Here is a 226,390-nt window from a genome sequence, read left to right on the forward strand (position 1 = left end):
GTCTCCCCGCTCCAGCAGCGGCTGCTCGACCTGTGGCTCGGTGACCGCGACAACCTCTGCGTCGTCGGTGACGCCAGCCAGACGATCTACTCCTTCACCGGCGCCACCCCCGACCACCTGCTGAACTTCCGCACCCGGCACCCGGACGCCACGGTCGTCAAGCTGGTCCGCGACTACCGCTCCACCCCGCAGGTCGTCCACCTGGCGAACGGGCTGCTCGGCCAGGCACGGGGCCGGGCCGCCGAGCACCGCCTGGAGCTGATCTCCCAGCGCGACCCGGGCCCCGAGCCGGTCTACACGGAGTACGCCGACGAGCCCGCCGAGGCCGAGGGCACCGCCCGCCGCATCCGTGACCTCATCGCCGCCGGCGTCCCGGCCGGCGAGATCGCCGTCCTCTACCGGATCAACGCCCAGTCCGAGGTCTACGAGCAGGCCCTCGCCGACGCCGGCGTGCCCTACCAGCTCCGCGGGGCCGAGCGCTTCTTCGAGCGCCAGGAGGTACGGGAGGCGTGGGCGGCCCTGCGCGGCGCGGCCCGCTTCGGCGCCAACGACTCGCTGCTCGACGGCGCCGAGGACCTGCCCGCGCAGACCAGGGCGGTCCTGTCCGGACGCGGCTGGACCACCCAGCCGCCCGCCGGCTCCGGTGCCGTCCGCGACCGCTGGGAGTCCCTCGCCGCCCTCGTCCGGCTCGCCGAGGACTTCGCCCGCGTCAAGCCCGGAGCCACCCTCTCCGACCTGGTCGCCGAGCTCGACGAGCGGGCCGCCGCCCAGCACGCCCCGACCGTCCAGGGGGTCACCCTCGCCTCGCTGCACGCGGCCAAGGGCCTCGAATGGGACGCCGTCTTCCTCGTCGGCCTCACCGAGGGCATGATGCCGATCACCTACGCCAAGACCGACGAGCAGGTCGAGGAGGAGCGGCGCCTGCTGTACGTGGGGGTCACTCGGGCCCGGGTCCACCTCACGCTCTCCTGGGCGCTCTCCCGCTCCCCGGGAGGCCGACCGAACCGGCGCCCCAGCCGCTTCCTCAAGGGGCTGCGGCCCGGCTCCGGCTCCCTCGGCGCCATCGGCTCCGGCGGCGGTGCAGGCTCCGTCGAGCGGGGGAGCGGGCCGCGCCGGCGGGGGCCGCGCGGGCCCGTCCTGTGCCGGGTCTGCGGTGCGACTCTCACCGAGGCCGGCGCGATGAAGCTGATGCGCTGCGAGGACTGCCCCTCGGACATGGACGAGGGCCTGTACGAGCGGCTGCGGGACTGGCGGTCGGAACAGGCCAGGGAGCTCGGCCAGCCGGCGTATTGCGTGTTCACCGACAAGACGCTCATGGCGATCGCCGAACGCGTCCCCGCCACCGACGCGGAGCTGTCCTCGATCGCCGGCGTCGGCGCCCGCAAGCTCGACCGCTTCGGAGCCGAGGTCCTGGCCATCTGCGCAGGTGGGGAGGGTGGGGCGGGCGAGGACGAGGACTGAGGAAAACTCGTCGGAAAAATAGTTTGCGCCTGCCCCGTCAAGCCCCATAGGTTCTTAACCACGGAAACAGCGGCTTCTTCGAAGCCCTGTCTTCGTGCTGTACTTGTCCAAATAAGCATGAGGGTCCGGCTCGCACCCGAGCCCTCCGAGACGCCGAGAGGAGGCGAATCCAGTGATCAGCTACACCATCCAGACCAGCACCGTCAGCTTCGTCAGCACCGCCAAAATGACCGATCGCTCGGTCGTCTCCGCCTGCTCGCTCGGCCTCTCCGTCTCGCCGTTCATTGGCACCGGTCTGCCCGTCGCCGGCCTGCCCGTCACCGGTCTTTCCGGTCTCGGTGTGGCCGCCGTGGCTCCGCGCAATGAGCGACCGACCAAGGCACTGGAAGCAGGAGCGGCAGGCAAGGCCAAGGCCTATGGCTTCGCGGCGACCGGTGCCGGAACCCAGCAGCAGACGACGACGCACCACCACATGATGTGGGCCTTCCGTGGGCTCGAACCCTGGAGTGATCCAGTCTGATCCATGATCGGACCGGCGCCTTCAGGGCCGCGGAACCCCACCCGGGATCCGCGGCCCTTCTGTTTGTCCCCGAACGGGGACGACGGCGCGAAGGGGCCTCGGGAAAGACACCACCCGGTACCAGCCGAAACCCCGGCCAACAGGCCGGAACGACCAGACGAGGAAAGACCACCGTGCAACTCGAAGCGCACGCCCCGTCCGTACCGCATACCGACTCGATCCCCCTGCCCGGCCTCACGGAGGACCCCGCTTTGACCCCCCTCACCGCGCTCACCGCGCTCGACGACGCCATCGAGAACCTCGGCGTCCCCGTCCCCTGTCGCGCCTACGACCCCGAGGTCTTCTTCGCGGAGTCCCCGGCCGACGTCGAGTACGCGAAGTCCCTCTGCCGGACCTGCCCGCTCATGGCGGCCTGTCTGGCCGGTGCCAAGGAGCGCCGCGAGCCCTGGGGTGTCTGGGGTGGCGAGCTCTTCGTCCAGGGCGTGGTCGTCGCCCGCAAGCGGCCCCGTGGCCGCCCGCGCAAGAACCCGGTCGCGGCATGAGCGCCACCGGAACCATCGACCGCCCCCTCACGCACGATCCCCAGAAGCAGGCCCCGATGACCTCTTCCACCAGCGAGCCCGCCGGCTCCGCGACCCCAGTCTTCTCCCCCGCCGCCGCGCCCACCGCGCGACAGAACAGGACCCGTGAAATGCAACTCGCCCCAGAAGCCCTGGCCCGTGCCCATATGCACGAGCGACAGCGTGAGGCCGACGCGGAACGCCAGGCCGTGCGCCTGGTCGCCGCCCGGCGTATGCAGCGGCGCGCCGAGCGTGTCTCGCTGCGCGCCCGCCGCGCGCTCGCCATGGCCGTCATGAACTGACGCATCTCCGTGATGCCACCGCGGGGGCCGGTCCGAACGGACCGGCCCCCGCGGTGCGTTGTCCGCGCCGTGTTGTCCCCGCCGGGCTATCGTCACGAGGGTGAACGACGCCCGTACCCCCGAGGCACCCTTCGCCTGCGCGCGCTGCGGCAAGACCACCGAGACCCTTCCGCTGACCTGGACCTGCTCGGTGGAGAACGGCCGGCGGCAGTACTTCTGCGAGGACTGCGCCCGAGCCAACATCCGCTCCATCGAAGGCCGCCTCGACTCCTCCTGGTGGTGAGTCCCGCGCTCCCGAGCGGCTCGGCCCTGATCCGCCGGACACGCCCTACGCGGAGGCAGGGTCCTCGAAGCCCGGGAGCCATTCGGCGAGCTCGTCCCGGAGTCGTACCGTCGCGTTCAGCTGGCAGAGCACGCCGATGGTGCTCAGCGTCACCCGGTGTATCAGCAGGTACGAGGGTGGCAGGTTCAGCTGCTTGCCCAACTGGTGGGCGGGGGAGCGGGGATCGGCGATCCGGGCCGCCTGGGAGCGCATCCAGCCCCGGGTGAAGACGAAGGACTCCGCCTCGGCCGGCTCGATGATCGGCAGCAGATAGTCCAGGACCGCGTCCGGGTCGAGTGCGACGGACTCCCTGACGAAGCCCTCCGCGCACAGCAGCTCGTAGACCGTCTCGGCCTCGCCGGCGACGGTCATCCGCAGACAGGTGCCGATGGTCTCCGGCAGCCCGCCCGGCAGCCGGTCCACGGTGCCGAAGTCGAGGACGCCGAGTCGCCAGCCCTCCGGTCCCTCCTCCTCGCCCGAGCCCGGCAGCAGCCGGAAGTTCCCCGGGTGCGGGTCCGCGTGCAGCAGTCCCGTGCGCGCGGGGCCGGAGAAGAGGAAGCGGGCCAGCAACTGGCCTGCCCGGTCGCGCTGCTCCTGGGTGCCGTCCGCGATCACCTCCGCGAGCGGGATCCCGTCCATCCACTCGGTCACGAGGATCTGCTCCGACTGGTGCACCACCGCGGGCACCACCACGCCGGGATCGTCCGCGAACTCCTCCGCGTGGATCCGCTGGGCCTCCGCCTCCAGGGCGTAGTCCAGCTCCTCGGCGACCCGGTCCCGCATCTCTGCGATCAGCGGCTTGAGGTCCATGCCCGGGATGAGGGGACCGAGCAGCCGGGCGAAGCGGCTCAGCTGCGTCAGGTCCGACAGCAGTGCCTCCCCCGCGCCCGGGTACTGCACCTTCACCGCGACCTCGCGCCCGTCGTGCCAGACGGCCCGGTGCACCTGCCCGATCGAGGCCGCCGCCGCCGGCTTGTCCTCGAACTCCAGGAACAGTTCCCGCCACTCGGCGCCGAGCCGCTCCTCCAGGACCGCGTGCACCGCGCGCGTCGGCATCGGCGGGGCCGCGTCCTGAAGCTTCGTCAGCGCCGCCCGGTACGGCCCGGCGACCTCCTCGGGAAGGGCCGACTCGAAGACGGACAGCGCCTGTCCGAACTTCATGGCCCCGCCCTTGAGCTCGCCGAGCACCTTGAACAGCTGCTCGGCCGTGCGCTGCTGGAGCTCGTGGGCGACCAGCTCCGCCGATCTGCCGCCGATCCGCTTGCCCAGACCCCAGGTGGCCCGCCCCGCGAAGCCCAGTGGCAACGCGGCCAACTTGACGGTCCGGGTGACCGCCTTCCGGGGAAGATCAGACATACGCCCCTCCAAAACCCAGACTGCCGTGCCGCGCAGGACCGTTACCCCGCCATTGTGTCGTGTGCGTCCGCGGCCGCCGAGGCGCGCTCCCCTTCTCCTCCGCGCGCAGCCCCGCAGGGGCAGGCCGGGTGGGGTCTGAGCCGCTCCGCCCGCCACTCCAGGAGCGGCAGTGACGCCTCCCACCGGGTACCCGTGCTCGCCGGGAGGTCCCCGTCCAGGAAGGCCAGCGCGTGCGCGGCGGCGAGGCCGGCGACCGCCGTGGCGAGAGCGAGGTCGCAGGCGGGCAGCGGATGCGGGGCGCCGGAGCGCCACTGGGCGAGCAGCCGGGGCGTCACCGGGTCCCGGTCCGTCCGCTCCTCCTGGAGGCACCGCGCGCAGGCCGTGCCGCCGGGCAGCACGAGCGGCCCGACCGTTCCGGTCGCCTCCAGGACGCCCGCGTACAGGTGGGGGGTGCCGGTGGAGATCCACGGCTCGGCGGGGAGCGGATCGGGGACGTACGCGCCGAGACCGTCCCGTGGTGTCACCACGACGAGTGACAGCCCGGCCCCGCCGGCGGCTTCACCCGACCCGCTCCGGCCGCTCCCGCCGCTCCGGCCGAAGTCGCGGGTCCAGCGGCCCACCAGGCGCCGGGCAGCCGTCGCGCGGCGCTCGCCGACCGCCTCGGCCGGCAGGCCGCCCGGGGCCGTCTCCCAGGGTTCGACCCGGCCGGAGTCGAGGACCTCGACCGAGCCGACACCGGCCGCCGCGAGCAGGGCGGCCACCGTCGCGCCGACCCGCCCCGCGCCGCGGACCTGGACGCGCAGGGCACGCCGGGCCGAGAGCGTCCGGGCCGCGCGCTCCGGCTCGGGGTGGACCACGGAGAGGGAGGCCAGGTCCGCGCGGAGCGGATCGAGCGCCACGTCCACCGCTCCGGCGGCCGGACCCGCCTTCCCGGGCCGTCCGGTCGCCGCGTCCGTGAGGAGGCCGGCCGCCTCCAGCCGCCCCAGGAGCGCCTCCAGACGTCCGTCCGGGAGGCCGAGCGCCCGCGCCTCGGCCCGTAGCATCGCGGTCCCGCGGGTGCCGTCGAGCAGCCCGAGCACCGCCCCCGTCGCCTGGTCGACCGGGCCGAGCACCACCGCGTGCGCGGGGGCGACGCCGAACTGGACGCACCGCAGACTCCGCCACGCCCTGCGCAGCGCCGGTTTCACCATCGGATGCATTTCCCCGCCCCCGTCCGTCCTCACCCATGACCGCATTCATGATCGACAACGTCATTCCGTCGTCCCGGGACGAGAATGCCCAGCCGGCGCGATGCTCGCCGAAAGTTGTCCACAGGCCGGGGGATTAGTCATTCGAATAGTGCGCGGTGGGGTCGGATCGTTCCCGAAACCGCTCCGGAGGTGGGACTTCTCCAGCGGGCAGCGGGTAACGTCGGGGCCGTGCCCGCCGACCCACAGCGCAGCGTGACCAGCGAACCGCCCCACGGGGCGGGGACGAGTGCGGTCGAGGTCCGCAGAAGCGCCCGGCGGAGGAGAACCGTCTCCGCCTACCGCGAGGGCGACCGGACCATCGTGCTCATTCCGGCCCGCATGTCGGAGGCGGAGGAGCGCCGGTGGGTCGGCGTCATGCTCGACAAGCTCGCCGCCCAGGAGAGCCGCAGCGTCCTCGGCGACCGCGAGCTCACCGAGCGGGCGCTGCGCCTCTCGGAGCAGTACTTCGACGGCCGGGCCCGCCCCGGCTCCGTCCGCTGGGTGACCAACCAGAACACCCGCTGGGGCTCCTGCACCCCCTCCGAGGGCAGCATCCGCCTCTCCCACCGGCTCCAGGGCATGCCCGAGTACGTCGTCGACTACGTCCTCCTGCACGAGCTGGCCCACCTCCTCGTCCCCGGGCACGGCCCGCGGTTCTGGCGTCTCCTGGAGGCGTATCCCCGTACGGAGCGGGCGCGGGGGTACCTGGAGGGCGTGGTCGCCGCCGGGCGTCTGCCGCACCTCACGGACACCCGCGAGGAGTGACGGAGCCGCCTCGCGGCCTGCGCGTGTTTCCCGATTCGGTACCGAAAACGACCTGGCCTGTCTCAATGTCGTACGCAGCGGCTAGCCTGGCGCGAGCATTCGCCATTCGGGATGGGGGACGGTCGTTACGCATGGCCAGGGAATTCCAACGCGGCCACAAGGCCAAGATCAGTGATCTGACCGCGGGGACCGATCTGTACGTCGGTGTGCACATCGCGGCGCCCGGACTGACCTTCGACATCAGCTGCTTCGGGCTCGACGCGGACGAGCGGCTCTCGGACGACCGCTACTTCGTCTTCTTCAACCAGCCGAAGTCGCCCGAGGAGTCCATCCAGCTGCTCGGCGCGCAGTCCGGTGACACCGAGTCCTTCCGGGTCACGCTCGACCGCATCCCCGCGAACATCCACAAGCTGTCGTTCACCGCGACGATCGACGGCGCGGGCCAGATGTCCCAGGTCGGCCCCGGTCACCTGCGGATCGTGGCGGGCGGTGAGGAGGTCGCGCGCTACTCGTTCACGGGCGCCGAGTTCTCCACCGAGCGCGCGGTGATGCTCGGCGACTTCTACCTCAAGGACGTGTGGCGGTTCGCCGCCGTCGGCCAGGGCTTCGACGGAGGCCTGGAGGCGCTCCTGCGGAACTTCGGCGGCGAGGTCGCCGAGGAGGAGCCCGCCGCGCCGCAGCAGCAGGCCGCGGCCCCGGGCTTCGCTCCGCCGCCGCAGGCGACGGCGCCCCCGGCCTTCGGCGCGCCCGCCGGGCCGGCCCCGGCCCCCGCGCCCGCGTTCGGCGCGCCGCCGGCGCCCCAGGCGCCCGTCCCGCCCGCGCCGCCGGTGCACACCGCGCCCACGATGGTCGCGCCCATGGCTCCGGCCCCCGTGCCGCCGCCCGCGCCGGCCCCCGCCCCGTACGGGCAGCAGCCGCCGCAGCCCCAGTACGGGCAGGTGCCGGGACAGCCGTTGGGCCAGTACCCCGGGCAGGTCCCGGGCCAGGCCCCCGGCCCGTACCCCGGTCAGGCTCCCGGCCCGTACCCCGCTCAGGGCCAGCCGCCGCAGGCCCCGTACGGGCAGCCCGCGCCCGGTCCGTACGGGCAGCAGCCGGCGTACGGTCAGCAGCCCGGCGTCCCGCAGGGCGTGCCGGCGACCGGAGCGGGGCTCGCCGCCGCGCTCGCGCCGTACAAGGAGACCGCCACCGGCGCCCGCTGGACCCCGCAGAACCAGCAGCTCATGCGGGTCGACCTCGCCATGGGCGGCGTTCCCGTCCTCGCCCGCCAGGGCTCCATGGTCATGTACCAGGGCAAGGTCGACTTCTCCTACAAGGGAGCCGGATTCGCGGGCCGCATCGTCGGCAACGCCACCGGCCAGGAGATGCAGCTCATGCGCTGCACCGGCCGCGGCCAGGTCTTCCTCGCGGAGGAAGGCGCTCATCTCCACCCGATCGAGCTCCAGGGCGACGGCATCTGCGTCTCCGCCGAGAACGTCCTCGCGTTCGACGAGTCCCTGCAGTACGAGGTCCGCCGCATCGAGGGCCACGGCATCCCCGGCGGCGCCCTCTTCACCATGCAGTTCCAGGGCACCGGCACGGTCGTGGTCAAGACCCATGGCATCCCCGTCGTCCTGCCCGTCACGCCGACGACCTTCGCCGACTGCAACGCCGTCGTCGCCTGGTCGTCCGCGTCCCAGGTCGTCCTCTCCAGCCAGGTGCGGCTCCGCCGCAACGCCTACCCGGGCCACAGCGGAGAGACCGTGAACCTCCAGTTCCGGGGAGCCCCCGGCAACTTCATCGTCGTCCAGCCCTACGAGGTCTGAGGGAGCCCGTCATGAACCAGCAACTCGCGGGCTACGCCCCGACCCCCGTCGCGGCCCGGATGGAGAACCACGGCCGCACCATGCTCAAGGTCGCCATGGCATCCGGCCAGGACCTGTACGCCCGGACCGGCTCGATGGTCGCCTACGAGGGCTTCATCACCTACGAGCCCAACCCGCCCGCCGTCCGCCAGGTCGCCCAGCAGTGGGCCACCGGCGAGGGCGCGCCCCTCATGAAGTGCTCCGGCGACGGACTGCTCTACCTCGCCGACTACGGCGCCGACGTCGTCGTCATCAACCTCCAGAACGACTCGCTCTCGGTCAACGGCACCAATGTGCTCGCCTTCGACGCCCACCTCCAGTGGGGTGTCGAGCGGGTCAAGGGGCTCGCCAAGTTCGCCGGCCAGGGACTGTTCAACGTGGAGATCGCCGGCACCGGCTGGGTCGCGCTCACCTCGCGCGGCACGCCGATCGTCGTCGACTGCGGCCGCGGCGAGGACGAGACGTACGTCGACCCCGACGCGCTCGTCGCCTGGTCGCCCGCGCTGAAGGTCAAGGGCAAGCGCAGCTTCAAGGCGTCCTCCCTCCTCGGGCGGGGCAGCGGCGAGGCATACCAGATGGCCTTCTCGGGCCAGGGCATCGTCGTCGTACAGCCGAGCGAGGACAGCACCGACCGCCTGCGGATCCGGGGCTGAGGGGGAGCGAGAACACACCATGCAGAGCCCGCTTTTCAACCACGCCGAACAGCAGAGCCAGGAGCGGTACGTCATCCAGAACCCGCAGCTCCTGCGGGTCAGCCTCACCGGGCAGGACGACGTCCTCGCCCGCAAGGGCGCCATGGTCGCGTACCAGGGACTCGTCGACTTCGACGGCGAGTACAAGACCCCGACCCAGCGGCGGGCCCAGGCCCGCACCGGCGAGGGCCTCGACCTGATGCGCTGCTCCGGCCAGGGCACGGTCTACTTCGCCAACCTCGCCCAGCACGTCCACATCGTGGAGGTCGAGCAGGACGGCCTGACCGTCGACAGCGCCTACGTCCTGGCGCTCGACTCGACCCTCCACACCGAGGTCATCGCCGTCGACAGCCAGTACGGCATCTCCGGCTCCGGCAAGTACCAGCTCAACATCTCCGGCCGCGGCAAGGTCGCCCTGATGACCTCCGGGCAGCCGCTGATGATGCAGGTCACGGCCGAGAAGTACGTGAGCGTCGACGCGGACGCGATCGTCGCCTGGTCCACCGGGCTGCGCGTCCAGATGCAGGCGCAGACGACCAACTCCAGCGTCCGCCGCCGCCGTGGCGACACGGGCGAGGGCTGGGAGCTCAGCTTCCTCGGCCAGGGCTTCGCGCTCGTCCAGCCGAGCGAGGTCATGCCCCCGCAGAACGCCGCCATCGGACAGGGCATCGCCGCCCAGTTCGGCGCCGGCCAGCGCGGCTCCCACGCCCAGAACCAGAACAACGCCTGGAACTGAGCACCCACGGCTGAGGGGCGGTCTCCACCGGAGACCGCCCCTCAGCCATGCTCAGGCCAGCCGCGCCAGGGTGCCCTTCAGCAGCTCCACCACCGACGTGTCGGCGACCCCCGCCACCTCGTCGTACGCGAACCAGCGCAGGTCCAGCGACTCGTCACTGATCGCCTCCACCGCGTCCGCCGGGGCGAGCGCCGCGTACTGCACGTCCAGATGCCAGTGGCACGGCGCCGGGATCGGATGCCGGTCGAGCCGCACCGGGCCGCCCGGCAGCAGCGTCAGCCCCGCGATGCCGGACTCCTCCGTCCCCTCGCGCAGCGCCGCCGCCTCCAGAGTCGGATCCCCCGGATCGCAGTGGCCGCCCATCTGGAGCCACATGCCCAGCTTCTTGTGCAGGGTGAGCAGGACCCGGCCCCGTGCCGGGTCGATCACCAGCGCGCTGGACGTCAGATGCCCGGCCCCGCAGGGCTTGTACATGCCGTCCGGGTGCTCCGCGAGATGGTCCAGATAGACATCCCGCAGCTCCGGCTGGTCCTCGTACCCCTTCAGGACGAGGACCGCGTCGTCGTACAGGCTCACTTCTCGGCGTCCCCGTCCTCCGGCGTCTCACCCTTGGCGGCCTCGCCGAGCATCTTGTCGAGCTCGGAGAAGTCCAGGTGCTCGCGGTGCACGAAGCCGTCGGGGTCGTCCAGGTCGGTCGCCGTCGGCAGCATGTCCGGGTGCTCCCACAGCCCGTCCCGGCCGTCCACCCCGCGCGCGTCGGTGAGCGAGGCCCACAGCCGCGCCGCGTCCCGCAGCCGCCGCGGACGCAGCTCGAGACCGATCAGCGTCGCGAAGGTCTGCTCGGCGGGACCGCCCGAGGCCCGGCGCCGGCGCAGCGTCTCGCGCAGCGCGTCCGCCGAGCTCAGCCGGGACTTGGCGGCCTCGTGGACCACCGCGTCCACCCAGCCCTCCACGAGCGCGAGCGCCGTCTCCAGACGGGCCAGGGCCGCCTTCTGCTCCGGAGTGTCCTCCGGCTGGAACATGCCCTGCTGGAGCGCCTCCTGAAGCTGCTCCGGATGCGTCGGGTCGAGCTGCCCGACGGCCTCCTCCAGCTTCGAGGTGTCGACCTTGATCCCGCGCGCGTACCCCTCGACCGCGCCGAAAAGGTGCGCCCGCAGCCACGGCACGTGCGCGAAGAGACGCTGGTGCGCCGCCTCCCGCAGGGCCAGGTAGAGCCGCACCTCGTCCGAGGCCACGCCCAGGTCCTTGCCGAAGGCCTCGATGTTCAGCGGAAGGAGCGCGGCACGACCGGCCGGGCCCAGCGGCAGGCCGACGTCCGTCGAGCCGACGACCTCACCGGCCAGCGCGCCCACGGCCTGCCCGATCTGCTGGCCGAACATGGCGCCGCCCATGGAGCGCATCATGCCGATCAGCGGGCCGGCCATGGCCTGCATCTCCTCCGGCAGGACGTCGCCCATCGCCGAGCCGACCCGCTCGGCGACCGGGTCCACGAGCTGCTGCCACGCCGGCAGCGTCGCCTCGACCCACTCCGCACGGCTCCACGCGACGGCCGTGCCCGCACCGGAGGGCAGCGAGGTGACCTGGTCCAGCCACAGGTCGGCCAGGCGCAGGGCCTCCTCGACCGCGGACTTCTCGGCCGGGCCCACGCTCGCGTCCTTGGTGCCGTCGGCGGTGCCCTGGGCCACCACCTGGCGCGCGATCTGCTTGGCCATGTCCCAGTTCACGGGACCGCCCTCGTAGCTCAGCATCTGGCCGAGCTGCTGGAAGGCCGCGCCCAGATCGTTGGGGTTCAGGGAGCCGAACATCGCCGCGAACGGGTTGTCCGCGCCACCGGGACCGCCCATCCCGGGCAGCCCGCCGAAGCCGAACGGGTTCGCACCGAACGGGTTGCCACCGGACCCCTGGCCACCTCCGGCGGGGTCCTTCTTCTTGCCCTCGTCGCCGTTCTCCGGCTCCTCCGGCGGAAGGCCGAATCCGAATGGGGTGTCACTCACAGGTTTCCTCGGCTCGTAGGGCCGCCGGCCTCCTGCCGACGGCGACTGCCCGACCAGGGCCTGTCCAGACAGGCCCCGCACACCACCAGCGTAGGTGGTGCCCCGCCGATCGGGCCGGGCTCGCGGAGTCCGGCACGCACGGCTCGCGTGATCCGGCCCGATCGGCGCGGCGCCACCCGACATCCGGGCCGGAAATGGGCTCGGTGCTCCGCCGGGCCGTGCCCTGCGGCAGGATGGACGCCACCTGGTCCGTACGCGTCATGCGCGTCCGTACTGAAGACAACCGCTGGAGACGCCCGGTGAGTTCCCCAGATCCACAGGTTCGCGGAGCGCGAAACCACTCAACCCGGTCCGCCGTGCGCGGCCCCGTCGTCGCGGTCACCGGCGCCGCCTCCGGCGTCGGTGACCTGCTCACCAGGCGCCTCGCCGCCTCCGACGAGGTCAAGCGGGTCGTCGCCATCGACGAGCGCCGGGGCGAGGTCGCCGAGGCGCAGTGGCACATCCTCGACGTGCGCGATCCGGCCATCGCCGAGAAGCTGCGCGGCGCGGACGTCGTCGTGCACCTCGCCGTCGACCTCGACCTGGAGACCGACCCCGCCGCCCGGACGGCCTACAACGTGCGCGGCACGCAGACCGTGCTGACCGCCGCCGCCGCGGCCGGGGTCCACCGGGTGGTGCTCTGCACCTCCGCGATGGTCTACGGCGCCCTGCCCGACAACGACATCCCGCTCTCCGAGGACGCCGAGCTCAGGGCCACGGCCGAGGCCACCGGCGTCGGCGACATGCTGGAGATCGAGCGCCTCGGCCGCCGCGCCCCCCGCGCCCACCCCGGCCTCCACGTCACCGTCGTCCGCCCCGCCGTCCTCGTGGGCGGTACGGACACGGCGCTGACCCGCTACTTCGAGTCGCCCCGGCTGCTCGTCGTCGCCGGCTCCCGGCCCACCTGGCAGTTCTGTCACGTCGAGGACCTGGTGAGCGCCCTGGAGTACGCGGCCCTGGAGAAGGTCGACGGCGAGTTCGCGGTCGGCTGCGAGGGCTGGCTCGAACAGGAGGAGGTCGAGGAGCTCTCCGGGATCCGGCGGATGGAGCTGCCCTCCGCGGTCGCCCTGGGCACGGCGGCCCGCCTCCACCGGATCGGGCTCACCCCGTCCCCGGCGGGCGACCTCGCCTACACCATGCACCCCTGGGTGGTGAGCGTCGGACGGCTGCACGACGCCGGCTGGCGCCCGAAGTGGACGAACGAGGAGGTCCTCGCCGCGCTCCTGGAAGAGGTCGAGGGCCGCCACACGGTCGCCGGCCGCCGCCTGGGCCGCAAGGACGCGACGGCGGCCGGCGCGGCCGGCGCGACGGTGGCGCTGCTCGGCACGGCGGCGCTCGTACGGCAGATGCGGAAGCGGCGCGGCCTGTAGGAACCGCGGCTTGTAGGACCCTCCTACGGAGGGTCTCGTCCACAGGTCGAAAGCTCTCTTACCGGATGTCGGAGCCGTGCGGCACCATGGGCGCATGGCACACACGCACGACCACCCCGGCGAGCAGGCGGCCGCCGACCCGATCAAGCTCCTCGCGATCCGTGACACCCCGCTCTCGGTCGACGAGGTCTTCCGGGCCGTCGGAGACGACGCCTCCGGCGGCACCACCCTCTTCGTCGGCACCGTGCGCAACCACGACGGGGGCGCGGACGTCGACGCGCTGGGCTACTCCTGTCACCCGACCGCCGAGTCGGAGCTGCGCCGCGTCGCCGAGAAGGTCGTCGCGAACTACCCGGTCCGCGCCCTGGCCGCCGTCCACCGCGTGGGCGACCTGCGCGTGGGAGACCTCGCGGTCGTCGTCGCCGTCTCCTGCCCGCACCGGGGGGAGGCCTTCGAGGCCTGCCGGAAGCTCATCGACGACCTCAAGCACGAGGTCCCCATCTGGAAGCACCAGACCTTCTCGGACGGCACCGAGGAGTGGGTGGGCGCCTGCTGAACCTTCGCCCCTGGCGTCGGTCCCCCGTCGGAGGGGCTTGCTGAGGGTGGCAAGGCGGCGCGCCGACGGGGCGTAGCCGAACGCCCGATTTGCGTAACCGCCCCCCAAGCGCGAGCGTTGGTCTCACAGATGACACAGTCTGCTGATCAAGTCACTGGGGATGGGAGGTCGGAATGGCAGCGCTGGCCTGGTTGCTGATTCCGCTTTTCGCAGTCGTCGGCGCGGCGATATGGGGAAGCTGGGCTTCGAGGAACAAGACCACGGGTGACGTGGCCGAACTCGCCGGCTACGCACGCTTCCGGGACGCGATGGAGCGAGCCCACACCACCACCGCCGATTCCGCTCGTACGGAGCGCGAACCGGCCTCGACGGCCTCCGCCGTCACCACCTCGCCGTCCGGCTGACCCGGGCCGCCCCGTACGGACCGCCCCAGGGGTGCACCCACAGGCGGGTCCCGTACTGTCGTTCCATGCCACGCCGCACCGCGACGATGCTCGCCTCCACCCTGGTCCTGATCTGTCTGCTCATCGCGGGCGTTCTGATCCCGGTGCCGTACGCGGAGATGAGTCCGGGCCCCACGGTCAACACCCTCGGCGAGGCCAGGGGAGAACCGGTCCTGCACATCTCGGGACGCAAGAGCTACCCGACCGACGGCCACCTCAACATGACGACGGTCCGCGTCACCAGCGCGGACTACAAGATGAACGCCGTCGAGGCCGTCTACGGATGGCTGGCCCACGACAACGTGGTGGTGCCGCACGACACCCTCTACCCGGACGGGAAGACCGAGGAGGAGTCGAGCCAGGAGAACGCCGAGGAGTTCAGCCAGTCCCAGGAGAGCGCCAAGGTGGCGGCGCTCCGGGAGCTGGGCATCCCGGTGGTCGCCCGGGTCGTCGTCGCCACCGTCGTCAAGGACGCCCCCGCGGAGGGCAAACTGCACGCGGGGGACGTGATCAAGGCCGTCGACGGCGTGCCGGTCACGGCGCAGGGCGACGTCGCCAAGCAGGTGACGAAGCGGAAGCCCGGCCAGGACGTCGAGTTCACGATCGTCCCCGCCAAGGAGGCGGCCGCCGCCGAGAAGGCCCACAGGGAGCCCACCGTCACCCGCAAGGTGGTCATCACGACCACCACCTCCGAGGAGGGCGACCGGGCAGTCGTCGGCATCCAGGCCGGCACCGACCACGTCTTCCCGTTCACGATCGACATCAACCTGGCCGACGTCGGCGGCCCCAGCGCCGGCCTGATGTTCGCCCTCGGCATCGTCGACAAGCTCACCCCGGACAGCCTCACCGGCGGCCGCTTCATCGCCGGCACCGGCACCATCGACGACAAGGGCGAGGTCGGCCCGATCGGCGGCATCGAGATGAAGCTGGTCGGCGCGCGCAAGGCCGGCGCCGAGTACTTCCTCACCCCGGCGGACAACTGCGAGACGGCCGCCGCCGACACGCCCGCCGGGCTCACCCTGATCAGGGTGAACACCATCGACGACGCCACGAAGTCGCTGGAGAAGCTCCGCAAGGGCGACACGAAGTCGCTGCCGAGCTGCTCGAAGAGCTGAGTCCAGGAGTACGAGGAAGGGGCGCCCGGTCCGACCGGGCGCCCCTTCCTCGTACGGAACTCAGCTCTCGAAGGTCGCCGCCAGCGCCTCGGCCAGACCCGGCACCAGGTCCGGGCCGGTCAGCACCTCGGTGGCGGAGTCCTTCTCGCGCAGCCGGATCGCCGCCTCGCGGGTGCCGCTGCGCAGCACCGCCACGGTCATTCGGACCTCCTGGCGGTCCGGGTGCCCGGCGACCCACTTGGCGAGCTGCTTCTCGCTCAGGCCCTGCGGGACCTGCGCCTCGGCCGACGGGGGCAGCATCAGCCGCTCCACGGTCAGGGCGCAGCCGGCCACGGAGTCGGGCCAGGCGATCGTGCCGAGGAACTCGTCGAGGGCCTTGCCGCGCGGCAGCTTGTCCTGCTCGATGGGGGTGTAGGCGGTGGCGTCGTCGCCCAGGCCGAGCTGGGAGGCGAGCCTTGGTTCCTGGGCGCGCAGCCGTGCGGTGTCGACCAGGGCGAACAGTCGGGCGGGCTGGTCCCAGCCGAGGCCCGCGGTGTACTCGTCGATCTCGAGCACCGCGCGGGTGAGGGGGCTCGCGGCCATCGCCGGGCCGGAGGGGGAAAGGTTGGACATGACCAATATCCTGCCTCCTCTTCCCCTGAAGACGGGAACTAGGTAAAGCCTCAGTAAGTTGCACCAGTGGGCTCTACGATCGCGGGGCCTGCTTTCAGACGCATCAACATCGAGGGGCGCACGTTGGCTTTCCAGATGCCGGACCGCGGCCAAGGCCCGTCCGGGCCAAGGATGAGAGTCGGCCGGCCGTCCCGGCGGGCCCGCACCCTGCTCATGACACTCGGGGTGCTGGCCGTTCTGGCCATGGCGTTCGTGATGTTCGCCGGGTTCTGGACGGACTGGCTCTGGTACCGCTCGGTCGAGTACTCGTCCGTGTTCACCACCACCCTGTGGACGAAGATCGGTCTCTTCGCGGTCTTCGGCCTGCTGATGGGGCTCGCCGTCGGCTTCAACATCTGGCTGGCGTACCGGCTGCGGCCGCCGCTCAGCGCGATGTCGCTGGAGCAGCAGAGCCTCGACCGGTACCGGATGGGTCTGGCCCCGTTCAGGAAGTGGGTGCTGCTCGCGGTCACCACCCTGGTGGCCCTGATCGCCGGTGCCTCAGCGTCCGGCCAGTGGCGCACCTGGCTCATGTGGGTCAACGGGGTGAAGTTCGGCCAGAAGGACCCGCAGTTCGGGCTGGACGTGTCGTTCTACGCCTTCGACCTGCCGTGGTACCGCTTCCTCCTCGCCTTCGGCTTCGCCGCCGCCGTCCTGTCGCTGGTCGCCGCCGCCCTCACGCACTACCTGTACGGCGGGCTGCGGATCACCAGCCCGGGCGCGCGTGCCACCGCCGCGGCCACCGGACACCTCTCGGTGCTGCTCGGCCTCTTCGTCGCGCTCAAGGCGGTGGCGTACTGGCTCGACCGGTACGGCCTGGCGGTGAAGTCCAGCGACTTCAAGGCCACCGGCAACTGGACGGGCCTGCGGTACGTCGACGCCAACGCGTACCTGCCGGCGAAGACCATCCTGTTCTGCATCGCCGTCATCTGCGCGCTGCTGTTCTTCGCGACGCTCTGGCGCCGCACCTGGCAGCTGCCGGTGATCGGCTTCGGCCTGATGGTCCTCTCCGCGATCCTGATCGGCGGTCTGTACCCGGCCATCGTGCAGAAGTTCCAGGTCCAGCCGAACGAGCAGGCCAAGGAAGCGCCGTACATCCAGAAGAACATCGACGCGACCCGCAAGGCCTACGCGATCGACGGGACGAAGCCCGAGAACTACTCGGGCAAGTCGACGGTCAAGGCCAAGGACAAGCTGCGGACGGACGCCGACACGGCGGCCAGCTACCGCGTCCTCGACCCCAACATCGTCTCGCCGACGTTCCAGCAGCTGGAGCAGAAGCGGAAGTACTACCAGTTCCCCACGACCCTGGACGTGGACCGCTACGCCGGCAAGGACACCGTCGTCGGTCTGCGCGAGCTGAACATCCGGGGCATCCCGAAGCGGAACTGGATCAACGACCACTTCACCTACACCCACGGCTACGGCGCCATCCTGGCCTCGGGCACGCAGACGGACGCCAACGGCTCCCCGGTCTTCACCGAGTCCGGACTGCCGACGACCGGCTCGCTGAAGACGTACCAGCAGCGGATCTACTACGGCGAGAAGACCGACCAGTACTCGATCGTGGGCGGCCCGCAGAAGGAGCTGGACTACGAGGAGAACGGCGAGAAGACCACCAGCTACAAGGAGAAGAGCGGCGTCAGCCTCTCCAGCACCTTCAACCGCGCCGCGTACGCGGTGGCCTTCAGCGAGCCGCAGATCCTCTACTCCGGGGCCATCGGCGAGGGCTCGCGGGTCCTCTACAACCGCACCCCGAAGGAGCGCGTCGAGGCCGTCGCGCCGTGGCTGACCATCGACGGTGACGCCTACCCGGCGGTCGTCGACGGCCGGATCCAGTGGATCGTCGACGCCTACACGACGACCAACGGCTATCCGTACGCCTCGCGCACCACGCTCGGCGACACCACGGCCGACTCGCTGACCGTCGGCAACCAGCAGCGCACGGTCGTCGCCCAGCAGAACCAGGTCAACTACATCCGCAACTCGGTCAAGGCCACCGTCGACGCCTACGACGGCACGGTGAAGCTCTACGAGTGGGACACCCAGGACCCGGTCCTCAAGACCTGGATGAAGGCCTTCCCGGACACGGTCAAGCCGAAGTCCGAGATCAAGGGCGACCTGCTCGCGCACCTGCGCTACCCGCAGGACATGTTCAAGGTCCAGCGCGAGCTGCTGACCCGCTATCACGTCACCGACCCCGCGCAGTTCTACAGCGGCTCGGACGCCTGGCAGGTGCCGGACGACCCGACCAACAAGGACGGCAACGCGGTCCCGCCGTACTACCTGAGCATGAAGATGCCCGGGGACACGGCGCAGCGCTTCTCGCTGACGACGACGTTCACGCCGAACGGCCGGCCCAACCTGGGCGGCTTCATGGCGGTCGACGCCGACGCCACCAGCAAGGAGTACGGCCGGCTCAGACTGCTCCGGGTCACCTCCGACGTCCCCGGACCGGCCCAGGTGCAGAGCAAGCTCAACGGCCTGCCGTCCGTGGCCACCTTCGTCCGGGACATGAAGGGCGCCGACTCCGACATCCAGTACGGCAACCTGCTCACCGTCCCGCTCGACGGCGGATTCCTGTACGTGGAGCCGGTCTACGCCCAGGGGCGCAACGCGCTCTACCCGCTCCTGAAGAAGGTCGCGGTGTCGTACGTGGACGCGGACCAGCCGGACGGGGACACGACCAAGGACACCACGGTGTTCGAGGACACGCTCACCGGGGCGCTCAACGCCGTCTTCGGGGTGGAGGGCCCCACACCGCCGACGACCCCGCCGGGCACCACGCAGCCGCCCGGCACGAACCAGCCGCCGGTCACGAACGACGTCGCCCTGAAGCAGGCCATCGCCGACGCCCAGAAGGCGTACGACGCGGGCGAGGCCGCTCTGCAGAAGGGCGACTGGACCGCCTACGGCAAGGCCCAGGAGGACCTCCAGGAGGCGCTGCAGCGGGCCGCCGACGCGGGGGCGAAGCTCAAGACGCCCGGGTCAGGCGCCTGACCTGAGGTTTTCCGTCCCCGCGTCGTGATACTGTGGTTTCACCGACGCGGGGTGGAGCAGCTCGGTAGCTCGCTGGGCTCATAACCCAGAGGTCGCAGGTTCAAATCCTGTCCCCGCTACTCAGAGGACAAGGGCCCGGATCCATAAGGATCCGGGCCCTTGTCGTGTGTCGGCGTGCAGGGGGTACCGAAGAGCGGTAGGGAGGGGGCGAGTTGGCGTGAGTCGTGTTTGACTTGTCTCTCTGTGGGCATGTCGACAAAACGCTGAGTGACCTCACTGGCTGCGGTATACCAGGTGTGCTCGGGTTGCGGGTGGTGCGACGATGGTATTTATGGGGGACAGGGCAACTCTGTTGGAGACAGGGCGGTTTGTGCAGCGGCACGCCAGAAACGCCGCAGACGAGATCATCGAGGCAGCAGCAGGGGCCGTCGGTGCGGCCGTCGACACCACCGCCGAGACCGACGCCGAGAACGAGACCGAGACCGAGGCCCGCCACCGGCGGGCCGCCGAGCGCGGCGACCTCGCCTCGATGAGCGCGCTCGGCGCGATGCTGCTGCGCCGCGGCGACCTCGACGGCGCCGAGCCATACCTGCGCGGCGCCACCGCCGAGGGCGACCGTGCCGCCGCCAACAACCTGGGAGTCCTGCTCCACCAGCGCGGGTACGCCGACGAGGCGGCCGGCTGGTGGCGGGTCGCCGCCGTCGCCGGCTCCGCCCCCGCCGCCCACGCCCTCGGCCGCCACCACCGCGAGCGCGGCGACGAGCCGGCCGCCGAGTACTGGCTCCGCCAGGCCGCCGAGCAGGGCCACGCCCTCGGCGCGTACGCCCTCGCCGACCTCCTGGAGCACCGCAGCGACGTCGGCGCCGAGCGCTGGCTGCGGGCCGCCGCCGAACAGGGCCACCGCGAGGCCGCCTATCGCCTCGCCCTCGCCCTGGAGCGCCGCGCCACCGAGACCACCCGCGGGCCGCACGAGACCGGCACCCGGCTCCGCGTGCCGGGCACCGGGGCACTCGCACCCTCCGGCGCGGCCGTGCCCGCCACCGGAACCGCCCTGCCCGGGCAGCAGACCGGCGAGGGCGCGGGAGAGGCCGCGGAGGCCGAGCAGTGGTTCCGGCAGGCCGCCGCGCGCGGCCACCGGCGGGCCGCGCTCCACCTGGGCGCGATCCTGGAGCAGCGGGGCGAGCTCAAAGAGGCCGGCCGCTGGTACCTGAGCTCCGCCAAGGAGGGCGAGGCGAAGGCCGCCTGCGCACTCGGGTTCCTGCTCCGCGACGCGGGCGACGAGGAGAGCGCCGCCGTGTGGTGGCTGCGGGCCGCCCAGGACGGCGACGGCAACGCCGCCAACGCGCTGGGCGCCCTGCACGCCGCCCGGGGCGAGCAGCAGACCGCCGAGCGCTGGTACCGGGCCGCCATGGACGCCGGCGACGTGAACGGCGCCTACAACCTCGGGCTGCTCTGCGCCGCCCAGGACCGCATCCCGCAGGCGGAGCAGTGGTACCGGCGCGCCGCCTACGCGGGTCACCGCGAGGCCGCCAACGCGCTCGCCGTGCTGCTCCTCCAGGCCGGCGACGCCAACGGCGCCGAGCCCTGGTTCTCCAAGGCCGCCGAGGCGGGCAGCGTGGACGCCGCCTTCAACCTGGGCATCCTCCACGCCGGCCGGGGCGACGACCGGACAGCCCTGGTCTGGTACGAGCGGGCCGCGGCCGCCGGGCACACCGAGGCCGCCCTCCAGGTCGGCATCGCCGCCCTGAGGGACGGCGACGAGCAGACCGCCGAGCGGCATCTGCGGTGCGCGGCCGGCGGCGGCAGCGCCGAGGCCGCCTTCCGGCTCGCCTCGGTGCTCGACGCGCGCCGCCCCGAGCCCGGCCCCGCCGTGCTCGGCGCATCCCGCGAGGAGAAGTCCGAGTGCGAGGAGTGGTACGAGCGGGCCGCCCAGCAGGGCCACCGGCGCGCCCAGGTGCGGGTCGGGATGCTCGCCGCCGCCCGCGGCGACCTGGCCGAGGCCGACCGCTGGTACCGCGAGGCCGCCGAGGCGGGCAGCCGCAACGGCGCCTTCAACCTCGGGCTGCTCCTCGCCCGCGAGGGCAGCGAGCGGGAGGCCGCCCTCTGGTGGACCCGGGCCGCGAGGGCCGGCCACGGCCGCGCCGCGCTCCGGCTCGCGCTGCTCGCGGCGCGCCGGGGCGAACTCACCGAGGGGCGCCGCTGGTGCGCCCGCGCGGTGGAGCTGGGCCCGGCGGAGGTCGCCGAGCGGGCGGCCCGGCTGAGCGAGGCGCTGCACCAGGAGCTCACCGCCTAGTGCCAGGCGTTAACGGATTTGCGCTGGTGACGGGGGTCCCGTAGAGTCGTGTTTACCGACGCGGGGTGGAGCAGCTCGGTAGCTCGCTGGGCTCATAACCCAGAGGTCGCAGGTTCAAATCCTGTCCCCGCTACTCAGTAGCAAACGAAGGCCCGGATCCGATTCGCTCGGATCCGGGCCTTCGTCGTATGTGCGTCCGGGCGCACAAGAAAGCCCCCACCACGGTGGGGGCTTCTCGGTGTCGTGTCGTCAGGCCGTCGTCGCGCAGCTCGGGCAGAGGCCCCGGTAGGTGACCTCGACGTTCGAGATCGTGAAGCCGAAGCGCTCGGTGTCCGGGAGGTCCGCCAGCGGGTCACCGGCCGGGTGGACGTCGCGGATCGCGCCGCAGCGGCCGCACACCAGGTGCTGGTGGGGCCGGTGGGCGTTGGGGTCGTACCGCTTGGCGCGGCCGTCGGTCGCGACCTCGATGACCTCGCCGAGGGTGACCATCTCGCCGAGCGTGTTGTACACGGTCGCGCGTGAGATCTCGGGCAGTCGTGTCACGGCGCGGGCGTGGACCTCGTCGGCGGTGAGGTGTACATGGTCCCCGTCGAGGACCTCCGCGACGACACGCCGCTGCGCGGTCATGCGCCAGCCGCGGCCGCGCAGTCGTTCCAACAGGTCACTCATGAGGGCCAGCCTAACAGTCGGAGGAGCAGGACCCGAACCGGTGTGACTTTAGAACTTTCCTTGACTTGGACAGTGTCCATTATAGGATCGAGATCCGCATCGACCGAGGGCTCGTTCCGGTCTGCGAGCCGAGGGTCAGGGTGCGCAGCGACTTCCGCCCGGCGGACGGTGACTTCGGCAAGCGGCTGGAAGCCGCGGTCCAGGCCCTGCGCGGCTGGGGGCGCTTGCCGAAAGGAGGGAGCGGGCCGGATCTCCGTACGGAGTCCGGCCCGCTCTCGCGTCACCCCGCGACGCTGTGCACCGGGATCCAGCAGCGGATGATGTCGCGGACGGAGACCATGCCGACCGGTCCGTGGCCGTCGAGGACGACGAGGTGCCGGAAGCCGCCGCGCGTCATGGCCTCGGCCGCCTCCGCCAGGGTCCAGGTGGGGGCCGCGAAGACGACGTCCCTGGTGGTGTGGGCGTCCGCCGTCTCGTGGTCGGGATCCTGGTCCAGGGCGAGCGAGTTGAGTACGTCGCGCTCGGTGAGGATGCCGATTCCGCCGGCGTCGCCGTCGAGGACGATGCAGGCGCCCACACGGCGGGCGGACATCAGCCGGGCGGCCTGACGGAGAGTATGGGCCGGACCGATGGTGAGGACCACGGTGCTCATGGCGTCACGGACGAGCATGGGCGGAGCCACCTCCTTGGTGAATTCCTCCACGGGAAAGCCCGGCGCCGGAGCGGCGCCTGATGGGGCTTCACAAGTTCACAAGTGGGGGGAATCTCAGAGTGGCACCGGGGGCGTGAGTCGACAAGGGGGCGCGCGGCGGCTCCGGGAAGTGACGGGGGCGCTCAGCCCTGGTTCAGGTAGCTCAGCAGCTCGCCGTGGAGCAGCCCGTTCGACGCCGCCGCGTTCCCGCTGTGCGGGCCGTGCCGCCCGTCCAGGCCCGTGTACGTGCCACCGGCCTCCTGGACCACGATCGACACCGCGGCCATGTCCCACAACGACAGTTCCGGCTCCGCGCAGATGTCCACGGAACCCTCGGCGACCATCATGTACGGCCAGAAGTCGCCGTACGCACGGGTCCGCCAGCACGCGCGCGTGAGGTCGAGGAAGCCGTCGAGGCTGCCCCGCTCCTCCCAGCCGCTCAGCGAGGAGTACGCGAAGGAGGCGTCAGACAAGGACGCCACCTTCGAGACGCCCAGCCGGGTCGCCGAGGCCAGGCTGCGGCCCGTGTACGCGCCGAGCCCCTTCGCCGCCCACCAGCGCCGGCCGAGCGCCGGGGCGGACACCACGCCCACCACCGGCTGGAACCCGGTCTCCCCGGCCTCCATCAGCGCGATGAGGGTCGCCCAGACCGGCACCCCGCGCACGTAGTTCTTCGTGCCGTCGATGGGGTCGATCACCCAGCGCCGCGGGCCCGAGCCCTCCACGCCGTACTCCTCGCCGAGGATCGCGTCGCGCGGCCTGGCGCGCTGGAGCTGTCCGCGGATCAGCTCCTCCGCCGCCCTGTCGGCCTCGCTCACCGGAGTCATGTCCGGCTTCGTCTCGACCTTCAGGTCGAGCGCCTGGAATCGGTCCATCGTGGCCGCGTCGGCGGCATCCGCGAGGACGTGGGCGAGACGCAGATCATCGTGGTAATCGGCCATGGTCGGCACTCTATCCCCGAGCCCGAAGCGGGCGGAGAACCGTCCACCGCGGCCTTGACAGGGCGGGGGCGCCTGTCGACGCTGAGCGGAGAACCGGTCCCTCCCGGAGGTGAGGATGGCGAACGCCCGCGACGCCCTGCTCGACGCCGCGCTCGCCGCGCTCGCGCACCGCCCCTGGTCCGCCGTGCGGATGGCCGACCTCGCCGCCGCCGCCCGGGTCTCCCGGCAGACCCTGTACAACGAGTTCGGCTCCAAGGAGGGGCTGGCCCGCGCCCTCGTACGGAGCGAGGCCGACGCCTACCTCCAGGGCGTCCGGCACCTGCTCGCCGCCCCCGCCCCGCCGGAGCGCAACCTCCTCGCCCTCGCCGAGTGGATCGTCGCCCGCGCCGCCGTCCGCCCGCTGCTGCGGGCCCTGCTCACCGGCGCCTGGGACGAGCGGCTGCCCCGGCCCCGGCCGGCCCGGTCCGGCGCCCGGCCCGCCCCCGTCCCCGCCCAGCGGCGCGCCGACGCCGGACCGCCGGCGCCCGGCGAGCTGGTGGCGGAGACCGTGGCCTGCGCGGGGGAGCGGTGGGCGGCCGGCTGCGAACTCGTCGTACGGATCGCCCTCAGCCACGTCGTCGCACCGGCCCTGCCGGTGACCCCTCAGTGCGCCGAGCCGGAGAGCTGGAGTCCGATGACCCCCGCGATCACCAGGCTGATCGAGACGATCTTGAGCGTGGAGACCACGTCCCCGAGGAAGATCATCCCGTAGATCGCCGTCCCGGCCGCGCCGATCCCCGTCCACACCGCGTACGCCGGACCCACGTCGAGCTTCCGCAGCGCCAGGGTGAGGAGGCCGAAGCTGCCCAGCGCGAAGGACGCGAAGGCGACGGTGGGCCACAGGCGGGTGAAACCGTGCGAGAGCTTCAGGCAGACGGCGAAGCCCGTCTCCAGGATCCCCGCCATCACCACCAGCAGCCACGCCATCGTCAGTGCCCTCCCACGCCGTCGGTGACTGCTTCGTCCCACTTGGTGTGATTATGCACTTACCGGCAGCGAGCGGGCGTAAACGCCCATGGCTCAGTCGCCCTCGCGTCGCTCACGCGTCGCGAGCAGCCGCCGCAGCGAGTACAGCCGCGCCGGATCGGCGTGCCCCTCCGCCACGTACGCGTCGAGCCCGCAGTCGGGCTCGTCGTGGCTGCACGCGCGCGGGCAGTTCTCCGTACCCGCCACGAGCTCGGGGAAGGCGAGGATCACCCGGGACGGGTCGACGTGGTGCAGACCGAAGGAGCGCACGCCCGGGGTGTCGATCACCCAGCCGCCCTCCTTGTCGTTCAGCGGCAGCGCGAGCGCCGAGGTGGTGGTGTGCCGGCCGCGGCCCGTGACCGCGTTCACCACACCCGTGGTGCGCCGCCGCTCCGGCGGGACCAGGGCGTTCACCAGCGTCGTCTTGCCGACGCCGGAGTGGCCCACGAACGCCGTGGTGCGGCCCTTCAGGTGCTCGTGGACCCGCTCGGCGGCGACCCCGTCGACGAACTCGTCGCGGGTGGTCACCACATGGGGCACGCCCAGCGCGCCGTACATCTCCAGGAGCGCGTCCGGCGGGGCCAGGTCCGACTTGGTCAGGACGAGCAGCGGGGTCAGCCCGCCGTCGTACGCCGCCACCAGACAGCGGTCGATCAACCGGGGGCGCGGCTCCGGGTCGGCGAGCGCGGTGACGATCGCCAGCTGGTCGGCGTTGGCGACGACCACCCGCTCGTACGGGTCGTCGTCGTCGGCCGTGCGCCGGAGCACCGAGCTGCGCTCGCCGATCCGTACGATCCGGGCCAGCGTGTCCTTCTCGCCGGAGAGGTCGCCGACGATCGAGACCCGGTCGCCGACCACGGCGGCCTTGCGGCCCAGCTCGCGCGCCTTCATCGCCATGACGATCCGGTCGTCGACCAGGCAGGTCAGCCGGCCCCGGTCGACGGTGAGGACCATGCCCTCGACGGCGTCCTCGTGCTTCGGGCGGAGGGTGGTGCGGGGACGGGTGCCCTTGCGGTTGGGCCGCTGGCGGATGTCGTCCTCGTCGGTGTTCTTGCCGTAGCGCCGCATGGTTCAGACCCCGAGCATTTCGGTCCACATCGTCGGGAAGTCCGGCAAGGTCTTCGCCGTCGTCGCCACGTCCTCGATCTGCACGCCCGGGACGGCGAGGCCGATGATCGCGCCCGCCGTCGCCATGCGGTGGTCGTGGTACGTGTGGAAGACGCCGCCGTGCAGCGGGCGCGGGCGGATGTGGAGACCGTCCTCGGTCTCGGTCACGTCGCCGCCGAGCTCGTTGATCTCCTTGGTGAGCGCCGCGAGCCGGTCCGTCTCGTGCAGCCGCAGGTGGGCGACCCCGCGCAGGGTCGAGGGGGAGTCGGCGAGGGCGGCGACCGCCGCGATGCCGGGGGTCAGCTCGCCGACCTCGCCCAGGTCCACGTCGATGCCGTGGATCCGGCCCGTACCGGTGAAGGTCAGGCCCGCGTCGGTGAGCTCGCAGGAACCACCCATCTCGGTGAAGATCCGGCGCAGCTCGTCGCCCGGCTGGGTGGTCCGCTCCGGCCAGTCCGGGACCGTCACCCGGCCGCCGGTCACCAGGGCCGCCGCCAGGAACGGCTGCGCGTTCGACAGATCGGGCTCCACGACGAGGTCCCGGCCGCGCAGCGCGGAGGGCGTCACCCGCCACACGTCCGGAGCGCCGCCGTGCTCCGGCTCGTCGACCTGGGCACCGACCGCGCGCAGCATGTCGACCGTCATCCGGATGTGCGGCAGCGAGGGCAGCCGGCCGCCCACGTGCCGTACCTCGACGCCCTGGTTGAAGCGGGGCGCGGACAGCAGCAGGGCGCTGACGAACTGGGAGGACGAGGAGGCGTCGATCTCGACCGGGCCGCCGTCCAGACCGCCGCCGCCGTGCACCGTCATGGGCAGCGCGCCCCGGCCGTCGTCGTCGATCCGGGCGCCGAGCGCGCGCAGCGCGTCGATCACGCCGTGCAGCGGGCGCTCGTGGGAGCGGGGGTCGCCGTCGAAGCGGACCGGGCCGTCGGCGAGCGCCGCGACCGGGGGCAGGAAGCGCATGACCGTGCCGGCGTTGCCGACGTCGACGGTCGCGGGCCCGCGCAGCGGGGACGGGATGATCCGCCAGGCCTCGCCGGAGCCGTCGGGCCCGACCCCTTCCTCGATCCTCACCCCGAGGGTACGGAGCGCCTCGGCCATCAGGAGGGTGTCGCGGGAGCGCAGCGGACGGCGCAGCCAGCCGGGCTCGGAGGCGAGTGCGGCGAGCACCAGGGCGCGGTTGGTGACCGACTTCGAACCGGGCACGGTGACGGTCGCGTCGACGGCGCCGCGCGCGTACGGAGCGGGCCAGAGGTCGGTGGACGGGTCGGTGTGCGCGGAAGCTGCAGCGGTCATGGACTCACTGTACGGGGGAGTCAGTGGCCCAGGAGCCAGCGCCCGCCGCCGATCAGGGCGGAGATCGCGACCGTGTGGAAGAAGAACAGCCACACCCCCGCGGGCACATGGGTGAGCCGTGCCAGCTGGTCCGCGTCCGAGTCGGGGGCGCCGCCGCGGCGCCGTTTCGCCTGGAGCTCGAAGGCCGGCCGGACGCCGCCGAGGAGCAGGAACCAGACCGCCGCGTACGCGAAGGCCGACTGGACGTCGGGCCCGGTCAGCCAGGACACGAGGAGGAAGGCGGCGCCCGTCAGGACGACGGTGAGGATCCCGTACGCGTTGCGGACCGTCACCAGGAGCGCGAGCAGCAGCGCGGTGGCGATCCACAGCAGCAGGGTGACGTGGCCGGTGCCGAGCAGGGCGGCGCCGCCGAGCCCGAGCAGCGGGGCCGCCGGATAGCCGGCGGCGAGGGTGAGGACCACGCCGAGGCCGGTCGGGCGCCCCCGGGACACGGTCAGTCCGCTGGTGTCCGAGTGCAGTCGGATCCCCTCCAGGCGGCGCCCGGTGGCCAGGGCGAGGAGCCCGTGGCCGCCCTCGTGCGCGATGGTGATCGCGTTCCGGGCCAGGAGCCAGACGCGCCGGGGCGCGGTCACGGCGAGCGCGGCGGCGCCGGTGGCGATCACCAGCCACTCCGCCGGGGCGGGCTGCGGGCTCAGGAGGTCGATCGCGAGGTCCATCTTCCGGGCCGCTCCTCGGGAGGTCGGGGATCGTGGCAGTGTGGCACGTATGTGCGGACGGTATGCATCGAGTCGGCGGCCCGAGGACCTCGTCGGACTCTTCGGGGTGGAGAAGTGGGAGCCGGAGGAGACCCTGGCACCCGACTGGAACGTGGCCCCCACCAAAGAGGTCTGGGCCGTACTGGAGCGTCCTCTGAAAGACGCGGGATCACCGCGTCCGGTTCGCCAGCTCCGCGCGCTGAAATGGGGACTCGTCCCGTCCTGGGCGAAATCGCCGGAGGGTGCCGCCCGGATGATCAACGCGCGCGCGGAGACCGTGGACGAGAAGCCCTCCTTCAAACGCGCCTTCCAGTCCCGCCGGTGCATCCTGCCCGCCGACGGTTACTACGAGTGGGTGACCGGGGCCGCCGAGCGCGACCTGGAGGTCGAGGGCAGGAAGAAGCGGCCCCGGAAGCAGCCGTACTTCGTGACCCCCGCCGACGGCTCCGTCTTCGCGATGGCCGGGCTCTACGAGTTCTGGCGGGACCCCACCCTGCCCGCCGAGCACCCCTCCGCGTGGTGGGTGACCTGCTCGGTGGTCACCACCGAGGCCGAGACCGGACCGCTGGGCGTCGCCCCCGCCGAGGGCCCGCGCTCGCTCGCCGACATCCACCCCCGGATGCCGCTGATGCTGACGGAGGACCGCTGGGACGCCTGGCTCGACCCGGCGCGCACCGACCCCGGGGAACTGCGCGGACTCCTCGCCCCGCCGCCGGGCGGCCTGATGCGGGCCTACCCGGTCGCGACCGCCGTCAGCAACGTCCGCAACAACGGCCCCGAGCTCCTGGAGGAACTCGCGGGACCGGAAGTCGGCACGCTCTTCTGACCCCTGCGGCCGGGGGAACGGCAGGATGGGGACGTGACACAGTACGAGACCGTCTCCACCGACGCCGGCGAGGCACGCATCACCTGGTACGCGGGTGCGAAGCCGTGGGCCGTCCTCGCCCTCGGGCACGGCGCCGGCGGCGGCGTCGAGGCCCGCGACCTCCAGGCCCTCGCCGGGGCGCTGCCCGCCCACGGCGTGACCGTCGCCCTCGTCGAGCAGCCCTGGCGGGTCGCCGGCAAGAAGGTCGCGCCCGCCCCCAAGACCCTCGACACCGGCTGGCGCGGCCTCTGGCCCGCCCTCACGCAGCCCGGCCTCCCCGTGATCGCCGGCGGCCGCAGCGCCGGCGCCCGGGTCGCCTGCCGCACCGGACGGGAGCTGGGCGCGCGCGCCGTCCTCGCCCTGAGCTTCCCCCTCCACCCGCCGGGCAGGCCCGAGAAGAGCCGCGCGGACGAGCTCCTCTCCACCGGCCTGCCCACTCTCGTCGTCCAGGGCGGCAACGACCCCTTCGGGCGGCCCGTCGAGTACCCGGAAGGCCCGTACGCGCTCGTGGAGATCCCCTACGGCGACCACGGCTTCGCCCTCCCCAAGCGCGCGCCCCTCGGCCAGGACGAGGCCCTCGGCCTCCTGGTGGACGGGGTCGCCGAATGGATCTCCGCACTCCGCTGACGCCCGTCCGGCCCACCGGGAATGTGGAGCGGGGGGCCACGGTTGTGGAGAGCGTCGGTGTGAGAGCGAGAAGAGGGAGTCCGTCGCATGGGTTCGACCATCTGCCCGGAGCGTGCGCAGGCCGCTGACCTCGACTGGACAGTGCTGCCCGCGCCCAAGGGCGCCCCTATTCGGGCGGCGGGCGGAGCGGTTCCTCGTCTATCCTCCGAAACGAGCGGGTCCGCCCTCGGGCTCGCCGCCGCGCTGGAGGAGGTGGGTCCGGTCACTGGGACCGACACAGGGACCGACGACGGCCCCGAGGAGACGACCGAGGAGCGCAACGCGCGCTTCGAGCGGGACGCCCTCGGCTTCCTCGACCAGATGTACTCGGCCGCGCTGCGCATGACGCGCAACCCCGCGGACGCGGAGGACCTGGTGCAGGAGACCTACGCCAAGGCGTACGGATCCTTCCACCAGTTCCGTGAGGGCACGAACCTCAAGGCCTGGCTGTACCGCATCCTCACGAACACCTTCATCAACTCGTACCGCAAGAAGCAGCGCGAGCCCCAGCGCAGCGCCGCCGAGGAGATCGAGGACTGGCAGCTCGCCCGCGCCGAGTCGCACATGTCCACCGGTCTGCGCTCCGCCGAGTCGCAGGCGCTCGACCACCTCCCCGACTCCGACGTCAAGGAAGCGCTCCAGGCGATTCCCGAGGAGTTCCGCATCGCCGTCTATCTCGCCGATGTCGAGGGCTTTGCGTACAAGGAGATCGCGGACATCATGGGGACACCCATCGGAACGGTGATGTCCCGGCTGCACCGGGGCCGCCGCCAGCTTCGCGGCATGCTCGAGGACTACGCTCGCGACCGCGGGCTGGTACCCGCGGGCGCCGGAGAGTCGTCGAACGATCTGAAAGGCTCGGGCTCATGAGCTGCGGAGAGCCGCACGAGACGGACTGCTCAGAGGTCCTGGATCATCTCTACGAGTTCCTCGACCACGAGATGCCCGACAGCGACTGCACCAAGTTCGAGGTGCACTTCGAGGAGTGCTCCCCGTGCCTGGAGAAGTACGGCCTGGAGCAGGCGGTGAAGAAGCTCGTCAAGCGCTGCTGCGGCAGTGACGACGTCCCCACCGACCTGCGCGCCAAGGTCATGGGCCGGATCGACCTGATCCGCGCCGGGCACCAGGTGCCCGATCAGGACATCACGGTGAGCGGCCGGACGACACCCGCCCCCCAGGAGTAGCACCCTCCCCCTGCCGGGAGGGAACGGCCGCCGCGAGCTTCTCGCGGCGGCCTCGCGCATATATCAGCTTGTATCACCCGATGGTGCTAATCACTCGCACCCCGCCGTCCCCGGCCGCCCGACTCGCTAGCGTGACGGGGATGATGGGCGTGAAGGTCATTCCGCGAGCGGCCCGCGTGTACATCGGCTGCGCCCTGCTCGGCGCCGGGGCGTGCGCCCTGCCCGCGCTGCGGCCCGGCGCGCACGTCCCCTGGGGCACGGTCGCGCTCCTCACCACCCTGTACGCACTCTGCGAACTGCCCGCCGGCTACCGGCTCACCGGCCGCGCCCTCGGCGGCTCCACCCCCCTGGGCAGCGGCTCCTTCTTCCCCGTCCTGCTCACCTCCGCGCTGCTTCTGCCGCCCGCCGCCGCCGCGCTCACCGCCGTCCCCGGCAGCCTCCTCGCCCCCGTCGACGAGCCCCCCGCCGCACCCCGCCGCGCCTGGCGCGCCGCCGCCACCGCCCTCGCCGTGTGGGCCGCCGCCCTCACCGCCGGCGCCCTCGGCGGCCCCACCGCCCTCGGCCACGGCCCCGACGCCCCCGACCTGCCGTACGCGCTGCTGCCCGCCGGTGCCGCCGCCCTCGCCTTCTGCCTGGTCCTCACCGCCCTCGACGGCGGCATCCGGGCCACCGCCGGCGGACTGCCCCTACGCGCCGCCTGGCGCGGCCTCCTCGGCCGGGCCCTCGCCCCGCACACCGTCCACGGCCTCGCCGGACTGATGATGGCCGTCCTCTGGCGCAGCACGTACGGACCGGTCGCGGCGCTCTTCGTACTCCTCCCCATGTACATCTCCTGCTGGGTCTTCGCCCAGTACCACCGCGAGCGCGCCGCCCACCAGGCCACCATCCGCGCCCTCGTCCAGGCCGTCGACATCAAGGACCGGTACACCCGCGGCCACAGCGAACGCGTCGGCCACGCCTCCGTCCTGATCGCCCGTGAGCTCGGCATGGCCGAGGACCGCCTCGACGTCGTCCGCTTCGCCGGCATCCTGCACGACGTGGGCAAACTCGGCGTGCCCACCCGGGTGCTCCGCAAGGACGGGCCCCTCACCCCCGAGGAACGCCGCGTCATCGAACTGCACCCCGAGTACGGCCACGAGATGGTCCGCGGAATCGGCTTCCTCGGCGAGGCACGCGCCGCGATCCTCCACCACCACGAACGCATGGACGGCAGCGGCTACCCGTACGGACTCCACGGCGAGCAGATCCCCGAGTTCGCCCGGGTCGTGGCCGTCGCCGACGCCTTCGACGCCATGACCTCCACCCGCTGCTACAGCCGGGCCCGCCCGGTGCCCACCGCCCTCGCCGAACTGGAGCGCTGCGCCGGCACCCATTTCGACCCCCGCATGGTCACCGCCCTCGTCCAGGCCCTTGACCGGCACGGCTGGCAGCCCGCCGTCACCGCCGACGAGCCCGGCCCCCGGGAGCACGTCCCCGCGCCCCGCGAACCCCTGCCCGCCCAGCCCAGGGAACGCGCGTGAGGCCCGGCGCGCTCACCCTCGGAGCCGTGCACGGCGCCGCACTCCTCCTCGGCCTCGCCGGCTTCGGCGCCACCCTCTGGCACGGCGTCGACGAACCCGCCCACGCCCTCGCCTTCGGCACCCTCATCGCCCTCGGCGAACTCGCCCGCTGGGGCGCCGCACCCGGCACCGGCGCACCACCCGCGCGCGAAACACCACGGGGAAGCGAGCCCGCGCCGCTCGCCGCCGCGGGAGCCCTCGCGTACGCCCTGCTCGGCACCAGCGCCGGCACCGCCACCACCCACGGCGTCCTCCAGACCGTCGCCGTCGCCGTCGCCGCGGGCCTCGCCGGGATCGTCCCGCACATCGCCCGCGGCCGGGGCCCGGGCCGCGACCACCTCGCCCGCCGCGTCCTCACCGTCGGCTTCGCCGCGCTCTGCTTCCAGCCCCTCTACAACGCGGGCGTCGTCACCGCCCACCTCGGCCAGGGCCCCGCCTACGCCCTCTTCCTGGTCCTCCTGCTCGTCCTGACGGCCCTGTGCGACGCCGTCCTCGCCGCCCTCCTCCTCCGTGCCCGCACCGGATTCCCGTACGGCCCCCTCCTCCGCGACGAACTCCACGCCTTCCTCGGCATCGGCTCCGCCGTCTGCGCCACCGGCACCGTCATGGCGCTCGGCGTCGCCGCCGCCGGACTGTGGGCGCTGCCCGTGCTCGCCGTCCCGCTCCTCCTCACACAGGTCTCCTACCGGCGGTACGCGGCCGTACGGACCGTCAACCGGCAGACCATCGCCTCCCTCGCCCGCGCCACCGAGATCGCCGGCTGCACCCCGCCCGGCCACGCCCACCGGGTCGCCGCCCTCAGCACGGCCGTCGGGCGCGAGCTGGGCATGACCGGGGCCGAACTGACCGTCCTGGAGCACGCGGCGCTCATGCACGACATCGGACAGCTCTCCCTCGTCGACCCGGTCGCGGGCGGCGCCACCGCCCTCCTGCCCGCAGGGGAACAGCGCCGGATCGCCCTCCTGGGTGCCGAGGTCGTCCGCCGGACCGGCGTCCCCGAGGCCGTCGCCCTCGTCGTCGAGCGGCAGGCCGACCCGTACCGCGAGCAGCCGCTCCCCGCCCGGATCGTCCGGACCGTCAACGCCTACGACGACCTCACGGGCGCCGGGGCGGGCGGAGAGGCAGCTGAGGGGGCGGGCGAGGGGGCGGGCGCCGCCCTCGCCGCCCTGGAGCGACTCCGGCTCGGCACCGCCCGCGACCATCACCCGGATGTCGTCGAATGCCTGGCCAGGGTCCTGGCACGGGGCGGAGCAGCTGGGGTGACCTCCGCCCTCCCTGGGTAACCCATGGGTAATGAGCGCGCGTCCGACCGGGCATGGTTGGATGCGAACAAGAGGGTGAAGCGACCGGCAGGCGGGAATCGTGAAGATCTTCGGGAAGGTACGGCATCGGCCCTCCGCCTCGTGGCGGCAGGCCACCGACCGCGCGTTCACGCTGATCGGCGACGGCCGGTACGAGGACGCGGGGGCGCTCCTGACACGCGCGGCGGATCTGGAGCCCTGGCTCTCGGAGTCCTGGTTCAACCTGGCGCTGCTGCACAAGTTCCGGCACGACTGGGAGCAGGCGCGGGCCGCCGGGCTGCGCGCGGTCGCGCTGCTCGACAAGGAGACCGGCGCCCCCGACTGGTGGAACGTCGGCATCGCCGCCACCGCGCTCCAGGACTGGCCGCTGGCCCGCCGCGCCTGGCAGGCCTACGGCCTCAAGGTGCCCGGCGCCGCTGCAGGCACCGGCGAGCCCGCCGGCATGGAGCTGGGCAGCGCCGCGGTCCGGCTCTCGCCCGAGGGCGAGGCCGAGGTCGTCTGGGGCCGCCGGCTCGACCCGGCCCGGATAGAGGTCCTCTCCATCCCGCTGCCGTCCTCCGGGCGCCGCTGGGGCGAGGTCGTCCTCCACGACGGCGTGCCGAACGGAGAGCGGACCACCACCGCCGGCCCCTCCTACCCCGTCTTCGACGAGATCGAGCTGTGGGCGCCGTCGCCCGTCCCCACTTGGGTGGTCCTCCTGGAGGCCGCCACCGAGGCCGACCGGGACGCCCTGGAGCAGCTCGCCGCCGAGGCCGGCTTCGCCGCCGAGGACTGGTCGTCCTCCGTGCGGCTGCTCTGCCGCGCCTGCTCCGAGTCGACCATGCCGAGCGCCGAGGGCGAGGGCGAGCACTCCGACCCGCACGACCACAGCGAGCCGGGCCACCCCGGGCCGCTCGGCCACCGCTCGCAGGGCGAGCTGTGGGTCCCGGAGCGCGAGTGCGGCATCGCGGCCCCGGCGGGCCTGGTGCGCGGGCTCCTCGACGGCTGGGTGGCGGACAGCCCGGACAGCCGCGAGTGGCGCGATCTCGAAGAGGTCTGCTGAGCGTCGACTGTCGGGCCCGTAGGCTGTCCTTCGACGGAATTCGGGTTTTCAGGAAGGCGCGGCCGGACATGGCGCAGCAGGAGACGGACGAGCAGACGATCAACGACGGCTACGTCGTGGACACGGAGGACTGTGAGGCGCGGGAGCTCGCCCACCGCGAGCGCGGCACGGCCCGCCCCATCACGGTCGTCGGCAACCCCGTGCTCCACCGCGAGTGCAAGGACGTCACCGAGTTCGACGACGAGCTCGCGCGGCTGATCGACGACATGTTCGCCAGCCAGAAGGCGGCCGAGGGCGTGGGGCTCGCCGCGAACCAGATCGGCGTGGACCTCAAGGTCTTCGTCTACGACTGCATGGACGACGAGGGCGTCCGGCACGTCGGCGTCGTCTGCAACCCGGTCCTCCAGGACCTCCCGGCCGAGCTGCGCGTCCTGGACGAGTCCAACGAGGGCTGCCTGTCCGTCCCGACCGCCTACGCCGAGCTGGCCCGCCCCGACTACGCGGAGGTCCACGGCCAGGACGCCCAGGGCAACCCGATCAAGGTGCGCGGCACCGGCTACTTCGCCCGCTGCCTCCAGCACGAGACGGACCACCTGCACGGCTTCCTCTACATCGACAAGCTCTCGAAGCGCGACCGCAAGGACGCCCTGCGCCAGATGGCCGAGGGCACCCCGCGCTACGAGACGGTCCCGAACGACTGAGCGCCCACGAGGAAGGGCCCCGCACACACGTGTGCGGGGCCCTTCTCCGTACCGGCTAGAAGTCCTCGTCGAGGTCCACCGAGCCCTCGACCGCCACCTGGTACGCGGACGGGCGGCGCTCGAAGAAGTTGGTCAGTTCCTGGACGCCCTGGAGCTCCATGAAGGAGAAGGGGTTCTCCGAGCCGTACACCGGCGCGAAGCCGAGGCGCTGGAGGCGCTGGTCGGCGACGCACTGGAGGTACTCGCGCATCGACTCGGTGTTCATGCCGGGCAGGCCGTCGCCGCACAGGTCGCGGCCGAACTGCAGCTCCGCCTCGACGGCTTCCTTGAGCATGTCCGTGACCTGCTGCTGGAGCGCGTCGTCGAAGAGCTCGGGCTCCTCCTTGCGGATGGTGTCCACGACCTCGAAGGCGAAGTTCATGTGCATCGTCTCGTCACGGAACACCCAGTTGGTGCCGGTCGCCAGCCCGTGCAGCAGCCCGCGCGAGCGGAACCAGTAGACGTACGCGAAGGCGCCGTAGAAGAACAGGCCCTCGATGCACGCCGCGAAGCAGATCAGGTTCAGCAGGAAACGGCGGCGGTCGGCGGCCGTCTCCAGCTTCTCGATCTTCTCGACGGAGTCCATCCACTTGAAGCAGAACTGCGCCTTCTCGCGGATGGAGGGGATGTTCTCGACGGCGTCGAACGCGGCGGCGCGGTCGGCCGGGTCGGGCAGGTAGGTGTCGAGCAGCGTCAGATAGAACTGGACGTGGACCGCCTCCTCGAAGAGCTGACGGCTCAGGTACAGCCGTGCCTCCGGGGAGTTGATGTGCTTGTAGAGCGTCAGGACCAGGTTGTTCGCCACGATCGAGTCGCCCGTCGCGAAGAACGCGACAAGCCGGCCGATCATGTGCTGCTCACCGGGGGTGAGCTTGGCGAGGTCGGCGACGTCCGAGTGGAGGTCGACCTCCTCCACGGTCCAGGTGTTCTTGATGGCGTCCCGGTAGCGCTCGTAGAAGTCCGGGTAGCGCATGGGCCGGAGCGTGAGCTCGAAGCCCGGGTCCAGGAGGTTCTTCGTTTCGTTGGAGCTCATCACTGGCAGGCCTCGCAGGACTCGGGGTTCTCAAGGGAGCAGGCGATCGCGTCCGCGTCGGGGGCCGCCTGCTGGACGGGGATCGGGGTGGCGGCGGCGGTCGACGCCTGGGCGGCGCGGGCGATCCGGGTCGCCGGGCGGGAGCGCAGGTAGTACGTCGTCTTGAGGCCCTGCCTCCAGGCGTACGCGTACATCGACGACAGCTTGCCGATGGTCGGCGTCTCCATGAACAGGTTCAGGGACTGCGACTGGTCCAGGAACGGCGTCCGGGCGGCGGCCATGTCGATGAGGCCGCGCTGCGGGATCTCCCAGGCCGTGCGGTACAGCTCGCGCACCTCGGCCGGGACCCAGGTGAAGCCGGCCACCGAGCCGTTGGACTCGCGCAGCGCCTCGCGGGTCTGCGCGTCCCACACGCCGAGCTTCTTGAGCTCGTCGACGAGGTACGAGTTGACCTGGAGGAACTCGCCGGACAGCGTCTCGCGCTTGAACAGGTTGGAGACCTGCGGCTCGATGCACTCGTAGACGCCCGCGATCGAGGCGATCGTCGCCGTCGGGGCGATGGCGAGGAGGAGGCTGTTGCGCATGCCGGTGGACGCGATGCGCTCGCGCAGGGCCGCCCACCGCTCCGGCCAGTTGAGCTCGACGTCGTAGTGGTCGGGGTGCAGGACGCCCCGGGCGGTGCGGGTCTTGTCCCAGGCGGGGAGCGGGCCGTTGCGCTCGGCGAGCCCGGCGGAGGCCTCGTACGCGGCGAGCATGATCCGCTCCGCGATACGGGTGGACAGGGCGCGCGCCTCGGGGGAGTCGAACGGCAGCCGCAGCTTGAAGAAGACGTCCTGGAGGCCCATCGCGCCGAGGCCGACGGGGCGCCACTTGGCGTTGGAGCGGCCCGCCTGCTCGGTCGGGTAGAAGTTGATGTCGACGACCCGGTCGAGGAAGGTGACGGCCGTGCGGACGGTCTCGTCCAGGCGCTCCCAGTCGATGTCCGAACCGGTGACGAAAGCGCCGAGGTTGACGGAGCCGAGGTTGCAGACGGCCGTCTCGCCGTCGTTCGTGACCTCGATGATCTCGGTGCAGAGGTTCGAGGAGTGGACGACGGTGCCGGGCTCGGCGGTCTGGTTGGCCGTACGGTTCGAGGCGTCCTTGAAGGTCATCCAGCCGTTGCCGGTCTGGGCCAGGGTCCGCATCATCCGGCCGTACAGGTCGCGGGCCGGCATCGTCTTGCGGGCCAGGCCCGCCGCCTCGGCCTTGCGGTAGGCGGCGTCGAACTCCTCGCCGTACAGGTCGACGAGCTCGGGCACGTCCGCCGGGGAGAACAGCGACCATTCGGCGTCGGCGTTGACGCGGCGCATGAACTCGTCCGGGATCCAGTGCGCGAGGTTCAGGTTGTGCGTACGGCGCTGGTCCTCGCCCGTGTTGTCGCGGAGCTCCAGGAACTCCTCGATGTCGGCGTGCCAGGTCTCCAGGTAGACCGCGGCGGCGCCCTTGCGGCGGCCGCCCTGGTTCACGGCGGCGACGGAGGCGTCGAGGGTCTTCAGGAACGGCACGATGCCGTTGGAGTGGCCGTTGGTGCCGCGGATCAGCGAACCGCGGGCGCGGATGCGGGAGTAGGAGAGGCCGATGCCACCCGCGTGCTTCGAGAGGCGCGCGACCTGGTGGTAGCGGTCGTAGATGGAGTCCAGCTCGTCCTGGGGGGAGTCCAGGAGGTAGCAGGAGGACATCTGCGGGTGGCGGGTGCCGGAGTTGAAGAGCGTGGGGGAGGACGGCAGGTAGTCCAGGCGGCTCATCAGGCCGTACAGCGCGGCCACTTCGTCGAGGGCGCGGACCGAGTCGTCCTCGGCCAGGCCGCAGGCCACGCGCAGCATGAAGTGCTGCGGGGTCTCGATCACCTTGCGGGTGATCGGGTGGCGGAGCAGGTAGCGCGAGTAGAGGGTGCGCAGACCGAAGTAGCCGAAGCGGTCGTCGCCGGCCGGGTCGACGGTCGCGTCGAGGCGTGCCGCGTGCAGCGTGACGAACTCTGCGGTGCGGTCGGCGATGAGGCCCTCGCGGTGCCCGACGGCGACGGAGGCCGAGAAGGAGACGGCGCCCTGGCCGGCGGCCTCGTCGGCGATGGTGAGGGTGAGGAGCCGGGCGGCGAGCCGGGAGTACGCCGGGTCGTCGGCGATCAGGCCGGCGGCCGCCTCGGTGGCCAGCTCGCGCAGCTCCGCCTCGTCCGACAGGGCGCTGCGGCCGCGGAGCGCGGCGGCGGCGACCTTGCCGGGGTCGGTGTCCGGGAGGTCGGCGGTGAGATCGGTCAGGGTCCGCAGGAGTACGGTCCCGGGGCCGTCGGTCTCGATCGCTGCGGCCGGATCGGCGGGCGCGATGGTCACGTGGGGCTCTCCCTCGCTCGGCTCGGGGCCGCGGGCGGGAGGCGGGCAGGCGGGCACCCGTACGCGCGGGTGCGCCGCGTCCACCGGCCCACTCCGCGAGGCCCGGACGTCTGTGGCACCCGGAACGGACGGACCGGGCGCGCTGTCGGCAGGTCTTCGGACTCACCGCGTACGAAACCGCACGAAGCACACCGTTGCGGGACAGTTCCGGATTCGCGCCGGATTTCCCTGCGTCGACAGCGAGGACGAGCATACATGTGGGGGGCGCCGCTCGTGGCACCCCCCACATGTTGTGTCGGGTCGGGGGCTACAGCTCCAGGGCGTACGTCCGCAGCGCATGGCCCGGGACGGGCTCCCAGTCCCGCTCGGGGGTGCGGACGAAGCCGAGCCGCTCGTAGATCCGGTGCGCCGAGACCATCAGGCCGTCCGTGGAGAGGACCAGGCGCGCGCACCCGGGGAGGGCCGCCGCCCGGTCCACGCAGGCGCGTACGAGGGCTTCCCCGATGCCCCTGCCGCGGGCTTCCGGCGCGACCACGAGCATCCGGAACTCGGCCTCGCCCGGGACGGCGATGTCCGCCCAGGGGGTGCCGCCGTGGGCGAAGGTGACGCCGCCGGTGATGCCGCCCTCCGGGCCGACGGCGACGAGCACCTCGCTCTCGCGCGCCCGCCGGGCCGTGTCGCGGAGCACGTCCAGGTAGAAGTCGTCCTCGCCGTGCAGCAGCAGCCCGTCGTTCAGGTAGGTCAGCCCGGTGAGGTCACCGAATTCCTCGTACTCCTCGGGCCGTACCGCCCTGATCGTGAAGTCCATGGGAGGCAGTCTGCCTTCCCCGGGGGACGCGAAGGGGCCCGGGATCTCCTGGCGGAGGTCCCGGGCCCCGGTCGTGCGCGGTGCCGGATCAGTGCGTCGGGGTGCCGACCTCCGGGAGCTCGGTGCGGACTCCGGCGTCGCCCGCGTCCGCCGTGTAGTCCTCGGGGGAGGTCTCGTCGACGCCCTCGGGGGCGTTGACGGCCTTGAGGACGAAGGTCAGGACGACGGTGACGACGACGTTGAGCACGAAGGCGGTGAGGCCGATGTAGCCGATCTCGCCGATGCCGGGGATCTCGGCGGCCGAGCCGCCGAAGTGCTTCTGGGTGGGGCTGGCCACGCCGTAGGCGGCGGCCGTGCCGTAGACCATGCCGACGGCCCAGCCGGCGAGCAGCGCCCAGCGGTGGAACCAGCGGGTGAAGAGACCGCCGACCAGGGCCGGGAAGGTCTGCAGGATCCAGATGCCGCCGAGCAGCTGGAAGTTGATGGCGACCGTCTTGTCCATGGTGAGGACGAAGACGAGCGCGCCGACCTTCACGAGGAGGGAGACCAGCTTGGAGACCTTGGTCTCCTGGGCCGGGGTGGCGTCCTTCTTGATGAAGTCCTTGTAGATGTTGCGGGTGAAGAGGTTGGCCGCGGCGATCGACATGATCGCGGCCGGGACGAGCGCACCGATGCCGATCGCGGCGAACGCGACGCCCGCGAACCAGTCCGGGAACATGGTCTCGAAGAGCTGCGGGATGGCGAGCTGGCCGTTCTTGACGGTGATCCCGGCGGCGATCGCCATGAAGCCGAGCAGCGCGAGCAGGCCCAGCATCAGCGAGTACAGCGGCAGGATCGTGGTGTTGCGGCGGATGACCTCACGGCTCCGGGACGACAGGGTCGCCGTGATGGAGTGCGGGTACATGAAGAGCGCGAGCGCCGAGCCGAGGGCGAGCGTGGCGTACGTCCACTGGCCGGCCTCGCCGGGGACGAGCGCGCCGCGCGGCTTGCCGGTCGCCGGGTTGGTCTGCGCGTACGCCTCTCCGGCCTTGGCGAAGATCTCGTCGAAGCCGCCCAGCTTGATGGGGATGTAGATGATCGCCACCGCGATGACGATGTAGATCAGGGTGTCCTTGACGAAGGCGATGAGCGCGGGGGCGCGCAGGCCCGAGGAGTACGTGTACGCCGCGAGGACGCCGAAGGCGATGAGCAGCGGCAGGTCCTTGATGAACCAGTGGGTGTTCTCGCCGCCGCCGACGCCCATGACGTCCAGGACGGCCTGGATGCCGACGAGCTGGAGCGCGATGTACGGCATGGTGGCGAGGATGCCGGTGACTGCCACCGCGAGCGACAGGCTCTTGGAGCCGAACCGGCCGCGGACGAAGTCGGAGGTGGTGACGTATCCGTGCTTGTGCGAGACCGACCACAGGCGCGGCAGGAAGGTGAAGATCAGCGGGTAGACCAGGATCGTGTACGGGACGGCGAAGAAGCCAGCCGCGCCCGCCGCGTAGATGGCGGCGGGGACGGCGACGAAGGTGTACGCCGTGTAGAGGTCGCCGCCGAGCAGGAACCAGGTGACCCAGGTGCCGAACGAGCGGCCGCCGAGGCCCCATTCGTCGAGGCTGTGCTCGTTCTCGGCCTTGCGCCAGCGCGCGGCCAGGAAGCCCATGACCGTGACGGCCAGGAAGAAGAAGACGAAGACGCCGAGCGCCACGCCGTTCACGCCGGTCACGTCCTTCATCGCGCGTCACCTCCCTTGCGGGCACGCTGGTCCAGCTGCCACAGCTTGTACGCGGTCATGGTGAGCGCCGTGGAGATGACCACCCAGAGCATCTGGTACCAGTAGAAGAACGGGATGCCGGCGAAGAGCGGTTCGACCTTCGCGTACGAACTCACCCAGAGCATCGCCACGAACGGGGCGATGAGGCAGAGCGCGATCACCACCCTCGTGGGTGTGATGACCGGTTGTTTCCTTTGTGCCGCTTCTGACATGGCGAAACCGTCCCCTCGCTGATCACCTCGTAATGCCGAGGAAATCTAGGGGACGGTTTCGCGCTTAGGAACCCCTGTCCGTATAACGGATCAGTCGGTGGGGCGCTGGAGGCGGGCCACGAACTTGTAGCGGTCGCCGCGGTAGACGGACCGGACCCATTCGACGGGCTCGCCCTGGGCGTCCAGGGAGTGGCGGGAGAGCATCAGCATCGGCAGGCCGACGTCCGTGCCGAGCAGTCCGGCCTCGCGCGGGGTGGCGAGGGAGGTCTCGATGGTCTCCTCGGCCTCGGCGAGGTGCACGTCGTAGACCTCGGCGAGCGCGGTGTAGAGCGAGGTGTACTTCACGAGCGAGCGGCGCAGGGCCGGGAAGCGCTTGGCCGACAGGTGCGTGGTCTCGATGGCCATTGGCTCGCCGCTCGCGAGCCGCAGCCGCTCGATGCGGAGGACCCGCCCGCCGGCCGTGATGTCGAGCAGTCCCGCGAGGGTGTCGTCGGCCGTCACGTAGCCGATGTCGAGGAGCTGCGAGGTGGGCTCCAGGCCCTGGGCCCGCATGTCCTCGGTGTACGAGGTGAGTTGCAGGGCCTGGGAGACCTTGGGCTTGGCCACGAAGGTGCCCTTGCCCTGGATGCGCTCCAGGCGGCCCTCGACGACCAGCTCCTGGAGGGCCTGGCGCACGGTGGTGCGCGAGGTGTCGAACTCGGCGGCGAGCGTCCGCTCCGGCGGGACCGGGGTGCCGGGCGGCAGGGTCTCCGTCATGTCGAGCAGGTGCCGCTTCAGCCGGTAGTACTTGGGCACGCGCGCGGTGCGGGTCGGTGTCCCGCTCTCTGTCTCCGTACTGCCCGCGTCCGTGGCCATGGCCTGCCTTCCCGACTCCTGTGCTGCTGCCGTCACCGGCTCCTCCGTCTGTCGCGGCTCACATGGTGGCACGGACCGGTCACGGGTCGTCGCCCTCCCTCAGGTGTCGGTCCGATAACGGACGCGACTGCCCTTCTTATACACCCTTGACACCCCTAAAGGTCTAGGCCAAGCTCCCGGTACTGGTCTAAACCATTAAAGACCAGGTCCCAGCCCCACGAGCACTACCTGACGTATGTCTTCGCGCGGTGGGCAGGGGTTGCAGGCATCCCTGAGGAGGGTGGCGTGAAGCGCAAGCTCATCGCGGCGATCGGCGTCGCAGGCATGATGATCTCCATCGCTGCGTGTGGTTCGGACAGCGACAACGGCAAGTCCACGGCCGGCGGCGACAAGACCCTGACCGTATGGGTCATGGACGGTTCCGCGCCGGACGCCTGGATGGCCGAGGTGAACAAGGCCTTCGAGGCCAAGCACCCGGGCGTCAAGGTCAAGGTCGAGAAGCAGATCTGGAACGGCATCCAGGAGAAGGTCACCACCGCCCTCTCCGAGGACACCCCGCCGGACGTCCTGGAGCTCGGCAACACGCAGACCGCCGGTTACGCGGTCACCGGCGGCCTCGCCGACCTGTCCGGCGACAAGGCCAAGCTCGGCTACGACGCCTGGAACAAGGGCATGGTCGCCTCCAACGAACTGGACGGCAAGCTCTACTCCGCCCCGTGGTACGCCGCCAACCGCGTCGTCGTCTACGACAAGGCCGCCTTCAAGAAGGCCGGCGTCACCCCGCCGAAGACCCGCGCCGAGTGGATCGCGGGCCTCAAGAAGCTGAAGGCGTCCGACCCGAAGTCGCAGGCCATCTACCTGCCGGGTCAGTCCTGGTACGTCCTCGCCGGCCTCATCTGGGACGAGGGCAGCGACCTCGCGGTCAAGGACGGCGACAAGTGGAAGGGCAACCTGTCCTCCCCCGAGGCCGTCGCCGCCATGAACTTCTACAAGGAGCTGGCGTCCTACTCGACCGCTCCGAAGGACAAGGACGAGGCGACCCCGCAGCAGTCCACCGACATCGTCCCCAAGGGCGGCGTGTCGTCCTGGATCGGCCTCGGCTGGGAGGCCGGCGGCGCGATCGACGCCATGAAGAAGGCCGGCAAGACCGCCGACTTCGGCTACTTCCCGATCCCGGGCAAGACCGCCGACAAGCCGGGCTCCGTCTTCCTCGGCGGCTCGAACCTCGCCGTCGCGGAGCGCTCCCAGAACAAGGACCTCGCGAAGGAGTGGCTGGCCCTCGCCGCCGGCAAGGAGTTCATGACGAAGTACGCCGCCGCCACCGAGGGCGCGCTGCTTCCGAACACCGACTCCGCGCAGTTCAAGCCCGCCGCCGGCTCCTTCGCCGAGGCCATGGCCCTCTCCTCCGCCTCCGGCAAGGTCACCCCGGTCACCCCGGGCTGGGCGAACGTCGAGACCGCCCCGAACCCGATCAAGGACTACATGACCAAGGTCCTGAAGGGCGAGGACGCCAAGAAGGCCGGCGAGGCGGCCGACAAGGTCATCAACGAGCGCATCAACCAGCAGTAACCCGTAGCCCGGTGGTGCGGCCGGTCTCGCACCGGCCGCACCACCGGCGCGTCGCAGCGATGCAGTGATCAGCGGCCCGCTCCCCCGGGCCGTGCCCCGGTGGGCGCGGGAGCCCCAGAACCGCGAGGAATAAGACCATGACCGTGGACTCCCAGGGGACGGCGACCGCCGGTCCCCAGGACGCGCCCGGGAGGGCGGCAGGGAAGTCTCAGACTCCGCCCCCTTCTTCGGGCCCGAAGGAAGTCCTTCAGCCTCCACGCGGCAGACGCTCCCTGCCCAGCGGGGCACTGCCCTACCTGCTCGTCGCGCCCGCTCTGCTGTCCATGGCGGTGCTGCTGCTCTATCCGCTGATCCGCAATGTGATCCTCTCCTTCCAGCAGCTCAACCGGAAGGAGTTCATCACCCGCGAGACGGTCTGGACCGGCTTCGACAACTACACCGCGCTCCTCGGCGACCCGGACTTCTGGACCGTCGTCGTCCGCAGCGTCGTCTTCACGGCCGTCAACGTCGCCCTCATCATGGCGATCGGCACCGGAATCGGCCTCCTGCTCAACCGCCTCGGCAAGAAGATGCGCCTGGTCCTCTCGCTGGCCCTGATGTTCGCCTGGGCCATGCCGATCGTCGCCTCCGTCACCGTCTTCCGCTGGCTCTTCGACGAGCAGTTCGGCGTAGTGAACTGGCTGATGCGCACGCTGGGCTTCTCCGGCTACGACCAGCACAACTGGTTCGAGACCGGCTTCTCCACCCTCGTCATCGTCCTGATCCTGCTCGTCTGGGGCTCCGTCCCCTTCGTCGCCCTCAACATGTACGCCGGCCTGACCACCATCGGCTCGGAGCTGTACGAGGCCGCCAAGATGGACGGCGCGAGCGGCTGGCGGACCTTCTGGGCCGTGGTCTTCCCCAACCTGAAGTCCTTCTTCATGATCACCACGTTCCTGGAGATCATCTGGATCTTCAAGGCGTTCGCCCAGGTCTACGCCATGAACCTCGGTGGTCCCGACCGCGGTTCCGAGACCCTCCCGGTCTTCGCCTACATCGAGGGCGTCGGCCAGTTCCACTACGGTGTCGCCGCCGCCATCTCCATCCTCACGATCGTGATGCTCATCGCGGTCATGTCCTTCTACTTCCGCCTGATCCTGAAGCAGGAGGAGGAGCTGTGAGCGTCGCCGCCCCCCAGACCCCGCAGAAGCTGCGCACCCGGAAGCCGCTCACGGTGGGTGCGGTCGCCAAGAACCTCAGCGCCCTCGTCATCGCCGCCGTGTTCGTCTTCCCGGTCTACTGGATGTTCTCGTCCTCGCTGAAGCCGCAGCACGAGATCATGACCAAGGACCCGGTCTTCGTCTTCACCCCGACGTTCGAGAACTACACCACCGCGACCGGCGTCGACCTCTTCTGGACGTACGTCACCAACAGCCTCACGGTCACCGTCGGCGCCGTCCTGCTCGCCCTGCTCGTCGCCCTGGCCGCGAGCTTCGCGATCGCCCGCCTCAGGTTCAGGGGCCGCAAGGGCATCGTCCTCGTCGTGATGATGGCGCAGATGGCCCCCTGGGAGGTCATGGTCATCGCGATGTACATGATCTCGCGCGAGAACGACCTGCTGAACAGCATCCCGATGCTCACGCTCATCTACTTCGTGATGGTCCTCCCCTTCACGATCTGGACCCTGCGCGGCTTCATCGCCGCCGTCCCGGTCGAGCTGGAGGAGGCCGCGCAGATCGACGGCTGCACCCGGGGCCAGGCCTTCCGCAAGGTGATCTTCCCGCTGCTCGCCCCCGGCCTGATGTCGACCTCGCTCTTCGGCTTCATCACCGCCTGGAACGAGTTCGCCATGATCCTCATGCTGAACAAGGACAAGGAGTCGCAGACCCTGACGCTCTGGCTGACCCAGTTCCAGACCGCGTTCGGCAACGACTGGGGCGCCACCATGGCCGCCTCCACGCTCTTCGCCCTCCCCGTGCTCATCGTCTTCCTCTTCCTCCAGCGCAAGGCCGTCGGCGGCATGACCGCCGGCGCGGTGAAGGGATAACGGACCCCCATGACCACACTCGTACACGGCTCGGACACCCTGACCCGTGACGCGCTCACGGTCCTCCAGCCCGGCTTCGTCGGCACCACCGCCCCCGACTGGCTGCTCCGCCGCATCGGCGAGGGCCTGTCCTCGGTCGGCCTCTTCGGCCGGAACATCGTCAGCCCCGAGCAGCTCGCCGCGCTCACCGCGCGGCTGCGCGCCGAGCGGGACGACGTCCTCGTCGCCATCGACGAGGAGGGCGGCGACGTCACCCGCCTGGAGGTCAAGCACGGCTCCTCCTTCCCCGGCAATTACGCTCTCGGCAGCGTCGACGACGTCGAACTCACCCGGGCCGTCGCCCGCGAGCTCGGCCGCCGGCTCGTGGCGTGCGGCGTCGACCTCAACTGGGCGCCCTCGGCGGACGTCAACTCCAACGCGGAGAACCCCGTCATCGGCGTCCGCTCCTTCGGACCGGACCCGGACCTGGTCGCCCGGCACACCGTGGCGTACGTCGACGGTCTCCAGGGCGTCGGCGTCGCGGCCTGTACGAAGCACTTCCCCGGACACGGCGACACCAACGTGGATTCCCACGACGCGCTGCCCCGGATCGATGTGGACCTCGCCACACTGCACGCCCGTGAGCTGGTGCCTTTCCGCGCCGCCGTCGCCGCGGGTACCAAAGCGGTCATGAGCGCGCATATTCTGCTCTCCGCGCTCGACCCGCACCGCCCGGCCACCCTGAGCCCGCAGATCCTCACCGGACTGCTGCGCCAGGAACTGGGCTTCGAGGGGCTGATCGTCACCGACGGCATGGAGATGCGGGCCGTCGCGGCGACGTACGGCATCGAGCGCGGATCCGTCCTCGCCATCGCCGCGGGCGCCGACGCCATCTGCGTCGGCGGCGGGCTGTGCGACGAGGACACCGTGCTGCGGCTGCGGGACGCACTCGTCCACGCGGTACGGACCGGTGAACTGCCCGAGGAGCGGCTGGCCGACGCGGCGGCGCGCGTGCGCGCCCTGGCGTCCTGGACCCAGGCGCACCGGGCCAGGGGGGCTGGATCGGTGCCGGGCGCGGCAGTGCAGGAGGGGACCGCGCCCGGCGCCGACATCGGACTCGTGGCGGCCCGCCGGGCCCTCAAGGTGACCCGGGGGAAGCAGCCCCACACGCCGATGACCGACGCCCCCTACGTGGCCTCCTTCACCCCCGTCGCGAACTTCGCGGTCGGCGACGAGACGCCCTGGGGCATCGCGGCCGAGCTGGAGCGCCTGCTCCCCGGCACGGAGACCGGCTCGTACGACGAGCCGTCCGTGGACGCCGTCCTCGCCGCCGCGGGGGAGCGGCGGATCGTGGCGGTCGTACGGGACGCCCACCGGCACCCGTGGATGACCGAGGCACTGGACGGCCTCCTCGCGGCCCGCCCCGACACCGTCGTGGTCGAGATGGGCCTCGACCAGGCGGAGCCCCGCGGGGCCCTGCACATCGCCACGCACGGCGCGGCCCGGGTGTGCGGCCGCGCGGCCGCCGAGGCCGTCGTCGGGACCGGCGCCTGACGGGGCGTACGTACGAGAGGGGCCCGGCACCTGGACCAGGTGCCGGGCCCTCTCGTATCCGGCCCTAGGGCGCGTTTCGAAAGTCCCGTCTGCGCGGCGGCGCCTGGCACGCGCGCTCGCCGCGTTGTCGGGATCGCCCTCGTACGCCCAGTACGAGGGCGGCCCTCCGCCTTGCGATCGCACGCACCAGACACCGCCCCGCCCGCCCTCCGGGCGGACGACGCCACTTTCGAAACACGCCCTAGATGCCCTGCCAGGACGGCTTGTTCGCGAAGGTGTGGCGGAAGTAGTCCGCGAGCTTCAGCTTGGAGGCGGCCGCCTCGTCCACGACGATCGTGGCGTGCGGGTGCAGCTGGAGCGCGGAGGCCGGCACGAGCGCCGCCACCGGGCCCTCGACGGTCTGCGCCACGGCCTCGGCCTTGCCCTCGCCGGTGGCGAGCAGCACCAGGTGGCGGGCCTCCAGGATGGTGCCGATGCCCTGGGTGATGACGTGGTGCGGCACCTGCTCGATGTCGTCGTCGAAGAACCGGGCGTTGTCCACGCGGGTCTGCTCGGTGAGCGTCTTGATCCGGGTGCGGGAGGCGAGCGAGGAGCACGGCTCGTTGAAGCCGATGTGCCCGTCGGTGCCGATGCCGAGGATCTGCAGGTCCACACCGCCGGCCTCGGCCAGCGCCCTGTCGTAGGCCTCGCAGGCCGCGAGGACGTCCTCGGCGGAGCCGTCGGGGCCCATGAAGGCGTCGGGGGAGAGCCCGAGCGGCTCGACGACCTGGCGGAGCACGGTGGAGCGGTACGACTCCGGGTGGCCCGCGGGCAGGCCGACGTACTCGTCGAGCTGGGCGATCCGCGCCCGGGAGGCGTCCACGGCGCCGGCGGAGACCCGGGCGACCAGGGCGTCGTAGATCGGGATCGGGGTCGAGCCCGTGGCCACGCCGAGCAGCGCGTCGGGCTTGCGGCGCAGGAGGTCGGCGATGCCGTCCGCGATGAGCTCGCCGCCGGCCTTGGCGTCCTTGACGATGACAACTTCCACGCTGTGCCTGCCGATCTGGTGAGGGGCTGCTGAAAGGACGTGTGGTATAGACCAATCTAAGTCCAAATCTAGCAGAGGGGCGGCCTTCCCCTCATGCCGTTCCGCCCCGCGGACGGCACCGTTTCCATCGTCGGCCGCACCTGCCCCACCAGCCACTCGAACCCCGCCGGCCCCCTCGCGTCAGCCCGGTGAACCTCCCCCGTCAGCCCCGCGAACTTCCCGCCCCGCCCCCTCGCGTCAGGCCAGCGAGCCTCCCGTCGCGTCGATCCAGTCGCCCGTCACCCAGCGCGCGTCGTCGGAGGCCAGGAAGGCCACCACGTCCGCTATCTCCGGCGGCGTCCCGACCGCGCCGAGCGTCGCCATCGCCGCCGCTCCCGCCCAGGCCTCCTCGTTCCCCCGCAGCCATCCGGCGTTGATGTCCGTGTCCACGATCCCCGGCGCCACCGCGTTGACCGTGATCCCGCGCGGGCCCAGGACCTTCGACAGGTAGCGGGTGAAGACGTCGAGCGCGCCCTTCGACATCGCGTACGCGATCAGGTCCGGCATGGCCGCCGCCCGGCTCAGGCCCGTCGAGACGTTGATGATCCGGCCGCCGTCCCGCAGCCGCTCCGCCCCCAGCTGCGCCAGGAAGAAGGGGGCCTTCGTGTTGACCGCGAAGATCCGGTCGTACTCCTCGTCGTCGATCGTCGCGAACGGCTGCGACGCCCCTATCCCCGCGTTGTTCACGAGGATGTCCAGGCCGTCCGCCTGGGCGTCGAAGGCCCGCCAGAGCGCCGCCGCGTCCCCCGGCACCCCCAGCTCCTGGCCCAGGGCGAAGGCGGAGCCGCCGGCCGCCTCGATCGCGGCGACCGTGTCCTTCGCCGCCGCCTCGTTCGTCCCGTAGTGCACCCCGACCCGCGCGCCCTCGCGGCCGAGCCGCTCGGCGATCCCCCGCCCGATGCCCCGGCTGCCGCCTGTGACCAGTGCTGTCTTCCCGGTCAGCTTTCCGTCGAGCACGCCCATGGCGACGCCCCCCTCATTTCTGTAGTGGTCGTTACGTAAAGACCGTACCCCACGATCCGTAGCGAGCGCTATAGAATTCACTCCATGGTGACGAGACAGCGCGGCCGCCCCCGCTCCTTCGACCGGCTCACGGCCCTCGAGCAGGCGACGATGGCCTTCTGGGAGCACGGCTACGAGACGACCTCCGTCGCCGACCTCACCCGCGCCATGGGCATCAGCGCGCCCAGCCTGTACGCGGCCTTCGGCGACAAGAAGACGCTGTTCGAAGAGGTCGTCGAGGCGTACGCGCACAGTTACGGGGCCTACGGCAGCCGCGCCTTCGCCGAGGAGCCGACCGCCCGCGCCGCCCTGGGGCGCATGCTGCGCGAGGCCGCCGTGCTCTTCACGGAGCCCGGTCATCCGCACGGCTGCCTGATGATCTCCGCCGCCGTGAACTGTTCGACCCCGGAGGTCGAGGAGACCCTGCGGGACCGGCGGAACGGCAATCTGACCGAGTTCGAGAACCGCATCCGCCAGGACGTGGAGGCGGGCGAGCTCCCGCCGGACACCGACCCGCACGCACTGGCCCGGCTGGCCGGCGCCGTCCTCCAGGGCATGTCCCTGCAGGCCCGCGACGGGGCGACGGCGGAGGAGCTGACGGCGGTGGCGGAAGCGGCGATGCGGGCCTGGCCGGCCTGAGGGGCGCGCGGCCCGGGTGGACAGACCCGCGGGGGAAGCCCGGGACCGAAAGCCCCGGAAACACCCGCGGGCTACGGCGCCCGGCGGGACCCTCAGCCCGCCCGGCACCGCAGCCCGGAGTCGCCCGGCCGGGGGTGTGCGGTCCCTCGGCCGTGTGGGAGGTCTCGGCGCAGTCAGGGCAGAGAGCGCCGGGTACCTCGTTCCACCCTCCTGTGCGGGGAGGATGGAGGCTCTGTTGCGTTCATTGTGGACTAGACCATTCTTGTCTGTCCATCCACACGAACGCGGTCCTTCCGGGGCCATCCTCCAACACGGAGCCCCGGAGATCCAGGTTCCCCACCCCTGTAATTCCGCGGGTACGCTCGCACCGTGCCCTCCATGAACGACCTCGTCCGCCAGCACACCGCCCTGAGCGACTCCGACCTCGAGTGGCTCCATCTGCTGGTGTCGGAGTGGCAGCTGCTCTCCGACCTCTCCTTCGCCGACCTCGTGCTCTGGGTCCCGACCCTCGACGGCACGCGGTACGTCTCCGTCGCCCAGATGCGGCCCAACACCGGCCCCACCTCCTACCAGGACGACATGGTCGGCCACCTGGTCCCGCGCGGCCGCCGCCCGCTGCTCGACGCCGCCCTCGACGAGGGCCGGATCGTCCGCGAGGGCGACCCGGAGTGGCGCGAGGAGGTCCCGGTGCGCGTCGAGTCCATCCCCGTGCGCCGCGAGGGCCGGGTCCTCGGCGTCATCGCCCGCAACACCAACCTGCTGACCGTCCGCACCCCCTCCCGCCTGGAACTCACCTACCTCCAGTCGGCCTCCGACCTCGCCCAGATGATCGCCGCCGGAACGTTCCCCTTCCCCGGCGAGCAGGTCGACATGGACTCCTCGCCGCGCGCCGGCGACGGACTCGTCCGCCTCGACGCCGAGGGCGTCGTCCAGTACGCCTCGCCCAACGCCCTCTCCGCGTACCACCGGCTCGGCCTCGCCGCCGACCTGGTCGGCCAGGACCTCGGCCAGATCACCGCCGAACTCGCCCCCTCCCGGGGCCCCGTGGACGAGGCCCTGGTCAAGGTGGCCTCCGGCTACGCGCCGCGCGAGTTCGAGGTCGAGGGCAACGGCGGGGTGATCCAGCTCCGGGCGATCCCGCTCAAGCCGAAGGGCACCCGCATCGGTTCGCTCGTCCTGCTCCGGGACGTCACCGAATTGCGCCGCCGCGAGCGGGAGTTGATCACCAAGGACGCCACCATCCGGGAGATCCACCACCGGGTGAAGAACAACCTCCAGACGGTGGCCGCCCTGCTCCGCCTCCAGGCCCGCCGGATGGACTCCGAAGGCGGCCGCGAGGCCCTCAACGAGGCCGTGCGGCGCGTCGGTTCCATCGCCATCGTCCACGAGACGCTGTCCCAGAACCTGGACGAGCGGGTGGAGTTCGACGAGATCGCCGACCGGGTCATCGCCATGGTCGCCGAGATCTCCCCCGGCAAGGTGACCTGCCGGCGCAACGGCCGCTTCGGCATCCTCGACGCCGAGGTCGCCACACCGCTCTCCATGGTCCTCACCGAGGTCCTGCAGAACGCGCTGGAACACGCCTTCACACAGGGGGAGCAGGGCACGGTCGAGGTCAGCGCCCTCCGCGGCGAGACCCGGACGGACGCCCGCCTCCTGATCACGGTCCAGGACGACGGCCGCGGCCTGCCCGAGGGTTTCGACCCGCAGCGGGCCGGCAACCTCGGCCTGCAGATCGTACGGACCCTGGTGGAAGGCGAGTTGGGCGGCACCTTCGACATGCTGCCGGGCGCCGGGCGCGGCACGAAGGTGGTCCTCGACATCCCCGTACAGCCGCAGAAGTGACGGGCTGAGGCGGCACAGCAGCGAGCCCCGGACCGAAGGGAATCGGTCCGGGGCTCGAATGCTGTGGGTTACTGCTGCGCGCTGCGGCTCGGGGGCGGTGATTGCGTACGCTGTGTACGCGCCGCGTGCCTCAGGCTGTGCAGGTGGCTCAGGCGCTGGCGTTACGCGCCCGGTTGCGAGCGGCACGGCGCTTCATCGCGCGGCGCTCGTCCTCGCTGAGGCCACCCCAGACGCCGGAGTCCTGGCCGGACTCGAGCGCCCACTGCAGGCACTGCTCCATGACGGGGCAGCGGCGGCAGACGGCCTTGGCTTCCTCGATCTGCAGCAGCGCAGGACCGGTGTTGCCGATGGGGAAGAACAGCTCGGGGTCTTCCTCACGACAAACGGCGTTGTGACGCCAGTCCATGGCTGCTACCTCTCTCAGTGTTTCGTGCGAGTTGCTTGTGAATGTGAACGCTTTCACGAATCCCCCCGCAAGGGAAGGGCCGACTGCCAGGTGAACTGGTGTGGTCCTTGTGCTGAGGAGGGGTTCTGGCTCTCAGTGGAGGCCGGTGTTGCGGGCCGTCCCGATCGCCAAGAAGAGACTCCCAAACCCCAGCAACGGATACAACCCCTTCCGGAAAGTTTTTTTTGATTCCTCGGTGTCGGCTAGGTCACAGCCGTACTTCTAAGGGGTGGATGCGCGTCTAAACGTTCGAGTGAAAGGACTTTGGGCCCTTCCACTCACACAATCACACGCAGTGCACGGCGAACGCCTGTGAACGTCACGCTGGTACGCAGTCCGAGGTGGTCTCCGTCCATCTGCAGAGGGAGGGGAACCTTCGAATGCAAGGTGAAGTCGGTCAGGTCGTGCAGAGACACGGCATGCTTGCCGCGCGGACCCCGCTCCGGGGTCGAGGTGAGCAGCTGGGTGGCGTAACGGGCCACCGCCGGAGTGGAGAGCCGGCGCAGCCCGAGCACGTCGAGCGCGGTCTCGAAGGACGCCTCCGGGGACGCGTACACCGGGCGATTGCCCAGGTAGGTCCAGGGGGAGGTGTTGCAGATTATGGAGAGGACGAGGTCCTCGACCGGCTCCGCGCCGGGCCGCTCCAGGGTGATCGTCCCGTGCCGGCGGTTCGGCTCCTCCAGGAACTGGCGCACCACCTGGCGCAGATAGAGGGCGTGCGTCGATCTCTTTCCGCGCTCCCGCTGCTGTTCGACCCTGCCGATGACGCTCGCGTCGAAACCGAGCCCGGCGCAGAAGGTGAACCAGCGTTCGGGAACCGACTCGTCGTCCGTCCCGGGCGTCCCGGACGCGAGCCCGAGGCTCACTGTCCGTGTCCGCCGCTCACGCAACGCGTCGAGCAGGGCGCCGGTCGCCTCCACGGCGTCGTTCGGCAGTCCGAGGGCGCGGGCGAAGACGTTGGTCGAGCCACCGGGCACGACCGCGAGGCCCGGCAGCCGGTCCGTGTCGGGCCCGTCGTGCAGCAGTCCGTTGACGACCTCGTTCACCGTGCCGTCCCCGCCAAGGGCGACCACCAGGTCGATGTTCCCGGCGTCGGCGGCCCGTCGTCCCAGGTCGCGGGCGTGACCGCGGTACTCGGTGGTGACCGCCTCCAGCTTCATCTCGCTGGCCAGCGCGTGGAGGAGCACGTCACGGGTGCGGGCACTGGTGGTGGTGGCTGCCGGGTTGACCACGAGAAGTGCGCGCATGAGCGCCAGCGTACCTACCCGGTGGTACCGGGCCCAGCCCAGGCCTGCCCGATACCGGGCCCGCCCGCCCCGGTACGACCCGGTTACCCTGCCCCTATGAGCGGTGCGGAACAGACGAGTACGGAACACGGCGGCGACACGGACCAGGGGTCCCGGCCCACGCGGCTCGCCGCGGCGGCGGCCGTCACCGGCGTCGAGGCCCTCGGCCTCGTCGCCGGCGGCGTGTACATGGTGGTGAACGCCCTGACCGGCACGGTCGGCGACCTCACCGGCGCCGTCACGGGCGCGGTGACGCTCGTCGCCCTCGGACTGATCCCGCTCGCGGCCGCCCGCGGTCTGTGGCTGCGCCGCTCCTGGAGCCGGGGCCCGGCCGTCATCACCCAGATCCTGGCCCTGCCCGTCGCCTGGCAGATGCTCCAGGCGGACAGCGCGATCATCCCGGCCGGCATCGTCCTGGCCGCCCTCGCCGTGACCGGGCTCGTCCTCCTCGTGAACCCGGCCACGACCGAGGCGCTCGGCATCCGGCGCCCCGGCCGGGAGGCCTGACGAAAACTACTCCTCCACCAGAAGCTTCTCCCGAAGCGACGCCAGGGTCCGGGCCAGCAGTCGGGAGACGTGCATCTGCGAGATGCCCACCTCCTGCGCGATCTGCGACTGGGTCATGTTCCCGAAGAAGCGAAGCAGCAGGATCCGCTTCTCCCGGGGCGGCAGGTCCTCCAGGAGCGGCTTGAGGGACTCGCGGTACTCGACCCCTTCCAGGGCCTCGTCCTCCGCGCCCAGCGTGTCCGCCACCGCCGGCGACTCGTCGTCCGTGTCCGGGACGTCCAGGGAGAGCGTCGAGTAGGCGTTGGCCGACTCCAGCCCCTCCAGGACCTCCTCCTCGGAGATGCCGAGCCGCTCCGCGAGCTCGTGCACCGTCGGCGAGCGGCCGTGCTGCTGGGAGAGCTCCGCCGTCGCCGTGGTCAGCGACAGCCGCAGCTCCTGGAGCCGGCGCGGCACCCGGACCGCCCAGCCCTTGTCACGGAAGTGGCGCTTGATCTCGCCGACGACCGTCGGGGTCGCGTACGTGGAGAACTCCACCCCGCGCTCCGGGTCGAACCGGTCGACCGACTTGATCAGGCCGATCGTCGCCACCTGCGTCAGGTCGTCGAGCGGCTCGCCGCGGTTGCGGAAGCGCCGGGCCAGGTGCTCCACCAGCGGCAGGTGCATGCGCACCAGCCGGTTGCGCAGCTCCGCCTTCTGCGGAGAGCCCTCGGGCAACTCGCGCAGCTCGATGAAGAGGGCACGGGCACCGCTCCGGTCGTGCGGGTCCCGGACGGCGGGCGCGTCCGGGACCTCGTCGTCCCCGTCCTCGCTCTTCTCCGCCGCCGCGGCCGCCCCGGCCTCGTCGGGGGTCCGCGCAGCGGGAGCCTCGGGGGAGTCCCCGGTGCTCGCGGGGGCCTCGGGGACTCCGGGTGTCTCGGGAAGCTCGTGCTGCTGCTCGTGCTCGCTCATCTGGTCCGCCTGCTCCGTAGCGACCCTGTTCGGCCGCGCCTGCTGCTCAGGGATGCCGGCCGTCGCGTCCCCGCTCCTCACGCCGGGCCTGGCCCCGCGCCGCGCTGTTTGTACAGGCTGATCGAGACCGTACGGTCATCGGCCACCGACGACTCGACCTTCCCTGCCAGCGCCGACAGCACGGTCCACGCGAAGGTGTCCCGCTCGGGCGCCCGGCCGTCCGTCGTCGGGGCGGAGACCGTCACGTCGAGGGAGTCGTCGACCAGCCGGAAGACACAGCTGAGGACGGACCCCGGCACGGCCTGCTGGAGCAGGATGGCGCAGGCCTCGTCGACCGCGATCCGCAAGTCCTCGATCTCGTCGAGGGTGAAGTCCAAGCGCGCCGCGAGGCCGGCCGTGGCCGTACGCAGCACGGACAGATAGGCACCCGCAGCGGGCAGCCGGACTTCCACGAAGTCCTGGGTCCCGGGCTCGCCTGCGATCTGGGACACCCTCACCTCCAAGGTGGCACAAGCTCATTCGGGGCTCGGGGGGAGAGGCCCCCGAACCGGGCGGTACGCAGGGAGCCTGCGCGGTCCGCCGTGACGCTATCGCGATCCATCCTGCCGTGTCGCCGAGAGCTCGGGAGAACACTCGGAGACCGGGGGTTCCTCACCCCCGCCCGGGCAGCCGCGGAGACCCGCGGAGGGGTGACGTACCCAGCGTCCGGGCCGTCGAACCGTCCGTGACGACACGGACCGTCCCCGACCACGGGGGCCGAGAACGTCAGACGATCGCACCGTCGACGAAGCACCAGCGCCACGCCTCGCCCGGCTCGAAGGTCCGCATCACCGGATGACCGGTCGAGGAGAAGTGCGCCGTCGCGTGCCGCCCCGCCGAGGAGTCGCAGCAGCCCACGTGCCCACAGGTCAGGCAGAGCCGCAGCTGGACCGGGTGCGTGCCGTCCGCCAGGCACTCGGGACAGGTGTCGGCCAGCGGCACCGGTTCGGGGCGCGGCATTTCGGCTACGTGGGGGCACTCGCTCATGATGTGCAGGGTACGTGGTGGTGCGGAACGGGGACGGGGCATGGACGCTTTGCAGCTGGTGGCACTGGTGGCGGCGAGCGCCGCCGTGGCCGGGTTCGCCCGCAGGACCCCGGTGCCCGCCCCGCTGCTCCTGGTCGCGGCCGGCCTCGCCGCCTCCTACCTGCCGGGCGTCCCCGACTACACCCTCGACCCGCACATCGTGCTGCCGCTGATCCTGCCCCCGCTCCTCTACACGGCCGCCCTCGACTCCTCCTACCTCGACCTGCGGGCCAACATCCGGCCGGTCGCGCTGCTCTCCGTCGGGTACGTCCTCTTCGCCACCGCGGCCGTGGGCTGGCTCGCGTACGTCCTCGTGCCCGACCTGCCGCTCACCGCCGCCCTCGTACTCGGCGCCGTGATCGCGCCGCCGGACGCGGTCGCCGCCACCGCCATCGCCCGCAGGCTCGGCCTGCCGAACCGGATCACCACGATCCTCCAGGGCGAGTCCCTCGTGAACGACGCCACCGCGATCACCGCGTACAAGGTCGCGCTCGCGGCCGCCGTCGGCGAGGGGGTCAGCTGGGCCGGCGGCCTCGGGGAGTTCGCGCTCGCGGCGGTCGGCGGCATCGGCGTCGGCCTGGTCCTGATGGTCCCGATCCACTGGCTCCGCACCCATCTGCGCGAGGCGCTGCTCCAGAACACCCTGTCCCTGCTCATCCCGTTCATCGCGTACGCGGCGGCCGAGGAGGTCGGCGCCTCGGGCGTGCTCGCCGTCGTCGTGGTCGGCCTCTTCCTCGGTCACAAGGCCTGGAAGGTCGACTTCGCGACACGGCTTCAGGAGGAGGCCGTCTGGAAGATGGTCGCCTTCGTCCTGGAGTCGGCCGTCTTCGCCCTGATCGGCCTCCAGCTGCCGTACGTCGTCCAGGGACTCGGGCGGTACGGCATCGGAGAGGCGGCCTGGTACGCGGGCGGGGTCTTCGTCGCCGTGGTCGCCGTCCGCTTCGTCTGGGTCTACCCGGCGACCTTCCTGCCCCGCTGGATGTCCACGGGCATCCGGGAGCGGGAGCCGGAGGTGGACTGGCGGGCGCCGCTCGTCGTCGGCTGGGCCGGCATGCGCGGTGTGGTCTCCCTGGCCATCGCCTTCTCCATCCCCGTCGTCACCGACGGGGAGGAGTTCCCGGCGCGGAACCTCGTCCTGTTCCTCACCTTCACCACCGTGATCGGCACCCTCGTGGTACAGGGCCTCACCCTGCCGCCCCTGATCCGGTTCCTGAAGCTCCCCGGACGCGACCGGTACGCCGAGACCCTGGCCGAGGCGCAGGCCCAGAGCGAGGCCTCACGAGCCGCCGAGGAACGCCTCGACGCGCTCCTCGCCGACGAGCGCAACGCCCTCCCGCAACCCCTCGCGGACCGGCTGCGCACGGTCCTGGAACGGCGCCGCAACGCCGTCTGGGAGCGCCTCGGCGCGGTCAACGAGGTCACCGGAGAGACCGCCGACGACACGTACCGGCGCCTCTCGCGGGAGATGATCGACGCCGAGCGCGAGGTCTTCGTACAGCTGCGCGACGCCCGCCGGATCGACGACGAGATGCTGCGTACACTGCTCCGCCGCCTCGACCTGGAAGAGGCGGCCGCATACCGGGAGGCCGACTAGGAGGCCTCCGGCGCGCCCGTGATCACCGCCGCGAGCCGGGTGCCCCGGGGGAAGGCACCCTCCTCCGCCAGGGTCGTCAGGGCGTACAGCATTTTGGCCACATACAGTCGCTCGATGGCGAGTTCATGCCGCGCCTCGAAGTCCTGTGCGAACGCCTCCAGGGCGGGGGGTACGCGCGCGTAGCCCCCGCAGTGGAAACGCTCGTCCAGGGACCAGTCGCCGCGCGGGCCGCCGAAGGCCGCCGCCTGGAGGGCCCGGACCTCCCCGCCGAGGAAGCCCCCCCTGAGCACCGGGACGCCCAGCGCCTTCTGCCCGGGAGCGAGACCGGCCGCGAGCCCCGCCAGGGTGCCGCCCGTGCCGCAGGCGACCGCGACCGTGTCCGCCGCCCCGGCCAGCTCGCGGCCCAGCTCCACGCAGCCGCGGACGGCGAGCGTGTTGCTGCCGCCCTCCGGCACGACGTACGCGCCCGCGGGGGCCCCTTCCAGGAGCGCCGCGAGCGTCGCCGGCTCGTTCTTCGCGCGGTACGTGGCCCGGTCCACGAACTCCAGTCGCATCCCGTCCGCCGCGCACCGCGCGAGGGAGGGGTTGAGCGGGCGCCCGGCCAGCTCGTCGCCGCGGACCACCCCGACCGTCGGGAAGCCGAGCAGCCGGCCGGCGGCGGCCGTCGCGCGCAGGTGGTTCGAGTACGCGCCGCCGAAGGTGAGCACGGGCCGCCCGGCCGCCTCGCGCAGGTTGAGCGCGAGCTTGCGCCACTTGTTGCCGGGCAGGTCGGGGTGGATGAGGTCCTCGCGCTTCAGCAGCAGCGTGAGGCCGCGCCGGGCGAAGCGCTCGTCCTCCACCGGATCCAGGGGCGAGGGGAGCCGGGGCCGCAGCCGGGACGGGTCGAACGCGTTCACCGGGCCATTCTCGCCGCCCCTCGGGAGACCCGCGCGGAGGGCCGGCGGTCGCCCCGGGTCAGCGCAGCAGGTCGGCGACGCGCTCCCGCATCGACGCCATCGTGAACCCGCGCGGGTCCACCTTCCCCGGCTGCCACTCCAGGTGCCCGATGACCGAGCGGTGCGTCCAGCCGTGCACCCGGCAGAGCGCCGCCGCCGCCTTCGCGATCGCCTCCAGCTGGACCTTCGGCCAGGGGTCCTCGCCGTCGCCGAGGTTCTCGCACTCGAAGCCGTAGAAGTGCCGGTTGCCGTCCGTCGTGGCCTCGTCGTCCGGCGGCAGCCGCCGCTCGGCGATGACCGCCCGGAGGACCTCGTCGTCGCCGAGCCCGGCGTGGTTGGCGCGCCCGTAGCCGACGAGGTGCACCGTGCCGTCCTTGGCGATCACGCCGTGGCAGAGCGGTCCGGGCAGGGCCTGGTGACCGTCCCGGCAGAGCTGGACGGTGCGAGCGGTGCCGCGGGTCACGGTGTGGTGGATCATCACGCCGTGCACCGGGCCCCAGGGGCCCTTGTGGTTGCGGTTGTGGGTGGACCAGTCGCCGACCTGGACGACCGCGAGGCCCTCGCCGCGCAGCGCGCCGAGGAACCTGTTCGCGGACATGGGTGTGGCCATGACCGACTCCTTCCGGAGGACGGGGTGAGCCTCCGGAGTACCGGAGTCCGCCACTCCGCTGCCATCCGTTCGGACCGTGTGCGAGCCGATCCGGACAGTTCGTCAGGAGACGCGTGGGGCTGAGCTGTTCGGCTGGAAAAAACGGGACATGCCCCGAAGATCGTCGAACAGTCCCACCCGAATGTGTAATGGCGCCGACACACTCCGTACTGAAAGGCTCTCTCTCGCAACTCAGTCATACGAGAGGGAGTTCCATGTCCGTTGGTTCGGTTGGCGACGAGGTCCGCGCGGAGCAGCAGGCCCCGCAGCAGAGTCTCGGCACCGCCGCCGCGCGGAACCTCGCCACGACCACCAAGTCGGCTCCGCAGATGCAGGAGATCACCTCCCGGTGGCTGCTGCGGACGCTGCCGTGGGTCCAGGTGCAGGGCGGCACGTACCGGGTGAACCGGAGGCTCAGTTACTCCGTGGGTGACGGCCGCGTCACCTTCGTCCAGACCGGAGAACGCGTCGCGGTCATCCCCGCCGAACTCGGCGAACTCCCGGCGCTGCGCGGCTACGAGGACGAGGGCGCGCTGATCGAGCTCGCGGCCCGCTGCATTCAGCGGGAGTACGCGGCGGGCGAGATCATCGCCGTCGCGGGCGCCCCCACCGACCGGGTGCACCTCCTCGCGCACGGCCGCATCGAGCAGATCGGTGAGGGGCCCTACGGCGACGAGGCCGTGCTCGGCGTCCTCGCCGACGGCGCCTACCTCGGTGAAGCCGCCCTGATCAGGGAGGACGCCACCTGGGACTGGACCGCGCGGGCCGCCACCGCCTGTACGGTCCTGGAGCTCACCCGGGACGACGTACGGAACCTCGCGGAGCGGGCCGGCTCGCTCGCCGCCCACCTCGCGGGCGTGGCGGCGCTGCCCGACCAGCGCACCAACAACTACGGCGAGGCCGCCATCGACCTCTCCGCCGGCCACGTCGGCGAGGCGGTCGTCCCGCACACCTACGTCGACTACGACGCCTCGCCCCGCGAGTACGAGCTGAGCGTCGCCCAGACCGTGCTGAAGGTCCACAGCCGCGTCGCGGACCTCTACAACCAGCCGATGAACCAGACCGAGCAGCAGTTGCGGCTCACGGTCGAGGCGCTCCGCGAGCGCCAGGAGCACGAGCTCATCAACAACAAGGAGTTCGGCCTCCTCTCCAACTGCGACTACGGGCAGCGGCTCCAGCCGCACGACGGCGCCCCCAGCCCGGACGACATGGACGAGCTGCTCTCCCGCCGCCGGGGCTCCAAGATGTTCCTCGCCCACCCGCGTGCCATCGCCGCCTTCGGCCGCGAGCTCAACAAGCGCGGCCTGGTGCCCGAGACGATCGACATCGCGGGGAACCGCATCCCGACCTGGCGCGGTGTGCCGATCTACCCGTGCAACAAGATCCCGGTCTCGGACGCCCGGACCACCTCGATCATCTGCATGCGTACCGGCGAGGCCGACCAGGGCGTGATCGGTCTGCACCAGACCGGCCTCCCCGACGAGATCGAGCCCAGCCTCTCCGTCCGCTTCATGGGCATCGACGAGCAGGCGATCATCTCCTACCTGGTCACTGCCTACTACTCGGCGGCGATCCTCGTCCCGGACGCCCTCGGTGTCCTGGAGAACGTCGAGGTCAGCCGCTGGCGCTGAGCCGGCGGCGCCCGGGGGCGGGAGCCGAACCCGCCCGCCCCCGGGCGCTTCCGGGCACGGCCCCGGCACGCCCGGTTCGCGCCGGCGGAAGACCGCCGCGAAGGATGCGAAGGAAATGACCGTGACCATGACCAGCGCGGATGCCGTCGCCGACGGCCAGGGGGCCGTGACGCTCCTGGACCGGACGCGTACCGCCGTCCATCCCCAACTGCGCTCGACCGTCGAGTCCCTGCCGGGCTCCATACGGCGGGTGGCGATGTACCACTTCGGCTGGGAGCGCGCCGACGGCACCCCGGACGCGGGGCAGCCGGGCAAGGCGATCCGGCCCGCCCTGGTCCTCGCGGCGGCCCGCGCCCTCGGTGCCGACGAGACCCGGGCCGTGAAGGCCGCCGCGGCGGTGGAGCTCGCGCACAACTTCACCCTGCTCCACGACGACATCGTCGACGAGGACCCGACCCGGCGGCACCGGCCCACCGCCTGGACCGTCTTCGGCATTCCGGACGCCCTCATGGCCGGTGACGCGATGAGCGCGCTGGCCCTGCGGCTGCTCGCCGAGGACCCCCACCCGGCCTCCCCCGCGGCCTCCGCGCGCCTCGCCGCCTGCATCATCGAGCTCTGCGCCGGCCAGCAGGCGGACTGCGCCTTCGAGCAGCGCGAGCCGCACGAGGTCTCCCTGGACGAGTGCCTGGCCATGGCGACCGCCAAGACCGGTGCCCTGCTCGGCTGTTCCTGCGCCCTCGGCGCCCTCTACGCGGGCGCGGGGGAGGAGGAGGTCGCGGCGATGGACGCCTTCGGCCGGGAGGCCGGCCTCGCCTTCCAGCTGATCGACGACCTCATCGGCATCTGGGGCGACCCGGCCCGCACGGGGAAGCCGGCCGGCGCCGACCTCGTCGCCCACAAGAAGTCGCTGCCCGTGGTGGCGGCGCTCACCTCCGGCACCCCCGCCGGGGAGGAGTTGGCCGAGCTGTACTCCCGTCCCGCCCTCGACGCGGCGGCGGTACGGGCGGCGGCGGACGCCGTCGAGCGGGCCGGCGGCCGCGACTGGGCGCAGGCCCAGGCGGCCGAGCGCATGGGCCGCGCCGTCGAACACCTGGCGCAGGCGGTGCCGGACCTGGCCGCGGCCGAGGACCTGCTCGCCCTCGCGGAGTTCGTCACGCGCCGTACGCGCTGACGGCACGTGGTCCTCACATGTCGGGGACGATCCGGTTGACCACGGTCTCGATCAGGTCGTCCAGGTCCCGGTCGCCGAGGAGGCCGGGGACGGTGAAGTGGTCGAGGAGCAGCCCGGTGAGGGCGAAGTAGAGCAGCCGGACCGTGTCCGCGTCCCCGGGCATGCCGGCGGCGAGGTGCCCCTGGATGTTCGCGTCCAGGTCGGCGCGGAGCACCCGGGTGAGCTGGGTCCTCAGCTCGGGCCGGCGGACTGCTTCGAGGCGGAGTTCGAAGAGCCCGAGGTAGCAGGTGCGCTCGGCGGCGAGCCGCCGGGCGATCCAGCGCATCAGGTCGAGCACCAGCTCCCGGCTGGGGGTGGGTCGCAGGGCGGCCGCCGCGTCGTCCGGGGCCGGGGTCAGCCGGACGAAGATCCGGTCGCCGACCTGGGAGAGCAGCTGGTCCCGGTCGCTGAAGTAGTTGGACGAGGTGCCCGTGGGGACCCCCGCCCGGGCGTCGACCGCCCGGAAGGTCAGCCCGCGGGCGCCTTCGTCTGCCAGGACCTCGATCGCGGCGTCGAGCAGGTTCACACGGCGTTCCGGATTTCGTGCCACGTCGGACTCCCTCGAAGAAATGCCTTGCGTAACCACTACAGGTGAAGCACTATAACTGTCGTGGTTGCGAGGGCAGCCGCGTCTCCAGGACGAAGAGGACCGGTTTGCGCAAGCTCACGTACTACATCGCCTGCACCATCGACGGCTTCATCGGCGACCCCGAGGGCGACGCCACCTCCATGTTCACGTTCTCCACCGGGGAGTACATGGCGGCCATGAGCGCCGAGTACCCCGAGACCATCCCGACGCAGGCGCGGGAGATGTTCGGGGTCGACGCCGAGAACAGGCACTACGACACCCTCATCCAGGGCAGGCGCTCGTACCAGCTCGCCCTCGACATCGGCGTCACCAGCCCGTACAACCACCTGCGCGAGTTCGTGGTCACCCGCTCGCTCGCCGAGTCGCCCCACCCCAACGTCGAGCTGATCGCCTACGACCTCGTCGGCCGCGTCCGCGAGCTCAAGGCCGAGGACAGCCCCCTGGGCATCTGGCTCTGTGGTGGCTCCACCATCGCGGGCGAGCTCATCGAGGAGATCGACGAGCTGATCATCAAGACCTACCCGCAGGTGTACGGCACCGGCATGCCGATGTTCGGCGCCGGCTTCGAGCCCCGGGACTTCGAGCTCGGCGACGTCCGCACCTTCGGCAACGGCGTGCTCGTCCGTACCTACACCAGGAAGCGGTAGCCGGCGGTGGTGCGGCAGGCGGCGTCGCGCGGGGCGTCCTACCCTGGACGCATGGGTGAGGAGACGCCTCGCACGACGCGGGACCCCTTGGCCGAGCGTCACTGCCCGGCCTGCGGTGGACCGCTCACCGTGCTCGCCACCCGGCACAAGGTCCTCGGGGCCTGGGTGCCGGAGTGGGAAGTGCAGCCGTGCCGCAATCCGCAGTGCCCGCTCCACGAGGGGGCGGAAGCCGCCACCGCGTACGTGACCGGCAAGAACGGCGAGATCGGGAGAAGTCCGGCCCCGGGGTGACCGGGCGCGCGGAGGAGCCGGTCATACCGCTACAGTCCGCGCATGTCATCGGAGTCGACGGAAGTCTGGACCGGCTGGTACCGGGACCGCAGCGGCGCGGAAGCGATCGTCATCACGGCCGACGGGCGGCGCGTCGCCACCCGGATCAGGGGGATCGAGTACACGGGCGAGGGCTTCGCCGCGCTCAGTGCCGCCGACGAGGGAGGGCCGGCCCTCACCGGCTGCGTCCTGGAGTGGGACCTGCCCCTTCCCGTCGTCGTGGACGGCGTCTCCCAGCAGGCCACGCTCGCCTGCCTGCTGACCCTCGGCGAGCGCGCCGACCTCAGCCTGACGCTGCACTACGGAGGCACGGCCTTCGAGGCGTGCGTCGCGGGGGGTGACTTCGAGGGCGCCCTCGACCGGGTGAGGCGCCAGCTGCCGCCCGGCGCGGACTTCGGCCGCAGGCTCCTCCAGGCCGCCTGAGACACGGGACGGCGGCGCCCCGGGGAGGGGGCGCCGCCGCCTACCTGGCCTCGCGTCAGCTCTTGAACGCCGACGCGAGACCGTAACGCCAGAGCTGGTCGACGCGGGAGCGCTCCTGCGCGTTCGGCTGCGCGTTCTGGCAGGACGTGCCCGGGCCGCCACCCGACATCAACTCGCTGCACGGGCCGCTGTAGTGGTCCGGGAGACCGAGGACGTGCCCGGTCTCGTGGGCCGTGACACGGGTCGAGTTGTACTGCTGGTTCTGCCGGTAGTCGAGGAAGATGTAGCCACTGCCGTGGCCGTCGGTGCTGGCGTACGAGCCGCGGGAGTCGTTGCCCTCGTAGTACGCGAAGTCCGGGTTGCTGCCCTCGACGAGCCGGACGTTCACCACCGAGCTGTTCCATATCTGCGCGGAGCGGGCGATCTGGGTACGGAAGCTCGGCGCGTTGGCGGCGCTGTAGACGACGGTGACGGCGGTCGCGCCGGGGGTGGCGGCCCGCTTCTTCGCGACCGACTTCACGACGGCGTCGAAGAAGGCCTGGTTGGCCTTGGCCTCCTCGGCCGAACCGGCGTACGCCACGGCGGCGTTGCCGGCGGTGGGCGTGCCGACCGCTGCCGCCGGGGCCGTACCGAGAGAGGCGGCGAGACCGAGGCCGAGGGCGGCGGTCAGCACGGAGGTGAGGACCTTGGGGTGACGCATGGGGGGCTCCTCCTGTTGGGGTCGGGGAGAGTCTCGGGGGAGCCGGCCCGCGCGGGGATGATGCCAACAGCCGATAGCCCCACCGCATCACCCCACCCGTCCCCTCGCCAACGCCCTTGCAATCGAAGGTGATTGAGGGGTTGCGGACGTCTGGTGCGACTCCGGGAGCCGCCCTACCCTCGGGGGCATGGAGCTGGAGGTGAGACATCTGCGCGCGCTCTGCGCCATCGCGGACACGGGCAGTCTGCACAAGGCGGCCCGGCAACTGGGCATGAGCCAGCCCTCGTTGACCACCCAGCTCCGCCGGATCGAGAACTCCCTCGGCGCCGAACTCTTCTCCCGCGGCCGCACCGGCTGCCGCCCCACCCCCCTCGGCCGCTCCCTGCTCCTTCGGGCCCGTCCCCTCGTCGCCGACATGGCCGCACTCGTCACCGAGACCCGGGCCGCGGCCGCCCGCGCCGACGGACCCGGACTCCGCGTCGGCTCCACCGCGAGCCGGGCGCTCCCGGGCTGGCTGCGCCGGCTCCGGCAGCGGCTGCCCGGCACGGACGTCGGCCTCCGCGTGGACGTCTCCGCCCACGCGCTGCTGCACACGGTCGCCGCCGGGCAGCTCGACGTGGCCTTCGTGCACGAGGTCGAGGGCAGCCCGCTGCGGGTCCCCGAGGGCCTCACCGGCCGGGTCCTGGTCGACCGCGAACCGCAGTTCATCTCCATGGCCCGCGACCACCCGGCCGCCACCCGCTCCGTCGTGGACCTCGCCGACCTCGCCACCGACCACTGGATGGTCGACCCGACCGTCGACGGCGAATGGGACGGCCTCCGGCGGATCCACGGCGCCGCCGGCATCGACCCGCCCCTGCTGCACGGCGACTACCACACGGCCGCCTCGCTCGTCGCCCTCGGCGAGGCCGTCGCCCCCTGCCAGCCCACCTCGGTCCCGCGCGACGACATGGCCATCCGGCCCCTGCGCGGCGACCCGCTGGCCGTCCGGCTCCTGCTGTACGGGCGCCCGGGAGCGCCCCTGGACGTGCTGTACGCCGAACTCGCGGCGGCCTACCGGGAGGTGGCCCTGCGGGCGGCCCCGTATCGCGAGTGGCTCCGCCGCCAGGGCGCGACGGCCACGCTGTCGGTGGGACCGTGCATGATGACCGTATGAGCGAACGCGAGGAAGATCCCGCCCGCGCAGAGGTACGCCACGCGCGCCCCGAGGACCTGCCCCGGGTCGTGGAACTCATCGCCGAGCACGCGGCCTACGAGAAGTCCGCGCCCCCGGCCCCCGGCCTCGCGGACCGCCTCGCCGGCCTCCTCTTCGCCGCCGAACGGCCCCGCCTGCGCTGCCTCGTCGCCGCCCTCCCCGACGGCACCCTCGCGGGGTACGCCACCTGCGCCCCGGAACTCTCCACCTGGGACGGCACGGAGTACCTCCACATGGACTGCCTCTACCTCACGGAGACCTCCCGCGGCCACGGCCTCGGCCCCCTCCTGATGGAGGCGGTCCGCACCGAGGCCCGCACCCTCGGCCTCCCCGAACTCCAGTGGCAGACCCCCGTCTGGAACGAGAACGCGATCCGCTTCTACGACCGTCTGGGCGCCACGTCCAAGGAGAAGCGCCGCTACTCCCTCCCGACGGAGGCGTAGAAACGCCCGGAGGGGCACGACCGTCCATGGTCGTGCCCCTCCGGAACGGGAGTGGGAAGGTCAGGCCTTCTTGGTCTCCCAGAAGATGCGGTCGATCTCGGCGATGAGCTCCAGCGCCTTCTCGCCCGTCTTCGGGTCCGTCGACGCCTTGGCGGCCGAGAGGGCCTTCAGGGTGTCGTTGACCAGCTGGTTGAGCTCGGGGTACTTCTCGAAGTGCGGGGCCTTGAAGTAGTCGCTCCAGAGCACCGAGACGTGGTGCTTGGCGAGCTCCGCGCGCTGCTCCTTGATGACCGTGGCGCGGGCGCGGAAGTGCGGGTCGTCGTTGGCCAGGTACTTCTCCTGGACAGCCTTGACGGACTCGGCCTCGATGCGGGCCTGGGCCGGGTCGTACACACCGCACGGGAGGTCGCAGTGGGCGCTGACCTTCACCTTGGGGGCAAACAGGCGGGAGAGCATTGAGCCGTCCTTCCTCGTGATCGTCTTCTCAGGTGCGACATTACTCGGTGAGAAGGGCGTTTTCGCGGGCGCCCCCTGGGGCTTAGGTCAAAAGTCCAGGGTCACCATGGGACTCGTGTACGAGTGGACGAGCCGACGCAGGAGCGGATCGGGAGGTGCCGGATGACGGGATCGGGGCGGGAGCGGGTGGCGGAGGCGGGTGCCCCGTTCGGGATCGCCGAGGTGACGGGGGTGTCGATGGTGCCCACGCTGTTGCACGGCGACCAGCTGCTCGTGCGGTACGGGGCGCGCCCGCGGGCCGGGTGCGTGGCCGTGCTGCGGCACCCGCTCCAGCAGGATCTGCTCATCGTCAAGCGCCTGATCGAGCGACGTGACGGCGGCTGGTGGGTGCTGGGGGACAACCCGGACGCCGAGGGGGACAGCCGGGTCTTCGGGGCCGTACCGCCCGAGCTGGTTCTCGGGCGGGTGTGGGCGCGGTACCGGCCGGTGACCCCGGGGCGTCAGCGGTCGGCCGGGGCGCTGCTCTCCTGGATCGTGTCCTCGGTCAGGCCGGTGTGGTCCGAGCGCTCGGCCTCCAGACGCTTGCGGGCCCGGTAGGCCGCCACGTTGGCCCGGGTCGCGCAGCGGTCCGAGCAGTAGCGGCGGGAGCGGTTGGTGGACGTGTCCAGGTAGGCGTTGCGGCAGGGCGGCGCCTGGCAGAGGCCGAGCCGGTCCGCGCCGAACTCCGTCAGGTGGAAGGCGAGGCCCATCGCCGAGATGGCGGCGTAGCCCGCGGTCGCGTTCGAGGAGTGGTCGGCGAGGTGCATGTGCCACCGCGGCCGGCCCTCCTCGTCGAGGGTGTCGTGACCGGAGATCTGCGGGCTGACAGGGAACTCGAGGAGGAGCGAGTTCAGCAGGTCCACCGCGCCCGTGTGGTCGCCGTCGTCGGCCGCCGCGAAGACCGCCCGCAGCCGGGCTCGCACCGTGCGGAAGCGGGGCAGGTCCGCCTCCGTGACCCTCCGCGCCATCTGGGTGGCGGGGCCGAAGAGGTCCCGGAGCACCTCGACCGAGGTCAGGGCGTCCTTGTTGCGGGCCGGCTCCTCGGTGTTGACCAGACGTACGGCGAAGTCCGAGTAATGGGCCAATTCCACTTGTAGTCCTTACTTCGGCGGGCTAGTGTCTCGGTCGGAAGGGGTAACGCCTGTGTCCCCTTCGAGGGTATTACAAACGATGTGACGTACGCGGGGAGGAACGACCATGACCGGAACCGACTGGGCGGCCTGGCAGCAGAGCTGGGACCGTCAGCAGGAGTGGTACATGCCGGACCGTGAGGAGCGGTTCCGCGTGATGCTCGACATGGTCGAGGCCCTGGTGGGGCCGAAGCCCCGCGTCCTCGACCTCGCGTGCGGTACGGGGAGTATCACGAGCCGGCTGCTCCGGAGGTTCCCCGACGCGACCAGCACCGGCGTCGACCTCGACCCGGCCCTCCTCGCCATCGCCGAGGGCTCCTTCTCCGGCGACGAGCGCGTCACCTTCGTGACCGCCGACCTCAAGGACCCCGCGTGGGCCGGGAGCCTGCCGTACGACACGTACGACGCCGTCCTCACCGCCACCGCCCTCCACTGGCTCCACAGCGAGCCCCTGACGGCCCTCTACGGGCAGCTCGCCGGTCTCGTCCGCGAGGGCGGGGTCTTCATGAACGCCGACCACATGATCGACGAGACCACGCCCCGTATCAACGCCGCCGAGCGGGCCCAGCGGCACGCCGCCATGGACCGCGCCAAGGAGTCCGGGGCCCTCGACTGGGCCGAGTGGTGGGCCGTCGCCGCCGAGGACCCCGTCCTCGCCGAGCCCACCGCCCGCCGCTTCGAGATCTACGGCGAGCACGCCGACGGCGACATGCCCTCCCCGCGCTGGCACGCCGACACCCTCCTCGCCGCCGGCTTCGGCGAGGCCCGGCCGGTCTGGGCCTCGCCCTCCGACACCCTCCTCCTCGCCGTGAAGTAGCGGGGAGACGGGAGAAGGGGCGGTACGGGGTCTGCCCGTACCGCCCCTCCGTGCCTGCCGCGGGAATCCCTTACGGCTTACAGCACCTTCGACAGGAACGCCTTCGTCCGGTCCTGCTGCGGGTTCCCCAGGACGTCGCGCGGGTTGCCCGACTCGACCACCACGCCACCGTCCATGAAGACCAGCGAGTCGCCGACCTCGCGGGCGAAGCCCATCTCGTGCGTGACGACGATCATCGTCATGCCCGACTCGGCGAGGTCCCGCATGACGTCGAGGACGTCACCCACGAGCTCCGGGTCGAGCGCCGAGGTCGGCTCGTCGAAGAGCATCAGCTTCGGCTCCATCGCCAGCGCGCGGGCGATGGCCACACGCTGCTGCTGGCCGCCGGAGAGCTGGGACGGGTAGTTCCCCATCTTGTCCCGCAGGCCGACCCGGTCGAGGAGGCGCTCGGCGCGCTCGCGGGCCACCGCCTTGGACTCGCCCTTCACCTGGATGGGCGCCTCCATGACGTTGCCCAGGGCCGTCATGTGGGGGAAGAGGTTGAAGCGCTGGAAGACCATGCCGATGTCACGGCGCTGGACCGCGACCTCGCTGTCCTTCAGCTCGTAGAGCTTGTCGCCCTTCTGCCGGTAGCCGACCAGCTGGCCGTCGACGGAGAGCCGGCCGCCGTCGATGCGCTCCAGGTGGTTGATGCACCGCAGGAAGGTCGACTTGCCGGAGCCGGACGGGCCGACGAGGCAGAAGACCTCGCCGTTCTGCACTTCGAGGTCGATGCCACGGAGGATGTGGGCGGCGCCGTACGACTTGTGGACGCCCTCCGCCTTGACCATGGGCTGGCCGGTCATGCCGTTGCCTCCGGGGAACGCTTGAAGGTGGTCAGGTTCGCCTTGACGCGCTGCAACGGGGTGGGCGGCAGGTTCCGCGTCGAACCGCGGGCGAAACGGCGCTCCAGGTAGTACTGGCCGACGCTGAACACGCTGGTCAGCGCCAGGTACCAGATGGAGGCGACGAACAGCATCTCCATCACGGCACCGGCCGTGTTGCCGATGTTCGACGAGGCGCGCAGCAGTTCCGTGTACTGCACGGCCGAGACCAGGGACGAGGTCTTCAGCATGTTGATGAACTCGTTGCCGGTCGGCGGCACGATCACCCGCATGGCCTGCGGGAGCACGATGCGGCCCATGGTCTTCGTCTGGGACATGCCCAGCGCGTGCGCCGCCTCGGTCTGCCCCTCGTCGACCGACTGGATGCCGGCGCGGACGATCTCCGCCATGTAGGCGCCCTCGTTCAGGCCGAGGCCGAGCAGGGCCACCATGAACGGCGTCATGACGTCCACGGTCTCGTTCTTGTAGATCGGCCCGAGGTCGATGTAGTGGAAGATCAACGACAGGTTGAACCAGACGAGCAGCTGGACGTAGACCGGGGTGCCGCGGAAGAACCAGATGTAGAGCCAGGCGACCGCACCGGTCACCGGGTTCTTGGAGAGCCGCATCACGGCGAAGAGGATGCCGAGGACGAGGCCCAGCGCCATGGCGGAGACGCTGATGATGATGGTGTTCCACATGCCGCTGATCACGGACGGGTCGAACACCTTGTCCCACACCGTGTCCCAGACGACGTCGCCCTGGGAGAAGGCGTAGGCGAGCCACCCGAGGAGGACGACGACCACGACAGCGCTGACCCAGCGGCCGTAGTGCCGCACGGGGATGGCCTTGATCGCCTCGTACGGGATGCCCGAGGGGGAGGGCCCGGCCGGAGCGGCGGCCGGGTCCTTGCTGATCTTGTCAGTCATGACGACTGCCCTTCAGTGGTACGAGGAGAGGTCACTTGCCGGCGTTGACGGTGGCCGACTTGACCGCGCTGTCCTCGACGTCCCACTTCTTCAGGACCTCGGCGTAGGAGCCGTCCTTGATGATCGCGTCGAGGGCTTCCTTGACGGCGTCGCGCAGCTGGGTGTTCTCCTTCGAGACGCCGATGCCGAAGAGGCCGACGTCGCTCTGGCTGCCGACGACCTCGAAGTCCTTGCCGCCGCCCGAGGTCTTCGCGATGTACGCGGCCACCGGGTAGTCGTTCAGGTCGGCGACCGCGCCGCCGGCCTTCACGCGGGTCTGGGCCTCGGCGTCGGTGTCGAAGGCCTGGATGTTCAGCTTCTTGTCGCCGCACTTGGCGGCCTGCGCCTTGAAGGTGTCCTCGTAGATCGTGCCGCGCTGGACGGCGACGGTCTTGCCGCAGAGGTCGTCGAGGGAGTTGACGCCCTGCGGGTTGCCCTTCTTGACCAGCAGGGAGACGCCGGAGCTGAAGTAGTCGACGAAGTCGATGCCCTTGCCGATCTTCTTCCCGTTGTCGTCCAGGCCCTCCTGGCGCTTCTTGTTGTCCGTCATCGAGGACATGATCAGCTGCTGGCGGCCGGAGTAGATCGAGGTGATCAGGCCGTCGAAGGTGCCCGAGACGAACTCGAGCCTGACGCCGAGCTGCTTGCTGAGCGCCTGCCCGAGGTCCGGGTCGACACCGACGATCTTGCCGCCGTCGGTGAACTCCATCGGGGCGTACGAGGCGTCCGTGCCGACCTTGATGACACCGGCCTTCTGGATGTCGGCGGGGAGCTTCGAGAACAGCGGGGCCTTGCTGGCGGCGCCCGACTCCGTCGAGGAGCCTCCGCTCTCGGTCTGGTCGCCGCAGGCGGTCAGCAGGATCGAGCCGGCGACCGCGATGGCGGCGACCGCGGCAAGACGGGACGTGCGGGTCTTGGCGGTCGTACAGCGCGTGAAGCGTGCGGTCATGGTCGGGTTCCTCCGGCGTGTGAGGTGCTGCCAGGTGGTCACGTACACAGCTTCGAGTGTCGCGACCTCGTGTGATTACGGCATCTTGCCATTCGGACTGCCACAAACCGACGGCCTCGGATGTCAAAATCGGATAACGGGTCACCCCGAAATCGCGACAGGCCGGTACATCAAGGCCGGATCTTCTGCGGAATGCCTTCCCTGTTACCGGAAAATCTGCTGTTGATCTCGCCATTCGGACGAGCGGAAGGCCGCCAATCGGGTGCGGGGACGACCTATCGGGACATCGGGTGACGTGTCGTTCTCCGTCCTCCTCCGGATGCTCTCGGTATGAGTCGTGTCACCGAGCGGATATGGACTCGTCTGCGGTGCCGTCCGTCCGGTAAGAAGGATCCTTACACCCCTCATCCGGGGCTCAGGGCGCGTTGTGCGGCGCGCCCGCGCGGCTGCCAGACACGGCGGCCGCGGGACCCGCCCACCGTTCCACACCAGGAGCGGCCAACCCTCAATGAAGCAGACTTGTAAGGGGTCAACCCAATGGCAGCGGAGATCGTCAATCCTCGCAGTGACAGTGGTACGGAAGGGGCTCCCGAGGAGCCCTTCGATCCTGTCTTCGCCCTCCACCGGGGCGGCAAGATGGCCGTGCAGGCCACCGTCCCCCTCCGGGACAAGGACGACCTGTCCCTCGCGTACACGCCCGGCGTCGCCAAGGTGTGCACCGCGATCGCGGAGCAGCCCGAGCTGGTCAACGACTACACCTGGAAGTCCCAGGTCGTGGCCGTCGTGACCGACGGCACGGCGGTGCTCGGCCTCGGCGACATCGGCCCGGAGGCCTCCCTCCCGGTCATGGAGGGGAAGGCGATCCTCTTCAAGCAGTTCGGCGGCGTGGACGCGGTCCCGATCGCCCTCGCCACCACCGACACCGACGAGATCGTCGAGACGGTCGTCCGGCTCGCCCCCTCCTTCGGCGGCGTGAACCTGGAGGACATCTCGGCCCCGCGGTGCTTCGAGATCGAGCGCAAGCTCCAGGAGCGCCTCGACATCCCGGTCTTCCACGACGACCAGCACGGCACCGCCATCGTCACCCTCGCCGCACTCCGCAACGCGGCCAAGCTGACCGGCCGGACCCTCGGCGACCTGCGCGGTGTCATCTCCGGCGCCGGCGCGGCCGGTGTGGCCATCGCCAAGTTCCTCCTGGAGGCCGGCCTCGGCGACGTCGCCGTCGCCGACCGCAAGGGGATCGTCAGCCGTGACCGCGAGGACCTCACGGACGTCAAGCGCGAGATCGCCGAGCTCACCAACAAGGCGGGCCTCACCGGCTCCCTGGAGAGCGCCCTGGCCGGCGCGGACGTCTTCATCGGCGTCTCCGGCGGTACGGTGCCCGAGGCGGCCGTCGCCTCCATGGCCCCGAACGCCTTCGTGTTCGCCATGGCCAACCCGAACCCCGAGGTCCACCCCGACGTCGCGCACAAGTACGCGGCCGTCGTGGCGACCGGCCGTTCGGACTACCCGAACCAGATCAACAACGTCCTCGCGTTCCCCGGCATCTTCGCCGGCGCGCTCCAGGTCCGGGCCTCCCGGATCACCGAGGGCATGAAGATCGCCGCGGCCAACGCGATCGCTGACGTGGTCAGCGACCAGCTGTCCGCCGACTGCGTGATCCCGTCGCCGTTCGACGAGCGGGTCGCCCCGGCCGTCGCGGCCGCGGTCGCCGCCGCCGCCCGCGCCGAGGGCGTCGCGCGCCGCTGACGCGCTCGACCGGCGGCGCGTCCACCGCTGACGCGCCCCGGTCACTCCGAAGGGCCCCGTTCCGCACGCCGGGACGGGGCCCTTCGGCGTACGGGGCGTGCTTCTGCCTCCGGGGCCCTCGGCGTACGGGCGCCCTTCTGCCTCCGGGACCCTCGGCGTATGGGCGTGCTTCTGCCTCCTGGGCCGTTCGGTGTACGGGGACGACCCGTCGCTGTCCAGGCGACACGGGTCACACCGGGGCGTGGTTCCCCGGCCGACCGCGGGCCCCTAGGGTCGGGGCCATGTTCGCTGCCTACGCCGCCCGAATCGATCGCGACCAGCCCCTGAACGGCCTCGAACTGGGCGAACGCCCCGAGCCCGAGGCGCGTCCCGGCTGGACCACCGTCACCGTCAAGGCCGCCTCGCTCAACCACCACGACCTGTGGTCGCTGCGCGGGGTCGGACTGCCCGAGGAGAAGCTGCCGATGATCCTCGGCTGCGACGCCGCCGGCATCGACGAGCACGGCAACGAGGTCGTCCTGCACTCCGTCATCGGTCAGACGGGTCACGGCGTCGGCCCGGACGAGCCGCGGTCCATCCTCACCGAGCGCTACCAGGGCACCTTCGCCGAGCGGGTGTCCGTCCCGTCCTGGAACGTGCTGCCCAAGCCGAAGGAGCTCTCCTTCGAGGAGGCCGCCTGCCTGCCCACCGCCTGGCTGACCGCCTACCGCATGCTCTTCACCAACGCCGGCGTGCGCCCCGGCGACTCCGTGCTCGTGCAGGGCGCGGGCGGCGGCGTCGCCACCGCCGCGATCGCCCTCGGCAAGGCGGCCGGCCTGCGGGTCTTCGCCACCAGCCGCGACGAGGCCAAGCGCAAGCGGGCCGTCGAGCTCGGCGCCGTCGAGGCCTACGAGCCCGGGGCGCGGCTCCCGCAGCGGGTCGACGCCGTCATCGAGACCGTCGGCGCCGCCACCTGGTCGCATTCGGTCAAGTCGCTGCGGCCCGGCGGCACGCTCGTCATCTCGGGTGCCACGAGCGGCGACCGGCCCTCGCACGCCGAGCTGACCCGGATCTTCTTCCTGGAGCTGAAGGTCGTCGGCTCGACGATGGGCTCCAAGGACGAGCTGGAGGACCTGCTGTCGTTCTGCGCGGCGACGGGCCTCCGGCCGGTGATCGACGAGGTCCTGCCGCTGGACCGGGCGCGGGAGGGCTTCGAGAAGATGGCCTCCGGCGAACTCTTCGGAAAGATCGTCCTGAAGACCTCGTGACGCCCCCTTGATGACCGGTCAGTACTGCTGATGAGATCTCCGGCACGCGAAACGTGAACATCTCTCACTTCCTCGTGCCGGAGGTCTTCCTTGAAGCGAACCGCCCTGGCGGCGACCCTCGTCGTCGCCGCCCTGCTCGCCCCGACCGCCGCCCGCGCGGAGCCGGCGGAGACCGGCGAGACCGCGATACCCGCCCTCACCGACCCCCACGGCCGCGCGCTCACCCTGCGCGGCTGGAACGTCGAGGACAAGGCGCACAGCGGCGACGCCGCCCTCTCCGCGATCACCGAGAAGCACTTCCGCGACCTGCGGGCCCACGGCTTCAACTTCGCCCGCCTGCTCGTCTTCTGGGACGACCTGGAGCCCCGTCCGGGCCAGTACAGTCGGCGCTATCTGCGGAAGATCGAACGCATCCTGGACTGGGCCGCGAAGTACGACGTCAAGGTCCTCGTCGACGCCCACCAGGACGTCTTCGGACCCGCCTTCGGCCACCGGGGGATCCCCGCCTGGGCGACCAGGACCGACGGGCTGCCCTTCACCCCGCACCCCGACGACTGGTTCGCCGAGTACTTCGAGCCCGCCGTGCAGCGGGCCTTCACCCACCTGTACGAGGACGAGGACCTGAGGCGCGCCCAGGCCCGCATGTGGCGGGTGCTCGCCGAACGCCTCGACGACCACCCTGCCGTGCTCGGCTACGACCTGATCAACGAGCCGATGGGCGAACCGCGCGAGGGCGAGGACCTGCCGACGGCGGCCCGCCGCATCGAACGGGACCAGCTCACCCCGATGTACAACCGGCTGGCTGACGCCGTCCGTTCGGCCGACCGGGACGCCTGGGTCTTCGTCGAGCCGACCCCGATCGTCGGCGAGGGCGTGCCCACCGGACTGGGCAGGATCGACGACCCGAAGACCGTGTACGCCCCGCACTTCTACAACACCGGCATGGAGGCCGGTGCCGACTACGACCCCGCCGCCGGCTGGATCGAGAGCTACGAGCAGGCCGTCACCCTGTACCCCAAGGAGTACAAGGTGCCCGTGGTCGTCGGGGAGTGGGGGCCCCTCAACAACTCCCTGCCGCACATGAACCGCTTCTACCGCGAGGCCATGGCCTCCCTCGGACGCTACAGCTCGGGCTGGGCGGGCTACGTGTGGTGCTACGGCGGCGGTTACTGCGCGGTCGACGGCTCCGGAGCCTTCCGTACGAACAAGGAGCTGACCGCCGAGCCGTACGCGGAGGCGGTCGCCGGCACGGTCCGCTCCGCCGCGTACGACTCGGTGGCCGGGGTCTACCGCCTCTCGTACGACGCGTCCGGCCCGCGCGGTCCCCGCCTCACCGAGCTCTCCCTGCCACCCGGCGACTGGCGAGTCACCGCCCGTGGCGGCGCCTCCGTCCTCCGCCGCAAGGACCACGGCAGGGCCTGGATCCTCGCGGCCCCCGGCACCCGCGTGACGGTGACGGTCACCCGGGGGTGACGGTCACCCCGGGGGTGACCGTCGGGTGAGGGCGCGCTTTCATTGCCGCGCGCCACCTCCGTCGGCTCGGTGCGCTCACCCGGTGGCCCTGTGTCCGGACGATGGGGCCCCGGTCGTTCGGTCAGTCCTTTCGTCCGGGGCTCAGCAGGCCCGTGATGCGGCTCGCCGCCGTCGACAAGAGCCGGCGGGTCTCCGTCAGTTGGTCCTGGGTCACCCCGTGGTCGCGGGCCGCGTCGCGGATCTGGTCGCGGAAGCGGTCGAGCAGCCTGTCGAGGTCACGGGCCGGGTCGCCCGAGCCCGTCGTGTCCCGCGCCCACTCCGGCCCCTCGCCGGCCGGGGCCTTCGTGAACGACGGCTCCTGCGACGCGGCCTTCGGGTGGGTCGTGCCCGCCACCAGGTCCCCCAGCTGGGCGGTGATGCCCGAGATCCCCTCCCAGACCCCCTTGGGCCAGTCGCCCCGCGAGAACCGGTCCTGGACCTCCTCCTGCACCTGCTGGGCGATCCGCTGGAACTCCTTCGCCTGGCGCCGCGCCGATCTGGCTTCCTCGCGCGCCTCGCGGGCCTGCTGCTTCCACTCCTGTCCGACCCGCCGCAGCTCCTCCTTGGCCTCGGCGAACGAAGGGGGATCCACCGTGCGGCTCCGGCCCGCCGCCGCGCGCATCTCGCTGCGCACCCGGCCGGCCGCGCCCCGCACGTCCTCGCGGATCTCCGCCGCCAGTTCCGAGACCGACTCGCGGATCTCCCGCTCCAGGTCGTCCAGTTCGGCGCCGCGTCCGGCCAGTTCGGCGCGGCCGGCGTCGGTGATCGAGTAGACCTTCCGGCCCCCCTCGCTGGCGTGGGTGACGAGGCCCTCGGCCTCCAGCTTGGCGAGGCGCGGATAGACCGTGCCCGCCGAGGGTGCGTACAGCCCCTGGAAGCGCTCCTCCAGGAGTCTGATCACCTCGTACCCGTGGCGCGGGGCCTCGTCGAGGAGCTTGAGGAGATACAGGCGGAGGCGTCCGTGGGCGAAGACGGGCGGCATGTCAGAGCACCTTTCCGGTCGCGGAGGGGGCGGACGGGTCGGCGGCGTGGCCGTCCTCGGGCTCGGGGCGGCGGAGCAGGGCGATGGAGCCGGAGACCGTGGTCGCCTTGAGCGTGCCCCGCCCCGAACCGAGGGTGCCGGTGATGGACTTGGCGCCCCACTGACCGCCCACCCGCAGGTCCTCGAAGGCGTTCGACACGGCGCCGCTCGTGGTGCTCGCCTCGACGCGCGCGTCGGCCGGGTGCGGGAGCCGGATGGCGACCTCGCCGGAGACGCTGGTGAGCCGGATGTCGGCCGGCGGCCCGTCGAGCCGGGCCGGGTCCAGGTCGATGACCATGTCCCCGCTGACCGTGTCGGCCTTCACGGAGGAGCCCGCGCCCTCGATCACCGTCACGTCGCCGGTCACGGAGCTGACGCGCAGCGCGCCGGTGACGGCCTGAGCCTCCAGACCGCCGGAGACGCTCTCGGCGCGGACCGGGCCGGAGAGCCCGAGGAGGGTGGTGTCACCCGTGACGCCACGCACCTCCGTACGCCCTCTGATCCCGGTGACGACCGCCTCCGCACCGACCACGCCCACCTCGACGTCGACGCCCGCGGGGACGGCGACGGAGACGACCGCCCGCCGGCGGTACTCCTTGCGCTCGAACCACTTGAGGATGCTCTTCCACTGCAGGTCCTCGTAGGTCACGGTCAGCGTCGAGCCGTTCTGCGTGACGATCAGCGGCGGACCCTCGATCTCGGAGATCTCCACACGAGCGGAACTCTCGTCCGTCCCCACCACGTTCACCGCGCCGTTGACGATGCGGACCTGCAGAAGCGTCACGGGGTCGGCCGGAGCCAGCTTCGTCGGCTCGGTGACGGACCACTCTGTCATGGTGCTGACCTCCCGTATCGACAACGCAACATATCGCGTCTCTCGATAGACACGATATATCGCGGTCGAGCGGAGTCAACCCTGAGTCTTCCCTGATGCGAGGTGGGGCGATCCCCCTTATATATGGACAAATTGCCCTGCTGTAGGGCCGTGAACAGACGTGCTGCGTCCGGCTGCGGGCGCGGTGGCACCGCAGCCGAGCGCGCTTCCTACTCGTCCTCGTCCTCGTCGTCCAGACGGGCCAGCCAGGTCGCGAGGCGCTCGACCGGCACCTCGAAGTCGGGGTTGAGGTCGACGAACGTCCGCAGCTGCTCGGCGAGCCACTCGAAGGTGACCTCCTCCTCGCCTCGCCGCTTCTCCAGTTCCTCGATGCCACGGTCGGTGAAGTACATGCGATCAGGATAGGCCGTACCCCTTCCGTCCCCTGTCGCCCGTCAGTCCCACCGATTAGCCTTCTGGATCCAACATCGCTTCGGGGAGCGGGGGCCGTTGTGGCACAGGGGATCGCTCGGATTCGGCTGGACGACGGCACGCCCGTCTGGGCGCGGGTCAGCGACGCGGAGGAACTCGGCAGGGGCGGCGGCTTCCAGGACACCGGCGTCAGGGACCGCGTCGTCTCGATGGCCGGCGGGCTCACGGACGTGGTGCGCGGGGTCGTCGGCTCCCTGCGGGCCGGCCTCGACCCGCAGGGGCCGGTGGAGGTCGCCGTCAGTTTCGGCATCGAGCTCTCGGCGCAGTCCGGCAAGGTGATCGGCGTCCTCGCGGACGGAGCGGGCAAGGCCTCCGTGAACGTCTCTCTGACCTGGACCGAGCCCGGCCGGGTCGCCGAACCCGGTCCGGCCCCCGAGCCGGGCCCGACGACCGGCACAGCCCCCGCGGACGAAGCGCGCCCTCCCCTCCCGCCCCCGCCCCCGGCGCCCGCCCCACCCCCCGTCCCGAGCGCGCGTCCGGCGGCCGACGAGGTCGTATGAGCGCCTTCGACGCTCTCGTACGCCCCGCACTCGTACGCATCGCGGCCCCCGGCCGCGGGTATGACCCGCACGGCGACCGGTACTGGGGCACCGGCTTCTTCATCGCCCCCGGCTGGGCGCTGACCTGCGCCCATGTCGTGGCCGAGGGGGGAAGCGCGGTGTGGAGGAGTGAGCCGGCCGTCGGCATCACGTGGGAGGACGGCAAGACCACCCGCGAGACCACCGGCACCGTCGTGCTCGCGCTGCCCCGCCCCGAGCGCCCCGACGACCCGCCCGACCGGTGGGCCTTCCCCGACATCGCGCTCATCCGCGTGCCCGGCGCGCGCAAGGCGTCCTGCGTCCGCCTCAGCGAGCGCCCGCCCGTGCCGCCGACCGCCGTCGGACTGCACGGCTGGTCCCGCGAGACCGGGGAACTCGGCATCCGGCACGTCCACGGCACCCTGATCGGCAGCGACGGACAGGCCCTCGTCACCGACTGGGTCATGCCCGTCGAGGGCTGCTCCGGCGGACCCGTCGTCGACCACGCGCAGGGCGCCGTCGTCGGCCTCAACAAGGGACGCGGGCGCGACGGCGGCGCCGTCGTCCCCGTCACCGCCCTGCGCAGACTCCACGACCTCCCGGGCGGCGAGGCGATGGGCGAGGCGCTGCGCGCCCACGACCGGTACCACCTCGTCCGCTACCGCTCCCTCGACGACCGCCCCGACTGGACCCGCGCCCAGCGGCTGCTGCCCGGCGCGAGCGGCGTCAGCCCCGGGCTGCGCACCCAGCTGTACGGGCACTTCGCCGAACTGCCCGTGCCCACCGCCCCCGGCGAGATCATGGACCTGATCGACCAGGTCAAGGCCTGGATCAGGGACGACGACCTGCCGGACGCCCTGGAGGACGACCCCCGCACCTGGAGCGAGGGCGCCGGCCTGCTGCGCGGACTGCGCGCGCCCCGCAGGGACGGCGTCCGCGACCTCGACCTCGACGCCGTCCTCCTGTACGCGGCGCACGTCGTCCACCACGTCTCCGGCCGGTACGGCGAGCGGGCCGACACCGCCGGCCTCACCCGCTGGATCGTCGACGAGTCCGGCGACGCCGACCGCCACCTCCGGCGCGAGATCGACCGGCTCGTCACCCCCGGCCGGCCCGCGCCCCTGTCCGTGCGCGAACCCCGCGCGCGTGCCGACGTCCTCCTGGAGATCGACACCCCCCGCTACGACCGGCGTTACCCCTGGCGGGTCAAGCTCCTCCTCGACGGGCACACCGTCAGCCCGCTCCACTGCGACGACCGGGGCGTCGAGCGGGCCAGGCTCAGGGAGACCCTGCGCGAACCGCTCGCCGACGCCCTGCGGCGCGGCGACAGCGGATCCCATCTGGCCGCCGTGGAGGCGGTGCTGCCGCGCGAGCTCTTCGACGAACCCCTCGACACCTGGCGGCTCGAACCGCCCCACGGACCCGACGACGCCTGGGCGACCACCCTCGGCCAGCGCAGGATCGTGGTCATCCGCGACGCCCGCCGCCACGACCGGGAACCGGCCCCCGAATGGCGCGAGCGCTGGGAGGCCGGGGAGCGCGGGCCGCTGCGCGCCGCCCCGCTGCGCGCCGAGGTGCTCGGCGCGGGCCCGGACGCCCACACTCCGCGCGTGCGCCGGGAGACCTGGGCGGAGACGTACGACCGGCTCCGCGAGGCCGAGGGCGGCACCGTCCCCGTCTACTGCGGCCCGGTGGGCAGCGGCGACGGACTCATGGCGATGAACGCGGCGCTCGCCGCCGGCCACCCCATGGCCCTCTGGCGGACCGGCGCCCACGACCACACCGACTGCGCGGAGTTCCACGAGCGCGCCGAGCGACTGCTCGCGGGCGCCGACACCGCCTGGGACGTGCGCGGCCCCGTCCGCTCCCTGCGCACCCGCGCCCAGGACCGCGCGGCCGGGCCCGAGGCGCGCGCCGCGTACGCCTGGGCCGAGTCCCTCGCCGTCCTCCTCGACCCGCCGGACCGGCCGCCCCACGGCGGCCGGCTCGAGGTCCCGCCGCTGCTCGGAGAGGGGGAGCAGTGACCGGAGAGACCAGGGGGACGGAATGCCCCCGATCCGTCCGATTACGGCATCGGCAGGCCCCGCCCGCGAGCGGTACGGTCGACGGACCCGGCACCGACACCACAGCCAGGAGGAGTCCATCGTGAACGATTGGCGGATCTACCGTGGTGCCGGTCTTCCGCACGACGAGATACGGCGCCTGCCCGCCCCGCCGCCCTGGCGCGACTTCTCCACGGGCGGCGCCGACGACACCCTGGCCGGCTCCGACCGGCGGCTCGGCGTCAAGCGCAGACTCGTCCAGAACCACCACCCCCGGCCCGCCGAGACCGACGCCGTCAACGCCGCCCTGTACCTGCGGCGTCCGCTCCTCGTCACCGGCAACCCCGGCACCGGCAAGTCCACCCTCGCGCACGCCGTCGCCCACGAACTGCGCCTCGGCCGCGTGCTGCGCTGGCCCATCGTCAGCCGCTCCACCCTCCAGGACGGCCTCTACCGGTACGACGCCATCGGCCGCCTCCAGGACGTCCAGCTGGAACGCGCCCTGGCCGGCGCGCCCGCCGCCGCGGCCCCGGCCGGCATCGGCTCGTACATCCGGCTCGGCCCGCTGGGCACCGCGCTGCTCCCCTCCGAGCAGCCCCGCGTGCTGCTCATCGACGAGCTCGACAAGAGCGACCTCGACCTGCCCAATGACCTCCTGAACGCCCTGGAGGAGGGCGAGTTCGCCATCCCCGAGCTGGAGCGGCTCGCCGACCGGGAGCCCGTCGTCGAGGTCCTCAGCGACGACGGCCGCAAGGTGCCGGTGTACGGCGGCCGGGTCCGCTGCACCACCTTCCCCTTCATCGTGCTCACCTCCAACGGCGAACGGGACTTCCCCGCCGCCCTGTTGCGCCGCTGCATCCGCCTGGAGCTCGAACCGCCCGGCGAGGAACAGCTCGGCGCCATGATCGAGGCCCACCTCGGAACCGAAGCCGCCGCCGGCGACGGCGAACAGGGCCTCGTCCAGCGCTTCCTGAACCGCGAGCCCGGCGAGGTGATCGCCACCGACCAGCTCCTCAACGCCCTCTACCTGACCCAGCACGCCTCCCGCGCCGAACGGGTGACCAGGGAACGCATCGCCGACATGCTCATGCAACCGCTCGATCAGCCGAGGTGACGATCGGATGCACCGGATGCATCTGGAAGAGCTCACCCGCAGACTGCGGGCCGCCGGACAGGACCCGACCGCCGAGGACCTCGCGGACGCCCTGTGGCTCTCCCGGTGGCTCCCCGGCCCCTCCCCGGAGGCGCCGGGGTCCGACCCGCCGCCGGACACGGCAGGCGCCGACGCCGACACCGAGGCGCGCCCCGCCGGAAGCGACGACCGGCCACGGAGCGAGCACGAGGCCGTACGGGGGGAGGCGGGCGGCCCCGCCCGGCCCGGGGGCGCGGCCCGCGAGTCCGTCTCGCTCCACATGCGCGCCGGAGCGTCCCCGGCACGCGGCGGAGCGGGGCGTACGGAGCGGGGCGCCGGCCTGCCCGTCCGCGCCCCCGGCGCCAACGCCCTGCCCGGACTCCTCGCCCTGCAGAAGGCCCTCCGCCCGCTCCGCGCCTACGCCCTCGCACCGCCCCGCCCCGGCGAGGGCACCCTCGACGAGGAGGCCACCGCCGAACGCAGCGCCGCCGCGGGCATCCTGACGCCCGTCCTGCGCCCCGCCGCCGGCCGCCGCCCCGACATCCAGCTCCTCATGGACACCGGCCCCGCCATGGTCGTCTGGGACCGCATGGTCGAGGAGCTCCGCCAGGCCTGCCAGCAGTCCGGGGCGTTCCGCGACGTCCAGGTCCACCGCCTGTACGACACCGGCGAAGGCCCCCCGCTCGTCACCACCACCTCCGGCGCCGACGGCAGGCCCCGGCTCCGCCCCCTCGACCAGCTGCACGACCCCACCGGACGCCGCCTCACCCTCGTGGTGAGCGACTGCGTCGGGCCCCTCTGGCAGCGCGGCGCCGCCCAGCGGTTCCTGCGCCAGTGGCCCCGCCACTCGCCCCTCGCCGTCGTCCAGCCGCTGCCCCCGCGCCTCTGGCCCCGCACCGCGCTCCCCGCCGAACCCGGCACCTTCCAGCGCTCCGCCACCCCGGGGGGACACACCGTCTTCCGCTCCGACGACGAGCCCTGGGGTCCCCTCGCGCCCGGCCGCCGGGCCGTCCCCGTGCTCACCCCCACCCCCGAGGCCTTCGCCTCCTGGACCCGGCTCCACACCGGCCACGGCGGCAACGCCGTCCGCGGCTGGGCCGCCTGGCTCCACCCCGAACCGGCCGGCCCGCGCCCGCCCGGGACACCCCGCGCCCCGCGCGGCGACGAGGAACTCCTGCGCACCTTCCGGGCGGGCGCCTCCCCGGGGGCGCTCCGGCTCGCCGTCCACCTCGCGGCGGCCCCGCTGAGCCTGCCCGTCATGCAGCTCGTCCAGCGCGCCATGCTGCCCGACACCGGCCCGATGGAGCTGGCCGAGGTCCTGCTCAGCGGGCTCCTGCGGCGACTTCCCGGCCCCACCCCGTACCCCTGCTTCAGCTATCCGCCCGGCATCCAGCAGCACTTCCTCGGCTCGCTCGACCCGAGCGCCGCCGCCCTCGTCCTCAAACACTGCTCCGCCTATGTGGAACGCAATTTCGGCCAGGGCATGCGGAACTTCCCGGCGCTCGCCGCCGCCCGCCTCGCCGGCACGGACACCCGTACGGGAGCCGACGGAGGCGCAGCCCCCGAGGCGGACAGCCGGGGTGCGGGGAGGGCCGCCGGCCCGCCCGACGACACCGACGACGCCCCCGGGCCCGAGGGCGCCGAGACCGAGCTGTTCGCACGGATCCCCGCGCGCGTGCTCCGCTTCTACCACCCCGACCTCATCACCCCCGAACCGCTCACCGAGGCCCGCCGCCTCCTCGGACAGGGCCGCGCCCAGTCCGACCCCGGGCTCCTCGCCGGGGCCCGCGAGCGCGCCGAGGCGGCGCTCCCCGCCGAACCGGTCGAGGCCCGGATCGTCCTCGCCCGCGTCCTCCACGCCGAGGCCGGCATCGCCGCCGCCCGTCGCTCCGGACGGCGCAGGGACCTTCTCACGCAGGCCGCCGACACCCTCGTGCGCGCCGGTGGGCTGGCCCGGCCCGGTGACGAGGCCTGGGCCGAGGCACGGCTCGAACTCGCCGTCGTCCACCACGCACTGTGGCGCGACACCGACGAACCCGGCCACCTCGACGCGGCCCTCGCCGCCCTCGCCGAGGACGCGGACCGCTGGCCCGAGACCGCCCGCCACACCCTCCACCTGCGCCGCGGGCGCCTGCTCCTGGCCCGCGGTGACGGCGCCGCGGCCGCCGGGGAGCTCACCGCCGCCCTCGGCCTCCGGGAGAGCGCCGCCGCCCTCCTCGACCTCGCCGACGCCCTGCACCTCGCCGACGCCGGCCCCGACCGCGTCGGCCCCGTGCTCGACCGCGCGGAACCCCTCCTCGGCGACGCCCGCGCCCTGCGGCTGCGCTTCACCCTCGCCCGCGCCCGGCTGTACGACACGGCCGGAGACGGAGCCGCCGCCGACACCGCGTACGAGGAGGCCACCCTGCTCGCTCCCGCCGACAGCGAGCAGCGCGGCCAGACCCTGCTGACCTGGGGCGGATCGCTGCTGCGGCGCGCCGCGGCCGGCACCGGCACCGCCCCCGTCGACCGCGCCGAAGGGGTGCTGCGCGAGGCGCTCACCCGGCTGCCCGCCGACGCGCCCGAGCGGGCCAGGGCCCGGACCCTGATCGGCAGCGTCCTCGCGCTCCGCTTCCACCGCGCCGGTTTCCTGCCCGACCTCTTCGAGAGCCGCCACCTCCTCGAACAGGCGGTCAGAGGTACGGAGGACCCGGGGGAGCGCGCCGAGATCTGGCTGCAACTGGGGCGCGTGCGCCTGGAGCTGGCCGAGTCCGCGCAGGACGGGGTGCTCGGTGACGCCCTCGCCGCCTACCGGAACGCCGGTGAGGACTCCCGTACGGCCCACGGCGACACCCCCGGCACGGTCACGGGCGCCCGCGCGCTGCACGCCCAGGGGGCGGTGCTCTGCCTCATGGGCCGGCCGGGGCGGGCGCGGGCGGTGCTGCTCGCCGCGACCACACGGTGGCGGCGACTCACGGGGGAGCTGGTGGAGGTCGACTGGGAGGACGTGGAGCGGACCCGGACGCTGCTCGCCGGACTGGAGACCGCCCGGGGCAGGGAGGGGACGCCGCTCACGCCCGACGAGCGCCGCCGCGTCGCGCCTCCCTGGTGGTCCTGGACGGCTGGATAACGGGGGCGCACATGGGGGCAGTTGAATCGAATGGGTTTCCGTTCTCCTGGCGTCGGGAAGAACCGCCGCACCGCTACGACCGTGGGGGACAGCGTCGGTGAGGAGGAGCCGAGAGTGTTCGAGCACACGGGGTGGGCGACCGGTGTCGGCCGGGATGCCGTCAGGTCTCCGCAACTGTCCGATCTCGCGGCCGTCGACCTGCGGACCCTGCGGGTCATGGACGACGCCGCCCTCGGGGCGGCCGTGGAGAGAGTGCTGGTCCGGCCCTCGGATCTCGTCGAGTCCTGGAAAGAGGACGAGTTCGTCGGCTGACGGCCGCACCCACGCTCCGGACGCGGGGAGATCGTTTTCGGCCGTATCCACGCCCGGCCGGTCGTCTCCGCCTCGCCGCAGCCGGCCGCTCGCCTCCGCCCCGCCGGCCGGGCCGCCCGGAGACCCGTCACGTCTCCGGAGCCCCGGGTGATCGCCGCCCCGCCGGACCCGGCGGTGCTCGCCGGGCTCGCCACCACACGCCCCGGACCGGCCGGGGCGTCCTTTCTGCGGGCCGGGCTGCACGCCCGCCGGCTGCTCCTGCTCAAGACCCTCCTCGTACGGGTCCAGCGCCACCGCGAGACGGTGGCGCCCACGGCGCTGCGCCGCTTCGAGGCGGGCTGGCTCCTGCTCGAACGGGCCGAGCGCGCCCGCCCGGACGTCGTCCGCACCGTCCTGGACTACCCGACCACAGGGGCCTGGCTCGCCGCCGCGCTCACCGAGCCGCTCGGCGCCGGCCTCGACCGCCACCTCGCCCATCTCGAACTCCTCGCCGTCTCCGCCGCCCTGCGCGCCGGACTGCCCGTGGACCTGCTCGTCGACGCCCCCGGCGGGGTGCTCCCGCTCCCCGGCGTCGGCCGCGTCGAGGCGGGCGGCGCGGGGTGGATCCGGATCGACGCCCGCTCCCGCCCGGTACGGATCGGGGGCGGGGACGGTACGGGCTGCCGGGCCGTGCTCCGCCGCCCCGCGCGCGGCCCCCGGACGACGCTGACGGGCAGCGGCCCCGGCTGGCGCGGGCTGCGCGCCCTGCCCGGCGGCGCGGCCCGGCTCGAGGACCTCGATCCGTACCGGCTGCCCCCGGGCATGGGCATCCCGGCGCGGGCCGCCGCCGACCACGCCGACACCGACCACGCCGGCTGGGCCGGCCGCTGGACCGCCGCCCGCGGTCTGCTGCGCGGGACCGACCGGGCGCGGGCCGTCGAGGTGGGCCGTTCGGTGGGCGCCGTCGTGCCGCTCGTCCCGCGCGGGACGCGGTCCATCGGGGCCACGCTGAGCGCCGCCCCCGGGGCCGTCCTCATGACGCCCTCCGCCGGAGCCGCGGACATGGCCGAGACCCTCGTCCACGAGCTGCACCACAGCAAGCTCGCCACACTCCACGAACTGGTGCCGCTCTACCGGACCCACCCGCCGGACCGGGCGGCCCCCACCCACCGGGTCGGCTGGCGCACCGACGCCCGTCCGGTCGCCGGCGTCCTCCAGGGCGCCTACGCCCACCTGGCACTCGCCGACCTGTGGCGCCGGACGGCCGGGGTGAGCCGCGCCTCCGGCCTGCCCGGGCAGTGGCGCGTACGGTCCGCACAGCGGTTCGACCATGTCCACGATCAGGTGGCCGAAGCGCTGGCGATACTGCTTGAATCCGATGAACTGACCAACGAGGGGCGGGAGTTCGCCCGGCACATGAGGACGCACCACGCGAGCCTCGGCTCCGGCCGGCGAGCCCTTGAGTAACACTGTGCCCACAGCACATGACACTGCGTTGCGCGTGAGCGGGACGGGAGATGCACACATGGCGGAACAGCGGTCGGGCGGCTCTACGGCGGACCACGGCGGCAGAGCCGCTCCCGAACACGTCCTCGTCGTCTTCCCCGGCTACCACCGGCCATGGGCGGCCTGGATCAACCAGCGCCTCGACACCCACGGCGTCCGCGCCACCCTGCAACGCTGGGACCCGCCCCGCGAGGTCCCCCTGGAGGACTCCCTCGGCGACCTGCTCCTCGCCCGCGGCCAGGTCCTCCTCGTCCTCGACGACTGGTTCTTCGAACTCGGCCCCCGCCCCGCCGGCGAATGGAACGACGTCCTGCGCAGCTTCGTCGCCGGCCACGCCGACCGCTTCGCCGCCGTCAACCTCACCAACCGCACCCTGCTCCCGGCCACCGCCGTCCTCGAACCCGTCAGCCTCTGGGGCGTCGGCGAGGAGGAGGCCGAGGCTCGGCTGCTCAGCAGGCTCGGCATCGAACCGCGCCGTTCCCCCGCCCGCCGGATCGCGCCGGCGGCCCTCGTGCGCTACCCCGACACCCCACCCGACATCTGGGGCGAGGTACCCCGCCGCAATCCCCGCTTCACCGGCCGCGACGACCTCCTCACCGAGCTCCAGGAACGGCTCATGGACGCCGAGCGCGGCAACGCCGCGTACACCCTCCTCGGCATGTCCGGCATCGGCAAGACCCAGATCGCGGCCGAGTACGCCCACCGCTTCAGCTCCGACTACGACGTCATCTGGTGGGTCAGCTCCGACGACCGCAACGTCCAGCGCGACCGCCTCGGCGAACTCGCCGTCGCCCTCGAACTGCCCACCGGCAGCGAGCCCGGCGAACGCATCCGCGCCGTCCGCGAAGCCCTCCGCCGCGGCGACCCGCACAGCCGCTGGCTCGTCGTCTTCGACGGCTGGGACGACATCGAGGGCGTCAACGTCATGCTGCCGCACGGCCCCGGACACGTCCTCATCACCTCGCGCAACCACGCCTGGCGCGAACACACCGACGTGCTCCCGGTCCGCAACTTCGACCGCGCGGAATCCACCGCCTACCTCATGCGCCGGGCCCCGCACATCACCGCCGCCGAGGCCGACGAGGTCGCCGCCGAGTTCGGAGACGTACCCCTGCCCCTCGTCCAGGCCGCCGCCTGGCTCGGCGAGTCCGGCATGGAGGTCTCCGAGTACCTGCGCATGGTCCGCGAAGGACGGCTCTCCACCGTCGACGAGCCGAGCACCGGCGACGGCATGCCCAACACCTCCCTCACCTCCTGGTCGATACTGATCAACCGGCTCCGGCGCGCCCAGCCCCAGGCCATCGACATCCTCAGCCTCTGCGCCTCCTTCGCCCCCGGCCGCATCCCCCTCGGCATCGTCCGCGCCCACCCGCAGGCCCCGCTCCCCGAGGACCTGCGGTGGATGGCCACCGACCTGCCCGCCTGGTCCCGGGCCCTCGACACCCTCGTCAACTACTCGGTGCTCACCCGGGACACCCGCGGCCCCGTCACCAGCGAGGAGGCCGCACCCCAGCAGGAGTCGGTCCACATGCACCGGCTCGTCCACGACATCGTCTCCCGGCTCACCGACGGCGAGCACCGCGACGCCCACCGCAAGGCCGTCCGCACCCTCCTCGCCGAGGCCGACCCCGGGAATCCGACGGACAGTCGGAACTGGCCCCGCTACTCCGAACTCCTGCCCCACCTGGAGCCCTCCGGCGCGCTGCGCAGCACCGACCCGCGCATCCAGACCACCGTCCTCAACTGCCTGCGCTACTGCGACCGCAGCGGCGAGTACAAGGCGGGCACCCGCCTCGCCGAACGCATCCGCGGCAGCTGGACCGGCCTCATGGACCCCCTCGCCCCGCGCATGCAGGAACTCACCACCCTGGAAGGCGACATCCTGCGCCGCAGCGGCGGCTTCCGCGAGGCGTACGAACTCGACCTCGCCCGCCGCACCCTGCTCGCCGGCTCCGACCGGTCCGACGAACTCGGCGAGCTCCAGTCCAAGATCTGCATCGCCCGCGACCTCCGCTTCCTCGGCCAGTACAAGGAATCCGAACGCCTCCAGCGCGAGGCCCTCGCCGAGGCGCAGACCCTCCTCGGCGAGACCCAGGCCCTCACCCTCGCCGCCCGCCACAACCTCGGCGTCGTGCTGCGGATGCTCGGCCGCTACCAGGAGGCGTACGAGCAGGACACCGACACCCTCGCCCGCTGCGAGAACATCCTGCGCCCCCACCACCCCTCCACCCTCAACTCCAACAACGCCGTCGCCCAGGACCTCCGGCTGCTCGGCCGCTACCGCGAGGCCCTCGGCCGCCAGGACGCCAACGTCCGCCTCCATCTGAAGATCCTCGGCGCCCAGCACCTCCAGACCCTCTACGCCCGCAGCCAGCTCGCCCTCTGCCGGCGCCGTGAAGGCGGCTTCAAGGAGGACATCGGCGCCGTCATGGCGCAGGTCCTCGACCACCTCGAACAGGCCCAGGGCCGCGGCCACTACCTCACGCTCTCCGCCGTCACCAACTACGCCAACTACCTGCGCGAGCACGGCGACCTCGACCGCGCCCGCGAACTCATCAACGAGGCCGAGGCCGGCTACCGCGCGCTGCTCGGCCCCGCCCACCCCGTCTCCACCGGCGTCCTCGCCAACACCGCCCTCGTGATGCAGGCGGCAGGCGAGCGCACCGAGGCCATGACGATGCTGGAGTCGGCGCTCGCCGGACTCACCGCGGCCCTCGGCCCCGACCACCCCTGGGTCCTCGGCTGCGCCCTCAACGCCACGGCCGCCCGCAACTTCAACGGACGCGTGTCCGACGCCGCCGAACTCAGCCGGGACACCCTGCGCCGGGCCCGGCACGTCATGGGCCACGAGCACCCGCTGACCCTCTCCTGCCAGGTCGCGCTCGCCACCGACCTGCGCGGCCTCCGCGAGGTCGAGGAGGCCGCCAAACTGGAGGAGGACGCCCTCCTCACCCTCACCCGCACCCTCGGCGCCCAGCATCCGCACACCCTGTCGGCGCGCCAGCGGAACCGCCCGTACTGGGACTTCGAAGCCAACCTCTGAGCCGTACGGAACCGGAAACGCCGGAGGCCCGGCGCCCCTCGCGGGGTGCCGGGCCTCCTTCGTACGCGTACGGACCGGTCGGTCAGGCGTCGAAGACCTCGTTGACCAGCTGCTGCTGCTCCGCCTGGTGACGCTTGGCCGAGCCGACCGCCGGGGAGGAGGAATGCGGACGCGAGATCCGGCGCAGGCGCTCGCCCGCCGGGATGTCCGCGCCGACCGCCAGGTCCAGGTGGTCGATCAGGTTGAGCGCGATGAACGGCCAGGCACCCTGGTTCGCCGGCTCCTCCTGCGCCCAGATGTACTTCGCGGCGTTCGGGTACTTGGCGATCTCGGCCTGCAGCTCGGCACCCGGCAGCGGGTACAGGCGCTCCAGACGGATGATCGCGGTCTCCGTGTCACCGCGCTTCTGACGCTCGGCCTCCAGGTCGTAGTAGACCTTGCCGGCGCAGAAGACGACCTTGCGGACGTCGGCGGCCTTGACCGTCGTGTCGCCGATCACCGGGCGGAAGCCGCCGGTGGTGAACTCCTCCACCTTGGACGCCGCGGCCTTCAGACGCAGCATCGACTTCGGGGTGAAGACGATGAGCGGCTTGTGGTGCGGGTTGTGGACCTGCCAGCGCAGGAGGTGGAAGTAGTTCGACGGCAGCGTCGGCATGGCGACCGTCATGTTGTCCTGGGCGCACATCTGGAGGAAGCGCTCCGGGCGCGCGGACGAGTGGTCCGGGCCCTGGCCCTCGTAGCCGTGCGGCAGGAGCAGCGTGACGCCGGAGGTCTGGCCCCACTTCTGCTCGGCCGAGGAGATGAACTCGTCGACGACGGTCTGCGCGCCGTTGACGAAGTCACCGAACTGGGCCTCCCAGATGACCAGGGAGTCCGGGCGGGCCAGCGAGTAGCCGTACTCGAAGCCCATCGCCGCGTACTCGCTGAGCAGCGAGTCGTAGACGTTGTAGTGGGCCTGGTCCTCGGTCAGGTAGAGCAGCGGGGTGTAGTCCTCGCCGGTCTCCTGGTCGACCAGGACCGCGTGGCGCTGGCCGAAGGTGCCGCGGCGGGAGTCCTGGCCCGACAGGCGGACCGGGGTGCCCTCCATCAGCAGGGAGCCGATGGCGAGGGTCTCGCCGAAGCCCCAGTCGATGGTGCCGTCGTCGATGGAGGCGGCGCGGCGCTGCATCTGCGGGAGCAGACGCGGGTGGACCTTGATCCGCTCCGGCACGTTGACCTGCGACTCGGCGATCCGCTTCACGACCTCCTGGGAGACCGCGGTGGTGACGGCGACCGGGAACTCGGCCTGCGCGTCCGGGACGGTCGTCGCCGCCGGGGCGGAGGTGGCCTCGCGGACCTCCGCGAACACCTTCTCCAGCTGGCCCTGGAAGTCCTGGAGCGCCTGCTCCGCCTCTTCGAGGGTGATGTCGCCGCGACCGATGAGCGACTCGGTGTACAGCTTGCGTACCGAACGCTTCTTGTCGATCAGGTTGTACATCTGCGGGTTGGTGAACTGCGGGTTGTCGCCCTCGTTGTGACCGCGGCGGCGGTAGCAGATGAGGTCGATCACGACGTCCTTGTTGAACGTCTGGCGGAACTCGAAGGCGAGCCGCGCGACGCGGACCACGGCCTCCGGGTCGTCGCCGTTCACGTGGAAGATCGGCGCCTCGATCATGCGGGCCACGTCGGTCGCGTACATGGAGGAACGCGAGGACTCCGGGGCGGCGGTGAAGCCGACCTGGTTGTTGATGACGATGTGGACCGTGCCGCCGGTGCGGTAGCCCCGCAGCTGCGACATGTTCAGCGTCTCGGCGACGACGCCCTGGCCGGCGAAGGCCGCGTCGCCGTGGAGGGCGACGGGCAGGACGGTGAAGTCCGTGCCGCCCTTGTTGATGACGTCCTGCTTGGCGCGGACGACACCCTCCAGGACCGGGTCGACCGCCTCCAGGTGCGAGGGGTTGGCGGTGAGCGAGACCTTGATCTGCTCGCCGTCCAGGCCGGTGAAGGTGCCCTCGGCGCCCAGGTGGTACTTCACGTCGCCGGAGCCGTGCATCGACTTCGGGTCGAGGTTGCCCTCGAACTCGCGGAAGATCTGCGCGTACGACTTGCCGACGATGTTCGCCAGGACGTTCAGCCGGCCGCGGTGGGCCATGCCGATGACGACCTCGTCGAGGCGCGACTCGGCGGCCGAGTCGATGACCGCGTCGAGCAGCGGGATGACGGACTCGCCGCCCTCCAGGGAGAAGCGCTTCTGGCCGACGTACTTCGTCTGCAGGAAGGTCTCGAAGGCCTCCGCGGCGTTCAGCCGGCGCAGGATCCGCAGCTGCTCCTCGCGCTCCACGCGGGAGTGCGGGCGCTCGACGCGGTCCTGGATCCACTTGCGCTGCTTCGGGTCCTGGATGTGCATGAACTCGACGCCGGTGGTGCGGCAGTACGAGTCGCGGAGCACGCCGAGGATGTCGCGGAGCTTCATCATCGACTTGCCGGCGAAGCCGCCGACCGCGAACTCCCGCTCCAGGTCCCACAGGGTGAGGCCGTGCTCGGTGATGTCCAGGTCGGGGTGCTTGCGCTGCTTGTACTCCAGCGGGTCGGTATCGGCCATGACGTGGCCGCGGACCCGGTAGGAGTGGATGAGCTCGAAGACGCGCGCGGCCTTGGTGACGTCGTCGTCGTGCGAGGCGTCGATGTCCTTGAGCCAGCGGACCGGCTCGTAGGGGATGCGCAGGGCCTTGAAGATCTCGTCGTAGAAGCCCTCCTCGCCGAGGAGGAAGTTGGCGACGATGCGCAGGAACTCGCCGGAGGCGGCGCCCTGGATGACGCGGTGGTCGTACGTCGAGGTCAGGGTCATGACCTTCGAGATGCCCAGCTTGTTCAGGGTGTCCTGGGAGGTGCCCTGGAACTCGGCCGGGTAGTCCATCGAGCCGACGCCCATGATGACCGACTGTCCGGGCATCAGGCGCGGCACGGAGTGGACGGTGCCGAGGCCGCCGGGGTTGGTCAGGGAGACCGTGACGCCGGTGAAGTCCTCCATCGTCAGCTTGCCCACGCGGGCGCGCTTGACGATGTCCTCGTAGGCCTGCCAGAACTCGAAGAAGTTGAGCGTCTCGGCCTTCTTGATGCCCGCGACGACGAGCTGGCGGTCGCCGTTGGGCTTGACCAGGTCGATCGCGAGGCCGAAGTTCACGTGCTCCGGCTTGACCAGGGTCGGCTTGCCGTCCTTCTCCGCGAAGGAGTAGTTCATCGACGGCATGGCCTTGATCGCCTGCACCATCGCGTAGCCGATGAGGTGCGTGAAGGAGATCTTCCCGCCCCGGGCGCGCTTCAGGTGGTTGTTGATCACGATCCGGTTGTCGAAGAGCAGCTTCACCGGGACGGCGCGGACGGACGTGGCCGTCGGCACCTCCAGGGAGGCGTTCATGTTCTTCGCGACCGCGGCGGCGGGGCCGCGCAGCGTGATCAGCTCGGGGCCGGCGGGGGCCTCGGCGGCGGGCTTCGCCGCGGCGGGCGCGGCGGGCGCGGCCGGAGCGGCGGCGGCGGGCTTCGCGGCGACCGGCGCGGGGGCCGCGGCCGGCTTCGCGGGGGACGGAGCCGCGGCCGGGGCGGGCGCGGGAGCCGGAACAGCCGCCGGAGCGGCAGGCGCGGCCTGTGCGGGGCCCGCCTGCGGCGCGGCCGGCGGCGCGCTCTGCGTGGTGGTGGCGGCCGGGGCGGCCGGGGTCTCCGACGCTCCCGGCTTGTAGTCGGCGAAGAAGTCCCACCAGGCACGATCGACCGAATTCGGGTCCTGGAGGTACTGCTGGTAGATCTCGTCGACGAGCCACTCATTGGCACCGAAGGCGGCTGCAGGGTTCTGGCCCTGCCCGTCTTGGTCGGTCGGGGAGCTCGGGGTACTGGGGGACTGAGACGACACGGCGGCAACCGCCCTCTTCCGCTTCACAAGGTGATGGACAGCGGAAATAAAGGCTACGCCTGTCCGGCCGAGAGGTGCAGGCCGGGCACTCCAACGTCGCGCAAGTCACACTTGACGGGGTGTTTCGGTGCCGTGAATGGCGGGAAACAACCGTGGTTCCGCAGGTGTGAGGGTACGGAAAAGCGCGAGCACGGCCTGCTTCGACCGCACCCTGACCGCGTCCCGCTCACGTACACGCAGGTCCTGCTCACGTACACGCAGAACGAGCGCTTCCGGTTCGAACCCTACGTCAATCTCTCGGGGGAAGACTGCCCGGAAGAGTGACTCTGATGCGGCAGCCACGTGAGGATTCGGCCACTCCGATCCCGCCGCCGTGCAGATCCACCGCCCAGCGGGCGATCGCGAGGCCGAGACCCGTGCCGCCGTCGCTGGCCGGACCGTGCCGGTCCGGGGCCGCGCCCCGGTTGAACCGCTCGAAGACCTTGTGCCGTTCCGACTCCGGGATGCCGGGGCCCTCGTCCTCGACCTCCAGCTCCAGCGAGTCCGGATACGGGCCGCGCCGGGCCCGGACCGTGACCCGGCCGTGCGGCGGGGAGTGCTTCACCGCGTTGTCGATCAGGTTCGCCATCACCTGGTGCAGCCGCTCCGCGTCGGCGTGCGCGACCAGCTCGGGCGGCGACACGTCCAGGTGCAGATGCACGTCCGTACGGCGGTGGAGCCCCGAGGTGGACGACAGGCCGCGCTGGGACGCCGCCAGGTTCGCCTCCCGCAGCACGCCCGACAGATACGGCCAGACCTCGAATCGGCTCGCCCGGAGCGCGACGACACCGTTGTCGAGGCGTGACAGGTCGAGCAGGGTCTCCACCAGCCGGCCGAGCCGCTCCGTCTGCTTCAGGGCCGACCGCATGGTCTCCGGATCGGCCTCGGACACCCCGTCCACGACGTTCTCCAGGACGGCCCGGAGCGCGGCGATCGGCGTGCGCAGCTCGTGCGAGACGTTGGCCACCAGCTCCTTGCGGTGCCGGTCGACGGCCTCCAGGTCGTCCGCCATGCGGTTGATCGTCGAGGCGAGGTCGCCCAGTTCGTCCCGCCGGTCCGCGCCCTGCACCCGGCGGCTGAAGTCCCCGCGCGAGATCGACCCGGCCACCGTGTTCATCTCGTCGAGCGGCGCCGTCAGGGACTGCGCCACGAACTGGGTGATCAGCAGGGTCGCGATCATCGCGAAGATCGTGATGTACCGGAACTCCGTGGACGTGCGGATCGCCACCAGGGCCAGGCAGGAGGTCAGCAGGACCGCCCCGACGACCAGGGCGCCCAGCTTGGTCTTGATCGAGATCACGAGCCGGCGGGGGCGCTGCGGTCCCTGTCGCACGTGCGGCCTCCCGGGCCCCGGCCGGTTCACGGCGCCGGGGTCTCCAGCGCGTAACCGACGCCGTGGACCGTACGGATCCGCTCGGCCCCGATCTTCCGGCGCAGCGCCTTGATGTGGCTGTCCACGGTCCGGGTGCCCGAGGCGTCCGCCCAGTCCCACACCTCGGCGAGCAGCTGCTCGCGGGAGAGCACCGCCCGGGGGGTGCTCGCCAGGCAGACCAGCAGGTCGAACTCGGTCGGGGTCAGGTGCACGTCCTCCGCGCGGACCCGGACCCTGCGCTGCGCGTGGTCGATCTCCAGTTCGCCCAGGCGAAGGATCCCGCTGCGCGGGGTGACCGCGGCGAGCGCGGCCCGCTCCACGCGGCGCAGCAGCACGTGCACCCGGGCGGCCAGCTCGCGCATCGAGAACGGCTTGGTCATGTAGTCGTCCGCGCCGACGCCGAGGCCGACCAGCATGTCGGTCTCGTCGTCGCGGGCGGTCAGCATGAGGACCGGGACGGGACGCCGGGCCTGGACCCTGCGGCACACCTCCAGACCGTCGAAACCGGGCAGCATGACGTCCAGGACCATCAGGTCGGGCTGCCAGGCCTCGGCGGCGTCGACGGCCGCCGGACCGTCGGTCGCGGTCTGGACGAGGAAGCCCTCGGCGCGCAGCCGCGCGGCGATCGCCTCCACGATCGTGGCGTCGTCCTCGACCACCAGGACGCGCCGCTGAGCCCCCGGAGTGGCCGCCGCACCGTGGTGAGTGGTGTGTGTCTGCTCCATTGCCCCGCCTCGCGTCGCCGTTGTCGGTGCAGCAGCCTAGAGGTACCGGCGGCGTCCCGGCTATCCAGGAGCTATCGGGGGCGGACGGCGACGTGGACCACGTCGGGGACGCCCCGGGCAACGGGGATCTCTTCCGTCCGTACCCCGCTGAATCCGGCATTCCGCAACGACTCTTCGAAATCGGTGGACGGCTGCGCGGACCACACGGCGAGGATCCCGCCCGGGTTCAGCCGGGCCGCGCAGGCCGCCAATCCCTCGGCGGAGTAAAGGGATTCGTTGTCCTCGGTGACCGTCCAGCCGGGCCCGTTGTCGATGTCGAGACACAGGGCGTCGTAGGTGTCGGTGGTGGTGTGGAGGTAGGTCACGACGTCCGTGTGCAGGATCACGGTGCGCGGATCGGCGAGCGCGGCCCCGGAGATCCCCGCGAGCGGCCCCTGCCGGTGCCAGTCGATGATCGCGTCCTCCCGCTCGGCCACCGCGATCCGGCCCCAGCGGGGGTCGGCGGCGGCGTGGGCGAGGGAGAAGCCGACGCCGAGTCCGCCGAGGAGGAGGGCGGCGCCGGGGCGGGACCGCTCGGGGAGGGCGGCCAGGGCCGCGTCGATCAGGAGGCGCTCGGAGCGGCCGTCGGAGGTGTCCATCAGGAAGGTGCCGTTGGCGATGATCTCGTAGTGCTCGTCCCGGCGGCGGAGGACTACTTCTCCGTACGGGCCTTCGCGGCGGTCGAGGGTGACGGGGCTGGTCATGATCACTCCGTGGCTCGTGTGCGTACGGTTCGTCCCGGCCATCCTCGCGGGGCGGCGACGACCGGGACAAACGCATAACGAGCCGTACGGGGGCGGGGCTTCGCGCCGCGGAGGCGACGGCGGGGCGCGCGCTCAGGGGCTCGTCGGCGGGCCGCCCTCCGGGAGGGCGGCGAAGACGCGCCGGAGGGCGGGCGGGCGCTCGCCGTCGCCCGCGACGACCAGGCGGTGGCGGTACGTCACGTAGTACTGGAAGCCGTCAGGGATCGGGCTGCTCGTCGGGCGCTCCGGGACAAGGGCGAACGCGGGGTCCTCGAGCGCCGCCCGCAGCTCGGCGGCCTCCGCCGGGGTCTGCTTGCCGGTTCTGGGCGGCTTGGTGCCGGCGCGGCTGGTCCAGCTGCCGTCGTAGTGGACGACGAGCCGGTTGCGGACGCCCGCGAGGCCGCCGTTGACGACCACCTCGACGAGGACCTCGCCCGGCTGGGGATCCGCGGCCGGTGTACCGGGGTCCGCCGTGGGGCTCGGCACGGCGGGCGCGCTCGGGCCGGAGGGCGACCCGCCGGGCGCGGGCGGCGACCCCGGGCCGCAGCCGCTCACGCCGCCCGCCAGGACCCCCGCCAGCAGCAGGGCCCCGCACCACGTCCTCTTTCCCCGTACACCTCGCACCATGGATCGAGCATGCCCGCTCCCGGAGGCGGCGCGCAGCCGGAAGCCCCGGTTTTCCCCCGGTCGATCACCTACGGGGCCCCGGGGCGGTCAGCCCGCCGTCCGGACGATCCCGGTGAGCGGGCACCGGTAGCGCCAGCCCAGCGAGTCGTACAGGGCGAGGCCGTCCGTGGTCGCCGCGAGCACCCCGGTCCCGGCGCCCGCCTGAGCCGCGGCGGCCTCCAGGGTGCGCATGACGTTCGCGCCCAGGCCCCGACGCCGGTGAGCGGGGTCGGTCTCGATCTGGTCGGCGACGGCGGTGGGCCCGGTCGGCGCGATCTGGCCACGAGCGGCGAGGGTGCCGTCCGGGGCGAGGATCCGGACCCGGACGACACCGTCCTCGACCTCCGTGGTCCGGGCGTACCCCTCGGGCGGCGCGGGTCGGGCGCCGGGGTCCAGCCGCTTGACCATCATGAAGCCCGGATCGTCGGGGACGGTCCACCCCTCGGTGATCCACGGCGCCACCTCCTCCGGGCCGGCCATCACCTTGAGCCAGCTGTGCGGCGCGGTCAGCCGCGCGCAGAGCGCGCCGACGGACGCCGCGCCGGGCGCGGGCAGGACGTGCCGCACGACGTGCCGGGGCAGGCCGACGTCGATCCGGTAGCCCCAGGGCTCGGCGACGGCGGGTGGGGTGCCCCGGGAGACGGTCCAGCCCGCCACCCAGGCCGATGTAATGGCTGAGATGTCCATGTAGGCATTACATCGACTTCCGTCGGGCCGTACGAGGGTGATCGCTCAGAGCGAACGGGCGTCCGGGAACATCATCGGGCTCACAAGCATTGAGTGCGTATAGCTCAACTTGACTGCCGAAGGGGAGATCATGGCTTCTGAGTCCATGGCGTCCGTGCCGCTCACTCTGCCTGTGCTGCCGCTCGACGACGAGGTCGTGCTGCCCGGAATGGTGGTGCCGCTGGACCTGTCCGACAACGACGTACGGGCCGCCGTCGAGGCCGCCCAGGCCGCCCGCACCGGAACGGGAAAGCCCCGTGTGCTCCTCGTGCCGCGGGTCGACGGGACCTACGCCGGCACCGGCGTCCTGGGCATCGTCGAGCAGGTGGGACGCCTGTCCGACGGCGACCCCGGCGCGCTCATCCGCGGCCTCGGCCGCGTCCGCATCGGCGCCGGCACGACCGGCCCCGGCGCCGCCCTGTGGGTGGAGGGCGGCACCGTCGAGGAGACCCTGCCCGACCCGCTGCCCGGCGCCGTGACCGAACTGGTCAAGGAGTACAAGGCGCTGGCCACCAGCTGGCTCAAGAAGCGCGGCGCCTGGCAGGTCGTCGACCGCGTCCAGCAGATCGACGGCGTCGGCGCCCTCGCCGACAACGCCGGATACTCGCCCTTCCTCACCGTCGAGCAGAAGGTCGAACTCCTGGAGACCGCGGACCCGGTCGCCCGCCTCAAGCTCGCCACCGCCCAGCTCCGCGAGCACCTCGCCGAGCAGGAGGTCGCCGAGACCATCGCCAAGGACGTCCAGGAGGGCGTCGACAAGCAGCAGCGCGAGTTCCTGCTCCGCCGCCAGCTCGAAGCGGTCCGCAAGGAGCTCCGCGAGCTCAACGGCGAGGCCGAGGGCGACGAGTCCGACGACTACCGCGCCCGCGTGGAGGCCGCCGACCTGCCCGAGAAGGTGCGGGAGGCCGCCCTCAAGGAGGTCGAGAAGCTGGAGCGGTCCAGCGACCAGTCCCCCGAGGGCTCCTGGATCCGCACCTGGCTCGACACCGTCCTCGAACTGCCCTGGAACGAGCGGACCGAGGACCGGTACGACATCCGGGGCGCCCGCGCGGTCCTGGACGCCGAGCACGCCGGCCTCGACGACGTGAAGGAACGCATCACCGAATACCTCGCGGTGCGCAAGCGCCGCGCCGAGCGCGGTCTCGGCGTGGTCGGCGGCCGCCGCGGCGGAGCCGTCCTCGCCCTCGTCGGCCCGCCCGGCGTCGGCAAGACCTCGCTCGGCGAGTCCGTCGCCCACGCGATGGGCCGCGAGTTCGTCCGGGTCGCCCTCGGCGGCGTACGGGACGAGGCCGAGATCCGCGGCCACCGCCGGACGTACGTCGGCGCCCTGCCCGGCCGGATCGTCCGCGCCATCAAGGAGGCCGGGTCGATGAACCCGGTGGTCCTGCTCGACGAGATCGACAAGGTCGGCTCCGACTTCCGCGGCGACCCCGCGGCGGCGCTCCTCGAAGTCCTCGACCCCGCGCAGAACCACACCTTCCGCGACCACTACCTGGAGGTCGAACTCGACCTCTCCGACGTCGTCTTCCTGGCCACGGCCAACGTCCTCGAAGCCATCCCCGAGGCGCTCCTGGACCGCATGGAGCTGGTGCGCCTCGACGGCTACACGGAGGACGAGAAGATCGTCATCGCCCGTGACCACCTGCTCCCGCGCCAGCTGGAGCGGGCCGGCCTGGAGCCGGGCGAGGTCGTCCTGGAGGAGTCCGCGCTGCGCAGGCTCGCCGGCGAGTACACCCGCGAGGCCGGTGTCCGCACCCTGGAGCGGTCGATCGCCCGGCTGCTCCGCAAGGTCGCGGCCCAGCACGAACTGGGCGACCGGGAGCTGCCCCTCAGCGTCGGCCCCGACGACCTGCGGGAGCTCATCGGACGACCGCACCACGTGCCGGAGTCGGCCCAGGACCCGTCGGAGCGGCGGACGGCCGTGCCGGGCGTCGCCACCGGGCTCGCCGTGACCGGCGCGGGCGGTGACGTCCTCTTCGTGGAGGCCTCCCTCGCCGACGCGGAGACGGGCGCCGCCGGGCTGACCCTCACCGGTCAGCTGGGCGACGTGATGAAGGAGTCGGCGCAGATCGCGCTCTCCTTCCTGCGCTCCCACGGCGCGGAGCTGGAGCTGCCCGTCACCGGCCTCAAGGACCGGGGGGTGCACATCCACTTCCCGGCGGGCGCGGTGCCCAAGGACGGGCCGAGCGCGGGCGTCACCATGACGACCGCCCTGGCCTCCCTGCTGAGCGGCCGCCTCGTCCGTACGGACGTGGCCATGACCGGCGAGGTCTCCCTCACCGGCCGGGTGCTGCCGATCGGCGGCGTGAAGCAGAAGCTCCTCGCCGCGCACCGGGCGGGCATCACGACGGTCGTGATCCCCAAGCGGAACGAGGCCGACCTGGACGACGTCCCGGCCGAGATCCTGGAGAAGCTGGAGGTCCACCCGGTGACGGACGTCCGGCAGGTCCTGGAGATCGCCCTCGCCCCGGCGGTGGTGCCGGTGGACGTGGCCGCGTAACCCCCTCCGGCGAGCGGGGTGCCCCTTCCGGGGGGCACCCCGCCACGGCGCGCCCGGGAAGTCGGTACCGGGATGTCGGTCGGGGCTGTCATGCTCGTACGCATGAACGACGACGCCTTCTGGGCTCTCATCGACGAGTTGAGCCGCCGGTCCGGTGACCGGGACGCACGCCTCGAGTGGCTGCGGGCGGAGTTGGTACGGCTTCCGGCGGACGCGAGCGTGGACTTCCAGGTGCGGCTCGAGAGGGCGTGCGAGAGAGCCGACACGCGCGCGGTGTGGACGGCGGCGAACCGGATCGAGGGCGGCGGCTGCACGGACGACGGCTTCCACTACTTCACGCTCTGGCTGGTCGGCCAGGGACGGAAGGTGTACGAGTCGGTCCTCGCCGACCCGGACGTGCTGGCCGACGTGCCCGGCGTACGGACGCTCGTGGGCCGGCACCACGACGAGTGGCACGACGACGAGTGGCCCGAGTGGGAGGAGCTCGACTACGTCGCGCAGGACGCGTACGACGAGCTGACGGGCCAGGAGGACGACGACGGCGAGGAGTTCCTCGACGCCGTCGAGGAGGCGGCGGGGGAGTGGGACGAGGACGAGGAGCCCCGGGGATCCCGGCCGGAGGGTTCGGCCCTGCCCCGGCTCACCGCCCTCTTCCCGCTCGGCCCCTCCTCCTAGGAGGAGGGCGGGGCGCCCGCGAGGGCGGGCTGGGGAGAAGCCGGGCGACCCCCGGGGTGCCGCCGCCCCCGGGAGGCCGCCGCCGCGCGGAGGGGGCTCAGCCGTTCGCGAGCGCCTGGACCCGCGAGAGGTCGCCGTTGAAGTGGTTGTGGTCGCCGACCGTCGGGCCGGACGAGGTGTACTGCCAGATCGTGTAGTACGGCCAGCCGGCCGGGAGTTCCCCGACCTCGGAGGCGTACCGCGCGATCCAGAGCGGGTTGGTGGACGCGAAGGCCGAGGAGTTGCCGGTGCACTGCTTCCACCAGCTCGTGGCCGTGTAGATCACGGGGTCGCGGCCCGTCCGGTACCTGTACCGGTTCACGAAGTCCTGGATCCAGGCGACCATCCCCGACGCCGTCTTGCCGTAGCAGGTCGCGCCGTACGGGTTCCACTCGATGTCGAGCACGCCCGGCAGGGTCCTGCCGTCCTGGGACCAGCCGCCGCCGTTGTTGACGAAGTAGTCGGCCTGGGCGGCTCCGCTCGTCGTGTCCGGCGTGGCGAAGTGGTACGTGCCGCGGATCATGCCGACGTTGTAGGAGCCGGTGTACTGCTGCGTGAAGTACGTGTTCTTGTAGTACGTGCCTTCCGTCGCCTTGACGTAGGCCCACTTGACCCCGCTGTTCCACAGCGTGGACCAGGCCACGTTGCCGTTGTGGCTGGAGACGTCCACGCCTTCCGTCTGCACGGCCAGGGTGGAGGCGCCGCCGGGCCTGGCGCCCTGACCGTCGTGCGCGATCACGCCCATGCCCATGTAGGCGGAACCGCGCGCGGGGGTCGCCTGCCGGGCGCCGGGGTCCTCGGCCGCGGTGGCGGTGGCGGAGAGGCCGAGGGGGAGGAGGAGGGCCAGGGTCGCGAGGGCGGCGCCGGCGAGGGTCGTTCCGGATCTGTGCACACGCATTGCGTGCCTCCGAAAGGCTCGGTGGGGGAGCGGTGGCGGCAGGCCCCGTGAGAAGTTCTGGAATGAACATGTCATTCAGGGCTGCCGGTGAAGACGCTACGCACGTAGACCCGCACGGCGGAAGAGGGGCTGGTCGCCGCCGTTGGTCTACTCCTGCGAAATACTGAAGGAGCTGCGGCGATGGGCGCCGCCGGAAGAAACTTTCAGCGGCCGGAAAGCGCATGGGAGGTGCTGACGTGCACGGAAGCGGTACGGGAAGTGAGGGCCGGGCCACCGCCGGAGGTGGTGTGGACCAGGAATTCCTCGCGCTCGAACGGGAGCTGGCGGTCTTTCTGCGCCGCGCCCGCGCCCAGTCCGGCGAGATGGCCCGCGAGGTCCACCCCGAACTGGAGCCCGCCGCCTACGGCCTCTTCGTACGCCTCGACGACGCCGGACCCCAGCGGGCCACCGAACTCGCCGGCTACTTCGGTGTCGGCAAGGCCACCATGAGCCGGCAGCTCCGCGCCCTGGAGGACCTCGGGCTCGTCGCCCGCGACCCCGACCCCGCCGACGGCCGCGCCTCGCTCGTCCGGCTCACCGAGGAGGGCCGCAGTCGCTTCCGCAGCGTCCGTGACGCCCGGCGTGAACGCTACGTCCGCAAACTCGCCGACTGGGACCGCGCCGAGGTCGCCGAACTCGCCCGCCTCCTGAACCACTTCAACGTCCGCTCGGAGGGCTGACGGCTCCGGCTCAGAGCTCCACGTACACCGCCGTCGCGTCGTCGTGGAGCTTCCAGCGGCGCACCCCGCCGGACAGGGCGTCCTCCGTCTCCAGCGCCCGCACCCGGCCCAGCAGGCCGGCCGGACCCTCCTCGCGCAGTACGGCGAAGCACTCCGCCCAGTCGCCCTCGCCGAACAGCTCCACCCAGCGGCTCGCCCCGTCCGTGAGCGCCGCCAGCCCCCGTACCTCCGCGCGGCACGTCGTCCCCGTCACCGCCCGCCCGGCCACCGCCGGGTCGGCCGCCGCCGTGAAGAAGCCACCCTCCCGGTTCCGCAGCCGGTCCGTCGCCTCCAGGGACCGCAGCACCTCGTCCGGCACCCGGTCGAGCCGGTCGTCGAGCACGGCCCGCACCGACCCGTCCGGGGCCTCCAGGAGGAGGACGGAGTCGGAGAGGACGAGGTGCTCGACCGACACCTCGTCCCAGCGGACGAGCACCACGGTCGCCTGAGGTGTTCGCACGTGAGAAAGGTCACAGGTGCGGCGGTGGGCGTCCGCAGTGCGCCGGATGGCCAGCGACAGGATCTCGGACAGCGTCATGTCCCGCCGGGAACCGGACAGTTCGGTCAAAGCCCCGCCCAGTCGCGCGGTGAACCACGGGACCGTGTGCACACAACCGTCATCCCCGGCGGGGGGCGTGACGCCGTCGAGGAGGACGACTGCCCCTCCGCTCCCCGAGGCGGGCAGGGCGGCGGCCACCCAGTCCTCGTTGGGGCGTTCGGGGCTGCCGGGAAGAGAGGCGGCTTCGCTGCGCATGCCCTTCAGTGTGCCCGCCCCCGTGCGTCCCTCCGCAGACTCCTTCACCGGACCTGCAAACGAACGGAAATGGCCTGTACCAACCGCGCGGAAGCGGCGCCGAGAGGCGGAACGGACACCTCCGGGAATCTGCGGGCGCGCATCCTGCCAAAGGCCGCCCGGAAGATCCAACCGGCGCCCCGCACGCGCCTCCGGCAAAGGCCGCCGGAAGTTGTTCGCCAACTACCGAGTGTTGTTCACTCGTTCGGGTGGCGGAGCGGCCGATGCCCGTCCCCCTGCCGGAAGCGCTGGAATGGTCGGAAGCCGTACCAGGGGTGGGGGCGCGCTCCATGTGACCGGCCGTCACCTCTGCTTCATCGGCGGACGAATCAAGATTGCGAGCACCGGTGCAGAAGAAGCGGCCTCGGAGCAAGAACGGCACGCAGAGCCAGACCCCCGGTGAGCCGCAGGCCCCCGCCGGCCGGCCCAAGCGTGTCCGTAACCGGCTCGTCGCCGGCGTCGCCCTCGTGGGCGTCACCGTCCTCGCCGCCGGAGCCCCCGCGATCCTCGCCGCCTCCACCGAGCTCACCGAGTCCCAGCGCCTGGTCACCCTCGCCGAACTCGACCGGCAGGCCGTCACCCTCGCGCACTCCCTCTCCGACGAGCGCGACGAGGTCGTCGCCTACATCGCGGCCGGGCGCGAGAACCAGAGCGGCGACGCCAAGCACCAGCGGCGGATCACCGAGGCCCGCTCCACCCGGGTCGACCGCCAGATCGACGAGATCCGGCCCGCGGCCCCCGCCGAGCTCCGCCGCGACCTCGCCGGAGTCCCCTCCGTCCGCCGCACCGCCCTCACCGGCAAGGGCACGGCCCTGGAGGCCCACAGGGCGTACTCGGACGTGATCGGCAAGCTCCAGGCCCTCGCCGACGAACTCGCCGACAAGACCCCGGCCCGCGCCTCCGACGCCGCCCTGACCGAGGCCACCCGCGCCCCCGCCGCCCTCGGCCGCTCCGTCGAACAGGCCTCCGCCACCCGCGGCCTGCTCCTCGCCGCGCTCTCCGTGCCCCAACCAGAGCCCACCGGGACCGTCCACTACGACACCCGGACCGGCTCCTACGTCGCCGACGAGCCCGCCGGCGCCGCCGAGGCCGAACGGACCCGCGACAACCTCACCGCGGCCGCCCAGCAGGCCCGCGTCCGCGAACTCGCCGCCCTCGGCGACTTCGACCAGGCCGCCGGCTCCACCGCCCGCGACTCCCTCGCGGCCACCGTCACCGGCCCCGACGTCAAGAGCGCCGAACTCGCCCTCGCCTCCCTCACCGACCAGCCCAGGCTGACCGAGGCCGAGCGCGGCACGGACCCGGCCGCCCTGGACGCCGCCCTCTCCGCCCGCATCGAGCAGATGCGCGGCGTCGAGTCCGCCCTCGCCACCGAACGGGTGACCCGCCTCGCCGCGCTCCGCGACGACGACGTCACCGCGCTCGAACTGCGCATCGCCTTCCTCGGCGGCTGCCTCCTCGTCGCGATCGGCATCTCCACCTACGTCGCCCGCACCCTCACCCGGCCGCTCGCCGTGCTCCGGATCGGCGCCGCCAGGCTCGCCGCCGCCCCCGAGCCCCACACGGAGGAAGCGGTCCGCTTCACCGGCCGCAACGACGAGTTCGCCCAGGTCGTCCGCTCCCTCAACACCCTGCACGGCAAGCTCTCCGGCCTCGCCGCGCGGACCGAGCGCCTCACCGACGAGCGCGCCGAGCTGACCGCCGCCAAGGACTCCGTCAGCGCCGAACTCGCCGCCCAGCGCGCCGAACTACAGGGCCGGGTCGCCCTCCTCGCCGCCGACCTCGAACGGCTCAGGGGCACCGTCCAGCACACCTTCGTGAACCTCTCGCTGCGCAGCCTCGGGCTCGTCGAGCGGCAGCTCGGCGTCATCGAGAAGCTCGAGGAGCGCGAGCAGGACCCGGACCGCCTCGCGACCCTCTTCAAGCTCGACCACATGGCGACCGTCATGCGCCGCCACAGCGAGAACCTCCTCGTCCTCGCCGGACACGAGCACGTCCACGGTCATGCCGGGCCCGTCCCGCTCGTCGACGTGCTGCGCGCCGCCGTCAGCGAGATCGAGCGGTACGAGCGGGTCACCATCCAGTCGCTGCCGCCGCACGCCCAGGTCGCCGGCTTCGCCGCGGACGACCTGAGCCACCTGGTGGCGGAACTCCTGGAGAACGCCACCTCCTTCTCGCCGCCCGACGCCGAGGTCCAGCTCTCCGGCTGGCTCCTGGAGAGCGGCGAGGTGATGCTCTCCGTGCAGGACTCGGGCATCGGCATGACCGCCTCCCGGTCCGCCGAGCTCAACGCGCGCCTCGCCGAGGCGGACCCGGAGGCCTTCGAGGGCGAGGGCCTCGGCATGCGGGTCATCGCCCTGCTCGCCGCCCGCCACGGCGTCCGCGTCGAGCTCCGCGAGCAGCAGTCGGGCGGCACGGCGGCCGTCGTGGTCCTGCCACAGCCCCTGCTGCCCACCACCCCGCCGACGGCCGTGTCGGAGCCCGTACGGGTCGCGGGCACCGCGCCGGCGATCCAGCTGCCCGGCTCGGTCGCGGAGGCCAACTCCAACACCCTGCCGTCCCGGCACCGCGACCCCCTGGTGGAGGCGGCGGAGGCCGCGTTCCAGGCGGCGCAGCCGGAGGCCCCCGAGGAGCGGGCGCAGGCGCAGACCCCGGTGTCGGAGCCCCAGTCGGCGGAGCCGTACGAGCCCCAGCCGGAGGAGCCGCACGCGACCCAGCCGACGGAGCCGTACGCGACCGCCCCCCTCGGGGAGACCGTCTCCGAGACCACGCTCCAGGTCCGGCTCCCCGAGCCGCCGCCGGAGCCGGAGCCGGAGCCGGACGCCCACGAGCGCGCCGTCGACGCGTCCGCCGCCGAGGGCTCGGTCCCCGGGCCGCGCCCCGCGCAGTGGGAACGGGTCACCGACAAGGGCCTGCCCAAGCGCACCCCGCAGGTGGTCCGCCCGGCCTCCGCCACCACCACGCCCCGCCAGGGCGGCGTGGACGCCGAGGCACTGCGCCGCCGCCTCGGCGGCTTCCACCAGGGCGCCAAGGCCGGGCGCCGCGACGTGGAGGCGGAGCTGGACACGGCGCGCACGGAAGCCACGAGGTCTGCACGTACAGAGGAGAAGACGGGGGACACAGTCGAGGAGGCACGCAGTTGACCGCGACGGGAACGTTCGGACTGAGCACGGAAGCCCGCAACCTGCAATGGCTGCTGGGGAATCTGGTGGAGGAGGTCCCGGGTGTCCGCTCGGTGGCCGTCGTCTCCTCCGACGGCCTGCTGTTGCTCTCGTCCGACCCGGCCATCCAGCAGACCACGACGGTCGCCGCCGACGCCGGCCGTCCCGACGGGCCGCGCGGCTCCAGCGCCGATCTGGCCACCATCGTCTCCGGCATCGGCAGCCTCACCATCGGCGCGGCCCGGCTGATGGACGGCGGCGGGGTCAAGCAGACGATGGTGGCGATGGAGGAGGGCAGCGTCTTCGTCATGTCGATCAGCGACGGCTCGCTGCTCGGCGTGCACGCCACGCCCGACTGCGACATGAGCGTCGTGGCGTACCACATGGCGCTCTTCGTGGGCCGCGCCGGTCACGTACTCACCCCCGAAGTCCGCAGCGAGCTGCGCAAATCGATGGAGAGCACTCAGTGACGGCGATGTCCTCGGTTCATCACGCCTTCAAGCTGCCGGTACGGGGAGAGGGTCGGCGCCCCGCGCGCGTGCGCCCCTACTCGCTGACCGGCGGCCGTACCCGCTTCGGCCACGTCCTGCTCGTCGAGACCTTCGTGGCGGCGCTGGAAGCGCCCGCCGCGCGCAAGGTCCTGACGGACGGCGGGCCGGCCGCCCGCGGCCTCATGCCGGAGATGCGGGCCATCGTCGAGATCTGCCGCCGGATGCGCACGGTCGCGGAGATCTCGGCGCTTCTGAAGATGCCGTTGGGGGTCGTCCGGGTGCTGCTCAGCGACCTGGCCGACCAGGGAAAGATCCGTGTGTACGGGACCGGTCACGCCACCGGCCAGCCCGACCGCGCGCTCCTCGAAAGGGTGCTGAGTGGACTCCGTCGTCTCTGACGCCACCGCCGTCTCCGACACACCGCCGGTCACCGGCATCCCCGCCCAGCCGGGCATGGAACCGCGCGAACCGGAACCCGAAGGTGTCGACACCGAAGAGGGCGCCCAGGACTGGCAGCTCGACCACTCCCGCGCCCCGATCGCCACGAAGATCGTCGTCGCCGGCGGATTCGGCGTCGGCAAGACCACCTTCGTCCGCGCCGTCTCGGAGATCACCCCGCTCCAGACCGAGGCGCTGATGACCCGGGCGAGCGAGGACACCGACGACCTCAGCGCCACCCCGGACAAGCTCACCACCACGGTGGCGATGGACTTCGGCCGGATCACCCTCGACAACGACCTGGTGCTGTACGTCTTCGGCACGCCGGGCCAGCAGCGCTTCTGGTTCATGTGGGACGACCTGGTGCGCGGGGCGATCGGCGCGATCGTGCTCGCCGACACCCGCAGGCTCACCGACTGCTTTCCGGCGCTCGACTACTTCGAGAGCTGCGGGCTGCCGTACATCGTGGCCGTCAACCACTTCGAGGGCACCGAGCTGTTCGAGGCGGACGACGTCCGGGAGGCCCTGACGGTACCCGCGCACGTGCCCGTGGTGATCATGGACGCGCGCAAGCGGTACAGCGTCGTCGAGACCCTGCTCGCGATGGTCGCGCACGCCCTCGAAGCCACGCCCGAATAGCCGCCCCCCCCGAACAGTACGACCGTCACGCCAGGAGCCCCGCCCATGCGGAAGATACTCATAGTCGGCGCCGGCCAGTCCGGCCTGCAGCTCGCCCTCGGACTCCAGTCGCAGGGGTACGAGGTCACCCTCATGTCGAACCGGACCGCGGACGAGATCCGTACCGGCCGGGTCATGTCCACCCAGTGCATGTTCGACACCGCCCTCCAGCACGAGCGGGACCTCGGCCTCAACTTCTGGGAGTCCCAGGCCCCGAAGATCGAGGGTCTCGGCGTCTCCGTCGCCGGCCCCGACTCCGCCCGCCTGATCGACTGGGTCGGCAGGCTCGACGGGTACGCGCAGTCCGTCGACCAGCGCGTGAAGATGGCCGGCTGGATGGACACCTTCGCCCAGCGCGGCGGCCAGCTGGTGATACACGGCGCGGCCGTCGGCGACCTGGACTACTTCTCCCGCAGCTACGATCTCGTGCTCGTCGCGGCCGGAAAGGGCGAGCTGGTCTCCATGTTCGGCCGGGACGCGTCCCGCTCGCCGTACAGCGAGCCGCAGCGCGCGCTGGCCGTCGCGTACGTCCACGGCCTCGGCCCGCGCCCCGAGCACCCCGACTTCGACGCGGTCCGCTGCAACATCGTCCCGGGCGTCGGCGAGCTCTTCGTCATGCCGACCCTCACCACCGGTGGCCGCGCGGACATCCTCTTCTGGGAGGGCGTCCCCGGCGGCCCCGTCGACGCCTTCCAGGGTGTCAAGGACCCGTCCGAGCACCTCGCCCTGACGCTGGAGCTCATGGAGAAGTTCCTGCCCTGGGAGTACGCGCGGGCGACGAAGGTCGAGCTGACCGACGCGGGCGGCACCCTCGCCGGCCGGTACGCGCCTACCGTCCGCAACCCCATCGGCCGGCTCCCCGGCGGCGGCCTGGTCCTCGGCGTCGCCGACGTCGTCGTCGCCAACGACCCGATCACCGGCCAGGGCTCCAACTCGGCGTCCAAGTGCGCCGCCGCGTACCTCTCCGCCATCGTCGAGCAGGGCGACAAGCCCTTCGACGAGGAGTGGATGCGGGGCGCCTTCGAGCGCTACTGGCAGACGGCCCAGCACGTCACCAAGTGGACGAACGCGATGCTGGCGCCCCCGCCGGAGCACGTCCTGAACCTCCTGGGCGCGGCCGGCCAGCTGCAGCCCGTCGCCGACCGCTTCGCCAACGGCTTCGACGACCCGGCCGACTTCGAGAACTTCTTCTTCGACCCGGAGAAGACGTCCGCCTACCTGGCCGAGGTCGCGGGGAGCTAGGGGATGTCCTGTCGATCCCGCCGCGAGCCCGGCGTGATCGACGAGACGCCCCCTAGGCCCTCCCGTCGACGGCCGGCGCCCCGTGCGCCGGCCGTCGAAATCCGGTCGATCCGGTGGGGGCCGGTGGTCGATCATGGGGGCATGCCCCTGTCAGACACCCTCGCCCGCGTGGACGCGGACCTGGCCGCCGGCCGGGTGCCGATGGCGCACCAGCGCCTGCGCGGACTCGTCTCCTCCTTCCCGTACGACCTGACCCTCCGCCGCCGGCTCGCCGAGGTGTACCGGCTGTACGGGGACGCGGCGGAGGCGGGGCGCTGGACGTACCTCGAAGAGGACCGGCGGGCGGACGAGACCGAGGCCTTCGAGGAGCGGTACGGATCTCCCGGGCGGCGGATGAGGGCCCTCGCGTGGCGGGGCCCCGAGGCCCTGGCCGGCACCGCGTTCGCCGAGCGGCAGCTCGTCTCCGTGCGGACGGCCTGCGCCGAGGCGCTGGGGAGGCCCGTCGACTGGGACGATCCCGCCTCCTACGCGGAGGACCCGCGCGAGGAAGACGCGCCGGACACCGGCCGGTGGTCGGTCGGCGGGTTCATCGTCGGCGCCGGCTGCCTGATGGGCACGATCGTCTTCGTGGGCGTCTGGGTGCTCGGGGTCATCACCCTCTTCAGCGACTGACGGCCCTCCTCCGCGCGGCGGACCGCGAGGGGGGTCAGGAGGCCGGTCAGAGCGAAGAGGCCGCCCACGACGAACCATCCGGGGCGGCCCCAGCCGACGCAGAGCGCGATGAGCAGTCCGGGGCCGAGGGCCTCGGACAGGCCGGCGCCCAGTCCGAAGACCCCCAGGTACTGGCCGGTGGCCTGGGGCGGTGCGAGGGCGTACGACACCTCGAAGCCGCCCGCCGCGTGCCAGAGTTCACCGACCGTGTGGACGACCACGGCGGTCAGGAGCAGGACGACCGCCACCGCGACGGGCGTCCCCGCGGAGAGCGGGACCAGGGCGCAGGAGACGAGGAAGGCCGCTCCGGCGCGACGGTAGGCGCGGCCGCCGGCCCGGGGCGAGTCGACGCCACGGCTCGCGCGCACCTGGAGGCCGACGACGAGGACGGTGTTGGCGAGCATCGTGCCGGAGACGAGCCAGTGCGGGGCGGTGGTGGAGGCCACGAGCCAGAGCGGGATCGCGACGGTGAGCACCTTGAACTGGACGGCCATGACGCCGTCGAGCGCGGTGAGCGCCAGGTACGGCCGGTCCCGCAGGGCGACCCACCGGGGACCGCGGGCGACGGGCGCGGGGGCGACGGGCGGCAGCGGGAGCAGGAAGGCGGCGGAGGCCGCGAACGCGCACGCGTTGCCCACGACGAGGATCTGGTAGGCGCCGAGCGTGCCGACCTGGACCGCCCACCCCGCGAGGAGCGCGCCGAGGGAGATGCCGACGTTGGTCACGGCCCGTAGACAGGCGCGGAACTCCTGCGGCCTGTCCCCTCCGAACTGCCGGATGAGCGGCGCCCTGGCGGCGAGACCGGCGGCCTTCGCGCCGGTCGCGGTGGAGACGGCGAGGACGAACGGCCAGAAACTGTCCGCGAACACGAAGGCCGCCGTGGCGAGCGCCTGCACCGCGAGCGTCGTCACGAAGACCCCGCGCGCGCCGCGCCGGTCCGCGAGGTGGCCCACGGCGATCCCCACGGCCAGCGACAGGAGCCCGGCGACGCCGAGCCCGAGCCCCACGGTGGCGGCCGGGAGGCGCACGGCCTGGGTGAAGTACAGCACTCCGGCGGTCAGGAAGAGGCCGCTGCCGACGGCGTTGACGAAGTTCGAGGCGGCGAGCACGCGTCGGGGGCGGGTGGCCGGCAAGAGTCTGGGCATGACGGGGCTCCGTTTCCAGGACCGACGGTCGGCCATCGGTAAGGACCCGTATAGCTTGTTGCATATTACGTGCAGGAGCAAGGGGCGCGCGTGGAAAGGGAGTTCAGCGTCGGTCGTAGCCCTCGTCGCCGCCCTCCCTGGCGCCCTCCGGGAGCTCGGGCGGGGTGTACGTCTTGAGAGGCGTGCCGTCCGGGTCGGGCCGTACGGCTCCGAGCAGCGGGTTCGCCGCGAGCGGTGAGACCTTCACCTTCCCGCCCGGACGCGGGGCCTGCACCACCAGGCCCTCGCCGAGGTAGAGCGCCACGTGGGTCGCGCCCGGGAAGTAGACCACCAGGTCGCCGGGGCGCAGCTCCGCCAGCGACACCCGGGGCAGCGTCGCCCACTGCTCCTGGCTGGTCCTCGGCAGCTCCCGGCCCGCCGCCGCCCACGCCTGCTGGGTCAGCCCCGAGCAGTCGTACGCTTCCGGGCCCTCCGCCCCCCACTCGTACGGCTTGCCGATCTGGCCCACCGCGAAGCGCAGGGCCTCCGCGCCGGCCCGGGAGGGTGTGCGGGGGCCGTCCAGGACGCCGGAGTCGAGCAGCTCGCGCTGCGCGCCGGCGGTCTGGACGCGTTCGAGGGCGGTGAGCCGGGTCAGTTGCTCCGGCGACAGGGTGGCGAGCAGCTTCTCGACCTGGAGCAGTTTCGCTCGCACCTCGTCGCGCCGGGTGCGCTGCGCGGCGGCGAGCCCCTGCTGCCGGTCCAGGGCCTTGCGGGAGGCGCTCGCGAGGCTGTCGGCCTGCCGCTCGGCCCGGGTGAGCCGGGCGACGGCGGTGGTCCGGTCACGGGCCGCGCGTGCCATCAGGTGCCCCTCGTCCAGGGCCGACTGGGGGTCCGGCGCGAAGAGCAGTCGCACGTACGGGGGAAGCGAAAACGCGGCGGACCTGCCCTGGTACTGGTCCCGGGCGATCCGGCCGGCCGCGGCACGGCCCTGCGCCAGGGCCGTCCGGGCGGCGGTGAGCCGGGCGGTGACCTTCTTCGTGTCGGCCGCCTGGCGCTTCAGCGCCTCCTCGGCGGCGTTGTACCGCTCGGTCGCCTCCTCGGCCTGCCGGTAGAGCGTCCGCAACCGGGTGAGCAGCCCGCTGACGGAGTCCCCACCGGGGGGCGGGAGTGCGGAGGCGTCGTCATCGGCGGGGGCCGCCGGATCGGCGGGGTCGCCCCGGTCCGTGGCGGCGGGCGGGGCTGCCGGGCCGGCCGGACCCGTGGGCGGCACCGCCGGGCCCGCCGGGTCGGTGGCTGAGGCCGGCGCCTCCGTGTCGGCCGGGTCCCTGGCGGCGGCCGGCTTCGTCGTGTCGGCCGGGTCCTCGGCCGCGGCTGCGGCCGTCGGGTTCGCCGCCGGGTCGACCGGTTCCACCGGTTCCGCCGCCGGGTCCGCCCAGGCGATCGGGGCCTCCGCCGGAGGGTCCGGGGGTGGTTCCGGGGCGGCGCCCGCCGACGGGAGCACCCCTGTGAGCGTCGTCGCCGCGGCGAGTGCCCCCATGCAGACCGTACGCAGCAGGCTTCGCGACACGTCACCACCTCCACGGGGATGATGACGGTTCACTTCATCCGATTACCGTATGAATCGGGGCGTGCCCCGCCGCATCACCCGTTCGGCCCCGGTGACGGCTTCGACCACGGCCACTTCAGCTCGCGCCGCTCCCGCCCCTCGGGGGCGTACACGTAGACCCAGCCGCGCTGGAGCCCGAGCCGCTTCGTGTAGCCCGCGGGCTCGCGCCGGTACGTGTGCAGGGCCGGCGGGCGGCCGTCGTGCGCCGGGACCGGGATCTCGTACCACTTCGGCGGGTGGCCGGTCGGGCCCAGCAGGATCGGCAGGGCCCTGCCGTCGAGGGGGCCGCCGCGGAAGGGGGTGTTCTCGCTTCTCACCCCCACAGTCTCTCCCGGGTCACCGCCTCACAGCAGGTGGGCCGCCTCGCCCCACACCGGGACCACCCGTCGGGCCAGCCTCGCCACCGGCCCCTCGGGTGTCTCCTGCGCCAGGAGCCGCCTCACGACCCCGGCCGTCTCCTCGTCGCTCGCCGTGGTCGCGACGAGCAGGGCGACGAGATGGTCGACGAGCCAGTCCCGCAGTTCGCGGGCCGGCGGCTGCTTCTCCTCGTCGAGCCAGATGAGCGAGGCCGCCTCGACGGCGGCGATCCACGTCCGGACGAGCATCCCGAGCCGGGGGCCCGGCCGCTCCGCCCCGAGGTGGACGAGGATCTGCTCGGCGGCGGACCGCCGCACCTCGTCCACGATGGCGGAGGTCCGGGAGGTCTCGGCGACGCTGCCGCCCCGCAGCAGGGCGCTGAACCCGGCGTCGTGCTCGTCGACGAAGGCCAGGTAGCGGTCGAGCACCCGGCCCAGCCGCTCGGTGGGCGGCCCGGTCGGCGGCTCGGTGAAGCAGTGGTTCAGGGCGTCGGCGTGGGACCGCAGGGCCGCCTCGTACAGCTGCTGCTTGCCGCCGGGGAAGTAGCGGTAGACGAGGGGCCGCGAGACGCCGGCCGCCTCGGCGACGTCGTCGAGCGAGACGTCCTCGGGCGCCCGGTGGGCGAAGAGCCCCAGGGCGGCGTCGAGGAGCTGCCCGCGCCGCTTCTCGACACTGAGTCTGCGGTACGCGGGGGTGGCGGCGCTCGTCATGGACCGCAGCGTAACCGCGGAGCGGCTCGCTCAGGCCAGCAGCCCGGAGGACTTCCAGAGCCGGCGCCCCGGCCCGCGCAGCACACCGACGTCGTCGAGGAAGTCGGTGAGCCGCTTCGCTCCGGCCCGCATGACCTCGCGCCGGTGTCCGCTCGCCCGCACCTGGGCCACGGCCTCGCGCCGGTCCAGGCCCACCGCCTCGTACACCCCGGGGTTGACGAAGCAGGTGGAGAAGGCCCGCGCGGCCTCGCCGCAGCTCAGCCGGGTGAACTCCTGCTCCCAGCGCGGGGCGGTCGCCATCTGGCGGCGCAGCTCCTCGCGGGCGTACCGCACGTGGCGGGCCTCCTCGACCACATGGATGCGGGTGACCCCGCGCACGAGGGTCTGCACCCGCTCGTCCGGGAAGGTCAGGCGCTGCATCCAGTCGAGGATCTCCTCGCCGAGCAGGGTGGCGGCGAAGGAGCCGGGGGTGGTGGAGACGGTCTTCAGGATCCGCGCGAGGTTGTGGTAGATCCTCGGCACCGGGTAGGCGGGGGTGCCGCCGCGCCGGATCAGTCGGGCGAACATCATGGAGTGCCGGCACTCGTCCGCGATCTCGGTCAGGGCGTACCGGACGTGATGGCTGGTCAGGGGCTTGTCGTAGATGTGCCGGACGAGCAGCTGCATGAGGATGATCTCGAACCAGACGCCCAGGGAGGCGAGCGAGGCCGCCTCGTGCCGGGAGAGCTCGATCCGCTGGTCCTCGGACATCCGGCGCCACAGCGGGGTGTCGTAGAGGGAGACCAGCTCGGGTGGCCAGAACCACCTGCCGTCCTCGAAGGGCGCGTCCCAGTCGAGCTCGGTGTCCGGGTCGTAGGAGTGCCTGCGGGAGGCGTCCAGGAGGCGCTGGGCGACCTGCTCGCGGTCGCGCAGCGGCCCCAGGGCGTCGCGGAGGAGGCTGAAGTCGGGCTCGGCGATGGACCTCGACGGCGTCATGACTGTGATGAGACTGCCCGTCGGCAGTGCCGTCAAGACCCTCCGTCCGACTTGTTGACGATCCGTCTACCACCGTGTGAGCCTGCTGGAACCGGACGGAAGGAGTCGTCAGTGTCGACGCACGACCTCTATGTGAGCGCCCCCGCAGGACCCGGCTGGGAGATACCCGCCTCCGGCGCCGCCCGCTTCTCCTGGGACTACGACGACGGCCGCGAGCGCCTCCTCGCCCTCTACCAGAAGGGCAAGGACAAGCAGTGGGACGGCGCCACCCGCGTCGACTGGGGCATCGAGGTCGACCCGTACGACCCGCTGGGCACCCCCGACGAGGTCCTGACCCTCCACGGCACCCGCCACTGGGCGAAGATGACCGAGAAGGACAAGGGCGACCTGCGCCGCCACTACGCCTCCTGGCAGTTCAGTCAGTTCCTCCACGGCGAGCAGGGCGCCATGATCTGCGCCGCCCGGATCGTCGAGTCCGTCCCCGACCTGGACGCCAAGTTCTACTCGGCCACCCAGACCATGGACGAGGCCCGGCACGCCGAGATCTACGGCCGGTTCCTCCACGAGAAGATCGGGATGCTCTACCCGATCAACGACAACCTCAAGGGACTCCTCGACGACACCCTGCGCGACTCCCGCTGGGACATGCCCTACCTCGGCATGCAGGTCCTCATCGAAGGCCTCGCCCTCGCCGCCTTCGGCATGATCCGCGACACCACCGACAAGCCGCTGCCGAAGCAGATCCTCGCGTACGTGATGCAGGACGAGGCGCGGCACGTGGCCTTCGGCCGGATGGCGCTGCGCGACTACTACAGGCAGCTCGCGGACGCCGAGCTGCGCGAGCGCGAGGAGTTCGTCATCGAGGGCTGCCATCTGATGCGCGACCGGCTGCGCGGGGTCGAGGTCCTGGAGAACTTCGGCATCCCCAAGAAGGAGGCGGAGCAGCTGAGCGAGCAGAGCGAGTTCCTCCACCTCTTCCGCAAGCTGCTCTTCAGCCGGATCGTGCCCTGCGTCAAGGACATCGGTCTGTGGGGCGAGCGCCTGCAGAAGGCCTACCTGGACATGGGCGTGTTCGACCTCGGGGACTCCAATCTGGACCTGCTGATGAGCCAGGACGAGGAGATCGCGGAGCGGCTCGACGCGGAGCGCTTCGCGGAGGAGGAGCGGGCCCGGGTGACGGAAGTGGCGGACGCGATCGCGGCGGGATCGGGAGCGGGGGCGGGGGTGGAGGCCGAGGGGTAGCGGAATCCGGCCTTCCGCGGGCCTGGCGGAACCGGCTGTCGTACGGGTGACGTAGCGTGATCGTCATGACCATGCCGCCACCGCCGAGCCAGCCGCCCCACCAGCCGTACGGCGGACCCGTACCGCCCCACCAGCCGCACGGCGTCCCGCCGCAGTACCAGGCGCCGGGCGCCGGGACCTGGGGACAGCCGCCGACGGGACAGCCGCCGATGGGTCAGCCGCCGATGGGTCAGCCGCCCTTCGGCCAGCCGCCGTTCGGCCAGCCGCCCATGGGGCCGCCGCCGAAGAAGAAGCTGTCGGCCGGGGCGATCGTCGCCATCGTCGTCGGGTCCCTGGTCGTGGTCGGAGGAATCGGCTACGCGACCAAGGCCGGGCTCGACAGCGTCACCGGTCCCTTCCCCGAGGCGACGCACAAGCTCGTCGTCCCCCAGTCCCTCCTCGCCGGCACGTACACCCTCGAATCGGACCTCTCCGACACCCAGGGCAAGGAGATCGAGGACACCCCCGACCTCACGGTGAAGGACGCGACGGCGACGGTCGGGCAGTACAGCGGCAAGGACGGGGCCGTCCTCGTCCTTTCCGGGATGTACGGACGCATCAAGAGCGGCGACTCCACCCGCACGTCCATCCTCAAGGGCGCCGCCACGGACAAGGGCTCCACGCTCGTCGTCCGGCCCAGGGACTTCACCCCCGCCGGGTACGACGTGACCTTGAGCTGCCAGGTCACCACGTCGAAGGACGCGCTCGGCACGACCACGCTCCCCATGTGCGCCTGGGGCGACGACAACACCGCGGCCGCCATCGCCCTCGTCACCCCGGGATCCGCCACCGTGGACCCCGAGGACATCGACCTGGCCGAACTCGCCGAGACCACGGCCAAGATCCGCGCGGAGATCCGCAAGCCGCTCGGCTGAAGCGCCTGTCGCGGGGCGGGGAAGCGGCCCCGCGGCGGCCCGTGCGGCCCACCGGACCCGCTCAGCCCCGCGCCTCCGCCTCCAGCCTCAGCGCCTCCGTCATCACCGCCTTCGCGATCGGCGCCGCGCTGCCGCCGCCGCTGATGTCCGTACGGGAGGCCTCCGCGTCCTCGACGACGACCGCCACCGCCACCGCCGGCTGGGCCGCGTCGTCCGCTTGTGCCCAGGCGATGAACCAGGCGTACGGCGTACCGGTGTTGCCGAAGCCGTGCTGGGCGGTGCCCGTCTTGCCGCCGACCCGGGCGCCGGGGATCGCCCCCTTCGTCCCGGTGCCCTCCTCCACCGCCTTCACCATCAGCCGCTGGAGCTGCATCGCCGTCGCCGGGTTCATCGCCTGCCGGTAGCTGCGGCGGACGGTGCGGTCCACGGTCGTGCCGCCGGAGGTCGTGGTGCGGTCCACGAGGTACGGGTGGGCGATCTCCCCGTTGTTGGCGACGGCCGCCGCCACCATCGCCATCTGCAGCGGGGTCGCCGTCGTGTCGAACTGCCCGATCGACGACAGCGCCAGCTGGTCCGGGCTCATCGTCCGGTCGAAGTTGGACTTCGCCACCCAGGACGGCACCCGCAGCCCCGTGTCGTTGAAGCCGAAGCGCTCCACGGCGTCGACCATCCCCCGCAGGCCCACCTCCACCCCGAGTCCGGCCATCACCGTGTTGCAGGACCACTGGATCGCGTACGCGAGGGAGGCGTTGCCGCAGCCCGTCGCCTCGTTCGGCAGCACCTGCCGGGTGCCGGGCAGCACGAACGGGTCCGGGGTGTCCGTCGGCGCCTCCACGTCCCGCACCGCCCCCGCGTCCAGGGCCGCCGCGGCCGTCACGATCTTGAAGGCGGAGCCCGGCGGGTACGTCTGCCGCAGCGCCCGGTTGAGCATCGGCTGGTTCGGCGAGCCGTTCAGCCGTCGCCAGGCGTCCTTGACGCCCCGGCCCGTCCCCGAGAGGACCCCCGGGTCGTACGAGGGTGAGCTGACGAGCGCCAGGATCCGGCCGCTCGACGGCTCGACCGCCACGACCGCGCCCCGCTTCCCGTCGAGCCCCCGGAAGGCGGTCTCCTGCATCGAGGCGCGGATCGTCGTCACCACGTCGCCGCCGGGCTGGTGGCCGCGGGTGAGGTCGTTCCACAGGGGCAGCGGCGCGAGCATCGGGTCGGTGCCCGCGAGGACCGCGTCCTCGGCGTGCTCGACCAGCGTCGTGCCGTACGTCTGGGAGGAGTAACCGGTCAGCGGCGCGTACAACGGCCCCTGCCGGTAGGTCCGTTCCCAGCGCAGCTGCTGTCCGCTGTCCCGGGAGCCGGTCACCGGCTTCCCGTCGACGACGATCTCGCCGCGCGGCCGCGCGTACCGGTCGATCGCGATCCGCCGGTTGGCCGGGTCGGCGTCGAGGGAATCGGCCTCGAAGACCATCACCCGGGCGGCGTTGACGAGGAGGGCGACGAGCAGGACCAGACAGAGGGCGGCTGCCCTCCGGATGTACCGGATCATCGCGCGCCTCCCCGGATCGCGGGGTTCCACATCACCGCACGCCCTCCCCGACCCTGGCGAGTTCCCCGGTGTCGGCGGTGTCCGGCTGGGGTGCGCGGGCCGAGTCGCTGACGCGGATGAGGAGGGCGACGATCACCCAGTTGGTGACGACCGAAGACCCTCCCTGCGCCAGGAACGGCATCGCCATGCCGGTCAGCGGGATCAGCCCCATCACCCCGCCCGCGATGACGAAGACCTGGAGGGCCACGATCGAGGCGAGGCCGATCGCGAGCAGCCGCCCGAAGGGATCGCGCAGCGAGAGGCCGGCGCGGTAGCCGCGGGCGACGAGCAGCGCGTACAGCAGGAAGAGCGCGGTGAGGCCGACGAGCCCGAGTTCCTCGCCGGCCGTCGCCAGGATGAAGTCGGACTTGGTGGCGAAGCCGATGAGGACGGAATGGCCGAGACCGAGCCCCGTGCCGAGCATCCCGCCGGCGGCGAAGGCGAAGAGCGACTGGGCGAGCTGCCCCGGCCCGTCACCCGCGCGGATCGAGGCGTACGGGTCGAGCCAGTCCTGCACCCTGCTGTGGACGTGCGGTTCGAGCGAGCCGACGAGGAAGGCGCCCGCGGACGCCAGGACGAGCCCGACCGCGATCCAGCCGGTCCGGCCGGTCGCCACGTACAGCATGATCACGAAGAGGCCGAAGAAGAGCAGCGAGGTGCCCAGGTCCCGTTCCAGGACGAGGACGCCGACGCTCAGCAGCCAGATCGCCACGATCGGCCCGAGGACCCGGCCCGTCGGAAACTGGAAGATCCAGATCCGGCGGCCGGCGTACGCGAGCGCGTGGCGGTTGGCGGCGAGGTACGCGGCGAAGAAGACCGCGAGCAGGATCTTGGCGAACTCGCCCGGCTGGAAGGAGAGCCCGCCGATCCTGATCCAGATCTTGGCGCCGTTCACCGCCGGGAAGAAGATCGGCAGAATCATCAGGGCGAGCGCGGCGGCCACCGACACGTACGCGTACCCCTGGAGCGCGCGGTGGTCGCGCAGCAGCAGGACGACCACGATGAACAGCGCCACCCCGAGCGTCGACCAGATCACCTGCGTCGTCGCCGCCTGGTCCTTCGGCGTCTCCAGGTCGAGGCGGTAGATGAGCACCAGACCGAGGCCGTTGAGCAGGACCGCGATCGGCAGCAGCAGGGGGTCGGCGTACGGGGCGCGGAAGCGGACCGCGAGATGGGCGACGAGCGCGAGCAGCCCGAGCCCGGCCCCGTAGCGGGCGGCGTCGGGCGGCACGGCGCCGCTGCGGGCGAGGCCGACCTCGGCGTAGCCGCAGACGCAGATGAGGACCGCGCCGATCAGGAGCGACAGCTCCACGCCGCGCCGCTTCGGGACGCGGATGCCGGGCGGAGGTGCGGTCATGGCCGCAACGTAGCAAGCGGTATGCCCTATGTCCCTTTTGTGTGACGGTGTGCCGTCACCGCTCGGATTCCGGATCGGGGAGCCGTACGTACTCCGGCAGCCGCAGCCGGGCCTCGGCGCCCCCGTCCGGGCCGGCGGCGAAGACCAGCTCGGCGCCGATCACCTCCGCCTGCCCCGCCGCGATGGTCAGCCCGAGGCCGTGCCCCTTGCCGCCGCTCTCGGTACGGAACCGCTGCGGGCCCGACTCCAGGAGGTACGCGGGATACCCCGGCCCGTGGTCCCGCACGGACACCACCGGGCCGTCCACGGTCACCACCACGGGCGGCGCCCCGTGCCTGTGCGCGTTGGCCACCAGATTGCCGAGCACCCGCTCCACGCGCCGCCGGTCCGTCTCCACCGTGGCGTCCCTGACGACCCGCACCTCCGTCTCCGTGCCCGAGGCGCGCACCACCCGCTCGGCGAGCGGCCCGAGCTCGTGCACCGCCAGGTCCACCGTCTCGGTCCGGGCGTCGAGCCGCGAGATCTCGAGCAGGTCCTCGGTGAGCCCCCGCAGCGCCCGCACCCGGTCCCGTACGAGCTCCGACGGCCGCCCCTCCGGCAGCAGCTCGGCCGCGGCCCAGAGCCCGGTCAGCGGGGTCCGCAGCTCGTGCGCCACATCGGCGGTGAACCGCTGCTCGCTCTGCAGCTTGCGCTGGAGCGAGGAGGCCATGGTGTCGAGCGCCCCGGAGACCGTGGCCACCTCGTCCTGCGGGCGCGAGGGGTCCTTGGTGCGGGGATCGTCCACGCGCGCGTCCAGGTCGCCGGCGCTGATCCGGCGGGCCACCTGCGCGGTGAGGTGCAACCGGCGGGTGACCCGGGTGACGGCGAACGCGCCGACGAGCAGGGTCGCCCCGATCGCCAGGACGGAGGAGCCGAGGATCGAGCGGTCGAGCGCGTCGATCGTCTCGGCGCTCTGGGTGTAGTCGAGGCGTACGGCGAGGGCGCGGCCGTCCGCCGGGCCCGCCGCCCACATCGTCGGCCGGCCCTCGTGCTCCGCGACCATCGTGCCCCGCTCCCCGCCCGCAGCGAGCGCCCGCAGCGAGGCCGGGAGTCCGGGCGGATCCACCCCGGCGAACCGGGGGAGCGGCTCGCCCGCCTCGTAGAGCCCGCTGACCTCGCCGAGCCGTGTCAGGGCCTTCTCCCGGGAGTCGCTCACGGTCTGGCCGGCCACCGAGACATGGACGAGCACGCCGAGCAGTGCGGCGAGGGCGCAGCACATCACCGCGATGAAGAGCGCGGCCTTCCAGGTGAGCGTCGCGGTCCAGGCGGGCAACCGGGGCGCCCTCACGGCGCCGCCGCCGGGAGGAGCGGTGCGGGGCCCACGGTCGCCTTCCGGGGGAGCGGTACGGGCCTCACGGCGTCGCCTCCGGAGGCAGCGGTACGGGCGCCGGTGTGGCCGTCGCGGCGGGTGTGGGGCTCACCAGGCGGGGCGCGGGCACCGTCGCGGGCCCGGTGCCGGGCGGCTTCACCCGGACGATCTCGTCCCGGGTGGGCAGCATGCTGCCCTGCTGCTCGTCCCAGGACCAGGCGGTCCGGTACTCGTACCCCGGGATGCCGGCCGAACCGACCCGCAGGATCAGGTCCCGGCCCGCCAGCTCCACGCTGATGACCTGGTCGACGGTGGACATGATCCGGGTCAGACCGCCGTTCTCGGCGAGATAGACCCGCACCCCGACCTGCTGCTCCGGCATCCGGATCCCGACGATCAGCTCGTCCCGGCCGTTGCCGGTGAGGTCGCGGTAGTACGGCCGCAGGACCGGGCAGCGGGCCGGCGCGGTGCCGCAGGCCCCGATCGCGCGGGCGGTCTCCTCGTACAGCCCGTCCGCGCCGGTGTACGTGTCGGGGTGGGCGCGCACCTCGGCGCGGACGACCGCCACCGGGTCGAGGGAGTGGACGTCGTTGTCGGCGACCTCGATGCCGGGGACGCGCTGGGTGTCGGACTCGCCGTAGTCGAGCGGTGGGTTCGTCGCGGGCGGCAGGTCCGGCCAGAGCCGGACGGGCCCCACGGCCGTCGGCGTGGGTCCGGCGCTCCTGAGCCCTCCCTCGCCACCGCAGCCGGTGAGCGCGAGGGTGAGGCCGAGGGCGCACAGGACGCCGGCGGCGCACTGCACTCGGCGCGGTCTCACGCTGCTTCTGCTCCTCGGTCGGCGGGCGGGGATCGGCTCCCAGTAGACCTTATGCGGAGTGAAGTCCTTTTTGTCTCATCGTCGGTTCGTCGCGGTCCTGGGGTGCTGGGTTTCCGGGCTTTTAGAAGACCCCCCGCTCCATCCGGGCCAGCGCCGCCCTGCAGAGGGTCAGCAGCTTCTCGTCGAGGTGGATGTCGTGGCTGCCCGAGCCGCCCTCGCGGGCGTTGTGACGGCGCCTGCGGGTCAGCTCCGTGAGGACGACCAGCTGCGCCCCCGAGGCCGCGGGACCCATCTCCGCCAGGCACTCCGCGATGTCCACGCGCGCGTGCCGGTTCTCCTCCCAGGCCGCGAGCAGCACCGGGAGCGAGGCCGACGCCTCGCCCGACACCCGCCACAGCGCCGCGGCGCTGCGGACCCGCACCCACAGGTCCCGCGAGGCCAGGCCGGGCCGGAGGGCCGGGGCCGCCGCGGCCGCCGCCGGACCGATCTCGCCGAGGGCCTGCGCGGCCGCGCACCAGTCCGCGTCCTGCGTGCCCGGCCGGAGCCACCGCTCCAGGGCCGGCAGCACGTCCCCCCGGTCCCCCTCGGCCGCCCACAGCGCCCGCGCCGCCGTCGAGGCCACCGCGGCCGACTCGGCGGCCAGGAGTCTTCGCATGTCCGGCACGGCCTGCCGGGCGGCGGGCCCGAAGGCCGCCAGGGTCCGCAGCGCGGCCTCCCGCACCCAGTCGCGCCGGTTCGCCGGCGCCCCGCGCAGGACCCGCAGCACCTCCGGCACGGCCTGGCCGCCCCGCACGGCCGCCAGGGCGTACAGCAGCGGTGCCGCCCGGTCGTACAGCCGCTCGTCGAGCTCGACCTCGGCGAGCCGGCGCCGGAGCAGCGGGGCGAGCAGCGCCGCCGAGGGTCCGAGCCCGTCCATGGCGTACAGCAGCTCGCGCCGCACCTCCGGCTCCTCCAGGGCGCGGGCGAGCAGCGGGACCGCGCGCGTGTCCCCGGCGCGGGCCAGCGCGAGCAGCGCCCCGTCCCGCCCGGACCGCCCGACGAAGCCGCCGGTCCCGTGGTCCTGTCCGGCCCCGGCCGGCCCGGGGGCGAGGCGGGACGCGAGCGCGTCGGCGGCGGGCGCGCCCAGCTCGAAGAGCCGCTCCAGGAAGGACGTGGCCGCCTCCCGGAGCCGCGGCTCGGGGTCCTGGAGCTGCGCGCCGACGAGCCGGACCACCTCCTCGTACCGCCCGCGCCAGAGCCGTATCAGACCGCCGCACAACCAGATCGCGTCCGAGCGCTGCCCCCAGTCCGGGCTGCGCAGCTGCGCGAGGATCAGGGCGATCCGGTCGTCGACCCGGTCGTCGAGCGCGGCGTGCAGGGTCCGCAGCAGCTCCTCGGTCCACGGCGCGGGCCGGCCGGCGGCGTGCTCCTCCAGGAGCTCGCGGACCTGCCCGATGAGCGTCGGGGCCGCCGCCCGCTCCGTGCCGGGCGCGGCCGGCCGGGTCGCCGAGGCCCTGATCTCCTCCAGGAGTCCCGTCACCCACGGCACCACGTCGTCCGGGATGTCAGCGGGCGCGCAGCGCGCCCGCTGCGCGAGGGCCGCGAGCCGGAGCCCGGGGTCCTGCGCGGCGCGCGCGAGCCAGCCGAGCCAGTCGACGATCTCGGCGCGCAGCGAGGCGTGCCGCAGGGCCATCCGGCCGACGGCGGCCACCAGGGCGAGCCGCACCTCGGTGTCCCGCTCGACGGTGAGCCGCTCCCGCAGCAGGGTCAGCACCCGCGCGGGCTCGGGGTGCAGCGAGGCGAGCGCGCACGGCGCGGCGAGCCGCACCTCGAGGTCGGGGTCGGAGACGAGCCCCAGGAAGACGTCGGCGCCGGCGGCGATCGCGGCGGCGGCCATCGCGTAGTTCGCTGCGGGGATGAACTCCTCGTCGTCCGAACCGACTTCGTCCAGTTCCTCGTCGTCGTCGTCGAGTTCGATCCCGCCGATGCTGGTGAGCAGCTCCACGATGCAGCCCCGGTCCTGGACGCCGGGGTCGGCGACGAGTTCGAGGAGGAAGGGGATGCAGGCGAGGGTCGAGTCGTAGACGTCGCCCTGGTGGTGCACCGCGCCGTACATGCCGTCGAGGGCGGTCTCCCGCTCCGCGGGATCGGCGGAGGCGAGTCCGCGGAGCAGCTCCGGCACGTCGTCCGCGGGGCCGTACGCGTGCCCCAGCGAGGCCCAGTCGACCTCCTCGATCCCCGTCAGCATTGCCAGGCCGCCTTCCCCGTGAGCGCTGTGCCAGGCAGCAAGTGTGCACCACGGGACGGACAAGGAGGCCGAACCGGCGCCAGCTGCCCTGCGCGGAGCGCCAGTTGCGGTCTCTTTGCGCCATGTACGTTGCGCAGCAAGGCAGTTGCTCTGGGTGCCCGGACGGGAGACGCGCCGCCGCGACCGCCGCCCCGCCCGCCCTACCCTTCCGACCGGACGCGGACGAACGCCGCCGTCTCGTGCCGCCCCGCGGCCTGGCGCAGCTCCACCGGGAGCGGCGGGTCCACCCATCGCACCGGCCCGTGCTCCGGGTCCTGCGCGAGCGGTCCGGCGCGGTCGGCCGCCAGCTCGCCGACCTGGCGCGACTGCGCCGGGGTCAGCCGCGGCGAGGTGGTCAGGGTGCGGCCGTCGGGGAGGCGTACGACCAGGGCCCGGGGCCGCTCCGGCGGGCCGACGAGACCGAGCAGCAGGGCGTCTCTCGTGTCGGCGTGCCGGACCTTGCGCCAGGCCCAGGTGGAGCCCGCCCGGTAGGGCGCGTCGAGGCGCTTCGCGACGACCCCCTCGACGCCGGCGTCCCGCAGGTCCCGGAACCAGGCCCGCGCCGTCTCCTCGTCCGTCGTGGCCAGGACCCGCTGGAGCGGCGGCTCGGCCTCCCGCAGCGCGGCCCCGAGCAGCGCCCACCGGTCGCGCAGCGGCAGCGCCCGCACGTCGCGCCCCGGGACGGCGAGCAGGTCGAAGGCGACGTACGAGACGGGCACCCCGGCCCGGACCCGGTCGGCGTGCGACTTGAGCAGGTCCGTGAAGCTCAGCCGGCCGTCGCGGTACGCGCACAGCTCGCCGTCCAGGACGATCCCCGGCGGCAGCTGGTCGCGCAGGTGCGCGGCGATGTCGGGGAACTCCGGCGAGAGGTCCCGGCGGGAGCGGGACTGGAGGACGACCTTCCCGCCGCCGAGCACGAAGGCGAGGGCGCGGAACCCGTCCAGCTTGAGGGAGTACTGGAGCTCCCGGGGCGGCTCCGCCTGCGCCGGGATCTCGTCCGCGGCCCGGGGGCGCATGACGTCGACGGGCGGCGGGAGGACGACCGGGACGGGGACGGCGCCCCCGCCGGGTGCGGGACCCGCACCGCTGCCGCCGCCTCCGTCTGCTCCGGGGACGCCGTTCACGGCACGGCTCCCGCCCGCTCGGGCGCGAAGAGGGGCGCCAGGAGGTCCTCGTACCGCTCCAGACGTGGCGCGATGTCGCCCATGAGGAGGACGAGGTCCTCGGGCGCCCCGCCGGGAGCGGCGCAGCCCTCCACCTCCTCCCAGGTGACGGGCGCAGAGACGCTGGGCCGGGCCCGTGCCCGCAGGGTGTAGGGGGTGGCGGTGGTCTTGGCGGCGGCGTTCTGGCTGTGGTCGACGAAGACCTTCCCGGTGCGCAGCGCCTTGGTCATCCGGTGCGTGACGAGCCCCGGGAGCGCCGCCTCCGCCTCGACGGCGAGCCGCTTCGCGTACGCCGAGACGTGCGCGGACGGCGTCGGCACCACCGGGACGAGCAGGTGGAGGCCCTTGGAGCCGGACGTCTTGGCGAAGGCCTCGAGGCCGTCCGCCGCGAGCCGCTCCCGCAGGTGGAGCGCGACCCGGCAGCACTCGACGACGGTGGCGGGCGCTCCGGGGTCGAGGTCGAGGACGAGCCGGTCGGCGACGGCGGGGGAGGAGGCCCGCCACTGGGGCGTGTGGAACTCCACGACGAGGTTCGCGGCCCACATGAGCGAGGGCAGGTCCTCGATCACCACCTGCCGGGCCCGGGGGTCATCGGAGCGGGGCACGGGGGTGGTTCTCACCCAGGAGGGTGTGCCGGGCGGCGGATTCTTGGTGAAGAAGAGCTGCCCGTCGGGACCGTCCGGATAGCGCAGGAAGGACACCGGACGGTCGCGCAGATGCGGCAGGATCACGGGCCCGACGGTCGCGTAGTAGTGGAGCAGCTCGCCCTTGGTGGTGCCCGTGACGGGGTGGAGCACCTTGTCCAGGTTGCTGAGCGCCAGCCGTCGCCCCTCCACCTCTGTGATCGGCGTCATACGATGAGAATCCCACGTTTCGGGATCCTCACGACATATCGGATATCGGTCACTCCTCGGCTCGAAAGGAACGAATGCCCGTGCGATCCATCTGGAACGGCGCCATATCCTTCGGGCTGGTCAGCATCCCGATCAAGCTGGTGAACGCCACCGAGAGCCGGTCCGTCTCCTTCCGCCAGATCCACACCGAGGACGGCGGCCGGGTCCGCTACAAGAAGGTGTGCGAGCTGGACGGGGAGGAGGTCCCCCAGGCGGAGATCGGCAAGGCGTACGAGGACGCCGACGGGACCATGATCCCGATCACCGACGAGGACCTGGCCGCGCTGCCGCTCCCCACCGCGAAGACGATCGAGATCGTCTCCTTCGTGCCGGCCGGCGAGATCGACCCGCTCCAGATGGACGCCGCGTACTACCTCTCGGCGAACGGCGTGCCGGCGGCCAAGCCGTACACCCTGCTCCGCGAGGCGCTCAAGCGCAGCGACAAGGTGGCGGTCGCGAAGTACGCGCTGCGGGGGCGGGAGCGGCTCGGCATGCTCCGGGTCGTGGACGACGTGATCGCCATGCACGGCCTGCTCTGGCCGGACGAGATCCGCGCTCCGGAAGGCGTCGCCCCGGAGACCCCGGTCGCGGTCCGGGATGCCGAACTGGACCTGGCGGACGCTCTGATGGCCACGCTGGGCGAGGTCGACATCAGCACCCTGCACGACGACTACCGCACGGCGGTCGAGGAGATGATCGCGGCGAAGGCGGCGGGCGGCGAGGCCGTCGCGCCCCGGGCCCCGGGGGAGGAGGCGGGCGGAGGCAGGGTCATCGACCTGATGGCGGCCCTGGAGAACAGCGTCCGGGCGGCGAGGGAGGCGCGCGGGGAGGACGCGGTGGTGACCGAACTCAAGCCGCGGGGGACGGCGAAGGAAGAGTCGAAGCCCGCGGCGAAGAAGGCGGCGGCGAAGAAGACGACTTCCGAGCGGGCGGCTTCAGGGAGGAAGACGGCCGCGAGGACGACGGCCGAGAAGGCGACGCCGGAGAAGGCCTCAGCGAAGAAGACCCCGGCGAAGACGACCGCCGCGAAGAAGGAGGCGGCCGAGAAGTCGGCCGAGAAGACGTCGGCGAAGAAGACGACGCCCCGCAAGCGCACAGCCTGAGCCGCCCTCCGACGCGCCGAGGACGCGCCCCGCCCCCGCCCCATAAACCCCTAGAGCAACAACAAACACCTCAACCCCCCCAAGCCCCCCAGCGAACCCGCTGGGGGGCTCCTCGCTGCCCGAAACCGGGCAGCGGGAGTCGTGGTGCGCCCCGAACTCCCCGTATAGCGGACAGAGTTATCTGTCCTTCGGACAACACATGGTCAAATTCTTGTTGCAGACCTGTCAAACAGGCTTCTTCGCTGGCACGCTCACAGCCGCACCACCCACCCCCACAATCCCCACGCTTTTCAGCGAAGGAGCCCGCGTGACCCGCCAGCAGTCCTCGCACCGCCGTACCACCGCCCGAGCCGCCGCCCTGATCGCATCGGCCGCCATGGTCGTCGTCGGAGTCCAGACCGGATCCGCCAACGCCGATGCCCAGCGCGAGGCCGGCGCCACGGCGATCCAGCTGACCGGCACCCAGCGCGCCGCCGCCATCCACGAGGCGCAGGGCGAGGCGACCGCCACCGCCCGCGCCATCGGCCTGCCCGCCCAGGAGAAGCTGGTCGTCCGCGACGTCGTCAGGGACGCGGACGGCACCGTCCACACGCGCTACGAGCGCACCTACGACGGCCTCCCGGTCCTCGGCGGCGACCTGGTCGTCCACCAGAAGAAGTCGGGCGCCCGCTCCACCACCAAGGCGACCTCGGCCCGGATATCCGTGGCGAGCACGACGCCCGCCGTCGCGCGCGCCACCGCCGGCAAGGCGGCCCTCGCCTCCGCCGCCAACGCGGACGAGGCCGTGTCCTCCGCCCGCAAGGTGATCTGGGCGGCCACCGGCAAGCCGGTCCTCGCCTGGGAGACGTACGTCACCGGCGTCCAGAAGGACGGCACCCCGAGCCGCCGTCAGGTCGTCACCGACGCCACCACCGGCAAGGTGCTGTTCTCGCACGAGACGATCGAGACCGGCGTGGGCAACACCATGTACGCCGGCCAGGTCACCCTCGGCACCTCGCCCTCGTACAGCCTCACCGACGCCACGCGCGGCGGGCACAAGACGTACGACCTGAAGGGCGGCACGTCCGGCACCGGCACCCTCTTCACCAACTCCACCGACACCTGGGGCAACGGGCTCGCCTCCAACCGCGAGACCGCGGCCGCCGACGCCCACTACGGTGCGGCCGTCACCTGGGACTTCTACAAGAACGAGCTGGGCCGCAACGGCATCCGCGGCGACGGCGTCGCCGCCTACTCCCGCGTCCACTACGGCAGCGCGTACGTGAACGCCTTCTGGGACGACTCCTGCTTCTGCATGACGTACGGCGACGGCATCGGCAACACCCACCCGCTCACGTCCCTCGACGTGGCCGGCCACGAGATGTCCCACGGCCTGACCTCCTCCACCGCGAACCTCCGCTACAGCGGCGAGTCCGGCGGCCTGAACGAGGCGACCTCCGACATCTTCGGCACCGCGGTCGAGTTCTACGCGAACAACGCGGCCGACCAGGGTGACTACCTCATCGGCGAGAAGATCGACATCAACGGCAACGGCACGCCGCTCCGTTACATGGACAAGCCCAGCAAGGACGGCAGCTCCGCCGACTACTGGTCGAAGTCGGTCGGCCGCCTGAACGTCCACTACTCCTCGGGGCCGGCCAACCACTTCTTCTACCTGCTGTCCGAGGGCAGCGGCACGAAGACCGTCAACGGCGTGACCTACAACTCGCCGACCTACAGCGGCTCCACGGTCACGGGCATCGGCCGCACCGCCGCTTACAAGATCTGGTACAAGGCCCTCTCCACCTACATGACCTCCACCACGGGTTACGCCGGCGCCCGTACGGCCACCCTCTCGGCGGCCGCCGACCTCTACGGCTCCGGCAGCACCCAGTACAACGCGGTCGCCGCCGCCTGGACCGCGATCAACGTCAAGTGACGCCCGTCAACGTCGAGTAACCCCCCCACATCACGTAACACCCCGCACATCGCCCAGGGCCGCCCGGCAGACGCATCCGCCGGACGGCCCTGGGTTGCGTGGTCCGCCTTCCGGAGCCAACCTGAAAACGGCACCGCCTGGGCCCGGGGACGCCTCCTCTCTCCCGCACTACTCACGCGCACCGCCCCATCGGTGCCGCGCCGCCGCAGAGGAGCATCCATGCCGCAGCCCCGCATCAGCGCCGAGGTCAAATTCACCCGGCTGAACTTCCAGGTCGTGGTGGTCCGAGGCGAGGGATTCAAGGCGAACGAGACGATCCACCTCACCCACCGATCCCTCCAGCTCGGCCATCTCTCGGACCCCGCCACGTACACCTTCGCCGTGGACGAAGCCGGTGAGTTCGTCGACGAGTTCTACGCCTCGCCCTGCGACGCCACCGTCGAGACCCGCCACTTCTGGTACGCGAAGGGCGACGTGAGCGGCGCCTCGAACTCCGTGACGACGGTCTGCCCGTAACCGGGCCGCGACCGGCCCGGCGCGGCCCGCTGAGGCGGCCGGCATCCGGTGGTCGGACTGCCCTGCCCAAGGAAGCTGTCTGACGTCACGACCACGGCGCTCAGGGGCCGTTGCACGCTTACACCAGCGCAGTCACCGACCTGCTCGCCCACGTGCGCCAGGCCTCCTGAAGGCCCTCCGCGCCTCACGCGCGGAGTACTGCCACGCGCCGCCGACCCATCCTGGCCGATCTCGCCAACCAGGGCGGCGGCCCTTGGCTGATCACGGGCATCCGACTCAGTGAGAGACAACGACGAAGGGCCGGACTCAGTGAGACTGAGTCCGACCCTTCGTCTTCGGCACTTCAGCAGGTCAGCGCCTTGATCACGCTGTCCGAGCTGGAGTGCCCCCGGCAGGATTCGAACCTGCGCACACGGCTCCGGAGGCCGTTGCTCTATCCCCTGAGCTACGGGGGCGTCCGCCGCGTTCGGCGGCGACGGGTAGAACCCTACCAGCTCTCCGGGCGTGCCTGTGAACAGGTATTTCCGTGGTGTCACCGGGGCATGGGTCCCCCGCACGGGTCAGAAGTGGGTAAAACCCGGACGCAGCCCTTCGGGGCGCCCTACTCTCGTTCGTGTGTCAGGCGTGTCCGGGCGGGTGCTCGTTGTCGATGACAACAAGGTGATCCGTCAGCTGATCAGGGTCAATCTCGAACTCGAGGGGTTCGAGGTCGTGACCGCGGCCGATGGTGCCGAGTGTCTGGATGTCGTACATCAGGTCTGTCCTGATGTCGTCACCCTGGACGTCGTCATGCCCCGCTTGGACGGGATCAAGACGGCCGAGCGACTGCGGGCCGATCCGCGGACCAGTCATGTGCCCGTGGCGATCATCAGCGCCTGTGGTGAGCACCAGGTCGGTGGGGTCGCCTCCGGTGTCGACGCCTTCCTCGCCAAGCCCTTCGAGCCCTCCGAGCTCGTGCGCGTGGTGCGGCAGTTGATGCATCGCGAGCGGCGGGAGCGTCCCGAGGCCGCCGGGCCCGACGGGGGAGAGGAACCGGCCGCAGCCGACGGCCTCCAGGAACAGGACACCCGGCAGCAGGACCCCCGACAGCCGCACGACGCGCGGCAGCAGGACACCCGGCAGGTCTCCGACGCGCGGCAGCAGGACACCCGGCAGGTCTCCGACGCGCGGCAGCAGGACGCCCGGCAGGTCCCCGACGGGCGACGGCAGGGCAGTCGGCGGGCCGGGAGTGCGCGACGGGGGAGCTGAGGCCCGCGCGTCCGGTGCCCGTATGGCGAAACCGGTTCGCGTTCCGACCCCCCTCCTCCCCTACGCTTGTCCCGTGACCCCCGCGGACCTCTCCCTCATCGTGCAGCACGCCGTGCGCCGTGCGGTCGACGACGGTGCGCTGCGGGTCGACGTCCCCCCGCGCGTCAAGGTCGAGCGGGCCCGTCCCGGCGGTACCGGCGAGTACGCCAGCAATATCGCCCTGAGCCTCGCCCGGCCCTCCGGGCGCCCCGCGCTCGACGTCGCCGCGGTCCTCAAGGAGCGGCTCCAGGAAGCCCCCGGGATCCTCGCCGTCGACATCACCGGGCCCGGCTTTTTGAACTTCACTCTTCGCCGTGATGCCTGCGGCGATCTCGTACGAGCGATTCGGGACGCCAGGGGCGCGTACGGACACGGCACCGCCCTCGCCGGCGCCGTCGTGCGGCTCGCCGACGTGACAGAGTCGCGCGCCGTCATCGTGACCGACGTCGTACTCCGGCTGCTCCGCAGCCAGGGGGCCGACGCCTCCTTCGGAGGGGACGAGCTGCTTCCCGTGCGGGGTGGGGCGTACGAGCCCGACCTCCTCGGTGTCGACGCCGCCCGGTGGGCCCTGCTGCGGGCCGCGCCCGGGGACCGGGTCCTCGAAGGGCCGCCCCTCCTCGTCCAGCACGAGCGCAACCCCCTCTTCCGCGTCCGGTACGCCCACGCGCGCGTGAAGCGGCTGCTCGTCAACGCGTCGCAGCTCGGCTTCACCCCCTCGTACGACGCCGACGTCCACGCACCCGAGCTTCTCGGCGTCCTCCGCGACCACCCCGTCGTCCTCCTCGCCGCCGCCCGCCACCGCGCCCCCGACCGGGTCGCCCGGCACCTCGAAGCCACCGCCGACGCGCTGCTCGCGTTCCAGCACACCGTTCTGCCGCTCGGCGACGAGAAACCCTCGGCCGCCCACCGCTCCCGGCTCGCGCTCGCCGAAGCCGCCGGGACGGTGCTCGCCGGTGGCCTCTCCCTGCTCGGCATCAGCGCACCCGACCAGATCTGAAAGACGCAGACCATGAGCCGTTCCGCCCACCCCGCCGGGCCCCGTCACGCCGATGTCCTTCCCGAGGGGCACTACACCGCTCCGCCCGCCGATCTCAACCGGCTCGACCCCAAGGTCTGGGCCCGGACGGTGAGCCGGGACGAGCGCGGCGTCGTCACCGTCGGCGGGATCGCGGTCGACGCGCTCGCCGAGGAGTTCGGCACGCCCGCCTACTTCCTCGACGAGGCCGACTTCCGTGCCCGCTGCCGCGCCTGGGCCGAGGCCTTCGGCAAGGACGCCGACGTGTTCTACGCAGGGAAGGCCTTCCTTTCCCGGGCCGTCGTGCGGTGGCTCAAGGAGGAGGGGCTGAATCTCGACGTCTGCTCCGGTGGTGAGCTGAGCACCGCTCTCTCCGCCGGGATGCCCGCCGAGCGCATCGCCTTCCACGGGAACAACAAGTCCGAGGACGAGATCCGCCGGGCCGTCGAGGCCGGCGTCGGGCGGATCGTGCTCGACTCCTTCCAGGAGATCGTGCGGGTCGCCCACATCGCGCAGTCCCTCGGGAAGCGGCAGCGGGTGCAGATCCGGGTGACCGTCGGTGTCGAGGCGCACACCCACGAGTTCATCGCCACCGCCCACGAGGACCAGAAGTTCGGCATCGCCCTCGCCGGCGGGCAGGCCGCCGAGGCCGTGCGGCGGGCGCTCAAGCTCGACGGCCTCGAGCTCATCGGCATCCACTCGCACATCGGCTCGCAGATCTTCGACATGGCCGGTTTCGAGGTGTCCGCACGGCGGGTCGTGCAGCTGCTCGCCGAGGTGCGCGACGAGCACGGCGTCGAGCTGCCCGAGATCGACCTCGGTGGCGGTCTCGGCATCGCGTACACCTCCGAGGACGACCCGCGCGAGCCGCACGAGATCGCCAAGGCGCTCAGCGAGATCGTGACGCGGGAGTGCGAGGCGGCCGGCCTGCGGACCCCCCGTATCTCCGTCGAGCCCGGACGCGCCATCGTCGGGCCTACCGCCTTCACCCTCTACCGGGTCGGCACCGTCAAGCCCCTGGAAGGGCTGCGGACGTACGTGAGCGTCGACGGCGGCATGTCGGACAACATCCGCACCGCCCTGTACGACGCCGAGTACAGCGTCAGCCTGGTCTCGCGGACCAGCGAGGCCGAGCCCATGCTCTCCCGCGTCGTCGGCAAGCACTGCGAGAGCGGCGACATCGTCGTACGGGACGCCTTCCTGCCCTCCGACCTGGCGCCCGGCGACCTGATCGCCGTACCGGCCACCGGCGCGTACTGCCGCTCCATGGCCAGCAACTACAACCACGCCCTCCGGCCGCCCGTCGTCGCCGTCCGCGACGGCGAGGCGCGGGTCATCGTCCGGCGCGAGACGGAGGAAGATCTCCTGCGTCTGGACGTCGGCTGATGAAATAGTCGAGTGACGAAATAGATGTCTCAGGATCCGGACGAGGGGCGGAAACCCCCGTCCGGTGAGTGAGACTGGTTCCACCGTAGAAATACGACGACGAAGTCAGTTTGAGAAACGAGGTCGGATGATGCGTACGCGTCCGCTGAAGGTGGCGCTGCTGGGCTGTGGAGTGGTCGGCTCAGAGGTGGCGCGCATCATGACGACGCACGCCGACGACCTCGCCGCGCGCATCGGCGCGCCGGTCGAACTCGCCGGTGTGGCCGTCCGCCGGCCCGACAAGGTCCGTGGCGGGGTCCCCGCCGAGCTGATCACCACCGACGCGACCGCCCTCGTCAAACGGGGGGACATCGACGTCGTCGTCGAGGTCATCGGGGGCATCGAGCCGGCCCGCACCCTCATCACCACCGCCTTCGAGCACGGCGCCTCCGTCGTCTCGGCGAACAAGGCACTGCTCGCCCAGGACGGCGCGAGCCTCTACGCCGCCGCCCAGCAGCACGGACAGGACCTCTACTACGAGGCCGCCGTCGCGGGCGCCATCCCGCTCATCCGGCCGCTGCGCGAGTCCCTCGCCGGCGACAAGATCAACCGGGTGATGGGCATCGTCAACGGCACGACCAACTTCATCCTCGACAAGATGGACTCGAGCGGCGCCGGGTACTCCGAAGCGCTCGACGAGGCCACCGCCCTCGGGTACGCCGAGGCCGACCCCACCGCCGACGTCGAGGCCTTCGACGCCGCCGCCAAGGCCGCCATCCTCGCCGGGATCGCCTTCCACACGCGCGTGCGCCTCGACGACGTCTACCGCGAGGGCATGACCGAGGTCACCGCCGCGGACTTCGCCTCCGCCAAGGAGATGGGCTGCACCATCAAGCTGCTCGCGATCTGCGAGCGGGCCGCCGACGGCGAGTCCGTCACCGCGCGCGTGCACCCCGCGATGATCCCGCTCAGCCACCCGCTCGCCTCCGTCCGCGAGGCGTACAACGCGGTCTTCGTCGAGGCGGAGGCCGCCGGGCAGCTCATGTTCTACGGCCCCGGGGCGGGCGGCTCGCCGACCGCCTCGGCCGTACTCGGCGACGTCGTCGCCGTCTGCCGCAACCGTCTCAACGAGGCGACGGGCCCCGGCGAGTCCGCGTACACCCAGCTGCCCGTGAGCTCCATGGGCGAGGTCGTCACGCGGTACCACATCAGCCTCGACGTGGCCGACAAGCCGGGCGTCCTCGCCCAGGTCGCGACGGTCTTCGCCGAGCACGGCGTATCCATCGATACGGTGCGCCAGCAGGGCAAGGACGGCGAGGCCTCCCTCGTCGTCGTCACCCACCGCGCGCCCGACGCCGCCCTCTCGGGGACCGTCGAGGCGCTGCGCAAGCTCGACACCGTGCGCGGTGTCGCCAGCATCATGCGTGTTGAAGGGGAGTAAGGACCCATGACCCACAAGGGCACCCACCAGTGGCGCGGCATCATCGAGGAGTACCGGGACCGCCTTCCGGTCACGGACACGACGCCGGTCGTCACGCTCCGTGAGGGCGGCACGCCGCTCGTCCCCGCTCAGGTCCTCTCCGAGCGCACGGGCTGCGAGGTGCACCTCAAGGTCGAGGGCGCCAACCCCACCGGCTCCTTCAAGGACCGGGGCATGACCATGGCCATCACCCGGGCCAAGGAGGAGGGCGCGCAGGCCGTCATCTGCGCGTCCACCGGCAACACCTCCGCCTCGGCGGCGGCCTACGCGGTCCGCGCCGGCATGGTCTCGGCCGTCCTCGTGCCGCAGGGCAAGATCGCGCTCGGCAAGATGGGCCAGGCCCTGGTGCACGGCGCGAAGATCCTCCAGGTCGCCGGAAACTTCGACGACTGCCTGACCCTGGCCCGCAGCCTCTCCGAGAACTACCCGGTGGCGCTGGTCAATTCGGTCAACCCGGTCCGCATCGAGGGCCAGAAGACCGCCGCGTTCGAGATCGTGGACATGCTGGGCGACGCGCCCGACATCCACGTCCTGCCCGTGGGCAACGCCGGCAACATCACGGCGTACTGGAAGGGGTACGGCGAGTACGCCACTGACGGTCTCGCCACCCACCGCCCGCGCATGTGGGGCTTCCAGGCCTCCGGCTCCGCCCCGCTCGTGCGCGGCGAGGTCGTCAAGGACCCGTCGACGATCGCCACCGCGATCCGCATCGGCAACCCGGCCTCGTGGGACTACGCGATCGCCGCGCGCGACGAGTCGGGCGGCTTCATCGACGAGGTGACGGACCGTGAGATCCTGCAGGCGTACCGCCTGTTGGCCGCGCAGGAGGGCGTCTTCGTCGAGCCGGCCTCGGCCGCCTCGGTCGCCGGTCTGCTGAAGGCCGCCGCGCAGGGCAAGGTCGACCCGGGCCAGCGGATCGTCTGCACCGTCACCGGCAACGGCCTCAAGGACCCCGACTGGGCCGTCGCCGGCGCGCCGCAGCCGGTCACCGTCCCTGTCGACGCCGCGGCCGCCGCCGAGCGCCTCGGCCTGGCCTGATCCAGCCCCCGCCGGGCCCCGACAGGGGGGCCGGTTCTGATCGAAACCCGGTCAGGAACGTACATAGGCGCACAGGTTGGCGCGCGACACGCATCGTGCGCCTCCTGTGCGCCCTATGTCGCCACAGAACCTTCCTTCGATAGGCTGTACCGAACCCGCCCCGACGCATATGCGCGGTGTCGTTGCCGTTGTCGCCTCCGCGGCCGAAACGGCCCCCGGGTTTCCGAGTACTTCTCTTGAAATACCCGTTGTCGCAATCAAGGAGAGTCATCGAGCGATGGCCGGTCCAGCGTTCCGCGCCGCCGCCGTACGGGTGCGCGTCCCCGCCACCAGCGCCAACCTCGGGCCGGGCTTCGACGCCTTCGGCCTGTCGCTGGGGCTCTACGACGACGTCGTCGTCCGGGTCGCCGACTCCGGGCTGCACGTCGACATCGCCGGCGAGGGCGCCGACACGCTCCCGCGCGACGAGAGCCACCTGCTCGTACGCTCCCTGCGCACGGCCTTCGACCTGCTCGGCGGACAGCCGCGCGGCCTCGAGGTCGTCTGCGCCAACCGCATCCCGCACGGCCGCGGCCTCGGCTCCTCCTCCGCCGCCATCTGCGCCGGCATCGTCGCCGCCCGCGCCGTGACCATAGGCGGGGACGCCAGGCTCGACGAGGCCGCCCTCCTGGAGCTGGCCACCGAGATCGAGGGCCACCCCGACAACGTCGCCGCCTGTCTCCTCGGCGGATTCACGCTCGCCTGGACCGAGGCCGGTGCCGCGCGCGCGATCAGGATGGATCCCTCGGACTCCATCGTTCCGGTGGTCTTCGTCCCCGGGAAGCCCGTACTGACCGAGACCGCCCGCGGACTCCTGCCGCGCACCGTCCCGCACGTGGACGCCGCCGCCAACGCCGGGCGCGCCGCCCTCCTCGTCGAGGCCCTGACCCGCCGCCCCGAGCTGCTGCTCGCGGCCACCGAGGACCGGCTGCACCAGGAGTACCGGGCCCCCGCGATGCCGGAGAGCATCGCACTTGTGAACCGGCTGCGCGCGGACGGCGTCCCCGCGGTCATCTCCGGCGCGGGCCCCACGGTCCTCGCGCTGGCCGAACACGGGACGGCCGACAAGGTCGCCCGCCTCGCGGGCGAGGGCTGGGCCGCGAACCGGCTCGACCTCGACGCGTCCGGAGCGAGTGTCCTGCCGCTGGCGCCCTAGGCGTGCGGCGCCCGGGGCGCCGGGCAGCGCCTCGGACAGGAGATTGCCGGTGAGGGAGAGGGGGAATGTTTGTTGGAGCCGGTAGTGTTAACCTCAAGTCAGCACCCGGCGCCTTTGTGGCGCGGTGCTGAGTGTCCCTCTCAGGGACCACCGATTCTTCCGGGAGCCTCCCCAACTGCCTGAGCAGCCTGCCTGAGCAGTTTCGAGCACGCTCCGGAACCGGCACGACACCCCTCGCTCTCCTGCAGTGAGGGCCGAGCAGGGGGCGCTCGGGCCGGACCCACAGCACGTTTCTCTCTCCGCCGTACCCGGCGGGACCACCGCCCCGGACACGGTCCACGAACCAGGACCCTGGCCGGACAGCACAACCGGTCGCCGAGCCAGATGGCCGACGTCCGCTCCAGGGAAGGACCCTTCGTGAGCGACACCACCGATCTGATGGGCGTGACTGCCGACAACAATGTCGACACCGCCGCGCCCGCCGCAGGTGCCACCGGCACCGCACGGCGCCGCCGCTCCGGCACCGGCCTCGACGGCATGGTCCTGGCCGAGCTGCAGCAGGTCGCGTCCGGCCTCGGCATCAGGGGCACCGCGCGGATGCGCAAGAGCCAGCTGATCGAGGTCATCAAGGAGGCGCAGGCCGGCGGGGGATCCGCCGCGCCCGCCAAGACCGCCGACGCCGCCGACGCCAAGCCGAAGCGCCGCGCCACCTCCAAGGCCCGCACGGGCGAGGCCGCCGAGGCCGCCGCGCCCACGGCGGAGAAGGCCGAGAAGGCCGTCGCCCAGCAGCAGATCGACATCCCGGGCCAGCCGTCCCCCAAGGTCTCGGCTGCGCCCGACCAGGGAGGTGCCCCCAGCGACGACGCCCCGGCCGGCGAGCGCCGCCGCCGTCGCGCCACCGCCCCCGCCGGTTCCCCGGAGGGCGAGGCCAAGGCCGAGGCCGCCCAGGCCGTCAAGACCGAGGCCCGTACCGAGACCCGTGAGGTCAAGGCCGAGCCGCAGGCCGACGCCAAGGCCGAGGCCGCCGTCGACGGCGCCGAGGGCCGCGGCCGCCGTGACCGCGGCGAGCGGGGCGAGCGCGGGGAGCGCGGCGAGCGCCGTGACCGCCGTGACCGTCAGCGCGACCGCAAGGGCGACGAGCAGCAGGGCGGCGGCCAGGGCGGCCAGCGTCAGCGCCAGGGTGGCCAGGGCCAGGGCGGCCAGGGTCAGCAGGGCGGGCAGCAGGGTGGCCAGCAGGCCGGTCCGCAGGACGACTACGACGACGAGGCGGGCGGCCGTCGCGGCCGTCGCGGGCGCTACCGCGACCGCCGGGGCCGTCGTGGCCGTGACGACTTCCAGGCCGGCGAGCCGCAGGTCGCCGACGACGACGTCCTGATCCCCGTCGCGGGCATCCTGGACATCCTCGACAACTACGCGTTCATCCGGACCTCCGGCTACCTGCCCGGCCCGAACGACGTGTACGTCTCCCTCGCCCAGGTCCGCAAGAACGGCCTGCGCAAGGGTGACCACGTCACCGGCGCCGTGCGTCAGCCGAAGGAGGGCGAGCGCCGCGAGAAGTTCAACGCGCTGGTCCGCCTGGACTCCGCGAACGGCATGGCCGCCGACTCCGGCCGCGGCCGCCCCGAGTTCAACAAGCTGACCCCGCTCTACCCGCAGGACCGGCTCCGTCTGGAGACCGACCCGGGTGTGCTGACCACGCGGATCATCGACCTCGTGGCGCCCATCGGCAAGGGCCAGCGCGGTCTGATCGTGGCCCCGCCGAAGACCGGCAAGACCATGATCATGCAGGCGATCGCCAACGCGATCACCGTCAACAACCCCGAGTGCCACCTGATGGTCGTCCTGGTCGACGAGCGTCCGGAAGAGGTCACCGACATGCAGCGGTCGGTCAAGGGCGAGGTCATCTCCTCGACCTTCGACCGTCCGGCCGAGGACCACACCACCGTCGCCGAGCTGGCCATCGAGCGCGCCAAGCGCCTCGTGGAGCTGGGTCACGACGTGGTCGTCCTGCTCGACTCGATCACCCGCCTGGGCCGCGCGTACAACCTCGCGGCGCCCGCCTCCGGCCGCATCCTGTCCGGTGGTGTCGACTCGACCGCGCTCTACCCGCCGAAGCGCTTCTTCGGTGCCGCGCGCAACATCGAGGACGGCGGCTCGCTGACCATCCTGGCCACCGCGCTGGTCGACACCGGCTCGCGGATGGACGAGGTGATCTTCGAGGAGTTCAAGGGCACCGGCAACATGGAGCTCAAGCTCGACCGGAAGCTCGCCGACAAGCGCATCTTCCCGGCCGTCGACGTCGACGCCTCGGGCACGCGCAAGGAGGAGATCCTCCTCGGCAGCGACGAGCTCGCCGTCACCTGGAAGCTGCGTCGCGTGCTCCACGCGCTCGACCAGCAGCAGGCGATCGAGCTGCTGCTCGACAAGATGAAGCAGACGAAGTCGAACGGCGAGTTCCTGCTCCAGATCCAGAAGACCACCCCTGGAGCCGGCAACAACGACTGACGCGAGAGCTGCGTCACACGACGAGAGCCGGACCCCGGTCCCGTGACCCCGTCGTGACCTGCCGAAACACCGCGCCCACCGTGCCCCGCACGGTGGGCGCGGTGCTGCGCCCGCTCAAACCTCACAGGCCCGTATGCAACCCTTTCGGGTGCTTCGCCGTCACAGAAGGTGAAACCTAGGGCCGAGGGAAGACGATGACCGAGCAGAGCAAGAGCGGCCGCGCACGCGGCGCGGGCAGCGGCCGACGCCGCAAGCAGCCCGCCAAGCGGCGCAAGGCGCCGATCCTCATATCGGGGGCAGCCGCGGTCCTCGTCCTCGGCGGAGCCGGTCTCGGCTACGTCTACCTGAAGCTCGACGGCAACCTCCAGGGCGTCGACATCAACGCCCAGCTCGGCGCCGAACGCCCCGACGACGTCGACAACGGCTCCCTGGACATCCTCGTCCTCGGCTCCGACTCGCGCTCCGGCGACAACGGCGCCTACGGCAAGGACGAGGGCGGCGCCCGCTCCGACACCGCGATGGTCGTGCACGTCTACGAGGGCCACAAGAAGGCCGGCGTGGTGTCCATACCGCGCGACACCCTCATAGACCGGCCCTCCTGCGCCGACGCGAAGGGGACGGCCGTCCCCGGCGAGCGGCGGGCCATGTTCAACACCGCGTACGAGGTGGGCGGCCCCGCCTGCGCCGTCAAGACCGTCGAGTCGATCTCCGGCATCCGCATGGACCACTACATCGAGGTCGACTTCACCGGCTTCAAGAAGCTCATCGACGAGCTCGGCGGCGTCGAGATCACCACCACGAAGGCCATCCAGGACTCCAAGAGCCACCTCGACCTCTCCCCGGGCACGCACACCCTCGACGGCGAGCAGTCCCTCGGTCTCGTCCGCACCCGCAAGAGCGTCGGCGACGGCAGCGACCTCGGTCGCATCCAGCTCCAGCAGGCCTTCATGAAGGCCTTCGTCGACCAGGTCAAGGACGTCGGCGTCTTCTCGAACCCGACCAGGCTGTACGGTCTCGCCGACGCCGCCACCAAGGCCATCACCCCCGACTCCGAGCTCGACTCGGTCCAGGAGCTGATGGGCTTCGCCAAGGGCCTCTCCGGCATCGGCGCCCAGAACGTCCACATGGTCACCCTGCCCGTCGAGTACGACCCCCGGGACCCCAACCGCGTCATCCCCCTCGAAGCCAAGGCCCGGCAGGTCTGGAAGGCCCTCAAGGACGACCGGGCGATCCCCGCGTCGGCGACGAAGGACACCGCCACCGGCAAGGCCGACGGCCTCGTGAAGTAGCCGGCGAAGGCCCGCGCCGGCAGCCCGGGAATACCTCCGGCCCGACCCCCGTTTTGGGAGATACGGCCGGTCCTGGCAGACTGGTACGTCGGCCCCGGTTCACGCTGTCCGCAACCCGCGGCGGCGACCCGGCGCCCTCCCGAAACTAGGAGACACCTTGAAGCGCGAGATCCACCCCGAGTACGTCGAGACCCAGGTCAGCTGCACCTGTGGCGCGTCGTTCACCACCCGGAGCACCCTGACCGACGGCACCATCCGTGCCGAGGTCTGCTCCGAGTGCCACCCGTTCTACACGGGCAAGCAGAAGATCCTCGACACCGGTGGCCGCGTGGCCCGTTTCGAGGCCCGCTTCGGCAAGGCCGGCTCCGCCAAGTAGCGAGCCCCTGCGCCGGTCCTCGGCCGCCCCGCTCGGGTGGCCGGGACCGGCGCTTTGCCGTCCCGTAGCAACTGACGAAAAAAACCCAGGAGCCCCCGATGTTCGAGGCGGTCGAGGAACTGGTCGGCGAGCACGCCGACCTCGAGACGAAGATCGCGGACCCTTCGGTCCACGCCGATCAGGCGAACGCGCGCAAGCTCAACAAGCGCTACGCCGAGCTGACCCCGATCGTCGCCACCTACCGCTCCTGGAAGCAGACCGGTGACGACATCGAGACCGCCCGCGAGCTGATGCACGACGACCCCGACTTCGCCGCCGAGGTCAAGGAGCTGGAGAAGCAGCGCGAGGAGCTCACCGACAAGCTCCGCCTGCTCCTCGTTCCGCGCGACCCGAGCGACGACAAGGACGTCATCCTGGAGATCAAGGCGGGCGCGGGCGGCGACGAGTCGGCCCTCTTCGCCGGCGACCTCCTCCGGATGTACCTGCGGTACGCCGAGCGCGTCGGCTGGAAGACCGAGATCATCGACGCCACCGAGTCCGAGCTCGGCGGCTACAAGGACGTCCAGGTCGCGGTGAAGACCAAGGGCGGCAACGGCGCCACCGAGCCCGGCCAGGGCGTCTGGGCCCGGCTCAAGTACGAGGGGGGGGTGCACCGCGTCCAGCGCGTGCCCGCCACCGAGTCCGCCGGCCGCATCCACACCTCCGCCGCCGGTGTGCTCGTCACGCCCGAGGCCGAGGAGGTCGAGGTCGAGGTCCACGCCAACGACCTGCGCATCGACGTCTACCGCTCGTCCGGCCCCGGCGGCCAGTCGGTCAACACCACCGACTCCGCCGTCCGCATCACGCACCTGCCGACCGGCATCGTCGCCTCCTGCCAGAACGAGAAGAGCCAGCTCCAGAACAAGGAGCAGGCCATGCGCATCCTGCGTTCCCGGCTCCTCGCCGCCGCCCAGGAGGAGGCCGAGTCCAAGGCCGCCGACGCCCGCCGCAGCCAGGTCCGCACCGTCGACCGGTCCGAGAAGATCCGTACGTACAACTACCCGGAGAACCGGATCTCGGACCACCGCGTCGGCTTCAAGGCGTACAACCTCGACCAGGTGCTCGACGGCGACCTCGACGCCATGATCCAGGCCTGCGTCGACGCCGACTCGGCGGCGAAGCTCGCCGCAGCGTAAGGCCCCCCTCAAGCCCCACCCCGCACCACGGAGGACCAGCGTGAACCTGCTGCTTGCCGAGGTGGCCCAGGCCACCCAGCGGCTGGCCGACGCCGGCGTTCCCTCACCGCGTTTCGACGCCGAGGAGCTCGCCGCGTTCGTGCACGGCGTCAAGCGGGGGGAGCTGCACAACGTCAAGGACGCGGACTTCGACGCCCGTTACTGGGAGACCGTCGCCCGCCGCGAGGCCCGCGAGCCGCTCCAGCACATCACCGGCCGGGCGTTCTTCCGCTACCTGGAGCTCCAGGTGGGGCCCGGCGTCTTCGTGCCCCGCCCGGAGACCGAGTCGGTCGTCGGCTGGGCCATAGACGCCGTACGCGCGATGGACGTCGTCGAACCGCTCATCGTCGACCTCTGCACCGGCTCCGGGGCCATCGCCCTCGCCATGGCCCAGGAGGTGCCGCGCTCGCGCGTGCACGCCGTCGAGCTCTCCGACGACGCCCTCGTGTGGACCCGCAAGAACGCCGAGGGCTCCCGCGTCACCGTCCACCAGGGCGACGCGCTCACCGCGCTCCCCGAACTGGACGGCCAGGTCGACCTGGTCATCTCCAACCCTCCGTACATCCCGCTCACCGAGTGGGAGTACGTGGCGCCCGAGGCCCGCGACCACGACCCGGAGATGGCCCTCTTCTCCGGCGAGGACGGCCTCGACACCATCCGGGGCATCGAGCGGACCGCCCACCGTCTCCTTCGCCCCGGCGGCCTCGTCGTCATCGAGCACGCGGACACCCAGGGCGGGCAGGTGCCGTGGATCTTCAACGAGGAGGCCGGCTGGGCCGACGCCGCCGACCACCCGGACCTGAACAACCGGCCGCGTTTCGCGACCGCCCGCAAGGCGATGCCATGACCGCCATGACGAACCACGCGTACGAGGAGGCCGGGAACTGATGGCACGGCGATACGACTGCAACGAGGCGACCGACCGCGTGACCGGTCTGCGCGAGGCCGCGTCCGCCGTCCGCCGGGGCGAGCTGGTCGTGCTGCCCACCGACACCGTGTACGGGATCGGGGCGGACGCCTTCAGCAGCGAGGCCGTCGCGGACCTGCTCGCCGCCAAGGGCCGCGGCCGCACCATGCCCACGCCCGTGCTCATCGGCTCCCCGAACACCCTCCACGGCCTGGTCACCGACTTCTCCGAACAGGCCTGGGAGCTCGTCGACGCCTTCTGGCCCGGCGCGCTCACCCTCGTCGCCCGGCACCAGCCGTCGCTCCAGTGGGACCTGGGCGACACCCGCGGCACCGTCGCCATCCGGATGCCCCTGCACCCGGTCGCGATCGAGCTGCTCACCGAGGTCGGCCCGATGGCCGTCTCCTCGGCCAACCTCACCGGCCACCCGGCCCCCGAGGACTGCGACGCGGCGCAGGGCATGCTCGGCGACTCCGTCTCCGTCTACCTCGACGGCGGCCCCACGCCCGGCATCGTCCCCTCGTCCATCGTCGACGTCACGGGCAAGGTGCCGGTGCTGCTGCGCGAGGGCGCGCTCTCCCCGGAGGAGCTCCGGAAGGTCGTACCCGACCTCGAGGTGGCACATTGACCGCCCCTGAGGGGCGTGGCATAGCGGGGCACGAAGACAGCGACACCTTCCGCATCCTCCACGTCAGCACCGGCAACGTCTGCCGCTCGCCGATCACCGAGCGGCTGACCCGCCATGCCCTGAGCGACCGCCTCGGGGACCCCCTCGGCGGCGGCCTGATCGTGGAGAGCGCGGGCACCTGGGGCCACGAGGGCGCGCCCATGGAGGCCAACGCGGAACTGGTCCTCGCCGACTTCGGCGCGGACGCCAGCGGCTTCGTGGGCCGCGAGCTCCTCGACGAGCACGTCATCCGCGCCGACCTCGTCCTGACGGCGACCCGCGACCACCGGGCGCAGGTCATCTCGATGGGCCACTCGGCGGGCCTGCGCACCTTCACCCTGAAGGAGTTCACCCGCCTGGTCCGCGCGATCGACCCGGCCACGCTCCCGGACCCGCGCGACGAGGGCATGGTGGAACGCGCCCGAGCCCTGGTGCGCGCGGCCGCGGCTCTACGCGGGTGGCTCCTGGCGCCCTCCGTGGACGCCGACGAGGTCAACGACCCGTACGGGGCGCCGATCACCTTCTTCCGCTCGATCGGCGACGAGATCAACCAGGCGCTGGACCCGGTGGTGACGGCCCTGACGGGCGTCTCGGCCCGCCGCTGAGGGGCGCGCCGGGAGGAGCCGACAGGCGGGGCGGGGTGCGGCTGCCTACATTGGTGCTGACATCCCTCCACGTCCGGAGTCAGCCATGTCCGTCACCGCGCCCCCCGATGAGGAACTCGACGTCCTGCGCCGGCAGGATCCCGAGGTCGCCGACGTGCTGCTCGGTGAGGCGCGGCGGCAGGCCGACAGTCTGCAGCTGATCGCCGCCGAGAACTTCACCTCGGCCGCCGTCCTCGCCGCGCTCGGCTCCCCGCTCGCCAACAAGTACGCCGAGGGCTATCCCGGCGCCCGCCACCACGGCGGCTGCGAGTACGCCGACGCCGTCGAGCGGATCGCCGTCGAGCGGGCCACCGCGCTCTTCGGAGCCGACCACGCGAACGTGCAGTCCCACTCCGGCTCCTCGGCCGTCCTGGCGGCGTACGCGGCCCTTCTCAGGCCCGGTGACACGGTCCTGGCCATGGGGCTCGGCCACGGCGGGCACCTCACGCACGGTTCGCCCGCGAACTTCTCCGGCCGCTGGTTCGACTTCGTCCCGTACGGCGTCGACGCCGACACCGGCCTCGTCGACTACGAACAGGTCGCCGCGCTCGCCCGCCACCACCGCCCGAAGGCGATCGTCTGCGGGTCGATCTCCTATCCCCGCCACCTCGACCACGCGATCTTCCGCGAGATCGCCGACGAGGTCGGCGCCTATCTCATCGTGGACGCCGCCCACCCCATCGGCCTCGTCGCCGGGGGAGCGGCCCCCAGCCCCGTCCCGTACGCCGACATCGTCTGCGCCACGACGCACAAGGTGCTGCGCGGGCCGCGCGGCGGAATGCTCCTGTGCGGCGAGGAGTTCGCGGGCCGGGTCGACCGGGCGGTGTTCCCGTTCACCCAGGGCGGCGCCCAGATGCACACGATCGCGGCGAAGGCGGTGGCCTTCGGCGAGGCGGCCGCGCCGGCGTTCACCGCGTACGCCCATCAGGTGGTCGAGAACGCCCGCGTCCTCGCGGCCGCGCTCACCGCCGAGGGCTTCGCGGTCACCACCGGCGGGACGGACACCCACCTCATCACCGCCGACACGGTGCCCCTCGGCGTCGAGGGCCGCGCCGCCCGCGCCCGGCTCGCCGCCGCCGGCGTCGTGCTCGACACCTGCGCCCTTCCTTACGGGGAGGGCCGCGGGATCCGGCTCGGCACCGCCGCCGTGACCACCCAGGGGATGGGCGCCCCGGAGATGGCGAGAATCGCCGCGCTGTTCACCGTCGCGTTGCGGGACGACCCCGGGGAAACGGCCCGGGTACGCGCGGAGGTACGGGAGCTGACCTCCCGATTTCCCCCGTATGGACGCTGACGGGAGGCCGAGCGCAACCGTTCGGACGACCCCGGTGTCTCAGACCACATGGACGGCACGGCTAGGGTGTGGGGCTGAGATGGCCAGCGATTCCTGTGGGGCAGCCCGTGCGTGATTACCTGCTGACGCTCTGTGTCACGGCCGCGGTGACCTATCTGCTCACCGGTCCGGTGCGGAAGTTCGCCATCGCGACCGGGGCGATGCCGGAGATCCGCGCCCGCGACGTACACCGAGAACCGACACCGCGGCTCGGTGGCATCGCCATGTTCTTCGGGCTGTGCGCGGGACTGCTGGTCGCCGACCACCTGCAGAACCTGAACAGCGTCTTCGAGCAGTCCAACGAGCCGCGCGCGCTGCTCTCCGGCGCCGCCCTGATCTGGCTGATCGGCGTCCTCGACGACAAGTTCGAGCTGGACGCGCTCATCAAGCTGGGCGCGCAGATGATCTCCGCCGGCGTGATGGTCGCGCAGGGTCTGACGATCCTGTGGCTGCCGATCCCCGGCGTCGGCACCGTCGCCCTCACCCCCTGGCAGGGCACGCTCCTCACGGTCGCCCTGGTGGTCCTCACCATCAACGCCGTGAACTTCGTCGACGGCCTCGACGGTCTCGCCGCCGGCATGGTCTGCATCGCCGCCGCTGCCTTCTTCCTGTACGCCTACCGCCTTTGGTACGGCTACACGATCGAGGCGGCCGCCCCCGCGACCCTCTTCGCCGCCATCCTCATGGGCATGTGCCTGGGCTTCCTCCCGCACAACATGCACCCGGCGCGGATCTTCATGGGCGACTCCGGCTCGATGCTGATCGGCCTGATCCTCGCGGCCTCCGCCATCTCGATCACCGGCCAGGTCGACCCGGACGCGCTGAAGATCTTCGAGGGCTCGACCCGGCAGGCCACCCACGCCGCCCTGCCCGTCTTCATCCCGCTCGTGCTGCCGCTGACGATCATCGCGATCCCGATGGCGGACCTGGTCCTCGCGATCGTGCGCCGTACGTGGAAGGGCCAGTCGCCGTTCGCGGCCGACCGCGGCCATCTGCACCACCGGCTCCTGGAGATCGGGCACTCGCACAGCCGTGCGGTGCTGATCATGTACTTCTGGTCGGCGCTCATCGCCTTCGGCACGCTGGCCTACTCGGTCCATTCGGCCTCGATGTGGATCGTCCTCGGCGTCGTGGCGCTGAGCGCGATCGGTCTGGTGCTGCTCCTGCTGCCGCGCTTCACCCCGCGCGCACCGCGCTGGGCCCAGTCCGTCGTGCCGCCCCGCTACCGGCGCCGCAAGCCGGCCCCCGTACCGGCGCTCGGCCCCGCGGAGTCGGCCGGGCTCGCCGGGGAGGAGCGGGAGCCCGTGCCCGCCGGGGTCAACGGGGCGACCGCCATCGGTCACCGTTCGCGCTTCACCGACAGGAGTAAGGCCGGGGCGCGCGGTTGACGAAAGCCCCATCCAGGGCCAATACCAGACAAGGTGCCCTACTGTCGCGCACACACGCGCGGAGTAGCTCTCATGTGTGACCACTGGCACACCTTCTGGGTAAAGACCTATTCAAATAGTTTGTGATACGGTTCACGAGACCCGGCGACAGTGCCGAAAGACCGTAGTGCGACGGTCTGTTGGCCCCGAGACCCACCTCGGACCGGGCTTACGCTCGTCCCTGACGACACCATCGCCCCCTCCAGAGCAAGCGGAGACACCGCCATGCCGTCGAACGACGCACGCATCCTTCTGCACACCGCCGTACCCACCGCAGCCGTCGGCGCCGTCGCCACGGTCGTCAGCGGGGTGGTCGCCGGTGGCAAGGGTGCGATCGGCGCCGTCGTCGGCACCCTGGTGGTCATCCTCTTCATGGGGATCGGGCAGCTGGTTCTCCAGCGGACGGCGAAGTCGCTTCCGCACCTCTTCCAGGCCATGGGGCTGATGCTCTACACGGCCCAGCTCCTGGTGCTCTTCATCTTCCTGGCCTTGCTCAAGAACACGACGCTGTTCGACTTCAAGGCCTTCGCCTTCACGCTGCTCGCGACGACCGTGGTGTGGGTCGCCGCACAGGCCCGGGCCTACATGAAGGCCAAGATCACGTACATCGACCCCGGAAACACGGGGTCCAAGTCGTGAAGGGTAGGGCCGGGATAAAGCCGACTTCGGCTTCCTGCTATCGTCCGGTGCCAACTGCGGCACTGCGGACGCGGGCATCCGAAACGGCGCCTGTCCCAGCGAGAGGCTCGATGCCGAACCGCCGCCCCCTTATCCGTAAGACCAGTCCAGTGCCGACCCGCGGCTGTGCGCCGCGCCGACACAACGAGGTTGCCGTACCTATGCGCCACGCTGAAGGAGCCCGCGGTGAGTGCTGACCAGACGCTTGCCTTCGACCCGGATTGCCACATCTTCAGTGGATGTGGCTTCCCGGCGCCGGGCCTGCACACGTTCATGTACGAGCCCGTCGCGACGGTGGCCGGCATCGAGCTCACCAAGCCGATGCTGCTCGCCCTCCTCGGCTCCATCGTGGTCGTCGGGTTCTTCTGGGCCGCTTTCAACAAGCCCAAGCTGATCCCCGGCAAGATGCAGATGGTCGGCGAGGCCGGTTACGACTTCGTGCGCCGCGGCATCGTCTACGAGATCATCGGCAAGAAGGACGGCGAGAAGTACGTCCCCTTCATGGTGTCGCTGTTCTTCTTCGTCTGGATCATGAACCTCTGGTCGATCATTCCGCTCGCCCAGTTCCCGGTCACCTCGCTGATCGCCTTCCCGGCCGGTCTCGCGCTGATCGTGTACGTCATGTGGATCTCGCTCACCTTCAAGAAGCACGGCTTCGTGGGCGGCTGGAAGAACATCGTCGGCTACGACAAGTCCCTCGGTGCCATCCTCCCGATGGTCGTCGTCCTCGAGTTCTTCTCGAACCTGCTGATCCGGCCCTTCACGCACGCGGTCCGACTGTTCGCGAACATGTTCGCCGGTCACCTGCTGATCGTGATGTTCTCGCTGGCCACCTGGTACCTCATGAACGGCCTGGGCTTCGTCTACGCCGGCGCCTCGTTCGTGATGGTCCTCGTGATGACCGCCTTCGAGCTCTTCATCCAGGCCGTCCAGGCGTACGTCTTCGTCCTCCTGGCCTGCAGCTACGTCCAGGGCGCGCTCTCCGAGCACCACTGAGCCTCCCCGGCCCCGTAGCTCCACCCCCGAAACCATCAGTCGTCCGGTGGCCAACCCCCACCGGGTCATTGAAAGAGAAGGAAGTAACGGCATGTCCGCTGCTCTCGACATGGTCAACCTCGCCGCCGGCGCCAAGGAGAACGTCGTCGGCAACGTCGCCTCGATCGGCTACGGCCTCGCCGCGATCGGCCCCGGCGTCGGCGTCGGCATCATCTTCGGTAACGGTACGCAGGCGCTCGCCCGCCAGCCCGAGGCCGCCGGCCTCATCCGTACCAACCAGATCATGGGCTTCGCCTTCTGTGAGGCGCTCGCCCTCATCGGCATCGTCATGGGCTTCGTCTACCAGTAAGCCGGACCGACTGCCCGATTCTTTTTACGGAAGGCACTGATGTGAACGCTCTGCTTCTTGCGCAGGGTGAAGAGGCGCAGCCTCCTCTCATCCCGCATCTCGACGAGCTCGTCATCGGCCTGATCGCCTTCGTCATCGTCTTCGGCTTCCTCGCCAAGAAGCTCCTCCCGAACATCAACAAGGTTCTGGAAGAGCGCCGCGAGGCCATCGAGGGTGGCATCGAGAAGGCCGAGTCGGCCCAGATCGAGGCTCAGAGTGTGCTGGAGCAGTACAAGGCCCAGCTCGCCGAGGCTCGCCACGAGGCCGCGCGTCTTCGCCAGGAGGCCACGGAGCAGGGCACCGCGATCATCCAGGAGATGAAGGCGGAAGGCCAGCGCCAGCGCGAGGAGATCATCGCGGCCGGTCACGCGCAGATCGAGGCCGACCGCAAGTCCGCGTCGGCGTCGCTGCGCCAGGACGTGGGCAAGCTCGCCACCGACCTGGCCGGCAAGCTGGTCGGCGAGTCCCTCGAGGACATCGCCCTCCAGAGCCGCACCATCGACCGCTTCCTCGACGAGCTCGAGGAGAAGGCCGAGGCTGTCCGATGAACGGAGCGAGCCGCGAGGCACTGTCCGCCGCCCGTGAGTCCCTCGACGCGCTGACCGACAACACCCCGGTCGACGCGACGAAGCTCGCGGACGAGCTGGCCGCCGTCACCGTGCTGCTCGACCGCGAGGTGTCGCTGCGCCGGGTCCTGACCGACCCCGCGCAGTCGGGTGAGGCCAAGGCCGAGCTCGCGCAGCGACTCCTCCGCGGACAGGTGGGCGGCGAGACCGTCGACCTGGTCTCCGGCATGGTCCGTTCCCGCTGGTCGCGCTCGCGCGACCTGGTCGACGCGGCCGAGGAGCTGGCGAACACCGCCGACCTCACCGCGGCGCAGAAGGCGGGCGCGCTGGACGACGTCGAGGACGAGCTGTTCCGGTTCGGCCGGATCGTGTCCTCCAGCACCGAGCTCCGCTCGGCGCTGACGGACAAGGCCGCCACGGCCCCCGCGAAGAGCACGCTGCTCCGCAGCCTGCTCGGCGGCAAGGCCCACGCGACCACCGAGCGTCTGGTCGTCCGTCTGGTGACCCAGCCCCGGGGACGTAGCCTGGAAGCGGGACTCGAGTCCCTGTCCAAGCTCGCCGCGGCGCGCCGGAACCGGATGGTCGCCGTCGTCACCTCGGCGGTGCCGCTGTCGGACCGGCAGAAGCAGCGCCTCGGTGCCGTCCTCGCCAAGCTGTACGGCCGCGAGATGCACCTGAACCTGGACGTGGACCCCTCGGTCCTCGGCGGGATCACCGTGCGGGTCGGCGACGAGGTCATCGACGGTTCCATCGCGGAGCGCCTCGGCGAGGCGACCCGTCGACTGGCCGGCTGACGGCCGCAGCCAGCAAAAGAACAAGCATCACCAGCGGCCCGGTTGGGCCGTGCAGAGATTGCAGAAGATTCCTGGGGGTCGGCCCCCAGACCCCTTAAGAAACTTCGGGCCCAACAAGGAGAGCAGGGAACCCAGATGGCGGAGCTCACGATCCGGCCGGAGGAGATCCGGGACGCACTGGAGAACTTCGTCCAGTCGTACCAGCCGGACGCGGCCTCGCGCGAGGAGGTCGGCACGGTCAGCCTGGCCGGTGACGGTATCGCGAAGGTCGAGGGTCTTCCCTCGGCCATGGCGAACGAGCTGCTGAAGTTCGAGGACGGGACCCTCGGTCTCGCGCTGAACCTCGAAGAGCGCGAGATCGGCGCGATCGTCCTCGGCGAGTTCAGCGGTATCGAGGAGGGACAGTCGGTGCAGCGCACCGGCGAGGTCCTCTCCGTCGGTGTCGGTGAGGGATACCTGGGTCGCGTCGTCGACCCGCTCGGCAACCCGATCGACGGTCTCGGCGAGATCGCGACCGAGGGCCGCCGCGCCCTCGAGCTGCAGGCCCCGGGCGTTATGGCCCGTAAGTCGGTGCACGAGCCGATGGAGACCGGCTACAAGGCCGTCGACGCCATGACGCCGGTCGGCCGTGGTCAGCGTCAGCTGATCATCGGTGACCGTCAGACCGGCAAGACCGCGCTGTGCGTCGACACGATCATCAACCAGCGTGACAACTGGCGCTCGGGCGACGTGAACAAGCAGGTCCGCTGCATCTACGTCGCCATCGGCCAGAAGGGCTCGACCATCGCGTCCGTTCGCGGCGCCCTGGAAGAGGCCGGCGCGCTCGAGTACACGACGATCGTCGCCGCCCCGGCGTCCGACCCGGCCGGCTTCAAGTACCTGGCGCCGTACACCGGTTCCGCCATCGGTCAGCACTGGATGTACCAGGGCAAGCACGTCCTGATCGTGTTCGACGACCTGTCGAAGCAGGCCGACGCCTACCGCGCCGTGTCGCTGCTGCTGCGCCGCCCGCCGGGCCGTGAGGCCTACCCGGGTGACGTCTTCTACCTGCACTCCCGTCTCCTCGAGCGCTGCGCGAAGCTCTCGGACGAGCTGGGCGCGGGTTCGATGACCGGTCTGCCGATCGTCGAGACGAAGGCCAACGACGTCTCCGCGTTCATCCCGACCAACGTCATCTCCATCACCGACGGCCAGTGCTTCCTGGAGTCCGACCTGTTCAACGCCGGCCAGCGCCCGGCCCTGAACGTCGGTATCTCGGTCTCCCGAGTCGGTGGCTCCGCCCAGCACCCGGCCATGAAGCAGATCGCCGGCCGCCTCCGCGTGGACCTGGCCCAGTTCCGTGAGCTGGAGGCCTTCGCGGCCTTCGGTTCGGACCTGGACGCTGCCTCGAAGGCGCAGCTGGAGCGTGGTCAGCGCATGGTCGAGCTGCTCAAGCAGGCTCAGTACCAGCCGATGCCCACGGAGAACCAGGTCGTCTCGGTCTGGGCCGGCACCACCGGCAAGATGGACGACGTCCCGGTCGCCGACATCCGTCGTTTCGAGGCCGAGCTCCTGGCGTACCTCCGCCAGAACCACTCCGGTCTCATGACCTCCATCCGTGAGGGCAAGAAGATGTCGGACGACACCCTGACGGCCGTCGCCGACGCCATCGCGGAGTTCAAGCAGCAGTTCGAGACGTCTGACGGCAAGCTGCTCGGCGCAGACGCTCCCGCCGTCAACGTCTCGAAGTGACGACGGAAGGGACCTGACTCATGGGAGCGCAGCTCCGGGTCTACAAGCGTCGCATCAAATCCGTCACCGCGACGAAGAAGATCACCAAGGCGATGGAGATGATCGCCGCCTCGCGTGTCGTCAAGGCGCAGCGCAAGGTGCAGGCGTCGACTCCGTACGCGACCGAGCTCACGCGCGCGGTCACGGCGGTGGCCACGGGTGCGAACGACAAGCACCCGCTGACCACCGAGGCGGAGAACCCGAGCCGTGCCGCGGTCCTGCTCCTCTCGAGCGACCGCGGTCTGGCCGGTGCCTTCAACTCCAACGCCATCAAGGCGGCGGAGAAGCTCATCAAGAAGCTGGAGGGCGAGGGCCGCACGGTCGACATCTATGTCGTCGGCCGCCGTGGTGTCGCGCACTTCAACTTCCGTGAGCGGAAGCTGAGCGACACGTGGACCGGCTTCACGGACGAGCCCACGTACGCGGACGCCAAGAAGATCGCGGCCCCGCTGATCGAGGCGATCGAGAAGGACACGGCCGAGGGCGGTGTGGACGAGCTCCACATCATCTACACCGAGTTCGTCTCGATGATGACCCAGACGGCGGTCGAGGCCCGGCTGCTGCCCCTCAGCCTCGACGAGGTGGCGAAGGAGGCCGGCGAGCCGGACACCCTCCGTCCGCTGTACGACTTCGAGCCGTCGGCGGAGGACGTCCTCGACGCCCTTCTGCCGCGCTACGTCGAGAGCCGGATCTACAACGCGCTGCTCCAGTCGGCTGCCTCCAAGCACGCCGCCACGCGCCGCGCGATGAAGTCGGCGACCGACAACGCGGGAGACTTGATCAACAATCTCTCCCGACTTGCCAACGCGGCCCGCCAGGCCGAAATCACCCAGGAAATCAGCGAGATCGTCGGTGGCACCGCAGCCCTGGCCGACGCGACCGCGGGGAGTGACAAGTAATGACGACCACTGTTGAGACGGCCGCCGCCACGGGCCGCGTCGCCCGGGTCATCGGCCCGGTCGTCGACGTGGAGTTCCCCGTCGACGCGATGCCGGAGATCTACAACGCCCTGCACGTCGAGGTCGCCGACCCGGCCGAGGAGGGCGCGATCAAGACGCTGACCCTCGAGGTCGCGCAGCACCTCGGTGACGGCATCGTCCGTACCATCTCGATGCAGCCCACCGACGGTCTGGTCCGCCAGGCCCCCGTGGTCGACACCGGCGACGGCATCACGGTGCCCGTCGGCGACGTCACCAAGGGCCGCGTGTTCAACACGCTGGGTCAGATCCTGAACGAGCCCGAGGCGGAGTCGGAGGTCGGCGAGCGCTGGTCCATCCACCGCAAGGCTCCGGCGTTCGCGGACCTCGAGTCGAAGACCGAGATGTTCGAGACCGGCCTGAAGGTCGTCGACCTTCTCACCCCGTACGTCAAGGGTGGAAAGATCGGTCTGTTCGGTGGCGCCGGTGTCGGCAAGACCGTTCTGATCCAGGAAATGATCATGCGTGTGGCGAAGCTGCACGAGGGCGTTTCCGTCTTCGCCGGCGTCGGCGAGCGCACCCGTGAGGGCAACGACCTCATCGCGGAGATGGAGGAGTCCGGCGTTCTTGACAAGACCGCGCTGGTCTTCGGCCAGATGGACGAGCCCCCGGGCACCCGTCTCCGTGTGGCCCTCGCCGGTCTGACCATGGCGGAGTACTTCCGCGATGTGCAGAAGCAGGACGTGCTGTTCTTCATCGACAACATCTTCCGCTTCACGCAGGCCGGTTCCGAGGTGTCGACCCTGCTCGGCCGTATGCCCTCCGCGGTGGGCTACCAGCCGAACCTGGCCGACGAGATGGGTCTCCTCCAGGAGCGCATCACCTCGACCCGTGGTCACTCGATCACCTCGATGCAGGCGATCTACGTCCCCGCCGACGACCTCACGGACCCGGCGCCGGCGACCACCTTCGCCCACCTCGACGCGACGACGGTTCTCTCCCGTCCGATCTCCGAGAAGGGCATCTACCCGGCCGTGGACCCGCTGGACTCCACGTCCCGGATCCTGGACCCGCGCTACATCGCGCAGGACCACTACGACGCCGCCACGCGCGTCAAGGGAATCCTGCAGAAGTACAAGGACCTCCAGGACATCATCGCGATCCTCGGTATCGACGAGCTGAGCGAGGAGGACAAGCTCGTCGTCCACCGCGCCCGCCGTGTCGAGCGCTTCCTGTCCCAGAACACCCACGCGGCGAAGCAGTTCACCGGTGTGGACGGTTCGGACGTTCCGCTCGACGAGTCGATCGCCGCGTTCAACGCGATCTGCGACGGTGAGTTCGACCACTTCCCGGAGCAGGCGTTCTTCATGTGCGGTGGTCTTGAGGACCTCAAGAACAACGCCAAGGAGCTCGGCGTCTCCTGAGCCTCGTGCTCGCCGAGGGGGGCGGGATCCGTCCCGTCCCCCTCGCCACGCCCCCTAGAATTGACCCCAACACCCGGCACGACCGCCGGGTGGTGACCCGAGGAGCCACCCTTGGCTGCTGAGCTGCATGTCGAGCTGGTCGCCGCGGACCGGAGTGTCTGGTCCGGCGAGGCCACCCTGGTCATCGCGCGTACCACCTCCGGCGACATCGGCGTCATGCCCGGCCACCAGCCGCTGCTCGGTGTGCTGGAGTCGGGCCCGGTGACCATCCGTACGAGCGAGGGCGCGACCGTCGTCGCCGCCGTCCACGGAGGATTCATCTCGTTCGCGGACGACAAGCTGTCGCTGCTCGCGGAGATCTGCGAGCTGGCGGACGAGATCGACGCCCAGCGCGCCGAGCGCGCGCTGGAGCGTGCGAAGACGGACTCCGACGCCGCCGCCGAGCGGCGCGCCGAGGTCCGGCTGCGCGCGGTATCGGTCCGCTAGCGGACCGCGCCGAGCAGGAGTGCCCTCAGCCGCGGCACGGTCCGGAATACTCCGGAGCGTGTCGCGGCTGAGGCGATGCAGATGCAGGTTGTATTCGGTTCTGCCGGCCGTGCCGGCTACGGGACGCAGCGAGGAGGTCGGTGAAGATGTTCCTCGCTCTGCTCGTGTGCGGCCTGGTCGTCGCACTGGTGGTGATCGGGCTCTTCGTCTTCGGCTTGCGCCGGAGACTGATCCAGCGCGCCGGCGGCACCTTCGACTGTTCTCTGCGCTGGGACATCCCCGACGAGCCGGATCCGACCGGCAAGGGCTGGGTGTACGGCGTCGCCCGCTACAGCGGTGACGAGATCGCCTGGTTCCGTGTCTTCTCGTACTCGCCCCGCCCGCGCCGGACCCTGGAGCGCTCCTCCATCGTGGCCCTAGAGCGCCGGATGCCTGAGGGCGAGGAGGAGCTCGCGCTGCTCTCCGACGCCGTGATCCAGCCCTGTATGTACGAGGGCGTCCGCCTGGAGCTCGCGATGAGCGAGGACGCCCGGACGGGCTTCATGGCCTGGCTGGAGGCGGCGCCGCCCGGGCAGAGGGTGAATGTCGCTTAGGACATGAAAGAAGCGGGGACGGCGTGCTGCGCCGTCCCCGCTTCTCGTCTCCGGGCTAGCTCAGGCCGGTGTTGATGGCGCCGACCAGCTCGCCGTTGCCGGTGTCACCGCTGAACTCCCAGAAGAACGCTCCGCCGAGGCCCTGGTTCTTGGCCCAGCTCATCTTGGAGGTCACGGTGGCGGGGGTGTCGTAGCTCCACCAGTTGGTGCCGCAGTGGGCGTACGCGGTGCCCGCGACGGTGCCGTTGGCCGGGCAGGAGTTCTTGAGGACCTTGTAGTCCTCGATGCCCTGCTCGTACGTGCCGGCGGCCGGCCCCGTCGCCGTGCCGCCCGGGGCGGACTGGGTGACGCCGGTCCAGCCGCGGCCGTAGAAGCCGATGCCGAGCAGCAGCTTGTTGGCGGGGACGCCCTTCGCCTTGAACTTCGCGATCGCCTCGGCGGAGTTGAAGCCCGCCTGCGGGATGCCGGCGTACGAGGTGAGGGGGGAGTGCGGGGCCGTCGGGCCCTTCGCCGCCCAGGCGCCGAAGAAGTCGTACGTCATGACGTTGAACCAGTTCATGTACGGCGCGGCGCCCGCGTAGTCGGCGGCGTCGATCTTGCCGCCGGCGGAGGCGTCGGCCGTGACGGCCGCGGTGACCAGGTTGTTGGCACCGAACTTGGCGCGCATGGCCTGCATCATGTTCTTGAAGGAGGCCGCGCCGCTGGTGTCGCAGGACAGGCCGCAGGCGTTGGGGTACTCCCAGTCCAGGTCGATGCCGTCGAAGACGTCGGCCCAGCGCGGGTCCTCGACGAGGTCGTAGCAGGACTGCGCGAAGGCGGTCGGGTTCTGCACGGCCTGGCCGAAGCCGCCGGACCAGGTCCAGCCGCCGAAGGACCACAGGATCTTGATGTTCGGGTAGGCCTTCTTCAGCTTGCGGAGCTGGTTGAAGTTGCCGCGCAGCGGCTGGTCCCAGGTGTCGGCGACGCCGTCGACGGACTGGTCGGCGGTGTAGGCCTTGTCGTAGTCGGCGTAGGCGTCACCGATGGTGCACTTGCCGCCGGTGACGTTGCCGAAGGCGTAGTTGATGTGGGTGATCTTGGACGCGGAGCCCGAGGTCACGATGTTCTTCACGTGGTAATTGCGCCCGTAGACGCCCCAGTTGGCGAAGTAGCCCATCTTCACGGCGTTCGGGAGGGGCTGGCCGCCGCCCCCGCCGGTGGTGCGGACGGCGACCGGGCCGGCGGCGGGGCCGGTCTGGTCGGTCGTGTCGCGGGCGACGACGGTGTAGCTGTAGTCGGTGCCGGCGGTCAGGCCCTGGTCCGTGTACGTGAGGCCGGTCGTGGTGGTCACCTTGGTGCCGTCGCGCAGGACGTCGTAGTTCTTGACGCCCTTGTCGTCGGTGGCCGCGGTCCAGGTGAGCTTCGCCGAGGTGTCGGTGATGTTCGAGGCGACCGGGGTGCCCGGGGCCGTGGGCGGCTTGTCGCCCGGCTGGGTGGTGCCGTCGCAGGGAGCGCCGTTGATCTTGCAGCCGGTGGGCGCACCGGAGCCGGTGCCGTTGTAACCGAAGGAGACGGAGGCACCGGGGGCGAGGGTGCCGTTCCAGCCGACGTTCTTGGCGGTCCAGTGGGTGCCGGAGCCGGTGACGGTGGCGTCCCACGCGGAGGTGACGGCGGTGCCGGAGGGGTAGTCCCACTCGACGGTCCAGGAGGTGAGGGTGGTGGTGCCGGTGTTCTTCACCGTCCACTTGCCCTCGAAGCCGGTGCCCCAGTCCTGGGGCTTGGTGTAGGTCGCGGTGGCCGAGTCGGCGGCTTCGGCGGGGGAGGCGAGGCCGACCATGGCGGCCAGCGGCAGGATCAGGGCGGTCAGTCCGGCGGCGGTCCGGTGTCTGAACCCTGTTCTGCGCGTCGGTGCTTGAGTGCTCAACGGTGCTCCTCAAGTTGCGGACGGACAAGGTGGGGGTGGTCCGTGAAGTTGCGCGCGCCCCGCGAGCGTAGGAAGGTCTGGACCAATCGTCAAGAGGTCCAGACCAACGTCGCCGTGCTCCCCTCAGACACCCAACTCCTGCGCCAGCACCGCCGCTTGGACCCGGCTCCGCAGCTCCAGCTTCCCCAGCACCTTGCTGACGTGCGTCTTCACCGTCGCCTCCGCCATGTCGAGCCGTACCGCGATCTCCGCGTTCGACAGACCCAGGCCGAGCGCCGACAGCACCTCCCGCTCACGGGGCGTCAGCACGTCCAGTACGGCCGGATCCGTCTCCCGCCCGGCCCGCGCCGGACGGCCGGTCGCGGCGAACTCCGCGAGGAGCCGCCGGGTCACCGCCGGGGCGATCAGACCCTCGCCGCGCCCCACCGTCCGTACCGCCTCGATCAGCTCCCCGGCCTCCGCGTTCTTGAGCAGGAAGCCCGCGGCGCCCGCCCGCAGCGCCCCGAACACATACGCGTCGAGGTCGAAGGTCGTCAGGACGAGGACGTCGGCCAGACCCTCCGTGACGACGATGCCGGTCGCCGTCACCCCGTCCATCCGCGGCATCTGCACGTCCATCAGGACCAGGTCCGGACGCAGTTCGCGCGCCAGCTCCACCGCCCGCTCGCCGTCCGCCGCCTCGCCGACCACCTCGATGTCCGGCGCGCTGCCCAGGATCAGCACGAGCCCGGCCCGTACCGCGGACTGGTCCTCGGCCACGACCACCCGGATCGTCATGCGTTCCCCGCCTTCTCCTCCGCGGGCAGTGCCGCCCGCACCTGCCAGACCGCTCCCGACGCCGCCGCGCGGAACTCCCCGCCGAGCAGCTCCGTGCGCTCCCGCATCCCCACCAGACCCGAACCCGTGCCCGGCGCACGCGGCCCCGGCCGCTCCCCGTACGGCGAGTCCACCGCCACCGTCAGCACCCCGTCCGACCGGCCGACCCGCACGACGACGGTACCGGGGGCGGCGTGCTTCACCGCGTTGGTCAGCGACTCCTGCACGATCCGGTACGCGGCCAGCTCCACCGGCGCCGGCAGCGAGCCGCCCGGCGGACGGGTGTCCTCCAGGACGAATTCAAGACCGCCGGCCGAGCCGTTCCTCCGGGCCCGCGCCAGCAGCCGGTCCAGGGCGTCCAGGCTCGGCACGGCCCCCGGCTCCTGCTCCCCGCCGCTGTCCCGCAGCAGCCCGATGAGCCGCCGCATCTCGGCGAGGCCCGCCACGCTGTTCTCCCGGATCACGGTCAGCGCCTGCCGGGTGGTGGCCGGCTCGTCGAGGGAGAGCGCGGCCGTGGAGTGGATCGCGATCGCCGAGAGGTGGTTCGCCACCATGTCGTGCAGCTCCCGCGCCATCCTGGCCCGCTCGGCCACGACCGCCTGCGCCCGGTCCATCTCGGCGAGCAGCGCCGTCTGCTCGGCCCGCAGCCGGGCGGCGTCCGCCGCCTCCCGGTGGTTGCGGACGACCGCGCCGGTGATCGCGGGCAGGAAGGAGATCATGCCGGTGAGCACCCCGACGAGCAGCGCGAACGCGTTCTGCCACCAGACGAGGAAGCCGACGGTCACCGCGACCGTGACGAGGCCGGTGGTGTACGGGAGGCGGCGGGCGTGGGCGGGCGGCCCGTACACGACGGCCGCGTAGACGACGTCCGTGAACATGAGGACGGTGGCCAGGCTCCCGTACGTGAACTGGTCCGCCACGATCGCGAGCGTCCCGATGTCCAGCGCCGTCCTGGGCGCCGCACGGCGCAGCGCCTCGCACCCGGCCATCACCACCATCGGCACCAGAGCCGCCCAGCGCTCCGTGACGAGCCGGTCCACCTGGGTGTGCAGCCCGTACGACCACAGGACCAGGCCGCCGAGGAGGCCGGTGGCGGCGATGGACAGGTCGACGGGGTGCGGGCGGGGGAGCGTCACGTACTCATCCAACACGCCGTTCCGGGCCCGGACCTCCTCGTCCGGGCCGATCCGCCCCTCCGCCGAAGGATGTAGACGGGATTCGTCATCGGCGACGACGAACCGGCCCGGGGCGCACGGGACGCTGAGGGGGAACCGAGAGGGGAAACGCCGTGATCGTCACGCTGATCGTGCTCTGCGAGGTCGGCTTCTGGGTCCTGCTGGCCGCCGGCCTCGCCACCCGCTACCTCCTGAAGATGCCCCGGACGGGCATGGCGCTGCTGTTCGCCGAGCCGGTCCTGGAGATCGTGCTCCTCGTCGCCACGGCGATCGACCTCAAGAACGGCGCCGATCCGAGCTGGGAGCACGGCCTCGCCGCGCTGTACATCGGCTACACCGTCGGCCACGGCCACCGCACCGTGAAATGGCTCGACGGCCACGCCGCCCACCGCATCGGCGGCGGCCCGCCGCCCCCGAAGCCCCCGAGGTACGGCAGGGCGCACGCCCGTCACGAGGGCAGGATCTGGCTGGGCACGCTGGCCGGCGGCGCCGTCGCCACGGTCCTGCTGCTCCTCGCCGCCTGGTACGTGGGCGACGACGGGAACACCGCCGGTCTGCGGAGCTGGATGTACGGCGCCTGGCGGGCCGTCGGCATCCACGGTCTGATCGCGCTCAGCTATTTCGTCCGGCCGAAGAAGGAGCCGGAGACCGGATCAGCGGTCGCCACCCGGGACCCAGAGCACGTCCCCGATCTCCTTGTTGGCGGTGCGCGCGAGAATGAAGAGCAGGTCTGATAGCCGGTTCAGATAGGTCGCGGTCAGGGCGTTCATCGTCTCGCCGTGCACCTCCAGGGCCGCCCAGGTGGAGCGCTCCGCCCGCCGGACCACCGTGCACGCCTGGTGCAGCAGCGCCGCACCGGGCGTGCCGCCGGGCAGGATGAAGGAGCGCAGCTTCTCCAGACCCTCCAGGAAGCGGTCGCAGTCGGCCTCCAGCTTGTCGACGTACGCCTGCTCGACGCGCAGCGGCGGGAACTCCGGGTTCTCCACCACCGGCGTGCACAGGTCCGCGCCCACGTCGAAGAGGTCGTTCTGGATCCGTACGAGGACCTTCACGACCTCCTCGTCGAGCCGGCCGAGGGCGATGGCCGTCCCGATGGCGGCGTTGGCCTCGTTGGCGTCGGCGTAGGCCGAGATCCGCAGATCGGTCTTGGCGGTCCGGCTCATGTCACCGAGCGCCGTGGTGCCCTTGTCGCCGGTACGGGTGTAGATGCGCGTCAGATTGACCATGGGTCCAGCCTAGTTAGGCGATGACGCTCCGGAACGTGCGTGTGCCGACCGTCACGGCGAGCGCCGTCAGACCGAGGGCGACCAGCACCCCGTACAGCATGGCCGGTGTCGTGTAGTGACCGATGTACGCCTCCCGGACCGCGTCCACCAGATAGCGGAACGGCATGAGGTGCGAGATCACGTCGAGCCAGCCGGGGGCGAGGGCCATCGGCAGCATCAGGCCCGACAGCAGCATCGCCGGCATCGCGAGCGTGTTGATCGCGGGGCCGAACTCCTGCGGGGTGCGCAGCTTCAGGGCCAGCGCGTACGAGAGCGAGGCGAGGGCGGCGGAGAGCAGGGCGACGAAGCCGAAGCCGATGAGGATCCCGGCGACCGGCGCCCTCAGACCCATCGGGACCGCCACCAGGACGAGCAGGACCGCCTGGAAGACGAAGAGCGCGGCGTCCCGCAGGACCCGGCCGAGCAGCAGGGCCAGCCGGCTCACCGGAGTGACCCGCATCCGGTCGAACACGCCCCAGTTCTTCTCCATGATGACCGAGAAGCCGGCGAAGGAGGCGCCGAAGAGGCCGAGCTGAAGCAGCAGTCCGGGCACGAGGATCTGCCAGGAGTCGCCCTCGCGGCCCAGGGGGAGGCCGGTGAGCAGCGGTCCGAAGAAGAGCAGGTAGAGCAGCGGCATCAGGGTGCCGAAGAAGATCTGGAACGGGGAGCGCAGGGTCTGGCGGACGTAGCGTCCGAAGACGAGCGCGGTGTCGCGGAGCAGCATCGGGGTCTCCTAGACCGCTACGGGGGTGGTGTCGGCGGGGGTGGGGCCGCGGCCGGTGACGGCGAGGAAGGCCTCCTGGAGGGTGGTCACGCCGTGCGCGGCCTTGAGGCCGGCGGGGGTGTCCTCGGTGACGACCGTTCCCTTGTCGACGATCACGAGCCGGTCGGCGAGGGCGTCGGCCTCGTCGAGGTAGTGCGTGGTGAGGACGACGGTGGTGCCGTGCTCGTCGCGCAGCCGCCGCACCAGCGCCCACAGGTCGGCGCGGCTGCCGAGGTCGAGGCCGGTCGTCGGCTCGTCGAGGAACAGGACATCCGGGCGGTGGGTGAGGCCCATCGCGAGGTCGAGCCGGCGGCGCTGGCCGCCGGAGAGCGCCGGGGTCTTCCGGTCGAGGAGGTCGGTGAGGCCGAGATCGGCCGCGAGTTCCTCGGCGCGGGCCGCCGCGGCCGTCCGGTCCAGGCCGTAGAGCCTGCCCTGCATGACGAGCTCGGAGCGGACGGTCTCCTGGGGGTCGAGACCGCCGGACTGGGCGACGTACCCGATGCGCCGGCGTACGGCGGCGGGGTCCCCGAGGAGGTCGTGGCCGGCGACGGTGGCGGCGCCGGCGGTGGGCGGCAGGAGGGTCGTGAGCATCCGGAGGGTGGTGGTCTTGCCGGCGCCGTTCGGGCCGAGGAGTCCGAGGATCTCGCCGGGCCGGACGGTCAGGTCGATCCCTCGGACGGCCTCCACGGGGCCGTTCCTGGTCGAGAAGGTCCGGGCGAGCCCGGCCGTGCTGATGATGGGCATGCCGACCACAAAAACAGAGTCACTGAAATTTTGCAACGTCACCAAAAATAAAGAGCCACCGAAGTTTTAGGGAGCCTAGGATTGCCTACGATGGAGCCATGGCCGAGGGACTCAGGGAACGCAAGAAGCGCGCGACCAAGCAGCGGATCTCCGACATCGCGACCGGGCTCTTCCTGGAGCGCGGCTTCGTCACCGTGACCGTCGCGGACGTCGCGGAGGCGGCGGACGTCTCCGTCAACACCGTCTACAACTACTTCCCCGCCAAGGAGGACCTCTTCCTCGACCGGATGGACGGCGTCACCCAGCGCCTCGCCCGGATGATCCGCGGCCGCGACCGCGGCGAGTCCGCCGCCCAGGCGGTCCTGCGGGAGCTGCGCCAGGACATCGGGGCCGTCTCCCCGGCGTACGGGCTCATGGACGGCTTCGACGCCTTCATGAACGTCATCGAGCACGCGCCCACCCTCAAGGCCCGCCTCTTCCACCTGCGCGACCAGGTCCACGAGGCCGTCGTGACCACCCTCCGGGAGGAGACCGGGGCCGCGGCCGACGACCCGCTTCCGCTGCTCGTGGGCGGCCAGCTCGCCTGGATCGAGAACACCGTCGTCGGCTACATCACCCGGGAGATGACCGCCGGACGCAAGGCGACCACCGTCTCCCGCGAGGCCCTCGTCCTCCTCGACGAGATCGAGGAGCTGCTGAGCGAGAAGGTTTTGTCGTACGCGGTACGGGCCTGAGGCCGGCCGCCGCTCCGTCGCGCGCGGGGCCCGCTCGGCACACCCGGGCGGGCCCCGCATCACCGGACGTCAGGCCGCCGCCCGCACCGCCGGCCCCGATACCCCGGCCGCCAGCGCGCGGGCCGCGTGGACGGCGTCCTCCTCCGAGGTGAAGCGGCCGAAGCCCACCCGGATGCTGCCCCGGATCCGCTCCGGCGCGAGACCGGCCGCCGTCAGGACGTGCGAAGGCTCCTGCGCCGAGCTGTTGCACGCCGAACCCGTCGACACGGCGATGTCCGTGACCTCCAGGAGCAGCTGCTGCGCGTCCGTGCCCTCGAAGGACAGGTTCACCGCGTGCGGCAGGAACCCCGGGCCCGTACCGCTGTTCAGCAGCCGTGGCGCGGGCCGGGACAGCAGGCAGAGCAGGGCGGCGGCGATGAGCAGGCGGAGCAGGGTCGCGCCCGTCGGTCCGGTCTCCTCGAAGAGACGTTTCGCGAAGGCGGACCCGAACTGCAGGCTGACCATGCCGGTCAGGAGCAGCAGCGGGGCGGGCGCGGCCCCAGGGGCGTACGGACGCATGACGGCACCTCCTCTCCAGGCGTCGACCGCCGGACGGATGCCGGAGACTCTATACCCCCTAGGGGTATAAGGCGAGGTGTGGGGGTCTCAGGGGGGTCTGAGGGGTGTCGCGAGTGTGACGTCCGTCAAAGAGGGCGTGACGCGCATTACTTCACGGTCACACGGCGGCCCGCGACCGCTAATCTCCGCCGGAGAGCCAGAAGTGAACAGGCGTTAAGGGGTGGAACATCGTGGCCAGGAAGCTCGCCGTCATCGGGGCCGGACTCATGGGGTCCGGCATCGCGCAGGTCTCGGCACAGGCGGGCTGGGACGTCGTCCTGCGTGACGTCACCGACGCCGCCCTGACCCGCGGCACCGACGGCATCAAGGCGTCGTACGACAAGTTCGTCGCCAAGGGCAAGCTCACGGCCGAGGACGCCGCGGCCGCGCTCGGCCGGATCACCGCCACCACCGAGCTCGACGCCGTCGCCGACGCGGACGTCGTCGTCGAGGCCGTCTTCGAGAACCTCGACGTCAAGCACGAGATCTTCCGCTCGCTCGACAAGATCGCCAAGGACGGCGCCGTCCTCGCCTCCAACACCTCCGCGATCCCGATCACCAAGATCGCCGCGGTGACCGAGCGCCCCGAGGCCGTCGTCGGCGTCCACTTCTTCTCGCCGGTGCCGATGATGCAGCTCGTCGAGCTGGTCCGCGGCTACAAGACGAGCGACGAGACCCTCGCCACCGCCCGCGCGTTCGCCGAGTCGGTCGGCAAGACCTGCATCGTCGTCAACCGCGACGTCGCCGGCTTCGTCACCACCCGCCTCATCTCCGCCCTCGTCGTCGAGGCCGCCAAGCTCCACGAGTCGGGCGTCGCCACCGCCGAGGACATCGACATCGCCTGCAAGCTCGGCTTCGGCCACGCCATGGGCCCGCTCGCCACCGCCGACCTCACCGGCATCGACATCCTGGTGAACGCCGCCAACAACATCTACACCGAGTCCCAGGACGAGAAGTTCGCGCCGCCGGAGCTGATGCGCCGGATGGTGGACGCGGGTGACATCGGCCGCAAGAGCGGGCAGGGCTTCTACAAGTACTGAGCCCGACCCGCCACCCCGCCCTCACTCCGTGGGGTGAATTTCGGTATCGGTTCGCTGACAAGGCGCAACGTATCTGCCGGTGTGGCAGTCAGTTGTTGCGAAGACGGAGCACTCTCGGGGAGCGCATATGCACATCAGGGGCGACCACGTCGAGCTGGTCGTCGGGGGGCGCCTCGACGTGCGCAGCGCGGCGGACGCCCGTACGGTCCTGCACTCGGCCGTCGACGACGGAGTCGGCGACCTGGTGCTCGACCTGACCGGCCTCGACTCCTGGGACGCGACCGGACTGGGCGTCATCATGGGCGCCCACCGGAGGGCCGGCCGCTGCGGCCGGCGCCTCGTCCTGCGCGGGGTGCCGCCCCAGATGCAGCGGCTCCTCGTCGCCACCCGGCTCCACCGCATCCTCGCCATCGAGGGCGGCCTCGCCCTGGAGTCCCTGCCCCGCGTGTGACCCTCCGGCGCGCCCCACCGGGCGCCGCCGAGTGTGAAGCAGCCGTGTGAACCAGGCGTCACGCTCAATCCTCACAAGACCGTGACGTCTTGGTCTCGGTGCCACCCCGGCTGTTCCCGGGCGTCTGAGCACGGTCTAGGGTTCGGTCGCCCGCACATTGACGGACCCGCCTGCACCGGGACGGAACCACCGGCGGGCACCGGACACCGCTTCTTGGGGGCTTGCACCATGGACCCGATCAACCCTGGGTCGGAGGAGTACGGTCACGACACCGAGGGCGAGGAGGCCCGCCAGGGCCGCGGCGTGCCCGCCCCGGCGCCCGCGCGTGCCCGCGTCGTCCGGCTCGTCTCCGGCGAACTGCTCCTCACCGTCAACCCGGTCGACGGCAGCGAGATCGAACCCTGCCCGCCCGGACAGGAACCGGCGGCCCCCCGCCCCCGCACCCCCGACGAGCGCGCGGAGGCCGCCCGCGCCGCCGCCCCGCCCGTTCCGCCGGGCCCCGCCGCGCCCCAGCTGCCCCTCCTCGAACGCCAGGAGGAGCGCGAGCGGCTGGTCGGCATCCTCGGCCGAGGCCGCTCCGCCCGCCTCATCGGCGCCCCCGGCTCCGGCCGCACCGCCCTCCTCGACGCCGTCGCCGCCGACTGCGCAGGCCTCGCCCCCGACGGCGTCGTCCGCCTCTCCGGCCACCACCGCACCCCCACCGAACTCCTCCACGAGCTCTTCGCCGCCGTCCGGTACGCCCCCGGCAGCCGCCCCGACCGGGCCACCCTCCTCGACCGGCTCCGCGACGTCGGCGCCGTGGTCGTCGTCGACGACCTCGAGTTCGGCGGCGCCGCCCTCGACGAACTCCTCGCCGCCGCCCCCGAGTGCGCCTTCCTCCTCGCCGCGGGCCCCGACACCCCCGCAGCCTCCGCCGGTGCCCTCGTCGAGGAGGTCCTCCTCGCCGGGCTCGGCCGCGGCGCGGCCCTGAAGCTCCTGGAGAGCGCCGTCGGCCGCACCCTCTCCGACGAGGAGGCCAACTGGGCCGGCGACCTCTGGTTCGAGTCCGAAGGCCTCCCGCTCCGCTTCGTCCAGGCCGGCGCCCTGCTCAAGCAGCGCGACCGGCTGCGCGTCACCCCCGCCGAGTTCGACGCCTTCGGAGCCCTCGAAGAGGCCTTCGGACCCGCCGACCCCGCCGCGGCGGCGGCCGCGGCGGCCGCCGCCTTCGACGGCGTCGACGACCTCGACGTCGAACTGCGCGAGATACCGCTGCCCAGCCTCGGCGAGGGCGCCGCCCCCGCCGGCCTCCTCGCCTCCCGCCTCAGCCGCGCCTCCCAGGCCGCCCTGCGCTTCGCCGTCGCCCTCGGCGGCGAGGTCCCGCACCAGGCCCACCTCCCGGCCCTCGTCGGCGACACCCACGCCGACGCCGCCCTCGGCGAACTCATGGCCTGCGGACTGCTCTCCCCGGTCGGCCCCCGCTACCGGCTCGCCGCCGGAGTCCTCACCCAGCTCCTCGCCCACGGGTACGGGCACGGGGCCGCCGACCGCGCCCACACCATCGCCCAGCACTACGCCTGGTGGGCCGCCCATCCCTCCGTCACCCCCGAGCGGGCCGCCGCCGAGTCCGACGCCCTGCTCGCCGCCCTCACCGCGCTGATCCCCGGCACCGGCGACACCGCCGCCGAACACCGGGCCACCGCCGTCCTCCTCGCCCGCGCCGCAGCGCCCGCCTTCGCCGCCGGACTGCACTGGGGCGCCTGGGAACGCGCCCTGCGCGCCGGACAGGAAGCCGCCCGCCTCGCCGGTGAGGTCGCCGAAGAGGCCTACTTCCACCACGAGCTCGGCGTCCTCGCGATCTGCTCCGGCAACCTGGAGCGCGCCCGCGCCGAGCTGGAGGCCTCCATCGGCATGCGCGGGGTGCTCGCCGACAAGCGCGGCACCGTCGCCGGCCGCCGGGCGCTCGCCCTCGTCGCCGACCTCTCCGGGGAGCACACGGTCCCGCCGCGCGCCGAGGAGCCCGTCTCTCCGCCGCGCGGCACCCCCGCCCTGCGCGGCCCGGCCGCCCGCCCCGCCCTCCCCCCGATACCGGAGCCCGTCACGGCCCCGCTCCCCGGCGGCCCCGCCCGCCGTCCGGCGGCCGCCCCGATCCCCGCGGTCCCCGGCTTCGCCGACGAGGGCCCGACGCTCATCACGCGCCCCGACACCGTGGAGAGCGGCGCCCGGCGCCCCGGCCTCACGGGCGGCATCCTCAGCGGCGCCCGCCGCAACCTCGTCGCCGTCGGCGCGGGCGCGCTCCTCGTCGCCGTCCTCGGCACCGTCGTCACCCTCGGCGCCACCTCGGGCAACGGCGAGGCCCCCGCCACCGACCGGGTCACCTCCGACAGCACCGCGACCGAGAGCGCCACCGACGACGGCCCCGACGGCGAGGAGCCGCCGGCCGAGGGCGGGGCCGACCCGGCCGAGACGGGGAAGACCGGTCCCTCGGACTCCCCGAGCCCGTCGGGTCCCGGCAGCGCGTCGCCGTCCGCGTCGACGGACCCGTCCACGTCGGGCTCGTCGTCGCCGTCGGACAGCCCGTCGGCGACGACCGGAGCACCGACGGCGACCACGGCCCCGCCGACCGGACGGCCCACGACGACCCGGCCGCCGACCACGACCACCCCGCCGCCCAGGCCGACGACCACGACGCCGAAGCCGCCGACGACCACACCCGCACCGCCGACGACGACCGCACCGCCGACGACGGTCCCGCCGACGACGACCGCCCCTCCGGCGACCGGCGAGACCACCACCCTCGGCGCCTCCTCCGGCTCCGGCACCCCGGCCGGCTCCGAGTCGCCCGCCTGACCCCGTACGGCGAGGCGTACGGACACGACGACGGCCCCGGGCGCGCTCACCGCACCCGGGGCCGTCCCCGTACTCGTACTCCCGCCGCCGTCAGAACAGCCGCAGCTTGTCGTCCTCGATGCCGCGCAGCGCGTTGTAGTCCAGGACCACGCAGCCGATCCCGCGGTCCGTCGCGAGGACGCGCGCCTGCGGCTTGATCTCCTGGGCCGCGAAGACGCCCTTCACCGGAGCCAGGTGCGGGTCGCGGTTGAGCAGCTCCAGATAGCGGGTCAGCTGCTCGACGCCGTCGATCTCGCCGCGCCGCTTGATCTCCACCGCCACCGTCGCGCCGTCAGAGTCCCGGCACAGGATGTCCACCGGGCCGATCGCGGTCGGGTACTCGCGGCGGATCAGGGTGTAACCCTCGCCGAGGGTCTCGATGCGGTCGGCGAGCAGCTCCTGGAGGTGCGCCTCGACGCCGTCCTTGATGAGACCCGGGTCCACGCCCAGTTCGTGCGACGAGTCGTGGAGGATCTCCTCCATCGTGATGATCAGTTTCTCGCCCGCTTTGTTGATCACGGTCCAGATGCCCGCCTCACCGTCGACACCCTCCTTCAGGGTGCACGGCGGCGACATCCAGTTGAGCGGTTTGTACGCCCGGTCGTCCGCGTGGATGGAGACGCTGCCGTCTGCCTTGACGAGGATCAGACGGGGTGCGGAGGGCAGGTGGGCCGTGAGCCGGCCCGCGTAGTCCACGGAGCAACGGGCAATGACGAGACGCATGGTCCGCAACGCTACAAGACGGGCGCTCTTCCGCGCGATTCGGGCATCACGCGGGCGTCACCCGGGCATCGCCCGGACCTCGGCCGTGGGTCTTCCTGAGCCGAACACCCGTCGGTTATCAGCCGGTTGTGTGCCCATTCTTCTGGTGCCGCCCCCACTGCGCGCTTACCGTGGAAGCTGGAGGTCGTCGTCCGTGCACGCTGCGTGGCGCACGGCGGTCTTCGCCCCTGCCCGCAAGACCCCGTCCGCGGGGTCGCGAGAGGAGAACCCATGTCGCTCGACGTCTCACCGGCACTGTTGGAACAGGCCGAGCGAGGCGAGGTCGACGAAGCCGACTTCGTCGACTGCGTCCGGACCTCCCTGCCCTACGCATGGGAGATGATCAGTTCTCTGGTGGCACAGCTGAAGGTCGACGGCGGAGAGTTCGCCGACAACCAGACGCCGCCGCCGAATGAGCAGGCACGTGGTCAGCTGCTGCGCGCGCTCGCGAGCGACGCCATTCGTGGTGCGCTGCAGCGGCATTTCGGGGTGCGTCTCGCCTTCCAGAACTGCCACCGCGTGGCGGTCTTCCCGCTGGACCCGTCGGTGGACGAGCGGCTCGCCCGCTTCACGTCCGTACGGGGACAGCTTCTGAACCAGTCGCCGGAACTGCGCGACTGCTGAGACATGGTGCCGCCGCTCCGCACCGCGGGAGGACGCGACCGATGCGAGCCGACGCGCATCGCCGCCGACAGGTGCCGGAGCGGCAGCACGGTGCAGGGCTCACACCGGGGCCCTCACGCCAGGGCTCTCAGGCCGGGGTTCTCAGGCCAGGGCCCTCACACCGGGGCCCTCACGCCAGGGCTCTCACATCAGGAGCGGCACGACCTCCGCGCCCAGCCGCCGGACGTTCTCCTCGGTCGCCGCGAGGTCGCCCGAGCCCTCCGCGAGGAGGGCGAAGCGCGTGATGCCCGTACGCTCCGAGGTCGCCGCGAGCCGGTCCGCCGCCAGCCGGGGCGTGCCCACCGGGTGCAGCCCGCACAGCAGCTCCGTGTACGCGACGGGGTCCCGCATCGCCCGGTGCCGGCCGTCCACCGTCACATGCGCGTCGAGCCCCTGCTTCAGCCAGCCCGGCATCGCCTTGACCAGCGCCTCCGCCGCGTCCGCCCGCCGGTCCGCGAGCTGCGCCACCCCCGCCGAGACATGGCCGGCGCCGATCCGCGCGATCTCGTCCGGGTCCCGCCCGGCCTCCCGCGCGCAGCGCGCCCAGGCCGCGACCATCTCGGCCTTCTCCTCGTCGCCGCAGTGCATCCCGAGGAGCATCGGCAGTCCGCGCTCCGCCGCGAGCCGCACGCTCTTCGGCGAGGTGCAGGCCACCACCACCTCGGGAGCGGCCGCGCCGCCGATCAGCTCGTCGGGGCGGGGCACCACGGGCACCTCGCGGAAAGCGAATCGTTCCCCCTCGGCGCCGACGCGCGGCTCGGTCAGCCAGCGCAGCAGCAGGTCGAGCGATTCGGGGAACCCCTTCTCGTACGCGTCGAGGCCCGCGCCGAACACCTCCAGGTCCACCCAGGGCCCGCCCCGGCCCACCCCCAGGGTGAACCTGCCGCCCGAGGTGAGGTGCAGCAGCGCCGCCTGCTCGCCCAGGGCGACCGGGTGCACGGTCGGCAGCACGCTCACCGCCGTGCCGACCCGGAGCCGCCGGGTGCGGCCGAGGAGCAGCGCGGCCAGTGTCACGGCCGAGGGGCAGACCCCGTACGGCACGAAATGGTGCTCGGCCAGCCAGACGGAGTCGAGCCCCGCCTCCTCGGCGACCTCGGCGGTCCGCACCGCACGGTGCAGCGCCTCCCCCTGGCCCTGGCCCGGGAACTGGGCTGCCAGAACGAACGTACCCACGCGCATCGCCTTCTGCCTCCTTGCGGCCGACGCGTATCTCCCCTCGCACTGGCAACAACGCCTGACACGTGCCAAAGGCAACGGCCGTTCATGAAGTTCTTGCGATATTCGGCTAAGCCGTCCTGACCGGGCCCGGGGCACCGCGTGGCGGCCCGTAGGCTTGCTGGAACGGTCCGTGTTCCCCCGATCCCGTGAGGTGTGCCCGTGTCCCCGCGCCACAACCGCTCCCGAGGCGGCGAGAAGCCCCAGCAGCAGGGCGATCACGGCTCCCGGTACGGCGGGGTGCAGCGCACGGAGAGCTGGCAGGGCGAGGAATGGTACGTCCGGCTCGTCGCCGGGGCGAGCGCGCCGGGCAAGCGCTACCGCTGCCCCGGCTGCGACCAGGAGATCCCGTCCGGCGCCCCGCACGTGGTCGCCTGGCCGGAGTACGGGGGAGTGGACGACCGCCGCCACTGGCACAAGTCCTGCTGGAACGCGAAGGACCGCCGCACCAGCAAGGTGCAGCGGTCCCGCAACGCGCCGAGGTACTAGCGAGCGTCACACGTCCCGGCTGTTCAGCAGGGCGAGGGCGCCGGCGAACGTGGCGGCCGTGATGCCGAGCAGGATGACGAGCGGCTCCCAGCCCGAGGGGCCCGCGTCGCCGAACGGCGGGCGGCTGCTGTAGAGCGCGATCATCTGCGACGGGATCGCGTAGGTGAACAGGAACTGCTGCACCGACCTCAGCGCCTGGGAGAACATGAACATGCCCGCCACCAGCGGCAGCAGCAGCAGACCGATCATCACGGTGATCGCGCCCGCAGAGTGCCGGATGAGGGTGCCGATCGCCATGGCGAGCAGCCCGAGCGTCGCCAGGTAGGCGGCCGCTCCCACCGTCGCCCGCAGCCATTCCGCGGCCGTCGGCTCCGCCCCGTCCACCATGCCGACCTGGGCCACCGCGACCAGCGCCGTGATCACCGCGGTGAGCGTGAAGACCAGCAGGAAGAAGACGATCGCCTTCGCCGTGAGCACCCGGGCCCGGCTCGGGCAGGCCGTCAGGGTCGTACGGATCATGCCCGTGCCGTACTCGGACGCGATCGTCAGGACGCCGAGCGTGATCACGCAGATCGACGCCGGCAGCATCCCGAAGAAGCCGAAGCCGAGGGCAGACTCGTCGCCCATCGGGGCCTCGGAGGCGGAGGCGATGGCGGCGACACCGATCCCGATGCCGAACATCAGCAGGATCATCACCCCCAGCGTCCACATCGTCGAACGCACCGAACGGATCTTCGTCCACTCGGAGGCGAGCGCGTCACCGAGGTGCGCGGCGCGGACCGGGATGGGCGAGACGTAGGAGTGCGGCGCCGGGGCGTGGTGGTGGGCGGGGGCGGTCATCGGGCGTCCTTCGGGGTGTCGCTCGGCTGCGGGAGGCCCGGCTGCGAAGCGGCCGGAGGGGCGTACGGACCCGGCGCGGGGGCTTGCGGGGCGCCGGCGTACGGGTTCTGTCCGGGCGGCGGCGGGGCGTACCAGCCCTGCTGCGGGACGTCCTGGACCGGCGGCTGCGGCGGCAGCCCGTACCCCGGCTGTCCGGGCTGCAGGGGCGGCTGGAGGTGGGCGAGACGGTCGTCGGTGGAGCGGTAGTCCACGGCGCCCTGCGTCAGCCGCATGTACGCCTCCTCCAGCGAGGCCTGGTGCGGGGACAGCTCCCAGAGCCGTACGTCCGCGCCGTGCGCCAGGTCGCTGATCCGCGGCAGGGGCAGGCCCGTGACGCGCAGTGCGCCGTCCGGCTCGGACAGCACCTGGCCGCCGGCCTCCATGAGCACCGTGGTCAGCTTCTCCCGCTGGGCAGGCTCGGTCCCCGGGGTCCGCACCCGGGCGAAGTCGGCGGAGTTCGCCGAGATGAAGTCGGTGACGCTCATGTCGGCGAGGAGCTGCCCGCGGCCGATCACGATCAGGTGGTCGGCCGTCAGCGCCATCTCGCTCATGAGGTGGCTGGAGACGAAGACCGTGCGGCCCTCGGCGGCGAGCTTCTTCATCAGGTTCCGCACCCAGAGGATGCCCTCGGGGTCCAGGCCGTTGACGGGCTCGTCGAAGAGGAGGACCTGCGGGTCGCCGAGGAGGGCCGCCGCGATGCCGAGCCGCTGGCCCATGCCGAGAGAGAAGCCGTTCGAGCGGCGCTTGGCGACGTCCTGGAGACCGACCACGCCGAGGACCTCGTCGACGCGCTGCGCCGGGATGCCGGCCAGCTGCGCGAGCGACAGCAGATGGCTGCGCGCGCTCCGGCCGCCGTGCACGGCCTTGGCGTCCAGGAGCGCGCCGACCTGCCGGGGCGCGTTCGGGAGCTGCCGGAAGGGGTGGCCGCCGATCGTGACATGACCGGCGGTGGGCCGGTCGAGCCCCAGGATCATGCGCATCGTCGTCGACTTGCCGGATCCGTTGGGCCCCAGGAACCCGGTGACCACACCGGGCCTCACCTGGAAGGAAAGGTTGTACACGGCCGTCTTGGCGCCGTAGCGCTTCGTCAGGCCGACTGCCTCGATCATTCTCCAGCCCCATCGACAGGTCGGTCTCATCCATGTCGGGGCGTTGGCGGCCGTCGGCCGGAGCCCCCCGTATGAGCTAGGAGCTTATCCAGCCGTTGACGGTTCCGGCCAAGCGCGGGAAATCAGGCGCCGGGCTTCCCGCGGCATCAGGCGTCCCGCTTCTCCCGGAATCAGGAGTTCCCCTTCTTCCGGAATCAGGCGTCCCGCTTCTTCAGCACGAGATAGCCGCCGAGGAGCGAGGCCACCACCCAGATCGCCATGATCCCGAGCCCGCCCCAGGGGCCGTACGGCGCCTTCTCCGAGCCCATCGCGTCCGGCACCACCTGCATGATCTTGGAGCCGGCCTGGTCGGGGAAGTACTTGGCGACCTCCTTGGCCTTCGGGACCGCCGAGAGGATCTGCGAGATCAGGAAGAAGAACGGCACCAGGATGCCCAGCGACAGCATCGAGGAGCGCAGCATCGTCGCCACACCCATCGAGAAGATCGCGATCAGGCCCATGTAGAGGCCGCCGCCGACCACCGCGCGCAGCACGTTGTCCGCGCCGAGGGTGGTGCGGTGCTCGCCGAGCAGCGCCTGCCCGAGGAAGAAGGAGAGGAAGCTGGTCGCCAGGCCCACCACCAGGGCGAGCCCGCCGGCCACCGCGATCTTCGAGAAGAGGAAGGTGGCGCGCTGCGGGACCGCCGCGAGCGAGGTGCGGATCATGCCCGAGGAGTACTCGGTGCCGACCACCAGGACACCGAAGACCACCATCGCCAGCTGGCCGAGGATCATCCCGGAGAAGCTGGCGAACGTCGGGTCGAAGGTGGCCCGCTCCACGTCGCTGAGATCGTCGAAGGTCGACTTGAACAGGGCGCACAGCGCCGCGCTCATCGCCACCGTGACGAGGAGGGCGCTCGCCAGCGTCCAGACGGTCGACGACACCGTCCGGATCTTGGTCCACTCGGACTGGAGGACCGCGGATGCCGCTGCCATGGTTCAGGCTCCCTGGGAGGTCGTGCCCCACTGGGGGCCGGGCGCCGTGGCGCCGCTGCGTACGTCGGTGCCGTGCGCGTGGTACTCCACCGCGCCGGCCGTCATCTGCATGAACGCTTCTTCGAGGGAGGCGCGCTGCGCGCTCAACTCGTGCAGCACGAGCCCGTTCTCCGCCGCCAGTTCACCCAGTTTCTCGGTCGTCGCCCCGTCCACCTCGAGCGTTCCGTTGCCCGCCTCGACCGCGACGAATCCGTTCGTGTGGAGCACGTCCCGCAGACGTTCCTGCTCAGGGGAGCGCATCCGCACATAACTTCGGGAATTCTGCTGGATGAAATCCGCCATCGACGTGTCGGCCAGCAGTTTCCCCTGCCCGATCACGATCAGATGATCGGCCGTCAGCGCCATTTCACTCATCAGATGGCTGGAAACGAAGATCGTCCGGCCCTCGGCCGCCAGGGCCTTCATCAGATTGCGGATCCAGTGAATTCCCTCGGGGTCCAGACCATTGACGGGTTCGTCGAACATCAGGATCTCGGGATCACCGAGGAGCGCGGACGCGATCCCCAGCCGCTGCCCCATGCCGAGGGAGAAACCCTTCGACTTCTTCTTCGCGACCGGCGTCAGTCCCACCAGGTCGAGCACCTCGCCCACCCGGCTCGCCGGGATGCGGTTCGACTGCGCCAGACACAGCAGGTTGTTGTACGCGGAGCGGCCGCCGTGCATCGCCTTGGCGTCGAGCAGCGCTCCGATGTACTTCAGCGGCTCGGCCAGGTCCCGGTAGTGCTTGCCGTCGATCCGGACCGTCCCGCTCGTCGGGTTGTCCAGGTCCAGCATCATCCGCATCGTCGTCGACTTGCCCGCCCCGTTCGGCCCGAGGAAGCCGGTGACCACGCCAGGACGAACCTGGAAGGAGAGGTGGTCGACCGCGGTCTTCGTCCCGTAGCGCTTGGTCAGGCCCTCAAGCTCGATCATGCGTACCAACCTACGGGCGCGCAAAACCCTCCGCCACCGGAATGACGGAGGGTTCGTTACGCTTCTGGCCGATTACCGCGACTGCTGGGCCGGGACACCGGCCGTGCGCTCGTCGTCGATCGGGGAGCCGGCCGCCGCCACCGCGGCGCCGGTCAGCGTCGCCAGCATCTCGCGGACGTTGGTCAGCTGCGCGTTGATCGAGTCGCGGCGGTTCGTCAGCGCCGCGAGCTCGCGCTCCGATTCCGAACGGATGCGGTCGGCCTTGGCGTTCGCGTCGGCCACGATGTCCTCGGCCTGGCGCTGCGCGGTCTCCACCGTCTGACGGGCCCGGCGCTCCGCGTCCGTCCGCAGCTTCTCGGCCTCCAGGCGGAGCTGCTCGGCGCGGTGCTCGATCTCCGCGAGGCGCTTCTCGGCCTTCGCCTGACGCGAGGCCAGGTCCCGCTCCGACTGCTCGCGGCGCTTCGCCAGGTTCGTCTCGAAGTCCGCGGCGGCCTGGGCGGCCTTGGCGCGGGTCTCCTCGAAGAGGGCGTCCGCCTCCTCGCGCTTCGACTGTGCGTCCTTCTGCGCCTCGGCGCGCAGCGTGTTGGCCTCGCCCTGCGCCTTCTCGACGATCCGGACGCCCTCGTCCTCGGCCTTCGCCTTGCGCTCGGCCGCGAACGACTCCGCGTCGTTGCGCACCTGCTGGGCCGCGGACTCGGCCAGCTCGCGGTGCTGCTCGGCGGCGCGACGGGCCTCCTCACGCAGGTCCTTCGCCTCCTCCTCGGCGAGCCGGAGGATCTTCTCGACCCGGGCGCCGAGCCCCGCGTACGACGGCTCGGCGTCGGTGACCTGGGCCTGGGCGTTCTGCGTCTCGAGGTGGAGCTCCTCGATCCGCTTCTCCAGCGAGGTGATGCGGGACAGGGCACTGTCGCGGTCGGCCACGAGCTTGGTAATGCGGTCGTCCACCTGACCGCGGTCGTAACCGCGCCGCACGAGCTCGAAGCCGAAGGGGGAGGAAGTGTCGCTCATGGGGTTCCTGTCGAATGAGACCGGTGAGGTGTTAGAGGGAATCCTAGGGGCCGAAGCGGCGTGTCATCGAGCGTATGCCCGTTTGATCGGGAGAATGTCCAGCCTTTTGAGTGGCTAGTCGTCCTGGGACTTGCCACCCGAACGAGTGGAACCCGCCGACGCACCCGCCTTGACCCCGTCCTTTCCGGCGGACGGCGTCTCGAAAGACTCCAACGCCTCCAGGACGTCCTGGACACGGGAGATCTCGGCATTGATGTCCTTGCGACGGCGCGTCAGCACCTCCAGCTCGCGCTGCCCCTCCGCGACCGTCTTCTCGGCCTCCGCCGCCGCCTCCGCACGGATGCGCTCGGCCTCCGCCTTGATGCCCTCGGCCTCCGCGACGAGCGAGGCCTTCTTCTGCTCGGCCTCCTTCAGCAGCGCCTCCGCCTTGCGGACCGCGGCGATCCGGACCTTGCTCGCCTCCGAACTCGCCTCGGAGACCAGCTCCTTCGCCTTCTCCTCCGCCTCGGCCCGCTGCTCGGTCGCGGCCTTCACCAGCTTGTCGACGCGCTCGCCCGCCGTCTTCATCTGCTCGGCCGTCTCGCGCCGCGCCCGCTCGTGCAGCTCCTCGATCTCGCCCTCGATCCGGCCCCGCAGCTCCTCGGCCCGCTCCCTGATGGCCGTCGCGTCGCTGCGCGCCCCCACCAGCAGCTCGTCCGCGTCCGTACGGGCCTTCTCCACCAGCGAGTTGCCCTCGACGGTCGCCTCGGCGACGATCCGCTCGGCCTCCTTGCGGGCCGCGCCGACCATCGTGTCCGCCTGCGACTCGGCCTCCGTGGTGGCGCGCAGCGCCTCCTCCTGCGCCTTGGCGATGAGCTGGTCGGCCTGCTCGGCCGCGTCCGAACGCTTCCGCGCCCCGGCCTCCCGCGCCTCGTCCAGCGTCCGGTCCGCCTCCGCGCGGGCCTCCGCGCGCATCTGCTCGGCCGCCGCGGCGGCCTCGGCCTTCACCCGCTCCGACTCGGTACGGATCCGCTCGGCGTCCCGCAGGGCCTCCGCGATCGCCTCGGCGCCCTCGGCCCGCAGCCGCTCGGCCTCCTCCGAGGCCGCGCCGACGGTCCGGCCCGCCTCGGCACGGGCGTCCGCGCCGACCGAATCGGCCAGCTCGGCCGCCTCGTTCACGATCCGCTCGGCCTCGGCCGTCGCCTCGCCCACGAGGGCGTCGGCCTGCGCGGCCGCGTCCGCACGGCGCTTGTCGGCGGCCTTGCGGGCCTCGTCCAGGATCTGGTCGGCGTCGGCCAGCGCGGCGGTACGCAGCGCCTGCGCGTGCGCCTCGCCGTCGGCCTTGACCTGCTCGGCCTCCGCGCGCAGCCGCTGGGCGTCCCGCTCGGTGGTCTCGCGCAGCTCGGCGGCCTCCGCCGCGATCCGTTCGGCCTCGGCCGTGGCCTGGCCGATGAGTGCGTCGGCCTGCTCGGCGGCGTCGGCGCGGCGCTTGTCGGCGGCCTTGCGGGCCTCGTCGAGGACGTGTTCGCCCTCGGCGCGGGCCTCCGCGCGCAGCGCCTCGGCCTGTGCCTCGCCGTCGGCCTTGACCTGCTCGGCCTCGGCCCGGAGCCGGGCGGCGTCCTGCTCGGTCGTCTCCATGAGCTCGACCGCCTCGGCGGTGAGCCGCTCGGCCTCGGCCGTGGCCTGGCCGATGAGGGCGTCGGCCTGTTCGGCGGCGTCGGCGCGGCGCTTGTCGGCGGCCTTGCGGGCCTCGTCGAGGACGTGTTCGCCCTCGGCGCGGGCCTCCGCGCGCAGCGCCTCCGCCTGTGCCTCGCCCTCGGCCTTGACCCGCTCGGCCTCGGTCCGCAGCTCGGCGGCCTCGGCGGCGATCCGCTCCGCCTCGGCCGTGGCCTGGCCGACGAGGGCGTCGGCCTGCTCGGCCGCGTCGGCACGCCGCTTGTCCGCGGCCTTGCGGGCCTCGTCCAGGACCTGCTCCGCCTCGGCGGCGATCCGCTCGGCCTCCGCGCGCGCCTCGCCGACCGTCGTCTCGGCGCGCTCGGCGGCCTCCGAACGGATCCGGTTCGCGTCCTCCCGCGCGTCCGCCCGCGTGCGGGCCGCGTCCTGCTCGGCCGAGGCGAGGGAGTCCGTCGCCTCGGTCCGTACCCGCTGGGCGTACTCGGCGGTGTCCGTCCGCAGCTTCTCCGCCTCGGCGAGCGCGTCCGTGACCGTCCGCTCCGCGAGCGCCTTCGCGGCCTCCGACTCCTCCTGGGCACGCGCCCGCGTGCGGGCGGCGTCCTCGGACGCCCGCTCCCGCTCCTCGTACGCGTCGGCGCGGACCCGGTCCGCCTCCTCCTGCGCCTCCGTGCGCGTCCGCTCGGCGGCGTGCTCGGCGGCGCTGCGCAGCCCGGTGATCTCCTCCTCGGCCTGCTCGCGCAGGCCGGCCACCGCGTCGCGCACCTCCTGGGCGGTCTGCTCGGCGGTGGTGACCATCTCGGTCGCCCGCGCGTCCGCCTCCTCGACCAGCCGCTGTGCCTCGGCCTGCGCGTCCTCGACGCGCTTGCGGGCGGCGGCGAGGAGCTCCTCGGACTGCTCCCGGGCGTTCTGGCGTTCCCGGCCGGCCTCGGAGCGGGCCGATTCGAGGGTCTCCTCGGCCTCCCGGCGGCGCCGGACGGCCTCCTCCTGCGCGGCGGCGAGGGCCTCGGCGGCCTCGGCGGCGACCCGCTCGGCGGCGGCGGCGGCCTCGGCGCGTACGCGGTCGGCGGTCTCCTTGGCCTCCGAGCGCAGCCGCTCGGCCTCCTCGGCCGCCTCCCGGCGGAGCCGTACCGCGGCCGACTCGGCCTCGGTACGGGCGGTGGAGGCGTCCGAAGCGGCCTCGGCGCGCAGCCGCTCGGCCTCCCGCTCGGCCTGCTCCTGGAGAGTACGGATGCGCTCGGCGGCCTCGGTCCGCAGCCGCTCGGTCTCCTCGGCGGCCTCGCGCCGGATCCGCTCGCCCTCGGCGCGCGCGTCGGTGAGCTCCTCCCCGGCGGCCGCGACCTTCGCCTCGGCGTCGGTGTGCAGCCGGGTCAGCTCCGCCGCGGCCTCCGCGCGGCGCGCCTCGGCGGCCCGCTCGGCGTCCGCGCGCAGCCCGGCGGCGGCCTCCTCGGCCGCGCTCTTCACCGACTCGGCCTGCTCCTCGGCCTCGGCGCGCAGCCGCTCGGCCTCGGCGCGGGTGCGCTCCAGGGTCTCCTCGGCCTGGGCCCGGAGCGTCTGGGCGCGCTCCATGGCCTCCGACTTGACCCGCTCGCTCTCGGCACCGGCCTTGGTGCGCAGCTCTTCGGCGTCCGTACGGGCCTTGGTGAGGAGCTCCTCGGCGGCCTTCGCCGCCTCCTCGATCTGCTGGAGGGCCTCGCGCCGGGCCTCGCCGCGGATCCGCTCGCCCTCGTCGACGGCCTCGGCGCGCAGCTGTTCGGCCTCGCCGCGCAGCCGGCGGGCCTCCTCCTGGAGTTCGACGGTCTTGGCGCGGTACTCCTTGGTGTCGTCCTTCGCCGAGCCGAGGAGTTCGTCGGCCTGCTCGCCGGCCTCGGCGCGCAGCCGGTCCGCCTCCCTCTCGGCCTCGCGGCGGACCCGCTCGGCCTCCTCGGCGGCCTTGCGGGTGGTCTCCCGGGCGTCCTCGGACGCCTTGGTGAGGATCTCCTCGGCGTTGCGGGCGGCCTTGGCGAGGGCGGCGGCGGAGTCCTCGGCGGCGGCCGTGACGGCCTTCTCGGTGGCCTCCGTGACGAGCTTCTCCGCCTGGGCGGTCGCCTCGCGGAGCTTCTCCTCGGCCTCCGCCTTCAGCGCCTCGGCCTCCTTGGTGGCCTCGCCGACGAGCCGGGCGATCTCCGTCTTGGCGGTGCGGGTGCGCTGCTCGTTGACGGACTCGGCGGAGGCGAGCTGCCGGGCGGCGGCCTCCTTGGCCTCGGTGAGGGCCTTCTCGGCCTCGGCGCGGGCGAGCCGGAGCTTCTCCTCGGCCTCCTGCATGCGCTGCTCGGCGGCGCGGGAGAGCTCGCTGGCCTGCCGGCGGGCCTGGTCGGTCTCGGCGGCGGTGGTCGAGCGGAGCTGCTCGGCGTGGTTGGTGGCCTCCTGCGCCTGGCTGGAGGCGGCGCTCAGGAGCCGCTCGGCGTCCTTGCGGGCGCGCAGCAGAATCGCTTCGGCCTCGGCTCGGGCGGCCTGGGCCTCGGTGCCGACGCGGCGGCTGGTCTCCTCGGTGAGGCGGGTGGCCTCGGCTCGGGCGGCGGCGAGCGCCTGCTCGGCCTCCGCGCGGGACTCCTCGAGGAGGCGGCGGGCCTGGGATTCCGTACGGGCGCGCAGCTGTTCGGCCCAGGCGACGTTCTCGTTGACGTGCGCCTCGACGGTCTGGCGGCGCTCGTTGAGCTCCTGGTCGAGCTGCTGGCGGCGCTGGACGGCCTCGTTGTGCAGCTCGGCCTGGAGCCGGGCCTGGTGCTCGGCGTGCTCTTGGAGGATGCGCTGGGTCTGGGCGCGGGCCTCCCGCAGCTCGCGCTCGGCGTCCTGGCGGAGCTGCTCCGCCTGCGCCTGCGCGTTCCGCAGCAGCTGTTCGGCCTGGTAGCCGATGTCGGCGCTGTCGTACGCGGGCCGGGACGCGATGGTGCGGCGCGCCTCGTGGAGCTTGGCGCGCAAGACCTCGACCTGGTAGCCGAGGTCCTCGGCATGCTGGACGGCCTTCTCGCGTTCGGTCTTCAGCCGGTCCATCTCGGCTTCGAACCTTGCGAGATGGTCGTCTTCAGCTCGGTGGCTCTCCTGGCGTTCGTAGCCCCGCACTGCGCGGTCCCATCCTTCCCCGAGCTCTCCGAGCAGGGGAGACCCCAACCCTGCTCGCCACTCCTACGAGCACGCCCTCAAGGCCGAGGACGGACCCCCGGGGAATCGTGGCAGATCGGACGACCCCGACATCCAGACTTCGATGCCGCACGGGGCGGCCCCGACCGGCCCCGGCCCGGAGCCGCCCACTCTACCGGGCCGAGAATCCGGAGGTCAGTGCTCCGCTGAGGAGTGGTCAGCGGACGGCTCGGCGGAGGTGACCAGTTCGGTGAGGACGCCGTGGCAGTCCTTGGGGTGGAGGAAGGTGATCCGGGAGCCCATGGAGCCGATCCGCGGCTCGTCGTAGAGGACGCGGACGCCCTTGCCGCGGATGGCCTCGGCGTCACCGTCGACGTCGGCGGTGCCGAAGGCGATGTGGTGCACGCCCTCGCCGTTCTTGGCGAGCCACTTGCCCACCGCGGAGTCCTCCCGGGTCGGCTCGAGGAGCTGGAGGTAGGAGGCCCCGCCGTCCGAGGTCCCGTTGATCTTGAGCATGGCCTCGCGGACGCCCTGCTCCTCGTTGACCTCGGAGTGGAAGACCTCGAAACCGTACGTGGCACGGTAGAACTCGACGGTCTTGTCCAGGTCGAAACAGGCGATCCCGATGTGGTCGATACGCGTCAGCATGGCTCCAGTGCACCCCCGTGGGGATGGTTACGCAACGTGCGCGCCGTCACACCGGCAGGCCGGTGACCGCGCGCCGCACCCCTCAGTACATTGAGGTAAACCCTCGTTCACTCCTCATCCCAAGGGGCCGTGCCTCATGTCTGGAACGACCGGTACCACCTCAGTGATCGTCGCGGGCGCCCGCACGCCCATGGGTCGCCTGCTCGGCTCGCTCAAGTCCTTCTCGGGCGCCGACCTCGGCGGCTTCGCCATCAAGGCGGCCCTCGACCGGGCCGGCATCGGCGGCGACCAGGTGCAGTACGTGATCATGGGCCAGGTGCTCCAGGCGGGCGCCGGGCAGATCCCCGCCCGCCAGGCCGCCGTCAAGGCCGGCATCCCGATGAACGTCCCCGCGCTCACCATCAACAAGGTGTGTCTCTCGGGTCTCGACGCCATCGCGCTCGCCGACCAGCTCATCCGCGCCGGTGAGTTCGACGTGGTCGTGGCCGGCGGCCAGGAGTCCATGACGAACGCCCCGCACCTGCTGCCGAAGTCCCGCGACGGCTTCAAGTACGGCGCCATCGAGATGCTCGACGCGATGGCGTACGACGGTCTCACCGACTCCTTCGAGGGCATCGCCATGGGCGAGTCCACCGAGAAGCACAACACCCGCCTGGGCATCAAGCGCCCCGAGCAGGACGAGATCGCCGCCCTCTCGCACCAGCGCGCCGCCGCCGCCCAGAAGAACGGCGTCTTCGAGGCCGAGATCACCCCGGTCGAGATCCCGCAGCGCAAGGGCGAGCCGGTCGTCTTCTCCCAGGACGAGGGCATCCGCGCGGAGACCACCGCCGAGTCCCTCGGCAAGCTCCGTCCGGCCTTCGCCAAGGACGGCACCATCACCGCCGGCACCTCCTCGCAGATCTCCGACGGCGCCGCCGCCGTCGTCGTGATGAGCAAGGCCAAGGCCGAGGAGCTGGGCCTGGAGTGGATCGCCGAGATCGGCGCCCACGGCAATGTCGCCGGCCCGGACAACTCGCTCCAGTCGCAGCCGTCCAACGCGATCCGGCACGCCCTCGAGAAGGAGGGCCTGACCGTCGACGACCTCGACCTGATCGAGATCAACGAGGCCTTCGCCGCGGTCGCCGTGCAGTCGATGAAGGACCTCGGCGTCACCCCCGAGAAGGTGAACGTCAACGGGGGCGCGATCGCCCTCGGCCACCCCATCGGCATGTCCGGCGCCCGTGTCGTGCTCCACCTGGCCCTGGAGCTCAAGCGGCGCGGCGGCGGCGTCGGCGCGGCGGCCCTGTGCGGTGGTGGCGGCCAGGGCGACGCGCTGATCGTGCGCGTCCCCGGCAACGGCAAGTAAGCACCCGGCTCAGGCAAGGAGCAGCGCAGATGGTGGACGTCCCCGAACTCGTCGCCCAGGCACGGGAGGGCAGGCCGCGGGCCGTGGCCCGGCTGATCTCGCTCGTGGAGGGGGCGTCCCCGCAGCTGCGCGAGGTGATGGCGGCGCTCGCGCCGCTCACCGGCGGCGCGTACGTGGTGGGCCTGACCGGCTCGCCGGGCGTGGGCAAGTCCACGTCGACGTCCGCGCTGGTCTCCGCGTACCGCCGGGCGGGCAAGCGGGTCGGCGTCCTCGCCGTCGACCCGTCCTCCCCGTTCAGCGGGGGAGCGCTCCTGGGTGACCGGGTCCGGATGTCGGAGCACGCCTCCGACCCGGGCGTCTACATCCGCTCCATGGCCACCCGCGGCCATCTGGGCGGTCTCGCCTGGTCCGCCCCGCAGGCCATCCGTGTCCTGGACGCGGCCGGCTGCGAGGTGATCCTCGTGGAGACCGTCGGCGTCGGGCAGTCGGAGGTGGAGATCGCCTCCCAGGCCGACACCTCGGTGGTCCTGCTCGCGCCGGGCATGGGCGACGGGATCCAGGCCGCGAAGGCGGGCATCCTGGAGATCGGCGACGTGTACGTGGTGAACAAGGCCGACCGGGACGGCGCGGACGCCACCGCCCGCGAGCTCAACCACATGCTGGGGCTCGGCGAGGCGCGGGCCGCGGGCGACTGGCGGCCGCCGATCGTCAAGACGGTCGCGGCGCGCGGCGAGGGCATCGACGAGGTCGTGGAGGCCCTGGAGAAGCACCGCGCCTGGATGGAGGAGCACGGGGTCCTGGCGGAGCGCCGCCGGGCCCGTGCCGCGCGCGAGGTGGAGACCATCGCGGTCACGGCCCTGCGCGAGCGCATCGGCGACCTGCACGGCGACCGGCGTCTCGACGCCCTCGCCGAGCGGATCGTGGCGGGCGGGCTCGACCCGTACGCGGCCTCGGACGAGCTGGTGGCGAGCCTGACCGGAAACTGACCCCGGTTCGAAAGGAAAGGGCCTCTCCGGTCGGCCGGAGAGGCCCTTCCGTTCTCTGTCAGGTCACGGCTTCCCACGGCGGTCGCGGAGCTGCTCGGCGATCGGCTTCAGGGACTGGTGGAGGTCGCCGAGGGCCTCGCCGGTGAGCTGGTCGATGAAGTGCTTGCGCACCGACTCGACGTGGTGCGGGGCGACCTTGCGCATGGTCTCCATGCCGTCGTCGGTCAGGACGGCGTAGAGCCCGCGGCGGTCGGACTCGCAGTTCTCGCGGCGTACGAGCCCGGCGTTCTCCATGCGGGTGATCTGGTGGGAGAGCCGGCTCTTCGACTGGAGGGTGGCCGCGGCGAGGTCGCTCATGCGCAGCCGCCGATCCGCCGACTCCGAGAGGTTCACCAGGATCTCGTAGTCGTTCATCGTGAGGCCGAAGGGCTGGAGGTCCCGCTCCAGCTGGTACGTCAGCATTCTCTGGACATCCAGGAAGGTGCGCCAGGCGCACTGCTCGCCGTCGGTGAGCCAGGGGGTGGCGGTCTCGGTCTCCATGTATGGATTCTACCTAAGAAGTTGAATACTTGACGAAGTCTGGGAGCGTGCGTTCGAAGACGTCACACTCCGCAGACTACCGCTCACAGACCGAAGCGACGCTGGAGGTCGCCCAGCTGGCCGGGAAGGCGCGGTACCGAACCCAGCGGCCCCTGGCCGGAACCGTACCCACCGGGAACCCCCGGCTGAGCCGGGGTCTCACCGACCGCCCGCTCCGCCATCAGCAGCTCCGTCGACTGCAGCAGCACCGTCCCCGCCCCGACGAACTCGAACTGGTGCTCCTCGCCCGAGGTCCCGCCGATGCCCGTCAGCGCGCGGACGCCGCCCATCACGCCCGTCATGTACCCGTGGTCGTAATGGTGGCAGGGCGAGGGGCAGTCGGCCCAGCCGACCAGCGCCTGCGGGTCCACCCGCAGCGGCGGCTCCATGAAGACCACCGGGCCGTTCGACGCGGCCACGAACTTGCCCGTGCCGATCAGCGTCACGAACCCCGGCACGATCGACTGCTTCAGCGCCAGCGTCGGCTGGTAGGCCAGCAGGTTCCCCGAGCGGATCGTCAGGTTGCCCTCGTCCAGGTCGTACGAGTTCACGTCGAAGGCCCGGTCCGCGAGCAGCATCTTCCCGCTGCCCTCGGCCACCACCCAGTCGCTCGCGTGCAGCGGCGAGTGGAAGGAGGTCCGCACCAGCCGGTCGAGCCGTCCGTGCCCGATGCCGTTGAACTCGATCCGCCCGTAGTAGGCGATCATCTTCCCCTTCTGCAGGAACCACTGGGAGCCCTTGAGCTCCACGCAGAAGGTGTACGGATTGACGTTGTCGTCCGACGGAAGAGTCGTCGGGTCGTGGATCACCGGGGTGCTCACAGCTTCTCCTCCGAGGCCTGGACGTACACCGCGCCGCTGCCGCTCAGCTCCAGCTGGAACGCCTCGCCCGAGCCGCGCCCCACCATGTCGCGCCAGCCGAGCGCCGTGGAGAGCTTGTTCCGCACGTCGCCGTGGTGCGCCACGTACGCCTGCGGGTCCACGTGGACCGGGCGGCCCGGGGAGATCGGCAGCTCGACGACGCCGCCGTGCGCCATGACGGCCACCGAGCCGTGGCCCCTCAGGGTGGTGGTGAAGAGGCCCTGGCCGGTCACCTGGCCGCGGACCATGCCCATGACCCCGCCCTGCGAGCCCATGAACATCGTGCCCTGCTCCAGGGTCCCGTCGAAGGCGAGCAGCCGGTCGGCCTCCACGTACAGGGTGTCGCCCGTGAGCGCGATGACCTGGATGTGGTGGCCCCCGTGCCCGAACATCACGGTGCCGCTGCCCTCGACCGTCATCAGCGGCGTCGCCTCGCCGGCCACCCGGCGGCCGATCATCGACATCAGGCCGCCCTGACCGCCCGCCATGTTCGGCGTGAATGTGACGTCGCCGCGGTACGCGAGCATGGCGCCGCGCTGGCTGAACAACCGCTGCCCGGGGATCACCTGGGCCTCGACCATCTTCGAGTTGATCTCACGGAACGGCATCAGACGTCGCCCCCGATCGTGTTCCGCTCGCTCGGCTGGACGTACACGAGCCCGTCGCCCTCGAAACGGATCTGGAAGGCCTCGCCGCCGCCCTCGCCCATGAGGGTGCGGAAGGTCACCCCGGACTGGAAGTGCTGCTGGAGGTTGCCCTGGTGGGCGATGTAGGCGCCGGGGTCGACCTGGAGCGGGTACTGAGGGGTCACCCGCAGCACCACCGCCGGACCGTCCGACATGATCGCCGCCTGGCCGGTGCCCTCGACGGTGGTGGTGAAGAGGCCGTTGCCGGTGGCGCCGCCCCGCAGACCCGTGAAGGTGGTGCCGGTGCGCAGCCCCGCGTCGGTGCAGAGCAGATTGCTCGCCTCCACCCAGAGCTTGTCGCCGTGCAGCGAGACGAGATTGATCTCGGAGGCCCGGTCGGCGAACCAGCAGGTCCCCTGGCCGCGTACCTCCATCACCTCCATCTGCTCACCCGTGAGCCGACGGGTCACCATGCCGCGCAGGCCCTCACCGCCGCCGCTCATCTTCTTGAACGCCATCTGGCCGTCGTAGGCGACCATCGAGCCGTTCTTGGCCTTGACGGCGTCGCCGGTCATGGAGACGGCGAGCACTTTGCTGCCTTGGAGTCGGAACGTTGCCACCCCAGGAAGGTACTGGGCCCCCGGCTAAAGAGACAGCAAAGTCCCGGTGCACAATGGACGGGCCCTTGTGCATCCGTTCACAAGATCGAACGAAGGTGACCCCCTCCGTGGACCTCAAGACCGCTTCCTCCCTCCACCGGCTCCGGCTCGTCTCCGCGCCGGAGGCCGTCTCCTTCCTGCTCCTGCTGGTCTGCTCGGTGCTGAAGCGGACGACGGACTTCAACGCGGTGCCGGTGATGGGCGCGATCCACGGCGTGCTGTTCATCCTGTACGTCCTCTTCTGGCTGGACGCCTGGAACCGCACCAAGTGGAGCTTCGGGACCGCCGCCCTCTACTTCGTCCTGTCGGTCCTGCCCCTGGGCGGCTTCTACGCCGAGCGGAAGCTGAAGCGCGAGGCCGAGGACGCGGTCATCGCCTCCCGCGCGCGTGCCGCGGCGGCCGAGGGCGCGGTGAAGGCGTGATCGTCGCGTTCTCGGTGACCCCGCTGGGCGTGGGGGAGGAGGTCGGCGAGTACGTCGCCGATGCCGTGCGGGTCGTCCGCGAGTCCGGGCTGCCCAACCGTACGGATGCCATGTTCACCTCCATCGAGGGCGAGTGGGACGAGGTGATGGACGTCGTGAAGCGTGCCGTCGCCGCCGTCGAGGCCCGCGCGCCGCGCGTCTCCGTGGTCCTCAAGGCCGACATCCGCCCGGGTGTGACGGACGGCCTGACCGCGAAGGTCGAGACGGTGGAACGGCACCTGGGCGCCTGACACCGCCCCGCTCGTCGTCAGCCGGCGTCGGGCTGTGAGACCGCGATGCCCAGCGGGGTCCGCTCGTAAAGAACCTGGTGGCCGTACCGCCGGGAGGTCAGCAGCCCCGCGTCGCGCAGCACCGTCAGGTGCGAGGAGACGGACGAGGGCGCCCGGCCCAGGAGATGGGCGAGTGCCGTGGTGCCCATCGGCTCGGCCAGGGCGCACAGGACGTCCGCGCGGACCGGCCCGAGCAGCCGGGCCAGTGCCTCAGGGGTACGGTCGCCCGGCTCGGACCACAGCGCGCCGATCCCGCGCGCCGGGTACACCACCGTCGGCTGCCACGGCGCATCGAAGCCGCTCACCACGTCCGGCCAGGTGAACACCGAGGGCATCAGCACGAGACCCTGGCCGTCCAGCGGCCGGTCGTGCTCCCCGGCGTACGCCACCCGCAGCGTCGCCGACTCGGCGGCCCAGTCGAAGGCCGGGTGCAGCTCGCCCAGGAGCCGTTCGAGCCCGCGCTCCGCGAGCCGCCGCGAGTGGTACGCCACGTCCGCCTCCAGGAGCGCGCGCAGCCGGGGCCACTCGGGTGCGACCAGGGCCTCCCAGGCGGCCCGGAGGAGCTCGGTCAGCCGCTCCACCGCCCCGGCGGGGTCGGCGAGCATCCGGCGCCCCTCCGGCGTGTCCGCCGCGCCCGGCGTCTCGGCGAGTGCCCGTTCGATGTCGTCGAGGGCGACCGCGGGGTCGGTCTCCCGTACGGCCGCGATCTCCTCCTCGAAGGAGGCGGCGGGTCCGAGTGGTGGCGGGTAGAGGCAGTCCGGGCTGTGCCCGCGCAGGGGCATCAGGAGCTGGAGCGGCGCGAGGTCGACCCCGCGCGCGGCGCCCGCGATCCGCCGCATCCACGGCAGGTGGTACCCCTGCTTCCCCGGCCGCGCGAGCACCCGCACCGCGGAGTGCGTCTCCCACAGCGGGGAGATCGCGAACCGGATCCGCAACGGGTCGGCCTCGCCGAAACGCAGGTGGTACGGCACGGGTTCCTCCCGGAACATTCGCCTGGAGCCGAAAGTCTAGGGCGGGGCGCAGGTGCCGGGCACGCTGCCCGCATGCCACCGAACGACACCCGGCCGCCCTCACGGACCCCTGCCCCCACCCCGGCGGCCCCCGAGACCGCGCTCCTCGCCTCCTCTCGGGCCGCCGCTCCCGAGGGCGCGCCGGGCGGCCTCGCCCCGACCGCCGGGCCCGCCGCCGGGCCGGGGCAGGCAGTGGGGTCCGCCGCCGGGCCCGCGCCGGCCTCCGCCCTCGCCGCCGGGCCCGCGCCGGCCTCCGCCCTCGCCGCCGGGCCCGCGCCGGCGTCCGCCCCCGCCGGCCGGCCCGGCTACCGCGCCGTCTTCGCCGTCCGTGAGTTCCGGGTCGTGTTCGTGGCGCATCTGTTCTCGTTGCTCGGGGTCGTCGTCAGTGAGCTCGCGCTCACCGTGCTCGTCTACGACCTGACCCGGTCCCCGCTCCTCTCCTCCCTCACCTTCGCCCTCGGGTTCCTCCCCTACCTCCTCGGCGGCACCCTCCTCGCCGGCCTCACCGACCGGGTCCCGCCCCGGCGGATCCTCGTCGTCTGCGATCTCGTCTGCGCCGGCTGCGTCGCGGTCATGGTCGTGCCCGCCACCCCCGTCGCCGTCCTGCTCGTCCTGCGCTGCGCCATCGCCGTCGTCTCGCCCGTCTTCAACGGCACCCGGATGGCGACCCTCGCCGACATCCTCGGCGAGGGCGACCTCTTCGTGCTCGGGCGGTCGCTGCTGCGGATCGTGTCCCAGAGCGCGCTGCTCACCGGCTTCGCGGCCGGCGGCGTCCTCCTCACGCTGGTGCCCCCGCGCGGCGCCCTCGCCGTCACCGCCACCACCTTCCTGGTCTCCGCGCTGCTGCTGCGCCTCGGCACCGCCCGCCGCCCCGCACGGGCGGGCGGCGAGGCGAGCGGCCTCTCCGGGACCTGGGCGGTGCTGCGGAGCCGGCGCGTGCGCGCCCTGATGCTGATGTTCTGGGTGCCGCCGCTCTTCGCCGTCGTACCCGAGGCGCTCGCCGCCCCGTACGCGGACGAGATCGGCGTCTCCACCGCCGCCCTCGGCCTCCTCATGTGCGCCCTGCCCGTCGGCACCATCGTGGGGGAGCTCGTCGCCGGATCGTTCCTCTCCGCCGCGACCCGCTCCCGGATCGTGCTGCCGCTCGCCGTCACCGGCGTCCTGCCGTACCTCCTGTACGCCCCCGAACCCGGCGTCGCCCTCGCGGCCCTCGCCCTCGTGCTGGCCGGTGCCGCCGGCGCGTACACCCTCGGCCTCGACGCCTGGTTCGTCGCCGCCGTCCCCGAGGAGCAGCGGGGGAGGGCCATGACCCTGATGTCCGCGGGCATGATGACCGTCCAGGGCGTCGGCATGGCCGGGGCCGGGATCGCGGCCGAGTTCGCCCCCGTACACGTGGTCGTCGCGGGCACGGGCGTCCTCGGCACGCTCTGCCTCCTCGCGGCCGCCGCCGAGCTGCGGGCGACCGAAAGGCGAGACGGGGCTGACCGGCATATGACCAGTCGGTAAGGTCGACGCGTGCCGAAGCCGCTCAGTCTCCCCTTCGACCCCATCGCCCGAGCCGACGAACTCTGGCAGAAGCGCTGGGGGCCGGTCCCCTCCATGGCCGCGATCACCTCGATCATGCGCGCCCACCAGATCCTCCTCGCGGAGGTCGACGCGGTCGTCAAGCCGTACGGGCTGACCTTCGCGCGGTACGAGGCCCTGGTCCTGCTCACCTTCTCGAAGGCGGGCGAGCTGCCGATGTCCAAGATCGGCGAGCGGCTGATGGTCCACCCGACCTCGGTGACGAACACGGTGGACCGGCTCGTGAGGTCGGGCCTCGTCGGCAAGCGCCCCAACCCGAACGACGGGCGCGGGACGCTGGCGTCGATCACCGAGAAGGGGCGCGAGGTGGTCGAGGCCGCCACCCGCGACCTGATGGCGATGGACTTCGGCCTCGGCGCGTACGACGCCGAGGAGTGCGCGGAGATCTTCGCGATGCTCCGCCCGCTGCGGGTCGCGGCGCACGACTTCGACGAGGGCTGAGCCGAGCGGGCCCCGCGCGAAGATCGCCCGGATCGTGCCGTTACGCTCGACGGCATGAAATCCAGCGTGCTGACCCGCTACCGCGTCATGGCCTATGTGACCGCCGTCATGCTGCTCATCCTGTGCGCGTGCATGGTCGCCAAGTACGGCTTCGGCGTCGGCGAGGACCTGACCTTCGCGGTCTCCCAGCTCCACGGCGTCCTCTACATCATCTACCTGGTCTTCGCCTTCGACCTGGGCTCCAAGGCGAAGTGGCCCTTCGGCAAGCTCCTGTGGGTGCTGCTGTCCGGCACCATCCCGACCGCCGCGTTCTTCGTCGAGCGCAAGGTCGTCGCCGAGACGCTTCCGCTGGTCAGCGGCGCGCAGCCGCAGCCCGTCAAGGCCTGACCCCCACCCCCGCACACATGTGCGGGGGTTTGCCATCGACATTTACTAGGACGTCCTAGTAAATTCGAAGCATGGACGCTGACGCCATCGAGGAAGGCCGCCGTCGCTGGCAGGCCCGTTACGACAAGGCCCGCAAGCGGGACGCCGACTTCACCACGCTCTCCGGCGACGCCGTCGAGCCGGTCTACGGGCCCCGGCCCGGCGACACCTACGAGGGGTTCGAGCGCATCGGCTGGCCCGGTGAGTACCCCTTCACCCGGGGCCTGCACCCGACCGGCTACCGCGGCCGGACCTGGACCATCCGCCAGTTCGCCGGCTTCGGCAACGCCGAGCAGACCAACGAGCGCTACAAGATGATCCTGGCCGCCGGCGGCGGCGGCCTCTCCGTCGCCTTCGACATGCCGACCCTCATGGGCCGCGACTCCGACGACCCCCGCTCGCTGGGCGAGGTCGGCCACTGCGGTGTCGCCATCGACTCCGCCGCCGACATGGAGGTCCTCTTCAAGGACATCCCGCTCGGCGACGTCACGACCTCCATGACCATCTCCGGGCCCGCCGTCCCGGTCTTCTGCATGTACCTGGTCGCCGCCGAGCGCCAGGGCGTCGACCCGGCCGTGCTCAACGGCACGCTCCAGACCGACATCTTCAAGGAGTACATCGCGCAGAAGGAGTGGCTCTTCGAGCCCGAGCCCCATCTGCGCCTCATCGGCGACCTGATGGAGCACTGCGCGGCCAACATCTCCGCGTACAAGCCGCTCTCCGTCTCCGGCTACCACATCCGCGAGGCCGGCGCGACGGCCGCCCAGGAGCTCGCGTACACCCTCGCCGACGGCTTCGGCTACGTGGAACTCGGCCTCTCCCGCGGCCTCGACGTCGACGTCTTCGCCCCCGGCCTCTCCTTCTTCTTCGACGCGCACCTCGACTTCTTCGAGGAGATCGCCAAGTTCCGCGCCGCGCGCAGGATCTGGGCCCGCTGGATGAAGGAGGTCTACGGCGCCAAGACCGACAAGGCGCAGTGGCTCCGCTTCCACACCCAGACCGCCGGTGTCTCCCTCACCGCCCAGCAGCCGTACAACAACGTCGTGCGGACCGCGGTCGAGGCCCTCTCCGCCGTCCTCGGCGGCACCAACTCCCTCCACACCAACGCCCTCGACGAGACCCTCGCGCTCCCCAGCGAGCAGGCCGCCGAGATCGCGCTCCGCACCCAGCAGGTGCTGATGGAGGAGACCGGCGTCGCCAACGTCGCCGACCCGCTGGGCGGTTCCTGGTACGTCGAGCAGCTCACCGACCGCATCGAGGCCGACGCCGAGAAGATCTTCGACCAGATCAAGGAGCGCGGCCTCCGCGCCCACCCGGACGGGCAGCACCCCATCGGCCCGATCACCTCCGGCATCCTGCGCGGCATCGAGGACGGCTGGTTCACCGGCGAGATCGCCGAGTCCGCCTTCCAGTACCAGCGCTCCCTGGAGAAGGGCGACAAGCGCGTCGTCGGCGTCAACGTCCACCACGGCTCCGTCACCGGCGACCTGGAGATCCTCCGGGTCAGCCACGAGGTCGAGTGGGAGCAGGTCCGCGTCCTCGGCGAGCGCAAGGGGCGCCGCGACGACGCCGAGGTCCGCGCCTCGATCGACGCGATGCTGGCCGCCGCCCGCGACGGCTCGAACATGATCGCCCCGATGCTGGCGGCCGTCCGCGCCGAGGCCACGCTCGGCGAGATCTGCGACGCCCTCCGCGACGAGTGGGGCGTCTACACGGAGCCCCCGGGCTTCTGATCCCCCGCACATGACAGGGGCGGTACGGGAATCCCGTACCGCCCCTGTCGCGTCCCCGGCTCAGCCGCCGACCGCCGCCACCGCGCCGAGTCCGCCGACCAGGAGCGCCGAGAGCCGGGCCACCCAGGGGGCGTCCACCGGCTCGGCGCTCACCAGCGCGCGGTGCACGACCGCGCCCGCGATGACGTCGAAGATCAGGTCGTCGGTGGCGTCCACGGCCATCGGGTCGCGACCCGCCGGGAGTTCGCCGCGCAGCTGCGCACGCTCGCGGCCCGCCAGGACCAGCCGCTTCTGGCGGTCGACGATCGAGGCGCGTATGCGCTCGCGCAGCGGCTCGTCCCGGGTCGACTCGGCCACCACCGCCATCAGGGCCGTCTTCGTCTCGGGCCGTTCGAGGAGGGTCGCGAACTGCAGGACCACATGCTCGATGTCGGCCTGGAGGGAACCCAGGTCGGGGAGTTCGAGTTCATCGAAGAGGACGGCCACGGCGTCGACCACGAGCTCGTTCTTGTTGGCCCAGCGGCGGTAGAGGGTCGTCTTGGCAACCCCGGCGCGGCCGGCCACGTCCCCCATCGTGAGTTTGGACCAGCCCAGCTCGACCAGGGCCGCGCGGGTCGCCTCCAGGATGGCCGTGTCGGCCTCGGTGGAGCGAGGACGCCCGGTCCGGCTGCTGCGGGGCTTGGTACGGCTGCACATGAAAAGCGACCATACCCGCCGGTAGGTAACGCGCCAGAGGCCCGTGATGTGAGGCAGTTCACCGTACGGATCCCGCCCCCGCCCTCCCGCGGGATCCGCCCCTGGAGTTACGCTACGACCTGTAGCGAAAGGCATTGAGCGGCCTGAGCGACAACCAGAGTGCCGGGTGGGGACCCGGCACGCACCCCAGCACCGGGTGGGGATCCGGTGCTGAACGAAGACGAAGAACCGTGTCGTCCACGCGTCTCGCACACCGGCGGGAGACGTACGGACGGCACGGTTCAGCCATGGCTTACCGGTTACGCGCGCGGAAGGGGGAGGATGTATCCATGCAGCCCCGAAACATGTCCATGAGCGGCGTCGTCGACCTCGCCGCGGTGAAGGCGGCCGGAGAGGCCAAGGCGAAGGCGGAGCAGGTGCGCGCCGAAGCCGCCCGGCAGGGTGGTTCCGCCGCGGTGCCCCCGTCGGCCCTGGTGATCGACGTCGACGAGGCCGGCTTCGAGCGCGATGTGCTCCAGCGCTCGGCCGAGGTTCCGGTCGTCCTCGACTTCTGGGCCGAGTGGTGCGAGCCGTGCAAGCAGCTCGGCCCCCTCCTGGAGCGTCTCGCCGTCGAGTACAACGGCCGCTTCCTGCTCGCGAAGATCGACGTCGACGCCAACCAGATGCTGATGCAGCAGTTCGGCATCCAGGGAATTCCGGCCGTTTTCGCGGTGGTCGCCGGTCAGGCGCTGCCGCTGTTCCAGGGCGCCGTGCCCGAGGCGCAGATCCGGGAGACCCTCGACCAGCTGATCCAGGTCGGCGAGGAGCGCTTCGGTCTGACCGGCATCGCCGTGGACGCGGGCGCCGACGCCTTCGACCCCGCCGCGCAGCCGGCCGGTCCGTACGACGCCCTCCTCGAAGCGGCCATGTCCGCGCTCGACGCGGGTGACCTGGCCGGCGCCGTCCAGGCGTACAAGAACGTGCTCGCCGACGACCCGGCCCACCCGGAGGCCAAGCTCGGCCTGGCGCAGGCCGAACTCCTCGTCCGGGTTCAGGACCTCGACCCCGGCGCCGTCCGCAGGAACGCGGCGGACGATCCGGCCGACGTCACCGCGCAGATCGCCGCCGCCGACCTCGATCTCGTGGGCGGTCATGTGCAGGACGCCTTCGGGCGGCTCGTGGAGACCGTGCGCCGCACGGCGGGCGAGGACCGGAACGCGGCGCGGCTGCGGCTCCTGGAGCTGTTCGAGGTGATCGGCGCCGACGACCCCCGCGTGACGGCGGCCCGGCAGGCCCTGGCGCGGGTGCTGTTCTAGCCCCCGGGGCGTGCCGGATCGTCTGACGATTTGGCAGCAGGGTGACAAAACGCGGCCGCGCTTTACCAAAACTTGGTAATCGCGGCCGCTGTTACTTCCAGTAAATCGAACCCGGCGTTCTGTCCGGATTCATCCGGCGATCTGCCGACATTCTCCGTCGTACGAACGTACCCAGCGTGCCCGTTCGGTCCCTTCCCGCCATGACGTGGTTATCCACCCGTTACTAGCCAGTAACGATCCCCCTTGTGCGGGGGCCCGGAATGGACCACGATCGGCCACGCTCGGTCCGAACCGCACCACCCCGGCAACCACCCGGGATCGCGGCGAGGGTCCCCACCGAGTGGACCGGTGTTCCGGCACCGGTCGTGGACAGGGGGGTTCCCGCTCTCACCGAACGGGGCCTGTCCAATCAGGTCGCGCTCCAAGGCGTGACCCATGGTTGTCGCTCGGGGGTGATCGCCGGTGATTCGGACGCGCGTCGCGCCGCCTGATGCCTCGGCGCTCTCCTTCCCGAGGACGTAGCTCTTCTCCCATCCCAGGGCGGGCCCCCCGGGCCCCCTTCGGAGATGTACGTCCGAGAAGGAGGAATTCTCATGAAGTCCCAGGTACGTGGCGGGACCAGATGGAAGCGGTTCGCCGTCGTCATGGTCCCGAGTGTGGCCGCGACGGCCGCGATCGGTGTCGGCCTGGCCCAGGGCGCGCTCGCCGCGTCCTTCAGCATCTCCGGCCAGGAATTCAAGGTTAAGGCCAACAGCCTCGTCGGTACGGACTTCGTCCAGTACGGCAGCGTGGACGGTGGCAAGGACCTCGAGGGCAAGGACTTCGCCGCCCCGGTGGCCGTGTCCGGCTTCTCCGAGGCCTGGATCACCAACATGTGCCAGTCGGTCGTCACGCCGAAGGTGCCGTTCATCGGTGACGTCACCCTCCGCCTCGAGGCCGGCACCGACGCCGTCAAGTCCGGCAAGGACGAGGACAAGGTCTACGCGAAGGACATCTACCTCGATGTCTCCGAGCTCAAGACCGACGCCGAGTTCAAGAACATCGACATCGGCGTCGCCGCAGGCAAGCTCAACGAGTTCGGCGGCAAGCCGGTCCCGGGCAAGCCGGGCATTCAGCCCAACACCAAGGCCAACCCGTACGGCTTCGGCCAGCGCGCGGAGCAGGCGACGCTGAACAACGTGGAGCAGAAGGCGTGGGCCACCACGGCCGGCACCTTCAAGCTCCCCGACCTGCACCTGTCCCTGCACCGGGGTACGTCGGCCGAGTGCTACTAGGACCGGCCGGTCCACCAGGACCGATCCGTCCGGAGGGTGGGGCCGTCGCGTGCGGTCCCACCCGCCAGGTTCCTTGTCTTCACCTTTCTCAGCAACACCGCTTCCAGGGAGCTGTTCCATGAGCGCCGAGATCCCCGCCTCCCGCGAAGTCCCCACGAAGGAGAACCGGTTCAAGGTCTGGAGGCAGACCCGGCCCTTCTGGGCGGGACTGTTCACCATGATCGGCGGTGTGCCGATCGCCTACCTGCCGTACGGGGACATGCGGCTCGGCAACATCACCATGGCCATGCAGACGACCGCCGGATCGGCTGCGCTGATCATCGGCGTCCTGCTCATCACCCTCGGTCTGACGATGTGGTTCCAGCCCGTCGTGCGGGTGTTCGCCGGCGTCGCGACGATCGTCCTGGCGCTCGTCTCCATCCCGGTGTCGAACTTCGGCGGCCTCGTCATCGGATTCCTGTTCGCCCTCATCGGAGGCGGCATGTCAGTCGCCTGGGCGCCCGCGCCCCCGGTCGAGGAGACCGAGCACGCAGAGCACGACGGTCACCCGGAGGCCTCGTACGAGGCGGGTGCGGAGCCCGCTACGGAGGTCGTGCCGGCGGCCGTGGTCCCGGAGCAGCGCGAGGCGGAGTACCACGCGACCGACACGACGATCGAAGCCAACGGCGGGAGGAACAGTGCGGGGTGACGAGAATCAGTCGGCGCTCGCGAAGGAGGGCCCGCGGCACGCGGCCCCGCGCAAGTCGCTGCTGAACAGGATCCAGGGCCCCGCCGGGAAGGCGATGGCGCTGGCGGCCATGCCGACCGCGGTGTTCGTGGGCATGGGCCTCACACCCAAGCTCGCCCTCGCGGACGACAAGGACTTCCCCTTCGCCCCCGGCCCCTGCGTGACGCGCTCCGACGAGCCGACGCCGGAGGCGACGGAGACGGCGAAGCCAGAGGAGAGCGCCAAGCCCACCGCGACCGCCACGGTCAAGCCGACGGACACCCCCTCGGTGACCGCGACGCCCTCCGCCACCGTCACACCGTCCGCGACCCCGACGCCCACCGCGACGGCGACCGGACAGACGGCCGCGCCGCAGACACGGACACAGGTGCAGGCGACGACCGCCCCGGCGCCCACGGCCACGCCCTCCCCGACGCAGTCCAAGAACCCGCTGGACCCGCTGGGCCTGGGCGACGCCCTGAAGGACCTCTTCGAGGGCGCGGACAAGACGCCGACGGCCACGCCCACGCCCACGACGGCGGCGCCGACGACCGCCGCCCCGCAGCCGACGCAGGCCCCCGCCGACAAGGCGCCGGCGACCGACGAACCGTCCTCGGCGGCCACCACCCCGGCCACGAAGCCGAAGACCGGCGCGGCCACGCAGAAGACGAAGACGGCGATCGAGAAGGCCGCCGAGAAGGCGGGCGTGCAGGTCGAGGAGCTCCCGGAGAGCGCCCAGGGCCTGGATGCCAAAAAGGATGAGTCCATACCCGACGGGGCCAAGCCCCGCTTCCCGTGCCCCGAGTACGACGCGCAGGCGCTCGCCGACGCCGAACTGGAGCCCGGCATTCCGCTGCTCCCGGACGAGCCGTGGCGGCTGGAGAGCACGAAGCTCACGCTGCACGGCCTGAAGTACCACGGCATCGTCGAGGTGAAGACCGGCAGCGGAAAGATCAAGAAGGTGCTGAAGTTCACCGCCTCCGGGGTGGGCATCAAGGACCTGCACCAGCTGACGGAGCACTCCGAAGGGCTGACGGCCCACGTCCGTTCCACCCAGGGCGAGACGTCGACCATCACCGGCGGCACGGTGACGATGTACACGGAGGAGCTGAAGGGCAACCTCATCGGCCTCGTCCCGATCACCTTCAGCCCGGAGTCCCCGCCGCCGCTGAACATCCCGGAGGTCTTCTTCACTCAGGTGAAGCTCAAGCAGGCCGGCCAGTTCGGCGGCACCCTCCGCGTCCCGGGCCTCCACAACACGATCGAGCCCAGCTGATCCCCGTACCCCTCCGGGAGCCGCACACGACGAAGCCCCCGTCCGATCCGGACGGGGGCTTCGTCACGCGTCACGCGGATCAGGCCTGCTCGGTGCCGCCCAGGTGGTGGACGCGGACCATGTTGGTCGTGCCCGGGACGCCGGGGGGCGAGCCGGCGGTGATGACCATGGTGTCGCCCTCGTTGTGGCGCTGGAGCTTGAGGAGCTCGGCGTCCACGAGGTCGACCATGGCGTCCGTGGTCTCCACGAACGGGACGAGGAAGGACTCCACGCCCCAGCTCAGCGTGAGCTGGTTGCGGGTGCCCTCGTCCGTCGTGAAGGCGAGGATCGGCTGCTGGGTGCGGTAGCGGGAGAGGCGGCGGGCGGTGTCGCCGGACTGCGTGAAGGCGATCAGCGCCTTACCGTCCAGGAAGTCCGCGATCTCGCAGGCCGCGCGGGCGACCGAGCCGCCCTGGGTGCGCGGCTTCTTGCCCGGGACCAGGGGCTGGAGGCCCTTGGAGAGCAGCTCCTCCTCGGCCGCCGCGACGATCTTCGACATCGTCTTCACGGTCTCGATCGGGTACGCGCCGACCGAGGACTCGGCTGACAGCATGACCGCGTCCGCGCCGTCCAGGATCGCGTTGGCGACGTCGCTCGCCTCGGCGCGGGTCGGACGGGAGTTGGTGATCATCGACTCCATCATCTGGGTGGCGACGATGACCGGCTTGGCGTTGCGGCGGCACATCTCCACGAGGCGCTTCTGCACCATCGGGACCTGCTCCAGCGGGTACTCCACGGCGAGGTCGCCACGGGCCACCATGACCGCGTCGAAGGCCGCGACGACGGCCTCCATGTTCTCCACGGCCTGCGGCTTCTCCACCTTGGCGATGACGGGGACCCGGCGGCCCTCCTCGTCCATCACCTTGTGGACGTCCTTGACGTCGTTGGCGTCACGGACGAAGGAGAGGGCGACCATGTCGCAGCCCATCCGCAGGGCGAAGCGGAGGTCGTCGACGTCCTTCTCCGACAGGGCGGGGACGTTGACCGCCGCGCCGGGCAGGTTGATGCCCTTGTGGTCGGAGATGACGCCGCCCTCGACGACGATGGTCTTGACGCGGGGGCCCTCGACCTCGACGACCCGCAGCTCGACGTTGCCGTCGTTGATCAGGACCTGGTCGCCCTTGGAGACGTCGCCGGGCAGCCCCTTGTAGGTGGTGCCGCAGATCGACTTGTCGCCGGGGACGTCCTCGGTGGTGATGGTGAACTCGTCACCGCGCACCAGCTCGACCGGTCCCTCGGCGAAGGTCTCCAGACGGATCTTCGGGCCCTGGAGGTCGGCGAGGACGCCGACGGCGCGCCCGGTGTCCGCGGAGACCTGCCGGACGCGGTCGTACCGCTCCTGGTGCTCTGCCTGGGACCCGTGGCTGAAGTTGAATCGGGCCACGTTCATACCGGCCTCGATGAGAGCCTTCAGCTGCTCATACGAGTCGACGGCGGGGCCCAGCGTGCAGACGATTTTGGAACGGCGCATAAGGCGGATCCTATCGGTTTGTTTCACTGCGGAATATTCCGTCTGGCGGAAAGTGCAAATGGGCGCGGGCCCGCTCAGGCGTTCACTCGTTCGAGCTCGCCCCGTCCAGAACGAGCGCGTAACTCTGGCGCGCGATCTCCAGCTCCTCGTCCGTCGGCACCACCGCGACCGCCACCCGCGCGTACACCGGCGAGATGATCCGGGCCTCGTCGGAACGCACGGCGTTCAGGTCCGCGTCCACCGCGAGCCCCAGCTCCTCCAGGCCCGCGATCGCAGCCTCCCGCACCGGCGCGGCGTTCTCACCGACCCCCGCCGTGAACGCCACCGCGTCCACCCGGCCGAGCACCGCGTAGTACGCCCCGATGTATTTCTTGAGGCGGTGGACGTAGATGTCGAAGGCGAGCGCCGCCCGCTCGTCGCCCTCGTCGATCCGCCGGCGGATCTCCCGCATGTCGTTGTCGCCGCAGAGCCCCACCAGACCCGACTTCTTGTTCAGCAGCACGTCGATCTCGTCCGTCGACATCCCCGCCACCCGCTTGAGGTGGAAGGTCACCGCCGGGTCGATGTCGCCCGAGCGCGTGCCCATGACCAGGCCCTCCAGGGGGGTCAGGCCCATCGAGGTGTCCACGCACCGGCCACCGCGCACCGCCGAGGCGGAGGCGCCGTTCCCCAGGTGCAGCACGATCACGTTCACCTCCTCCGGCTCCTTGCCGAGCAGCCGCGCCGTCTCCCGCGAGACGTACGCGTGCGAGGTGCCGTGGAAGCCGTACCGCCGGATCCGGTGCGCGTCGGCGGTCTCCACGTCGATCGCGTACCGCGCCGCCGACTCCGGCATCGTGGTGTGGAAGGCGGTGTCGAAGACCGCCACCTGCGGCAGGTCCGGGCGCAGCGCCATCGCCGTACGGATCCCGGTCAGGTTCGCCGGGTTGTGCAGCGGCGCCACCGGCACGAGCCGCTCGATCTCCGCGAGCACCTCCTCGTCGATGACCGTCGGCTCGGTGAACCGCAGGCCGCCGTGCACCACCCGGTGGCCGATCGCCGCGAGCTCGGGGGAGTCCAGGCCGAGGCCGTCCGCCGCCAGCTCCTCGGCGACCGCCTTCAGCGCGGCCGCGTGGTCGGCGATCGGCCCGGTCTTCTCGCGCTTCTCCCCGCCCTGGAGCGGGGCGTGCACGAGCCGCGAGGTCTCCTCGCCGATCCGCTCCACGAGCCCCTGCGCCAGGCGGCTGTCGTCACGCATGTCGAGCAACTGGTACTTCACCGACGAGGAGCCGGAGTTGAGGACCAGTACACGGGTGGGAGGGGTCATGCCGGGAGCTCCTGGGCCTGGGACTGGATCGCCGTGATGGCGACCGTGTTGACGATGTCGCTGACGAGCGCGCCGCGCGAGAGGTCGTTCACGGGCTTGCGCAGACCCTGGAGCACCGGGCCGACGGCCACGGCGCCGGCCGAACGCTGCACGGCCTTGTAGGTGTTGTTGCCCGTGTTGAGGTCGGGGAAGATCAGCACGGTCGCCTGGCCCGCCACCTCCGAACCCGGCAGCTTCGTCGCCGCGACGGAGGGCTCGACGGCCGCGTCGTACTGGATCGGGCCCTCGATCCGCAGCTCCGGATGGGCCTCGCGGACCAGCTTCGTCGCCTCCCGCACCTTGTCGACGTCCGCGCCGGAGCCCGAGGTGCCGGTGGAGTACGAGAGCATCGCGATCCGCGGCTCCACGCCGAAGCGGGCCGCCGTCGCCGCCGACTGGGCCGCGATGTCCGCGAGCTGCTCCGCGTTCGGGTCCGGGTTGACCGCGCAGTCGCCGTACACGAGCACCTTGTCGGCGAGGCACATGAAGAAGACGGACGAGACGATCGACGCGTCCGGCTTCGTCTTGATGATCTCGAAGGCCGGGCGGATGGTCGCCGCCGTCGAGTGCACCGAGCCCGAGACCATGCCGTCGGCCAGGCCCTCCTGCACCATCAGGGTGCCGAAGTAGTTGACGTCCGACACCACGTCGTACGCCAGCTCGACCGTGACGCCCTTGTGGGCCCGCAGCGCCGCGTACTTCTCGGCGAACGTGTCGCGCAGCTCCGAGGTCTGCGGGTCGATCAGCTGCGTGTCGCCGAGGTTCACGCTCAGGTCGGCGGCCTTCTTGCGGATCACCTCGACGTCGCCGAGGAGCGTCAGGTCGCAGACGTCCCGGCGGATCAGCACGTCCGCCGCGCGCAGCACCCGCTCCTCGGTGCCCTCCGGCAGCACCACCCGGCGCCGGTCGGCCCGCGCCTGTTCGAGCAGTTCGTGCTCGAACATCATCGGGGTGACCCGGCCGCTGCGGGCGAGCGAGACCCGCTTGAGGAGGTCGGCGGTGTCCACGTGCCGCTCGAAGAGGCCGAGGGCGGTCTCCGCCTTGCGCGGAGTGGCGGCGCTCAGCTTGCCTTCGAGCGAGAACAGCTCGGTGGCGGTCGGGAAGCTGGTGCCGGGTACGGAGATGACCGGGGTGCCGGGCGCGAGGCGGGCCGCCAGGGTCAGGATCTCCTCGCTGGGCCGCTCGTTCAGGGTGAGCAGCACCCCGGCGATCGGCGGGGTGCCGGCCGAGTGCGCGGCGAGCGCGCCGACGACCAGGTCGGCCCGGTCCCCGGGGGTGACGACGAGACAGCCCGGGGTCAGCGCGTTGAGGAAGTTCGGCAGCATCGCGCCGCCGAAGACGAAGTCGAGGGCGTCCCGCGCGAGGCCCGCGTCGTCGCCGAGGACGACGGAGGCGCCGAGCGCCTGGGTGATCTGGGCGACCGTGGGCGCGGCGAGCGCCGGCTCGTCGGGCAGGACGTAGCAGGGCACGGGGAGGCGGGCCGCGAGCCGCTCGGCGATGGCCTCGCGGTCCTCGCCGGCCACCCGGTTGACGACCATCGCGAGCACGTCGCAGCCCAGCCCGTCGTACGCCCGGAAGGCGTTGCGCGCCTCTGCCCGTACGGACTCGGCGGGCTGGCCCTTGCCGCCGACCACCGGGATGACGGGGGCGCCGAACTCGTTCGCGAGGCGCGCGTTGAGCGCGAGCTCGTCGGGGAGCTGGGTGGCGGCGAAGTCGGTGCCGAGGACGAGGACGACCTCGTAGTCCCGGGCGACGGCGTGGAAGCGGTCGACGAGCCGGGAGACCAGCTCGTCGGTGCCGCGCTCGGCCTGGAGCGCGGAGGCCTCGTGGTAGTCCATGCCGTAGACCGTCGACGGGTCCTGCGAGAGCCGGTAGCGGGCGCGCAGCAGATCGAAGAGCCGGTCGGGACGGTGGTGCACCAGCGGCCGGAACACCCCCACCCGGTCCACCTGGCGGGTGAGGAGCTCCATGACTCCCAGCTCGACGACCTGGCGGCCGTCACCGCGGTCGATCCCGGTCACGTACACGCTGCGCGTCACGCCGTGGTCTCCTGTCCAGTCCTGCGGAAGGGGCCGAGTGGTGCCCTCGCGGCACCGAACCGCGGCCCGTGCGTCAATCGACAGTGCTCAGAAAGCCCCCGATAGGGCGGCATTACCCCTTGACAATACCCCCGTCGATGGTTACGACGCCCCCCGGACGAAAGGCCCGGAAACCCGGGGCGAAAGGCCTCCGGAGGGCCGTCGGCGGGGACGCGCGGACATGCGGCGAGCGCCCCCGTCAGAGAGGGCGTGTGAGAATTGCGGTGACTCATCACGGACCGCGACCGAGCAGGAGACACAGCACGATGCGCATCGGAGTTCTCACCGCAGGCGGCGACTGCCCCGGCCTGAACGCAGTGATCCGGTCGGTCGTGCACCGGGCGCTGACCGGCCACGACGACGAAGTCATCGGCTTCGAGGACGGCTTCAAGGGCCTCCTCGACGGCCACTTCCGCCCCCTCGACCTCAACGCCGTCAGCGGCATCCTGGCGCGTGGCGGCACCATCCTCGGCTCGGCCCGCCTGGAGCGGAACCGGCTCCGCGAGGCCGCCGAGTCCGCCTCCGACCTGGCCCGCCAGTACGGCATCGACGTCCTCATCCCCATCGGCGGCGAAGGCACCCTGACCGCCGCCCGGATGCTCTCCGACGCCGGTATGCCCGTCGTCGGCGTCCCGAAGACCATCGACAACGACATCTCCTCCACGGACCGCACCTTCGGCTTCGACACGGCCGTCGGTGTCGCCACCGAGGCCATGGACCGCCTCAAGACCACCGCCGAGTCCCACCAGCGGGTGATGGTCGTCGAGGTGATGGGCCGCCACGCCGGCTGGATCGCCCTGGAGTCCGGCATGGCCGGCGGCGCCCACGGCATCTGTCTCCCCGAGCGCCCCTTCCAGATCGACGACCTCGTCAAGATGGTCGAGGAGCGCTTCGCCCGCGGCAAGAAGTTCGCCGTCATCTGCGTCGCCGAGGGGGCCCACCCCGTCGAGGGCTCGATGGACTACAAGAAGGGCGAGATCGACCAGTTCGGTCACGAGCGCTTCCAGGGCATCGGCAACCAGCTCGCCGTCGAGCTGGAGCGGCGCCTCGGCAAGGAGGCCCGCCCGGTCATCCTCGGCCACGTCCAGCGCGGCGGCACGCCGACCGCGTACGACCGGGTGCTCGCGACGCGCTTCGGCTGGCACGCGGTGGAGGCGGCGCACCGCGGCGACTTCGGCCGGATGACGGCGCTGCGCGGCACGGACGTCGAGATGGTTCCGCTGGCCGAGGCCGTGACCCGGCTGAAGACCGTCCCCGAGTACCGGATGCGCGAGGCGGAGTCGGTCTTCTAGGCCCTGATCCGCCGGACAGCCCCCGGCCGCCGGCGCGACCGAGTGGCCCCGACCGTCCCCCCGTGGACGGTCGGGGCCACTCCGCCGTGCCCGGCATCCCCCCGGAAATGCCGGATTCCACTCTTGAGCCACGGCGCGCGATCAACAAGGCTTGGGCCTGTCCCGGACATGTCCCGACCCTGTCCGGCGGAGGGGGGAGGCGCGGATGACGCCGGGGGAGCACGCTCCCGATCCACGGGAGGCACGGAGCCCCACCGAGTTCCTCGCGCGCCTCCAGGCCCTCAAGGACTGGTCGGGCCTGACCTACCGCGAGCTGTCGGCGCGCGCCGGGACACACGGCGACGCCCTGCCCCGCTCCACCGTGGCGAACATGCTGTCCCGCCCGACCCTGCCGCGCGAGGAGCTGCTCACCGCCTTCGTCCGCGCGTGCGGGGTCGCGCCGGGGGAGGTGGAGGACTGGCAGACGGTACGGAGGGAGCTGGCGGCCCGGGGGACGTACGAGCCGGTCCCGGCCGCCGCCGACGACTCCGCCGCGGACCCGGTCGAGCGGACCGCCGAGACGCCCCGTGCGGCGCCCGTCTGGCCCGGGGCCGCCGGCGACGGCCCCGGCGGCGGTGCGGGCGGGGCGCGGCCCGGGTCCCGGTCGTCGATACGGCGGGGACTCGTCGCGGCGGTCGCGCTCGCCGGCCTCGTCCTCGCCGGCCTCAGCGTCGTCGCCTTCCTGCGGGACGGCCACGCCGGGCATCCGCCCCGTACCCCCACGGCACCCGCCGCCGGGGACGTCCGGATCCGGGTGACCGGCACCGAGTACTGCCTCGGCGAACGGCCCGGCACCCGCACCGGCCAGGTCCACCAGCTGCCGTGCGCCGCCGCGGGCCTCCCGGGCTACTCGCTTGCGGAGCTCGGCGGCGGCCGGTGGAGGATCGTCTCGCACCACCCCGACTTCGGTCCCGGCTGCTCCGGCCTGCCCTCCGGCGGCCGGATGCCCGGCGCCGCGTACGAGGACTCGGAGTGCGGCGACCCGACCCGGGTCGAGTCCTTCACCCTGGAGGCGTACGGCACTCCCGTCGAGGGCTACCGCATCGTCCCCGTGGGCTCCGCGACCCCCGGCAGCTGCGTCACCGTCGTGGGCGACCGCTCGGCCGCCTGGGCCCGCCTCGCCCAGGCGCCCTGCGCACCGGACGCGGCGGGCCAGCTCTTCGACTTCGACCGGCGGGACTGACGGATCCGCCGGACAGGCCCTACGCGGCCTCCACCAAGCGGGCCCGGAGCGCCGTCACCACCGCCGGGTCCAGCCCGACGTGGCCGGTGACGTACCCGTACACCGAGCCGTACCGCTCGCGCAGGTCCGCCAGGAACAGCCGGATGACGTCGGCGGGCGCCCGGCCGTAGCCCGGCCAGCGCGGTTCACGGCCCGGGTGCGCGGCCCGCCAGTCGGCGATCAGCCGCTCCGTCGCCAGCTCGGTGAGCGCGAAGTCGGCGAGGATGTCCTCGTCCGGGACCTCCAGGAGGTCGAGGACGACGGCCGCGAGCAGACCCGTACGGTCCTTCCCCGAGGCGCAGTGGAAGACGAGCGGCGCCTCGGCGGCGGCGATCACCTCCAGGGCCGTACGGAGCTCCGCCGCCCCGTCCTCGGCGACCTCGGCGAAACGGTCGGCGAGGTAGCGCCAGGGGTCCAGGGCCGGGTCGATCGCCTCCTGGTCGTAGGGGCGGTGCTCGATGGAGAGGTTGTGCCAGGAGACCGCCTCGGTCTCCGGCAGGCGGCCCTTGCCGTCGATCTCCCACGGATAGCGCAGGTCGATCACCGTTCCCACGCCCAGTGCGCGGAAGCGCTCCAGGTCGGCCGGGCCGGCGTCCGCGAGCTTGCCGAGGGAGTCGGAGCGGTAGAGGGTCTCCCACCGCACGGTTCCGCCGCCGGCGGTCCGATAGCCGCCCAGATCACGGAAGTTGTGAAGTCGTTCGAAGGATATGTGTCGTCTCACGGCCGCCAATGTACGGCCCCGGTGCCGGCGGTCTACGGACCGACCGCGGCCCAGAAGTGGCCGGTGATCTCCTCCAGGTAGGCGCGCCCCTCGTCGCCGGTCGCCCCCGAGGCGCCCCAGCTGCTGGTCGCCGCCATCTGCGCGTGGTAGTCCGTGTGGAGCCGCTGGAGCGCGGACTCCACGATCCGCTTGGGCAGCGGCACCATCTTCACGGTCGGTTTCACGTACGCCTGCCAGCGGGTGGTCGCCGCGTTGCGCAGCAGCTCGGCGAGGGCCCCGTCGCCGCCGGTCGCGGTGATCAGGGCGCGCGGGCTGAGCCCGAGCACCTCGGCGAGGGCCGCCGTCTGGCGTTCGGTGCCGCGCCAGCGGCCCTCGTCCTCCATCCGCTGGTACGCGTGGGCGGCCACGCCCACCCGCCGGGCGAGCTCGTCGACGGAGAGGGCGCGGGCCAGCCGGTGCTCGCGCAGGGTGGTGGCGGCGGCGATCAGCTCCGCGGGGGAGCACCACAGGACGCCGGCGAGGGCGGTGAGCTCCTGTTCGGTGGGGAGCACCCGGCCGCGCTCCCAGGCGACCACGGTGTCGGGATGGACGAGGAGGCCGTACTGCGCCCGCAGGCCGTAGGCGACATGACCGGGGGCCATGCCGAGGGCCTCACGGAGCCGGCGGGCGGCCTGGGCGTCGAAGGGCGGGGAGGGTTGGTGCACCCGGCCACGGTAGGTGCGGAGGGTGAGGGCTGGCTACGGTTCGTTCCCCCAACCTCACACGTCGTAGGAACATGGGAACCGATCAGTAACCGCGTCCCGGGCCGTCGAGCCAGCGGTACTGGAGTTCCGGGCGCCCTATCTGACCGTACTGCGGGGCGCGGACGGCCCGGCCCTCCGTGACCAGATGCTCCAGATAACGGCGGGCGGTGATCCGCGAGATCCCCACGGCCGCGCCGGCCTCGGCGGCGGTGAGCCCCGCCGGGGTGGAGCGGAGGGTACGGGTGACCGCTTCGAGCGTCGGGGCGCTGAGCCCCTTCGGGAGCGTGGCCGGGTGCGGGGCCCGGAGCGTGGCGAGGGCCCGGTCCACCTCGTCCTGGCCGGAGGCCTCCCCGGCGGCCGCCCGGAACTCGGCGTACCGGGCGAGTCTGTCCCGGAGGGTGGCGAAGGCGAACGGCTTCAGGACGTACTGGACGACGCCGAGGGACACGCCCTCGCGGACGACCGCGAGGTCGCGGGCGGAGGTCACGGCGATGACGTCGGCGGAATGCCCGGCGGCCCGCAGGGCGCGCAGGAGCTGGAGGCCGTGGCCGTCGGGCAGGTAGAGGTCGAGCAGGATCAGGTCGACCGGCGTCCGGTCGAGGATCCGCACGGCGGCGGCCCGCGAGTGCGCGACCCCGACGACGCGGAACCCCTCGACGCGCCCGGCGTACAGCGCGTGGGCGTCGGCGGCCACGGGGTCGTCCTCGACGACGAGGACCCGGAGGGGGCTCGTACTCACGCGGTCACCTCCCCGTCCGCGCCGGCGGTACCGGGGGCCCGGCCGTCCCGGGGCGGCGACGGGTGCGCGCCGTCGGCGCCCGGGACCTGTGCCTCCCGCGACCGCGGCAGGGCCGTGCCGGCGGCGTCCGTGGTCCGGGCCTCCCGGGGCAGCGGCAGCGCCGTTCCGGCGGCGCCCGCCGTTGCGGCGCCCTCCGCCGTTGCGGCGGCCCCCGCCGCTCCGGCCTCCCGTGGCAGTGGCAGCCGTACGGTGAACTCCGCGCCGCCCTCCTCCGCGTCCGTCACCTCCAGCGTGCCTGAGGCGCGGGCGACCGCCTGGCGGACCAGGGCGAGGCCGAGGCCCCGCCCGGGGCCCCGCGTGGACCAGCCGCGTCCGAGGACCGCCTCCCGGTCGGCGGGGCGGACCCCCGGGCCGCTGTCGCCGACCCGGAGCAGCAGCTCGCCGTCGCCCGCACGGGCGGCGACCGTGACCGTCACGCGCGCGTGCGGCGTCCCGCCGGCCGCCTCCACCGCGTTGTCGATGAGGTTGCCCAGGATCGTCACCAGGTCCCTGGAGGGCAGCGCCGCCGGCACCCGGCCGTCGTCGATGCGGCTGCCCTCCGTGAGGACGAGCTCCACGCCCCGCTCATGGGCCTGCGCCGCCTTGCCCAGCAGCAGCGCCGCGAGGACCGGTTCGCCGACGGCGTCGACGACGCGGTCGGTGAGCGCCTGGGCGAGCTCCAGCTCGGCCGTCGCGAACTCCACCGCCTCGGCCACCCGCCCCAGTTCGATGAGCGAGACGACCGTGTGCAGCCGGTTCGCCGCCTCGTGGGCCTGGGAGCGGAGGGCCTCCGTGAAGCCCCGCTCGGAGTCCAGTTCGCCGGAGAGCGCCTGGAGTTCGGTGCGGTCCCGGAGCGTGACGACGGTGCCGCGCCGCTCCCCGCCCACCACCGGGCGGGTGTTGACCACGAGGACCCGGTCGGCCGTCAGATGCGTCTCGTCGACGCGCGGCTCCGAGGAGAGCAGCGCGCCGGTCAGCGAGGCGGGCAGGCCGAGCTCGGCGGCGGGCCGGCCGACGACCCCTTCGTCCAGGCCGAGGAGCTCCCGCGCGCCGTCGTTGATGAGCGCGATCCGCCGCCCTCCGTCGAGCATCACGAGCCCTTCCCGCACCGCGTGCAGCGCGGCCTCGTGGTAGTCGTGCATCCGGCTCAACTCCGTGGCGTTCATGCCGTGCGTGTGGCGGCGCAGGCGCGCGTTCACGACGTACGTCCCCGCGCCGCCGAGCGCGAGCGCCACGCCCGCCATGCCGAGGAGGGCGGTCACCTGCTCCCGTACCTGCTCGCTGATCTTGTCGATCGTGATGCCCGCGCTGACCAGGGCGACGACCCGGCCGTGGTCGCGGACGGGTGCCACCGTCCGCACGGAGGGGCCGAGGACGCCCAGGTGCGTCTCGGAGTAGAACCGGCCCCGCCGCGCCTCCTCGATGTGGCCGAGGTACGTGCGGCCGATCTGCGCCGGCTCGGGATGCGTCCAGCGGGTGCCGTCCGGGGCCATGATCACGACGAAGGCGACGCCCGCGTGGCGGCGCAGCGACTCCGCGTAAGGCTGGAGGGCGGCCGTCGGATCGGCCGAACGGGCCGCGGCCACCACGGAGGGGGAGTCGGCGACGGCGGCGGCGGTCGCCGTGGCCTGGCGCCGCGCGGTCTCCTCGGCCTGCGCCCGGTCCGTGACGTACGCGAAGACCGCGCACCCCGCCACGACGACGGCCACGAGCACGACCTGCATCGCGAAGAGCTGGCCGGCCAGGCTGCGGGGGCGGGGGAGGGGGACACGCATGCGGGTAAGTGTGCACGTGGGAGCGGGCGCGGGCGGCACCCCGTTCCCGAATCGTGCTGTTCCGCGCGGGGGCCGTCGTTTCGGCCGTGAACGAAACGTACGTAAGCGTGACCCGGGTCACACGCTGATGGATAGTCGCGGAGGTCCACCGGGACGTGGACATCCATCAGCACGAGGAGGACCCCGTGGCCGCACGCCGGGACCGCACCCACTATCTGTATCTGGCCGTCATCGGCGCCGTTCTGCTCGGCATCACGGTCGGCTTCCTGGCGCCGGGCGTCGCCGTGGAGCTCAAGCCGCTGGGCACCGGCTTCGTCAATCTGATCAAGATGATGATCTCGCCGATCATCTTCTGCACGATCGTGCTCGGCGTCGGCTCGGTCCGGAAGGCCGCGAAGGTCGGCGCCGTCGGAGGCCTCGCGCTCGGCTACTTCCTCGTGATGTCGACCGTCGCCCTCGCGATCGGTCTGCTCGTCGGCAACCTCCTGGAGCCCGGCTCCGGGCTCCACCTCACCAAGGAGATCGCCGAGGCGGGGGCCAAGCAGGCGGAGGGAGCGAGCGAGTCGACCTCGGACTTCCTGCTCGGGATCATCCCGACCACCCTCGTCTCCGCCTTCACCGAGGGCGAGGTCCTCCAGACCCTCCTCGTCGCCCTCCTCGCCGGTTTCGCGCTCCAGGCGATGGGCGCGGCCGGGGAGCCCGTGCTGCGCGGGATCGGGCACATCCAGAAGCTCGTCTTCCGGATCCTCGGGATGATCATGTGGGCCGCGCCGGTCGGCGCGTTCGGCGCGATCGCGGCCGTCGTCGGCGCGACGGGTGCCGCGGCCCTCAAGTCGCTGGCCGTCATCATGATCGGCTTCTACCTGACGTGCGGGCTCTTCGTCTTCGTCGTCCTCGGTACGCTGCTCCGCCTGGTCGCCGGGATCAACATCTGGGCCCTCCTGAAGTACCTGGGCCGTGAGTTCCTGCTGATCCTCTCCACCTCCTCCTCCGAGTCCGCGCTGCCCCGGCTCATCGCGAAGATGGAACACCTGGGCGTCAGCAAGCCGGTCGTCGGCATCACCGTGCCGACCGGCTACTCCTTCAACCTCGACGGCACCGCGATCTACCTGACGATGGCCTCGCTCTTCACCGCCGAGGCCATGGGCGACCCGCTCTCGATCGGCGAGCAGATCTCGCTCCTCGTCTTCATGATCATCGCGTCGAAGGGCGCCGCGGGCGTCACCGGCGCGGGGCTCGCCACCCTCGCGGGCGGCCTCCAGTCGCACCGGCCCGAGCTGGTCGACGGGGTGGGACTGATCGTCGGCATCGACCGCTTCATGAGCGAGGCGCGCGCCCTGACGAACTTCGCGGGCAACGCGGTCGCGACGGTGCTCGTCGGTACGTGGACGAAGGAGATCGACAAGGCGCGGGTCGCGGAGGTCCTGGCCGGCCGGGTCCCCTTCGACGAGAAGACCCTCGTCGACGACCACGAGGCACAGCCCCTCCCGGACCAGCGCGCCGAACCGGACGAGGAGAGGGCCCGCACGGGCGTCTGACCGGGCGACGCGGCGGGCGGCCGGGCCCGCGCGTCCGACCCGGGCCCGGCGGCCGTGCCGTCCCCCCTCCCGCCGACTCCTCACCCCGCCCGTCTTGCCTTGACGTCGGCGTCAAGCCCTACCGTCGGGGACATGCGCATCGGAGAGCTGGCCGAGCGGGCCGGGACGACCACGCGGACTCTGCGGTACTACGAGTCCCGCGGGCTGCTGACCGCCGGGCGTACGGAGCAGGGGCACCGCACGTACGACGAGGACGACCTGCGGCTGCTCCAGCAGATCAGGACCCTGCAGGACTTCGGGTTCGAGCTGGAGGAGACGCGGCCGTTCGTCGACTGCCTGCGGGCGGGGCACCCGGCGGGGGACTCCTGTCCCGCGTCGATCGCCGTCTACCGGCGGAAGGTCGCCGAGCTGGACGGGCTCATCGATCAGCTCCGGGCGGTACGCGCCCAGGTGGGCGCCCAGCTGCTGCGGGCCGAGGCGGAACTGCCGCACGGCCCGGAGCCCCGGTGCGAACTGGAAGCGGTGACGGAGAGGGAGGGGTGACGGAGATGACGACGTACGCGGAGGGCGTGGCCGAGGTCACGGACGCGGACTTCGACGCGGAGGTGCTGGGCGCCGGGCTGCCGGTCCTGGTGAAGTTCACCGCGGAGTGGTGCGGACCGTGCCGGCAGCTGAAACCGGTGCTCGGCGCGATCGCCTCGGAGGAGGCGGCGCGGCTGCGGATCGTGGAGATCGACGTGGACCGCAACCCGGAGACCACCGTGAAGTACGGGGTCCTCGCCACCCCGACCCTCATGGTCTTCCGGGCGGGCGAGCCGGTGAAGTCGATCGTCGGCGCCCGCCCGAAGCGCCGCCTCCTGGAGGAGCTGGAGGACGTGATCGGCTGACGGCTGCCCGACCGGGAGCCGGCTCCGTCGAACGCGACGCTGCTCGGCACGGCAATACGGAAATGCCCCGACTAGAATTGACAGTCGGGGCATTGTCTCGCGTATATTGATGGATTCCGTGTCCGAACACACCAAAGGCGCGGAGAAGTTCAATAAACGCACTGTATCGCGCCGGGAGTCGAATTGTCAACCGAGGAATTTCGGAATGAGCAGCAATTCATCACCGATCTCTACGCACGACTCGACGACCTGAGGGACCAGGCCGAGGCCGCCGTCGAGCAGGCGCTGCGCACCCCCGGGGTGGGCAGCAGCCAGGGGCGGCTGGAGCGGGACGTGATGGTCGCCGAGCAGTCCGGGCTGCTCGCCGCCCTCAATGCCGGGGAGAGCGGGCTCTGTTTCGGCCGGCTCGTCTTCCAGGACGGCCGCGACCACCACATCGGCCGGCTCGGCATCCGGGAGGACGACCCGAACCGCACCCCGCTCGTCGTCGACTGGCGCGCCGAGATCGCCCGCCCCTTCTACCTCGCCACCGGGTACGAGCCGATGGGGCTCTCCCGCCGGCGGCACATCACCACCAAGGGCCGCGAGGTCGTCTCCCTCCACGACGAGGTCCTCGACCTCGCCGACGCCACCCGCACCGGTCACGAGAGCCGGGACGCCGACGAGGTGCTGCTGGCCGCCCTCGACGCCGCCCGCACCGGCCGCATGCACGACATCGTGCAGACCATCCAGGCCGAGCAGGACGCCATCATCCGCTCCCCGCACCGCGGGGTCCTCGTCGTCGAGGGCGGCCCCGGCACCGGCAAGACCGCCGTCGCCCTGCACCGGGCCGCGTACCTCCTCTACGCACACCGCGAGCAGCTCGCCAAGCGGGCCGTGCTCATCGTCGGCCCCAACCCCGCCTTCCTCGGCTACATCGGCAACGTCCTGCCCTCCCTCGGCGAGACCGGCGTCCTCCTCGCCACCCCCGCCGAACTCTTCCCCGGCGTCCGCGCCACCGGCACCGACACCCCGCGCGCCGCCGCCGTCAAGGGCGCCGCCGCCATGGCCGAAGCCCTCGCCGCGGCCGTACGGGACCGCCAGCAGGTTCCCGAACGCGGCGAACCGCTGATCGTCCCGCACGAGGACGGCGACCTGGTCATCGACTGGGACATGGCCCTCGAGGCCCGCCACAAGGCCCGCGAGACCTTCCTCCCGCACAACCTCGCCCGCCCCTACTTCGTCTTCCGGATCCTCGACGCCCTCGCCGAGCAGCTCGCCGACCGCATCGGCGCCGACCCCTACGGCGGCCCCAACTTCCTCGGCCCCGACGACATCGCCCTGCTCGCCAAGGGCATCGCCGCCAACCCCGAGGTCCACGCGGCGATCGACACCCTCTGGCCGCCCCTCACCCCGCAGGACTTCCTCGCCGACTACCTGGCCGAACCCACCCATCTCGGCGAGGCCGACGCCGAGGCGATCCGGCGCGAGGGCGGACCCTGGACGCCCGCCGACGTGCCGCTGCTCGACGAGGCCGCCGAGCTCCTCGGCGAGGACGACTCCGCCCTCCGCGCCGCCGAGGAGGCCGAACGGCAGAAGCAGATCCAGTACGCGCAGGGCGTCCTCGACGTCTCCTTCGCCTCCCGCACCTACGAGTTCGAGGACAAGGAGGAACTCGACAAGGACGCCTCCGAGGTCCTCTCCGCCCACGACATCATCGACGCCGAACGCTTCGCCGAACGCCACGAGGAGGCCGACCACCGCACCGCCGCCGAGCGGGCCGCCGCCGACCGCACCTGGGCCTTCGGCCACATCATCATCGACGAGGCCCAGGAGCTCTCCGCCATGGCCTGGCGGCTCCTCATGCGCCGCAGCCCCAGCCGCTCCATGACCCTCGTCGGCGACCCCGCCCAGACCGGCGACCCGGCCGGCGTCGGCGCCTGGCAGTCCATCCTCGGCCCGTACGTCGAGGACCGCTGGGACCACGTCCGCCTCGGCGTCAACTACCGCACCCCCGCCGAGATCATGGCCGTCGCCGCCGAGGCCCGGCGGGCCGCCGACCCCGGCTTCGAACCGCCCCGCTCGGTCCGCTCCACCGGCGTCGAACCCTGGGACCGGACCGTGGACGACCCGGTGAAGGAGACCGCGGACGCGGTCGCCGCCGAACTCCGCGAGGAGGGCAGGACCGCCGTGATCGCCCCGCCGGAACTCCACCCCGGTCTGATCGCCGCGCTCCCCGACGCCTCGTACGGCCCGAAGCCCGACCTCACCCGCCCGGTCGTCGTCCTCGACCCCCGCCAGGCGAAGGGCCTCGAATTCGACACCGTCCTGGTCGTCGACCCCGACGGCATCCGGGAGGGCGCCACGCACGGGGTCAACGACCTGTACGTGGCGCTCACCCGGGCCACTCAGCGGCTGGGGGTGATCAGGCCCGCCTTCAAGCAGGCCTGAGCCACACCGTCGCCAGCGGCGGCAGCGTCATCCGCACGCTCGCCGAACGGCCGTGCCACGGCACCGACTCGGTCTTCACCGGGTCGGTGCCCACCACGTCCGAACCGCCGTACCGCGCCGCGTCCGTGTTCAGGACCTCCGTCCACGCCGCGAACGCGTCCGGCACCCCGAGCCGGTAGTCGTGCCGGACCACCGGCGAGAAGTTGCACACCGCGAGCAGCGGCGAACCGAGCCCGTCGTACCGCAGGAACGCGAAGACGTTGTCCTCGGCCGCGTCCCCCACCACCCACTGGAAACCCTCCGGAACGGTGTCCCGCTCCCAGAGCGAGGGCGTCGCCGTGTACACCGTGTTCAGGTCCCGGACGAGATCCCGCACCCCCCGGTGGTCGGCCTCCGCCCCGTACGCCGGATCGAGCAGCCACCAGTCCGGGCCGTGATCCGCCGACCACTCGGCGCCCTGGGCGAACTCCTGCCCCATGTAGAGGAGTTGCTTGCCGGGGTGCGCCCACATGAAGCCCAGGTAGGCGCGGTGGTTGGCGCGCTGCTGCCACCAGTCCCCGGGCATCTTCGACACGAGTGCCTGCTTGCCGTGCACCACCTCGTCGTGCGAGATCGGCAGGATGTAGTTCTCGCTGTACGCGTACACCATCGAGAACGTCATCTCGTGGTGGTGGTACTTGCGGTGCACCGGGTCCTTCTTCACGTACTCCAGCGAGTCGTGCATCCAGCCCATGTTCCACTTCATGCCGAAGCCGAGACCGCCGAAGCCGCCAGGACCCACCTGGTCCGTCGCCCGCGTCACCCCGTCCCAGGCCGTGGACTCCTCGGCGAAGGTCACGATGCCCGGGCAGCGCCGGTACACCGTCGCGTTCATCTCCTGGAGGAAGGCCACCGCGTCCAGGTTCTCCCGGCCGCCGAACTCGTTCGGCACCCACTCGCCGTGCTCCCGCGAGTAGTCCAGGTAGAGCATCGACGCCACCGCGTCCACCCGCAGCCCGTCGATGTGGAACTCCTGGCACCAGTACACGGCGTTCGCGACGAGGAAGTTCCGCACCTCTTTTCGGCCGTAGTCGAACTCCAGGGTCCCCCAGTCCGGATGGTGCGAGCGGCGCGGGTCCTCGTGCTCGTACAGCGGCCGCCCGTCGAACTCCGCCAGCGCCCAGTCGTCCTTCGGGAAGTGCGCCGGCACCCAGTCCATCAGCACACCGATCCCCGCCCGGTGCAGCGCGTCCACCAGGAACCTGAAGTCGTCCGGGGTGCCCATGCGGGCCGTCGGCGCGTAGAACCCGGTGACCTGGTAGCCCCAGGAACCCCCGAAGGGGTGCTCGGTGACCGGCATCAACTCCACGTGCGTGAAGCCGAGATCCCGGACGTACGCGGGCAGTTGCTCGGCCAGCTGGCGGTAGGTGAGACCGGGACGCCAGGACGGCAGGTGCACCTCGTAGACCGAGAGCGGCGCCTCGTGGTGCGGGCGGGCCCCGCGCCGCTCCATCCACTCCGCGTCGTCCCACACGTAGTGCGAGGCGGTGACGATCGACGCCGTGTTCGGCGGGCACTCCGTACGACGGGCCATCGGGTCCGCGCGGAGGGTGTGCGAGCCGTCGGGCCGCGTGATGTCGTACTTGTAGACGGCGCCCTCGCCGATCCCCGGCACGAACAGCTCCCACACGCCCGTCGCCCCGAGCGAACGCATCGGCAGCGCCGTGCCGTCCCAGTGCGTGAAGTCGCCCGTGACCCGCACCCCGCGCGCGTTCGGCGCCCACACGGCGAAGCGGGTGCCGGACACGCCCTCGTGGGTCATCGGGTGCGCGCCGAGCGCCGTCCACAGCTCCTCGTGCCGGCCCTCGCCGATGAGGTGCAGGTCCAGCTCGCCGAGCGACGGCAGGAAGCGGTACGGGTCGTGGAGCGCGAGCTCGTCACCCCCGTCCTCGTAGCGGACCCGCAGCTCGTACGCCGGCACCTTGCGCAGCCGCGGGAGCAGCGCCGAGAACAGGCCGTCGCCTTCGTCGAGCAGCGGGACGCGCCCGCCCTTGACGACGACGGTGACCTCCTTCGCCCAGGGGCGCAGCGCCCTGATGACGACCCCGCCCTTGACCGGATGCGCGCCGAGCACGCCGTGCGGGTCGTGATGCTCCCCGGCGAGCAGCCGGGCCCGGTCGCCCGGGTCGAGCGCGGGCGCCTTCCGTACGGAGCTGGACGTCTTGCCTGCGGGGCGGGCGGTCACGGGGGTGCCTCCTGGGGGCAGGGGAAGGGGGTACGGGTACGGAACGGTGATGCGGCGGCCCGGGACACTCGGCCGAACGGGGCGCGTGGGGTCGGTGCAGGCGGGGAGGGCCGGGCGGCGCGGACCGACTGCTCCGAACGGGTCGGGCGCGGTGGGCGTCCGCCCCGCCGGGGCGGTGCCCCCGCCCCCGCACGGCGCGGGGCGACGCCCACACGGGCGGGGGCGCCGTCCCCCGGGCGCGTGTGCAGCGCGGGTGGTTCACGGCGTCGCGAGGCGTTGGATGGCGGACATGGGGACCGGGAGCCAGTCCGGGCGGTGGCGGGCCTCGTACAGGACCTCGTACACCGCCTTGTCCGTCTCGTAGGCCCGCAGCAGCGCCGGATCCGCCCGGGGGTCCGCGCCCGCCGCCTCCGCGTAGCCCGTGCAGTACGCCGCCCGGCACCGCGCGGCCCACTCGGCGTTCCAGGGCCGGTGGGTGCGGGCCGCGTAGTCGAAGGAGCGGAGCATCCCGGCGACGTCGCGGACCGTGGGCTGGGGGCTGCGGCGCTCGTCCAGCGGCTTCGCCGGTTCGCCCTCGAAGTCGATGACGGCCCAGCCGCCGTCGGACCCGCGCAGGGTCTGGCCGAGATGCAGGTCCCCGTGGATGCGCTGGACCACGCCCGCGCCGGGCGCGTCGCCCGCCGCCGCGAACACCGCCCGCAGCCCCGGCACGTGCGGCAGCAGCGCCGGTACGGCCTGGGCCGCCGCGTGCAGCCTGCGGTCCATCGCGGCGGCCAGCTGCTCGGTCTCCGCGCGGGCGAGCCGCCGGGTGGGCAGCGCCTTGGCGAGGGCCAGGTGGACCTCGGCCGTCGCGCGGCCCAGCGCCCGCGCCTCGGCGGTGAACTCCCGCCCGTCGGCGAGCGAGTCCAGGGCGAGCCGCCAGCCGTCCCGGGAGTCCCGCAGATAGGGCTGGAGGACGCCCAGGGTGGAGGCTCCCGACTCGAACCAGGCGACGGGCGCCGGCACCCGGGCGCAGCCGGCCCCGGCGAGGGCGAGCGGCAGCTCCAGGTCCGGGTTGGCCCCCGGGCTGACCCTCCGGAAGATCTTCAGGATGAACGTATCGCCGAAGACCAGGGAGGAGTTGGACTGCTCCGCGTCGAGCACGCGCGGCGCGAGCGCCGGCGGCAGGGCCGCCGTGGCGTGGAAGCGCAGCGGGCCCGTGCGGCCCGGGGTGCGCAACCGGTCGTAGAGGAGGCCGGCGAGCCGCGGGTCGCGCAGCCCTTCGTAGACGGCCCGTCCGGCCAGCGGCCCCTGCCGGATCCGCCCGATCAGGGCGGGGGCGAGGCGGGGCGGCAGCTGGGACCGTACGCCCAGGAGCACTTGGTAGCAGTCGGCGGGCGTCCCGGCCGGGCGACCCGGCTGTTCGACCCGTACGAGAAGGTGGAGGAGTCCGGGCCCGGCGCCGTCCAGGGGCAGCAGCTCGGTGGCCGCGTCCAGCGTGAATCCGGTGACCCGGCGGCCCTTGCCCGCGAACCAGCGCTGCCGTGGCAGCCATTCGTGGAGCAGGGGAGCGAGGGACGGAAGGAGGGCGTCCGGGGCCCGGGTGGTGGATGCGGTCTCCGGCATGGCATCGCGTCCTTTCCCCGGGGCGCGCACGTGGCTTTCGTATGCGTTCAAATGCGCAGAGTGTCCCGGATGGCGGCTGTGACTGTCCGGATGTGCGGGACGTGTCGGAAAGGGAAGATCCGTACGGGTCCGGCAAGAAGGCCCGTATGGACCCGGATCGTGTGTCGTTCACACTGCCCCGGGCGGGACGGGGGTAACCCGCCCCGCCCGGGTCGAGCGGAACTGGCGCACGCTCAGGGCTTATTGAGACGGAACCAGTAGAAGCCGTGTCCCGCAAGGGTCAGGAGGTAGGGCAGTTGGCCGATGGCCGGGAACCGCACCCCGCCGATCAGCTCCACCGGCCTGATGCCGTCGAAGCGCCGGAGGTCGAGCTCGGTCGGCTGCGCGAACCGCGAGAAGTTGTTCACGCAGAGGACGAGGTCGTCGCCGTCCTCGCGGAGGAAGGCGAGCACGGCCGGGTTGGACGCCGGGAGTTCCGTGTAGGTGCCCGTCCCGAAGGCCCGGTTCTGCTTGCGGATCTCGATCATCCGCTTCGTCCAGTGCAGTAGTGAGGACGGCGAGGCCATGCCCGCCTCGACGTTGGTCACCTGGTAGCCGTGGACGGGGTCCATGATGGCCGGCAGGTAGAGCCGTCCCGGGTCGCAGGAGGAGAAGCCCGCGTTCCGGTCGGGGGTCCACTGCATGGGGGTCCGCACCCCGTCCCGGTCGCCCAGCCAGATGTTGTCGCCCATGCCGATCTCGTCGCCGTAGTAGAGCACCGGCGAGCCGGGCAGCGAGAAGAGCAGCGCGGTGAACAGCTCCATCTGGTTGCGGTCGTTGTCGAGGAGCGGGGCGAGCCGCCGCCGGATGCCGATGTTGGCCCGCATGCGCGGGTCCTTGGCGTATTCGGCGTACATGTAGTCGCGCTCTTCGTCCGTGACCATCTCGAGGGTGAGCTCGTCGTGGTTGCGCAGGAAGATGCCCCACTGGCAGCCGGAGGGGATCTCCGGGGTCTTCGCCAGGATCTCCGAGACCGGGTAGCGGGACTCGCGCCGCACGGCCATGAAGATCCGCGGCATGACCGGGAAGTGGAAGGCCATGTGGCACTCGTCGCCGCCGGAGGGGAAGTCGCCGAAGTAGTCGACGACGTCGTCCGGCCACTGGTTGGCCTCGGCGAGCAGCACCGTGTCCGGGTAGTGGTCGTCGATCTCCTTGCGGACCCGCTTGAGGAAGGCGTGCGTGGCCGGGAGGTTCTCGCAGTTGGTGCCCTCCTGCTGGTACAGGTACGGCACCGCGTCGAGCCGGAAGCCGTCGATCCCCAGGTCCAGCCAGAACTTCAGCGCGGAGAGGATCTCCTTCTGCACCGCCGGGTTCTCGTAGTTGAGGTCCGGCTGGTGCGAGAAGAACCGGTGCCAGTAGTACTGCTTGCGGACCGGGTCGAAGGTCCAGTTGGAGGTCTCCGTGTCGACGAAGATGATCCGGGCGTCGGCGTACTGCTTGTCGTCGTCCGCCCAGACGTAGTAGTCGCCGTACGGGCCGTCCGGGTCGCGCCGCGACTCCTGGAACCAGGGGTGCTGGTCGCTGGTGTGGTTCATGACGAAGTCGATGACCACGCGCATGCCGCGCTGGTGGGCCGCGTCCACGAACTCCACGAAGTCGGCGAGGTCGCCGAACTCGGGGAGCACCGAGGTGTAGTCGGCGACGTCGTAGCCTCCGTCCCGCAGCGGGGACTTGAAGAAGGGTGGCAGCCAGAGGCAGTCCACGCCCAGCCACTGGAGGTAGTCCAGCCGGGACGTGATGCCCCTCAGGTCGCCGACGCCGTCGCCGTTGCTGTCCTGGAAGGAGCGGACGAGGACCTCGTAGAACACGGCCCGCTTGAACCATTCGGGATCGCGGTCCTTGGCGGGGGTGTCCTCGAAGGTGTCGGGGACGGGCTCGTTGACAGTCATGAGGTGGGTGACCCTCCGGTCTGCGGGGACGGTCGCAGGACGAGGACGTGCGCGGGCGTGACTCCCGGTTCCAGGCGCACGTAACTGGCCCTGCCCCAGTGATAGGTCTCGCCGGTGAGCTCGTCGCGCACCGGCACGGTCTCGTGCCAGTCGAGGCCGAGTTCCGGCATGTTCAACGAGACCGTCGCCTCCTGGGTGTGGTGCGGGTCGAGGTTGACGACCACCAGAACGGTGTTCGAACCGGAGCGCTTCGAGTACGCGATCACCTGAGGGTTGTCGGTCTCGTGGAAGGACAGGTTCCGCAGCCGGCGGAGGGCCGGGTGGCGGCGCCTGATCCGGTTCAGGGTGGTGATCAGCGGGGTGATCGTGGCCCCGGCGCGCTCCGCCGACTCCCAGTCCCTCGGCCTCAGTTCGTACTTCTCCGAGTCGAGGTACTCCTCGCTGCCGTCCCGCAGCGGGGTGTTCTCGCACAGCTCGTACCCGGCGTACATGCCCCAGGAGGGCGCCAGCGTCGCCGCGAGGACCGCCCGCACCTCGAACGCGGGCCGGCCGCCCTGCTGGAGGTAGGCGTGCAGGATGTCGGGGGTGTTCACGAAGAGGTTCGGCCGCATCTGCGCGGCCGTCTCCCCGGACAGCTCGGTGAGGTACTCCGTCAGCTCCTCCTTGGTGTTGCGCCAGGTGAAGTACGTGTACGACTGCTGGAAGCCGATGGCGCCGAGCGTCCGCATCATCGCCGGGCGGGTGAACGCCTCCGCCAGGAAGATCACGTCCGGGTCCGCCCGGTTGACCTCGCCGATCACCCGCTCCCAGAACACCACCGGCTTGGTGTGCGGGTTGTCCACGCGGAAGATCCGGACCCCGTGGTCCATCCAGTGCCGGAGGATCCGCACGGTCTCCGCGACGATCCCGTCCATGTCCTTGTCGAACGCGATCGGATAGATGTCCTGGTACTTCTTCGGCGGGTTCTCCGCGTACGCGATCGAACCGTCCGCCCGGTGGTGGAACCACTCCGGGTGCTTCTCCACCCACGGGTGGTCCGGGGAGCACTGGAGCGCGAAGTCCAGGGCGACCTCGAGACGCAGCTCCCGGGCCCGCGCCACGAAGGCGTCGAAGTCCTCGAAGGTCCCCAGGTCGGGGTGGAGCGCGTCGTGGCCGCCCTCCGGCGAGCCGATCGCCCACGGCACGCCGACATCGTTCGGACCGGCGGAGAGGGAGTTGTTCGGGCCCTTGCGGTGGGTCTCGCCGATCGGGTGCACCGGCGGCAGGTACACCACGTCGAAGCCCATCGCGGCGATCGCCGGAAGCCGTTCGGCCGCGGTCCGGAAGCTGCCCGGAACCGTCCGCCCCTTGACCTTCCGAACGCCTTCCGAACGCGGGAAGAACTCGTACCAGGAGCCGAACAGGGCCCGCTCGCGCTCCACCTGGAGCGGCAACGCCGGTGACGCGGAGAGCAGTTCGCGCAGCGGATGGCGGTCCAGGGCCTCGACCACCCGCGGGGCGAGGGCCGCCGCGAGCCGCACGGCCGCCGGGCGCGACACGTCGCGCAGGGCGTCCGCCGCCGCGAGCACGGCCTCCCGCCCGCCACCCTTCTTCGGGACGCCCTTCGCGGCCCGCTCGTGCAGCTCGGCGCCCTCGGCGAGGACCAGTTCGGAGTCGATGCCGGCGGGGATCTTGATCCTCGCCGTGTGGCGCCAGGTGGCCACCGGATCGCTCCACGCCTCGACGGTGTACGTCCACAGGCCCTCGGCGTCCGGGGTGACCTCGGCGCCCCACCGGTCGGTGCCGGGGGCCAGTTCGCGCATCGGGGTCCAGGGACCGGGGCGGCCCGACGGGCCGCGCAGCACGACATTGGCGGCGACCGCGTCGTGGCCCTCGCGGAAGACGGTCGCCGTCACCTCGAAGGTCTCTCCGGCCACCGCCTTCGCGGGGCGCCGGCCGCAGTCGACCAGGGGGCGGACGTCCAGTACGGGAATGCGTCCCATGAGCGGATTCACAGCATCACCTGAGGGGTTACGGGGTGCGGGTGGTGGTGCGCTCTTTGTAGCTCCGTCGGCGGCCGGCGGGTTGCGGGCATGACGGCTCCTGTCAGCGTTCACTCGAATGGCGGGTCCACAGGGATGAACAGGGAGGAACGGGAGGTGCGGGGAGACGGGTGCGGAGGTGTACCGCAGGAGCCTTCCCACGGTTCTCGGGTGGGCAATCCGGTGCTTTGTTAACTACTCGGACGTAGCTCCGGGGACAAGGGCGCCGACCGGACAAGAAAGAGCCCCGCCTCGGAGGGCGGGGCTCGCTCGGACGGCCGCGTCAGCGGTGCGGAGACGCGTCCGGTTCCTCCGCGTCCGTGGACCACACCTGCCAGGGCTGGCGGGCCACCCACTCCTCCACCGGAGCCGGCTCCAGGCCGAGGACCTCCGACGACACCCCGTCGTCGTCCGACATCAGCAGCGGATCCGCGCCGCCCGCCATGTAGTGGTAGATCCCCGCCACCCCGGCCGCCGTCGCCGGGCCGAGCAGCTGCGCCAGGCCCCGCTCGAAGACGGCCGGATCCAGCTCCTCGTACCGCACCGTCCGGCCGAGCCCCCGCCCGAAGGCCGCCGCCAGCTCGCGGCCCGTCAGGGCGCGGTCGCCGCCGATGTCGAAGGTCCGGCCCTCCAGACCCTCCCGGCCGAGTGCCGCGAGCGCCGCCTCCGCGAGGCCCCGGTGCGACAGCCAGGCCGTCCGCGCGGACTCAGGCAGCGGATAGGCGAGGACCCCGTCGTCGACGAGGGCCGGGCCGTTCCACGGAGAGAACAGGTTGTCCAGGTACACCGGCGGCCGGAGCACCACCATCGGCACCCCGCTGTCCCGCAGCACCCGCTCCGCGAGCCGGCGCGTCTCGAAGGCGGCGACATCCGTCGGGCCCAGCGGGATCCGGGTGTTGGCGTTGAAGACGAGCCGCTCCGTGCCCGCCGCGAGCGCGGCCTCCGCGATGTTCCGCGCGTACGCCTCCACCCGCGTCTCGTCGTACACGAGCGGCATCGTGACGAAGGCGTGGGTGGACCCCGCGAAGAGCCTCCGCACATCGCCCGGGACCCCCAGGTCGCCGGAGAGGAAGAAGGCGCCGGGGAGCGGCGGCCGGTCCGCCTCCGGGCGCCGGGTCAGGGTCCGCACCCGGTGGTGGCGCTCGGCGAGGAGACGGGCCACCGCGCCGCCCTGGAAGCCGGTCGCGCCCACGACCGCCACCCGCATCGGAAACTCACTGGACATGTGTGTCTGAGGCCCTTCGATAGGCTGTCACCGCTGTCGTACCGGCGTCCCTCCAGGCTCGCCGCGGCGGCTTCGGCCGTTCAATTAACAAACCGGGGCGGAAGTTGAAGGATCGTCCATGGAAACCGTGGGAACCGACCGTCACGACCAGAGCGACCCCCTCGACGTGTGCGAACACGAGGACCTGCTGAGCGAACTCCTCAAACCCCTCCGGCTCACCGGAGTCTTCGACAGCCGCTGGCACGTCCGCGCGCCCTGGGCCATCGAGGGGGACGCCGAACGCAGCTGCGCCGTCCTCCACTACGTCGTCGAGGGCGAGTGCTGGATCACCGCCGAAGGGGAGACCCCCCTCGGGCTCCACGCCGGCGATCTCGTCGTCTTCCCCACCGGAGCCGCGCACCGTCTCTCCGACCGGCCCGACCGCCAGGGCGTCCCGCTCAAGGCCGTCCTGCCCGAACGGCAGCCCGGCACCTCCGGCGAGATCGTCATCGACGGCAGCGGACCCGAGAGCCGCCTCCTGTGCGCCGGGCTTCACTACGACGCCAGCGCCGCCACCGGCCTCTACACCTCCCTGCCCTGGGCCCTCGTCCTCGACGCCCCCCAGGTCGACCGGGAACCGCTGCTCCGCGACACCCTCCGGCTGCTCGCCGCCCCCGACCGGCCCGTCGGCCCCGGAGACCGGCTCATCACCCTCCGCGCCTTCGAGATGGCGCTCGTCCTCGCCCTGCGCCCGCTGCTCCGCGAGCTCGCCGGGAAACCGGCCTCGCTGCCGCTGCTCCGCCACCCCGGGATCAGCCGGGCGGTGGTCATGATGGCGACCCGGTTCGCCGACCCCTGGACGATCGACTCCCTGGCCCGCGAGGTCGGCATGTCCCGCTCCGCGTTCACCGCCGCCTTCCGCGAACTCGTGGGCGAGTCCCCGGCCCGTTACCTCGCCGCCCGCCGCATGCAGGAGGCCGGCCGGCTCCTCGCCGAGACCTCCCTGCCGCAGTCGGCGGTGCCCGCCCGCGTCGGCTACCGCAGCGCCGTCGGCTTCCACCTCGCCTTCCGCAAGTGGTTCGGGGTGACCCCCGGCGAGTACCGGGCGGGGGAGGCCAGGGCCGCCTGACCCGCCCGACCTGACATCTTCGGGAGCCCCTGGACGGTTCTTAAGGACCCGTGGACGGACGTTCATTGTCCGGCCCGGGTGCCCCGTACAGGCTCGGGACCGGCACAGCCGTGACACCCGAGGAGAGGCGATACACCGGTGACGAGGTCCGGGCAGGAGTATCTGGAGGGACTGCGCGACGGGCGCGAGATCTGGCTCGACGGGGAGCGGGTCAAGGACGTCACCGCCCATCCCGCCTTCCGGGCCTCCGCGGCCTCCTTCGCCGGTCTGTACGACCTCGCCGACGACCCCGTCCACCACCCCGTCCTCGTCCAGGGCGGGGTCCGCCGCGCCTGCGCGGTGCCCCGCTCCTACGAGGACCTCGTCGCCCGCCGCCGCGCCTTCCGCACCACCGCGGAGGCCAGCTACGGCTACCTGGGCCGCACCCCCGACTACATGGCCGCCGGCGCGGCCGGGTTCGCCGCCGCTCCCGCCGTCTTCACCGGCGAGACCTTCGACGGCGCCGAGCACGCCCTCGCCTTCCACCGCCGGCTCGCCGAGGGAGACCTGCACACCGCGTTCACGCTCACCAACCCGGCCTCCGGACACGGCGAGGACGACCTCACCCTCAGGGTCGTCGGGGAACGCGACGGCGGGATCGTCGTCCGCGGCGCCAAGACCATCGGGACCGGCGCCGTCTTCGCCGACGAGCTCCTCGTCGGCACCATCGAGCCGCTCGCCGCCGACGACACCGAGCACGCCGTGACCTTCTCCGTACGGCTCGACACCCCCGGCCTCAAGCTGATCTCCCGCACCTCCTACGAGGAACGCGCCCGGTCCGTCTTCGACCACCCGCTCTCCTCCCGGTACGACGAGAACGACGCGATGCTCGTCTGCGAGGACGTCCTCGTCCCGTGGGAACGGGTCCTCACCTACCGGGATCCGGCCACCACCGGCGCG

General features: G+C 72.0%; 207 protein-coding genes, 3 tRNA genes, 1 pseudogene and 1 riboswitch (2 of these 212 running past the window's edge). Of the genes and pseudogenes, 119 read left to right on the forward strand and 92 right to left on the reverse strand.

The features are described from left to right. The 5 genes from ACZ51I_RS16150 to ACZ51I_RS16170 form a co-directional block, all read left to right on the forward strand. Positions 1-1,461: the 3' portion of an ATP-dependent DNA helicase UvrD2 gene (locus tag ACZ51I_RS16150; protein WP_468876057.1), read on the forward strand. Its footprint begins 720 nt before the window's first position; the window shows 1,461 of its 2,181 coding nt (coding positions 721-2,181); the start codon falls outside the window, past its left edge; it ends in the stop codon at positions 1,459-1,461. 172 nt (positions 1,462-1,633) lie between these two features. Continuing rightward, positions 1,634-1,981, forward strand: a complete 348-nt coding sequence (locus ACZ51I_RS16155) for a hypothetical protein (RefSeq protein WP_468876059.1) — start codon at positions 1,634-1,636, stop codon at positions 1,979-1,981. A gap of 173 nt (positions 1,982-2,154) precedes the next feature. Further along, a complete protein-coding gene (locus ACZ51I_RS16160; RefSeq protein ID WP_468876061.1) occupies positions 2,155-2,523 on the forward strand; it encodes a WhiB family transcriptional regulator in 369 nt (122 codons plus the stop codon). After that, positions 2,520-2,843 (forward strand): hypothetical protein, encoded by a 324-nt coding sequence (locus tag ACZ51I_RS16165; protein ID WP_468876063.1) that lies wholly within the window; start codon positions 2,520-2,522, stop codon positions 2,841-2,843. The genes ACZ51I_RS16160 and ACZ51I_RS16165 overlap by 4 nt, the downstream gene beginning before the upstream one ends. Before the next feature lie 100 nt (positions 2,844-2,943). Next, complete coding sequence (locus tag ACZ51I_RS16170; RefSeq protein ID WP_468876065.1) at positions 2,944-3,126, forward strand: hypothetical protein; 183 nt, start codon at positions 2,944-2,946, stop codon at positions 3,124-3,126. Between the two features lie 45 nt (positions 3,127-3,171). On the opposite strand, the gene ACZ51I_RS16175 is transcribed toward ACZ51I_RS16170, so the two are convergent. Together ACZ51I_RS16175 and ACZ51I_RS16180 are read right to left on the reverse strand one after the other, a co-directional pair. Next, positions 3,172-4,521, reverse strand: coding sequence for an ABC1 kinase family protein (locus tag ACZ51I_RS16175; RefSeq protein ID WP_468876067.1), 1,350 nt, complete (start codon positions 4,519-4,521; stop codon positions 3,172-3,174). Between the two features lie 41 nt (positions 4,522-4,562). Further along, positions 4,563-5,720, reverse strand: coding sequence for a TOMM precursor leader peptide-binding protein (locus ACZ51I_RS16180; RefSeq protein WP_468876069.1), 1,158 nt, complete (start codon positions 5,718-5,720; stop codon positions 4,563-4,565). 219 nt (positions 5,721-5,939) lie between these two features. Here ACZ51I_RS16180 and ACZ51I_RS16185 point away from each other — a divergent pair, with 219 nt between their 5' ends. From ACZ51I_RS16185 to ACZ51I_RS16200, 4 genes are all read left to right on the forward strand, one after another. Beyond that, positions 5,940-6,515, forward strand: a complete 576-nt coding sequence (locus ACZ51I_RS16185; RefSeq protein WP_468876071.1) for a M48 metallopeptidase family protein — start codon at positions 5,940-5,942, stop codon at positions 6,513-6,515. A 131-nt stretch (positions 6,516-6,646) separates the two neighbouring features. Next, entirely contained in the window at positions 6,647-8,317 is a 1,671-nt protein-coding gene (locus tag ACZ51I_RS16190) for a TerD family protein (protein WP_468876073.1), read from the forward strand. Between the two features lie 11 nt (positions 8,318-8,328). Next, the gene (locus ACZ51I_RS16195; RefSeq protein ID WP_468876075.1) at positions 8,329-9,009 is read left to right on the forward strand and encodes an AIM24 family protein; all 681 of its coding nucleotides are present in this window, start codon (positions 8,329-8,331) and stop codon (positions 9,007-9,009) included. A gap of 19 nt (positions 9,010-9,028) precedes the next feature. Further along, positions 9,029-9,784, forward strand: a complete 756-nt coding sequence (locus tag ACZ51I_RS16200; protein ID WP_468876076.1) for an AIM24 family protein — start codon at positions 9,029-9,031, stop codon at positions 9,782-9,784. Between the two features lie 51 nt (positions 9,785-9,835). Here the strand turns inward: ACZ51I_RS16200 and ACZ51I_RS16205 are convergent, their stop codons facing one another. After that, positions 9,836-10,360, reverse strand: coding sequence for an NUDIX hydrolase (locus ACZ51I_RS16205; protein ID WP_468876077.1), 525 nt, complete (start codon positions 10,358-10,360; stop codon positions 9,836-9,838). Then, on the reverse strand, positions 10,357-11,778 hold the full coding sequence (locus tag ACZ51I_RS16210; protein WP_468876078.1) for a zinc-dependent metalloprotease: 1,422 nt from the start codon (positions 11,776-11,778) through the stop codon (positions 10,357-10,359). Before ACZ51I_RS16210 ends, ACZ51I_RS16205 begins: the two co-directional genes overlap by 4 nt. 299 nt (positions 11,779-12,077) lie before the next feature. Here ACZ51I_RS16210 and ACZ51I_RS16215 point away from each other — a divergent pair, with 299 nt between their 5' ends. The 4 genes from ACZ51I_RS16215 to ACZ51I_RS16230 all read left to right on the forward strand — a co-directional run bounded on the left by ACZ51I_RS16215 (position 12,078) and on the right by ACZ51I_RS16230 (position 15,301). Beyond that, a complete protein-coding gene (locus ACZ51I_RS16215; RefSeq protein WP_468876079.1) occupies positions 12,078-13,187 on the forward strand; it encodes an SDR family oxidoreductase in 1,110 nt (369 codons plus the stop codon). A gap of 94 nt (positions 13,188-13,281) precedes the next feature. Continuing rightward, on the forward strand, positions 13,282-13,743 hold the full coding sequence (locus ACZ51I_RS16220; RefSeq protein ID WP_468876081.1) for a molybdenum cofactor biosynthesis protein MoaE: 462 nt from the start codon (positions 13,282-13,284) through the stop codon (positions 13,741-13,743). A 173-nt stretch (positions 13,744-13,916) separates the two neighbouring features. Beyond that, entirely contained in the window at positions 13,917-14,147 is a 231-nt protein-coding gene (locus ACZ51I_RS16225; protein ID WP_468876871.1) for a hypothetical protein, read from the forward strand. A 65-nt stretch (positions 14,148-14,212) separates the two neighbouring features. After that, positions 14,213-15,301 (forward strand): YlbL family protein, encoded by a 1,089-nt coding sequence (locus ACZ51I_RS16230; protein WP_468876083.1) that lies wholly within the window; start codon positions 14,213-14,215, stop codon positions 15,299-15,301. Positions 15,302-15,361: 60 nt separating this feature from the next. Here the strand turns inward: ACZ51I_RS16230 and ACZ51I_RS16235 are convergent, their stop codons facing one another. Further along, positions 15,362-15,913: a PPA1309 family protein gene (locus ACZ51I_RS16235; protein WP_468876085.1), complete on the reverse strand. Its 552-nt coding sequence runs from the start codon at positions 15,911-15,913 to the stop codon at positions 15,362-15,364. 135 nt (positions 15,914-16,048) lie between these two features. On the opposite strand from ACZ51I_RS16235, the gene ACZ51I_RS16240 reads away from it, so the two are divergent. The 4 genes from ACZ51I_RS16240 to ACZ51I_RS16255 all read left to right on the forward strand — a co-directional run bounded on the left by ACZ51I_RS16240 (position 16,049) and on the right by ACZ51I_RS16255 (position 21,378). Next, complete coding sequence (locus tag ACZ51I_RS16240) at positions 16,049-18,952, forward strand: UPF0182 family membrane protein (protein ID WP_468876087.1); 2,904 nt, start codon at positions 16,049-16,051, stop codon at positions 18,950-18,952. A gap of 45 nt (positions 18,953-18,997) precedes the next feature. Next, positions 18,998-19,071: transfer RNA gene (locus tag ACZ51I_RS16245), tRNA-Met, on the forward strand. 203 nt (positions 19,072-19,274) lie between these two features. Beyond that, a complete protein-coding gene (locus tag ACZ51I_RS16250; protein ID WP_468876088.1) occupies positions 19,275-21,245 on the forward strand; it encodes a tetratricopeptide repeat protein in 1,971 nt (656 codons plus the stop codon). A gap of 59 nt (positions 21,246-21,304) precedes the next feature. Next, positions 21,305-21,378 (forward strand) — tRNA-Met (locus tag ACZ51I_RS16255). A 116-nt stretch (positions 21,379-21,494) separates the two neighbouring features. On the opposite strand, the gene ACZ51I_RS16260 is transcribed toward ACZ51I_RS16255, so the two are convergent. The 3 genes from ACZ51I_RS16260 to hisN all read right to left on the reverse strand — a co-directional run bounded on the left by ACZ51I_RS16260 (position 21,495) and on the right by hisN (position 23,546). After that, on the reverse strand, positions 21,495-21,914 hold the full coding sequence (locus ACZ51I_RS16260) for a Fur family transcriptional regulator (protein WP_468876091.1): 420 nt from the start codon (positions 21,912-21,914) through the stop codon (positions 21,495-21,497). 280 nt (positions 21,915-22,194) lie between these two features. Continuing rightward, entirely contained in the window at positions 22,195-22,584 is a 390-nt protein-coding gene (locus ACZ51I_RS16265) for a CBS domain-containing protein (protein ID WP_468876093.1), read from the reverse strand. Positions 22,585-22,748: 164 nt separating this feature from the next. Continuing rightward, positions 22,749-23,546, reverse strand: coding sequence for a histidinol-phosphatase (gene hisN, locus ACZ51I_RS16270; RefSeq protein WP_468876095.1), 798 nt, complete (start codon positions 23,544-23,546; stop codon positions 22,749-22,751). Positions 23,547-23,661: 115 nt separating this feature from the next. Here hisN and ACZ51I_RS16275 point away from each other — a divergent pair, with 115 nt between their 5' ends. Then, on the forward strand, positions 23,662-24,297 hold the full coding sequence (locus ACZ51I_RS16275) for a TetR/AcrR family transcriptional regulator (RefSeq protein WP_468876097.1): 636 nt from the start codon (positions 23,662-23,664) through the stop codon (positions 24,295-24,297). On the opposite strand, the gene ACZ51I_RS16280 is transcribed toward ACZ51I_RS16275, so the two are convergent. From ACZ51I_RS16280 to ACZ51I_RS16295, 4 genes are all read right to left on the reverse strand, one after another. After that, complete coding sequence (locus tag ACZ51I_RS16280; RefSeq protein WP_468876099.1) at positions 24,189-24,512, reverse strand: DMT family transporter; 324 nt, start codon at positions 24,510-24,512, stop codon at positions 24,189-24,191. The genes ACZ51I_RS16275 and ACZ51I_RS16280 overlap by 109 nt on opposite strands. Positions 24,513-24,605: 93 nt before the next feature. Then, positions 24,606-25,619: a ribosome small subunit-dependent GTPase A gene (gene rsgA, locus ACZ51I_RS16285; RefSeq protein ID WP_468876101.1), complete on the reverse strand. Its 1,014-nt coding sequence runs from the start codon at positions 25,617-25,619 to the stop codon at positions 24,606-24,608. 3 nt (positions 25,620-25,622) lie between these two features. After that, positions 25,623-26,954, reverse strand: a complete 1,332-nt coding sequence (aroA, locus tag ACZ51I_RS16290) for a 3-phosphoshikimate 1-carboxyvinyltransferase (protein WP_468876103.1) — start codon at positions 26,952-26,954, stop codon at positions 25,623-25,625. Positions 26,955-26,974: 20 nt separating this feature from the next. Beyond that, positions 26,975-27,670, reverse strand: coding sequence for a M50 family metallopeptidase (locus ACZ51I_RS16295; RefSeq protein WP_468876105.1), 696 nt, complete (start codon positions 27,668-27,670; stop codon positions 26,975-26,977). A 49-nt stretch (positions 27,671-27,719) separates the two neighbouring features. Between ACZ51I_RS16295 and ACZ51I_RS16300 the strand changes: the two genes are divergently transcribed. From ACZ51I_RS16300 to def, 8 genes are all read left to right on the forward strand, one after another. Next, on the forward strand, positions 27,720-28,535 hold the full coding sequence (locus ACZ51I_RS16300; protein WP_468876107.1) for an SOS response-associated peptidase: 816 nt from the start codon (positions 27,720-27,722) through the stop codon (positions 28,533-28,535). 33 nt (positions 28,536-28,568) lie between these two features. Continuing rightward, a complete protein-coding gene (locus tag ACZ51I_RS16305; RefSeq protein ID WP_468876109.1) occupies positions 28,569-29,201 on the forward strand; it encodes an alpha/beta hydrolase family protein in 633 nt (210 codons plus the stop codon). Positions 29,202-29,453: 252 nt separating this feature from the next. After that, the gene (locus ACZ51I_RS16310; RefSeq protein WP_187282890.1) at positions 29,454-30,110 is read left to right on the forward strand and encodes a sigma-70 family RNA polymerase sigma factor; all 657 of its coding nucleotides are present in this window, start codon (positions 29,454-29,456) and stop codon (positions 30,108-30,110) included. Beyond that, a complete protein-coding gene (gene rsrA / locus ACZ51I_RS16315; protein WP_468876111.1) occupies positions 30,107-30,424 on the forward strand; it encodes a mycothiol system anti-sigma-R factor in 318 nt (105 codons plus the stop codon). Before ACZ51I_RS16310 ends, rsrA begins: the two co-directional genes overlap by 4 nt. 149 nt (positions 30,425-30,573) lie before the next feature. Next, the gene (locus ACZ51I_RS16320; protein ID WP_468876838.1) at positions 30,574-31,944 is read left to right on the forward strand and encodes an HD-GYP domain-containing protein; all 1,371 of its coding nucleotides are present in this window, start codon (positions 30,574-30,576) and stop codon (positions 31,942-31,944) included. Further along, on the forward strand, positions 31,941-33,266 hold the full coding sequence (locus tag ACZ51I_RS16325) for an HD-GYP domain-containing protein (RefSeq protein WP_468876113.1): 1,326 nt from the start codon (positions 31,941-31,943) through the stop codon (positions 33,264-33,266). Before ACZ51I_RS16320 ends, ACZ51I_RS16325 begins: the two co-directional genes overlap by 4 nt. Positions 33,267-33,345: 79 nt before the next feature. Further along, positions 33,346-34,326, forward strand: a complete 981-nt coding sequence (locus ACZ51I_RS16330; RefSeq protein WP_468876115.1) for a tetratricopeptide repeat protein — start codon at positions 33,346-33,348, stop codon at positions 34,324-34,326. Between the two features lie 68 nt (positions 34,327-34,394). Continuing rightward, positions 34,395-35,027 (forward strand): peptide deformylase, encoded by a 633-nt coding sequence (gene def, locus ACZ51I_RS16335; protein ID WP_468876117.1) that lies wholly within the window; start codon positions 34,395-34,397, stop codon positions 35,025-35,027. Positions 35,028-35,082: 55 nt separating this feature from the next. Here def and ACZ51I_RS16340 read toward each other — a convergent pair whose 3' ends face one another. From ACZ51I_RS16340 to ACZ51I_RS16365, 6 genes are all read right to left on the reverse strand, one after another. Continuing rightward, complete coding sequence (locus tag ACZ51I_RS16340; protein WP_468876119.1) at positions 35,083-36,099, reverse strand: ribonucleotide-diphosphate reductase subunit beta; 1,017 nt, start codon at positions 36,097-36,099, stop codon at positions 35,083-35,085. Beyond that, positions 36,099-38,465: a ribonucleoside-diphosphate reductase subunit alpha gene (locus ACZ51I_RS16345; protein WP_468876121.1), complete on the reverse strand. Its 2,367-nt coding sequence runs from the start codon at positions 38,463-38,465 to the stop codon at positions 36,099-36,101. Before ACZ51I_RS16345 ends, ACZ51I_RS16340 begins: the two co-directional genes overlap by 1 nt. Before the next feature lie 130 nt (positions 38,466-38,595). After that, positions 38,596-38,718, reverse strand: a riboswitch (cobalamin riboswitch). Between the two features lie 54 nt (positions 38,719-38,772). After that, positions 38,773-39,273, reverse strand: a complete 501-nt coding sequence (locus tag ACZ51I_RS16350) for a GNAT family N-acetyltransferase (RefSeq protein ID WP_468876123.1) — start codon at positions 39,271-39,273, stop codon at positions 38,773-38,775. Positions 39,274-39,361: 88 nt separating this feature from the next. Further along, positions 39,362-40,993 (reverse strand): monocarboxylate uptake permease MctP, encoded by a 1,632-nt coding sequence (gene mctP / locus ACZ51I_RS16355; protein WP_468876124.1) that lies wholly within the window; start codon positions 40,991-40,993, stop codon positions 39,362-39,364. Continuing rightward, complete coding sequence (locus tag ACZ51I_RS16360; RefSeq protein WP_468876126.1) at positions 40,990-41,244, reverse strand: DUF3311 domain-containing protein; 255 nt, start codon at positions 41,242-41,244, stop codon at positions 40,990-40,992. Before ACZ51I_RS16360 ends, mctP begins: the two co-directional genes overlap by 4 nt. Positions 41,245-41,334: 90 nt before the next feature. Continuing rightward, positions 41,335-42,099, reverse strand: a complete 765-nt coding sequence (locus ACZ51I_RS16365; protein WP_468876840.1) for a GntR family transcriptional regulator — start codon at positions 42,097-42,099, stop codon at positions 41,335-41,337. 285 nt (positions 42,100-42,384) lie between these two features. Between ACZ51I_RS16365 and ACZ51I_RS16370 the strand changes: the two genes are divergently transcribed. From ACZ51I_RS16370 to ACZ51I_RS16385, 4 genes are all read left to right on the forward strand, one after another. Then, positions 42,385-43,668, forward strand: coding sequence for an extracellular solute-binding protein (locus tag ACZ51I_RS16370; protein ID WP_468876128.1), 1,284 nt, complete (start codon positions 42,385-42,387; stop codon positions 43,666-43,668). A 137-nt stretch (positions 43,669-43,805) separates the two neighbouring features. Continuing rightward, a complete protein-coding gene (locus ACZ51I_RS16375; RefSeq protein WP_468876129.1) occupies positions 43,806-44,828 on the forward strand; it encodes a carbohydrate ABC transporter permease in 1,023 nt (340 codons plus the stop codon). Next, positions 44,825-45,694, forward strand: a complete 870-nt coding sequence (locus tag ACZ51I_RS16380; RefSeq protein ID WP_468876131.1) for a carbohydrate ABC transporter permease — start codon at positions 44,825-44,827, stop codon at positions 45,692-45,694. The genes ACZ51I_RS16375 and ACZ51I_RS16380 overlap by 4 nt, the downstream gene beginning before the upstream one ends. A gap of 9 nt (positions 45,695-45,703) precedes the next feature. Then, on the forward strand, positions 45,704-47,227 hold the full coding sequence (locus ACZ51I_RS16385; protein ID WP_468876133.1) for a glycoside hydrolase family 3 protein: 1,524 nt from the start codon (positions 45,704-45,706) through the stop codon (positions 47,225-47,227). A gap of 241 nt (positions 47,228-47,468) precedes the next feature. Here the strand turns inward: ACZ51I_RS16385 and nagB are convergent, their stop codons facing one another. Together nagB and ACZ51I_RS16395 are read right to left on the reverse strand one after the other, a co-directional pair. Continuing rightward, positions 47,469-48,254, reverse strand: coding sequence for a glucosamine-6-phosphate deaminase (gene nagB / locus ACZ51I_RS16390; protein ID WP_468876134.1), 786 nt, complete (start codon positions 48,252-48,254; stop codon positions 47,469-47,471). A gap of 237 nt (positions 48,255-48,491) precedes the next feature. Continuing rightward, entirely contained in the window at positions 48,492-49,256 is a 765-nt protein-coding gene (locus ACZ51I_RS16395) for an SDR family oxidoreductase (RefSeq protein WP_468876136.1), read from the reverse strand. Positions 49,257-49,340: 84 nt separating this feature from the next. Here ACZ51I_RS16395 and ACZ51I_RS16400 point away from each other — a divergent pair, with 84 nt between their 5' ends. Further along, positions 49,341-49,934, forward strand: a complete 594-nt coding sequence (locus tag ACZ51I_RS16400) for a TetR/AcrR family transcriptional regulator (protein WP_468876138.1) — start codon at positions 49,341-49,343, stop codon at positions 49,932-49,934. Between the two features lie 378 nt (positions 49,935-50,312). Further along, positions 50,313-51,779 (forward strand): sensor histidine kinase, encoded by a 1,467-nt coding sequence (locus ACZ51I_RS16405; protein ID WP_468876842.1) that lies wholly within the window; start codon positions 50,313-50,315, stop codon positions 51,777-51,779. Positions 51,780-51,927: 148 nt separating this feature from the next. Here the strand turns inward: ACZ51I_RS16405 and ACZ51I_RS16410 are convergent, their stop codons facing one another. Together ACZ51I_RS16410 and ACZ51I_RS16415 are read right to left on the reverse strand one after the other, a co-directional pair. Further along, complete coding sequence (locus ACZ51I_RS16410) at positions 51,928-52,185, reverse strand: WhiB family transcriptional regulator (protein ID WP_003953983.1); 258 nt, start codon at positions 52,183-52,185, stop codon at positions 51,928-51,930. A gap of 317 nt (positions 52,186-52,502) precedes the next feature. After that, a complete protein-coding gene (locus ACZ51I_RS16415) occupies positions 52,503-53,471 on the reverse strand; it encodes a diacylglycerol/lipid kinase family protein (RefSeq protein WP_468876140.1) in 969 nt (322 codons plus the stop codon). A gap of 96 nt (positions 53,472-53,567) precedes the next feature. Here ACZ51I_RS16415 and ACZ51I_RS16420 point away from each other — a divergent pair, with 96 nt between their 5' ends. Beyond that, a complete protein-coding gene (locus tag ACZ51I_RS16420) occupies positions 53,568-54,017 on the forward strand; it encodes a hypothetical protein (protein WP_468876142.1) in 450 nt (149 codons plus the stop codon). Positions 54,018-54,023: 6 nt separating this feature from the next. Here the strand turns inward: ACZ51I_RS16420 and ACZ51I_RS16425 are convergent, their stop codons facing one another. From ACZ51I_RS16425 to ACZ51I_RS16435, 3 genes are all read right to left on the reverse strand, one after another. Further along, positions 54,024-55,046, reverse strand: a complete 1,023-nt coding sequence (locus tag ACZ51I_RS16425; RefSeq protein WP_468876144.1) for an RNA polymerase sigma factor SigF — start codon at positions 55,044-55,046, stop codon at positions 54,024-54,026. After that, a complete protein-coding gene (locus tag ACZ51I_RS16430) occupies positions 55,043-55,456 on the reverse strand; it encodes an ATP-binding protein (RefSeq protein WP_019889334.1) in 414 nt (137 codons plus the stop codon). The genes ACZ51I_RS16425 and ACZ51I_RS16430 overlap by 4 nt, the downstream gene beginning before the upstream one ends. 274 nt (positions 55,457-55,730) lie before the next feature. Continuing rightward, on the reverse strand, positions 55,731-55,991 hold the full coding sequence (locus tag ACZ51I_RS16435; protein ID WP_468876146.1) for a UBP-type zinc finger domain-containing protein: 261 nt from the start codon (positions 55,989-55,991) through the stop codon (positions 55,731-55,733). A gap of 40 nt (positions 55,992-56,031) precedes the next feature. Here ACZ51I_RS16435 and ACZ51I_RS16440 point away from each other — a divergent pair, with 40 nt between their 5' ends. Next, a complete protein-coding gene (locus ACZ51I_RS16440; RefSeq protein WP_468876148.1) occupies positions 56,032-57,624 on the forward strand; it encodes a Na+/H+ antiporter in 1,593 nt (530 codons plus the stop codon). Here ACZ51I_RS16440 and ACZ51I_RS16445 read toward each other — a convergent pair. Next, positions 57,621-58,520, reverse strand: a complete 900-nt coding sequence (locus tag ACZ51I_RS16445; protein ID WP_468876149.1) for a 1-aminocyclopropane-1-carboxylate deaminase/D-cysteine desulfhydrase — start codon at positions 58,518-58,520, stop codon at positions 57,621-57,623. The two genes, ACZ51I_RS16440 and ACZ51I_RS16445, sit on opposite strands and share 4 nt — an antisense overlap. A gap of 58 nt (positions 58,521-58,578) precedes the next feature. Then, positions 58,579-59,169 (reverse strand): N-acetylmuramoyl-L-alanine amidase, encoded by a 591-nt coding sequence (locus tag ACZ51I_RS16450; RefSeq protein ID WP_468876151.1) that lies wholly within the window; start codon positions 59,167-59,169, stop codon positions 58,579-58,581. Between the two features lie 254 nt (positions 59,170-59,423). On the opposite strand from ACZ51I_RS16450, the gene ACZ51I_RS16455 reads away from it, so the two are divergent. Both ACZ51I_RS16455 and ACZ51I_RS16460 read left to right on the forward strand, forming a co-directional pair. Further along, positions 59,424-60,839 carry a family 2B encapsulin nanocompartment shell protein gene (locus tag ACZ51I_RS16455; protein WP_468876153.1) on the forward strand — a complete coding sequence of 472 codons (1,416 nt, stop codon included), beginning with the start codon at positions 59,424-59,426 and terminating at the stop codon, positions 60,837-60,839. 127 nt (positions 60,840-60,966) lie between these two features. Beyond that, positions 60,967-62,010, forward strand: coding sequence for a family 2 encapsulin nanocompartment cargo protein polyprenyl transferase (locus ACZ51I_RS16460; RefSeq protein ID WP_468876844.1), 1,044 nt, complete (start codon positions 60,967-60,969; stop codon positions 62,008-62,010). A gap of 13 nt (positions 62,011-62,023) precedes the next feature. On the opposite strand, the gene ACZ51I_RS16465 is transcribed toward ACZ51I_RS16460, so the two are convergent. After that, positions 62,024-62,599 (reverse strand): TetR/AcrR family transcriptional regulator, encoded by a 576-nt coding sequence (locus tag ACZ51I_RS16465; protein WP_468876155.1) that lies wholly within the window; start codon positions 62,597-62,599, stop codon positions 62,024-62,026. A 104-nt stretch (positions 62,600-62,703) separates the two neighbouring features. On the opposite strand from ACZ51I_RS16465, the gene ACZ51I_RS16470 reads away from it, so the two are divergent. Genes ACZ51I_RS16470 through ACZ51I_RS16480 form a run of 3 tightly spaced genes read left to right on the forward strand, consistent with a single transcriptional unit; the run spans position 62,704 to position 64,038 of the window. Next, complete coding sequence (locus ACZ51I_RS16470; RefSeq protein ID WP_468876156.1) at positions 62,704-63,285, forward strand: dihydrofolate reductase family protein; 582 nt, start codon at positions 62,704-62,706, stop codon at positions 63,283-63,285. A gap of 51 nt (positions 63,286-63,336) precedes the next feature. Continuing rightward, positions 63,337-63,576: a hypothetical protein gene (locus ACZ51I_RS16475; protein ID WP_468876157.1), complete on the forward strand. Its 240-nt coding sequence runs from the start codon at positions 63,337-63,339 to the stop codon at positions 63,574-63,576. A gap of 42 nt (positions 63,577-63,618) precedes the next feature. Next, entirely contained in the window at positions 63,619-64,038 is a 420-nt protein-coding gene (locus tag ACZ51I_RS16480; protein ID WP_468876159.1) for a DUF6304 family protein, read from the forward strand. 55 nt (positions 64,039-64,093) lie between these two features. Here ACZ51I_RS16480 and snpA read toward each other — a convergent pair whose 3' ends face one another. Further along, positions 64,094-64,738, reverse strand: coding sequence for a snapalysin (gene snpA / locus ACZ51I_RS16485; RefSeq protein WP_468876161.1), 645 nt, complete (start codon positions 64,736-64,738; stop codon positions 64,094-64,096). 187 nt (positions 64,739-64,925) lie between these two features. On the opposite strand from snpA, the gene ACZ51I_RS16490 reads away from it, so the two are divergent. Further along, positions 64,926-65,894, forward strand: coding sequence for a LysR family transcriptional regulator (locus ACZ51I_RS16490; RefSeq protein WP_468876163.1), 969 nt, complete (start codon positions 64,926-64,928; stop codon positions 65,892-65,894). Continuing rightward, positions 65,891-66,376, forward strand: coding sequence for a GNAT family N-acetyltransferase (locus ACZ51I_RS16495; protein WP_468876165.1), 486 nt, complete (start codon positions 65,891-65,893; stop codon positions 66,374-66,376). The genes ACZ51I_RS16490 and ACZ51I_RS16495 overlap by 4 nt, the downstream gene beginning before the upstream one ends. Before the next feature lie 60 nt (positions 66,377-66,436). On the opposite strand, the gene sodN is transcribed toward ACZ51I_RS16495, so the two are convergent. Beyond that, positions 66,437-66,832: a superoxide dismutase, Ni gene (gene sodN, locus ACZ51I_RS16500; RefSeq protein ID WP_030688769.1), complete on the reverse strand. Its 396-nt coding sequence runs from the start codon at positions 66,830-66,832 to the stop codon at positions 66,437-66,439. A gap of 162 nt (positions 66,833-66,994) precedes the next feature. Between sodN and sodX the strand changes: the two genes are divergently transcribed. Further along, positions 66,995-67,429 carry a nickel-type superoxide dismutase maturation protease gene (gene sodX, locus ACZ51I_RS16505; RefSeq protein ID WP_468876168.1) on the forward strand — a complete coding sequence of 145 codons (435 nt, stop codon included), beginning with the start codon at positions 66,995-66,997 and terminating at the stop codon, positions 67,427-67,429. Here the strand turns inward: sodX and ACZ51I_RS16510 are convergent. Next, positions 67,333-67,962: a CGNR zinc finger domain-containing protein gene (locus tag ACZ51I_RS16510; protein WP_468876170.1), complete on the reverse strand. Its 630-nt coding sequence runs from the start codon at positions 67,960-67,962 to the stop codon at positions 67,333-67,335. The genes sodX and ACZ51I_RS16510 overlap by 97 nt on opposite strands. Positions 67,963-68,068: 106 nt before the next feature. Between ACZ51I_RS16510 and ACZ51I_RS16515 the strand changes: the two genes are divergently transcribed. Then, a complete protein-coding gene (locus ACZ51I_RS16515; protein WP_468876172.1) occupies positions 68,069-68,818 on the forward strand; it encodes a class I SAM-dependent methyltransferase in 750 nt (249 codons plus the stop codon). Positions 68,819-68,895: 77 nt separating this feature from the next. Here ACZ51I_RS16515 and ACZ51I_RS16520 read toward each other — a convergent pair whose 3' ends face one another. From ACZ51I_RS16520 to ACZ51I_RS16530, 3 genes are read right to left on the reverse strand one after another with little or no spacing between them, the layout of a single operon-like run. Next, the gene (locus ACZ51I_RS16520; RefSeq protein WP_468876174.1) at positions 68,896-69,663 is read right to left on the reverse strand and encodes an amino acid ABC transporter ATP-binding protein; all 768 of its coding nucleotides are present in this window, start codon (positions 69,661-69,663) and stop codon (positions 68,896-68,898) included. Next, on the reverse strand, positions 69,660-70,610 hold the full coding sequence (locus ACZ51I_RS16525; protein ID WP_468876176.1) for an amino acid ABC transporter permease: 951 nt from the start codon (positions 70,608-70,610) through the stop codon (positions 69,660-69,662). Before ACZ51I_RS16525 ends, ACZ51I_RS16520 begins: the two co-directional genes overlap by 4 nt. Positions 70,611-70,641: 31 nt before the next feature. Beyond that, complete coding sequence (locus ACZ51I_RS16530; RefSeq protein ID WP_468876178.1) at positions 70,642-71,598, reverse strand: ABC transporter substrate-binding protein; 957 nt, start codon at positions 71,596-71,598, stop codon at positions 70,642-70,644. Between the two features lie 537 nt (positions 71,599-72,135). Here ACZ51I_RS16530 and ACZ51I_RS16535 point away from each other — a divergent pair. The 3 genes from ACZ51I_RS16535 to ACZ51I_RS16545 all read left to right on the forward strand — a co-directional run bounded on the left by ACZ51I_RS16535 (position 72,136) and on the right by ACZ51I_RS16545 (position 76,067). Beyond that, the gene (locus ACZ51I_RS16535; protein WP_468876180.1) at positions 72,136-73,347 is read left to right on the forward strand and encodes an NAD(P)-dependent malic enzyme; all 1,212 of its coding nucleotides are present in this window, start codon (positions 72,136-72,138) and stop codon (positions 73,345-73,347) included. Positions 73,348-73,628: 281 nt separating this feature from the next. Then, positions 73,629-74,594 carry a zinc-binding dehydrogenase gene (locus ACZ51I_RS16540; protein WP_468876182.1) on the forward strand — a complete coding sequence of 322 codons (966 nt, stop codon included), beginning with the start codon at positions 73,629-73,631 and terminating at the stop codon, positions 74,592-74,594. A 90-nt stretch (positions 74,595-74,684) separates the two neighbouring features. Beyond that, positions 74,685-76,067 (forward strand): cellulase family glycosylhydrolase, encoded by a 1,383-nt coding sequence (locus tag ACZ51I_RS16545; RefSeq protein WP_468876184.1) that lies wholly within the window; start codon positions 74,685-74,687, stop codon positions 76,065-76,067. Between the two features lie 121 nt (positions 76,068-76,188). Here the strand turns inward: ACZ51I_RS16545 and ACZ51I_RS16550 are convergent, their stop codons facing one another. The 3 genes from ACZ51I_RS16550 to ACZ51I_RS16560 all read right to left on the reverse strand — a co-directional run bounded on the left by ACZ51I_RS16550 (position 76,189) and on the right by ACZ51I_RS16560 (position 78,354). Beyond that, positions 76,189-77,088 (reverse strand): PadR family transcriptional regulator, encoded by a 900-nt coding sequence (locus ACZ51I_RS16550; RefSeq protein WP_468876186.1) that lies wholly within the window; start codon positions 77,086-77,088, stop codon positions 76,189-76,191. A gap of 1 nt (position 77,089) precedes the next feature. Next, positions 77,090-77,962, reverse strand: coding sequence for a DUF4097 family beta strand repeat-containing protein (locus ACZ51I_RS16555; protein WP_468876188.1), 873 nt, complete (start codon positions 77,960-77,962; stop codon positions 77,090-77,092). 209 nt (positions 77,963-78,171) lie between these two features. Beyond that, entirely contained in the window at positions 78,172-78,354 is a 183-nt protein-coding gene (locus tag ACZ51I_RS16560; RefSeq protein ID WP_003961784.1) for a DUF6104 family protein, read from the reverse strand. Between the two features lie 99 nt (positions 78,355-78,453). Between ACZ51I_RS16560 and ACZ51I_RS16565 the strand changes: the two genes are divergently transcribed. The 7 genes from ACZ51I_RS16565 (at position 78,454) to fxsT (ending at position 90,074) form a co-directional block, all read left to right on the forward strand. Further along, positions 78,454-78,933 (forward strand): CU044_2847 family protein, encoded by a 480-nt coding sequence (locus tag ACZ51I_RS16565; RefSeq protein WP_468876190.1) that lies wholly within the window; start codon positions 78,454-78,456, stop codon positions 78,931-78,933. Beyond that, on the forward strand, positions 78,930-80,975 hold the full coding sequence (locus ACZ51I_RS16570) for a VMAP-C domain-containing protein (RefSeq protein ID WP_468876192.1): 2,046 nt from the start codon (positions 78,930-78,932) through the stop codon (positions 80,973-80,975). Before ACZ51I_RS16565 ends, ACZ51I_RS16570 begins: the two co-directional genes overlap by 4 nt. A 121-nt stretch (positions 80,976-81,096) precedes the next feature. After that, complete coding sequence (locus ACZ51I_RS16575; RefSeq protein ID WP_468876194.1) at positions 81,097-82,107, forward strand: AAA family ATPase; 1,011 nt, start codon at positions 81,097-81,099, stop codon at positions 82,105-82,107. Between the two features lie 7 nt (positions 82,108-82,114). Then, positions 82,115-85,234 (forward strand): SAV_2336 N-terminal domain-related protein, encoded by a 3,120-nt coding sequence (locus tag ACZ51I_RS16580; protein ID WP_468876196.1) that lies wholly within the window; start codon positions 82,115-82,117, stop codon positions 85,232-85,234. Between the two features lie 114 nt (positions 85,235-85,348). Beyond that, complete coding sequence (locus ACZ51I_RS16585; RefSeq protein ID WP_468876198.1) at positions 85,349-85,546, forward strand: hypothetical protein; 198 nt, start codon at positions 85,349-85,351, stop codon at positions 85,544-85,546. A gap of 147 nt (positions 85,547-85,693) precedes the next feature. Then, positions 85,694-86,992, forward strand: a complete 1,299-nt coding sequence (locus ACZ51I_RS16590; RefSeq protein ID WP_468876200.1) for an aKG-HExxH-type peptide beta-hydroxylase — start codon at positions 85,694-85,696, stop codon at positions 86,990-86,992. Between the two features lie 58 nt (positions 86,993-87,050). Beyond that, entirely contained in the window at positions 87,051-90,074 is a 3,024-nt protein-coding gene (fxsT, locus tag ACZ51I_RS16595) for an FxSxx-COOH system tetratricopeptide repeat protein (RefSeq protein WP_468876202.1), read from the forward strand. 82 nt (positions 90,075-90,156) lie between these two features. Here fxsT and ACZ51I_RS16600 read toward each other — a convergent pair whose 3' ends face one another. The 6 genes from ACZ51I_RS16600 to ACZ51I_RS16625 form a co-directional block, all read right to left on the reverse strand. Next, entirely contained in the window at positions 90,157-93,960 is a 3,804-nt protein-coding gene (locus tag ACZ51I_RS16600; protein WP_468876204.1) for a multifunctional oxoglutarate decarboxylase/oxoglutarate dehydrogenase thiamine pyrophosphate-binding subunit/dihydrolipoyllysine-residue succinyltransferase subunit, read from the reverse strand. Positions 93,961-94,249: 289 nt separating this feature from the next. After that, complete coding sequence (locus tag ACZ51I_RS16605) at positions 94,250-95,362, reverse strand: HAMP domain-containing sensor histidine kinase (protein WP_468876206.1); 1,113 nt, start codon at positions 95,360-95,362, stop codon at positions 94,250-94,252. After that, positions 95,359-96,096 (reverse strand): response regulator transcription factor, encoded by a 738-nt coding sequence (locus ACZ51I_RS16610; protein WP_468876208.1) that lies wholly within the window; start codon positions 96,094-96,096, stop codon positions 95,359-95,361. The genes ACZ51I_RS16605 and ACZ51I_RS16610 overlap by 4 nt, the downstream gene beginning before the upstream one ends. A 71-nt stretch (positions 96,097-96,167) precedes the next feature. After that, positions 96,168-96,839 carry a spermidine synthase gene (locus ACZ51I_RS16615; RefSeq protein WP_468876210.1) on the reverse strand — a complete coding sequence of 224 codons (672 nt, stop codon included), beginning with the start codon at positions 96,837-96,839 and terminating at the stop codon, positions 96,168-96,170. Positions 96,840-96,971: 132 nt separating this feature from the next. Continuing rightward, positions 96,972-97,505: a hypothetical protein gene (locus ACZ51I_RS16620; RefSeq protein ID WP_468876212.1), complete on the reverse strand. Its 534-nt coding sequence runs from the start codon at positions 97,503-97,505 to the stop codon at positions 96,972-96,974. 87 nt (positions 97,506-97,592) lie between these two features. Beyond that, positions 97,593-98,231 (reverse strand): GNAT family N-acetyltransferase, encoded by a 639-nt coding sequence (locus ACZ51I_RS16625; RefSeq protein WP_468876214.1) that lies wholly within the window; start codon positions 98,229-98,231, stop codon positions 97,593-97,595. Between the two features lie 130 nt (positions 98,232-98,361). On the opposite strand from ACZ51I_RS16625, the gene lon reads away from it, so the two are divergent. Beyond that, positions 98,362-100,770, forward strand: a complete 2,409-nt coding sequence (lon, locus tag ACZ51I_RS16630) for an endopeptidase La (protein WP_468876215.1) — start codon at positions 98,362-98,364, stop codon at positions 100,768-100,770. 102 nt (positions 100,771-100,872) lie between these two features. Beyond that, complete coding sequence (locus tag ACZ51I_RS16635; protein ID WP_468876217.1) at positions 100,873-101,445, forward strand: DUF4240 domain-containing protein; 573 nt, start codon at positions 100,873-100,875, stop codon at positions 101,443-101,445. A gap of 97 nt (positions 101,446-101,542) precedes the next feature. Here ACZ51I_RS16635 and ACZ51I_RS16640 read toward each other — a convergent pair whose 3' ends face one another. After that, complete coding sequence (locus tag ACZ51I_RS16640; protein ID WP_468876219.1) at positions 101,543-102,382, reverse strand: lysozyme; 840 nt, start codon at positions 102,380-102,382, stop codon at positions 101,543-101,545. A 221-nt stretch (positions 102,383-102,603) separates the two neighbouring features. On the opposite strand from ACZ51I_RS16640, the gene ACZ51I_RS16645 reads away from it, so the two are divergent. Next, a complete protein-coding gene (locus ACZ51I_RS16645) occupies positions 102,604-103,101 on the forward strand; it encodes a MarR family winged helix-turn-helix transcriptional regulator (RefSeq protein ID WP_468876221.1) in 498 nt (165 codons plus the stop codon). Between the two features lie 10 nt (positions 103,102-103,111). Here ACZ51I_RS16645 and ACZ51I_RS16650 read toward each other — a convergent pair whose 3' ends face one another. Then, positions 103,112-103,894 (reverse strand): hypothetical protein, encoded by a 783-nt coding sequence (locus ACZ51I_RS16650; protein WP_468876223.1) that lies wholly within the window; start codon positions 103,892-103,894, stop codon positions 103,112-103,114. Between the two features lie 386 nt (positions 103,895-104,280). Between ACZ51I_RS16650 and ACZ51I_RS16655 the strand changes: the two genes are divergently transcribed. The 6 genes from ACZ51I_RS16655 to ACZ51I_RS16680 all read left to right on the forward strand — a co-directional run bounded on the left by ACZ51I_RS16655 (position 104,281) and on the right by ACZ51I_RS16680 (position 110,615). Then, positions 104,281-107,076, forward strand: a complete 2,796-nt coding sequence (locus tag ACZ51I_RS16655; RefSeq protein WP_468876225.1) for a sensor histidine kinase — start codon at positions 104,281-104,283, stop codon at positions 107,074-107,076. Beyond that, positions 107,073-107,564: a roadblock/LC7 domain-containing protein gene (locus ACZ51I_RS16660; RefSeq protein ID WP_468876227.1), complete on the forward strand. Its 492-nt coding sequence runs from the start codon at positions 107,073-107,075 to the stop codon at positions 107,562-107,564. The genes ACZ51I_RS16655 and ACZ51I_RS16660 overlap by 4 nt, the downstream gene beginning before the upstream one ends. A 5-nt stretch (positions 107,565-107,569) precedes the next feature. Then, the gene (locus ACZ51I_RS16665; RefSeq protein ID WP_468876229.1) at positions 107,570-107,983 is read left to right on the forward strand and encodes a DUF742 domain-containing protein; all 414 of its coding nucleotides are present in this window, start codon (positions 107,570-107,572) and stop codon (positions 107,981-107,983) included. Further along, the gene (locus tag ACZ51I_RS16670) at positions 107,964-108,662 is read left to right on the forward strand and encodes a GTP-binding protein (RefSeq protein WP_468876231.1); all 699 of its coding nucleotides are present in this window, start codon (positions 107,964-107,966) and stop codon (positions 108,660-108,662) included. The genes ACZ51I_RS16665 and ACZ51I_RS16670 overlap by 20 nt, the downstream gene beginning before the upstream one ends. 45 nt (positions 108,663-108,707) lie before the next feature. Continuing rightward, positions 108,708-109,943 carry a styrene monooxygenase/indole monooxygenase family protein gene (locus ACZ51I_RS16675; RefSeq protein ID WP_468876232.1) on the forward strand — a complete coding sequence of 412 codons (1,236 nt, stop codon included), beginning with the start codon at positions 108,708-108,710 and terminating at the stop codon, positions 109,941-109,943. Between the two features lie 141 nt (positions 109,944-110,084). Further along, positions 110,085-110,615 carry a DUF6584 family protein gene (locus ACZ51I_RS16680; RefSeq protein ID WP_468876234.1) on the forward strand — a complete coding sequence of 177 codons (531 nt, stop codon included), beginning with the start codon at positions 110,085-110,087 and terminating at the stop codon, positions 110,613-110,615. A gap of 323 nt (positions 110,616-110,938) precedes the next feature. On the opposite strand, the pseudogene ACZ51I_RS16685 reads toward ACZ51I_RS16680, so the two are convergent. The 5 genes and pseudogenes from ACZ51I_RS16685 to ACZ51I_RS16705 form a co-directional block, all read right to left on the reverse strand. After that, positions 110,939-111,835: pseudogene (locus ACZ51I_RS16685) on the reverse strand (MFS transporter); the annotation flags it as partial. 67 nt (positions 111,836-111,902) lie between these two features. After that, positions 111,903-113,345, reverse strand: coding sequence for a C40 family peptidase (locus tag ACZ51I_RS16690; protein ID WP_468876236.1), 1,443 nt, complete (start codon positions 113,343-113,345; stop codon positions 111,903-111,905). A gap of 74 nt (positions 113,346-113,419) precedes the next feature. Further along, positions 113,420-113,701, reverse strand: a complete 282-nt coding sequence (locus ACZ51I_RS16695; protein WP_468876238.1) for a hypothetical protein — start codon at positions 113,699-113,701, stop codon at positions 113,420-113,422. A gap of 27 nt (positions 113,702-113,728) precedes the next feature. After that, positions 113,729-114,451, reverse strand: a complete 723-nt coding sequence (locus tag ACZ51I_RS16700) for a TetR/AcrR family transcriptional regulator (protein ID WP_468876240.1) — start codon at positions 114,449-114,451, stop codon at positions 113,729-113,731. Positions 114,452-114,481: 30 nt separating this feature from the next. Next, positions 114,482-115,426 carry an AurF N-oxygenase family protein gene (locus ACZ51I_RS16705; RefSeq protein ID WP_468876242.1) on the reverse strand — a complete coding sequence of 315 codons (945 nt, stop codon included), beginning with the start codon at positions 115,424-115,426 and terminating at the stop codon, positions 114,482-114,484. Between the two features lie 111 nt (positions 115,427-115,537). Here ACZ51I_RS16705 and ACZ51I_RS16710 point away from each other — a divergent pair, with 111 nt between their 5' ends. After that, positions 115,538-116,668 carry a ferritin-like domain-containing protein gene (locus ACZ51I_RS16710; RefSeq protein ID WP_468876244.1) on the forward strand — a complete coding sequence of 377 codons (1,131 nt, stop codon included), beginning with the start codon at positions 115,538-115,540 and terminating at the stop codon, positions 116,666-116,668. Between the two features lie 65 nt (positions 116,669-116,733). Further along, positions 116,734-117,582 carry a hypothetical protein gene (locus tag ACZ51I_RS16715; RefSeq protein WP_468876245.1) on the forward strand — a complete coding sequence of 283 codons (849 nt, stop codon included), beginning with the start codon at positions 116,734-116,736 and terminating at the stop codon, positions 117,580-117,582. Positions 117,583-117,643: 61 nt separating this feature from the next. Here the strand turns inward: ACZ51I_RS16715 and ACZ51I_RS16720 are convergent, their stop codons facing one another. The 7 genes from ACZ51I_RS16720 to ligD all read right to left on the reverse strand — a co-directional run bounded on the left by ACZ51I_RS16720 (position 117,644) and on the right by ligD (position 126,963). Next, positions 117,644-119,119: a penicillin-binding transpeptidase domain-containing protein gene (locus ACZ51I_RS16720; protein WP_468876247.1), complete on the reverse strand. Its 1,476-nt coding sequence runs from the start codon at positions 119,117-119,119 to the stop codon at positions 117,644-117,646. Positions 119,120-119,150: 31 nt separating this feature from the next. Beyond that, on the reverse strand, positions 119,151-120,515 hold the full coding sequence (locus ACZ51I_RS16725; RefSeq protein ID WP_468876249.1) for an FtsW/RodA/SpoVE family cell cycle protein: 1,365 nt from the start codon (positions 120,513-120,515) through the stop codon (positions 119,151-119,153). Positions 120,516-120,570: 55 nt separating this feature from the next. Then, entirely contained in the window at positions 120,571-121,842 is a 1,272-nt protein-coding gene (locus ACZ51I_RS16730) for an ATP-binding protein (protein WP_468876251.1), read from the reverse strand. Between the two features lie 64 nt (positions 121,843-121,906). Continuing rightward, positions 121,907-122,680 (reverse strand): hypothetical protein, encoded by a 774-nt coding sequence (locus ACZ51I_RS16735; RefSeq protein WP_468876253.1) that lies wholly within the window; start codon positions 122,678-122,680, stop codon positions 121,907-121,909. A 121-nt stretch (positions 122,681-122,801) separates the two neighbouring features. Further along, on the reverse strand, positions 122,802-124,907 hold the full coding sequence (locus tag ACZ51I_RS16740) for a PBS lyase (protein ID WP_468876255.1): 2,106 nt from the start codon (positions 124,905-124,907) through the stop codon (positions 122,802-122,804). Between the two features lie 200 nt (positions 124,908-125,107). Beyond that, positions 125,108-126,070, reverse strand: coding sequence for an ATP-dependent DNA ligase (locus ACZ51I_RS16745; RefSeq protein WP_468876257.1), 963 nt, complete (start codon positions 126,068-126,070; stop codon positions 125,108-125,110). Then, the gene (ligD, locus tag ACZ51I_RS16750; RefSeq protein ID WP_468876259.1) at positions 126,067-126,963 is read right to left on the reverse strand and encodes a non-homologous end-joining DNA ligase; all 897 of its coding nucleotides are present in this window, start codon (positions 126,961-126,963) and stop codon (positions 126,067-126,069) included. Before ligD ends, ACZ51I_RS16745 begins: the two co-directional genes overlap by 4 nt. 80 nt (positions 126,964-127,043) lie before the next feature. Here ligD and ku point away from each other — a divergent pair, with 80 nt between their 5' ends. The 3 genes from ku (at position 127,044) to ACZ51I_RS16765 (ending at position 130,539) form a co-directional block, all read left to right on the forward strand. After that, positions 127,044-128,105: a non-homologous end joining protein Ku gene (ku, locus tag ACZ51I_RS16755; protein ID WP_468876261.1), complete on the forward strand. Its 1,062-nt coding sequence runs from the start codon at positions 127,044-127,046 to the stop codon at positions 128,103-128,105. A 307-nt stretch (positions 128,106-128,412) separates the two neighbouring features. Further along, positions 128,413-130,023: a M4 family metallopeptidase gene (locus ACZ51I_RS16760; RefSeq protein WP_468876263.1), complete on the forward strand. Its 1,611-nt coding sequence runs from the start codon at positions 128,413-128,415 to the stop codon at positions 130,021-130,023. A 219-nt stretch (positions 130,024-130,242) separates the two neighbouring features. Further along, complete coding sequence (locus ACZ51I_RS16765) at positions 130,243-130,539, forward strand: hypothetical protein (RefSeq protein WP_468876265.1); 297 nt, start codon at positions 130,243-130,245, stop codon at positions 130,537-130,539. Between the two features lie 383 nt (positions 130,540-130,922). Here the strand turns inward: ACZ51I_RS16765 and ACZ51I_RS16770 are convergent. Next, positions 130,923-130,994 (reverse strand) — tRNA-Arg (locus ACZ51I_RS16770). A gap of 181 nt (positions 130,995-131,175) precedes the next feature. On the opposite strand from ACZ51I_RS16770, the gene ACZ51I_RS16775 reads away from it, so the two are divergent. The 25 genes from ACZ51I_RS16775 to ACZ51I_RS16895 all read left to right on the forward strand — a co-directional run bounded on the left by ACZ51I_RS16775 (position 131,176) and on the right by ACZ51I_RS16895 (position 156,893). After that, on the forward strand, positions 131,176-131,787 hold the full coding sequence (locus ACZ51I_RS16775) for a response regulator transcription factor (protein ID WP_468876267.1): 612 nt from the start codon (positions 131,176-131,178) through the stop codon (positions 131,785-131,787). 73 nt (positions 131,788-131,860) lie between these two features. Then, a complete protein-coding gene (gene nrtL, locus ACZ51I_RS16780; RefSeq protein WP_468876269.1) occupies positions 131,861-132,823 on the forward strand; it encodes an ArgS-related anticodon-binding protein NrtL in 963 nt (320 codons plus the stop codon). A gap of 12 nt (positions 132,824-132,835) precedes the next feature. Next, a complete protein-coding gene (gene lysA, locus ACZ51I_RS16785; RefSeq protein ID WP_468876271.1) occupies positions 132,836-134,227 on the forward strand; it encodes a diaminopimelate decarboxylase in 1,392 nt (463 codons plus the stop codon). Between the two features lie 127 nt (positions 134,228-134,354). Further along, positions 134,355-135,647 (forward strand): homoserine dehydrogenase, encoded by a 1,293-nt coding sequence (locus ACZ51I_RS16790; RefSeq protein ID WP_468876273.1) that lies wholly within the window; start codon positions 134,355-134,357, stop codon positions 135,645-135,647. Positions 135,648-135,653: 6 nt separating this feature from the next. Then, positions 135,654-136,724: a threonine synthase gene (thrC, locus tag ACZ51I_RS16795; protein ID WP_468876275.1), complete on the forward strand. Its 1,071-nt coding sequence runs from the start codon at positions 135,654-135,656 to the stop codon at positions 136,722-136,724. Between the two features lie 277 nt (positions 136,725-137,001). After that, positions 137,002-137,919 carry a homoserine kinase gene (gene thrB, locus ACZ51I_RS16800; protein ID WP_468876277.1) on the forward strand — a complete coding sequence of 306 codons (918 nt, stop codon included), beginning with the start codon at positions 137,002-137,004 and terminating at the stop codon, positions 137,917-137,919. Positions 137,920-138,336: 417 nt separating this feature from the next. Continuing rightward, positions 138,337-140,424: a transcription termination factor Rho gene (rho, locus tag ACZ51I_RS16805; protein ID WP_468876278.1), complete on the forward strand. Its 2,088-nt coding sequence runs from the start codon at positions 138,337-138,339 to the stop codon at positions 140,422-140,424. A gap of 194 nt (positions 140,425-140,618) precedes the next feature. Next, complete coding sequence (locus ACZ51I_RS16810; RefSeq protein ID WP_468876280.1) at positions 140,619-141,713, forward strand: LCP family protein; 1,095 nt, start codon at positions 140,619-140,621, stop codon at positions 141,711-141,713. Positions 141,714-141,870: 157 nt separating this feature from the next. Continuing rightward, entirely contained in the window at positions 141,871-142,089 is a 219-nt protein-coding gene (gene rpmE / locus ACZ51I_RS16815; protein WP_055599288.1) for a 50S ribosomal protein L31, read from the forward strand. Between the two features lie 98 nt (positions 142,090-142,187). Continuing rightward, on the forward strand, positions 142,188-143,264 hold the full coding sequence (gene prfA / locus ACZ51I_RS16820; RefSeq protein ID WP_468876281.1) for a peptide chain release factor 1: 1,077 nt from the start codon (positions 142,188-142,190) through the stop codon (positions 143,262-143,264). Positions 143,265-143,304: 40 nt separating this feature from the next. Further along, on the forward strand, positions 143,305-144,150 hold the full coding sequence (gene prmC / locus ACZ51I_RS16825) for a peptide chain release factor N(5)-glutamine methyltransferase (RefSeq protein ID WP_352021416.1): 846 nt from the start codon (positions 143,305-143,307) through the stop codon (positions 144,148-144,150). A gap of 40 nt (positions 144,151-144,190) precedes the next feature. Beyond that, complete coding sequence (locus ACZ51I_RS16830) at positions 144,191-144,838, forward strand: L-threonylcarbamoyladenylate synthase (RefSeq protein WP_468876283.1); 648 nt, start codon at positions 144,191-144,193, stop codon at positions 144,836-144,838. Further along, a complete protein-coding gene (locus tag ACZ51I_RS16835) occupies positions 144,835-145,482 on the forward strand; it encodes an arsenate reductase/protein-tyrosine-phosphatase family protein (protein WP_468876285.1) in 648 nt (215 codons plus the stop codon). The genes ACZ51I_RS16830 and ACZ51I_RS16835 overlap by 4 nt, the downstream gene beginning before the upstream one ends. An 85-nt stretch (positions 145,483-145,567) precedes the next feature. Continuing rightward, positions 145,568-146,815, forward strand: a complete 1,248-nt coding sequence (locus tag ACZ51I_RS16840) for a serine hydroxymethyltransferase (protein WP_468876287.1) — start codon at positions 145,568-145,570, stop codon at positions 146,813-146,815. 107 nt (positions 146,816-146,922) lie between these two features. Beyond that, positions 146,923-148,242 (forward strand): MraY family glycosyltransferase, encoded by a 1,320-nt coding sequence (locus ACZ51I_RS16845; protein WP_468876289.1) that lies wholly within the window; start codon positions 146,923-146,925, stop codon positions 148,240-148,242. 264 nt (positions 148,243-148,506) lie between these two features. Continuing rightward, positions 148,507-148,920, forward strand: coding sequence for a hypothetical protein (locus ACZ51I_RS16850; RefSeq protein ID WP_468876291.1), 414 nt, complete (start codon positions 148,507-148,509; stop codon positions 148,918-148,920). 225 nt (positions 148,921-149,145) lie between these two features. Next, complete coding sequence (atpB, locus tag ACZ51I_RS16855; protein WP_468876293.1) at positions 149,146-149,955, forward strand: F0F1 ATP synthase subunit A; 810 nt, start codon at positions 149,146-149,148, stop codon at positions 149,953-149,955. A 91-nt stretch (positions 149,956-150,046) separates the two neighbouring features. Continuing rightward, the gene (gene atpE / locus ACZ51I_RS16860; RefSeq protein WP_093874070.1) at positions 150,047-150,304 is read left to right on the forward strand and encodes an ATP synthase F0 subunit C; all 258 of its coding nucleotides are present in this window, start codon (positions 150,047-150,049) and stop codon (positions 150,302-150,304) included. Positions 150,305-150,345: 41 nt separating this feature from the next. Further along, positions 150,346-150,891 carry a F0F1 ATP synthase subunit B gene (locus ACZ51I_RS16865; protein ID WP_468876295.1) on the forward strand — a complete coding sequence of 182 codons (546 nt, stop codon included), beginning with the start codon at positions 150,346-150,348 and terminating at the stop codon, positions 150,889-150,891. After that, positions 150,888-151,703, forward strand: coding sequence for a F0F1 ATP synthase subunit delta (locus ACZ51I_RS16870; RefSeq protein ID WP_468876297.1), 816 nt, complete (start codon positions 150,888-150,890; stop codon positions 151,701-151,703). The genes ACZ51I_RS16865 and ACZ51I_RS16870 overlap by 4 nt, the downstream gene beginning before the upstream one ends. Positions 151,704-151,838: 135 nt before the next feature. Next, on the forward strand, positions 151,839-153,434 hold the full coding sequence (gene atpA, locus ACZ51I_RS16875) for a F0F1 ATP synthase subunit alpha (RefSeq protein WP_468876299.1): 1,596 nt from the start codon (positions 151,839-151,841) through the stop codon (positions 153,432-153,434). 20 nt (positions 153,435-153,454) lie between these two features. Continuing rightward, positions 153,455-154,372, forward strand: coding sequence for a F0F1 ATP synthase subunit gamma (locus ACZ51I_RS16880; protein WP_468876301.1), 918 nt, complete (start codon positions 153,455-153,457; stop codon positions 154,370-154,372). Beyond that, positions 154,372-155,814, forward strand: coding sequence for a F0F1 ATP synthase subunit beta (gene atpD / locus ACZ51I_RS16885; RefSeq protein WP_468876302.1), 1,443 nt, complete (start codon positions 154,372-154,374; stop codon positions 155,812-155,814). Before ACZ51I_RS16880 ends, atpD begins: the two co-directional genes overlap by 1 nt. A 111-nt stretch (positions 155,815-155,925) precedes the next feature. After that, the gene (locus tag ACZ51I_RS16890; protein WP_189799849.1) at positions 155,926-156,300 is read left to right on the forward strand and encodes a F0F1 ATP synthase subunit epsilon; all 375 of its coding nucleotides are present in this window, start codon (positions 155,926-155,928) and stop codon (positions 156,298-156,300) included. Positions 156,301-156,446: 146 nt separating this feature from the next. Continuing rightward, positions 156,447-156,893, forward strand: a complete 447-nt coding sequence (locus ACZ51I_RS16895; RefSeq protein WP_468876304.1) for a DUF2550 domain-containing protein — start codon at positions 156,447-156,449, stop codon at positions 156,891-156,893. Positions 156,894-156,948: 55 nt separating this feature from the next. On the opposite strand, the gene ACZ51I_RS16900 is transcribed toward ACZ51I_RS16895, so the two are convergent. The 3 genes from ACZ51I_RS16900 to ACZ51I_RS16910 form a co-directional block, all read right to left on the reverse strand. Next, positions 156,949-158,796 carry a glycosyl hydrolase family 18 protein gene (locus tag ACZ51I_RS16900; RefSeq protein ID WP_468876306.1) on the reverse strand — a complete coding sequence of 616 codons (1,848 nt, stop codon included), beginning with the start codon at positions 158,794-158,796 and terminating at the stop codon, positions 156,949-156,951. Between the two features lie 123 nt (positions 158,797-158,919). Then, a complete protein-coding gene (locus ACZ51I_RS16905; protein ID WP_468876308.1) occupies positions 158,920-159,573 on the reverse strand; it encodes a response regulator in 654 nt (217 codons plus the stop codon). After that, positions 159,570-160,748: a sensor histidine kinase gene (locus tag ACZ51I_RS16910; RefSeq protein WP_468876310.1), complete on the reverse strand. Its 1,179-nt coding sequence runs from the start codon at positions 160,746-160,748 to the stop codon at positions 159,570-159,572. The genes ACZ51I_RS16905 and ACZ51I_RS16910 overlap by 4 nt, the downstream gene beginning before the upstream one ends. Positions 160,749-160,900: 152 nt before the next feature. Here ACZ51I_RS16910 and ACZ51I_RS16915 point away from each other — a divergent pair, with 152 nt between their 5' ends. After that, positions 160,901-161,521, forward strand: a complete 621-nt coding sequence (locus ACZ51I_RS16915; RefSeq protein WP_468876312.1) for a hypothetical protein — start codon at positions 160,901-160,903, stop codon at positions 161,519-161,521. Here the strand turns inward: ACZ51I_RS16915 and ACZ51I_RS16920 are convergent. Genes ACZ51I_RS16920 through ACZ51I_RS16930 form a run of 3 tightly spaced genes read right to left on the reverse strand, consistent with a single transcriptional unit; the run spans position 161,441 to position 163,559 of the window. Then, entirely contained in the window at positions 161,441-162,013 is a 573-nt protein-coding gene (locus ACZ51I_RS16920) for a cob(I)yrinic acid a,c-diamide adenosyltransferase (RefSeq protein WP_468876314.1), read from the reverse strand. The two genes, ACZ51I_RS16915 and ACZ51I_RS16920, sit on opposite strands and share 81 nt — an antisense overlap. A gap of 13 nt (positions 162,014-162,026) precedes the next feature. Further along, entirely contained in the window at positions 162,027-162,776 is a 750-nt protein-coding gene (locus ACZ51I_RS16925; RefSeq protein ID WP_468876316.1) for an ABC transporter permease, read from the reverse strand. Between the two features lie 9 nt (positions 162,777-162,785). Next, positions 162,786-163,559 (reverse strand): ABC transporter ATP-binding protein, encoded by a 774-nt coding sequence (locus tag ACZ51I_RS16930; RefSeq protein ID WP_468876318.1) that lies wholly within the window; start codon positions 163,557-163,559, stop codon positions 162,786-162,788. 98 nt (positions 163,560-163,657) lie between these two features. Between ACZ51I_RS16930 and ACZ51I_RS16935 the strand changes: the two genes are divergently transcribed. Continuing rightward, positions 163,658-164,293 carry a TetR/AcrR family transcriptional regulator gene (locus ACZ51I_RS16935; protein WP_468876320.1) on the forward strand — a complete coding sequence of 212 codons (636 nt, stop codon included), beginning with the start codon at positions 163,658-163,660 and terminating at the stop codon, positions 164,291-164,293. Between the two features lie 69 nt (positions 164,294-164,362). On the opposite strand, the gene ACZ51I_RS16940 is transcribed toward ACZ51I_RS16935, so the two are convergent. Further along, positions 164,363-164,851 (reverse strand): hypothetical protein, encoded by a 489-nt coding sequence (locus ACZ51I_RS16940; RefSeq protein WP_468876321.1) that lies wholly within the window; start codon positions 164,849-164,851, stop codon positions 164,363-164,365. 230 nt (positions 164,852-165,081) lie between these two features. Between ACZ51I_RS16940 and ACZ51I_RS16945 the strand changes: the two genes are divergently transcribed. The 3 genes from ACZ51I_RS16945 (at position 165,082) to ACZ51I_RS16955 (ending at position 169,207) form a co-directional block, all read left to right on the forward strand. Beyond that, the gene (locus ACZ51I_RS16945; RefSeq protein ID WP_468876323.1) at positions 165,082-165,930 is read left to right on the forward strand and encodes a 3-hydroxyacyl-CoA dehydrogenase family protein; all 849 of its coding nucleotides are present in this window, start codon (positions 165,082-165,084) and stop codon (positions 165,928-165,930) included. A 127-nt stretch (positions 165,931-166,057) separates the two neighbouring features. Then, positions 166,058-166,381, forward strand: coding sequence for an STAS domain-containing protein (locus ACZ51I_RS16950; RefSeq protein ID WP_030210572.1), 324 nt, complete (start codon positions 166,058-166,060; stop codon positions 166,379-166,381). A gap of 228 nt (positions 166,382-166,609) precedes the next feature. Next, positions 166,610-169,207, forward strand: coding sequence for an ATP-binding protein (locus ACZ51I_RS16955; protein WP_468876326.1), 2,598 nt, complete (start codon positions 166,610-166,612; stop codon positions 169,205-169,207). A gap of 90 nt (positions 169,208-169,297) precedes the next feature. Here the strand turns inward: ACZ51I_RS16955 and nucS are convergent, their stop codons facing one another. Continuing rightward, positions 169,298-169,969: an endonuclease NucS gene (gene nucS / locus ACZ51I_RS16960; protein WP_468876328.1), complete on the reverse strand. Its 672-nt coding sequence runs from the start codon at positions 169,967-169,969 to the stop codon at positions 169,298-169,300. A gap of 270 nt (positions 169,970-170,239) precedes the next feature. On the opposite strand from nucS, the gene ACZ51I_RS16965 reads away from it, so the two are divergent. Continuing rightward, positions 170,240-170,632 (forward strand): SCO5389 family protein, encoded by a 393-nt coding sequence (locus tag ACZ51I_RS16965; RefSeq protein ID WP_015036224.1) that lies wholly within the window; start codon positions 170,240-170,242, stop codon positions 170,630-170,632. A gap of 183 nt (positions 170,633-170,815) precedes the next feature. Here the strand turns inward: ACZ51I_RS16965 and ACZ51I_RS16970 are convergent, their stop codons facing one another. Then, positions 170,816-171,850 (reverse strand): LLM class flavin-dependent oxidoreductase, encoded by a 1,035-nt coding sequence (locus tag ACZ51I_RS16970; protein ID WP_468876330.1) that lies wholly within the window; start codon positions 171,848-171,850, stop codon positions 170,816-170,818. A 198-nt stretch (positions 171,851-172,048) separates the two neighbouring features. Here ACZ51I_RS16970 and ACZ51I_RS16975 point away from each other — a divergent pair, with 198 nt between their 5' ends. After that, positions 172,049-172,375, forward strand: coding sequence for an ATP/GTP-binding protein (locus ACZ51I_RS16975; protein ID WP_468876332.1), 327 nt, complete (start codon positions 172,049-172,051; stop codon positions 172,373-172,375). Positions 172,376-172,381: 6 nt separating this feature from the next. On the opposite strand, the gene ACZ51I_RS16980 is transcribed toward ACZ51I_RS16975, so the two are convergent. From ACZ51I_RS16980 to mce, 7 genes are all read right to left on the reverse strand, one after another. Continuing rightward, positions 172,382-173,215 carry an ABC transporter permease gene (locus ACZ51I_RS16980; protein ID WP_468876334.1) on the reverse strand — a complete coding sequence of 278 codons (834 nt, stop codon included), beginning with the start codon at positions 173,213-173,215 and terminating at the stop codon, positions 172,382-172,384. Continuing rightward, positions 173,212-174,363, reverse strand: a complete 1,152-nt coding sequence (locus ACZ51I_RS16985) for an ABC transporter ATP-binding protein (protein ID WP_468876335.1) — start codon at positions 174,361-174,363, stop codon at positions 173,212-173,214. Before ACZ51I_RS16985 ends, ACZ51I_RS16980 begins: the two co-directional genes overlap by 4 nt. Positions 174,364-174,557: 194 nt before the next feature. Continuing rightward, on the reverse strand, positions 174,558-175,337 hold the full coding sequence (locus ACZ51I_RS16990; RefSeq protein ID WP_468876337.1) for an ABC transporter permease: 780 nt from the start codon (positions 175,335-175,337) through the stop codon (positions 174,558-174,560). A 3-nt stretch (positions 175,338-175,340) separates the two neighbouring features. Next, positions 175,341-176,309: an ABC transporter ATP-binding protein gene (locus ACZ51I_RS16995; protein ID WP_468876339.1), complete on the reverse strand. Its 969-nt coding sequence runs from the start codon at positions 176,307-176,309 to the stop codon at positions 175,341-175,343. Positions 176,310-176,381: 72 nt separating this feature from the next. After that, on the reverse strand, positions 176,382-177,317 hold the full coding sequence (locus ACZ51I_RS17000; protein ID WP_030694501.1) for a coiled-coil domain-containing protein: 936 nt from the start codon (positions 177,315-177,317) through the stop codon (positions 176,382-176,384). 114 nt (positions 177,318-177,431) lie between these two features. Beyond that, positions 177,432-182,069, reverse strand: a complete 4,638-nt coding sequence (scy, locus tag ACZ51I_RS17005; protein ID WP_468876341.1) for a polarized growth protein Scy — start codon at positions 182,067-182,069, stop codon at positions 177,432-177,434. Between the two features lie 213 nt (positions 182,070-182,282). Next, positions 182,283-182,735 (reverse strand): methylmalonyl-CoA epimerase, encoded by a 453-nt coding sequence (gene mce, locus ACZ51I_RS17010; protein ID WP_056567577.1) that lies wholly within the window; start codon positions 182,733-182,735, stop codon positions 182,283-182,285. 136 nt (positions 182,736-182,871) lie between these two features. Between mce and ACZ51I_RS17015 the strand changes: the two genes are divergently transcribed. Next, positions 182,872-184,080: an acetyl-CoA C-acetyltransferase gene (locus tag ACZ51I_RS17015; protein WP_468876344.1), complete on the forward strand. Its 1,209-nt coding sequence runs from the start codon at positions 182,872-182,874 to the stop codon at positions 184,078-184,080. 29 nt (positions 184,081-184,109) lie between these two features. Next, the gene (gene meaB / locus ACZ51I_RS17020; RefSeq protein ID WP_468876346.1) at positions 184,110-185,066 is read left to right on the forward strand and encodes a methylmalonyl Co-A mutase-associated GTPase MeaB; all 957 of its coding nucleotides are present in this window, start codon (positions 184,110-184,112) and stop codon (positions 185,064-185,066) included. Positions 185,067-185,129: 63 nt separating this feature from the next. Here the strand turns inward: meaB and ACZ51I_RS17025 are convergent, their stop codons facing one another. The 4 genes from ACZ51I_RS17025 to ACZ51I_RS17040 form a co-directional block, all read right to left on the reverse strand. Next, a complete protein-coding gene (locus ACZ51I_RS17025) occupies positions 185,130-185,606 on the reverse strand; it encodes a MarR family winged helix-turn-helix transcriptional regulator (protein ID WP_468876348.1) in 477 nt (158 codons plus the stop codon). 83 nt (positions 185,607-185,689) lie between these two features. Next, positions 185,690-186,466, reverse strand: coding sequence for an AIM24 family protein (locus ACZ51I_RS17030; protein ID WP_468876349.1), 777 nt, complete (start codon positions 186,464-186,466; stop codon positions 185,690-185,692). Further along, complete coding sequence (locus tag ACZ51I_RS17035) at positions 186,463-187,113, reverse strand: AIM24 family protein (protein ID WP_468876352.1); 651 nt, start codon at positions 187,111-187,113, stop codon at positions 186,463-186,465. Before ACZ51I_RS17035 ends, ACZ51I_RS17030 begins: the two co-directional genes overlap by 4 nt. Then, positions 187,113-187,751, reverse strand: a complete 639-nt coding sequence (locus ACZ51I_RS17040) for an AIM24 family protein (protein WP_041662875.1) — start codon at positions 187,749-187,751, stop codon at positions 187,113-187,115. Before ACZ51I_RS17040 ends, ACZ51I_RS17035 begins: the two co-directional genes overlap by 1 nt. Before the next feature lie 107 nt (positions 187,752-187,858). On the opposite strand from ACZ51I_RS17040, the gene ACZ51I_RS17045 reads away from it, so the two are divergent. Beyond that, the gene (locus ACZ51I_RS17045; protein WP_468876354.1) at positions 187,859-188,212 is read left to right on the forward strand and encodes a DUF3817 domain-containing protein; all 354 of its coding nucleotides are present in this window, start codon (positions 187,859-187,861) and stop codon (positions 188,210-188,212) included. Beyond that, positions 188,209-188,502, forward strand: a complete 294-nt coding sequence (locus tag ACZ51I_RS17050) for an MTH1187 family thiamine-binding protein (RefSeq protein ID WP_043219759.1) — start codon at positions 188,209-188,211, stop codon at positions 188,500-188,502. Before ACZ51I_RS17045 ends, ACZ51I_RS17050 begins: the two co-directional genes overlap by 4 nt. A gap of 17 nt (positions 188,503-188,519) precedes the next feature. On the opposite strand, the gene ACZ51I_RS17055 is transcribed toward ACZ51I_RS17050, so the two are convergent. Then, on the reverse strand, positions 188,520-189,512 hold the full coding sequence (locus ACZ51I_RS17055) for an ArsR/SmtB family transcription factor (RefSeq protein ID WP_468876356.1): 993 nt from the start codon (positions 189,510-189,512) through the stop codon (positions 188,520-188,522). 72 nt (positions 189,513-189,584) lie between these two features. Between ACZ51I_RS17055 and ACZ51I_RS17060 the strand changes: the two genes are divergently transcribed. From ACZ51I_RS17060 to ACZ51I_RS17075, 4 genes are all read left to right on the forward strand, one after another. Next, positions 189,585-191,057 carry an MFS transporter gene (locus tag ACZ51I_RS17060; RefSeq protein ID WP_468876359.1) on the forward strand — a complete coding sequence of 491 codons (1,473 nt, stop codon included), beginning with the start codon at positions 189,585-189,587 and terminating at the stop codon, positions 191,055-191,057. A gap of 9 nt (positions 191,058-191,066) precedes the next feature. After that, a complete protein-coding gene (locus ACZ51I_RS17065) occupies positions 191,067-191,576 on the forward strand; it encodes a MarR family winged helix-turn-helix transcriptional regulator (protein WP_468876360.1) in 510 nt (169 codons plus the stop codon). 54 nt (positions 191,577-191,630) lie between these two features. Next, positions 191,631-191,963, forward strand: coding sequence for a DUF3817 domain-containing protein (locus ACZ51I_RS17070; protein ID WP_468876362.1), 333 nt, complete (start codon positions 191,631-191,633; stop codon positions 191,961-191,963). A gap of 71 nt (positions 191,964-192,034) precedes the next feature. Next, positions 192,035-193,735, forward strand: coding sequence for an acyl-CoA mutase large subunit family protein (locus tag ACZ51I_RS17075; RefSeq protein ID WP_468876364.1), 1,701 nt, complete (start codon positions 192,035-192,037; stop codon positions 193,733-193,735). A gap of 60 nt (positions 193,736-193,795) precedes the next feature. On the opposite strand, the gene ACZ51I_RS17080 is transcribed toward ACZ51I_RS17075, so the two are convergent. Continuing rightward, complete coding sequence (locus ACZ51I_RS17080; RefSeq protein WP_468876366.1) at positions 193,796-194,431, reverse strand: TetR/AcrR family transcriptional regulator; 636 nt, start codon at positions 194,429-194,431, stop codon at positions 193,796-193,798. A gap of 329 nt (positions 194,432-194,760) precedes the next feature. On the opposite strand from ACZ51I_RS17080, the gene ACZ51I_RS17085 reads away from it, so the two are divergent. The 4 genes from ACZ51I_RS17085 (at position 194,761) to ACZ51I_RS17100 (ending at position 198,982) form a co-directional block, all read left to right on the forward strand. Next, a complete protein-coding gene (locus ACZ51I_RS17085) occupies positions 194,761-195,726 on the forward strand; it encodes a tetratricopeptide repeat protein (RefSeq protein WP_468876368.1) in 966 nt (321 codons plus the stop codon). A 593-nt stretch (positions 195,727-196,319) separates the two neighbouring features. Then, positions 196,320-197,000, forward strand: coding sequence for a DUF6230 family protein (locus ACZ51I_RS17090; RefSeq protein WP_468876370.1), 681 nt, complete (start codon positions 196,320-196,322; stop codon positions 196,998-197,000). A 118-nt stretch (positions 197,001-197,118) separates the two neighbouring features. Beyond that, on the forward strand, positions 197,119-197,688 hold the full coding sequence (locus ACZ51I_RS17095) for a DUF6114 domain-containing protein (RefSeq protein WP_468876372.1): 570 nt from the start codon (positions 197,119-197,121) through the stop codon (positions 197,686-197,688). Next, a complete protein-coding gene (locus tag ACZ51I_RS17100; protein WP_468876374.1) occupies positions 197,678-198,982 on the forward strand; it encodes a hypothetical protein in 1,305 nt (434 codons plus the stop codon). Before ACZ51I_RS17095 ends, ACZ51I_RS17100 begins: the two co-directional genes overlap by 11 nt. A 79-nt stretch (positions 198,983-199,061) precedes the next feature. Here the strand turns inward: ACZ51I_RS17100 and pyk are convergent, their stop codons facing one another. The 3 genes from pyk to pta form a co-directional block, all read right to left on the reverse strand. Then, positions 199,062-200,492 (reverse strand): pyruvate kinase, encoded by a 1,431-nt coding sequence (gene pyk / locus ACZ51I_RS17105; protein WP_468876376.1) that lies wholly within the window; start codon positions 200,490-200,492, stop codon positions 199,062-199,064. A gap of 82 nt (positions 200,493-200,574) precedes the next feature. Beyond that, positions 200,575-201,798: an acetate kinase gene (locus ACZ51I_RS17110; protein WP_468876378.1), complete on the reverse strand. Its 1,224-nt coding sequence runs from the start codon at positions 201,796-201,798 to the stop codon at positions 200,575-200,577. Next, positions 201,795-203,876 (reverse strand): phosphate acetyltransferase, encoded by a 2,082-nt coding sequence (gene pta, locus ACZ51I_RS17115; RefSeq protein WP_468876380.1) that lies wholly within the window; start codon positions 203,874-203,876, stop codon positions 201,795-201,797. The genes ACZ51I_RS17110 and pta overlap by 4 nt, the downstream gene beginning before the upstream one ends. 305 nt (positions 203,877-204,181) lie before the next feature. Here pta and ACZ51I_RS17120 point away from each other — a divergent pair, with 305 nt between their 5' ends. Beyond that, the gene (locus ACZ51I_RS17120) at positions 204,182-205,207 is read left to right on the forward strand and encodes an ATP-dependent 6-phosphofructokinase (RefSeq protein ID WP_468876382.1); all 1,026 of its coding nucleotides are present in this window, start codon (positions 204,182-204,184) and stop codon (positions 205,205-205,207) included. Between the two features lie 205 nt (positions 205,208-205,412). After that, the gene (locus tag ACZ51I_RS17125; RefSeq protein ID WP_468876384.1) at positions 205,413-206,429 is read left to right on the forward strand and encodes a helix-turn-helix domain-containing protein; all 1,017 of its coding nucleotides are present in this window, start codon (positions 205,413-205,415) and stop codon (positions 206,427-206,429) included. Positions 206,430-206,448: 19 nt separating this feature from the next. Here the strand turns inward: ACZ51I_RS17125 and ACZ51I_RS17130 are convergent, their stop codons facing one another. The 4 genes from ACZ51I_RS17130 to ACZ51I_RS17145 all read right to left on the reverse strand — a co-directional run bounded on the left by ACZ51I_RS17130 (position 206,449) and on the right by ACZ51I_RS17145 (position 210,485). After that, complete coding sequence (locus tag ACZ51I_RS17130) at positions 206,449-207,189, reverse strand: tyrosine-protein phosphatase (protein ID WP_468876386.1); 741 nt, start codon at positions 207,187-207,189, stop codon at positions 206,449-206,451. 32 nt (positions 207,190-207,221) lie between these two features. After that, complete coding sequence (locus ACZ51I_RS17135; protein ID WP_468876846.1) at positions 207,222-207,830, reverse strand: helix-turn-helix domain-containing protein; 609 nt, start codon at positions 207,828-207,830, stop codon at positions 207,222-207,224. 145 nt (positions 207,831-207,975) lie between these two features. Next, on the reverse strand, positions 207,976-208,671 hold the full coding sequence (locus ACZ51I_RS17140) for a response regulator (RefSeq protein WP_468876388.1): 696 nt from the start codon (positions 208,669-208,671) through the stop codon (positions 207,976-207,978). Then, entirely contained in the window at positions 208,668-210,485 is a 1,818-nt protein-coding gene (locus ACZ51I_RS17145) for a sensor histidine kinase (RefSeq protein WP_468876391.1), read from the reverse strand. Before ACZ51I_RS17145 ends, ACZ51I_RS17140 begins: the two co-directional genes overlap by 4 nt. 185 nt (positions 210,486-210,670) lie before the next feature. Here ACZ51I_RS17145 and ACZ51I_RS17150 point away from each other — a divergent pair, with 185 nt between their 5' ends. From ACZ51I_RS17150 to ACZ51I_RS17165, 4 genes are all read left to right on the forward strand, one after another. Continuing rightward, positions 210,671-212,023: a cation:dicarboxylate symporter family transporter gene (locus ACZ51I_RS17150; protein ID WP_468876393.1), complete on the forward strand. Its 1,353-nt coding sequence runs from the start codon at positions 210,671-210,673 to the stop codon at positions 212,021-212,023. A 132-nt stretch (positions 212,024-212,155) separates the two neighbouring features. Further along, the gene (locus ACZ51I_RS17155) at positions 212,156-212,566 is read left to right on the forward strand and encodes a MerR family transcriptional regulator (RefSeq protein ID WP_468876395.1); all 411 of its coding nucleotides are present in this window, start codon (positions 212,156-212,158) and stop codon (positions 212,564-212,566) included. Positions 212,567-212,571: 5 nt separating this feature from the next. Beyond that, positions 212,572-212,910: a thioredoxin family protein gene (locus ACZ51I_RS17160; protein WP_468876397.1), complete on the forward strand. Its 339-nt coding sequence runs from the start codon at positions 212,572-212,574 to the stop codon at positions 212,908-212,910. A 183-nt stretch (positions 212,911-213,093) separates the two neighbouring features. Then, positions 213,094-215,340: a HelD family protein gene (locus ACZ51I_RS17165; protein WP_468876399.1), complete on the forward strand. Its 2,247-nt coding sequence runs from the start codon at positions 213,094-213,096 to the stop codon at positions 215,338-215,340. On the opposite strand, the gene glgB is transcribed toward ACZ51I_RS17165, so the two are convergent. The 5 genes from glgB to ACZ51I_RS17190 all read right to left on the reverse strand — a co-directional run bounded on the left by glgB (position 215,327) and on the right by ACZ51I_RS17190 (position 224,343). Next, on the reverse strand, positions 215,327-217,564 hold the full coding sequence (gene glgB, locus ACZ51I_RS17170) for a 1,4-alpha-glucan branching enzyme (RefSeq protein WP_468876401.1): 2,238 nt from the start codon (positions 217,562-217,564) through the stop codon (positions 215,327-215,329). The two genes, ACZ51I_RS17165 and glgB, sit on opposite strands and share 14 nt — an antisense overlap. A 258-nt stretch (positions 217,565-217,822) precedes the next feature. Then, complete coding sequence (locus ACZ51I_RS17175; RefSeq protein WP_468876403.1) at positions 217,823-219,169, reverse strand: maltokinase N-terminal cap-like domain-containing protein; 1,347 nt, start codon at positions 219,167-219,169, stop codon at positions 217,823-217,825. Positions 219,170-219,402: 233 nt separating this feature from the next. Next, positions 219,403-221,097 (reverse strand): maltose alpha-D-glucosyltransferase, encoded by a 1,695-nt coding sequence (gene treS, locus ACZ51I_RS17180; RefSeq protein ID WP_468876405.1) that lies wholly within the window; start codon positions 221,095-221,097, stop codon positions 219,403-219,405. Next, positions 221,094-223,079: an alpha-1,4-glucan--maltose-1-phosphate maltosyltransferase gene (locus ACZ51I_RS17185; protein ID WP_468876407.1), complete on the reverse strand. Its 1,986-nt coding sequence runs from the start codon at positions 223,077-223,079 to the stop codon at positions 221,094-221,096. Before ACZ51I_RS17185 ends, treS begins: the two co-directional genes overlap by 4 nt. A 322-nt stretch (positions 223,080-223,401) precedes the next feature. Next, a complete protein-coding gene (locus tag ACZ51I_RS17190; RefSeq protein WP_468876409.1) occupies positions 223,402-224,343 on the reverse strand; it encodes an SDR family oxidoreductase in 942 nt (313 codons plus the stop codon). A gap of 118 nt (positions 224,344-224,461) precedes the next feature. Between ACZ51I_RS17190 and ACZ51I_RS17195 the strand changes: the two genes are divergently transcribed. After that, positions 224,462-225,451, forward strand: a complete 990-nt coding sequence (locus ACZ51I_RS17195) for an AraC family transcriptional regulator (protein WP_468876411.1) — start codon at positions 224,462-224,464, stop codon at positions 225,449-225,451. Between the two features lie 138 nt (positions 225,452-225,589). Next, positions 225,590-226,390, forward strand: partial view of a 4-hydroxyphenylacetate 3-hydroxylase family protein gene (locus ACZ51I_RS17200; RefSeq protein WP_468876413.1) — the 5' portion only. The gene runs 630 nt beyond the window's last position; 801 of the gene's 1,431 nt are visible here — the first part of the coding sequence; its start codon is at positions 225,590-225,592; the stop codon falls past the right edge of the window.

Source organism: Streptomyces sp. NPDC034084, from assembly GCF_055575535.1.

Excerpts from the sequence above, each read along its gene's own strand:
- thrC (WP_468876275.1), top strand. The coding sequence starts at position 135,654 with ATGACCCACAAGGGCACCCACCAGTGGCGCGGCATCATCGAGGAGTAC.
- ACZ51I_RS16935 (WP_468876320.1), top strand. The coding sequence starts at position 163,658 with ATGGCCGAGGGACTCAGGGAACGCAAGAAGCGCGCGACCAAGCAGCGG.
- mce (WP_056567577.1), bottom strand. The coding sequence starts at position 182,735 with ATGCTGACGCGTATCGACCACATCGGGATCGCCTGTTTCGACCTGGAC.
- ACZ51I_RS17015 (WP_468876344.1), top strand. The coding sequence starts at position 182,872 with ATGTCTGGAACGACCGGTACCACCTCAGTGATCGTCGCGGGCGCCCGC.
- ACZ51I_RS17175 (WP_468876403.1), bottom strand. The coding sequence starts at position 219,169 with ATGCCGGAGACCGCATCCACCACCCGGGCCCCGGACGCCCTCCTTCCG.
- ACZ51I_RS16195 (WP_468876075.1), top strand. The coding sequence starts at position 8,329 with ATGAACCAGCAACTCGCGGGCTACGCCCCGACCCCCGTCGCGGCCCGG.
- ACZ51I_RS16225 (WP_468876871.1), top strand. The coding sequence starts at position 13,917 with ATGGCAGCGCTGGCCTGGTTGCTGATTCCGCTTTTCGCAGTCGTCGGC.
- ACZ51I_RS16765 (WP_468876265.1), top strand. The coding sequence starts at position 130,243 with ATGCCGCAGCCCCGCATCAGCGCCGAGGTCAAATTCACCCGGCTGAAC.
- ACZ51I_RS16450 (WP_468876151.1), bottom strand. The coding sequence starts at position 59,169 with ATGGCCACACCCATGTCCGCGAACAGGTTCCTCGGCGCGCTGCGCGGC.
- ACZ51I_RS16395 (WP_468876136.1), bottom strand. The coding sequence starts at position 49,256 with ATGGGCGTGCTCGACGGAAAGCTGACCGGGAAGACAGCACTGGTCACA.
- snpA (WP_468876161.1), bottom strand. The coding sequence starts at position 64,738 with ATGCGTCACCCCAAGGTCCTCACCTCCGTGCTGACCGCCGCCCTCGGC.
- ACZ51I_RS16475 (WP_468876157.1), top strand. The coding sequence starts at position 63,337 with ATGGGTGAGGAGACGCCTCGCACGACGCGGGACCCCTTGGCCGAGCGT.
- ACZ51I_RS16720 (WP_468876247.1), bottom strand. The coding sequence starts at position 119,119 with ATGATCCGGTACATCCGGAGGGCAGCCGCCCTCTGTCTGGTCCTGCTC.
- thrB (WP_468876277.1), top strand. The coding sequence starts at position 137,002 with ATGGCCGGTCCAGCGTTCCGCGCCGCCGCCGTACGGGTGCGCGTCCCC.
- ACZ51I_RS16980 (WP_468876334.1), bottom strand. The coding sequence starts at position 173,215 with ATGACCGCCCCCGCCCACCACCACGCCCCGGCGCCGCACTCCTACGTC.
- ACZ51I_RS17035 (WP_468876352.1), bottom strand. The coding sequence starts at position 187,113 with ATGCCGTTCCGTGAGATCAACTCGAAGATGGTCGAGGCCCAGGTGATC.
- ACZ51I_RS17125 (WP_468876384.1), top strand. The coding sequence starts at position 205,413 with ATGACGCCGGGGGAGCACGCTCCCGATCCACGGGAGGCACGGAGCCCC.
- ACZ51I_RS16340 (WP_468876119.1), bottom strand. The coding sequence starts at position 36,099 with ATGAGCTCCAACGAAACGAAGAACCTCCTGGACCCGGGCTTCGAGCTC.
- ACZ51I_RS16880 (WP_468876301.1), top strand. The coding sequence starts at position 153,455 with ATGGGAGCGCAGCTCCGGGTCTACAAGCGTCGCATCAAATCCGTCACC.
- ACZ51I_RS16940 (WP_468876321.1), bottom strand. The coding sequence starts at position 164,851 with ATGCGTCCGTACGCCCCTGGGGCCGCGCCCGCCCCGCTGCTGCTCCTG.
- ACZ51I_RS17075 (WP_468876364.1), top strand. The coding sequence starts at position 192,035 with ATGGACGCTGACGCCATCGAGGAAGGCCGCCGTCGCTGGCAGGCCCGT.
- ACZ51I_RS16350 (WP_468876123.1), bottom strand. The coding sequence starts at position 39,273 with ATGGACTTCACGATCAGGGCGGTACGGCCCGAGGAGTACGAGGAATTC.
- atpE (WP_093874070.1), top strand. The coding sequence starts at position 150,047 with ATGTCCGCTGCTCTCGACATGGTCAACCTCGCCGCCGGCGCCAAGGAG.
- ACZ51I_RS16460 (WP_468876844.1), top strand. The coding sequence starts at position 60,967 with ATGACCAGCGCGGATGCCGTCGCCGACGGCCAGGGGGCCGTGACGCTC.
- ACZ51I_RS16175 (WP_468876067.1), bottom strand. The coding sequence starts at position 4,521 with ATGTCTGATCTTCCCCGGAAGGCGGTCACCCGGACCGTCAAGTTGGCC.
- ACZ51I_RS16615 (WP_468876210.1), bottom strand. The coding sequence starts at position 96,839 with ATGACCAGCCCCGTCACCCTCGACCGCCGCGAAGGCCCGTACGGAGAA.
- ACZ51I_RS17145 (WP_468876391.1), bottom strand. The coding sequence starts at position 210,485 with ATGCGTGTCCCCCTCCCCCGCCCCCGCAGCCTGGCCGGCCAGCTCTTC.
- ACZ51I_RS16725 (WP_468876249.1), bottom strand. The coding sequence starts at position 120,515 with ATGACCGCACCTCCGCCCGGCATCCGCGTCCCGAAGCGGCGCGGCGTG.
- ACZ51I_RS16555 (WP_468876188.1), bottom strand. The coding sequence starts at position 77,962 with ATGACAGAGTGGTCCGTCACCGAGCCGACGAAGCTGGCTCCGGCCGAC.
- ACZ51I_RS16680 (WP_468876234.1), top strand. The coding sequence starts at position 110,085 with ATGCCCCTGTCAGACACCCTCGCCCGCGTGGACGCGGACCTGGCCGCC.
- ACZ51I_RS16435 (WP_468876146.1), bottom strand. The coding sequence starts at position 55,991 with ATGAGCGAGTGCCCCCACGTAGCCGAAATGCCGCGCCCCGAACCGGTG.
- ACZ51I_RS16260 (WP_468876091.1), bottom strand. The coding sequence starts at position 21,914 with ATGAGTGACCTGTTGGAACGACTGCGCGGCCGCGGCTGGCGCATGACC.
- ACZ51I_RS16275 (WP_468876097.1), top strand. The coding sequence starts at position 23,662 with ATGGCGAACGCCCGCGACGCCCTGCTCGACGCCGCGCTCGCCGCGCTC.
- ACZ51I_RS16925 (WP_468876316.1), bottom strand. The coding sequence starts at position 162,776 with ATGCTGCTCCGCGACACCGCGCTCGTCTTCGGACGCTACGTCCGCCAG.
- ACZ51I_RS16230 (WP_468876083.1), top strand. The coding sequence starts at position 14,213 with ATGCCACGCCGCACCGCGACGATGCTCGCCTCCACCCTGGTCCTGATC.
- ACZ51I_RS16810 (WP_468876280.1), top strand. The coding sequence starts at position 140,619 with ATGACCGAGCAGAGCAAGAGCGGCCGCGCACGCGGCGCGGGCAGCGGC.
- ACZ51I_RS16995 (WP_468876339.1), bottom strand. The coding sequence starts at position 176,309 with ATGATCGAGCTTGAGGGCCTGACCAAGCGCTACGGGACGAAGACCGCG.
- hisN (WP_468876095.1), bottom strand. The coding sequence starts at position 23,546 with ATGGCCGATTACCACGATGATCTGCGTCTCGCCCACGTCCTCGCGGAT.
- ACZ51I_RS16850 (WP_468876291.1), top strand. The coding sequence starts at position 148,507 with ATGCCGTCGAACGACGCACGCATCCTTCTGCACACCGCCGTACCCACC.
- ACZ51I_RS16905 (WP_468876308.1), bottom strand. The coding sequence starts at position 159,573 with ATGACGATCCGGGTGGTCGTGGCCGAGGACCAGTCCGCGGTACGGGCC.
- ACZ51I_RS16580 (WP_468876196.1), top strand. The coding sequence starts at position 82,115 with ATGCACCGGATGCATCTGGAAGAGCTCACCCGCAGACTGCGGGCCGCC.
- ACZ51I_RS16405 (WP_468876842.1), top strand. The coding sequence starts at position 50,313 with ATGAACGACCTCGTCCGCCAGCACACCGCCCTGAGCGACTCCGACCTC.
- ACZ51I_RS16295 (WP_468876105.1), bottom strand. The coding sequence starts at position 27,670 with ATGGACCTCGCGATCGACCTCCTGAGCCCGCAGCCCGCCCCGGCGGAG.
- ACZ51I_RS17155 (WP_468876395.1), top strand. The coding sequence starts at position 212,156 with ATGCGCATCGGAGAGCTGGCCGAGCGGGCCGGGACGACCACGCGGACT.
- ACZ51I_RS16375 (WP_468876129.1), top strand. The coding sequence starts at position 43,806 with ATGACCGTGGACTCCCAGGGGACGGCGACCGCCGGTCCCCAGGACGCG.
- ACZ51I_RS16385 (WP_468876133.1), top strand. The coding sequence starts at position 45,704 with ATGACCACACTCGTACACGGCTCGGACACCCTGACCCGTGACGCGCTC.
- ACZ51I_RS17135 (WP_468876846.1), bottom strand. The coding sequence starts at position 207,830 with ATGGCCCCCGGTCATGTCGCCTACGGCCTGCGGGCGCAGTACGGCCTC.
- ACZ51I_RS16490 (WP_468876163.1), top strand. The coding sequence starts at position 64,926 with ATGGAGCTGGAGGTGAGACATCTGCGCGCGCTCTGCGCCATCGCGGAC.
- sodX (WP_468876168.1), top strand. The coding sequence starts at position 66,995 with ATGACGGGATCGGGGCGGGAGCGGGTGGCGGAGGCGGGTGCCCCGTTC.
- ACZ51I_RS16965 (WP_015036224.1), top strand. The coding sequence starts at position 170,240 with ATGTCGCTCGACGTCTCACCGGCACTGTTGGAACAGGCCGAGCGAGGC.
- ACZ51I_RS16240 (WP_468876087.1), top strand. The coding sequence starts at position 16,049 with ATGCCGGACCGCGGCCAAGGCCCGTCCGGGCCAAGGATGAGAGTCGGC.
- meaB (WP_468876346.1), top strand. The coding sequence starts at position 184,110 with ATGGTGGACGTCCCCGAACTCGTCGCCCAGGCACGGGAGGGCAGGCCG.
- ACZ51I_RS17090 (WP_468876370.1), top strand. The coding sequence starts at position 196,320 with ATGAAGTCCCAGGTACGTGGCGGGACCAGATGGAAGCGGTTCGCCGTC.
- ACZ51I_RS16280 (WP_468876099.1), bottom strand. The coding sequence starts at position 24,512 with ATGGCGTGGCTGCTGGTGGTGATGGCGGGGATCCTGGAGACGGGCTTC.
- ACZ51I_RS16570 (WP_468876192.1), top strand. The coding sequence starts at position 78,930 with ATGAGCGCCTTCGACGCTCTCGTACGCCCCGCACTCGTACGCATCGCG.
- ACZ51I_RS16620 (WP_468876212.1), bottom strand. The coding sequence starts at position 97,505 with ATGGTGCGAGGTGTACGGGGAAAGAGGACGTGGTGCGGGGCCCTGCTG.
- ACZ51I_RS17070 (WP_468876362.1), top strand. The coding sequence starts at position 191,631 with ATGAAATCCAGCGTGCTGACCCGCTACCGCGTCATGGCCTATGTGACC.
- ACZ51I_RS16625 (WP_468876214.1), bottom strand. The coding sequence starts at position 98,231 with ATGGACATCTCAGCCATTACATCGGCCTGGGTGGCGGGCTGGACCGTC.
- lon (WP_468876215.1), top strand. The coding sequence starts at position 98,362 with ATGGCTTCTGAGTCCATGGCGTCCGTGCCGCTCACTCTGCCTGTGCTG.
- ACZ51I_RS16700 (WP_468876240.1), bottom strand. The coding sequence starts at position 114,451 with ATGACGAGCGCCGCCACCCCCGCGTACCGCAGACTCAGTGTCGAGAAG.
- atpA (WP_468876299.1), top strand. The coding sequence starts at position 151,839 with ATGGCGGAGCTCACGATCCGGCCGGAGGAGATCCGGGACGCACTGGAG.
- ACZ51I_RS16895 (WP_468876304.1), top strand. The coding sequence starts at position 156,447 with ATGTTCCTCGCTCTGCTCGTGTGCGGCCTGGTCGTCGCACTGGTGGTG.
- ACZ51I_RS16715 (WP_468876245.1), top strand. The coding sequence starts at position 116,734 with ATGACCATGCCGCCACCGCCGAGCCAGCCGCCCCACCAGCCGTACGGC.
- ACZ51I_RS17195 (WP_468876411.1), top strand. The coding sequence starts at position 224,462 with ATGGAAACCGTGGGAACCGACCGTCACGACCAGAGCGACCCCCTCGAC.
- ACZ51I_RS16420 (WP_468876142.1), top strand. The coding sequence starts at position 53,568 with ATGAGCGGTGCGGAACAGACGAGTACGGAACACGGCGGCGACACGGAC.
- ACZ51I_RS16535 (WP_468876180.1), top strand. The coding sequence starts at position 72,136 with ATGGCAGCGGAGATCGTCAATCCTCGCAGTGACAGTGGTACGGAAGGG.
- rsgA (WP_468876101.1), bottom strand. The coding sequence starts at position 25,619 with ATGCGGCGCTACGGCAAGAACACCGACGAGGACGACATCCGCCAGCGG.
- ACZ51I_RS16550 (WP_468876186.1), bottom strand. The coding sequence starts at position 77,088 with ATGCCGCCCGTCTTCGCCCACGGACGCCTCCGCCTGTATCTCCTCAAG.
- sodN (WP_030688769.1), bottom strand. The coding sequence starts at position 66,832 with ATGCTCTCCCGCCTGTTTGCCCCCAAGGTGAAGGTCAGCGCCCACTGC.
- ACZ51I_RS16970 (WP_468876330.1), bottom strand. The coding sequence starts at position 171,850 with ATGCGCGTGGGTACGTTCGTTCTGGCAGCCCAGTTCCCGGGCCAGGGC.
- ACZ51I_RS16455 (WP_468876153.1), top strand. The coding sequence starts at position 59,424 with ATGTCCGTTGGTTCGGTTGGCGACGAGGTCCGCGCGGAGCAGCAGGCC.
- ACZ51I_RS16650 (WP_468876223.1), bottom strand. The coding sequence starts at position 103,894 with ATGCGCAGCGAAGCCGCCTCTCTTCCCGGCAGCCCCGAACGCCCCAAC.
- ACZ51I_RS17185 (WP_468876407.1), bottom strand. The coding sequence starts at position 223,079 with ATGGGACGCATTCCCGTACTGGACGTCCGCCCCCTGGTCGACTGCGGC.
- ACZ51I_RS16950 (WP_030210572.1), top strand. The coding sequence starts at position 166,058 with ATGCACATCAGGGGCGACCACGTCGAGCTGGTCGTCGGGGGGCGCCTC.
- ACZ51I_RS16830 (WP_468876283.1), top strand. The coding sequence starts at position 144,191 with ATGGCACGGCGATACGACTGCAACGAGGCGACCGACCGCGTGACCGGT.
- ACZ51I_RS16360 (WP_468876126.1), bottom strand. The coding sequence starts at position 41,244 with ATGTCAGAAGCGGCACAAAGGAAACAACCGGTCATCACACCCACGAGG.
- ACZ51I_RS16265 (WP_468876093.1), bottom strand. The coding sequence starts at position 22,584 with ATGCTCGTCCGTGACGCCATGAGCACCGTGGTCCTCACCATCGGTCCG.
- ACZ51I_RS16410 (WP_003953983.1), bottom strand. The coding sequence starts at position 52,185 with ATGGACTGGCGTCACAACGCCGTTTGTCGTGAGGAAGACCCCGAGCTG.
- ACZ51I_RS16250 (WP_468876088.1), top strand. The coding sequence starts at position 19,275 with ATGGTATTTATGGGGGACAGGGCAACTCTGTTGGAGACAGGGCGGTTT.
- ACZ51I_RS16495 (WP_468876165.1), top strand. The coding sequence starts at position 65,891 with ATGAGCGAACGCGAGGAAGATCCCGCCCGCGCAGAGGTACGCCACGCG.
- nucS (WP_468876328.1), bottom strand. The coding sequence starts at position 169,969 with ATGCGTCTCGTCATTGCCCGTTGCTCCGTGGACTACGCGGGCCGGCTC.
- lysA (WP_468876271.1), top strand. The coding sequence starts at position 132,836 with ATGAGCCGTTCCGCCCACCCCGCCGGGCCCCGTCACGCCGATGTCCTT.
- ACZ51I_RS16610 (WP_468876208.1), bottom strand. The coding sequence starts at position 96,096 with ATGGAGCAGACACACACCACTCACCACGGTGCGGCGGCCACTCCGGGG.
- ACZ51I_RS16365 (WP_468876840.1), bottom strand. The coding sequence starts at position 42,099 with ATGGCCACGGACGCGGGCAGTACGGAGACAGAGAGCGGGACACCGACC.
- ACZ51I_RS16200 (WP_468876076.1), top strand. The coding sequence starts at position 9,029 with ATGCAGAGCCCGCTTTTCAACCACGCCGAACAGCAGAGCCAGGAGCGG.
- ACZ51I_RS16990 (WP_468876337.1), bottom strand. The coding sequence starts at position 175,337 with ATGGCAGCGGCATCCGCGGTCCTCCAGTCCGAGTGGACCAAGATCCGG.
- ACZ51I_RS16740 (WP_468876255.1), bottom strand. The coding sequence starts at position 124,907 with ATGCTGACGGGGATCGAGGAGGTCGACTGGGCCTCGCTGGGGCACGCG.
- ACZ51I_RS16480 (WP_468876159.1), top strand. The coding sequence starts at position 63,619 with ATGTCATCGGAGTCGACGGAAGTCTGGACCGGCTGGTACCGGGACCGC.
- ACZ51I_RS16190 (WP_468876073.1), top strand. The coding sequence starts at position 6,647 with ATGGCCAGGGAATTCCAACGCGGCCACAAGGCCAAGATCAGTGATCTG.
- ACZ51I_RS17025 (WP_468876348.1), bottom strand. The coding sequence starts at position 185,606 with ATGGAGACCGAGACCGCCACCCCCTGGCTCACCGACGGCGAGCAGTGC.
- ACZ51I_RS16930 (WP_468876318.1), bottom strand. The coding sequence starts at position 163,559 with ATGCCCATCATCAGCACGGCCGGGCTCGCCCGGACCTTCTCGACCAGG.
- ACZ51I_RS16415 (WP_468876140.1), bottom strand. The coding sequence starts at position 53,471 with ATGCGCGCACTTCTCGTGGTCAACCCGGCAGCCACCACCACCAGTGCC.
- ACZ51I_RS16400 (WP_468876138.1), top strand. The coding sequence starts at position 49,341 with ATGGTGACGAGACAGCGCGGCCGCCCCCGCTCCTTCGACCGGCTCACG.
- ACZ51I_RS16635 (WP_468876217.1), top strand. The coding sequence starts at position 100,873 with ATGAACGACGACGCCTTCTGGGCTCTCATCGACGAGTTGAGCCGCCGG.
- ACZ51I_RS16220 (WP_468876081.1), top strand. The coding sequence starts at position 13,282 with ATGGCACACACGCACGACCACCCCGGCGAGCAGGCGGCCGCCGACCCG.
- ACZ51I_RS17160 (WP_468876397.1), top strand. The coding sequence starts at position 212,572 with ATGACGACGTACGCGGAGGGCGTGGCCGAGGTCACGGACGCGGACTTC.
- ACZ51I_RS16520 (WP_468876174.1), bottom strand. The coding sequence starts at position 69,663 with ATGACCGGCCAGCCCATGGTCAAGGCGGAGGGCGTCCACAAGTCGTAC.
- ACZ51I_RS16955 (WP_468876326.1), top strand. The coding sequence starts at position 166,610 with ATGGACCCGATCAACCCTGGGTCGGAGGAGTACGGTCACGACACCGAG.
- ACZ51I_RS16235 (WP_468876085.1), bottom strand. The coding sequence starts at position 15,913 with ATGTCCAACCTTTCCCCCTCCGGCCCGGCGATGGCCGCGAGCCCCCTC.
- ACZ51I_RS16985 (WP_468876335.1), bottom strand. The coding sequence starts at position 174,363 with ATGATCGAGGCAGTCGGCCTGACGAAGCGCTACGGCGCCAAGACGGCC.
- ACZ51I_RS16180 (WP_468876069.1), bottom strand. The coding sequence starts at position 5,720 with ATGCATCCGATGGTGAAACCGGCGCTGCGCAGGGCGTGGCGGAGTCTG.
- rsrA (WP_468876111.1), top strand. The coding sequence starts at position 30,107 with ATGAGCTGCGGAGAGCCGCACGAGACGGACTGCTCAGAGGTCCTGGAT.
- ACZ51I_RS16840 (WP_468876287.1), top strand. The coding sequence starts at position 145,568 with ATGTCCGTCACCGCGCCCCCCGATGAGGAACTCGACGTCCTGCGCCGG.
- mctP (WP_468876124.1), bottom strand. The coding sequence starts at position 40,993 with ATGAAGGACGTGACCGGCGTGAACGGCGTGGCGCTCGGCGTCTTCGTC.
- ACZ51I_RS16560 (WP_003961784.1), bottom strand. The coding sequence starts at position 78,354 with ATGTACTTCACCGACCGTGGCATCGAGGAACTGGAGAAGCGGCGAGGC.
- ligD (WP_468876259.1), bottom strand. The coding sequence starts at position 126,963 with ATGACGCCGATCACAGAGGTGGAGGGGCGACGGCTGGCGCTCAGCAAC.
- atpD (WP_468876302.1), top strand. The coding sequence starts at position 154,372 with ATGACGACCACTGTTGAGACGGCCGCCGCCACGGGCCGCGTCGCCCGG.
- ACZ51I_RS16665 (WP_468876229.1), top strand. The coding sequence starts at position 107,570 with ATGTCCTCGGTTCATCACGCCTTCAAGCTGCCGGTACGGGGAGAGGGT.
- ACZ51I_RS16530 (WP_468876178.1), bottom strand. The coding sequence starts at position 71,598 with ATGACCGCACGCTTCACGCGCTGTACGACCGCCAAGACCCGCACGTCC.
- fxsT (WP_468876202.1), top strand. The coding sequence starts at position 87,051 with ATGGCGGAACAGCGGTCGGGCGGCTCTACGGCGGACCACGGCGGCAGA.
- ACZ51I_RS16790 (WP_468876273.1), top strand. The coding sequence starts at position 134,355 with ATGATGCGTACGCGTCCGCTGAAGGTGGCGCTGCTGGGCTGTGGAGTG.
- ACZ51I_RS16705 (WP_468876242.1), bottom strand. The coding sequence starts at position 115,426 with ATGACGCCGTCGAGGTCCATCGCCGAGCCCGACTTCAGCCTCCTCCGC.
- ACZ51I_RS17110 (WP_468876378.1), bottom strand. The coding sequence starts at position 201,798 with ATGACCCCTCCCACCCGTGTACTGGTCCTCAACTCCGGCTCCTCGTCG.
- ACZ51I_RS16675 (WP_468876232.1), top strand. The coding sequence starts at position 108,708 with ATGCGGAAGATACTCATAGTCGGCGCCGGCCAGTCCGGCCTGCAGCTC.
- treS (WP_468876405.1), bottom strand. The coding sequence starts at position 221,097 with ATGACTGTCAACGAGCCCGTCCCCGACACCTTCGAGGACACCCCCGCC.
- ACZ51I_RS17080 (WP_468876366.1), bottom strand. The coding sequence starts at position 194,431 with ATGTGCAGCCGTACCAAGCCCCGCAGCAGCCGGACCGGGCGTCCTCGC.
- ACZ51I_RS17095 (WP_468876372.1), top strand. The coding sequence starts at position 197,119 with ATGAGCGCCGAGATCCCCGCCTCCCGCGAAGTCCCCACGAAGGAGAAC.
- ACZ51I_RS16920 (WP_468876314.1), bottom strand. The coding sequence starts at position 162,013 with ATGGTCAATCTGACGCGCATCTACACCCGTACCGGCGACAAGGGCACC.
- ACZ51I_RS16515 (WP_468876172.1), top strand. The coding sequence starts at position 68,069 with ATGACCGGAACCGACTGGGCGGCCTGGCAGCAGAGCTGGGACCGTCAG.
- ACZ51I_RS17190 (WP_468876409.1), bottom strand. The coding sequence starts at position 224,343 with ATGTCCAGTGAGTTTCCGATGCGGGTGGCGGTCGTGGGCGCGACCGGC.
- pyk (WP_468876376.1), bottom strand. The coding sequence starts at position 200,492 with ATGCGCCGTTCCAAAATCGTCTGCACGCTGGGCCCCGCCGTCGACTCG.
- ACZ51I_RS17120 (WP_468876382.1), top strand. The coding sequence starts at position 204,182 with ATGCGCATCGGAGTTCTCACCGCAGGCGGCGACTGCCCCGGCCTGAAC.
- def (WP_468876117.1), top strand. The coding sequence starts at position 34,395 with ATGGCGCAGCAGGAGACGGACGAGCAGACGATCAACGACGGCTACGTC.
- ACZ51I_RS16540 (WP_468876182.1), top strand. The coding sequence starts at position 73,629 with ATGTTCGCTGCCTACGCCGCCCGAATCGATCGCGACCAGCCCCTGAAC.
- ACZ51I_RS16870 (WP_468876297.1), top strand. The coding sequence starts at position 150,888 with ATGAACGGAGCGAGCCGCGAGGCACTGTCCGCCGCCCGTGAGTCCCTC.
- prfA (WP_468876281.1), top strand. The coding sequence starts at position 142,188 with ATGTTCGAGGCGGTCGAGGAACTGGTCGGCGAGCACGCCGACCTCGAG.
- ACZ51I_RS17085 (WP_468876368.1), top strand. The coding sequence starts at position 194,761 with ATGCAGCCCCGAAACATGTCCATGAGCGGCGTCGTCGACCTCGCCGCG.
- ACZ51I_RS16440 (WP_468876148.1), top strand. The coding sequence starts at position 56,032 with ATGGACGCTTTGCAGCTGGTGGCACTGGTGGCGGCGAGCGCCGCCGTG.
- ACZ51I_RS16525 (WP_468876176.1), bottom strand. The coding sequence starts at position 70,610 with ATGACTGACAAGATCAGCAAGGACCCGGCCGCCGCTCCGGCCGGGCCC.
- ACZ51I_RS17000 (WP_030694501.1), bottom strand. The coding sequence starts at position 177,317 with ATGAGCGACACTTCCTCCCCCTTCGGCTTCGAGCTCGTGCGGCGCGGT.
- ACZ51I_RS16645 (WP_468876221.1), top strand. The coding sequence starts at position 102,604 with ATGGGAGGTGCTGACGTGCACGGAAGCGGTACGGGAAGTGAGGGCCGG.
- aroA (WP_468876103.1), bottom strand. The coding sequence starts at position 26,954 with ATGACCGCTGCAGCTTCCGCGCACACCGACCCGTCCACCGACCTCTGG.
- ACZ51I_RS16640 (WP_468876219.1), bottom strand. The coding sequence starts at position 102,382 with ATGCGTGTGCACAGATCCGGAACGACCCTCGCCGGCGCCGCCCTCGCG.
- ACZ51I_RS16300 (WP_468876107.1), top strand. The coding sequence starts at position 27,720 with ATGTGCGGACGGTATGCATCGAGTCGGCGGCCCGAGGACCTCGTCGGA.
- ACZ51I_RS16165 (WP_468876063.1), top strand. The coding sequence starts at position 2,520 with ATGAGCGCCACCGGAACCATCGACCGCCCCCTCACGCACGATCCCCAG.
- ACZ51I_RS17060 (WP_468876359.1), top strand. The coding sequence starts at position 189,585 with ATGCCACCGAACGACACCCGGCCGCCCTCACGGACCCCTGCCCCCACC.